Source organism: Lysinibacillus piscis (assembly GCF_026012395.1).
Classification (GTDB): Bacteria; Bacillota; Bacilli; order Bacillales_A; family Planococcaceae; genus Lysinibacillus; species Lysinibacillus piscis.
In genome coordinates this window covers 1-230,686 of the sequence record NZ_BRZA01000003.1, presented here as the reverse complement: position 1 = coordinate 230,686, position 230,686 = coordinate 1, and the positions used below count along the sequence as shown (strand labels likewise).

At 37.3% G+C, this 230,686-nt stretch carries 234 protein-coding genes, 8 tRNA genes, 1 rRNA gene, 1 pseudogene, 1 riboswitch and 2 other annotated features (1 of these 247 cut by a window edge); of the genes and pseudogenes, 186 read left to right on the top strand and 58 right to left on the bottom strand.

What is annotated here, in order from left to right:
* The 6 genes from OPF91_RS13925 to OPF91_RS13900 all read left to right on the top strand — a co-directional run.
* Positions 1-459 carry the end of an NADP-dependent glyceraldehyde-3-phosphate dehydrogenase gene (locus OPF91_RS13925; RefSeq protein ID WP_264989452.1) on the top strand. 996 nt of this gene lie to the left of the window's left edge, so the window shows 459 of its 1,455 coding nt (coding positions 997-1,455); its start codon lies off the left edge, out of view; its stop codon occupies positions 457-459.
* A gap of 151 nt (positions 460-610) precedes the next feature.
* Positions 611-2,062: a circularly permuted type 2 ATP-grasp protein gene (locus OPF91_RS13920; protein WP_264989451.1), complete on the top strand. Its 1,452-nt coding sequence runs from the start codon at positions 611-613 to the stop codon at positions 2,060-2,062.
* Positions 2,055-3,002 (top strand): alpha-E domain-containing protein, encoded by a 948-nt coding sequence (locus OPF91_RS13915; protein ID WP_264989450.1) that lies wholly within the window; start codon positions 2,055-2,057, stop codon positions 3,000-3,002. Before OPF91_RS13920 ends, OPF91_RS13915 begins: the two co-directional genes overlap by 8 nt.
* Before the next feature lie 23 nt (positions 3,003-3,025).
* Positions 3,026-3,883 (top strand): transglutaminase family protein, encoded by an 858-nt coding sequence (locus tag OPF91_RS13910; protein WP_264989448.1) that lies wholly within the window; start codon positions 3,026-3,028, stop codon positions 3,881-3,883.
* A 123-nt stretch (positions 3,884-4,006) separates the two neighbouring features.
* Complete coding sequence (locus tag OPF91_RS13905; RefSeq protein ID WP_264989447.1) at positions 4,007-4,834, top strand: alpha/beta fold hydrolase; 828 nt, start codon at positions 4,007-4,009, stop codon at positions 4,832-4,834.
* Between the two features lie 3 nt (positions 4,835-4,837).
* A complete protein-coding gene (locus OPF91_RS13900; RefSeq protein ID WP_264989445.1) occupies positions 4,838-5,401 on the top strand; it encodes a maltose acetyltransferase domain-containing protein in 564 nt (187 codons plus the stop codon).
* A 179-nt stretch (positions 5,402-5,580) separates the two neighbouring features.
* Here OPF91_RS13900 and OPF91_RS13895 read toward each other — a convergent pair whose 3' ends face one another.
* Complete coding sequence (locus tag OPF91_RS13895) at positions 5,581-6,420, bottom strand: YitT family protein (protein WP_264989444.1); 840 nt, start codon at positions 6,418-6,420, stop codon at positions 5,581-5,583.
* A 172-nt stretch (positions 6,421-6,592) separates the two neighbouring features.
* On the opposite strand from OPF91_RS13895, the gene OPF91_RS13890 reads away from it, so the two are divergent.
* Positions 6,593-6,952: a hypothetical protein gene (locus OPF91_RS13890; RefSeq protein ID WP_264989443.1), complete on the top strand. Its 360-nt coding sequence runs from the start codon at positions 6,593-6,595 to the stop codon at positions 6,950-6,952.
* Positions 6,939-7,595, top strand: coding sequence for an O-methyltransferase (locus OPF91_RS13885; RefSeq protein ID WP_264989573.1), 657 nt, complete (start codon positions 6,939-6,941; stop codon positions 7,593-7,595). The genes OPF91_RS13890 and OPF91_RS13885 overlap by 14 nt, the downstream gene beginning before the upstream one ends.
* Positions 7,596-7,625: 30 nt before the next feature.
* Here OPF91_RS13885 and OPF91_RS13880 read toward each other — a convergent pair whose 3' ends face one another.
* Positions 7,626-8,843, bottom strand: a complete 1,218-nt coding sequence (locus tag OPF91_RS13880) for an MFS transporter (protein WP_264989442.1) — start codon at positions 8,841-8,843, stop codon at positions 7,626-7,628.
* Between the two features lie 109 nt (positions 8,844-8,952).
* Between OPF91_RS13880 and OPF91_RS13875 the strand changes: the two genes are divergently transcribed.
* Positions 8,953-9,336, top strand: a complete 384-nt coding sequence (locus OPF91_RS13875) for a winged helix-turn-helix transcriptional regulator (RefSeq protein ID WP_264989440.1) — start codon at positions 8,953-8,955, stop codon at positions 9,334-9,336.
* Positions 9,337-9,398: 62 nt separating this feature from the next.
* Here the strand turns inward: OPF91_RS13875 and OPF91_RS13870 are convergent, their stop codons facing one another.
* The 3 genes from OPF91_RS13870 to OPF91_RS13860 form a co-directional block, all read right to left on the bottom strand.
* On the bottom strand, positions 9,399-10,244 hold the full coding sequence (locus tag OPF91_RS13870) for an aldo/keto reductase (protein ID WP_264989438.1): 846 nt from the start codon (positions 10,242-10,244) through the stop codon (positions 9,399-9,401).
* 256 nt (positions 10,245-10,500) lie between these two features.
* Positions 10,501-11,877: an MATE family efflux transporter gene (locus OPF91_RS13865; RefSeq protein ID WP_264989437.1), complete on the bottom strand. Its 1,377-nt coding sequence runs from the start codon at positions 11,875-11,877 to the stop codon at positions 10,501-10,503.
* A 2-nt stretch (positions 11,878-11,879) separates the two neighbouring features.
* The gene (locus OPF91_RS13860; protein ID WP_264989436.1) at positions 11,880-12,359 is read right to left on the bottom strand and encodes a DUF6530 family protein; all 480 of its coding nucleotides are present in this window, start codon (positions 12,357-12,359) and stop codon (positions 11,880-11,882) included.
* 164 nt (positions 12,360-12,523) lie between these two features.
* On the opposite strand from OPF91_RS13860, the gene OPF91_RS13855 reads away from it, so the two are divergent.
* Positions 12,524-12,835: a hypothetical protein gene (locus OPF91_RS13855; RefSeq protein WP_264989434.1), complete on the top strand. Its 312-nt coding sequence runs from the start codon at positions 12,524-12,526 to the stop codon at positions 12,833-12,835.
* Between the two features lie 198 nt (positions 12,836-13,033).
* Positions 13,034-14,779, top strand: a complete 1,746-nt coding sequence (locus OPF91_RS13850) for a methyl-accepting chemotaxis protein (protein ID WP_264989433.1) — start codon at positions 13,034-13,036, stop codon at positions 14,777-14,779.
* Positions 14,780-14,819: 40 nt separating this feature from the next.
* Here the strand turns inward: OPF91_RS13850 and OPF91_RS13845 are convergent, their stop codons facing one another.
* Positions 14,820-15,731: an alpha/beta hydrolase gene (locus tag OPF91_RS13845; protein ID WP_264989431.1), complete on the bottom strand. Its 912-nt coding sequence runs from the start codon at positions 15,729-15,731 to the stop codon at positions 14,820-14,822.
* A 163-nt stretch (positions 15,732-15,894) separates the two neighbouring features.
* Between OPF91_RS13845 and OPF91_RS13840 the strand changes: the two genes are divergently transcribed.
* Positions 15,895-16,428, top strand: a complete 534-nt coding sequence (locus OPF91_RS13840; protein ID WP_264989430.1) for a TetR/AcrR family transcriptional regulator — start codon at positions 15,895-15,897, stop codon at positions 16,426-16,428.
* A 328-nt stretch (positions 16,429-16,756) separates the two neighbouring features.
* Here the strand turns inward: OPF91_RS13840 and OPF91_RS13835 are convergent, their stop codons facing one another.
* Together OPF91_RS13835 and OPF91_RS13830 are read right to left on the bottom strand one after the other, a co-directional pair.
* Complete coding sequence (locus OPF91_RS13835) at positions 16,757-17,386, bottom strand: anti-sigma factor family protein (protein WP_264989429.1); 630 nt, start codon at positions 17,384-17,386, stop codon at positions 16,757-16,759.
* Entirely contained in the window at positions 17,376-17,873 is a 498-nt protein-coding gene (locus tag OPF91_RS13830; RefSeq protein ID WP_264989428.1) for an RNA polymerase sigma factor, read from the bottom strand. The genes OPF91_RS13835 and OPF91_RS13830 overlap by 11 nt, the downstream gene beginning before the upstream one ends.
* A gap of 159 nt (positions 17,874-18,032) precedes the next feature.
* On the opposite strand from OPF91_RS13830, the gene OPF91_RS13825 reads away from it, so the two are divergent.
* From OPF91_RS13825 to OPF91_RS13795, 7 genes are all read left to right on the top strand, one after another.
* Entirely contained in the window at positions 18,033-19,292 is a 1,260-nt protein-coding gene (locus OPF91_RS13825) for a helix-turn-helix domain-containing protein (RefSeq protein ID WP_264989426.1), read from the top strand.
* Between the two features lie 9 nt (positions 19,293-19,301).
* Entirely contained in the window at positions 19,302-20,513 is a 1,212-nt protein-coding gene (locus OPF91_RS13820; RefSeq protein WP_264989425.1) for an MFS transporter, read from the top strand.
* On the top strand, positions 20,506-20,979 hold the full coding sequence (locus OPF91_RS13815) for a DUF5412 family protein (RefSeq protein WP_264989424.1): 474 nt from the start codon (positions 20,506-20,508) through the stop codon (positions 20,977-20,979). The genes OPF91_RS13820 and OPF91_RS13815 overlap by 8 nt, the downstream gene beginning before the upstream one ends.
* A 70-nt stretch (positions 20,980-21,049) precedes the next feature.
* On the top strand, positions 21,050-22,015 hold the full coding sequence (locus tag OPF91_RS13810; RefSeq protein WP_264989423.1) for a S66 family peptidase: 966 nt from the start codon (positions 21,050-21,052) through the stop codon (positions 22,013-22,015).
* Between the two features lie 51 nt (positions 22,016-22,066).
* Positions 22,067-22,687, top strand: coding sequence for a Type 1 glutamine amidotransferase-like domain-containing protein (locus OPF91_RS13805; protein WP_264989421.1), 621 nt, complete (start codon positions 22,067-22,069; stop codon positions 22,685-22,687).
* Positions 22,680-23,237 (top strand): GNAT family N-acetyltransferase, encoded by a 558-nt coding sequence (locus OPF91_RS13800; RefSeq protein ID WP_264989419.1) that lies wholly within the window; start codon positions 22,680-22,682, stop codon positions 23,235-23,237. The genes OPF91_RS13805 and OPF91_RS13800 overlap by 8 nt, the downstream gene beginning before the upstream one ends.
* Before the next feature lie 10 nt (positions 23,238-23,247).
* Positions 23,248-24,156, top strand: coding sequence for an AraC family transcriptional regulator (locus tag OPF91_RS13795; RefSeq protein ID WP_264989417.1), 909 nt, complete (start codon positions 23,248-23,250; stop codon positions 24,154-24,156).
* Here OPF91_RS13795 and OPF91_RS13790 read toward each other — a convergent pair.
* Entirely contained in the window at positions 24,153-25,352 is a 1,200-nt protein-coding gene (locus OPF91_RS13790) for an MFS transporter (protein WP_264989416.1), read from the bottom strand. The genes OPF91_RS13795 and OPF91_RS13790 overlap by 4 nt on opposite strands.
* A 124-nt stretch (positions 25,353-25,476) precedes the next feature.
* Here OPF91_RS13790 and OPF91_RS13785 point away from each other — a divergent pair, with 124 nt between their 5' ends.
* The 3 genes from OPF91_RS13785 (at position 25,477) to OPF91_RS13775 (ending at position 27,518) form a co-directional block, all read left to right on the top strand.
* Positions 25,477-25,968, top strand: a complete 492-nt coding sequence (locus tag OPF91_RS13785) for an RNA polymerase sigma factor (RefSeq protein ID WP_264989414.1) — start codon at positions 25,477-25,479, stop codon at positions 25,966-25,968.
* Positions 25,968-26,879 carry a sigma factor regulator N-terminal domain-containing protein gene (locus OPF91_RS13780; RefSeq protein WP_264989413.1) on the top strand — a complete coding sequence of 304 codons (912 nt, stop codon included), beginning with the start codon at positions 25,968-25,970 and terminating at the stop codon, positions 26,877-26,879. Before OPF91_RS13785 ends, OPF91_RS13780 begins: the two co-directional genes overlap by 1 nt.
* A 375-nt stretch (positions 26,880-27,254) precedes the next feature.
* Positions 27,255-27,518, top strand: a complete 264-nt coding sequence (locus tag OPF91_RS13775) for a transporter suffix domain-containing protein (protein ID WP_264989411.1) — start codon at positions 27,255-27,257, stop codon at positions 27,516-27,518.
* A 45-nt stretch (positions 27,519-27,563) separates the two neighbouring features.
* Here the strand turns inward: OPF91_RS13775 and OPF91_RS13770 are convergent, their stop codons facing one another.
* Positions 27,564-29,225, bottom strand: a complete 1,662-nt coding sequence (locus OPF91_RS13770; RefSeq protein ID WP_264989410.1) for a methyl-accepting chemotaxis protein — start codon at positions 29,223-29,225, stop codon at positions 27,564-27,566.
* A 370-nt stretch (positions 29,226-29,595) separates the two neighbouring features.
* Here OPF91_RS13770 and OPF91_RS13765 point away from each other — a divergent pair, with 370 nt between their 5' ends.
* From OPF91_RS13765 to OPF91_RS13700, 14 genes are all read left to right on the top strand, one after another.
* Complete coding sequence (locus OPF91_RS13765; RefSeq protein ID WP_264989409.1) at positions 29,596-29,916, top strand: heavy metal-binding domain-containing protein; 321 nt, start codon at positions 29,596-29,598, stop codon at positions 29,914-29,916.
* Between the two features lie 379 nt (positions 29,917-30,295).
* Positions 30,296-31,741: an aryl-sulfate sulfotransferase gene (locus tag OPF91_RS13760; RefSeq protein WP_264989407.1), complete on the top strand. Its 1,446-nt coding sequence runs from the start codon at positions 30,296-30,298 to the stop codon at positions 31,739-31,741.
* A gap of 62 nt (positions 31,742-31,803) precedes the next feature.
* Positions 31,804-32,823: an ABC transporter substrate-binding protein gene (locus OPF91_RS13755; protein ID WP_264989406.1), complete on the top strand. Its 1,020-nt coding sequence runs from the start codon at positions 31,804-31,806 to the stop codon at positions 32,821-32,823.
* A 12-nt stretch (positions 32,824-32,835) separates the two neighbouring features.
* Positions 32,836-33,606: an ABC transporter ATP-binding protein gene (locus OPF91_RS13750; RefSeq protein WP_264989405.1), complete on the top strand. Its 771-nt coding sequence runs from the start codon at positions 32,836-32,838 to the stop codon at positions 33,604-33,606.
* Between the two features lie 12 nt (positions 33,607-33,618).
* Entirely contained in the window at positions 33,619-34,431 is an 813-nt protein-coding gene (locus OPF91_RS13745) for an ABC transporter permease (protein ID WP_264989404.1), read from the top strand.
* 46 nt (positions 34,432-34,477) lie between these two features.
* Complete coding sequence (locus OPF91_RS13740; RefSeq protein ID WP_264989403.1) at positions 34,478-35,368, top strand: TauD/TfdA dioxygenase family protein; 891 nt, start codon at positions 34,478-34,480, stop codon at positions 35,366-35,368.
* Between the two features lie 466 nt (positions 35,369-35,834).
* A complete protein-coding gene (locus OPF91_RS13735) occupies positions 35,835-36,518 on the top strand; it encodes a polysaccharide deacetylase family protein (RefSeq protein WP_264989402.1) in 684 nt (227 codons plus the stop codon).
* A 121-nt stretch (positions 36,519-36,639) separates the two neighbouring features.
* Positions 36,640-37,233 carry a DedA family protein gene (locus OPF91_RS13730; RefSeq protein ID WP_264989401.1) on the top strand — a complete coding sequence of 198 codons (594 nt, stop codon included), beginning with the start codon at positions 36,640-36,642 and terminating at the stop codon, positions 37,231-37,233.
* A 12-nt stretch (positions 37,234-37,245) separates the two neighbouring features.
* Positions 37,246-38,391, top strand: a complete 1,146-nt coding sequence (locus OPF91_RS13725) for an MGDG synthase family glycosyltransferase (RefSeq protein ID WP_264989400.1) — start codon at positions 37,246-37,248, stop codon at positions 38,389-38,391.
* Positions 38,392-38,970: 579 nt separating this feature from the next.
* A complete protein-coding gene (locus OPF91_RS13720; RefSeq protein ID WP_264989398.1) occupies positions 38,971-39,996 on the top strand; it encodes a substrate-binding domain-containing protein in 1,026 nt (341 codons plus the stop codon).
* A gap of 168 nt (positions 39,997-40,164) precedes the next feature.
* Positions 40,165-41,481, top strand: a complete 1,317-nt coding sequence (locus tag OPF91_RS13715) for an ABC transporter substrate-binding protein (RefSeq protein ID WP_264989396.1) — start codon at positions 40,165-40,167, stop codon at positions 41,479-41,481.
* Between the two features lie 71 nt (positions 41,482-41,552).
* A complete protein-coding gene (locus tag OPF91_RS13710; protein WP_264989395.1) occupies positions 41,553-42,434 on the top strand; it encodes a carbohydrate ABC transporter permease in 882 nt (293 codons plus the stop codon).
* A gap of 1 nt (position 42,435) precedes the next feature.
* Positions 42,436-43,332, top strand: coding sequence for a carbohydrate ABC transporter permease (locus OPF91_RS13705; RefSeq protein ID WP_264989393.1), 897 nt, complete (start codon positions 42,436-42,438; stop codon positions 43,330-43,332).
* Between the two features lie 339 nt (positions 43,333-43,671).
* Positions 43,672-45,420 carry a methyl-accepting chemotaxis protein gene (locus tag OPF91_RS13700; protein WP_309297439.1) on the top strand — a complete coding sequence of 583 codons (1,749 nt, stop codon included), beginning with the start codon at positions 43,672-43,674 and terminating at the stop codon, positions 45,418-45,420.
* 531 nt (positions 45,421-45,951) lie between these two features.
* On the opposite strand, the gene OPF91_RS13695 is transcribed toward OPF91_RS13700, so the two are convergent.
* On the bottom strand, positions 45,952-48,102 hold the full coding sequence (locus tag OPF91_RS13695) for an alpha-galactosidase (RefSeq protein WP_264989392.1): 2,151 nt from the start codon (positions 48,100-48,102) through the stop codon (positions 45,952-45,954).
* Positions 48,103-48,397: 295 nt separating this feature from the next.
* Between OPF91_RS13695 and OPF91_RS13690 the strand changes: the two genes are divergently transcribed.
* From OPF91_RS13690 to OPF91_RS13625, 14 genes are all read left to right on the top strand, one after another.
* Entirely contained in the window at positions 48,398-48,979 is a 582-nt protein-coding gene (locus OPF91_RS13690; RefSeq protein WP_264989391.1) for an SGNH/GDSL hydrolase family protein, read from the top strand.
* 34 nt (positions 48,980-49,013) lie between these two features.
* Positions 49,014-49,949 carry a glycoside hydrolase family 113 gene (locus tag OPF91_RS13685; RefSeq protein ID WP_264989390.1) on the top strand — a complete coding sequence of 312 codons (936 nt, stop codon included), beginning with the start codon at positions 49,014-49,016 and terminating at the stop codon, positions 49,947-49,949.
* A gap of 3 nt (positions 49,950-49,952) precedes the next feature.
* Positions 49,953-50,915, top strand: a complete 963-nt coding sequence (locus OPF91_RS13680) for an acetylxylan esterase (protein WP_264989389.1) — start codon at positions 49,953-49,955, stop codon at positions 50,913-50,915.
* A gap of 170 nt (positions 50,916-51,085) precedes the next feature.
* Positions 51,086-52,537 (top strand): glycoside hydrolase family 5 protein, encoded by a 1,452-nt coding sequence (locus tag OPF91_RS13675; RefSeq protein WP_264989388.1) that lies wholly within the window; start codon positions 51,086-51,088, stop codon positions 52,535-52,537.
* Positions 52,538-52,849: 312 nt separating this feature from the next.
* Positions 52,850-53,158 carry a PTS sugar transporter subunit IIB gene (locus tag OPF91_RS13670; protein ID WP_264989386.1) on the top strand — a complete coding sequence of 103 codons (309 nt, stop codon included), beginning with the start codon at positions 52,850-52,852 and terminating at the stop codon, positions 53,156-53,158.
* 8 nt (positions 53,159-53,166) lie between these two features.
* Positions 53,167-53,880, top strand: coding sequence for a GntR family transcriptional regulator (locus OPF91_RS13665; protein ID WP_264989570.1), 714 nt, complete (start codon positions 53,167-53,169; stop codon positions 53,878-53,880).
* A gap of 535 nt (positions 53,881-54,415) precedes the next feature.
* On the top strand, positions 54,416-54,748 hold the full coding sequence (locus OPF91_RS13660) for a PTS sugar transporter subunit IIA (RefSeq protein ID WP_264989384.1): 333 nt from the start codon (positions 54,416-54,418) through the stop codon (positions 54,746-54,748).
* 25 nt (positions 54,749-54,773) lie between these two features.
* A complete protein-coding gene (gene celB, locus OPF91_RS13655) occupies positions 54,774-56,072 on the top strand; it encodes a PTS cellobiose transporter subunit IIC (RefSeq protein ID WP_264989568.1) in 1,299 nt (432 codons plus the stop codon).
* 17 nt (positions 56,073-56,089) lie between these two features.
* Complete coding sequence (gene gmuD / locus OPF91_RS13650) at positions 56,090-57,487, top strand: 6-phospho-beta-glucosidase GmuD (protein WP_264989382.1); 1,398 nt, start codon at positions 56,090-56,092, stop codon at positions 57,485-57,487.
* A gap of 14 nt (positions 57,488-57,501) precedes the next feature.
* Positions 57,502-58,401 (top strand): ROK family protein, encoded by a 900-nt coding sequence (locus tag OPF91_RS13645; protein ID WP_264989381.1) that lies wholly within the window; start codon positions 57,502-57,504, stop codon positions 58,399-58,401.
* Complete coding sequence (locus tag OPF91_RS13640; RefSeq protein WP_264989380.1) at positions 58,398-59,276, top strand: ROK family protein; 879 nt, start codon at positions 58,398-58,400, stop codon at positions 59,274-59,276. Before OPF91_RS13645 ends, OPF91_RS13640 begins: the two co-directional genes overlap by 4 nt.
* 4 nt (positions 59,277-59,280) lie before the next feature.
* Positions 59,281-60,228, top strand: coding sequence for a mannose-6-phosphate isomerase, class I (gene manA, locus OPF91_RS13635; protein WP_264989378.1), 948 nt, complete (start codon positions 59,281-59,283; stop codon positions 60,226-60,228).
* Positions 60,229-60,328: 100 nt separating this feature from the next.
* Positions 60,329-61,042: a GntR family transcriptional regulator gene (locus tag OPF91_RS13630; protein ID WP_264989377.1), complete on the top strand. Its 714-nt coding sequence runs from the start codon at positions 60,329-60,331 to the stop codon at positions 61,040-61,042.
* Positions 61,043-61,076: 34 nt separating this feature from the next.
* Positions 61,077-61,340 carry an MGDG synthase family glycosyltransferase gene (locus OPF91_RS13625; protein ID WP_264989376.1) on the top strand — a complete coding sequence of 88 codons (264 nt, stop codon included), beginning with the start codon at positions 61,077-61,079 and terminating at the stop codon, positions 61,338-61,340.
* A 261-nt stretch (positions 61,341-61,601) separates the two neighbouring features.
* Here the strand turns inward: OPF91_RS13625 and OPF91_RS13620 are convergent, their stop codons facing one another.
* Positions 61,602-63,239, bottom strand: coding sequence for a hypothetical protein (locus OPF91_RS13620; protein ID WP_264989375.1), 1,638 nt, complete (start codon positions 63,237-63,239; stop codon positions 61,602-61,604).
* Positions 63,240-63,241: 2 nt separating this feature from the next.
* A complete protein-coding gene (locus OPF91_RS13615; protein ID WP_264989374.1) occupies positions 63,242-64,024 on the bottom strand; it encodes an ABC transporter ATP-binding protein in 783 nt (260 codons plus the stop codon).
* A 159-nt stretch (positions 64,025-64,183) separates the two neighbouring features.
* Here OPF91_RS13615 and OPF91_RS13610 point away from each other — a divergent pair, with 159 nt between their 5' ends.
* The gene (locus OPF91_RS13610; RefSeq protein WP_264989372.1) at positions 64,184-64,945 is read left to right on the top strand and encodes an alpha/beta fold hydrolase; all 762 of its coding nucleotides are present in this window, start codon (positions 64,184-64,186) and stop codon (positions 64,943-64,945) included.
* Between the two features lie 9 nt (positions 64,946-64,954).
* On the opposite strand, the gene OPF91_RS13605 is transcribed toward OPF91_RS13610, so the two are convergent.
* Positions 64,955-65,686 carry a MurR/RpiR family transcriptional regulator gene (locus OPF91_RS13605; RefSeq protein WP_264989370.1) on the bottom strand — a complete coding sequence of 244 codons (732 nt, stop codon included), beginning with the start codon at positions 65,684-65,686 and terminating at the stop codon, positions 64,955-64,957.
* A gap of 185 nt (positions 65,687-65,871) precedes the next feature.
* On the opposite strand from OPF91_RS13605, the gene OPF91_RS13600 reads away from it, so the two are divergent.
* The 8 genes from OPF91_RS13600 to OPF91_RS13565 all read left to right on the top strand — a co-directional run bounded on the left by OPF91_RS13600 (position 65,872) and on the right by OPF91_RS13565 (position 74,244).
* On the top strand, positions 65,872-67,200 hold the full coding sequence (locus tag OPF91_RS13600; protein ID WP_264989369.1) for a 6-phospho-beta-glucosidase: 1,329 nt from the start codon (positions 65,872-65,874) through the stop codon (positions 67,198-67,200).
* An 85-nt stretch (positions 67,201-67,285) separates the two neighbouring features.
* Positions 67,286-68,707, top strand: coding sequence for a 6-phospho-beta-glucosidase (locus tag OPF91_RS13595; RefSeq protein ID WP_264989368.1), 1,422 nt, complete (start codon positions 67,286-67,288; stop codon positions 68,705-68,707).
* A 181-nt stretch (positions 68,708-68,888) separates the two neighbouring features.
* Entirely contained in the window at positions 68,889-70,808 is a 1,920-nt protein-coding gene (locus OPF91_RS13590; protein WP_264989366.1) for a BglG family transcription antiterminator, read from the top strand.
* 149 nt (positions 70,809-70,957) lie between these two features.
* Complete coding sequence (locus tag OPF91_RS13585; RefSeq protein WP_264989365.1) at positions 70,958-71,272, top strand: PTS sugar transporter subunit IIA; 315 nt, start codon at positions 70,958-70,960, stop codon at positions 71,270-71,272.
* An 88-nt stretch (positions 71,273-71,360) separates the two neighbouring features.
* Entirely contained in the window at positions 71,361-71,663 is a 303-nt protein-coding gene (locus OPF91_RS13580) for a PTS sugar transporter subunit IIB (RefSeq protein ID WP_264989567.1), read from the top strand.
* Positions 71,664-71,736: 73 nt separating this feature from the next.
* Complete coding sequence (locus OPF91_RS13575; protein WP_264989364.1) at positions 71,737-73,056, top strand: PTS sugar transporter subunit IIC; 1,320 nt, start codon at positions 71,737-71,739, stop codon at positions 73,054-73,056.
* Positions 73,057-73,078: 22 nt separating this feature from the next.
* Positions 73,079-73,312, top strand: coding sequence for a hypothetical protein (locus tag OPF91_RS13570; protein ID WP_264989363.1), 234 nt, complete (start codon positions 73,079-73,081; stop codon positions 73,310-73,312).
* Positions 73,313-73,365: 53 nt separating this feature from the next.
* Entirely contained in the window at positions 73,366-74,244 is an 879-nt protein-coding gene (locus OPF91_RS13565) for an ROK family protein (RefSeq protein WP_264989362.1), read from the top strand.
* Between the two features lie 48 nt (positions 74,245-74,292).
* Here OPF91_RS13565 and OPF91_RS13560 read toward each other — a convergent pair whose 3' ends face one another.
* From OPF91_RS13560 to OPF91_RS13540, 5 genes are all read right to left on the bottom strand, one after another.
* Positions 74,293-75,561: an FtsW/RodA/SpoVE family cell cycle protein gene (locus tag OPF91_RS13560; RefSeq protein WP_264989361.1), complete on the bottom strand. Its 1,269-nt coding sequence runs from the start codon at positions 75,559-75,561 to the stop codon at positions 74,293-74,295.
* Complete coding sequence (locus OPF91_RS13555; protein WP_264989360.1) at positions 75,554-75,943, bottom strand: helix-turn-helix transcriptional regulator; 390 nt, start codon at positions 75,941-75,943, stop codon at positions 75,554-75,556. Before OPF91_RS13555 ends, OPF91_RS13560 begins: the two co-directional genes overlap by 8 nt.
* Positions 75,928-76,470 carry a sigma-70 family RNA polymerase sigma factor gene (locus OPF91_RS13550; protein WP_264989566.1) on the bottom strand — a complete coding sequence of 181 codons (543 nt, stop codon included), beginning with the start codon at positions 76,468-76,470 and terminating at the stop codon, positions 75,928-75,930. Before OPF91_RS13550 ends, OPF91_RS13555 begins: the two co-directional genes overlap by 16 nt.
* 136 nt (positions 76,471-76,606) lie before the next feature.
* A complete protein-coding gene (locus OPF91_RS13545; RefSeq protein WP_264989359.1) occupies positions 76,607-77,572 on the bottom strand; it encodes a DUF4179 domain-containing protein in 966 nt (321 codons plus the stop codon).
* Positions 77,553-78,089 (bottom strand): sigma-70 family RNA polymerase sigma factor, encoded by a 537-nt coding sequence (locus tag OPF91_RS13540; protein ID WP_264989358.1) that lies wholly within the window; start codon positions 78,087-78,089, stop codon positions 77,553-77,555. The genes OPF91_RS13545 and OPF91_RS13540 overlap by 20 nt, the downstream gene beginning before the upstream one ends.
* A gap of 135 nt (positions 78,090-78,224) precedes the next feature.
* Between OPF91_RS13540 and OPF91_RS13535 the strand changes: the two genes are divergently transcribed.
* The 4 genes from OPF91_RS13535 to OPF91_RS13520 all read left to right on the top strand — a co-directional run bounded on the left by OPF91_RS13535 (position 78,225) and on the right by OPF91_RS13520 (position 81,370).
* On the top strand, positions 78,225-78,740 hold the full coding sequence (locus tag OPF91_RS13535; RefSeq protein ID WP_264989357.1) for a sigma-70 family RNA polymerase sigma factor: 516 nt from the start codon (positions 78,225-78,227) through the stop codon (positions 78,738-78,740).
* Positions 78,730-79,551: a hypothetical protein gene (locus OPF91_RS13530; RefSeq protein WP_264989355.1), complete on the top strand. Its 822-nt coding sequence runs from the start codon at positions 78,730-78,732 to the stop codon at positions 79,549-79,551. The genes OPF91_RS13535 and OPF91_RS13530 overlap by 11 nt, the downstream gene beginning before the upstream one ends.
* A 92-nt stretch (positions 79,552-79,643) precedes the next feature.
* Positions 79,644-80,099, top strand: coding sequence for a cupin domain-containing protein (locus OPF91_RS13525; protein WP_373877058.1), 456 nt, complete (start codon positions 79,644-79,646; stop codon positions 80,097-80,099).
* A 242-nt stretch (positions 80,100-80,341) separates the two neighbouring features.
* Positions 80,342-81,370, top strand: coding sequence for an AI-2E family transporter (locus OPF91_RS13520; protein WP_264989352.1), 1,029 nt, complete (start codon positions 80,342-80,344; stop codon positions 81,368-81,370).
* A 37-nt stretch (positions 81,371-81,407) separates the two neighbouring features.
* On the opposite strand, the gene OPF91_RS13515 is transcribed toward OPF91_RS13520, so the two are convergent.
* Complete coding sequence (locus tag OPF91_RS13515) at positions 81,408-81,611, bottom strand: GNAT family N-acetyltransferase (RefSeq protein ID WP_264989351.1); 204 nt, start codon at positions 81,609-81,611, stop codon at positions 81,408-81,410.
* 274 nt (positions 81,612-81,885) lie between these two features.
* On the opposite strand from OPF91_RS13515, the gene OPF91_RS13510 reads away from it, so the two are divergent.
* Positions 81,886-82,341, top strand: a complete 456-nt coding sequence (locus OPF91_RS13510; RefSeq protein ID WP_264989349.1) for a GNAT family N-acetyltransferase — start codon at positions 81,886-81,888, stop codon at positions 82,339-82,341.
* A gap of 40 nt (positions 82,342-82,381) precedes the next feature.
* Here the strand turns inward: OPF91_RS13510 and OPF91_RS13505 are convergent, their stop codons facing one another.
* Both OPF91_RS13505 and OPF91_RS13500 read right to left on the bottom strand, forming a co-directional pair.
* Positions 82,382-83,713, bottom strand: a complete 1,332-nt coding sequence (locus tag OPF91_RS13505) for an MATE family efflux transporter (RefSeq protein WP_264989348.1) — start codon at positions 83,711-83,713, stop codon at positions 82,382-82,384.
* Complete coding sequence (locus OPF91_RS13500) at positions 83,700-84,167, bottom strand: GNAT family N-acetyltransferase (protein ID WP_264989347.1); 468 nt, start codon at positions 84,165-84,167, stop codon at positions 83,700-83,702. Before OPF91_RS13500 ends, OPF91_RS13505 begins: the two co-directional genes overlap by 14 nt.
* 81 nt (positions 84,168-84,248) lie before the next feature.
* Between OPF91_RS13500 and OPF91_RS13495 the strand changes: the two genes are divergently transcribed.
* Positions 84,249-85,076 carry a MerR family transcriptional regulator gene (locus OPF91_RS13495; RefSeq protein WP_264989346.1) on the top strand — a complete coding sequence of 276 codons (828 nt, stop codon included), beginning with the start codon at positions 84,249-84,251 and terminating at the stop codon, positions 85,074-85,076.
* Positions 85,077-85,111: 35 nt separating this feature from the next.
* Here the strand turns inward: OPF91_RS13495 and OPF91_RS13490 are convergent, their stop codons facing one another.
* Together OPF91_RS13490 and OPF91_RS13485 are read right to left on the bottom strand one after the other, a co-directional pair.
* A complete protein-coding gene (locus tag OPF91_RS13490; RefSeq protein WP_264989345.1) occupies positions 85,112-85,468 on the bottom strand; it encodes a hypothetical protein in 357 nt (118 codons plus the stop codon).
* Positions 85,469-85,571: 103 nt separating this feature from the next.
* Positions 85,572-86,255 carry a DUF2225 domain-containing protein gene (locus OPF91_RS13485; protein ID WP_264989343.1) on the bottom strand — a complete coding sequence of 228 codons (684 nt, stop codon included), beginning with the start codon at positions 86,253-86,255 and terminating at the stop codon, positions 85,572-85,574.
* Between the two features lie 220 nt (positions 86,256-86,475).
* On the opposite strand from OPF91_RS13485, the gene OPF91_RS13480 reads away from it, so the two are divergent.
* Positions 86,476-87,243, top strand: coding sequence for a class I SAM-dependent methyltransferase (locus tag OPF91_RS13480; RefSeq protein ID WP_264989564.1), 768 nt, complete (start codon positions 86,476-86,478; stop codon positions 87,241-87,243).
* 55 nt (positions 87,244-87,298) lie between these two features.
* Here the strand turns inward: OPF91_RS13480 and OPF91_RS13475 are convergent.
* Positions 87,299-87,451 (bottom strand): annotated as a pseudogene (locus OPF91_RS13475) (cyclase family protein); the annotation flags it as partial.
* 72 nt (positions 87,452-87,523) lie between these two features.
* Positions 87,524-87,628: riboswitch (SAM riboswitch) on the bottom strand.
* A gap of 155 nt (positions 87,629-87,783) precedes the next feature.
* Between OPF91_RS13475 and OPF91_RS13470 the strand changes: the two are divergent.
* Complete coding sequence (locus OPF91_RS13470; RefSeq protein WP_264989342.1) at positions 87,784-88,224, top strand: VOC family protein; 441 nt, start codon at positions 87,784-87,786, stop codon at positions 88,222-88,224.
* Positions 88,225-88,284: 60 nt separating this feature from the next.
* Positions 88,285-88,443, top strand: a complete 159-nt coding sequence (locus OPF91_RS13465; RefSeq protein WP_264989340.1) for a DUF1540 domain-containing protein — start codon at positions 88,285-88,287, stop codon at positions 88,441-88,443.
* Positions 88,444-88,491: 48 nt separating this feature from the next.
* Here the strand turns inward: OPF91_RS13465 and OPF91_RS13460 are convergent, their stop codons facing one another.
* Positions 88,492-88,794, bottom strand: coding sequence for a YunC family protein (locus OPF91_RS13460; RefSeq protein WP_264989339.1), 303 nt, complete (start codon positions 88,792-88,794; stop codon positions 88,492-88,494).
* 144 nt (positions 88,795-88,938) lie between these two features.
* Between OPF91_RS13460 and OPF91_RS13455 the strand changes: the two genes are divergently transcribed.
* On the top strand, positions 88,939-89,670 hold the full coding sequence (locus OPF91_RS13455) for a polysaccharide deacetylase family protein (RefSeq protein ID WP_373877056.1): 732 nt from the start codon (positions 88,939-88,941) through the stop codon (positions 89,668-89,670).
* Positions 89,671-89,743: 73 nt separating this feature from the next.
* Here the strand turns inward: OPF91_RS13455 and OPF91_RS13450 are convergent, their stop codons facing one another.
* On the bottom strand, positions 89,744-89,995 hold the full coding sequence (locus OPF91_RS13450) for a hypothetical protein (protein ID WP_264989338.1): 252 nt from the start codon (positions 89,993-89,995) through the stop codon (positions 89,744-89,746).
* 79 nt (positions 89,996-90,074) lie between these two features.
* Between OPF91_RS13450 and OPF91_RS13445 the strand changes: the two genes are divergently transcribed.
* The 5 genes from OPF91_RS13445 (at position 90,075) to OPF91_RS13425 (ending at position 94,490) form a co-directional block, all read left to right on the top strand.
* Positions 90,075-90,851, top strand: a complete 777-nt coding sequence (locus tag OPF91_RS13445; protein ID WP_264989337.1) for a DUF2268 domain-containing putative Zn-dependent protease — start codon at positions 90,075-90,077, stop codon at positions 90,849-90,851.
* A 21-nt stretch (positions 90,852-90,872) separates the two neighbouring features.
* Positions 90,873-91,382 (top strand): DNA-deoxyinosine glycosylase, encoded by a 510-nt coding sequence (locus OPF91_RS13440; RefSeq protein ID WP_264989335.1) that lies wholly within the window; start codon positions 90,873-90,875, stop codon positions 91,380-91,382.
* Between the two features lie 65 nt (positions 91,383-91,447).
* Complete coding sequence (locus OPF91_RS13435) at positions 91,448-91,795, top strand: hypothetical protein (protein ID WP_264989334.1); 348 nt, start codon at positions 91,448-91,450, stop codon at positions 91,793-91,795.
* A gap of 250 nt (positions 91,796-92,045) precedes the next feature.
* Complete coding sequence (gene abc-f / locus OPF91_RS13430) at positions 92,046-93,680, top strand: ribosomal protection-like ABC-F family protein (RefSeq protein WP_264989332.1); 1,635 nt, start codon at positions 92,046-92,048, stop codon at positions 93,678-93,680.
* Positions 93,681-93,692: 12 nt separating this feature from the next.
* Positions 93,693-94,490, top strand: a complete 798-nt coding sequence (locus tag OPF91_RS13425) for a hypothetical protein (protein WP_264989331.1) — start codon at positions 93,693-93,695, stop codon at positions 94,488-94,490.
* Between the two features lie 25 nt (positions 94,491-94,515).
* On the opposite strand, the gene OPF91_RS13420 is transcribed toward OPF91_RS13425, so the two are convergent.
* Complete coding sequence (locus OPF91_RS13420) at positions 94,516-95,004, bottom strand: SRPBCC family protein (RefSeq protein ID WP_264989329.1); 489 nt, start codon at positions 95,002-95,004, stop codon at positions 94,516-94,518.
* A 117-nt stretch (positions 95,005-95,121) separates the two neighbouring features.
* On the opposite strand from OPF91_RS13420, the gene OPF91_RS13415 reads away from it, so the two are divergent.
* The 7 genes from OPF91_RS13415 to OPF91_RS13385 all read left to right on the top strand — a co-directional run bounded on the left by OPF91_RS13415 (position 95,122) and on the right by OPF91_RS13385 (position 99,382).
* Positions 95,122-95,487 carry a nuclear transport factor 2 family protein gene (locus tag OPF91_RS13415; RefSeq protein WP_264989328.1) on the top strand — a complete coding sequence of 122 codons (366 nt, stop codon included), beginning with the start codon at positions 95,122-95,124 and terminating at the stop codon, positions 95,485-95,487.
* A 17-nt stretch (positions 95,488-95,504) separates the two neighbouring features.
* Positions 95,505-95,960 (top strand): DinB family protein, encoded by a 456-nt coding sequence (locus tag OPF91_RS13410; protein ID WP_264989327.1) that lies wholly within the window; start codon positions 95,505-95,507, stop codon positions 95,958-95,960.
* Entirely contained in the window at positions 95,957-96,592 is a 636-nt protein-coding gene (locus OPF91_RS13405) for a hypothetical protein (RefSeq protein ID WP_264989326.1), read from the top strand. Before OPF91_RS13410 ends, OPF91_RS13405 begins: the two co-directional genes overlap by 4 nt.
* 242 nt (positions 96,593-96,834) lie before the next feature.
* Positions 96,835-97,314 carry a DUF4871 domain-containing protein gene (locus tag OPF91_RS13400; RefSeq protein ID WP_264989325.1) on the top strand — a complete coding sequence of 160 codons (480 nt, stop codon included), beginning with the start codon at positions 96,835-96,837 and terminating at the stop codon, positions 97,312-97,314.
* A gap of 98 nt (positions 97,315-97,412) precedes the next feature.
* Entirely contained in the window at positions 97,413-97,925 is a 513-nt protein-coding gene (locus OPF91_RS13395; protein WP_264989324.1) for an RNA polymerase sigma factor, read from the top strand.
* A complete protein-coding gene (locus OPF91_RS13390) occupies positions 97,918-98,841 on the top strand; it encodes a hypothetical protein (RefSeq protein ID WP_264989322.1) in 924 nt (307 codons plus the stop codon). The genes OPF91_RS13395 and OPF91_RS13390 overlap by 8 nt, the downstream gene beginning before the upstream one ends.
* Positions 98,842-98,869: 28 nt before the next feature.
* Positions 98,870-99,382 carry a YfiT family bacillithiol transferase gene (locus OPF91_RS13385; RefSeq protein ID WP_264989321.1) on the top strand — a complete coding sequence of 171 codons (513 nt, stop codon included), beginning with the start codon at positions 98,870-98,872 and terminating at the stop codon, positions 99,380-99,382.
* Between the two features lie 44 nt (positions 99,383-99,426).
* On the opposite strand, the gene OPF91_RS13380 is transcribed toward OPF91_RS13385, so the two are convergent.
* Positions 99,427-100,047: an exosporium glycoprotein BclB-related protein gene (locus OPF91_RS13380; RefSeq protein WP_264989320.1), complete on the bottom strand. Its 621-nt coding sequence runs from the start codon at positions 100,045-100,047 to the stop codon at positions 99,427-99,429.
* Between the two features lie 375 nt (positions 100,048-100,422).
* Positions 100,423-101,130, bottom strand: coding sequence for a hypothetical protein (locus OPF91_RS13375; RefSeq protein WP_264989318.1), 708 nt, complete (start codon positions 101,128-101,130; stop codon positions 100,423-100,425).
* A gap of 170 nt (positions 101,131-101,300) precedes the next feature.
* Here OPF91_RS13375 and OPF91_RS13370 point away from each other — a divergent pair, with 170 nt between their 5' ends.
* The 4 genes from OPF91_RS13370 to OPF91_RS13355 all read left to right on the top strand — a co-directional run bounded on the left by OPF91_RS13370 (position 101,301) and on the right by OPF91_RS13355 (position 103,393).
* The gene (locus tag OPF91_RS13370) at positions 101,301-101,939 is read left to right on the top strand and encodes a BMQ_0737 family morphogenetic spore coat protein (protein ID WP_264989317.1); all 639 of its coding nucleotides are present in this window, start codon (positions 101,301-101,303) and stop codon (positions 101,937-101,939) included.
* Positions 101,940-102,029: 90 nt separating this feature from the next.
* On the top strand, positions 102,030-102,575 hold the full coding sequence (locus OPF91_RS13365) for a hypothetical protein (RefSeq protein WP_264989316.1): 546 nt from the start codon (positions 102,030-102,032) through the stop codon (positions 102,573-102,575).
* Positions 102,568-102,795 (top strand): hypothetical protein, encoded by a 228-nt coding sequence (locus OPF91_RS13360; protein WP_264989315.1) that lies wholly within the window; start codon positions 102,568-102,570, stop codon positions 102,793-102,795. The genes OPF91_RS13365 and OPF91_RS13360 overlap by 8 nt, the downstream gene beginning before the upstream one ends.
* Positions 102,785-103,393, top strand: a complete 609-nt coding sequence (locus OPF91_RS13355) for a hypothetical protein (protein ID WP_264989314.1) — start codon at positions 102,785-102,787, stop codon at positions 103,391-103,393. Before OPF91_RS13360 ends, OPF91_RS13355 begins: the two co-directional genes overlap by 11 nt.
* Here OPF91_RS13355 and OPF91_RS13350 read toward each other — a convergent pair.
* Together OPF91_RS13350 and OPF91_RS13345 are read right to left on the bottom strand one after the other, a co-directional pair.
* A complete protein-coding gene (locus tag OPF91_RS13350) occupies positions 103,390-103,932 on the bottom strand; it encodes an isoprenylcysteine carboxyl methyltransferase family protein (protein WP_264989313.1) in 543 nt (180 codons plus the stop codon). The genes OPF91_RS13355 and OPF91_RS13350 overlap by 4 nt on opposite strands.
* Position 103,933: 1 nt before the next feature.
* On the bottom strand, positions 103,934-105,016 hold the full coding sequence (locus tag OPF91_RS13345) for a type III polyketide synthase (protein ID WP_264989312.1): 1,083 nt from the start codon (positions 105,014-105,016) through the stop codon (positions 103,934-103,936).
* A gap of 357 nt (positions 105,017-105,373) precedes the next feature.
* Between OPF91_RS13345 and rsgA the strand changes: the two genes are divergently transcribed.
* The 3 genes from rsgA (at position 105,374) to metG (ending at position 109,174) form a co-directional block, all read left to right on the top strand.
* Positions 105,374-106,447 carry a ribosome small subunit-dependent GTPase A gene (gene rsgA / locus OPF91_RS13340; protein ID WP_264989310.1) on the top strand — a complete coding sequence of 358 codons (1,074 nt, stop codon included), beginning with the start codon at positions 105,374-105,376 and terminating at the stop codon, positions 106,445-106,447.
* Positions 106,448-106,533: 86 nt separating this feature from the next.
* Positions 106,534-107,190, top strand: a complete 657-nt coding sequence (locus OPF91_RS13335; RefSeq protein ID WP_264989309.1) for an HAD-IA family hydrolase — start codon at positions 106,534-106,536, stop codon at positions 107,188-107,190.
* A 26-nt stretch (positions 107,191-107,216) separates the two neighbouring features.
* Positions 107,217-107,471, top strand: a binding site (T-box leader).
* 68 nt (positions 107,472-107,539) lie between these two features.
* A complete protein-coding gene (metG, locus tag OPF91_RS13330) occupies positions 107,540-109,174 on the top strand; it encodes a methionine--tRNA ligase (RefSeq protein ID WP_264989307.1) in 1,635 nt (544 codons plus the stop codon).
* A gap of 129 nt (positions 109,175-109,303) precedes the next feature.
* Here metG and OPF91_RS13325 read toward each other — a convergent pair whose 3' ends face one another.
* On the bottom strand, positions 109,304-110,875 hold the full coding sequence (locus tag OPF91_RS13325; RefSeq protein ID WP_264989305.1) for a 2-isopropylmalate synthase: 1,572 nt from the start codon (positions 110,873-110,875) through the stop codon (positions 109,304-109,306).
* Between the two features lie 55 nt (positions 110,876-110,930).
* Positions 110,931-111,168 (bottom strand) — a binding site (T-box leader).
* A gap of 133 nt (positions 111,169-111,301) precedes the next feature.
* A complete protein-coding gene (locus tag OPF91_RS13320) occupies positions 111,302-113,002 on the bottom strand; it encodes a methyl-accepting chemotaxis protein (RefSeq protein WP_264989304.1) in 1,701 nt (566 codons plus the stop codon).
* 189 nt (positions 113,003-113,191) lie between these two features.
* On the opposite strand from OPF91_RS13320, the gene OPF91_RS13315 reads away from it, so the two are divergent.
* Complete coding sequence (locus OPF91_RS13315) at positions 113,192-113,686, top strand: DUF1648 domain-containing protein (protein WP_264989303.1); 495 nt, start codon at positions 113,192-113,194, stop codon at positions 113,684-113,686.
* Between the two features lie 45 nt (positions 113,687-113,731).
* Positions 113,732-114,712, top strand: coding sequence for a GNAT family N-acetyltransferase (locus OPF91_RS19170; RefSeq protein WP_264989302.1), 981 nt, complete (start codon positions 113,732-113,734; stop codon positions 114,710-114,712).
* A 53-nt stretch (positions 114,713-114,765) separates the two neighbouring features.
* Here the strand turns inward: OPF91_RS19170 and OPF91_RS13305 are convergent, their stop codons facing one another.
* Entirely contained in the window at positions 114,766-115,203 is a 438-nt protein-coding gene (locus tag OPF91_RS13305) for an RrF2 family transcriptional regulator (protein WP_264989300.1), read from the bottom strand.
* 269 nt (positions 115,204-115,472) lie between these two features.
* Here OPF91_RS13305 and OPF91_RS13300 point away from each other — a divergent pair, with 269 nt between their 5' ends.
* The 7 genes from OPF91_RS13300 to OPF91_RS13270 all read left to right on the top strand — a co-directional run bounded on the left by OPF91_RS13300 (position 115,473) and on the right by OPF91_RS13270 (position 125,141).
* The gene (locus OPF91_RS13300; protein ID WP_264989299.1) at positions 115,473-116,222 is read left to right on the top strand and encodes a GntR family transcriptional regulator; all 750 of its coding nucleotides are present in this window, start codon (positions 115,473-115,475) and stop codon (positions 116,220-116,222) included.
* 255 nt (positions 116,223-116,477) lie between these two features.
* Complete coding sequence (locus tag OPF91_RS13295; protein WP_264989298.1) at positions 116,478-118,076, top strand: PTS sugar transporter; 1,599 nt, start codon at positions 116,478-116,480, stop codon at positions 118,074-118,076.
* 28 nt (positions 118,077-118,104) lie between these two features.
* A complete protein-coding gene (locus tag OPF91_RS13290; protein ID WP_264989297.1) occupies positions 118,105-118,968 on the top strand; it encodes a beta/alpha barrel domain-containing protein in 864 nt (287 codons plus the stop codon).
* 76 nt (positions 118,969-119,044) lie between these two features.
* On the top strand, positions 119,045-120,115 hold the full coding sequence (locus OPF91_RS13285) for an HAD family hydrolase (RefSeq protein WP_264989295.1): 1,071 nt from the start codon (positions 119,045-119,047) through the stop codon (positions 120,113-120,115).
* A 221-nt stretch (positions 120,116-120,336) separates the two neighbouring features.
* On the top strand, positions 120,337-121,503 hold the full coding sequence (hmpA, locus tag OPF91_RS13280) for an NO-inducible flavohemoprotein (RefSeq protein WP_264989294.1): 1,167 nt from the start codon (positions 120,337-120,339) through the stop codon (positions 121,501-121,503).
* 244 nt (positions 121,504-121,747) lie between these two features.
* Positions 121,748-123,736 carry an ABC1 kinase family protein gene (locus OPF91_RS13275; protein WP_373877055.1) on the top strand — a complete coding sequence of 663 codons (1,989 nt, stop codon included), beginning with the start codon at positions 121,748-121,750 and terminating at the stop codon, positions 123,734-123,736.
* A 301-nt stretch (positions 123,737-124,037) separates the two neighbouring features.
* On the top strand, positions 124,038-125,141 hold the full coding sequence (locus tag OPF91_RS13270; protein WP_264989291.1) for a C40 family peptidase: 1,104 nt from the start codon (positions 124,038-124,040) through the stop codon (positions 125,139-125,141).
* A 72-nt stretch (positions 125,142-125,213) separates the two neighbouring features.
* Here the strand turns inward: OPF91_RS13270 and ytvI are convergent, their stop codons facing one another.
* Positions 125,214-126,272, bottom strand: a complete 1,059-nt coding sequence (gene ytvI, locus OPF91_RS13265; protein ID WP_264989290.1) for a sporulation integral membrane protein YtvI — start codon at positions 126,270-126,272, stop codon at positions 125,214-125,216.
* A gap of 436 nt (positions 126,273-126,708) precedes the next feature.
* Here ytvI and OPF91_RS13260 point away from each other — a divergent pair, with 436 nt between their 5' ends.
* The 15 genes from OPF91_RS13260 to OPF91_RS13190 all read left to right on the top strand — a co-directional run bounded on the left by OPF91_RS13260 (position 126,709) and on the right by OPF91_RS13190 (position 139,182).
* A complete protein-coding gene (locus OPF91_RS13260) occupies positions 126,709-127,233 on the top strand; it encodes a hypothetical protein (RefSeq protein WP_264989288.1) in 525 nt (174 codons plus the stop codon).
* Positions 127,234-127,445: 212 nt separating this feature from the next.
* A complete protein-coding gene (locus OPF91_RS13255) occupies positions 127,446-128,819 on the top strand; it encodes an MATE family efflux transporter (protein WP_264989287.1) in 1,374 nt (457 codons plus the stop codon).
* Positions 128,819-129,652 (top strand): putative RNA methyltransferase, encoded by an 834-nt coding sequence (locus OPF91_RS13250; protein WP_264989285.1) that lies wholly within the window; start codon positions 128,819-128,821, stop codon positions 129,650-129,652. Before OPF91_RS13255 ends, OPF91_RS13250 begins: the two co-directional genes overlap by 1 nt.
* A 224-nt stretch (positions 129,653-129,876) precedes the next feature.
* On the top strand, positions 129,877-130,482 hold the full coding sequence (locus OPF91_RS13245; RefSeq protein ID WP_264989284.1) for a lysophospholipid acyltransferase family protein: 606 nt from the start codon (positions 129,877-129,879) through the stop codon (positions 130,480-130,482).
* Positions 130,483-130,537: 55 nt separating this feature from the next.
* A complete protein-coding gene (locus OPF91_RS13240; RefSeq protein ID WP_264989283.1) occupies positions 130,538-130,987 on the top strand; it encodes a low molecular weight protein-tyrosine-phosphatase in 450 nt (149 codons plus the stop codon).
* Between the two features lie 86 nt (positions 130,988-131,073).
* Positions 131,074-131,793 (top strand): YebC/PmpR family DNA-binding transcriptional regulator, encoded by a 720-nt coding sequence (locus OPF91_RS13235; RefSeq protein WP_264989282.1) that lies wholly within the window; start codon positions 131,074-131,076, stop codon positions 131,791-131,793.
* A gap of 246 nt (positions 131,794-132,039) precedes the next feature.
* Positions 132,040-132,522, top strand: a complete 483-nt coding sequence (locus OPF91_RS13230; RefSeq protein WP_264989281.1) for an RNA polymerase sigma factor — start codon at positions 132,040-132,042, stop codon at positions 132,520-132,522.
* Complete coding sequence (locus tag OPF91_RS13225; protein WP_264989279.1) at positions 132,512-133,393, top strand: zf-HC2 domain-containing protein; 882 nt, start codon at positions 132,512-132,514, stop codon at positions 133,391-133,393. The genes OPF91_RS13230 and OPF91_RS13225 overlap by 11 nt, the downstream gene beginning before the upstream one ends.
* A 60-nt stretch (positions 133,394-133,453) precedes the next feature.
* Positions 133,454-134,029 carry a YdcF family protein gene (locus tag OPF91_RS13220; RefSeq protein ID WP_264989278.1) on the top strand — a complete coding sequence of 192 codons (576 nt, stop codon included), beginning with the start codon at positions 133,454-133,456 and terminating at the stop codon, positions 134,027-134,029.
* 74 nt (positions 134,030-134,103) lie between these two features.
* Positions 134,104-135,801 carry a M3 family oligoendopeptidase gene (locus tag OPF91_RS13215; RefSeq protein WP_264989277.1) on the top strand — a complete coding sequence of 566 codons (1,698 nt, stop codon included), beginning with the start codon at positions 134,104-134,106 and terminating at the stop codon, positions 135,799-135,801.
* A 177-nt stretch (positions 135,802-135,978) separates the two neighbouring features.
* The gene (locus OPF91_RS13210) at positions 135,979-137,067 is read left to right on the top strand and encodes an AI-2E family transporter (RefSeq protein ID WP_264989276.1); all 1,089 of its coding nucleotides are present in this window, start codon (positions 135,979-135,981) and stop codon (positions 137,065-137,067) included.
* A 12-nt stretch (positions 137,068-137,079) separates the two neighbouring features.
* On the top strand, positions 137,080-137,703 hold the full coding sequence (locus OPF91_RS13205) for an NUDIX hydrolase (RefSeq protein WP_264989274.1): 624 nt from the start codon (positions 137,080-137,082) through the stop codon (positions 137,701-137,703).
* Positions 137,704-137,884: 181 nt separating this feature from the next.
* Positions 137,885-138,349: a hypothetical protein gene (locus OPF91_RS13200; protein ID WP_264989273.1), complete on the top strand. Its 465-nt coding sequence runs from the start codon at positions 137,885-137,887 to the stop codon at positions 138,347-138,349.
* Positions 138,350-138,362: 13 nt separating this feature from the next.
* Positions 138,363-138,554, top strand: a complete 192-nt coding sequence (locus OPF91_RS13195; protein WP_264989272.1) for a hypothetical protein — start codon at positions 138,363-138,365, stop codon at positions 138,552-138,554.
* A gap of 19 nt (positions 138,555-138,573) precedes the next feature.
* Positions 138,574-139,182: an alpha/beta hydrolase gene (locus OPF91_RS13190; RefSeq protein ID WP_264989562.1), complete on the top strand. Its 609-nt coding sequence runs from the start codon at positions 138,574-138,576 to the stop codon at positions 139,180-139,182.
* Positions 139,183-139,231: 49 nt separating this feature from the next.
* Here OPF91_RS13190 and OPF91_RS13185 read toward each other — a convergent pair whose 3' ends face one another.
* The 7 genes from OPF91_RS13185 to OPF91_RS13155 form a co-directional block, all read right to left on the bottom strand.
* Entirely contained in the window at positions 139,232-141,349 is a 2,118-nt protein-coding gene (locus OPF91_RS13185; protein ID WP_264989270.1) for an MMPL family transporter, read from the bottom strand.
* Between the two features lie 128 nt (positions 141,350-141,477).
* Positions 141,478-142,293 carry a M15 family metallopeptidase gene (locus OPF91_RS13180; protein WP_264989269.1) on the bottom strand — a complete coding sequence of 272 codons (816 nt, stop codon included), beginning with the start codon at positions 142,291-142,293 and terminating at the stop codon, positions 141,478-141,480.
* Between the two features lie 61 nt (positions 142,294-142,354).
* The gene (locus OPF91_RS13175) at positions 142,355-143,446 is read right to left on the bottom strand and encodes a sensor histidine kinase (RefSeq protein ID WP_264989268.1); all 1,092 of its coding nucleotides are present in this window, start codon (positions 143,444-143,446) and stop codon (positions 142,355-142,357) included.
* Positions 143,439-144,131, bottom strand: coding sequence for a response regulator transcription factor (locus OPF91_RS13170; RefSeq protein WP_264989266.1), 693 nt, complete (start codon positions 144,129-144,131; stop codon positions 143,439-143,441). Before OPF91_RS13170 ends, OPF91_RS13175 begins: the two co-directional genes overlap by 8 nt.
* Before the next feature lie 117 nt (positions 144,132-144,248).
* Positions 144,249-145,265, bottom strand: a complete 1,017-nt coding sequence (locus OPF91_RS13165) for an inorganic phosphate transporter (RefSeq protein WP_264989265.1) — start codon at positions 145,263-145,265, stop codon at positions 144,249-144,251.
* A gap of 20 nt (positions 145,266-145,285) precedes the next feature.
* Positions 145,286-145,906 (bottom strand): DUF47 domain-containing protein, encoded by a 621-nt coding sequence (locus OPF91_RS13160; RefSeq protein ID WP_264989264.1) that lies wholly within the window; start codon positions 145,904-145,906, stop codon positions 145,286-145,288.
* A gap of 190 nt (positions 145,907-146,096) precedes the next feature.
* Positions 146,097-147,260: a class I SAM-dependent methyltransferase gene (locus OPF91_RS13155; RefSeq protein WP_264989263.1), complete on the bottom strand. Its 1,164-nt coding sequence runs from the start codon at positions 147,258-147,260 to the stop codon at positions 146,097-146,099.
* Positions 147,261-147,433: 173 nt separating this feature from the next.
* Between OPF91_RS13155 and putP the strand changes: the two genes are divergently transcribed.
* From putP to hflX, 3 genes are all read left to right on the top strand, one after another.
* Positions 147,434-148,918 carry a sodium/proline symporter PutP gene (gene putP / locus OPF91_RS13150; protein ID WP_264989262.1) on the top strand — a complete coding sequence of 495 codons (1,485 nt, stop codon included), beginning with the start codon at positions 147,434-147,436 and terminating at the stop codon, positions 148,916-148,918.
* Between the two features lie 195 nt (positions 148,919-149,113).
* A complete protein-coding gene (locus tag OPF91_RS13145; protein ID WP_373877054.1) occupies positions 149,114-149,956 on the top strand; it encodes a DMT family transporter in 843 nt (280 codons plus the stop codon).
* A gap of 101 nt (positions 149,957-150,057) precedes the next feature.
* On the top strand, positions 150,058-151,344 hold the full coding sequence (gene hflX, locus OPF91_RS13140; protein ID WP_264989258.1) for a GTPase HflX: 1,287 nt from the start codon (positions 150,058-150,060) through the stop codon (positions 151,342-151,344).
* Positions 151,345-151,913: 569 nt separating this feature from the next.
* Here hflX and OPF91_RS13135 read toward each other — a convergent pair.
* The gene (locus OPF91_RS13135; protein WP_264989256.1) at positions 151,914-152,819 is read right to left on the bottom strand and encodes an Rgg family transcriptional regulator; all 906 of its coding nucleotides are present in this window, start codon (positions 152,817-152,819) and stop codon (positions 151,914-151,916) included.
* 219 nt (positions 152,820-153,038) lie between these two features.
* Here OPF91_RS13135 and OPF91_RS13130 point away from each other — a divergent pair, with 219 nt between their 5' ends.
* Together OPF91_RS13130 and OPF91_RS13125 are read left to right on the top strand one after the other, a co-directional pair.
* On the top strand, positions 153,039-153,704 hold the full coding sequence (locus OPF91_RS13130) for a hypothetical protein (protein ID WP_264989254.1): 666 nt from the start codon (positions 153,039-153,041) through the stop codon (positions 153,702-153,704).
* Positions 153,705-153,722: 18 nt separating this feature from the next.
* Positions 153,723-154,361, top strand: a complete 639-nt coding sequence (locus OPF91_RS13125) for a hypothetical protein (RefSeq protein ID WP_264989253.1) — start codon at positions 153,723-153,725, stop codon at positions 154,359-154,361.
* 373 nt (positions 154,362-154,734) lie between these two features.
* Here OPF91_RS13125 and OPF91_RS13120 read toward each other — a convergent pair whose 3' ends face one another.
* Entirely contained in the window at positions 154,735-155,802 is a 1,068-nt protein-coding gene (locus tag OPF91_RS13120; RefSeq protein WP_264989252.1) for a threonine aldolase family protein, read from the bottom strand.
* A complete protein-coding gene (locus OPF91_RS13115) occupies positions 155,789-156,238 on the bottom strand; it encodes a MarR family winged helix-turn-helix transcriptional regulator (RefSeq protein WP_264989251.1) in 450 nt (149 codons plus the stop codon). The genes OPF91_RS13120 and OPF91_RS13115 overlap by 14 nt, the downstream gene beginning before the upstream one ends.
* A 344-nt stretch (positions 156,239-156,582) precedes the next feature.
* Between OPF91_RS13115 and OPF91_RS13110 the strand changes: the two genes are divergently transcribed.
* From OPF91_RS13110 to zupT, 15 genes are all read left to right on the top strand, one after another.
* Complete coding sequence (locus OPF91_RS13110; RefSeq protein WP_264989249.1) at positions 156,583-158,070, top strand: peptide MFS transporter; 1,488 nt, start codon at positions 156,583-156,585, stop codon at positions 158,068-158,070.
* A 167-nt stretch (positions 158,071-158,237) separates the two neighbouring features.
* Entirely contained in the window at positions 158,238-159,383 is a 1,146-nt protein-coding gene (locus OPF91_RS13105) for a M20 peptidase aminoacylase family protein (protein ID WP_264989248.1), read from the top strand.
* Positions 159,383-160,207 carry a GNAT family N-acetyltransferase gene (locus OPF91_RS13100; protein ID WP_264989246.1) on the top strand — a complete coding sequence of 275 codons (825 nt, stop codon included), beginning with the start codon at positions 159,383-159,385 and terminating at the stop codon, positions 160,205-160,207. The genes OPF91_RS13105 and OPF91_RS13100 overlap by 1 nt, the downstream gene beginning before the upstream one ends.
* Before the next feature lie 117 nt (positions 160,208-160,324).
* The gene (gene menC, locus OPF91_RS13095) at positions 160,325-161,431 is read left to right on the top strand and encodes an o-succinylbenzoate synthase (RefSeq protein WP_264989244.1); all 1,107 of its coding nucleotides are present in this window, start codon (positions 160,325-160,327) and stop codon (positions 161,429-161,431) included.
* A 12-nt stretch (positions 161,432-161,443) separates the two neighbouring features.
* Positions 161,444-162,496 carry a YkvI family membrane protein gene (locus tag OPF91_RS13090; protein WP_264989243.1) on the top strand — a complete coding sequence of 351 codons (1,053 nt, stop codon included), beginning with the start codon at positions 161,444-161,446 and terminating at the stop codon, positions 162,494-162,496.
* 214 nt (positions 162,497-162,710) lie between these two features.
* Positions 162,711-163,661 carry an ABC transporter permease gene (locus OPF91_RS13085; protein ID WP_264989241.1) on the top strand — a complete coding sequence of 317 codons (951 nt, stop codon included), beginning with the start codon at positions 162,711-162,713 and terminating at the stop codon, positions 163,659-163,661.
* Entirely contained in the window at positions 163,654-164,607 is a 954-nt protein-coding gene (locus tag OPF91_RS13080; protein WP_264989240.1) for an iron chelate uptake ABC transporter family permease subunit, read from the top strand. Before OPF91_RS13085 ends, OPF91_RS13080 begins: the two co-directional genes overlap by 8 nt.
* Positions 164,604-165,365, top strand: coding sequence for an iron ABC transporter ATP-binding protein (locus OPF91_RS13075; protein WP_264989239.1), 762 nt, complete (start codon positions 164,604-164,606; stop codon positions 165,363-165,365). The genes OPF91_RS13080 and OPF91_RS13075 overlap by 4 nt, the downstream gene beginning before the upstream one ends.
* A gap of 26 nt (positions 165,366-165,391) precedes the next feature.
* Complete coding sequence (locus OPF91_RS13070) at positions 165,392-166,423, top strand: siderophore ABC transporter substrate-binding protein (protein WP_264989238.1); 1,032 nt, start codon at positions 165,392-165,394, stop codon at positions 166,421-166,423.
* Between the two features lies 1 nt (position 166,424).
* The gene (locus tag OPF91_RS13065) at positions 166,425-166,739 is read left to right on the top strand and encodes an antibiotic biosynthesis monooxygenase family protein (RefSeq protein WP_264989236.1); all 315 of its coding nucleotides are present in this window, start codon (positions 166,425-166,427) and stop codon (positions 166,737-166,739) included.
* A gap of 486 nt (positions 166,740-167,225) precedes the next feature.
* Positions 167,226-168,131: a polyprenyl synthetase family protein gene (locus OPF91_RS13060; protein ID WP_264989234.1), complete on the top strand. Its 906-nt coding sequence runs from the start codon at positions 167,226-167,228 to the stop codon at positions 168,129-168,131.
* 106 nt (positions 168,132-168,237) lie between these two features.
* Positions 168,238-168,861, top strand: coding sequence for a response regulator (locus tag OPF91_RS13055; protein WP_264989232.1), 624 nt, complete (start codon positions 168,238-168,240; stop codon positions 168,859-168,861).
* A gap of 338 nt (positions 168,862-169,199) precedes the next feature.
* Positions 169,200-170,099, top strand: coding sequence for a hypothetical protein (locus OPF91_RS13050; RefSeq protein ID WP_264989231.1), 900 nt, complete (start codon positions 169,200-169,202; stop codon positions 170,097-170,099).
* 79 nt (positions 170,100-170,178) lie between these two features.
* Complete coding sequence (locus OPF91_RS13045; protein ID WP_264989230.1) at positions 170,179-170,778, top strand: phosphatase PAP2 family protein; 600 nt, start codon at positions 170,179-170,181, stop codon at positions 170,776-170,778.
* 223 nt (positions 170,779-171,001) lie between these two features.
* Positions 171,002-171,811 carry a zinc transporter ZupT gene (gene zupT / locus OPF91_RS13040; RefSeq protein WP_264989228.1) on the top strand — a complete coding sequence of 270 codons (810 nt, stop codon included), beginning with the start codon at positions 171,002-171,004 and terminating at the stop codon, positions 171,809-171,811.
* Between the two features lie 41 nt (positions 171,812-171,852).
* Here zupT and thrB read toward each other — a convergent pair whose 3' ends face one another.
* A complete protein-coding gene (gene thrB, locus OPF91_RS13035; RefSeq protein WP_264989226.1) occupies positions 171,853-172,746 on the bottom strand; it encodes a homoserine kinase in 894 nt (297 codons plus the stop codon).
* Positions 172,743-173,795: a threonine synthase gene (gene thrC, locus OPF91_RS13030; protein ID WP_264989224.1), complete on the bottom strand. Its 1,053-nt coding sequence runs from the start codon at positions 173,793-173,795 to the stop codon at positions 172,743-172,745. The genes thrB and thrC overlap by 4 nt, the downstream gene beginning before the upstream one ends.
* A gap of 200 nt (positions 173,796-173,995) precedes the next feature.
* On the opposite strand from thrC, the gene niaP reads away from it, so the two are divergent.
* Both niaP and OPF91_RS13020 read left to right on the top strand, forming a co-directional pair.
* Positions 173,996-175,228 carry an MFS transporter gene (gene niaP / locus OPF91_RS13025; protein WP_264989223.1) on the top strand — a complete coding sequence of 411 codons (1,233 nt, stop codon included), beginning with the start codon at positions 173,996-173,998 and terminating at the stop codon, positions 175,226-175,228.
* Positions 175,229-175,500: 272 nt separating this feature from the next.
* Positions 175,501-176,331, top strand: a complete 831-nt coding sequence (locus OPF91_RS13020; protein WP_264989221.1) for a MurR/RpiR family transcriptional regulator — start codon at positions 175,501-175,503, stop codon at positions 176,329-176,331.
* A 130-nt stretch (positions 176,332-176,461) separates the two neighbouring features.
* On the opposite strand, the gene OPF91_RS13015 is transcribed toward OPF91_RS13020, so the two are convergent.
* On the bottom strand, positions 176,462-177,277 hold the full coding sequence (locus OPF91_RS13015; RefSeq protein ID WP_264989220.1) for a GNAT family N-acetyltransferase: 816 nt from the start codon (positions 177,275-177,277) through the stop codon (positions 176,462-176,464).
* A gap of 261 nt (positions 177,278-177,538) precedes the next feature.
* Here OPF91_RS13015 and OPF91_RS13010 point away from each other — a divergent pair, with 261 nt between their 5' ends.
* Entirely contained in the window at positions 177,539-178,465 is a 927-nt protein-coding gene (locus OPF91_RS13010) for a manganese-dependent inorganic pyrophosphatase (RefSeq protein WP_264989219.1), read from the top strand.
* 59 nt (positions 178,466-178,524) lie between these two features.
* Here OPF91_RS13010 and OPF91_RS13005 read toward each other — a convergent pair whose 3' ends face one another.
* Complete coding sequence (locus tag OPF91_RS13005) at positions 178,525-179,904, bottom strand: FAD-dependent oxidoreductase (RefSeq protein ID WP_264989218.1); 1,380 nt, start codon at positions 179,902-179,904, stop codon at positions 178,525-178,527.
* A 125-nt stretch (positions 179,905-180,029) separates the two neighbouring features.
* Between OPF91_RS13005 and OPF91_RS13000 the strand changes: the two genes are divergently transcribed.
* The 3 genes from OPF91_RS13000 to OPF91_RS12990 all read left to right on the top strand — a co-directional run bounded on the left by OPF91_RS13000 (position 180,030) and on the right by OPF91_RS12990 (position 184,134).
* Positions 180,030-180,737 carry a DsbA family oxidoreductase gene (locus tag OPF91_RS13000; RefSeq protein ID WP_264989217.1) on the top strand — a complete coding sequence of 236 codons (708 nt, stop codon included), beginning with the start codon at positions 180,030-180,032 and terminating at the stop codon, positions 180,735-180,737.
* 122 nt (positions 180,738-180,859) lie between these two features.
* Positions 180,860-181,486 carry an FMN-dependent NADH-azoreductase gene (locus tag OPF91_RS12995; protein WP_264989216.1) on the top strand — a complete coding sequence of 209 codons (627 nt, stop codon included), beginning with the start codon at positions 180,860-180,862 and terminating at the stop codon, positions 181,484-181,486.
* 290 nt (positions 181,487-181,776) lie between these two features.
* Positions 181,777-184,134 carry a bifunctional 2',3'-cyclic-nucleotide 2'-phosphodiesterase/3'-nucleotidase gene (locus tag OPF91_RS12990; protein WP_264989215.1) on the top strand — a complete coding sequence of 786 codons (2,358 nt, stop codon included), beginning with the start codon at positions 181,777-181,779 and terminating at the stop codon, positions 184,132-184,134.
* 23 nt (positions 184,135-184,157) lie between these two features.
* Here the strand turns inward: OPF91_RS12990 and OPF91_RS12985 are convergent, their stop codons facing one another.
* Positions 184,158-184,529 (bottom strand): DUF2500 domain-containing protein, encoded by a 372-nt coding sequence (locus OPF91_RS12985; protein ID WP_264989214.1) that lies wholly within the window; start codon positions 184,527-184,529, stop codon positions 184,158-184,160.
* Between the two features lie 266 nt (positions 184,530-184,795).
* On the opposite strand from OPF91_RS12985, the gene OPF91_RS12980 reads away from it, so the two are divergent.
* The 15 genes from OPF91_RS12980 (at position 184,796) to OPF91_RS12910 (ending at position 197,783) form a co-directional block, all read left to right on the top strand.
* Positions 184,796-185,101 carry a winged helix-turn-helix transcriptional regulator gene (locus OPF91_RS12980; RefSeq protein WP_264989212.1) on the top strand — a complete coding sequence of 102 codons (306 nt, stop codon included), beginning with the start codon at positions 184,796-184,798 and terminating at the stop codon, positions 185,099-185,101.
* 110 nt (positions 185,102-185,211) lie between these two features.
* Positions 185,212-186,129 (top strand): UDP-N-acetylmuramate dehydrogenase, encoded by a 918-nt coding sequence (murB, locus tag OPF91_RS12975; protein WP_264989210.1) that lies wholly within the window; start codon positions 185,212-185,214, stop codon positions 186,127-186,129.
* 72 nt (positions 186,130-186,201) lie between these two features.
* Positions 186,202-186,963: an exodeoxyribonuclease III gene (locus tag OPF91_RS12970; protein WP_264989209.1), complete on the top strand. Its 762-nt coding sequence runs from the start codon at positions 186,202-186,204 to the stop codon at positions 186,961-186,963.
* Between the two features lie 200 nt (positions 186,964-187,163).
* Positions 187,164-189,527 carry a penicillin acylase family protein gene (locus OPF91_RS12965; protein WP_264989207.1) on the top strand — a complete coding sequence of 788 codons (2,364 nt, stop codon included), beginning with the start codon at positions 187,164-187,166 and terminating at the stop codon, positions 189,525-189,527.
* Between the two features lie 142 nt (positions 189,528-189,669).
* The gene (locus OPF91_RS12960; RefSeq protein ID WP_264989206.1) at positions 189,670-190,047 is read left to right on the top strand and encodes an ArsR/SmtB family transcription factor; all 378 of its coding nucleotides are present in this window, start codon (positions 189,670-189,672) and stop codon (positions 190,045-190,047) included.
* Positions 190,022-192,130 carry a heavy metal translocating P-type ATPase gene (locus OPF91_RS12955; RefSeq protein WP_264989204.1) on the top strand — a complete coding sequence of 703 codons (2,109 nt, stop codon included), beginning with the start codon at positions 190,022-190,024 and terminating at the stop codon, positions 192,128-192,130. Before OPF91_RS12960 ends, OPF91_RS12955 begins: the two co-directional genes overlap by 26 nt.
* Positions 192,131-192,219: 89 nt before the next feature.
* Entirely contained in the window at positions 192,220-192,516 is a 297-nt protein-coding gene (locus tag OPF91_RS12950) for a late competence development ComFB family protein (RefSeq protein ID WP_264989202.1), read from the top strand.
* A 106-nt stretch (positions 192,517-192,622) separates the two neighbouring features.
* Complete coding sequence (gene mntR / locus OPF91_RS12945) at positions 192,623-193,036, top strand: transcriptional regulator MntR (RefSeq protein ID WP_264989200.1); 414 nt, start codon at positions 192,623-192,625, stop codon at positions 193,034-193,036.
* On the top strand, positions 193,033-193,890 hold the full coding sequence (locus OPF91_RS12940; RefSeq protein WP_264989199.1) for a CvfB family protein: 858 nt from the start codon (positions 193,033-193,035) through the stop codon (positions 193,888-193,890). The genes mntR and OPF91_RS12940 overlap by 4 nt, the downstream gene beginning before the upstream one ends.
* An 82-nt stretch (positions 193,891-193,972) precedes the next feature.
* On the top strand, positions 193,973-194,887 hold the full coding sequence (locus OPF91_RS12935) for a DUF1002 domain-containing protein (RefSeq protein WP_264989198.1): 915 nt from the start codon (positions 193,973-193,975) through the stop codon (positions 194,885-194,887).
* Between the two features lie 94 nt (positions 194,888-194,981).
* Positions 194,982-195,263, top strand: coding sequence for a GNAT family N-acetyltransferase (locus OPF91_RS12930; protein ID WP_264989197.1), 282 nt, complete (start codon positions 194,982-194,984; stop codon positions 195,261-195,263).
* Between the two features lie 271 nt (positions 195,264-195,534).
* Positions 195,535-195,978 carry a GNAT family N-acetyltransferase gene (locus tag OPF91_RS12925; protein ID WP_264989196.1) on the top strand — a complete coding sequence of 148 codons (444 nt, stop codon included), beginning with the start codon at positions 195,535-195,537 and terminating at the stop codon, positions 195,976-195,978.
* A gap of 77 nt (positions 195,979-196,055) precedes the next feature.
* On the top strand, positions 196,056-196,337 hold the full coding sequence (locus OPF91_RS12920) for a YbyB family protein (RefSeq protein WP_264989195.1): 282 nt from the start codon (positions 196,056-196,058) through the stop codon (positions 196,335-196,337).
* Between the two features lie 106 nt (positions 196,338-196,443).
* Entirely contained in the window at positions 196,444-196,983 is a 540-nt protein-coding gene (locus tag OPF91_RS12915) for a LemA family protein (protein ID WP_264989194.1), read from the top strand.
* 14 nt (positions 196,984-196,997) lie between these two features.
* On the top strand, positions 196,998-197,783 hold the full coding sequence (locus OPF91_RS12910) for a TPM domain-containing protein (RefSeq protein WP_264989192.1): 786 nt from the start codon (positions 196,998-197,000) through the stop codon (positions 197,781-197,783).
* A gap of 53 nt (positions 197,784-197,836) precedes the next feature.
* On the opposite strand, the gene OPF91_RS12905 is transcribed toward OPF91_RS12910, so the two are convergent.
* The 3 genes from OPF91_RS12905 to OPF91_RS12895 all read right to left on the bottom strand — a co-directional run bounded on the left by OPF91_RS12905 (position 197,837) and on the right by OPF91_RS12895 (position 201,844).
* Positions 197,837-199,576, bottom strand: coding sequence for a methyl-accepting chemotaxis protein (locus OPF91_RS12905; RefSeq protein ID WP_264989191.1), 1,740 nt, complete (start codon positions 199,574-199,576; stop codon positions 197,837-197,839).
* A gap of 230 nt (positions 199,577-199,806) precedes the next feature.
* Complete coding sequence (locus tag OPF91_RS12900) at positions 199,807-200,949, bottom strand: MFS transporter (protein ID WP_264989190.1); 1,143 nt, start codon at positions 200,947-200,949, stop codon at positions 199,807-199,809.
* Positions 200,950-201,193: 244 nt separating this feature from the next.
* Positions 201,194-201,844 carry a LytTR family DNA-binding domain-containing protein gene (locus tag OPF91_RS12895; RefSeq protein ID WP_264989189.1) on the bottom strand — a complete coding sequence of 217 codons (651 nt, stop codon included), beginning with the start codon at positions 201,842-201,844 and terminating at the stop codon, positions 201,194-201,196.
* A gap of 740 nt (positions 201,845-202,584) precedes the next feature.
* Here OPF91_RS12895 and OPF91_RS12890 point away from each other — a divergent pair.
* From OPF91_RS12890 to OPF91_RS12875, 4 genes are all read left to right on the top strand, one after another.
* On the top strand, positions 202,585-203,379 hold the full coding sequence (locus OPF91_RS12890; protein WP_264989188.1) for a helix-turn-helix transcriptional regulator: 795 nt from the start codon (positions 202,585-202,587) through the stop codon (positions 203,377-203,379).
* A 194-nt stretch (positions 203,380-203,573) separates the two neighbouring features.
* Positions 203,574-204,335 carry a membrane protein insertase YidC gene (gene yidC / locus OPF91_RS12885; protein ID WP_264989187.1) on the top strand — a complete coding sequence of 254 codons (762 nt, stop codon included), beginning with the start codon at positions 203,574-203,576 and terminating at the stop codon, positions 204,333-204,335.
* A gap of 78 nt (positions 204,336-204,413) precedes the next feature.
* Positions 204,414-204,662: a hypothetical protein gene (locus tag OPF91_RS12880; RefSeq protein ID WP_264989185.1), complete on the top strand. Its 249-nt coding sequence runs from the start codon at positions 204,414-204,416 to the stop codon at positions 204,660-204,662.
* Positions 204,663-204,740: 78 nt separating this feature from the next.
* Positions 204,741-205,511: a M15 family metallopeptidase gene (locus OPF91_RS12875; RefSeq protein ID WP_264989184.1), complete on the top strand. Its 771-nt coding sequence runs from the start codon at positions 204,741-204,743 to the stop codon at positions 205,509-205,511.
* Positions 205,512-205,871: 360 nt separating this feature from the next.
* Here the strand turns inward: OPF91_RS12875 and cls are convergent, their stop codons facing one another.
* Both cls and OPF91_RS12865 read right to left on the bottom strand, forming a co-directional pair.
* Positions 205,872-207,329 (bottom strand): cardiolipin synthase, encoded by a 1,458-nt coding sequence (cls, locus tag OPF91_RS12870; RefSeq protein ID WP_264989182.1) that lies wholly within the window; start codon positions 207,327-207,329, stop codon positions 205,872-205,874.
* Between the two features lie 70 nt (positions 207,330-207,399).
* Positions 207,400-208,560 carry an MFS transporter gene (locus OPF91_RS12865; RefSeq protein WP_264989181.1) on the bottom strand — a complete coding sequence of 387 codons (1,161 nt, stop codon included), beginning with the start codon at positions 208,558-208,560 and terminating at the stop codon, positions 207,400-207,402.
* 256 nt (positions 208,561-208,816) lie between these two features.
* On the opposite strand from OPF91_RS12865, the gene OPF91_RS12860 reads away from it, so the two are divergent.
* Positions 208,817-208,954: an Lmo0850 family protein gene (locus OPF91_RS12860; protein ID WP_166672133.1), complete on the top strand. Its 138-nt coding sequence runs from the start codon at positions 208,817-208,819 to the stop codon at positions 208,952-208,954.
* 57 nt (positions 208,955-209,011) lie between these two features.
* Here the strand turns inward: OPF91_RS12860 and OPF91_RS12855 are convergent, their stop codons facing one another.
* Complete coding sequence (locus OPF91_RS12855) at positions 209,012-210,199, bottom strand: FtsW/RodA/SpoVE family cell cycle protein (RefSeq protein WP_264989178.1); 1,188 nt, start codon at positions 210,197-210,199, stop codon at positions 209,012-209,014.
* 162 nt (positions 210,200-210,361) lie between these two features.
* Here OPF91_RS12855 and OPF91_RS12850 point away from each other — a divergent pair, with 162 nt between their 5' ends.
* From OPF91_RS12850 to OPF91_RS12820, 7 genes are all read left to right on the top strand, one after another.
* Positions 210,362-211,114 (top strand): hypothetical protein, encoded by a 753-nt coding sequence (locus OPF91_RS12850; RefSeq protein ID WP_264989177.1) that lies wholly within the window; start codon positions 210,362-210,364, stop codon positions 211,112-211,114.
* Between the two features lie 127 nt (positions 211,115-211,241).
* On the top strand, positions 211,242-212,378 hold the full coding sequence (locus tag OPF91_RS12845) for a D-alanine--D-alanine ligase (protein WP_264989176.1): 1,137 nt from the start codon (positions 211,242-211,244) through the stop codon (positions 212,376-212,378).
* Positions 212,379-212,389: 11 nt separating this feature from the next.
* The gene (locus OPF91_RS12840) at positions 212,390-213,757 is read left to right on the top strand and encodes a UDP-N-acetylmuramoyl-tripeptide--D-alanyl-D-alanine ligase (RefSeq protein WP_264989175.1); all 1,368 of its coding nucleotides are present in this window, start codon (positions 212,390-212,392) and stop codon (positions 213,755-213,757) included.
* Between the two features lie 192 nt (positions 213,758-213,949).
* Entirely contained in the window at positions 213,950-214,642 is a 693-nt protein-coding gene (locus OPF91_RS12835; protein WP_264989174.1) for an alpha/beta hydrolase, read from the top strand.
* Between the two features lie 340 nt (positions 214,643-214,982).
* Entirely contained in the window at positions 214,983-216,509 is a 1,527-nt protein-coding gene (gene cshA / locus OPF91_RS12830; protein ID WP_264989173.1) for a degradosome RNA helicase CshA, read from the top strand.
* Positions 216,510-216,623: 114 nt separating this feature from the next.
* Positions 216,624-217,103, top strand: coding sequence for a PH domain-containing protein (locus OPF91_RS12825; protein WP_264989561.1), 480 nt, complete (start codon positions 216,624-216,626; stop codon positions 217,101-217,103).
* Positions 217,096-218,553, top strand: a complete 1,458-nt coding sequence (locus tag OPF91_RS12820) for a PH domain-containing protein (RefSeq protein ID WP_264989172.1) — start codon at positions 217,096-217,098, stop codon at positions 218,551-218,553. The genes OPF91_RS12825 and OPF91_RS12820 overlap by 8 nt, the downstream gene beginning before the upstream one ends.
* 81 nt (positions 218,554-218,634) lie before the next feature.
* Here the strand turns inward: OPF91_RS12820 and OPF91_RS12815 are convergent, their stop codons facing one another.
* Positions 218,635-219,255, bottom strand: a complete 621-nt coding sequence (locus OPF91_RS12815) for a rhomboid family intramembrane serine protease (protein ID WP_264989171.1) — start codon at positions 219,253-219,255, stop codon at positions 218,635-218,637.
* A 63-nt stretch (positions 219,256-219,318) separates the two neighbouring features.
* Here OPF91_RS12815 and acpS point away from each other — a divergent pair, with 63 nt between their 5' ends.
* The 21 genes from acpS to OPF91_RS12710 all read left to right on the top strand — a co-directional run.
* On the top strand, positions 219,319-219,672 hold the full coding sequence (acpS, locus tag OPF91_RS12810) for a holo-ACP synthase (RefSeq protein WP_264989170.1): 354 nt from the start codon (positions 219,319-219,321) through the stop codon (positions 219,670-219,672).
* An 88-nt stretch (positions 219,673-219,760) separates the two neighbouring features.
* A complete protein-coding gene (locus OPF91_RS12805; protein ID WP_264989169.1) occupies positions 219,761-220,810 on the top strand; it encodes a LolA family protein in 1,050 nt (349 codons plus the stop codon).
* 385 nt (positions 220,811-221,195) lie between these two features.
* Positions 221,196-222,338, top strand: coding sequence for an alanine racemase (gene alr / locus OPF91_RS12800; RefSeq protein ID WP_373877053.1), 1,143 nt, complete (start codon positions 221,196-221,198; stop codon positions 222,336-222,338).
* A gap of 155 nt (positions 222,339-222,493) precedes the next feature.
* Positions 222,494-222,754 carry a hypothetical protein gene (locus OPF91_RS12795; protein ID WP_264989168.1) on the top strand — a complete coding sequence of 87 codons (261 nt, stop codon included), beginning with the start codon at positions 222,494-222,496 and terminating at the stop codon, positions 222,752-222,754.
* Positions 222,755-222,758: 4 nt separating this feature from the next.
* Complete coding sequence (locus tag OPF91_RS12790; protein WP_008177055.1) at positions 222,759-223,109, top strand: type II toxin-antitoxin system PemK/MazF family toxin; 351 nt, start codon at positions 222,759-222,761, stop codon at positions 223,107-223,109.
* A 147-nt stretch (positions 223,110-223,256) separates the two neighbouring features.
* Entirely contained in the window at positions 223,257-223,655 is a 399-nt protein-coding gene (locus tag OPF91_RS12785; RefSeq protein WP_373877052.1) for an anti-sigma regulatory factor, read from the top strand.
* Positions 223,656-223,667: 12 nt separating this feature from the next.
* The gene (locus tag OPF91_RS12780; protein ID WP_264989162.1) at positions 223,668-224,663 is read left to right on the top strand and encodes a PP2C family protein-serine/threonine phosphatase; all 996 of its coding nucleotides are present in this window, start codon (positions 223,668-223,670) and stop codon (positions 224,661-224,663) included.
* Between the two features lie 71 nt (positions 224,664-224,734).
* On the top strand, positions 224,735-225,067 hold the full coding sequence (locus OPF91_RS12775; RefSeq protein WP_264989161.1) for an STAS domain-containing protein: 333 nt from the start codon (positions 224,735-224,737) through the stop codon (positions 225,065-225,067).
* The gene (gene rsbW, locus OPF91_RS12770; protein WP_264989160.1) at positions 225,067-225,537 is read left to right on the top strand and encodes an anti-sigma B factor RsbW; all 471 of its coding nucleotides are present in this window, start codon (positions 225,067-225,069) and stop codon (positions 225,535-225,537) included. Before OPF91_RS12775 ends, rsbW begins: the two co-directional genes overlap by 1 nt.
* A complete protein-coding gene (gene sigB / locus OPF91_RS12765) occupies positions 225,515-226,297 on the top strand; it encodes an RNA polymerase sigma factor SigB (protein ID WP_264989159.1) in 783 nt (260 codons plus the stop codon). Before rsbW ends, sigB begins: the two co-directional genes overlap by 23 nt.
* Before the next feature lie 93 nt (positions 226,298-226,390).
* Complete coding sequence (locus tag OPF91_RS12760) at positions 226,391-228,562, top strand: Tex family protein (protein ID WP_309297437.1); 2,172 nt, start codon at positions 226,391-226,393, stop codon at positions 228,560-228,562.
* A gap of 130 nt (positions 228,563-228,692) precedes the next feature.
* Entirely contained in the window at positions 228,693-229,145 is a 453-nt protein-coding gene (locus tag OPF91_RS12755) for a SprT family protein (RefSeq protein ID WP_264989158.1), read from the top strand.
* Positions 229,146-229,605: 460 nt separating this feature from the next.
* Positions 229,606-229,682 (top strand) — tRNA-Asn (locus tag OPF91_RS12750).
* Position 229,683: 1 nt separating this feature from the next.
* Positions 229,684-229,755: transfer RNA gene (locus OPF91_RS12745), tRNA-Glu, on the top strand.
* A 24-nt stretch (positions 229,756-229,779) separates the two neighbouring features.
* Positions 229,780-229,855: transfer RNA gene (locus OPF91_RS12740), tRNA-Asp, on the top strand.
* Positions 229,856-229,861: 6 nt separating this feature from the next.
* Positions 229,862-229,936: transfer RNA gene (locus OPF91_RS12735), tRNA-Gln, on the top strand.
* 15 nt (positions 229,937-229,951) lie between these two features.
* Positions 229,952-230,024 (top strand) — tRNA-Lys (locus OPF91_RS12730).
* 29 nt (positions 230,025-230,053) lie between these two features.
* A tRNA-Leu gene (locus tag OPF91_RS12725) sits at positions 230,054-230,139 on the top strand.
* An 18-nt stretch (positions 230,140-230,157) separates the two neighbouring features.
* A tRNA-Arg gene (locus OPF91_RS12720) sits at positions 230,158-230,234 on the top strand.
* Between the two features lie 15 nt (positions 230,235-230,249).
* Positions 230,250-230,323, top strand: a tRNA-Gly gene (locus tag OPF91_RS12715).
* Between the two features lie 244 nt (positions 230,324-230,567).
* A 16S ribosomal RNA gene (locus OPF91_RS12710) occupies positions 230,568-230,686 on the top strand; the annotation flags it as partial.

Sequence of the window (230,686 nt, the reverse complement as noted above, 5' to 3'; positions counted from 1 at the left end):
TTAATTGATGAGCATTCAGCGGACTTTGTACAAGGATTAATTGATGATGCCGTTGAAAAAGGTGCTGTTACAGTAATTGGTAATCAACGTGAGCGTAGCTTGATTTACCCAACATTACTTGATCATGTGACAGAAGATATGAAGGTTGCTTGGGAAGAGCCATTTGGACCTGTGCTACCAGTTATTCGTATCCAATCTGAACAAGAGGCAATTCGTATTGCTAATGCATCTGAATATGGATTACAGGCAAGTATTTTCACGAAGGATGTAAATAAAGCTTTTGCTATTGCGAGTAAATTAGAGACAGGCTCTGTACAAATTAATGGCCGTACAGAACGTGGTCCAGATCATTTCCCATTCATTGGTGTCAAAAAATCAGGTATCGGTGTGCAAGGTATCCGTAAGAGCATCGAGTCCATGACACGCGAAAAGGTAACGATTTTAAATATACTTTCATAATATAAATGGAACTCCCTGCTAGTTAGTATTTGCTTACTAGTAGGGTTTTTTGTTCAGAAAATAAAGATAATTCAGAAAATAAAGGGATTTTCATCAAGAATGTCGTATTTTATATACTATATTATATATGTACTGGAAGGGGGTTTTGCTTATGTTGAAACTATATGAATCAGGCTTATTTTATGATGAAATGCTTGAGGGGAGCAAACCAAAGAGGCATTATCAAACTTTCTATCAGCAACTGGAGGCATTTTCTGAACAGCAGCTTCGTGATAAGCATCATGCAGCACAATCAAGCTTTTTGCGAAAAGGAATCACATTCACTGTCTACGGCGCTGAGGGAGGAACAGAGCGGACGATGCCGTTTGATTTTATCCCAATTATTATTCCAGAGGATACATGGAAAATGATTGAGCGTGGTATGAAACAGCGAGTTAAGGCATTAAATCAATTCTTACATGATGTTTACCATGAGCAAAAAATTGTTGATGCAGGTATTGTCCCAAAGACACTCATTGATAATAACCCATATTACTATAAACAGGCGATTGGCACGAATATCCCGCTACAAAACCATATTTTTCTTGCAGGTATTGATTTAATTCGAGATGAAAATGGGAAGTATTGTGTGCTTGAGGACAATTTACGCAATCCTTCCGGTATGAGCTATGTCTATCAAAATCGCTATGTGATGCGTAAAATATACCCTGAGTTTTTTGATGATTATGCAATTGAACGGCTGGAGGGGCAATTATTGCATTTACAGGAAGCCTTACGCTCTCACCGCCCATTAAATATGCCAGCAGATGTGGAGGTACATGCCGTTTTATTGACAGCGGGTATTTATAATTCTGCCTATTATGACCATGTATTTTTAGCGAAGCATTTGAATATCCCACTTGTGGAAGGGCGCGACTTGGTGGTAAAAGAGGATGTCGTTTACTTAAAAACCATTTTAGGGCTTAAGCGTGTAGACGTTATTTATCGCCGTATTGATGATGATTTTCTTGACCCTGTTCATTTTAGAGAGGACTCTTTGCTAGGTGTGCCATATGTGTTGGATGCTTATAAAAAGGGCAATGTGGCTATTTTAAATGCCATTGGTAATGGTGTGGCAGATGATAAGGCGATGTATCATTATGTACCAGAGATGATTCGCTTTTATTTGAATGAAGAGCCAATTATCGACAATGTGAAAACCTATTTGCTTGAAGATGAAGAGACAAGGGAATGGGTACTTAATCGTTTGGATGAATTGGTTGTGAAAAATGTTGGGGCATCTGGTGGCTATGATATGTTAATTGGCCCACATGCTACAGAAGAAGAGCGTCAAATTTTCTATGAAAAAATAATCGAAGCACCTCATCAATACATTGCACAGCCGACAATTAAGTTATCACGTGCTCCTGCATTTCAAGAAGGGCGATTTTATCCATGTCATGTGGATTTACGTGTCTTTGTCATGAGTGGTGAAGAAATGTATGTACTGCCAGGTGGATTGTCGCGTGTGGCATTGAAGGAGGGCTCACTTGTTGTGAATTCCTCTCAAGGTGGGGGCGGTAAGGATACGTGGGTTGTGAAGGGAGCTGGTGACCATGCTTAGTCGTGTAGCAGATTCATTATATTGGATTGGACGTTATGCTGAACGCACACAAACAAATGCTCATATTTTATATGCACAGCTAGAGTACATGCTGGAATCCAGTCGCAAGGATGTTATGTATGATAAAGAATGGGTGACAGTGCTGAAAATTTGTGGGTATCTAGAAGATTATCAAATGTATTACCAGCAAGGAATTTTAGAGGATATGGTACATTACCTAGTATATGATAGTCGGAATCTAGATTCACTTGTTGCTACCATTACGAGTGTGCGTATGAATGCTCGTAATACACGCGATTGTATGCCGAATGAGCTGTGGGAGGAATGGAATGACCTGTATCTAGATATTCAGGAAGGTACTTATCCAGAGGCGTTTTCGTTATTAAATACCACCAATTTCTTAACACGCATTCGAAAAACGACTTTAACGGCAACAGGTATCATTGATTCATTGATGACAAGAGATATAGGCTATCGATTTTTGAAAATTGGTAAATGGCTCGAACGTTCTGAGAAAACAGCACTCATTTTACATCATTTATTAGAGGTAGAGAATGAGTTAGAACCAGATCGTGCTATAAGGCTAGGGCTACAATTAACGAATACGGTAGAGGAGTATGCCTACCGTTCTCGGGTGTTAACAGTAGACAGTGTGTTGAAATTTTTAATTAGCGATTTGAAATGTTCACGCTCTGTAGCATATGGACTACATAAAATAAAGGATACAGTGTATGATATAGAACAGGGATTAACGAATCAAAATGTAGAAAATATGTATCGTGCGTTAGATGAGCTAATTGCTTTAACAAGTGTTGATGTAACAGCATTAACATTAGCGGAGCAAAAACAGTGGGTTAAAAATATTCGACAAGGTTGTATCAATTTTGGTCCTATTCTAGCACAGGCTTATTATTTAGCACCACCTATTATGGCTGTGTAGCGCATGTAAAGAGGGGTAAATGTATGAAGTACCGTATCACACATACGAATAGTTTTCATTATGAAAGCGAAGTGGAGCAATCGTTGAATACGATACGCTTGAAGCCGAGAGCGGGTGAATGTCAGCGTGTATTATCGTATGATTTAACGATTTCACCACAGTCAATGATAAAGGAATATACAGATATTTGGCAAAATAATATCGGTAACTTTTTTATTGCGGAAGCACATAGTGAGCTTATTATTACGGCAACTTCTACAGTAAGTGTGCAAAAGGCTCCGTACATTTATCAAATTAATTATTCAGAGGAAATGCGTAATATTTTTACCTCACAGCTATTCAAAAGTCATTATTTACCGTATTTGAATACATCGACATTGACATCACTGACAGAGGCACAGATGCAAGAGGTGTTGTGGGCTATTGGAGGTAAAAACGATAATCCATTAAAGCTAGCCTGTGATGTGATGACATATTTGTTCAAAACGATTAAATATGACCCGTATGCAACAACCGTTAGCACAACAGCAGAAGAGGCCTTTGATTTGAAGGCGGGTGTCTGTCAGGACTACACACATATTATGCTAGGGATATTGCGCTATTGTGGTATTCCAGCACGTTATATTAGTGGGTATTTGTATGTTGGGGAAGATGATGACCTTATTGGTGACACTGCGACACATGCATGGGTAGAAATTATGGTGCCTGGCATTGGCTGGATAGGCCTTGACCCAACGAATAATGTAGAGGTATTGGATAATCATATTGTGTTATGCGTTGGACGTGATTATCGTGATGTTAGCCCTGTCGAAGGCGTTTATCAAGGTGGAGGGCATACATTAGAGGTTAAAGTAGATGTAACTAAAATTGAGCATTTGTAAGAGGAGCCATATGAAATCAATTGTTGATTTCATATGGTTTTTTATTGTTATACATTTCCTTTAATAATAGGTATACTGATGGGGAACGTATATTCTTTTAAGATATAATTGGAGGGAATTGTTATGCCTTTTTGTAAAGTTAAAAATGCCACTATTTATTATGAGGATGTCGGTGTGGGAAAGCCCATTATTATGCTACACGGTTTTTCATTAGACCATCGATTGATGAGTGGGTGTATGGAGCCTATTTTTCAAAAAAGGGAAGGTTGGCGTCGAATTTATATTGATTTACCTGGAATGGGTCAAAGTAGAGACTATGAACAAATTCATAATTCGGATGAAATGCTAGAGGCGATTATCAGCTTTATTGAGGCGTTAATTCCTAATCAATCATACATAATTGTAGGAGAATCTTATGGTGGTTATTTAGCACAAGGGGTTATTCGAAGTCAAAAGGAGAAATTGCTAGGGGCTGCCTTTATTTGCCCAATGATTTTGCCTAATAAAGAAGATAGAACCGTTCCACAACAGACGATTGTCTATTCTGGTAATGAATTTTTAGCACAACTCACAAAAGAAGAAGTAGATAGCTTTAGTGCCAATCAAGTAGTCTTAGATAAATATAATTGGGAACGATACAAAAATGAAGTGTTGGCTGGCGCTCAACTAGCTGATGATGAATTTTTAACCAAAATCCAGAATAATTATGGATTCTCTTTTAATTTGAAGGACTTTCAATTTCATTCACCAAGTCTATTTTTACTTGGCAAACAGGATGCTGTCGTTGGTTATCAAGATGCTTTTAATACGCTCGCTCAATTTTCAAGAAGTACATTTGCGGTGCTTGATAGAGCTGGACATAATTTGCAAATTGAGCAACCACAATTATTTAATGCGCTAATAGATGAGTGGTTAGACCGAGTAGAGGAATCAAATGAGAAGGATGTGTAATAAATGACAACAGAAAAAGAAAAGATGCTGGCTGGTGAGTACTATAATGCTATGGATGCAACGTTAGCGAATGATAGGCAGAACGCTCGAAGGCTGACAAGAATGTTTAATCATTCTATTGAAACAGAGGACGAAATAAGGAAGCAGCTATTAAAAGAATTGCTTGGTTCAACAGGCGAAAACTTCTACATCGAGCCAACATTCCGCTGTGATTATGGTTATAACATACACGTTGGTGAAAATTTCTTTGCGAATTTTGACTGTGTATTTTTAGATGTGTGTGAAATTCGTATTGGTGTCAATTGTCTGCTCGCACATGGTGTACATATTTACACAGCAACACACCCATTAGAGGTGGAGGACAGAGTAGCAGGTCTTGAATATGGCAAGCCTGTACAGATTGGGGATAATGTGTGGATTGGCGGCAGAGCGATTATCAACCCTGGTGTGACAATTGGTAACAATGTCGTGGTAGCGTCAGGGGCTGTGGTGACAAAGGATGTACCTGATAATGTAATCATTGGTGGGAATCCTGCCCGAATTATTAAACATATACCGACAAAATAATAAAGAGCAAGGGTACCTTAAAATAGGCCCTTGCTCCTTTTATCTTGGTTCAGTGGGTGTCCCAACGCCCGCTGAACCAAGATAAAAGCCCCAGCGGGTGTCATGGATTTTGAAGAGGAGCTTTTTCGAGCGAGCTCGAAAAAATCCAGACGCAATTACGCTTCAGCGTAATTGATTTACTAGGATTTTGACAATTCAATAAAACCTCGTCCAAATACATCTCGTACATCATGAATAGCAACAAAGGCTTCTGTATCAATTTCCTTTACGATTCTCTTCAGCTTTACAACCTCTTGCTTATTGATGACAATATACAAAATTTCCTTTTGCTCCTTTGTATAATAGCCATGACCAGATAGCACAGTTACACCACGATTCATATAGGCACTTACTTTTTCAGCAATAGCTTCAGGATTTTTAGAAATAATCGTAGTAGCTTTTTGAGGGTTCACACCTTCTATTACAAATTCCATGACCTTTGTACCGATATACAGCATGATTACCGTTAACATTAATGCCTCTGCTCCAATGATGAAAAATGATGAAAAAGCAACAATGAGGTCGAAAAATAGTAGACCATAGCTAATACTCCAACCAAGATATTTATTTGTAATGCGAGCTAATATGGTTGAACCAGCCGTTGTCCCACCAACCTTGATGATTAAACCAATTCCAACACCTGCAAAGACACCACCGAAAATGGTATTGACAATAATTTCATCTGAAGCAATTGACCACGATTCTGTAAAATGTAAAAACAACGAGTGAAAAGATACCGCAATAATTGTATAAATCGTTGTTTGGCGACTTAAAAATCTATAACCTACAATTAATAAAACAGCATTTAGCGCAAAGCTCACAATACTAGGTGACCAGCCAAATAAATAATACGCAATAATGGTAATTCCCGTTACGCCACCCTCACCTAAATCGTTAGGAATAACAAATAGGTTGATAGCCAATGCAAAAAGTAGTGACCCCACCAGAATGAATAAAATATCGGTTATATATTTCCTCATATACACACCACCGTAAGTATTTGATTTTATCTTAAGTACATACTATATCAAGTTTGGTTCATTTTATATAGCTTTATAAGAGAGATTTTTAATTGACAATTCGTATACGATTGTATACATTTAGATTATAAAAATATTTGTATACAATTGTATACGAAAGGAGCAATTAATAATGAGAAATGAACATTTTAGCCGAGAAGGACATCATCACAGAGGAAATCGCATGGAAAGAGGAGATCTTCATCGTGGTGGGCATCGGCGAGGTGGACGTGGAGATGCACAGCAAGGTCCAAAGACATTCCGTCGTGGTAGAGCAATTTCCTTTTTAGAACAACTGATGTTGAAGCGTTCTACGATTGTTCAACAGTTGGAGCAACCCGAATTTCAATCCATTCAACAAATTCTAATTGGTGAACTAAAAGCACTTGATATGGTTATCAATGAATTTACACAGCTATTTGAACTACATTTAGAAGAAATTCAAACAGAAGATATGACAGAGGAAGAAAATAAGCATGATGAAGGAAATTAATGATTATATAGATAAAATATTTGCAGATGAGGACCAGCTTTTAGCAGATGTGCTATCATCCATTGCAATAAATGGAATGCCAGCGATTTCTGTATCTCCTTCAACAGGAAAATTATTGACGTTGCTTGTATCTATGGCTAGGGCACAAAATGCTCTTGAAATAGGAGCTCTTGGTGGTTATAGTGGCATTTGTATTGCTAGAGGATTTGGTGAAGAGGGGATGTTAACTTCACTTGAATTAGAGGAGCGATATGCTAATTTAGCTTATGAAAATTTAACAAAAGCGGGCTTCGGTCAACGAGTGACTTATCATGTAGGAGCGGCATTACAAAGTCTTGAAAATCTTGTGCAAAATAATAAAAAATTCGATTTCTTTTTCATTGATGCCGATAAAGAAAATTATTCACTTTACTTGGAATACTGTATTCAACTAGCGGAACCAGGCGCTTTTATTGTGACGGATAATGTATTAGCTGGCGGTAGTGTTATAAGCACAGAAGTAAAGTCAAAACGTTATACAGAAATAATGAAGGAATTTAATGAGTTGGTAGCAAATCATCCACGCCTACAGTCCATCCTTGTTCCGCTGGGTGATGGGATGACATTATCACAAGTGAAAAATAAACCATCATTTGGTGGATAAAATAGTTATTTCATTGTTAAGAGAAAAGCATCAATGACAACTGATGCTTTTCTCTTTTTGCTTGGAATGATCAAAGATGAGCCAAAGTATCGTAACGGTTGCTGCTAACATTACCATCAAAAATCCGTAAAAAGGGGTTAAGGCTAAGGATTGGTGGCGAATAATAAAGCTACCAATATAGGACCCTAAGAAAATGCCGATATTAAAGGCTGAAATATTTAAGGCTGATGCCATGGCAGTAGCAGAGGGTATATATTTTTCTGCAAGCTGTACAGCATACAATTGCAAGCCAGGGACACTCATAAACATTAACAACCCCATCATAAGCACCATTACTAAACCGATAACTGATGATTCAAGCGCAAATCCGATACCGAGTAATGTCAATCCAAGGCAAAGGAAAGCGATAAAAATGGCTTGTAGAGGATTGTTATTTGCTAAACGACCACCTACTGTATTGCCAATAGCAACACAAATACCATAGATAATTAAAATAACGACAACGGCATGAGGGGAATAGCCCATATAATTTTCTAATAGTGGTGATATATATGTGTAGACAACAAATGCACCACCATAGCCAATTGCTGTGATGAAAAGTATTAATAGCATACGTACATTACTTAAAACCTTGCCAATATCTCGTATCGAAATGGCGTCTCCTTTGGTTAACTGTTTTGGTACAAGTAGGGCATTGCTAATTAGCCCAACCACACCTATAAAGACAATGAAGAAAAAGGACATACGCCAGTCTGTTACTTGTCCAATGAAAGTGCCTAAAGGAATACCCGTGACAGTGGCTAATGTTAGCCCTGTGAACATAAAGGCAATGGCACTGGCTCGTTTGTTGGGAGCTACGACCTCAGCTGCAATAACAGAAGCGATAGACATGAATATACCATGTGCTAGCGCAGAAATAATACGCCCTATTAATAATATCGAAAAAGAAGGGGCTAATGCGACAACAAGATTACCAACAATAAAAATAACCATCACAAGCAATAAAACATTTTTTCTACTTAAATGAGAGGTTACTGCTGTTAGTAGTGGTGCACCAATGGTTACACCGAGTGCATAAATGGATACTGTAAGACCAGCCATACTTATAGGTATATGAAAATCTTCTGTAATAAGTGGGAGAAGGCCCACGCTTATAAATTCAGTCGAGCCAATGCCAAATGCGCTTATTGCAAGTGCGAGTAACGTTAATTTAGCATTTGGTGCTTTTGATTCTTTTGATTCTTTCACTTGATGACATCTCCTTTGATTTTTTCTATAGTGTATAGTAATATTCAAGCATATCTAAAAAGCATGTACGGTAGTTTTAGTTACCTTTGAATATTACAGGGGGGTTATGATGCAAAAAATTTATAATATTGGTGTCGAAGCTACAATTGAAGTTATTGGTGGTAAATGGAAGCCTGTTATTCTTTGTCATTTGAATCATCATAGTAAGCTACGTACAAATGAATTTCGCCGTTTAATACCAGGTATTTCACAAAAAATGCTAACAAATCAATTGCGTGAGCTAGAGCAAGCAGGTTTAATTAATCGACAGGTGTTCAATCAAGTGCCACCAAAGGTTGAATATTCATTAACACCTTATGGTGAAGAAATGGAGCCCATCTTAAGCTTACTTTGTGTTTGGGGTGAAAAGCATATTGAATTGCTCAAGCATAAAGGTGAAGATGTTATATTAATGCAGCATGATGACGATAGCACAATTGGGCAGACATCCTAAATAGCTTAGAAAAAAGAGGCTTTCTAAAAGAGTGAAGTCTCTTTTTTCTATTAATCAGCTACTTATAAGGCAAAATCGAAGTCGTTTGGATTTGGTCCAACACGGTGCTCTTCATTCATTTTATTAAGTATGTCCATCTCTTCATCGGATAAAGTAAAGTCAAAGATAGCCGCATTTTCTCGCATTCGCTCTATACGTACTGACTTTGGAATGGTAATAACCCCTTGTTGAATATCCCAACGTAAAATGATTTGAGCAATAGTTTTACCATGTTTTTCAGCAATACTCGCTATCGTTTCATTGTCCATTAGACCACCCTGCATTAAAGGTGCCCAAGCCTCAAGTTGAATATGGTGTTCTTGACAAAAAGCTTGAAGCTCCGTTTGCTGTAATCGTGGATGAAATTCTACTTGATTGATAACAGGGATAACACGAGCAAATGTTAATAGGTCCTGTAGATGAGCAATAGTGAAGTTACATACACCAATCGCTTTGATTTTTCCTTGCTCATATAAATCCTCAAGAGCCTTCCACGATTCAGCATATTTATTTTTTCCTGGCCAATGAATTAAATAAAGATCGATATAATCTAATCCAAGCTTTTCAAGGCTCTCCTCATATGCTGCTATTGTCTCTTCATAGCTTAAGTTATCGTTCCATACCTTCGATGTGATAAATAAATCTGTGCGTTGTAAATCTGTTGAGGCAAGCGCTCTCCGAATACCTTCGCCAACACCAGCCTCATTCCCATAAATAGCAGCCGTATCAATACTTCGATAGCCTACCTCAATAGAATTTTTCACAATTTCCGCAGTTGTATCGTTCTCCACTTGAAATACACCTAAGCCCATGCCTGGCATTTGTAAACCGTTATTTAAAGTGATTGTATCTTGTAAATGTTGAATCATCGTATACCCTCCATATTGTATTTGTTAATCACTAACTCGTTATTGCATAATCGATTATGCGCTCGTATGTAAGGTGAAACAAGTACGCACTTTTTCGTGTCATAGAAACGTTGAGGTAACTTTTGCGTAGGTATCAGGCTTTCATATGGAAAAAATAATTTATGTGTCGGGGATATGTGGTGAAAGGGGGGATTTTTTGCAATTTAAAACGGTAGACCAGGTCGATGGTCTACCGTTTGTATTTGGAGAGGTTGGATTACTCGCTGAGCATCGCCTTTAACGTCCGTTTTTGCCAGCCCAGCTTGAAATAGGCATATTGCAATATGAAATGCACACAGAATGTAATTGGATACGCCATCCACACACCGTTTAATTCAAAGTTTGTATAATGGGATAGCAAAAAGGCTGTTGGCACTTGTACAAGCCAAATTGTGAGCACAAGAAATACCGTTGGCCATAAGACGACACCTGTTGCACGCATTGTTGCAGAAACTGTTTGTGTATGACCAAAAATTAAATAGCTCCAAAATGTAATCATTAAATAATCTTTGGCAATATCGACAGTATCATGAGAATCGATAAAGAGCGATAAAATAGGCTCTGCAAATAAATACATAATGACGATGATAGAGCCACCTAAAATATAGTTAATGCGTACACCCATGTGACGAATTTTTTTAATCATCTCTGTAGAGCTTGCGCCTAATGCTTGTGCAACAAAGACAGATGTGGCAATGGCAATGCTCATCGCAGGTACTTGTGCATAGCTAGCTACTTGATTGACAACACCATAGGCAGCAGTGGCATTGGAGCCATAAGCATTGACGAAGCCAATAACAGCGATTTCTGCTACAGAGATGGCAACCATACTAATGCTTGATGGGATAGCTAATTTCATTAAAGAGATTAAAATATCTTTCTTTAATTTAAAATGCTGTAAAATAGATTGATCTAAACGTAAAATATGCTTTGTTTTGTGTAGGTATACTAATAATAAAATCATTGTGACTAGATTGGATAATACGGAAGCATAGGCAGCACCATTTAAGCCGAATGCAGGCAAGCCAAACCAACCAAAAATCAGTGGTGGTAAAAAGGCAATGTTGAGTACCACGCTGACAACTAAAAAGATAAAGGGTGTTTTCGAATCACCCACACCACGCATAAAGGTTGTATACGTTAAATACCAAAATAAAATTGGCAGTGTAAAGAATAAAATTTTTGCATAGCTCACACTAATCGCTAAAATATTGGTAGGTGTTTGCATAAAGCGCAAAATCCACTCGATGAAAAAACCACCAAATAACGCTACAGCAATGGATAAAATTGTGGTAAAGGCTAATGTGACACCAACCACTTCTTTCATCTTTTCATGATTGCCAGCCCCGAATGTTTGCCCTACTAAAATAGAGCTACCTGAACCAATTCCAATAGCAAAAGCCATTAAAAAGAAGAAAAACGGGAAAAAGGCAGAAATCGCCGCTAATGCATCTACACCTAAATTGCGCCCAACGATAAACATGGCGGCAACTTGCCCTAATGATTGCAGTACATTTGCAAGCATGACAGGAATTAAGAAGTTAAAAAAAGCTTTTTTGATTTGTTGATCGTCCTGTAATAATTGTCCGTTCATTATTAATAACCCATTTCTTTTAAAATATGTGATAATGTGCGAAGACGCTCGCCGATTAATTCGCCGTCCTCACTTAATGCTTGATTGAAAAGTTGAATATCCTCATGAATTTGCTCATTCTCTGTACATACTTCAATTGTCATAGCATCACCCTGCAAACCAACACGCTTAATCACAGGATTCTCCTCATCATATAGATGCTCATGGCGATAGGCTTCTTTAAAGTGTAGCTGTGCCTCACATACTAAAATCGCTAGGTCAAGTACACGATGAAGCGGTAGTTCCTCTGATTGACGCGACCATTTACCACCTGTATGACGCCAAACCTTCGCGGAAATATCCACTTTACCACGGTCATTCCATTGAGCTAAGCCAAGTGATAATCCTTGTGCATCCGTATGATACGCTGTGCGACCATCAATATTACTATAGTTTTCTGCTACGATGACAGGTTTATGTTTTAAATGTGTAGGAATTTTCATTTTTATTGACTCCCCTCTTGTATTTAGTAATTTACTAAATTACTACTGTAGTAAAAATAACATTAAATTGTTTAAAAGTCAATTATGACGAATGGAACATATGAAACAAATTCCATTCATGGTCGTCTACATATTTGAAAATTAATGGAAAAGAGGGGTGTATCATGGGATGGCTTAATATTGGTAGTTTATTTTTGGGGCTATATGCGTGGTTATTGCCTGCGATTAGTTTGCTAAACTATCCAGATGAGTGTTATAAACAACGGGTAAACCGTGCAATGTATAGTTTCAGTGCATGTGCAGTCGCACTCGTTTTTCAAATTATTTATACAGGTTATCTCGTGACGATTAAGGATTGGGTAGCACTTATGGATACGACAGGAGTAGTGGCATATGCAACGATAACACTTGTGATGGTCACGATGCTACTAAACATAGTGGTTTTTGTAGTATATCGTAAACGTACGGAATTTTAGTGCCTTGTAACTATTGATTAAGAAAAAAGAAGATATTCTTAAAGTAATGTAAAATTAATTTCCTTATTATTTTTCTGCTATTCGCTGTACAATAGAGCAATATAAAGTGAATTGATTATTCATTTTCACTAATAGAGCTGTACAGATGGCTGCTGACTGTCTGTTACTGCGAGATAAATATAAAAGGAAGTGATTCATGTGCAAATAAAGCGTCATGTAGCTATTTTTGATAGCATCTTTTTCAAATTAACTATGCTCATTATTTTTGTCATTGCACTGACGGGTGGAGTAATCGGTGGAACAAGTTATTATTTGACGAAAAAAGAACTTGTTGAGGCGGGGAAAAGCGATATGAAACATATTGTGAATACCTCTATCGTGACATTGAACGTATTAAATGAGCGAGTTGAAAAGGGAGAATTAACATTAGAGCAAGCACAAGAAGAGGCACGTGTTTTATTAAATGGTCCTAAACTAGCAGAGGGCTATGATTATAAAAAATCAGCCTTTTTGTATAAACAAGATGGTTATTTGGTAGCGTATAACTCGAGCTATGCATCAATATTGCATCCAAAAAATCCAATTGGACATATGCCAGATGATACAACAAACCGAGCCAATATGGTAAAAGCAGCAAGAGCTACCAATGATGCAGATCGTTATCACCCGTTTGACGATACAGATGATAATGGCAACCATGTCACGAAAACAGCCTATATGGCATACTTTGAGCCATGGGATTGGCATGTTGGCATGATTGTGTTAGATACAACATTTTATGGTGAGTTGAATAAGGTAAAATGGACAATTATTTTGATGACCTTGGGTATTCTAGTCATTAGCTTTATGATTTTTTATTTTGTATCACGAAAAAGCTTGAAATTATTAGAGACAATTTCAGCAGCCTTCTTGGCAATCGCCAATCGGAATATTCAATCGACTACATTGCCTGAATCAAAAGATGAAATTGGTCACCTCGGTGCATCATTTAATCAAATGCTGTTGCAATTAAGAGATTTAATTAGTCAATTGCAAGGCACAAGTGGGCAAGTAGCGGAAACTTCTATGTCTTTGTCTGCTATATCGGAGGAAACAGCGTCTAGCAGTGAAGAGATTGGTAGAGCTATGAACGATATTGCGCAAGGTACAGTGAATCAAGCAGCAGATTTAGAGGAAGCAAACCAACAAATTACACGGTTGAATACGTCAATTGAGGCGATGAATCAGCAAAGTCAACTTATTAAAGACATTACCTCCCAATCAGAGGCGGCGACACATCAAGGGCAAGAGATGATTCAACGATTAAAGCAATCCAATGAGGCATCTTTAGCTTCTTCCAATGAGGTACATACAACGATTGAAAGCTTAAATAGTAAGATCACTGGCATTTCACGAATGACAGCGGTGATTGAAAGTATTTCCTCTGAAACTAATTTACTAGCATTAAATGCAAGCATTGAGGCAGCTCGTGCAGGAGAGCATGGGAAGGGATTTGCGGTCGTCGCAAGCGAGGTGCAAAAGTTAGCTGAGCAATCCAATGAAGCAACAAAGCAAATACAAAATATGATTGCAGCAATTGAAGGTGAAACAGCAAAAACAGTTCAAGCTGTATCAACTACAATTGAGCGCTCTAAGCAACTGGACCATGCAGTGAATGAGACAGAAACAGAATTTACTAATATCGCCAAAGCTATTACCGAAACAACGAATGCAGTGATATTGTTAAATCAAGAATTGTTACAGGTGACACAGCAAAATAAAACAATCGTGGATGCGGCACAAAATGCAACAAGCATTTCACAGCAAACAGCGGCAGCCGTTGAAGAAATTACAGCGTCTATTGATGAACAAATCAAGGCGATTGCACAAGTCGCGATTTCGGCTGAACAACTGACAGATCTTAGTCAAACATTGAATCAAATTGTTGAAAAATATGCTTTATAAGAGATAGGCTATGGGTGAAACAACATCCATAGCCTATTTTTTATAAATATTTATTATAGAATTTAGCTAATTTTTCAACAGCCTGACGCACTGGCTCAGGTTGGTCGTATAAATCATAATGAGAAACGCCTTCCAAGACAAATAAATCTTTTTCTGTTGAAGCGGCTTTGTTGTATAGTTCATGTCCATCTTGATAAGAACCAAATGCACCTTGTTTGTCCCCAACAATAATTTGTAATGGTTGTGTCAATAATTGGTCTGCCAAATGGAAAGCATCAAAGCCAATAACATTACTCATACTTGGGAAATATAATCGATTTGGGGAATTTGGACTTTGACCACGTGATGTTGTGTAATATTCAACAGCTTCCACAAGGTCAATATCTGTCATACCAGCTTTTTCTCTTTCCTCGTGGTTACAAGGAATCCAGTTAACTAGCATTCGCTCTGCCCCACGTGCTTCGGCAGTACGCTGTTTACCAATGTTCTCTAAGACAGCGATAGGGTCCACTTGACGATTAACACGTCCAATATTCGCACCGACCACTGTACCAACTGCTTTAATACGACGCTCAATCATCGCTGTGTTGACCGCGTAGCCACCACCTGCACAAACACCAAGCACACCAACACGGTCTTCATCCACATAGTCTAATGTTGTTAAGTAATCAATTGCACAGCGAATATCTTCTACACGTGCCGTAGGATATTCTGCATAGCGGGGCGCTCCCTCACTTTCTCCTTGATAGGAAGCATCGTAAGCAAGTGTTATAAAGCCTAGCTCAGCTAATTTTTCTGCATAAATTCCTGCTGTTTGATCTTTACAGCTACTACCTGGATGTACGCAAACGATAGCTGCATTTTTGTTTGCTACGTTTTGTGGAAGATTTAAAATACCTGCAAGTTGTAAGCCATGTGCATTGAATCGTACAGTTTGTTTTGTGACTGTCATCTACAATAACCACCTTTGTTTAAAGTTATACTTGAGTATCTTATTACTCTTGTGTATATTTACTGTAAAATAGAAGAATAACTATGACAATAACCATATTTTATATTTTGTATAGTAATGCACACTTTTAAAAATGTGTGTATTAAATAAAGAGGTGTTTGTAATGGAAAAGACAGATAGAAGAATATTGAAATCGAAAAAGGCTATTCAATGCACATTTTTAAGCATGTTAATCGAGGATGGTTTTGATGAAATAACCGTAAAGGAAATTACGGAAATAGCGGATATTAGTCGAAAGACATTTTATTTGCACTATGTTGATAAATACGATTTATTGGATACAATTGTTACCCAACGATTACAGGAGCTAGAAGTAATCTGTGAGCAAAAAAAAGAAGCAGGCTTTATCGAAGGAACGATTATTTGGTTTGACTATTTTGCTCAACATAAAGCTTTTTTCTTAGCCTTATTTACTAGTAAAAGCACTGTAGCTTTCAGAGAGCGGTTACTTGATTTTATGATGAAGCAGCTAGGTGAAAAAATAACAGAGCGAGACGATAAAATATTATTACGGTTTGTGAGTACAGCAGTTTTAGGCATTATGGAGTCATTTGTTTTAAATCAGTTAAATGGTAATACAGAGGAAATTGCAACAAAGGTTGGTGAATTGATGTTAAAGACAATTAAGGAGATATAGAGCTAGTTAATGAGGAAAATCAGTTTATTAGTGCAATTGCAAAAGTACAATGATTCTTGTGTAGGTGAGCAATAGAATTAGGGTAAATTTTGGGGAAATTATCTTTTTATGGAATTCTTGAAGAAACAGAGTTAACCGCAGCTTAATTAACAGTATATTTTTTACAATTTAAGAGGATTCCTGTGATCATAGAATCTGTATAAAGACCATTATTGTAGAATGGTCTTTACACTCGTACGATTAACCCACGTAATAGGTTAAAAAACAGTAAAACAGAAAAGGTTAAGCAAATTTTATCTTTTTGGATAACAATTTCCATCTTAGCACTTTATATAGCATTAATTGTGTATTTTCCACAAGGTGCTTTTATTTCAAGAAAGTATTTTATATTTCTTTTTAACGCTTTTAAATCCACACTTGTACCATGCTTTATTTCCACATTATCTAGAATGATTTGATTGTCTTCATCTTTGATTCTGAGTAGGAGGTCATGTTCATTATTTGCATCGTTTATAATAGCCTTTGACCAAAAAATGCTATCGAATAGAAGATAGTCTTGTATATATTGGCCTGTTCCATCATGAAATTCAACAGGATACCATTCATTGTCATTTGAATCTACCATAGCATGTCCTCGGTGAATTGGTGAAAAGAAGTCATGGACAGTACCTACTTCTTGGTAAACCATCATACCAATAACCATGACCATAAAGGTGATAGCTATTGCTGCTATCATATGAAAATAACGTTTTCTCTTAATTTTTTTAAAAGGAGCAATGGCTTTTTTCACTTCCTCTGGTAATGGTGGAATATAGGTAACTTCTTGCTGCAACATTGCCAAATGTGATTGACATGCTTTACATTGCCCGATATGCTCTTCTACTGCTTTGTAAGTTTCATTACTACAAACACCATCGACATATAGTGGCAGTAAATCTTTGATAATATTACAATTCATCTCGTTCCATCCTTTCTGCTAATTTTACTTTTGCCCGATAATAAGTCACTCTCGCCCAATTTTCACTTTTATTAAACACTTCTCCAATTTCTTTGAAGCTTAAATTAATAGATGTTCTTAGCAAAAATACTTCCTTATAAGGCTCCTGCAATAAATGAATTTCCTTATGTATAGCAATGAGTGTCGCACGATTAGTTATTTCAATCTCTGGTGTAGGATTCACGCTTTCTATTTCGGACGTACTGTCTATATTGACATAATTTCTGTGCTTTTCTTTCTTCAAAAAATCATAATAGGCATGCTTAGCAATTTGGCAGAGCCAGACGGATATTTTACATTGTCCATTATAGCGATGGATTGATTTGGTGGCTTGATAAAAGGTTTCTTGTGTCAGCTCCTCTGCTAGCTCGACGTTAGATGTCAGTAAAATAAGAAATGCTTTTACTTCATTTGCATATGACCTATATATTTCGTCTAAGTCCTCCATCGTTCACCCTCCCTTCACTTATATATAGATTTTAAAGAGAATTCGTTACAAAAATTGCGAAAGTCACTTTGATTTCAAACAATTAGGCATCTTAAATAGTCCCTACATACACAATAAATCCAATTTTACTTTTGATACAATAAATGCAGGAGGTGCAATATGGAAAATTGGGGACGTTTAATCAAATATCATCGTCAACAGCAAGGATTGAAGCAGGATGTTGTTGCTGTTGGTATTTGCACACCATCGTATTTAAGTCGTATCGAAAATGGCATGGTGGTAGCGGAATTAACAATGTATGAGCTGTTATTAGAGCGTTTAGGAATCAATTTGACAGCGGAAAAGGAGCAACTTGCGATAAGCTCAGCCTTTCTGGAAACTGTATATGAAAAATTGCTATCGAATATAGAGCTCACTATCAATGAAATAGACCAATTGCACGCTATGCAGTCAACGACGTTTCATCAAGAGGTAGATGTTGTCGCAAAACTTGTCTATAGTCGATATTTATTATCACAAAATCAGCTACAGAAAGCACAAAAGTTACTCAGTCAAACAGAGTCTTTTATTGCATGGCAGCATGATCGTGTAACACAGTTATATATCGGTACAACTACATATGCCCATTTATCTGCACTAGAATTTTACGATATTAGTACAAAGGAAGAGCAACAGCAATTGAGTCATTATATGACAACCGCAAATCGCTTTGAGCAGGCTAATTATTTTTATCATGTAGCATTTGCCTACCATCGAGGGTATTCGTTTCAGCAGGCTCTTCATTATATTCATATAGCTACTCAAACCTTTTCCCATCAATATAAACCACTTTTTCAATTAAAGCTCTACTCAATGGCAGGGGTGATTTACAATAGTCTTCATCGATTTAATGAGGCACTAACGGAATATGGGGCTGGAGAGGATTTAATAAGAAACGTTGAATCGCTTCAAACACCGCAACAGTTTAGCTCGCTCTATAACAATATTGCTTTTTGCTATGAATGTCAGCGAGATTTTGCAAAAGCACAGGATTACTATGCGCAAGCTGTTCATCATCTGGAGGATTTGCACACAATCATTAATTGGATGCGTGTATGCTATCGTGGTGGTTATACGGAGAAGCTACAGGAGCTATTTGAAAAATACCCAAAGCAATGCTTTACAATCGGTCATCATCAATATCAATGGGAATTGCTTCATTATGCAAGCACACAACCGTTAGGGCTTATGGCATTGAAAGAGATTGAAATGGATGCTTTTCCTTATTTTGAGGAACAGCATCATTATGAATTACTACTTTACTATATGCCGTTATGGGGAACCTTTTATGAGAAGCTACATGCCTATAAACAAGCAAATCATTGTTATAAACGTGCTTTTAGAGCAAGCGAAAAAGTACGTCAATTAATGAGTAGTTAGGTGATAGTGATGAGTAAGCATTATTTTTTATTATTAGGTGGTTTAGGTTTTTCAAATTTAGGTAACTGGATTTATTTAATTGCGTTAAATTTAGCGATTTGGCATTTAACACATTCTCCCGCAGCGGTAGCAGGTATCTATATGATTGGTCCAGCTGCACGTATTATCAGTAGTTTTTTTGCTGGCTCTTTTATCGATCGTCATAATAAAAAAACAATTATGATTTGGAGCGATATTGTAAGAGGAATTATCGTTTGTGTGATGCCATTTTTAACGTCGATTTGGTGTATGTATAGCCTTATTTTTTGGGCAAATATCGCAAGCAGCTTTTTTGGACCGAGTAGCACCTATATGCAGACAAAGCTTGTGGCAGATGCGCACCGTCAACGCTTTAATGCGATTTACAGTACGCTAAATTCAGGCTCCTTTATGATTGGTCCTGCACTTGCAGGGATTATTATTACAGCTAGTAATACAAGCGTGGCGATGTGGGTAAATGGATTAACTTTTTTTACTTGTGCTATAGCTATAGCTTTTTTACCTACTATTGACAATCAGCAGGATATAGAGGTTAAACGTGTTACATTACAGGTCATTCAGGCTGATTTTAAGGAAGTACAAACATTTATCATACAGCAACCCAAATTGCTGTTATTTTTGACCGTATATACTTGTGCTTTAGTGCTTGCCTATTCACTAGATTCACAGGAAATGACTTTTTTAAAAGAGGTACTATCAGTGGGGGATTCCGCGTATGGCTTGATGGTCAGCGCTGCAGGTATTGGAGCCATTATTGGTGGCGTATGTGCAGCTATGTTGGTGAAAAAAATAGCCTTACGTATCTACATTGGCGTAGGCTTTGCACTCACAATGGGAACTTATTTACTCTTTTATCTGTCAAGTACGGTAATACTTGCTACTATTAGCTTTATAGCACTCGGATTTTTTATGGCTTTTAGTAATACAGGCTATGCGACAATGTATCAGCGAGCTATTTCACCAATGCTAATGGGGCGCTTTGGTAGCTCCTTGAACCTTGTGCAAAGTATACTACAAATTAGTTTGACCTTTATGTTGGGGTGGTTGGCAGAACAGCTTTCATTACAACTTGTAGCGGTTATTTTCGCTGTTATTGCTTGTATATTAGCTATTTATGTATGTTTTCTTAGTATGTGTTATACAAAAACATTATATTTAGGGAATGGGGAAAATGATGAATAATACATTATTTAATGTTTTGATGTTAGCAGGTATCTTTTTTATGCTTTTAACGATTTTATTAGCAGGTATTTTCATAATTAGAATGATTTTAAGAGCTATCAGAAGAGATAAAACATTCCCAAAACGTCATTTCCAAATTCTCAGCATTGGTGGTATTTTGTCTGTCGTTTTCCTTCTTAATTGGCTATATAATCCATACTTCCTGCCCAAAGGATTTTTAGATGATTCAAAAATTATAGCTTATGGAGACAATGAAGCAAGGATTTATCATTATACAGGTTTTATTCCATATAAAAATGTCAGAGTTGAAATTTACAATAAAAATACGCATGATGCTCGAACAATTTATTATAACTATGTAAATGGACCATTAGGTATTGCATGGTTAGATGAGGTGAAAATTCAAATAGAGGGCAAAGTGCTAGATATCCGAAAAGATACCTATGATTTTCGTAAGGATGGATAGAGAGCTGTTTGAAATTTGACTGATGACTTGTCAATTTATAAAACAATTTATTAGCAGGAGGCTGATATTGATGAACACACCAGAAAAATTAAAAAAAGGTGATGAAATTAGAATTATTGCACCAAGTCGAAGTATGCAAATTCTTTCTAAGGAAGGTATTCAGTTAGCTAAAAAGCATTTAGAAGAATTAGGTTTTTATGTGACATTTGGTCAGTATGTTGAGACATGTGATATGCAAAAGTCATCATCTATTCAAGAGCGTATTGCAGATATTCATGACGCTTTTGCAGATAAAAATGTAAAGGGTATACTTACCGTTATTGGTGGATTCAACAGTAATGAGCTATTGCCCTATTTAGATTATGAATTAATTCAGGAGAATCCTAAAATTTTCTGTGGTTTTAGCGATATTACGGCACTTGCTACAGCAATAACAGCAAAATGTCATTTTATTACTTATTCTGGTCCTCATTTTTCAAGCTTTCAGATGATACAAGGGCAAGCATACCAAACAGAGTCTTTTAAAAAATGTGTAATGAGCAGTGAAACATATACATTGCAGCCTTCTGAAAAATGGAGCGATGATTTATGGTTTTTAGATCAAGAGAATCGCAACTTTGAGCCAACCATATGGAAGGTGTATACAGAGGGGGAAGCAACAGGCACACTTTTTGGAGGAAATCTATGTACCTTGAATTTATTACAAGGAACAGCCTATATGCCGAATTTACAGGATTGTATTTTGTTTATAGAAGACGATGAGTTAACGATACCAGAATTATTTGCAAGAGATTTAACTTCTTTATTACAAGTAAGTGGTGCAATAAAAGGCTTACTAATTGGACGTTTTCAAAAAGAATCATCTATCAGTGAGGAGCAATTGCACTTTATTTTAGATAAGCATCCACAATTAAAAAATATCCCTGTTTTATATGATATAGATTTTGGGCACACACAGCCAATTATGACATTACCGATTGGTGGAACGATAACGATGAACACACAAAATAGAAATGTGACATTACTTGAATTTTAGAAGGTTAAAGTGTTTTGTATATATTGGAAGGGATAAATGAGGTACGGTGACATGAATAGACAAATTATAGCAATTTCAGGTGGGGGTTTTTCAACAGAGGAAAATGCATATATTGACCAGTATCTGTTGAAAATCCCAAGAAAACAGGATCGTTTGAAAATAACCTTTATTGCAACAGCTAGCAATGATGCACAGGGCTATATTGGGAAATTTTATGAGGCTTTTAAAGAAGAGGAGCCGAGCCATCTCACTATACAGGATTTTGCATTGGATCATGTACAAGAGATGGTGAATGCCTCTGATATTATCTATGTTGGAGGTGGCAATACACAATATATGTTAACAGTTTGGCGAGAAACAGGGTTTGATAATGTATTGAAGCAGGCGTATGAACAAGGTGTGATTCTAGCAGGAATTAGTGCAGGAGCCTTGTGCTGGTTTGAACGTTGTTATAGTGAGAGTCATGATGATGGGTTTGAAGAATTTCAAGGATTGGGTATATTGCAGGGTACTTTTTGCCCGCATTACAATGATAAAAAACGCCAAGTAGCGTTTGACCAATGGACGAGTAAGCAAGATAATATGTTTACTTATGCACTGAATGATAATGAAAGCTTACATTTTATCAATGAGCAGGTAGTTGCAAAAATAAGGAGCTATACAAATGATTGATTTAAGTTACAAGCCAGTGATACAAGGCGAAAAAGTGGTACTTAGACCTTTTAAAAACGAGGATTTTCCATATATAGAAGAATGTTTAACAGATGTCGAGGTTATTAAGTTAACAGGCAGTGATGCTGATTTAGATATGGAGGTAACATACAATTGGTATCAGACAAGACATGAGCAAACCGATCGTCTCGATTTAGCGATTGTTGACCAATCACAGGGGATATTAGTAGGAGAAGTAGTTGTGAATCTATATGATGAAGACAGCCATAGTATGAATTTTAGAATTTTGATTGGACCAAGAGGTAGAGATCGTGGGCTAGGCACAGAGGCAACACAATTGATGATTGACCATGTATTTGCTAATACCACATTGAAGCAGTTAACGTTAAGTGTTTTTGATTTCAACCCAAGAGCGAAGCGAGTATATGAGAAAATTGGTTTTGTTGTAGAGAGCATTGATAAAAATGACCTAAAGTTTGAGGGTAAATGGATAGATTCGATTAATATGAAGCTAATGAGAGAGGATTGGCTAGCACAAAAAAGAGAATAGGGCGGGCTACATGGATTATATTCAACATTTTCAAACGGTTATCGATTATATTGACTATCATATAGACGAGGTTATTACTATTGAACAATTGGCAGAAATAGCTGCGTATTCTCCTTTTCATTTTTCACGGAAATTTCGTGAGCTGTTAGGGGAATCCCCCATGGACTATGTGAAAAAAAGAAAGCTACAATTTGCCTTGCAAGATATGGCACATGGCATTTCAGCAAATGAGGTAGCATTTCAATATGGTTACGAAACCTATGTAGGCTTTGCGAAAGCGTTTAAAAAAACGTTTGGTGTCTCACCATCCACCTATTATATCCACTGCCCAAAAGCACCGCCACCTTTAATTGATATTCAAAAATTACAGTCCTATCAAACAGGTGGCATTATTAAACAACCAAAAATTGAAGAAAAATCAGCATTTTGGCTTGTTGGCAAAACCTATCACAATACCGTTGAAAATATTCAACGCACGAAAGATGCACCATCTTATTGGTTCCATCAAGGATTAACTGATGGAGAAATTGAGCGAGATTTATATGCACACTTTGCTCCTCGTATACATGGAGAATATTGCTTAAACATTCGTCATGGAGAAGCATTAACGAATTTTATATTTTTCTTTGGTGTCCATAACGAGCAAGAGTATAAAGAAGTTGTTGAACCTTTTTCTTCTCTGTCCATACCCTCAGCAACATATGCGATTTTTCAAACACCACCTGTTTGTCCAGCTAATTTTGTAGAATCGATAACAGGTACTTGGTTGTATATTTTAAATTATTGGCTACCTTCTGCTGACTATGAAATTGATGAGCAAGCATTTGATTTTGAGTTTTATGATGAACGCTGCCATCCATGGGAGTATGACAAGGTGATGATGGAAATTTATATACCTATTAAGCTAAAGTATGACTAGCTCTTTAATCGAATTTTATTATACAAATAAAGAACAGGTGACAACAAAATCGCACTACAGAGTAAACCAATCTTAACAGAGGTTAATTGGCTAAGTATGCCTGTGACTGGGCCACCTCCAATTTGACCAAAAGCATCCATTTGACTTTTGACAGATAAGAAGGTTGCCCGATTCGAATTTTCAGGGATAATTTGATTAAACCAAATTTGCTCAAATGTCCCCAACGTTTGGCGTGTCACTTGTAAAATAAAGAAGCTACCTACTAGTAAAAATAATTCATTAGCTAAAGTGAATAACAACATCATTACAATGAGCAAAGCGTAGCAGCCTTGAATAACTTTAAAAAGTTGTTGTGCTTTCCATGGATACTCAAATTTCGAGAAAATAGTAAATAAACAGATGACACTAATTGAAATAGCTAATTGTAAGCCACCGATGAGTACGATATATTGCTTATGAGTTAATGCTGTGGGCAAGAGATGTTGTAAATGTAAGATCCATAATCGATCTAATGCCTCACTATAGCAGCCAACAATAAGGGCAATCCATAAGCAATATTGTAGAAGGACGGATTTTTTTACAGAGCCTGCTACCTCCTTGATAACAAGCCATACAGGATAAGTCAACGAAGTAGGAGATATAGTAAGCTGACGTTGCTCCTGTAAAAATACATAAACATAAATAGCTAGTAGCACAAAGCCAATACCACCAATCAATATAGAAAATTGCAAGGATACAAAGCTACAGGCAATAGCGATGATAATACCGCTACATGTGCCAATGTTTTCGGCTTGTGTGTTGATAAGAAATATTTTGTCAATGTGAGCAATACCGACTTCATCCGTTATCCAAGCCTGTGTTGCTCCACTAATACATGTATAACCGATTCCCCAAAGTACTTGAGAAGCGACAATGGCTATAAACACTGGAAATAATGCTTCGAGTAAAAATCCACTACCAATTAATCCATATCCTAAAATAATCGATACTTTACGTCCCTTTAAATCAGCAATAAGCCCCGTAGGTATTTCAAATAAAAAGATAGTGCATTCTAAAATCGTACCAATGATGATTAGTTGTAAGGCGTTCATATCAACTATTTTTACATAATATAAAATATTGATTGTGAAGACGCACCAAAAGAAAAGTTGTGCAAAAAAAGTTTGTGTGTAATAGATGTTTGTTTGTTGTTTCATCATGATTCCTCCCATCTATACATTACAAAAAAAGCCATCTAGGCAACTATTCCAAACTTGCTTACTTTCAAGTGTATACATATGGCCTTGTTCATTCGTTGTATAAGTATAGGGAGGACAAAAGATGAAAAAAGAAGATATGTTAGCCTCCTATCTTATCAATTTAGGAGAGGAAGTGTTGAAAGTATTACAGGCGAAGGGAGCGAGGAAGGAAGACGCAGAGGATATTATTCAAAATACCTTTTATAAGGTTTATTCATTGCTTAATAGCTTGACTGAGAGCAATCTTCGTCCATGGTTTTTTAGGGTAGCATTGAATGAGTATATTGATTTGAATCGTAAAAAGGAACAGCAAGTAGCTTCTTTGACAGAGGAAATTTATGCAAAGCTACAACAAGTGGACGATGAATTTGACACAATCATCAATAAAGATGAAATCACTTATTTATTGAAAGATACAAAGCGGGAATATCGTGAAATTTTTATATTGAAATATTATTATGAATTGTCTTATGAAGAAATAGCTACCTTATTAGATATTCAAGCGAGCAGTGTGAAACAAAAGTTATATCGTGCTCGAAAAAGTATTCAGCAAACAGTAGGAGGGAAAAAATAATGGAAGTATCATTACAACGTGCGCTAAAAAAAGCGAAGCTCAAACAATTATTGATTATTATTATTGTGTCACTTATTGTTGTTACTGTATCATTAGCGATTCTTTATAAAGCAGGAAATTATTTTGCTGCAAAAGGTTCAAATAGGCTACATGACCAGCTATTTTTACATAATGCGATTGCAGAGCCCAATATTCAAATTGATTCACAGGTAACGAGTAATCAGTCAACATTTGGCGGTAACATTATCACGAATCGTTCTAAGAATATTAATGGCTATGTTGTGCCCTGGAGTACATTAACAAGTTCATATGGGTGGATAAAAAATGCTGTGGATACGAATGAGCTAGTGCCAGGCTTTTATTGGTCAGATACATCGTTTTATGAATACGATAAGCAAACAAAAAATAAGTTTGCTACTTTCTTTCATCCAGATATAAAAGACTATTTTATAGAGATTCCGAATGATATCGAAGCGGTATCAACGATGGAAGATTATGTAGTAGAGATGGCAATTTCCTTTGATAAACCATACACATTTGAAGAAATCAAAACACAAATTCCCGATAACTTAAATATTGCATGGCTCTATATGACTTCTCCTATCTTTGATGAAAGTAAGGGCCCATCTGGAGCACAAATATATGGCTTTGTTCCATCCGACATCCCAGCAGATATGTATGATGAATTTGTAAAAAATCTACAAAACTACGATAAAAGTAAACAGAACGATGCCATTCAAGCATTTTTGAAGGATAATAAAAATAAATCTTTTGCAGAGATAAAAATTCTCGGTGTGATGCTGACAGGGCAGACAAAAAACTTTGCAGCATTAAAAGGACAAACATTTATACGAGGAGCATCTGTCGGGGTAACTGCCCCAATAGTTCCTTATATTAAGCCTGCGAAATAGACTACCAATCTTTTATAAAAGCCCTTATTGTGTCGTGCAATAAGGGCTTTCGCATAACAAACATCTGTCGAATATCTACGAAGTGATGTCGAATATCTACGTAATTTTGTCGATTGCCAACGAAGTTCTGTCGAATACCTACGAAGTCGTGTCGATTGTCTACGAATTTCACAAAAAGCCCTTATTGTTTTACCAATGTAACTTCTCCTAATCCCTCAACTACCAATGTGAGCGTTCGTCAATGTGGTCATATACACACCTCCTTTCAAATCATTGTCAATCTATTAGATAACAAAGAGTTGGAATTCGTTGCATTCAAAAAATAAAATATTTGTTATGCTATATAGTAATACAGTACGATGGAGGGCTTTACATATGGAGAGTGCTAAAAGAAAGGGCAAGAAATCTATTTTGTATAAAATAGGTATGGGCTTATTAATCATTTCTTTATCCTTATGGCTTGTGCCAGTTGTTACACCATTTTTGCCAATAGCCACAGCGACAAAAGCAGGTATAATCGTAGGTGTGATTATTGTAGCGGAAGTATTATTTTGGTTAGGGGCACTACTTGTTGGGAAAGAGGTAGCTTCTAAGATTAAAAGCTATTTCAATCCGAAAAATTGGCGTCAGTCAAAATAAAAGCAGCGTGTTAGAGTGTTTCTAACAGGCTGCTTTTACGATTGCTTAAACAGAAAATTTATCCATTTCCTGTCTTAATGTATCTGCAATAATATTTAATTCTTTGGCTTTTGCTGATACAGTCTCGATACTTCTTAGCTGCTCCTGTGCTGAGGCAGACACTTGCTCTGTACCAGCAGAAGTTTCAACGGCAGAGGCCGAAATATTTTGGATGGAATGGATAATTTGTGCCTTGCGTTTGTTCATTTCATCAGACAAATGTTTTACTTCTTGCGCTACTGTACTTGTTTGATCGAGTGCTGTTTTAATCGTTGTGAAAATTTCACTTGTACTTGTTGCTGCTTGTACATTTTGCTCGACAATATCAAGACTTGTGCCAATTTCCTGTACAGCGCTTTTAGAAATATCTTGAATAGCAGCAATTTTATTTTTTATGTCCTCTGTTGCATTTGATGTTTGCTCAGATAGCTTACGAATTTCATCAGCAACTACAGCAAATCCTTTTCCAGCTTCACCTACACGGGCTGATTCAATAGACGCATTGAGTGCCAATAGGTTTGTTTGGCTAGCAATGGCTGTAATGGTATTTACGATGCTCGAAATATCAGCCGATGTTTTATCTACCTCTTGTACAATGCTACTAACCTGCTGTGAAGATAGACGGTTTTTTTCAGACCAAATGGATAATTGGTTGACCGTCTCTACACCTTGATTACTCAATTCATCAATTTGTTCTGTCATAGAGGCAATTTTATCTGTACTTTCGATTACACGGTCAATGTTACTAGAAAGCTGCTCTAATTGCTCAGCTCCTTTTTCTGTATCCTGTGCCTGCTCTTCTGTTGCTTTCGCCATTTCGTTAATAGCTGAACCGATTTCGTCTGTTGTTTGTACAGTATCATCAGCAATGGTTGTTAAGAGCCTTGAAGAATCAGATAGCTCGGAACTCGTATTTTGAATATTTAATGTTACGGTTTTAAGCGTAGCTCTCATCGCAGCGATACCCTTTGCCATATGCCCAATTTCATCTTGGCGAGTTAATAATTTATCAAGTTCAGCGCTTTCTTTAAAATCAAGTTCGGCTGTTCGTTGAATAACATTTTCAAGATTTTTAATGGCTGCTACAATTTTGCCAATCACCCACCACATTAAAGCGCCGATAATTAAAAAGCTAAGCACGCTTATAATAATTTGATAGATTAATACAGAGTTGAGAATGGACTTAATACCACTTTCAGGAACGCCGATATCGATAACACCGTAAAGCTGACCATTTTTATAAATCGGCTCCATAATATCGTATGTCCATATGCCTTGTACTTCAGCATACCATCTTGTAAATTGATTTTTACCATTTGTTGCGCCATCAATTGTGTAATCATCTTCATATGTTTTGTTAAGTTTTTCATGGTCACTATGTGCAACTGCTTGAACATTTGTATCAATGATAATAGCGTAAGTGACATTATCTTGTTGTACTTTTGTATCCACAAATTTTTGGAGTGCTGGGATTGGATCTCTCTCGGCATCTAAAATAGCTTCAGCTTGCTTCGCCATTTCAAAAACTTGCTCTTGTGCTTTTTCAATTAATACAGCTTGGCTATCCTTTTTAACCGCCCATGATACAAGTACTGTATTGAGTACGGATGATAGTAGCAATAAACTTAATGTGAAAAATAATAATCGTCGTTTAAGGTTTTTCTTCATGAAATTTCCCCTCCTAAAAAAATTTTCTTGCGTAGTATGTATTAAAGCATAGTATACATAGATAGCTTTAAAAAAACGTATCAGTAGTGTAAAGCGCATTTAAAGTTATGAGATATTGAAATTTATCGCTCCTTGTATAATTAAATGAGTATAAAAATGGTAATTTTTAAGGGTATAATAAGCTAATAATTAATATATTTTATTATAAGCGAAAAATTTTTAAGTGGATATATCTTTCAGGTGTTCCAAATGAAATTATTCAATAAATAATTTTAAATGAGTCACAAGTCGATTTTATGGAGAGTTCACTTTATACATCTTCCTTGATTTCTGTTATACTATAAACATAACAATTGAAGGGGTGGGAAATATGTTAGTTGTAACAGCAGAAAATGTACCGAATCATAAAATTGTAGCGACGAAGGGTGTTGTTTACGGTGTCACTGTAAGAGCGAGAGGGTTAGGGCGTGACATTGTGGCATCGTTCCGAGGAATTATTGGTGGCGAAATTGATGAATATACGGAAATGCTTGAGCAGGCACGTGCTGAAGCGATGCATCGTATGGAAAAGCATGCAGAAGAGCTGGGTGCTAATGCAGTTGTCATGATGCGCTTTGATTCTGGCGAGATGGGGCAAAATATGAGCGAAATTATTGCTTATGGAACAGCGGTGATCATTGAACCAGTATAATCATTTGTTAAAGGGCTATGGAGAAAATAAAAATTTTTCCATAGCCTTTTTTGCAAGATTATTTAAAAAATTTATAAAACCTACTTGACCGATAAGATAAATTAAATTAATATGATTTTAATGATTTGACAACTACACTTTTATCAAATCTCTAAAATCAAATACTGCTAATTAGACGACTAAAGGCACTAACAAATATCATTTCTACCATACTGCTAACGATAGCAAGAGGTTGGAAAATGTATGTTAGTGCCTTTTGCTATAGCTTTCGATGGAAAGGTGGAGATTGTTTACTTCCTTAATGTAAAAATAGTGTATTTAAAATGGTATTTGGCATGTATGAAAAATAATGATTAAATAACGAAAGGTTGATGATTTTATGGGTTTTCCAACAATACATCCGACAGGAGCAACATTTTATAATCCAGAGAAGGCGGCAAGTGGCTATACGATTTTCCAAGCAGCAAATGTAGGAGCATTATTAATTGGGATGAACGGTCAAGAGGTTCATCTTTGGAAAGGTCTTCGAGGCTTTCCGAATAAAATTTTCCCAGGTGGCTATGTACTAGGGCACACATTTAACAGAGATCCTAAATATGGCTTCCAAGATGAAGGTGATTTAGTACAGGTGGATTTTGAAGGCAATGTGGTATGGCAATTTGATAAGCATGAGTTTATCGAGGACCCAGACAATGAGCCGAAATGGTATGCAAGGGCGCATCATGATTATCAGCGAGAAGGCAATCCAGTTGGTTATTATGCACCAAATCAAGAGCCTAAAATTGATGGTGGTCATACATTAATATTGGTACATCGTGACGTGACAAATGAAAAAATCTCCAAGCATCCATTATTAGATGATGTTATTTTGGAAGTGGATTGGCAAGGCAATATTGTTTGGGAATGGTCAGCGAATGAGCATTTCGATGAGCTAAATTTTAGCGAAGAGGCAAAAAAGGTCATTTATGAGGAGCCAAACCGCAGATTTTTCGGTAATAATTCAGGGGATTGGTTGCATATTAATTCGATATCGTATGTTGGACCGAATCATCATTATGATAATGGTGATGAGCGATTCCATCCAGAGAATATTATTTGGGATGCACGTGAGGCGAATATTATTGCAATTACCGATAAAAAAACAGGAAAAATTGTGTGGCAAATTGGTCCAGATTACAACACACCCGAAACAGAGCATTTAGGCTGGATTATCGGTCAGCACCATGCGCATATTATTCCACAAGGTCTGCCAGGTGAAGGTAATTTACTTGTTTTTGATAATGGTGGCTGGGCTGGCTATGGTGCACCAAATCCGAATTCAAAGGATGGCAATAAAGTAGCGTTACGAGATCACTCCAGAGTTTTAGAAATTGACCCAGTAACATTAGAAATCGTATGGCAATATACAGGGCTTGAAGCTAAATTCCAAGTACCAACAGATTCTTATCGCTTTTATAGTCCATACATTAGCGCTGCTCAACGTTTAGTGAATGGTAATACATTGGTTACAGAAGGCTCGAACGGACGGATTTTTGAAGTGACGGCTGACCATGAAATTGTTTGGGAGTATATTTCACCTTATAAAAATGAAAAAAATGCAAATTTAGTGTATCGAGCATATCGTGTTCCTTATGAATGGGTTCCACAATTAGAGAAACCAACAGAAGTAGCGATTGTGCCGATTGACAATAAACAATTCCGAGTAGAAAATGCTGCAACGAGTGAGGCAGAATCGGTTGTTGAAATTTCTAATACGATGTCTTATGGAGAAGGAGCGCTTTGTGTAGCACGTTATGATGAAACAGCACATAAAGATGCTAAATAATTTTTTATATTAAAACCAAGTAAATTAATTTGAATAATAGGAGTGGTTGCATGAGGTTTTTATTGAATAAAGGAATTTTATTATTACTAGTAGTATCGGTGTTATTAGCGGCATGTGGTAATGATGGATCAAGTGCAAGTGAAACAGCGAAGGCAGAAGGAAAGGCGACAGTTATTCGTGCAGGTGTGGATACGGCTGCTGGTGGCTCATTGCAAATTCGCGCCGCAAGAACGAATGGTGATTTTGAGAAAAAGGGCTTAGATGTACAGCTTGCGAACTTTGCCTATGGTATTGATACGATTAACGCTTTGTTAACAAAACAGACAGATACAGGTTTAGCGGCAGATTATGCTTTACTGAATTCTTTAAGTAAAGGTGATTTAGTAATTGTTTCGTCATTAACTGGAAGCAGTAAAGAGGTGAATTCATTAGATTACTCAGAAATCCTTGCAGTTGCTGATGTGAAATCAGCAGATGATCTTAAAGGGAAAAAGATTGGTGTAGCGAAGGGAACGGTTTTGGAATATTTTTGGGCACGTTATTTTGAGTATCTGAATATTAGTGAAAGTGATGTCCATTATATTCCTTATAGCACACCAGATGAGGCAATCGTTGGTGTGAAAAAAGGTGATATTGATGCAGTCATTGCTTCAGGAGCCTTACTAGAAAAATTCAAATCTATTGAAGGTGTTCATTCACTTGATAAATTAAGCTCTGTGAAAGATTTGAATATTACGTCTTACTTAGTGGCAGATCGTCAGTTTGCTGAAGAAAATCAAGATGCGATTGCTCAGTTAATCGCTGGTATTAATGAAGGAATTGCCTATGTAAAGGAAAATCCTGAAGGTACAGCGGATATTGCCTATGATGAGCTGAAAGTGGCAAAAGAAGATGTATTAAGAGATTTAAAGCGTCAAAATTTCACAATTGGCTTTAAACAACAGGACTATGACCATTTAGTAGAGTTGAAGAAATACTTAGTGGATAAAGGTATTATTAAACAGGATTATGACTTAGATGCTAAATTATTTTTAGAGCCTGCGAAAAAGGTTGTATCAGAGCAAGTCACTTATAAAAAATAGGAGGGGAAGCAAATGCCCGCTATTGCAGATGCGATTATTTTAAAAAATGGTGCAAAAACCTTTCAGCAAGATGAGGATAGTCCAACATATGTGCTAAAAGGGGTGGATTTAACGATTGAAAAAGGTCAATTTTATATTTTACTTGGGCCTAGTGGCTGTGGGAAATCCACGCTACTCAATATTATTGCAGGATTTTTAGAGCTATCAGAGGGAAATTTAGAAATTGTCACATCTAATACAAATCGTGATGGGCGGGGATTTGTCTTTCAATCAGCCGATTCAGCATTATTCCCATGGTTGACGGTTGAAGAAAATATAGCGTTCGGATTGAAGATGAAAAAGGTTCCAACAGAAGAGCGTAAAAAAATTGCTGAGCATTATATCAAACTAACTGGTTTAACAGGGCATGCGAAAAAGTTTCCTGATAATTTATCTGGTGGGATGAAGCAGCGTGTACAGCTTGCAAGGGTTTTGGCAAATGAGCCTGAAATATTGCTGATGGATGAACCATTTGGTGCACTGGACGCAATGACGAGAAGGTCGATGCAAAATGAGCTAATTCGTATTTGGCGTGAAACGAATAAAACGATTATTTTTGTGACACATGATATTCAGGAAGCCATTATTTTAGGGCAGAAAATCGGCATTATGTCAGTAGGACCCTCCTCCAAAATAACGACAACGTATGATGTGAAATTATCATATCCACGAGATTTAACGACGGCTGAATTTAATGATTGCTATAGGCGAGTGCAAGCGCATTTTGAGGATTATGGAATATAGGGGGGCGTATGAATGACAACAATAAAGGTAGAGGCAGCTAACACGAAGACAACGGTGATAGAAAAGAAGAAAAAAGTAAATCGCTTTTTAAAATCAGGTGTTTTAGGCTGGGTTGTAATTTTAGTCGTTTGGCAAATTGCTTCCTTATTTTCAGAAGAAATGTTTTTACCAAGTCCCTATGCAACCTTTAAGGGCATGATTGAAATTGCAAGTGATGGTACATTATTTGTTTATATGGGGTATAGCTTTGCCAGAGTTTTAGCTGGTTGGTCACTCGGGCTACTTATTGCAGTACCAGTTGGATTATTAATTGGTACAAATACATGGATACGCACAATATTAGAGCCCGTTATTAACTTTGTGCGCTTTATTCCACCATTAGCGTTTATTACATTGTTTATGCTATGGTTTGGCATTGGTGAACAATCCAAGGTGTTCCTTATTGTTTATGCGACATTTTTTGTGATTACCATCAACACATTAACAGGTGTTTTATCCATCTCGAAGGATAAATTATTATCTGCTCGGAGTATGGGAGCGACTAAATTTCAAACATTGCTTCATGTTGTGATTCCAGCAGCAGTTCCTTATATTTTTACAGGAGCAAAGCTAGCAATGGGTTCATCCTTTATGGCGATTATCGGTGCAGAAATGGTGGCAGCCAACGAAGGTATTGGCTTTATGATTTGGAATGCTCGCTTGTACTTTAAAACAGATTGGATTTTTGTTGGTCTTGTTGTCCTAGGTTTAATGGGCTTTTTAATGGATCGTTTATTCACTTATGGCGGACGTAAGTTTTTAGCACGCTATAAGGTTGTATCATGATTTAAAACCAAGTTAATTTATAAAAATTATAAGAAAAGGTGATTATATGACAACAACAACTTCTTTAGAGATTATTAAAAAAGCAGGGCGCATTGGAGCAGAGGTAAAAGGGATAAAATTATCCGCTGATATTGAAGGGCCAATTTTTGAGCAAATTAAGGTAGCATTACAAGAAAATTTAGTGTTATTTTTTAGAGGGCAAAATCATTTAGATGATGCTGCACATGAGGCGTTTGCTAAACGATTCGATGAATTATATGTGCATCCAACTGTACCTGTTAAAGAAAATACAAATGCTATTTTTGAGTTAGATTCTGAGCATGGTGCGAAGGCAAATAGCTGGCATACTGATGTAACATTTGTACCAGAAGTTCCTAAATATTCTCTTTTAAGAAGTGTGACCATTCCGAGCGTAGGTGGAGACACTGTTTGGGCAAATACACATACAGCATATGAAGATTTACCAGCTAGCTTAAAGGAATTAACAGAAAAAACATGGGCGATTCATTCCAATAAATTTGACTATGCTAAGTATGCTTACGCCAATCAATTAAAGCAAACGAAGCAGTTTGAAGCATATGCGAAAGTATTTGCTGCTACTGAATATCAAACACGTCATCCATTAGTGTTTAAGCATGAGCAAACAGGTAAAAAGCATTTATTACTAGGGCATTTTGTACGCCAATTAGAGGGCTATTCTACGGCAGAATCAACGGCATTATTTGAAATTCTCCAAAAGTATGTAACTAAATTGGAGAATACAGTGCGTTGGAGCTGGCAAGAGGGTGATTTAGTCATTTGGGATAATTTGGCGACGCAGCATTATGCGATTGCAGATTATACAGAGCAACGTGTTGTGCGTCGTGTAACAGTGGGCAAAGAAATCCCGCAAAGTATTGATGGTGTTCAAAGTGAGATCATCGCAAACAATAAATAAGGAGATGTTCTATACCCTGAAAGTTAGTGTAGTAAGCTAACTTTCAGGGTATTTTCATATGATGCAATATTTAGTTGCTTTAAGAATTTCTTCATATTTATAATAGGGAAAACTTCATTTTTATTTTCTACAATAAAGATATTGAAGGAATCGTGTATTTTTGCAACTTTTTCTAATTCTGATGCGTATTAAAGTAGAGAGAAGTTTTATCTTGATTCAACAAAGATTTTTCTGTGCGAAAGCGAAGCGACAGCAACAAAGATTTTTCTGTGCGAAAGCGAAGCGACAGATACAGAGGGAGGATGAATGCTATTTTTCCCTACATTCACTGGGTGTCTATACACTCGCTGAATCAAGATAAAGCTCCAGCGAATATTACAGATTTTGAAGAGGAACTTTTCGAGCGAGCTCGAAAAAATCTGAATGCAATTACGCTGGGGCGTAATTGATTAAAGGGGGAGACAGCTTGAAAAAAGGATTAATAAGGGCAACATTATTGGTGGCAGGCGGATGGCTGTCTTACTCAGTAATAGCGACCGCTATTTATAAAAAGACATCGTTCGTGCAAACCGATTGTGAGGGAGGTGTCGCATTAACGTTTGATGATGGACCACACCCTATTTATACACCACAATTACTGGACTTGCTTAAAGAGTTTGATATTAAGGCAACATTCTTTGTCGTTGGAGAAAATGCACAGAAACATCCTGCGATTATCAAAAGAATGCATGAAGAGGGGCATACAATTGGTATTCATCATTATCAGCATACGTCAAATTGGTTGATGCTACCGCATATGGTGAAAAATGAAATTGAACACTGTGCACAAGTAATCGAAAAACTTACAGGTGAGCGACCAACCTTATATAGACCGCCATGGGGGCATTTGAATAGTTGTGTACCTACATTGGCCAAGCCTTATCGTATTGTATTGTGGACACGCCATTTTTCAGATTGGCGGACAGCACGTATTCAGCATACATTGGAGGATGAGCTGGTAGCTGCAGCGCAAAAAGGAGGCATTTTTTTATTACACGATAATGGGCAAACAGTGGGAGCAGATGAAGATGCTCCTTACTATATGCTGAAGCATTTAGAAAGCTTTTTACGCAAAAACGCACATACAACAAAGTTTATCTTGCTTCAGTAAATGTTTTTTGTATTGAAAATGAAGTGCCAGATATAGAAGACTCCTTCCTATGAGTGAGCTTGAAAAAATCCAGACGCAATTACGGTAGGGCGAAATTGATTATGCTAAGGTAGGTATTGTTATGGATGAAGTCGTCAATTTACTTGAAACATATGGCTATGTGTTAATTATTGTATCGCTATTTTTTGGCATTGTAGGAATTCCAGCACCAGAGGAATCATTAATTTTTTTAGTAGGTTTATTTGTCGGTTACCATCGTTTGTCCTTAGGCTTATCCATTATAAGTACATTAGGTGGGGTTTATGCGGGGCTATTAGCAGCATACGCTATTGGACGTTGGTTAGGCTACCCATTTATGAAGCGCTTCGGTAAATTTATTGGGCTAACAGAGCGAAACTTAGAAGTGGTTAGTAAAGGCTTTAATCGGAATGCGTTTCGGACAGTAGTCATTAGTATTTTTCTTCCTGGTGTACGGCAATTGAGTCCATATGTCGCAGGTGTTAGTCGTGTTCCGTTTAAAATGTATTCAATATATGCTTTAGTGGCAACACTCGTATGGGTGATACCATTTTTAATCGCAGGGCGTATTTTAGGCTCGGTTTTTCATGTCGGACCAGAAGCTGCACCATATATGGGGATTGGCATTAGTGTGGTGTTTATTATTTATTTATTGTGGAAAAATCGAAAAAAATTACGCTTGAAGTCAAGGGTGTGAGGAGGAAACGATATGAAAAAAGCGCTGTTTTTGCCGTTTTTAACGATACAAACGGGACATCATCAAGTAGCAGATGCACTGATGGCTTTTGTTGCCAAGCATAATGAAGATGTCGAAGTGAAAAAGGTGGATCTGTTAAACTACGCCAACCCTTTTGTAGAAAAAGTGATATCTCGCAGCTATTTATCATGGATTCAATACGCACCTACAACTTATACGAAATTTTATGACCGAGTGTTTGACCAACGAGAAGAGTCGAAGCCTAATTTCAAATTATATGAAATGTTATTGAAACATTTACTGCGTTTACTAGAACAAGAGAAGCCAGATATTATTTTTTGTACACAAAGTGCGCCGTCTTATTTACTCAATAAATTAAAGCAAAGTGGACATTGCCAAATACCCGTTGTGAATGTTTATACAGATTTTTTCATGAGCCAACTTTGGAGTATTGAGGCAATCGATTATCATTTTGTACCTATGCAGGAGATGAAGGATTTATTATGTCAGCAAGGTGTAGCAGAAGCTAGCATATTTGTGACAGGTATCCCTGTGCATGAAGAAATGCTCCGAACTACAGCATTGCATAATTTTGCACGCAATATTTTAATTGCGGGTGGGAATTCAGGCTTGATGAATTGTACTAACTTATATGAACAGCTCAAGCAAAATGAATATTTCCATTACTATATTTTATGTGGCACGAACAAGAAGTTATATCAGCAAATTTTAGCGTGGCAATTACCGAATGTCACACCATTTTCTTATATTGAATCACGCTCTGAAATGAATCGACTTTATGACCAAATGGATGCTATTATAACAAAACCTGGTGGTGTGACGGTTAGCGAAGTTTTACGAAAAAAGCTACCTATTTTTGTGCATTCCGTATTACCAGGGCAGGAAGAGCGTAATTTGAAATATTTAATGGATCAAGGCTTAGCGTATAAGCTGAATACAAATGAATGTCTACATCAGCAATTGGAACGTGTACTGCTAAATGAAGATGCTATGGCTCATTATAAACAGCAAGTAGCAACATATTTGAATAATTTACACATTAAAACGGCGGATGAATGGGTGCAATTTATGCAATCCATGCTAGGTAAAAATCAGGCAGTCCATGAGATGTGTCTTGCCTCACATAACGTACAATAAAAGATGCCAAAGCGCTATAGAATGAGTGCTTTGGCATTTTTTACTGTGTATTTTATTGAAGGTATTTTGGCTGGCGTGTAAAAATTTTTCCATATAGTTACAGTAGCCGTTATAAATAGTAAAAGGCTTTGAGGCTCCTTTTATTAACAGAGAATGGCACAATCTTGTAAATCCAGGCTGCTTTATATTTACTGGAATGATCAAGCGTGAGCATGGCTGCTGGAACAATGAGCATGGAAAAATAAATTGTTAAATAGCGCATACTATTAGCAAAGTTAACATGGTTGCCCTTTAATGTATTGAATATAAAACGGCAAGAAACGACTAGAGAAAATCCTAATGATGGAAGGACCTTTAGTTTGAACTCTCGCTCCTGTTTATCATTTGTGAATTTGCTTGTACTCAGTAGTTTTTGCAAATTACGCTCAAAATATGCAATTGAAAATGAATATGATTGTGAAGTTGTTAGACAAGTGGATGAATAAGGAGTAATGAAGGTTCAGAGGCATATTGACAATTTTTTTTATTAACCATAGAATAAAGTTATCGATTAACAGAGAATTAATAAGAGGTGAGAGCTTGAAATCAAATATTACTATGCGTGATATCGCAGAAAAACTTGGTGTAAGTAGTGTGACGGTATCAAAAGCATTAAATGATAAGGAAGGAGTCAGTGCCGATTTAAAGTTAAAAATTAAAAAAGTTGCAGAAGAAATGGGATATCGCTTTAATACTGTAGCTCGTGCCATGAAAGATGGTCGTTCCCATAATATTGGTATAATTATTCCTGAACGTTTTACAGGAATGACACAATCCTTTTATTTGAATGTATACCAATCACTATCAAAATCCTTAGAGCAAAAAGGTTATTATGGCATTTTGCATATTTTAAGCTTAAATGATGAAAAATCTTTAGTTCCACCGAGGATTTATTTAGAACAAAAGGTGGATGGTCTGATTGTGCTGGGGCAGACCAATAAAGCATATATCGAGATGATACAGTCTGTAAATATTCCAGTAGTATTTATGGATTTTTATGATGAGCACACTGACATGGATTCAGTAACCACTGACAACTTCTATGGTGCCTATGATTTAACTAATTATTTGATAAGTAAAGGACATAAAGAAATTGCTTATGTCGGTAATTTATATGCAACAAGCAGTATTCAAGACCGGTTTTTAGGCTATTATAAATCACTTCTAGAACACGGGCTTAAGAGAAATGATAACTATATTTTAAATGACCGTGATGAAGAGGGAAAATATGTTGATATTGAATTACCTGACGTGATTCCAAGTGCATTTGTCTGTAATTGCGACCAAGTGGCTCGCCTTTTGATTAACAAGCTTATCGAACTTGGCTATCAAGTACCTGAGGATGTATCAGTAGTAGGGTTTGATAATGATGTGTATGCTACTATTGGAGTTCCCGGATTGACGACAGTAGCAGTTGATGTAGAAGAAATGGCTAGCATCGCTGTTCGATTTATAGATGAAAAAATGAAGGATTTTTCGAAAAAGTTTGGTCGTGTTCAAGTTAAAGGACGGATTATTTATCGGGATTCAGTTAGCTCTCCACTGACTGTTTCAAAAAAAACATAGACACTTTAGTCTATGTTTTTTTTGTTGGAAAATTATAAAGTAATCCATTAGGTTAATATAATGGTTTTGTTAACTAATTTTTCAGAAAATAAATTGACAATAAAGCGGTACCAATATAAAATATCAATTAAGTTTAACGATAACTTAAATTGAACAGGGGGATTTGTAATGAAAAAGAAAAGATGGGCTGCTTTTTTAGCGGCAGGACTGTTTCTGACAGTAGGACTATCAGGCTGTGGAGTAGCAAAAGAAAAGTTGTCTGAAGGTGGCAGTAAAGAAAATGGAGGTATCAGCGGTGATATTACCGTAATTACACAGCGGACGGATATTGTGGATACTGTCTTTCAGGATTATGCCAAACAGTTCCAAGAAAAGTACCCAGATGTAAATGTATCATTTGAAGCGCTGGCTGATTATGGTGGGCAAATTACTCCTCGAATGAATACAAAAGATTACGGAGATGTGTTATTAATTCCGACACAAATTCCAATTGCTGATATACCTGATTTCTTTGAACCGCTTGGTGACTTAGAGGAAATGAAAGAGAAGTACATGGGTGTGGAAGAGCGAGCAGTAAATGGAAAAGTATATGGGATTCCAATTGCTGTAACATATACAGGCATCGTTTACAACAAAAAAGTGTTTGCACAATCTGGTATTAAAGAAGTTCCAAAAACGTTTGATGAATTTAAAACAGCACTAAAATCGGTAAAAGATAAAACAGATGCAATTCCTTTGTACTCAAACTATGCAAGTGGCTGGCCTCTTACGCAGTGGGAAGGGGCCATCACAACAGTAGCGGGTAATCCAGATTACTACAATATTAAAATGCCGAATGAAGATAATCCATTTGCCAAAGGAAAGCCTCATTATGAAATGTACGAATTAATGTATGACACAGCAAAAGAAGGCTTGATTGAGGAAGATCCGTTAACAACGGACTGGGAATCATCAAAAGCAATGATGGGCCGAGGGGAAATTGCAACGATGGTTCTTGGTTCATGGGCGATTGACCAGATTAAGAGTGTAGCAGACAATCCAGATGACATTGGTTATATGCCATTCCCGACAAATGCAGAGAAAGTAATTTTCCCACTTGGAGCAGATTTCCAAATTGCGATAAACAAAAATAGCAAAAATAAAGAGGCAGCACAGGCTTGGGTAGATTGGTTTATTCATGAATCTAATTATTCCGTTGAGCAGGCAGGTGGCATCAGTGCTGCAAAAGACGAACCACTTCCTGAAGAACTGAAACAGTATGAAGAGCAAGGGGTAGAGTTTACTTTGTTAACGCCAGCAAAAAAAGGTCAAGAAGGTCTTGTTGACAAAATCGATAAAGAAGCAGAAATTGGTTTTTGGCTTGAAGATAATAAAAAGGTCATTATGGAAGCAGGAATTGGCAATCGAGATGAATCTTATGAGGATTTAGCTGAAAGATTTAATAAAGCATGGAATGAAGCTAGTAAAAAGGTAATGAACGAATAAAAAGCAGAGGAGGCAGAAAGGCGTGCATACTATGCTTTTCTGCTTTTCTTTTCATTATAGGAGGTGCCGAGATGTTTAAACTTTCGGACTTGTCGTATAAAAATCAGCGGAAAATAATTATCTTTACTTTTTCCCTGCTACCGGTTGTACTTTTGTTCACATTTGCATATCTGCCAGTATTTAATATGTTTCATTATAGTTTTACAGACTGGAATGGATTTAGCAAAGAGAAAGAATGGGTTGGGTTGGAAAACTATAAATCTATTTTTACCAATCCAGAATATTTTGTTGTATTTAAAGTCAGTGTCTATTACTTTTTTGCCACTTTTGTGCAAATGGGACTAGCCTTATACTTTGCTACTATTTTAAGTTTTAACGTTAAATTTAAAAATCTGTTTAAAGGAATCTTATTTTTCCCCTATTTGTTAAACGGCGTAGCAATTGGATTTATGTTTATGATTTTTTTTCGTCCAGAGGGCACGTTTGATACAATTCTCGGTATGCTTGGGCTGGGAAGCCTAGTGCAGCACTGGCTTGGAAACCCAGATATTATTAACATTTCTCTTGCAGGTACATCAGTATGGCGATACATGGGCTTTAACTTTATTATTTTTCTTGGTGCTATTTCCTCGATACCAAATGAGATTTATGAAGCGGCGGAAATGGATGGTGCGAATCGATGGCATCAATTTCGTTACATCATTTTGCCAAGTATCAGCAGAATGGTACAGTTGAATATTATTTTAGCAATCAGTGGTACGATTAGCGCATTTGAAATTCCATTTATCATGACAGGTGGGGCAAATGGTAGTAAGACTTTTGTTATTCAGACAGTCGATTTAGCATTTAAATATGGGAAAGTAGGGCTTGCTTCAGCGATGGCAGTGGTTTTGCTGTTTATTGTTATCGTTGTAACGGTTGTACAGCGCCTAGCATTTAAGGAGGAACGCTAAGATGAACAAGCTAACATCAGCAAAGGTAGCATTCAACGCAGTCAGAGTAAATTCTGACAAAGGGAAGCAAAATCCATTGAAAGTGGCTTCACTATTTGTTAAATATGGATCTTTAATCATTGGAGCTTTGGCAGCTCTCATTCCTATTATTGTTGTTTTTTTTGCTTCTTTAAAAACAAGAAGTGAGTATGCATCTACGGGACCATTAACACCACCTGAAAATTGGTTTTATTTTGAAAATTATACCAGAGCATTTATGGAAGGCAAAATGCTTTTAGGATTTATGAATACAGCCATCATTTTGATAGTTTCAATTGTTGGTGCAACTTTGTTGGGCTCCATGATTGCTTTTGTTTTGCATCGATTTCATTTCAAAGGGAAAAAATTGCTGGTCGTTGCTTTTTTACTTGCAACGTTAATTCCTGGTGTAACAACGCAAGTAGCGACTTTCCAGATTATTAATGATTTAGGTTTGTTTAATACACGTCTGGCTGCCATTATTTTGTATCTAGGCACGGATATTATTGCGGTATATATCTTCCTGCAGTTTCTTGACTCTGTTTCGATTTCGCTCGATGAATCTGCCATGCTGGAGGGGGCTTCTTATTGGACAATATATTGGAAAATTATTCTTCCCCTTTTGAAGCCGGCAATCGTAACGGTTATTATTGTAAAAGGTGTAGGAGTATATAACGACTTTTACACTCCATTTTTGTATATGCCGAAAACAGATCTGCAGGTTATATCCACTGCATTATTCAAATTTAAAGGACCGTATGGGGCGCAATGGGAAGTTATATCAGCTGGCATCATGATAGCAATCATCCCAACAGTTATTACATTTTTAGCTCTGCAGAAGTACATTTACAACGGATTCTCTCAAGGATCTGTTAAGTAAGGAGATACCTTTCGAAATGTAAATTCAAACCTTGCTTACTAGGGCAACACTACCACATGATGAATCAGATGGGTAATGAATAACTATAGAAATGAAAGGTGATCCAGTGCCAATTGAAATAACAGAGGGCTGGCTCATGTTCTACCATGGGGTGACTGGCACACACAATGAATTTGTTAATAATGTCATGAAGCTAATACAGGATGGATTGCTATTTACTTAAGGGCAGCGAATATGTATGTAAGTATGATTTATAAGACTGCAGAATAAATTGTTGGTTATGTAAAAAATGCACAAAGTCATTGCGTGCATTTTTTGCGAACAGGCGGAGGGCTTGAGATGATTAAACAAATGAAAATCCAGACAAAAATCGGCCTAATTGTAATAAATGCATTGCTGGTTCTGGTATCAACCAATGCGATTGGCTATTATTACATGAATGCAATAGCAAAGCAGTCAGAGAAAATGTATGAAGAAAAGTTCGCTTCAGTACAGCTTTTGGGTCAAATTCGTACTGAAAACCGAGCAATCGATTCCCGTGTTCTTGAAATGATGGTGACAACGGATATTGTTTTAAGAGATGAGCTTGGTAGCGAACTAGACACGGACATGATAGAAATGATCCAGTTGCTGAGTCAATATGGGAAACAAGTGAAAGATGGCAAGGAAAAAGAATTTTTTAAAATGTTAAAAGGAGGAACGAGCGCTTATTTAAGTGCAGTAACCAGTGTAAAAAGGTTGGCTATAGATGGGCAGCAGGAATCGGCCTATAAGTTGTATATGAACCGAGCTGTGCCTTCGAGGGATAAAATGATTCAATCAGCTGAACAACTGACACTCTATCAGCAAAAAGGAGCTAAAGAGCTGTATAATCAAAACCAGTCGAATGTGAAAGTGGCTCGTATTATTATAGTTGTTTTAGGGATACTTTCATCCATCATTTTTCTATTATTGAGTGTCATCATCTCCAAAGGGATTGTAAAACCAATTCAAGGGGTGAAACAGCTACTTTATGCCGCTGAAAAGGGAGATTTAACAGTAAATGGGGATTATCAGTCAAGAGACGAGCTCGGACAATTAACAAGGTCATTCAATGCGATGGTAAGTGGACTTCGCTCAGTTATCAATCAGGTGGATAGAACAGCTGAACAGGCAGTAGTAGCCTCTGTTGAGTTAAATAACTATTCTGAGGAAACGATGCGGGCAGCGGAGAGAATTACTGAAGTAACCAGTGAGGTAGCTGCTAGTGCTGAAAACCAGCTGACCGAACTGACTGAAACGGTAGTAACAATGAATCAGCTATCAGAAACTGTGCGACATATTGCTGATAATGCTCAATCTGCATCGGTATCTGCTTTACATGTAAGCGGAAAAGCAGTAGCTGGACAGGACTCTTTAGAAGAAGCTGTTTCCCAGATGGGCTCTATCCATGAGCGTTTTGCCCAACTGGCGGAGCGAATCAATGGACTGGGTGCTCGTTCTCTTGAAATCAGCCAAATTGTTGATACGATTACAGAAATAGCGGATCAAACTAGCTTACTTGCACTAAATGCTGCGATTGAAGCGGCGCGTGTAGGAGAGCATGGTAGAGGGTTCTCAGTTGTAGCTGAAGAAGTGCGTCGGTTGGCAGAGCAATCAGCTGAATCTGCAAAAAGAATTACAAATCTGATTTCAACGGTTCAATCAGAAACCAACCAGGCTATGATTACAATGGGTGCAGCATCAGAAGAAGTAACAAAAGGGCTTGAAATTGTTCAGGAAGCTGGGAATTCTTTTTCTGAAATTTATGAAGCGACAGGATTGGTTACAGGGCAAATCCAGGAAGTTTCTGCCGCTGTTCAGGAAATTGCCGCTGGGACAGAACAAATGGTTTCCAATGCAAGGGAAATTAAGGTACTCGCTGAAAAAACAGCTGCTCATACAGAAGAGGTATCTGCTTCTTCTACAAAGCAGTCAGCGTCTATGGGTAATATTTCCTTATCTACTGAAAATCTTGCAGAGGTAGCTACTTTGCTACGACAGACCATTAGGCACTTCAGTATACTCGAAAGGGAACGGAAGGAAAACCAAAGACGGGAAGACTTTTAAGAAGACCAAAAAGTAGCTTTAAGAGAGCATAGTGAATAAGAAAAAGAAACGGGGTCTCTAGTGGAGATTCCGTTTCTTTTTCTTATTTCGTTCGTATAGACCATCATATTTTTGTGGCCTGTGCGATTGAAACAACTTTTTCATGTGGACAAGCACAACTGAAAATGGTGGATTTTCGGGGCATTTGGCCTTTGTAGTATTCATGCAATCATTTCTGAAAATCCACTTCTAGTCATAGAACCTAAAGAATTGGTCATGTTGCTAGTCATACTCCAAGGCACAAAAATCCTTCATTACCTGTTAGTGAAATCTTCAGCGGGCATCATTAAAACAGATTGAAGAGGTTCATTGACTTCATAATATATTTCAAAAGTATCAAAGAATGTTGGTGGTTGTTTTTCTGTCTCTATTCTAGAAGAGGCTTTTTATGTTTGTTATTCTACAGTTCCTTACTTAATTAATAAGGTTAACAATTAAATTGTTAAGTATTAATATAAATTAGTGATAATTAGCAAAAATGGTTTTGATATTTCACTTTTCAAAAAGGATGAAAGAGGTGCTCACATAATCGCCATGTAGCAGCGGTAGGGCAATACCTACTTCGTGGAGCACATCACCACCAAACGCTTCACCTGTGGCTTCGAGTGTATACGTTTTTTTAGGATCAAGTCCTTTCAACCGAAGACGTTTTGGTACATAGTGATTTTCTGCGAGAATGCGGAAGTAGAATACAGCTGCCTGCTGCTTATCTTTTGAAACAAACATCCATGCTGTTTCATTTCCTTCAAATGGGCTTCTCAACCGATAAAAATCACCATTTTGTACAAGAGGGCTCAATTGTTTGTATTGAGCAATCTGCTGCTTTACGGTTTTTTTCTCTTCTTCGGTAAATGTGCGGATATCCATCTCGTAACCAAAGGTGCCCATCATCGCTATATCACCACGGGTTTTTAAAGGGGTATTCCGACCGACTTGATGGTTTGGAATCGCTGATACATGCGCTCCAATTGTACTTATAGGGTAGACAAGACTCAATCCATATTGAATTTTCTGGCGAGAGACAGCATCAGTGTTGTCACTTGTCCAAGTCTGTGGCATGTAATAAAGCATGCCAGGATCAAAACGTCCTCCACCGCTGGCACAGCTTTCAAATAAAATATGTGGAAATTCAACTATTAGGGCTTCAAGTAGTTCATATAATCCAAGCATGTATCGGTGACTGATTTCTTTTTGTTGGTCTGTTGGCCACTGAGGTGACCCAACTTCTGTCATATTTCGATTCATATCCCACTTAACATAAGAAATTGGAGCACTTTTGAATAGCTGACTGAGCAAGTTATATAAATAATCCCTCACATCTTTCCGAGACAAATCAAGAACAAGCTGTGTCCGTGTGAGAGTGCGTCGGCGTCCTTCTACGTGTAAGCACCAGTCAGGATGTGACCGATATAGATTGCTGTCTGGTGAAATCATTTCTGGCTCAACCCACAGGCCAAACTGTAGACCAGTTTCATTAACTCGTTTGGCTAGGTCTGCAAGTCCTTTCGGTAGTTTTTTTCGGTCTTCTGTCCAATCCCCCAAAGATGTTGTGTCATCATCTCGTTTACCAAACCATCCATCATCTAAAACAAACAAATCAATCCCAAGATCTGCACCCGTCTTGGCAATAGATTCAATGATTTCTGCGTTGAAATTAAAGTATGTTGCTTCCCAGTTGTTTACAAGCACTGGACGCCTTGCATCCCGGAATGTGCCTCGAATAAGACGTGTCCTATAAAGATTGTGGAATGTCCTTGACATGCCGCCAAGCCCTTCGCAGGAATATACCAGCACTGCTTCTGGTGTTTGAAAAGAAGTGCCAGCTTCTAGTTTCCATTCAAAGTCAAATGAGTTAAGTCCAATTGACATACGGGTTTGGTCAAATTGGTCAACTTCAGCTTCTGCCTGGAAGTTACCACTATAGACAAGGCTCATAGCAAATACATTCCCGATGTCCTCAGTTGCAGACGGGTCCATCAGAGCAAGAAACGGATTCAATTGATGACCACTTGCGCCACGGCGGCTATCAATAAGGGAGGTGCCAGACCTTACGCGCTGCCGTTTTATTTGACCTTCACGTGTCCAAGCACCTGATAAGTAAAGCATGTCGTATTCACTGTCAGGAAAATCGACTACCGCACTCAATGCTCGTTCAAGATAAAGGGTCTCGCTGCCGTTATGAATAAAGCGGACGGAGCGGGTAATCGCGTTATGTTCTGTGAAAACGGAGTATGAGAGGAAAACAGATAAACCTGAATACGGATCTGCCAGTTCAACTTCCAGTGTTTCTACTTCATTGTCATCCTCTGCATATACAAATGGAAGCCCTTCTAGTGCAGGTTTTCCTTTTATCAGCCGGTATGTTTGGTAAACGAGCTCAGTTACACGCGAGCCATCGGGCAACCGGACTTGATAGGCTGGAGAGCGAAAATCGCTAGACCCGAACTGCGGATATTCTAATGGTAGACGATCTAAATCCTCTGTTTTGCGTGAAGCGAAAAGAGAAGGGAGTGATGGGGCATCAATAAGCCTCTTTCCCCAATATACGTGAGCAGGTGAACCGCTTACAATTTGAAAAATATAACTGGAATCACCTGACTGAAGATGAAAAAGCTGTTCAGAACCATGAATGAAAATAGCCATTAAAAACAAATCCTTTCCATGTATAATGACTTTATTATAAAAGGTGAAGTAATAAATGTATACTTAATTACTTAATTTTTTGTTTCTATAAAACATTGATTTAAGTTAACGATTAGTTTAATATTGAAGTACCTTTTAATAAAGGAATATTTCCTTTAGAGAAATTTTCTAGATATTGAGACGAAAGACATTTTCTCATGCGTGGCTTGAATTCCATAGAAAAATTGACTTGTATGGAGAATCTATCTGATGAATTTTAAATGGAAAATCCACATTTATAGAAGGAGGAGCTACTATGACAAAAATCTTGTTTATCGGCGACAGTATTACTGAATGGGGTCGTCATGATGAAAACCCTATTGGAAGTGGATATGTTTACTATGTGTCAGAAGAACTTCAGAAAGAAGGCTTTCATGTCATAAATAAAGGAGTGGGTGGCAATCGGATTACTGATTTGCTTAATCGTTGGAAAGAAGATGTTTTGTCTGAACAGCCAGATATTGTCTCAATTTCTATCGGGATTAATGATGTCTGGCGTCAAATTGATCATCCAGAAAAAGAGCAAGTGGATATCCTGATGTTCTGCTCTATATATGAGCGTTTGTTATCTCAAACAAATGCAAAATTCGTTTTAATGGAACCGACCATAATTGGAGAAAAAATTGATTCAGTTGGCAACCAGATTTTGAAAGCGTATGCAAAGATGGTAGGGGAATTGGCGAAACAATACAATGCGTATCATGTGAACCTTCATGAAGTCTTTATTGAAGCGATTAAGGATGGAAAAGGACCATTCACAATCGATGGTGTACATATGAATGATAATGGGAATCGCCTCATCGCAGACACATGGCTTCACATTTGGAGAAGTAAGTGATTGGTAAAGAAAAAATTTACTTGAGGTGATAGAGATGGATTTTATTAAAGGGTTTACATTTGGCTGGATGAGTGGGAAAGGAACATTTTTAAAAGAAGAATCAAAAAGGTCGCTGAGCTTAATGAAAAAGCGCACGAACAGTACGTACGTTATTCTAGCGCTTGCTGCTCTCCAGGATACAGCACAATCAACATATATTGACTTTGTGGGAGACCATATGCCTTCGGATGAGGAATTGATAGAATGGATAGCTTATGCACAGTCATTGGGTCTTCATGTCATAATGAAGCCGACAGTAAATGTTAAAGATGGGACATGGCGTGCGCATATCAATTTCTTTGATTTAGATGTTCCGTGTGAGCCTAAATGGGGTGACTGGTTTACTTCTTATACAGCCTATCAACTCCATTATGCAAAGCTTGCCGAGCAAACGGGTTGTGTGATGCATATTGCGGGATGTGAAATGGTACAGACTGAACGTCGAGAGCAAGAATGGCGCCGTCTGATTGATGAGATAAGGAAAGTATACAGTGGAGCAGTTACTTACAATACGGACAAGTATCAGGAGGGGAACGTAAAGTGGTGGGATGCGGTTGATGTGATTTCTTCTAGCGGCTACTATCCAATCCATGACTGGGACAATCAACTTGACCGGATTGAAACTATTATTGAGCCTTTCCAAAAGCCTTTTTTCTTTGCAGAAGCTGGATGCCCAGCGCGCACAGGCTCTTCACTTGTGCCAAACGATTGGTCACACGAAGGAGAGATAAACGTAGACGAGCAGGCGGATTTTTATCGGGCGATGTTTGCTGCGTGCGAAAAGCGTCCATGGGTGAAAGGATTCGGCCTTTGGGACTGGAGGACCATTCTTTATTCAGAAATAGATGCCTTACAGGAAGATGGTTATGACGTATTTGGCAAACCAGCGGAAAAAGTCATTGCTGATTACTACAAAAGAAAAGAGGAATAAACCTTGCACATTGACATGCCATTATATCAATTGAAAAAGTATCAAGGGAAAAGCGTGCGGCCTAAAGATTTTGATGTGTACTGGGAAGAGGGACTGAAAGAAGTGACGAGCTTGCCAGAAGATTACGAACTGGTTCCGGCGGCTGTTGAATCTGATTTTGCGGACTGTTTCCATCTTTATTTTACAGGAACTGGCGGTGCACGTATTCATGCCAAATTTGTACAACCAAAAGAAGTAAAACAAGAATCACCAGGTCTTGTTATGTTTCATGGGTACTCAGTAGACAGTGGTGATTGGCTGGATAAGCTTGCTTATGCTGCGCAGGGAATTACAGTGCTGGCGATGGACTGCCGAGGACAAGGTGGGCTGTCAGAAGACACGCTTCAAGTGAAGGGGCCGACGTTGCGAGGGCACGTGATTCGGGGCATTGAAGATCCAAATCCAAACAATCTATACTTCCGACATGTATTTTTAGATACTGTTAAATCGGTACGAGTGTTGCAATCTATGGATCATATTGACCCAGAACGTATCGGCGTTTGGGGGATATCACAAGGGGGGGCGCTCGCAGTTGCATGTGCAGCACTAGTGCCTGAAGTAAAAGAGGTGGCTACAGTTTATCCGTTTTTAAGTGATTATCGGCGTGTATGGGAAGACATGGATATTCAAAGCACAGCTTATGAAGAAATCGCTGCCTATTTCAAAACACGTGACCCTAATCATGAACGGGAAGAAGAGGTATTCGAACGGCTCGGCTACATTGATATTCAATATCTTGCTACCCGTATTAAAGGAAATGTCCAATGGGCACTTGCTATGAAGGACTTAATTTGCCCACCATCTACTCAATTTGCAACTTACAACAAAATTTCTTCTCACAAAGAGATGATTATTTTTTATGAATACGGTCATGAACATCTGCCAGGGATGGCGGACAGGATGTTTGAACAAATGAAACAGTTATAAAAAGATTTACTTAAATCATTCTTCAAGGTATTTTGCTGTTGTTTTTACACTGGAATGGTACATCGTCATAAACATCACATAGCAAAGTGTATTCATCGAAATCTATAAAAGGAGGTGAACAGCAGTCTAGAAGATGTTTGGAAAAATGAATCAAGAGGAGTGTAGGGAAAATGATTAAAAAAATAATTTGTTCATTCTTTGTCTTTGTGCTTTGTTTTTCAGTGTATATGATGACTTCACCATCTGCGAGTGCTACGAACGGTTTTCATGTAAGTGGGAATACACTTTATGATGTAGCGGGTAAGCCTTTCGTGATTAGAGGGATTAATCATGGACACTCATGGTTTAAAAGTGACTCAGCAGAAGCTATACCTGCAATTGCTGAGACTGGGGCTAATACTATTCGAATTGTGCTATCAGATGGAAGCCAATATACAAAAGATAGTATTGAGACTGTAAGGAATTTATTATCACTAGCTGAGAAAAACAAACTGATTGCTATTTTGGAAGTGCACGATGCTACGGGTAAAGATGATATTCATTCATTAAACAGTGCAGCAGATTATTGGATTAGTATCAAAGATGCTCTTATTGGAAAAGAAGATAGAGTACTGATTAATGTTGCGAATGAGTGGTATGGTACATGGAATGGTGCTGATTGGGCAAGTGGATACAAACAGGTTATTCCTAAATTAAGAAATGCAGGTTTAAACCATACATTAATCGTGGATTCTGCTGGCTGGGGGCAATATCCTGCGTCCATTCATAATTACGGGAAAGAAGTCTTCAATGCTGACACACTTAAAAACACAATGTTTTCCATTCATATGTACGAATATGCTGGGGGAGATGCTGCTACTGTCAAAGCAAATATTGACGGTGTATTAAACCAAGATCTTGCTTTAATCATTGGAGAATTTGGGCAGAAGCATACAAATGGAGATGTAGATGAGGCTACTATAATGAGCTATTCCCAACAAAAAAATGTGGGCTGGCTTGCATGGTCTTGGAAGGGAAATGGTCCAGAGTGGGCTTATTTAGACTTATCAAATGATTGGTCTGGGAACAGTTTGACTGAGTGGGGAAATACGGTAGTTCATGGAGCTAATGGTTTAAAAGCTACTTCTATAATAAACCCTGTATTTGGAGAAACAAATCCTGAAGGAACTGACAGTATGCTTTACAATTTTGAAATTGGAACGCAAAATTGGGCTGGAGGAAACGTAGCAGGAGGACCTTGGTCAACAAACGAATGGGCAGCAGATGGTAGCCATTCATTAAAAGCAGATGTTCAATTAAACACTCATTCTCAGCATTATTTATATATAAGCCAAAACCAAAATTTCAGTGGGAAGTCACAATTAAAAGCAACAGTAAAACATGCAGGTTGGGGGAATATTGGGGATGGGATTAGTGCTAAATTATATGTAAAAGCCGGATCAAATTGGGTATGGTTTGATGGTGGTAGCCAGAAAATCAACTCTTCAGGAACTATCTTAACCTTGAATTTTTCGTCTATCCCAAATGTAAGTGACATAAAAGAAATTGGTATTCAGTTTGTGGGTTCTTCCAACAGTAGTGGTCAAACCGCTGTATACGTTGATAATGTCACAGTTCAATAACTTCATTAAAAAAAGTGAGAGAATGAGATATCAATAGTTTTAAGAGAAAGTGAAAAAGGTGAAATCGCATCACCGATTTCACTTTTTTTATTACTCTTTTAGAAAGATGCAGTTACTTAGGCATTGAGCTTTCCTCTACACATACCTTGAAGTGGGAGTCTTTTGATGGGAAATGATAAAAAAGAGGATTGAAAAAGAATTTTATTTTTTTAATTGTCTAGTTTTTTGTTTTTAAAAGTATAGACAAATTATTGTTGGTATTATAATATTAATGTAAGCGTTAGCACTAAGAACTAAAGGAGCTTAATGAAAATGAAGAAAATTTTATTAGCGTGCAGTTCAGGAATGTCTACAAGTCTGTTAGTTACAAAAATGGAAAAATACGCAGATTCAATTGGGGAAGAAGCGAAAATCTGGGCTGTAGGCCAAGATCAAGCTAAAAAAGAAATGGCAAATGCGGATGTAGTCTTAATTGGTCCTCAAATGAGCTTTTTGAAAAAAGATCTTCAAAAAGAAGCAGAAAAGTATGAAATTCAAGTGGACGTTATTGACATGATGGCTTATGGAATGGCGGATGGGAAAAAAGCATTTGAACAGGCTGTTAGTTTAATAAATAAGTGACAAAAACAATTAGTAAATACAAGTCTATTTCAGAAGAAATAAAACGACGTATACAAGAAGATGAATACACGCAAGAGGGTCCTATCCCAGATGAACTGACACTTGCTTTAGAATTTGAGTGTAGTCGTATGACAATGAAGAGAGCACTCGATTTGCTTGTAGACGAAGGACTCCTGTTTCGTAAGCGTGGACATGGGACCTTCATTATAAAGTCTGCTATTCAAGCGAACCGAGTGAATGTTGTGGATACACAAAATATTGGCTTGACTAAACTAATTGGTTCGCAAGAGCTGACAAGTGACGTTATTCAATTTCACGTTAAATTTCCAACCAAAGTGATTCAAGAACATCTAGCTATTGAGTCTAACAGTCCAATATACGATATTATTCGTGTACGATATGTAGATGGAAGTCCCTATGTCATTGAACATACATTTATGCCTGTTCATATTATTCCGCGTTTAACGGAAAAAGTACTTAAGTTGTCTGTTTATGGATTTATTTCAAATGAATTGGGTTTGTGTATTGGCGGTGCACACAAAAAAATTCGAGCTGACAAGCCAAATAAGCAGGATGAACAATACCTGCATTGTACATCAGATGATCCAATCATTGAAGTTGAACAAGTTGCGTATTTAGATACTGGTATTCCGTTTGAATATTCATTTTCACGTCATCGTTATGATCGCTTTGAATTTAATTTAGTGACTATTAGGAAATAACCAGCAAGAACCGCCCAGGATAATTGATATGGGCGGTTTTGTTGTTTCATCCGTCATCTTCATTTGGTCTACAATCACATAACAAGTGTTCTAACGCTTTTAAATAAACACCAGTTGTTTGATTATCTCTTTGTATGACTAGCTTATAAGCGTCTAAGTAAAGTATCGAAATTCATACTTGTATGGATTATAAACGATTCCTGTACTTTTACCTTTATTGACATCAAATGCTACAACATCTTTCATTTTATTTCCTCTCATTCCCTTCAGTGACAACATAGAAATCTTCACAGAACCTTGGTAATTCCATTTACTTTTACACGATTTCTTTGGATATAACATACTAAGCTGATTTATATAAAGGTGTGAGGTGTTCTATTTTTTTTATGGTCAAGGTAGCTATAGTAAGATTATTCATATAATAAAAAATATAAAGACATTTTATTTTAAATGACTAGACATTTAAAATAAAATGTCTATAATATTAATTGTAAGCGGTATCTGACAAGGCATTCAATTAGGAAGGGATGAGAAGATGATAGATTTTAATGTAGATGAATTAACACCCGAGCAAGTTAGTTTTCAGCTAATTTTGCATAGTGGTAACGCGAGAAGTAAAATTATTCAATCACTGCGAGCGTACAGAGAAGGAAATGTAGAAGAGACAGAACAACTGCTGAAGGAAGCAGAAGAAGATTTGAATCAGTCGCATGGTATTCATTTTCAAATGATTCAAAAAGAAGCAGCTGGAGAAAAAAATGAATTTTCTCTTCTATTAATGCATTCAGAGGATCATCTTATGTCAACGTTAACAATGAAAGAATTGGTCACTGAATTAATTGCCCTCTTTAAAGAAAAAAAATTATAAAGGAGCACAGATTATGAAACAAGGTATGTTCGATAAAATGAGTGAAGTGCTTATCCCGATTGCAGGGAGATTGAATAACAATCGTTATTTGACTGTTTTACGTGATGCATTTATGTTAGCATTTCCGCTGACAATCTTCGGATCTATTGCTGTTGTTTTGATGAATTTGCCATTTTTAAATAAAATTATGGATGAAAATGCTGTGGCAGTGTTTCGAAACGCTCTAAATGTTGCTCCGCAGGCTACAATGAGCATTATGACATTATTTGTTGTCTTTGGGATTGGTTATTATTTATCGCGAAGTTATGAGGTAGAAGCTGTGTTCGGCGGTGTTATTGCATTAGCTTCGTTCCTTGTATTGACGCCATTTATAGTTGAGCCAGAAGGACAGGAAGCAATACAAAATGTGCTGTCACTCGATCGGCTTGGAGCAAAAGGCATGTTCCTTGGTATGATCACGGGTTTTCTTTCGGCAGAGATTTATCGGAGAATTGTTCAACGTGAGTTAACTATTAAAATGCCGGATGGTGTACCTCCAGCTGTAGCTAAATCCTTCTCAGCTCTGATTCCGGCTCTTATTACACTTACATTTTTCTTAGTCTTGAACATTGTAGTCACACAGTTGCTTGATACGAATATGCACGATGTTATTTATACACTTGTGCAGGCACCGCTAGTTGGGCTTGGAAGTGGTATTGTTCCAACTCTGATTGCAGTCTTCTTTATTCAAATCCTTTGGTTTTTCGGTCTTCATGGACAAATAATAATTAACTCTGTTATGGACCCAATTTGGAATACATTGGCGATTGAAAACTTAAACTCTTATACGGCTACAGGTGAAGTACCTCACATCATCAGTAAGCCATTTATGGAAATTTACACAGTGGGTATGGGTGGTACTGGCATGACGCTGGCTGTAGTACTAGCGATTCTCCTCTTTATGAAGAGTCGCCAAATGAAGCAAGTGGCCAAACTTGGTCTTGGTCCTGGTCTTTTCAACGTCAATGAGCCGATTATCTTCGGTCTGCCAATTGTGATGAATCCGATGATTATTGTTCCGTGGATTCTTGCACCAATGGTGACCACTGCATTTACATATTTTGTAATGGCTGCTGGGATTGTGCCACCACCTACAGGCGTAACTGTTCCATGGACTGTTCCAATTGTTATTAACGGTATTATGGCAACCAACTCGATTTGGGGAGGCCTACTACAAATCGTGAATCTGTTGATTGTATTTGCAATATGGTTCCCATTTTTGAAAATTATTGATCGTGTTAATGTTCAGAAAGAACACACTGAAGATAGTAACCCATCTGATTAAAAAGGAGTTAGTTTAAAATGACAAACGATATTAAATACAAGTTTCCAGTTGATTTCTGGTGGGGCTCTTCTGCATCTGCTACACAGACAGAAGGTGCAGCAGATGTAGACGGCAAAGGGAAAAACATTTGGGATTATTGGTATGAAATTGAGCCACATCGCTTTTTTGATGGAGTTGGTCCACAAGATACATCCCAATTTTATACAAAATACAAGGAAGATATCCGGTTGATGAAAGAAATCGGTCATAATTCATTCCGTATGTCTATTTCTTGGGCACGCCTAATCCATGGTGGTACAGGAGAAGTAAACGGAAAAGCGGTTAAATTTTATAACAATGTTATTGATGAAATGATTGCCAACGGTATTGAGCCTTTTGTGAATTTGTTCCATTTTGATATGCCACTTGAACTTCAAGAAAAAGGTGGATGGGTGAATCGTGAAACGGTAGAAGCATATGTAAACTATGCCAAAACAGCATTTGAACTTTTCGGTGATCGGGTATCCAAATGGTTTACACATAATGAGCCTATTGTACCAGTAGAAGGTGGCTACATGTACGACTTCCATTATCCAAACGAAGTGAATTTTAAAAAAGCTGTGCAGGTTGCGTTCCACTCAATCTTGGCCAGCGCAAAAGCGATTAAAGAATATAAAGCACTTGGACGGAATGGCGAAATTGGTATTATTTTAAATCTGACACCATCCTATCCCCGTAGTCAAAATCCAGAGGACGTAAAAGCCTCTGTATTAGCAGATGCATTTTTTAACCGTTCATTCCTAGATCCATCGGTAAAGGGCACGTTCCCTAAAGAACTTACTGATATTTTAAAAGAGTATAACTATCTACCAGAATATCAGAAAGAGGATCTTGAAATTATTGCAGGAAATACAGTTGACTTACTTGGAGTAAATTATTATCAGCCACGTCGTGTCAAAGCGAAAGAGCATATGCCACATTTAGATGCACCGTTCATGCCAGACCACTTCTTTGACAATTATGTCATGCCAGGACGCAAGATGAATCCGCATCGAGGCTGGGAAATTTACGAGAAAGGTATATACGATATTTTAACAAACCTTCGTGAAAACTACGGCAATATTCCATGCTTTATTTCAGAAAATGGCATGGGCGTGGAAGGAGAAGAAAAATTCCGTGACGACAATGGAATGATTCAGGATGACTACCGTATTGAGTTTATCCGTGACCATTTACAATGGGTGCATAAAGCGCTTGAAGAAGGTGCAAATGTGAAGGGATATCATATGTGGACTTTTATGGATAACTGGTCATGGTCAAATGCTTATAAAAATCGTTATGGATTTGTCTCTGTAAATTTGGATAAGGATGCGGAACGGACTGTGAAAAAGAGTGGGTATTGGTTTAAAAAAGTAGCCGAGCAAAACGGATTTTAATGGAGGAAAACGAGATGGCATTTTTCGCAGTCATTGACCTTGGTGGCACATCTATTAAACATTCTGTGATGGATGGAAATGGCATCATCCTTCATTCAGGATCAACCCCTACACCCATACAAGGGCAAGAAGCAACATTTCCTGTTCTTTCAGATATTATTCAGGCATACCAGCAGGAATTTGATGTGGAGGGAGTAGCACTCAGTATTCCAGGTGCAGTGGATTGCCAAAGTGGATATGTTTACTACGCTGGTGCAGTAAAAGACATCGAGCATCAATCTATTAAAGAAAAACTTTCTTTTTTAAAACTGCCTATCGAGCTAGACAATGATGCAAACTGTGCAGCACTTGCAGAAAAATGGAAGGGGAATGCACAGGAATGCCAAAGCTTTGTTTGTTATACAGCAGGAACAGGTATTGGTGGCGGTATTTTCATAAACGGTGATATGTACCGAGGGAAAAATGGACTGGCTGGCGAGTTTGGCTTGATGACTCTCGGTTTTGATAAACATCTTGAGACCATTATTGAACGATATTCGTTCAGCAATCTTGGCTCAGCGCGCTCGCTTACTGAACGGTATTTCCATGAAACTGGCGAGCAGGTGGATGGAATTGAATTATTTGGGTTAATGGAGCAGGGAAATCAGCGTGCTGTAGTAGAGCTTGACCGGTTTTATGATGCACTGGCTGTAGGAACTGCTAATATTATTCATTCTCTTGCACCAGAAAAGGTGTTGATTGGTGGAGGCATTAGCGCCCAGCCAACTGTTATATCTGAAGTGAAAAAACGGGTAGAATGCATTTGGCCGGAGGCGGTGCATACTTCTGAAATCGACAGCTGTTTTTTTAAAAATGATGCTGGTAAAATAGGCGCATTATTTCACTTTTTAACACAACGGGGGCGGATGGCATGATCGGTGCAATTGAAGCAGGTGGTACTAAGTTCGTTTGTGCAGTAGGTACAAAGGATGGCAAGTGGATTGAACGTGTGCAATTCCCAACAGAGTGGCCTGAGAAAACAATGGAAAATGTTATTCATTTTTTTAAATCATATGAACTGGAAGCAATCGGAGTTGGATCTTTTGGTCCTTGCGGGGTTGATCCTGATAAAGATGATTTTGGCTTTATAACATCAACACCAAAACCAGGTTGGCGTTCGTATGGTATCGTGCCTGCACTGAAGGAGATGTTTGACGTGCCGGTCGGTTTTAATACAGATGTAAATGCAGCTGCTCTTGGTGAATCTATGTTTGGTGCAGCAAAGGGGTTGGACAGCTGTTTGTATATCACCGTTGGTACGGGCATTGGGGCTGGTGCAATTGTCGGTGGGAAACTATTACAGGGAGTATCTCATCCTGAGATGGGTCATATTGTTGTAAGACGTCATCCTGCTGATTTATATGCAGGGACCTGTCCGTATCATAAAGACTGCCTTGAAGGACTTGCAGCTGGTCCTTCTTTAGAGAACCGTTACGGAAAAAAAGGTCATCAGTTGGAATCAAATGCTGGTGTTTGGGAAATGGAAGCCTACTATTTAGCACAGGCTATCACCCAATATATATTGATTATTTCACCTAAAAAAGTGATTTTGGGTGGCGGCGTTATGAAGCAACGTCAACTTTATCCGCTTATTCAAGAAAAAGTGAAAGCATTTTTAAATGGCTATGTTAATGTACCAGAGATTACTGAAAGAATAGCAGAATATATTGTTGCCCCTGAACTTGGTGATAACGCAGGGATTACTGGAGCATTGCTAATTGGCAAGGCAGCTCTTGAAAAGGGAGGATGAGACGGTGAACGAACCGATTTTTTTAAAACCAATTTTTAAAGAACGTATTTGGGGAGGTACCGCTCTTCGCGACTATTTTGGCTATGATATCCCATCTCCTCATACAGGAGAATGTTGGGCTGTATCAGCGCATCCAAATGGCCCATCCGTAGTTGCTAATGGACCTCTAAAAGGGAAAACGCTTATTGAACTTTGGAATGAATCAAGGCATCTTTTCGGAGATATAAAAGGGGATGTTTTTCCTCTTTTGACTAAAGCATTAGATTCAGCTGATGATTTATCTGTGCAGGTGCACCCAGGTAATTATTATGCAGGCTCACGAGAGAATGGTGAACTTGGTAAAAATGAGTGCTGGTATGTAATCGACTGTGAAGAAGGGGCAGAAGTCATTTATGGACACTATGCTCAAACACGAGAAGAATTTCTTGAGCTAATTGAAAAAGACCAATGGGATAAGTTACTGCGTTGGGTGCCTATTAAACCAGGTGATTTTTTCAATGTACCAAATGGGACGATTCATGCATTGTGCAAAGGAGCGCTTATCTTAGAAACACAACAAAGCTCAGACACAACATACCGTCTGTATGACTATGGGCGGACCGATGATCAGGGGCATACACGAGAGCTTCATATTGACAAAGCACTTGATGTTTCCAATGTGCCAGACCAAGGGCAAGTCATTTATCCTTTGACAGAAGATAGAGGTGCAGTCCTGATTACGACTTATCTGAGAAATGACTATTTCTCTGTGCATAAGTGGGCGGTGGAAGGAGAGGCTTTCTTTAAACGACAGGCACCTTTTCTCATTGTCAGTGTGATTAGCGGAGATGGGGAGATAAGAGTTAGCGAGCAGGTGCATAGCTTTTCAAAAGGCAATCATTTTATAATTCCAGCTGGTATTCAAGAGTTTTTTATTGAAGGATCCTGTGAATTAATAGTTTCCCATCTTTAATAAAGTAGCACTCCATCACTTTGGAGTGTCTTTTTTCGTTGTCTGTCTGCTACTTCAGTGATACAGTTAAAAGAACTTATTCTTTTCGGGAGCGATGAAGTTGGCGAAATATAGTGATATTGCAAATGAAATGAGAAGACGCATCCAAAGAGGTGAATATGATTCAAATTATCCTATTACGGATGAAGTATCGCTGACTAAAGAGTTTTTATGCAGTAGGATGACTGTAAAAAAAGCATTAGATATTTTAGTGGCGGAAGGGTTATTATATCGTAAAAGAGGGCATGGGACGTTTATTGTGAAATCCGCAAAAGAGGAAAAGCTGGTCAATGTACTTAACAATGAAAATGTAGGGCTGACCAAGTTAATTGGAGCCGAACATGTTGAAAGTGTTATTATTGGATTTGATATCCAATTTCCATCACAAGAAGTAGCGGCTCACTTGTCCATTGATCTTCAAACACCAACTTATCATATTATCCGATTACGAAAATGGCATGGAGAACCTTATGTATTGGAGCGAACATACATGCCTGCAACAATTATTAAGGATTTGACAAAAGAAATCTTGAAAGGATCTATATACGATCATATTACAGAAACGCTTGGTTTAACAATTGGAGGTGCACATCGCAAAATTCGTGCAGATAAACCAGGCGAACTTGACCAAGAATACTTACATTGTGCAGCAAATGATCCTATATTGGAAGTAGAACAAGTAGCTTATTTAAATATAGGCATGCCTTTTGAATATTCATTTTCACGTCATCGGTATGATAAATTTGTGTTTAAAACCGTTATTATACAAAGGTAACGAAAGCCGCATTGTTTTTATGTGACTATATGAAATGTCATTGAAGCATTTACTGCACTTACTAGAACAAGAGAAGCCAGATATTATTTTTTGTACACAAAGTGTGCCATCTTATTTACTCAATAAATTAAAGCAAAGTGGACATTGCCAAATCCATGTTGTGAATGTGTATACAGACTTTGTCGTGAGTCAATTTTGGAGTGAGGGAATGCTCCGAATGACAGCATTGCATAATTTTGCACGCAATATTTTAATTGCGGGTGGGAATTTAGGCTTGATGAATTGTACTAACTTATAGGAACAGCTCAAACAAAATGAATATTTTCATTACTATATTTTACGTGGCACGAACAAGAAGCTATATCAGCAAATTTTAGCTTGGCAATTACCGAATGACACACCATTGAATGACTACACCAACAATTGGAATGTGTACGATTTATGCAATCCATGCTAGGTAAAAATCAGGCAGTCCATGAGATGTTTCTTGCCTCACATAATGTACAATAAAAGATGCCAAAGCGCTCTGAAATGAGTTCTTTGGCATTTTGCGTGAATGTTATTGAAGGTATTTTGGCTGGCGTGTAAAAACCTTTTTCCATACGATTACATTAACCATTACTATTATAAATAGTAAAATAATAGAACCATACGGAATGAATGTGGCTGCTACATAATGAAGGCCTGCCAACAGCGCTAATAATAGAAATAATGCAATTGTCATTGTACTTTTTCCTTGTGCCATAGCATCGTAAGGCTCGGAGAATGGAATGGTGTAACCAAAGCATAAATAACCAATAATCGCATATAGCCATCCAACGACTAAAATAATACATAAATCGACTATAATATGTGGCCCGTAAATAAAGCAGAATGCGATACTGAGTATAATAAATATAGGCATATATAATTTGAGTAAGAAGGCTTTGAGGCTTCCTTTTATTAACAGAGAATAGTCTGTGACAGGTACGACTTTGTAAATCCAAGCCGCCTTATACTTACTAGAATGACCAAGCGTGAGCACGGCTGCTGGAATAATGAGCATGGAAAAATAAATTGTTAAATAGCTCATGCTATTCGCAAAGTCAACGTGTTCATCTCTCAACGTATTCAACATAAAAATAAATGGAATAACGAAAGAAAATCCTAATGATGGGTAGACTTTTAGCTTAAATTCTCGCTCCTGCTTCATCATGAGGGAGGCGAAACGGTAAAAGGCTCTTTCTTCGTGTGTTGGACAAATTAACTGCAAGAAAAATGCTCGCAAACGATTAGTTTTCTCTTTTTTGGATTTGCTTGTACTTAGTAATTTTTGTAGATTACGCTCAAAGGTTGGAATCAGCTTGATATATAACCATATAGAGAGTATAGGAATGATGATGGCTAAGCTGCTTAAGATGATGGCCCAGAAGGAATAGTTGCCATTGAATAGCAACTCATAAGGCGCAGCGAACCACATTGGAATCAGCAAAATACTCCACCAGTGAAAATTAACATGGACATCTAAATTTACAAATTCAAAAGAGCGTATGACAAATTGATAGCTAATCATTAACATCAGAGAGAGCCCTATTTGTACATAATTAATCATGTCCTTTAATTTTTCACCATCAAAAAATCTCAAGACCATCATATACAGAAGCGCTGTCATAACGACGATTAAAATATTAATAAAAATCAGTTCCAAGATAGTTAGTAAAAAGAAAAAAATACCATGTCGTATTAAGCTAACAATGAGAGGAATTGCTGTAAAAGCAACCGTTAAAAAGCTTAAATAAATCAAAATATGCATGAATTTTGCTGCATTTAATGTTTTCGTATGAATAGGTTTTGTAGCAAGAATTGTACGGTCACGTATATCCAACAATACAGAGGAAAAATCGGAAATCATGGATGTCATAATAATGAACATTACCATGACATAGACGATGCTCATTTGAAAAAGAAATTGTGTCCCAAAGCTAATAAAGGGGATGAGTATGAGTCCCATGAGTACATAAATCCATAGTGACTTTATATAGCTATACGTCTGATTTTCTTTCTTTTTAGCATTTTGATTGAAAAGTGTAGGTACTTTTCGCTCATCCATCGTTAATTTTATATGGAGAATTTTGCGCATGATGTCATAATCGATACCCATTTTGACAAAGAGAAATTGTAATTTATCGAGTAGCTGTAATATTTTGAAATCCTTCATCATTACACCTCTTGTACAATTGTAACGAACTGTTCACCAATTTCTTGATGACGGTCAAAGCCTGTCAATTGGTTGAAAATCCGCTCTAATGTACCTTCTGTATTGTCTTTTTGTAGCTGTTCAAACGTACCATCGGCAGCGACCTTGCCATCATGCAGTAAAATAATTCGACTACTGATTTTTTCTACAACGTCCATAATGTGTGAAGAATAAAAGATTGTTTTGCCTTGTGCGGCTAGCTGTAGCAAAATTTCTTTAAATACCATGACACTATTGGCATCTAATCCATTAATAGGCTCATCCAAAAATACAATATCGGGATTATGTAGAAGGCTTGAAATAATGAGCAGTTTTTGACGCATCCCCTTTGAATAAGAGGAGATTCGTGCATGATAAGCCTCACCAACACCGAATAGCTCCATTAAAGTTTGTGATTTATGTGTAGCCAAGTCTAATGTTAAACCATATAGTTGTCCGATAAAGGTTAAATATTCATAGCCTGTTAAATTATCATAAACGTCCGCTATTTCAGGCACATAGCCAATTCTTTGTTTATATGTAGCACCACTTTGACGAATGTCTTCACCAAATAGCTTAATTTCTCCACCATATTCTCCTTCGATGCCTAAAATAATTTTCACAGTTGTACTTTTCCCAGCACCATTCGGACCGATATAGCCGATTATTTCCCCTCTAGAAACGTGTAAATCAATACCGTTTAAAACGTTCTTATTACCATAGCTTTTTGTTAAATTAGTAATCGTTAAAATTTCCTGCTGTTCCATTTTTGTCACTCCTTTCCTCTGTATGTACGAATGAATGGTTAAAAAGTTTCACTAGCAATGTATTTCATGCAAAAGCCCCCTCCTAAAAGTAATGGTTCGCCCGAAAAATAGGGTGTGGATATGTTAAGATGTAAGAAATTGTAGAAATGAGGTTTTTAAATGCAATACACAATATATAACAAGCAAGCAGAGGGATTAGTTTTAGTTGCGATTCCTGCTTTGGGGGAACGTAAAGAAATATACGAGCAGCTTGCTACAGACTTACCACATTGTAAAATAATTAGCTTCGATTTACCTGGGCATAATGGCTATCAGGTAGCAGATTGTACAATTGTTTCGTATGTGAAAAATATCCACAATCAACTACAAAGGCTTGGCATTCAGAGGGCACATTTTATTGGTAATTCAATCGGAGCATGGATTGTGCAGGCATATTATAAGCAGTATGCAGAGCATGTAGCGTCTATTTGGTTACTGGATGGCGGTTATTTCTTTGAACCAGTAGCTGAAACAGAGCCAATTCAATTACCGATGACAGAGCGCTTTGAGGATATTACGGAAACAGTGGAAGCATTGACAGAGACATTAGCTGACACAACGAATCGTGCATTTTATCAGCAGTATTTTACACAGAATTTTGTCCATCAGCAGCATATATGGCGACATCATGCAGAGGAAGCCGCTGTTAATGCACTTGCTAAGGAGCTAGATAACTATGATTTTCGTGTAGAGACAATGCACGTACCACTTTTTCTGTGCATAGCTGAAGAGAGTGCTACAGATGAAATCACACGTCAGCGAATACAAGCATTTGAGCAGCAGCATCAAATAACAGCGACTATTATTACGAATGGTCAGCATTTATTACCATTAACGAACCATAAAGAGTTAGCAGATATAATAAAGAACCTCTGTTGCTAAAACAGGGGTTCAATTACTGTGATTAACTTTTTGAATTGCACGTGCCATCGCTTCTAAAATATACATCACAGGAACCTGTGTTGTAATATTAGCATTTTCATACCATTCTTCTGTGACATAATAAGAAATATTAATATCTGCAATTTTGGCAATAGAAGAATATTTATTGTTTGTGAGGCTAATAGACTTACTTCCCTTTTGTTTAAGCTGATGTAGCTGTGTAATGGTAAAGCTTGTTTCACCAGATACAGACAAGGCAATTGTCACGCTATTGTGCAATAGCTGTGAAGGGATTGGGAAAAAAGGGTCCTTAATATACATAGATAGTGTACCAATACTTGAGAAATAACGTGCACCATATTCAGCTAAAATGCCAGAGCTACCCAAGCCGATAAAAATTACACTATCTGCCTGTGCTACTAAATCAGCCGCTTGTTGAATTTTATCTTCCATGCCACTTTGTAATGTGCGTTCAAAAAATTCAGTGATAACATGTTGTCCACTTGGTAGGATGATCTTCTTTTGGGTATTCAAATGCATTTTGAGTTTGACTTTAAATTCAGAAAAACCTTCGCAATTTATTTTTCTACAAAAACGTAAAATAGTAGAGGTGGACATATGTGTTTCGTCTGCCAACTCACGAATCCGCATATAAGCAACCTTTTCACCATGTTGGCAAATGTAATTATATAAAGAAGTTTCTAATTCATTAAATGAAGCAATGATTTCAGGTGTAAACATTTATCGTAGCACCTCCCTTTATTCATACATTTATTATGACACAACACGTTACATTTACGAAACAAATTCCTTTAGCTGTTACTAAAAACTAGATAGGCTGTAGATATTTACGAATTTATAGAACCTCGTTACAATCAGAGGTATAGAAGGATGCAGTTGTTAAATTACTCGGAGGTGTGTAAGTTATGACAAAAGGCATTAAAATTGTAACAATTGGTGGAGGTTCTAGTTATACTCCTGAGCTAGTAGAAGGTTTTATTAAACGTTATCACGAATTACCAGTAAGAGAACTGTGGCTTGTAGATATTGAAGCAGGAAAAGAAAAATTGGACATCGTTGGTAATTTAGCAAAAAGAATGATTGAAAAAGCAGGCTTACCAATCGAGGTACATTTAACGCTAGATAGAAGAGCGGCGTTAAAAGATGCTGATTTTGTTACAACACAATTCCGTGTAGGTTTACTAGATGCTCGTGCGAAAGACGAAAGAATCCCATTAAGTCATGGTGTATTAGGTCAAGAAACAAATGGACCAGGTGGATTATTCAAAGGATTGCGTACAATTCCTGTGATCTTGGATATTATTAAGGATATTCAAGAGCTATGTCCAGATGCTTGGCTAATCAACTTTACAAATCCTGCTGGTATGGTAACAGAGGCAGTGCTACGCTACACAAGCCACCGCAAAGTTGTGGGCTTGTGTAATGTGCCAATTGGTATTGAGATGGGTGTGGCGAAGCTTTTAGAGGTAGATCATTCTCGTGTACGTGTTGATTTTGCAGGATTGAATCATATGGTTTATGGCTTAGATGTCTATGTAGACGGTATAAGTGTAAAAGACAAAGTGATTGAGCTATTAACAAATCCAGAGAATAGCAGTTTCGTGAAAAATATAGAGGGGCAAGGTTGGGAGCCAGAATTCATTCGTGCATTAAATGTTTTAACATGCCCATATCATATGTACTACTATAAATCCGATGAAATGCTAGAAAAAGAACTGAAAAACTTCAAAGAGGGCACAACAAGAGCAGAAGTTGTGAAAAAACTGGAAGATGAATTGTTTGAATTATATAAAGACCCTAACTTAGATATTAAACCACCTCAGCTTGAAAAACGTGGTGGTGCATATTATAGTGATGCAGCAGTACGTTTAATTTCATCTATTTATAATGATAAACGAGATATTCAGCCAGTAAATACGATTAACAACGGTGCTATTGCAAGTATTCCACATGATTCAGCGGTTGAAATTAGCTGTGTCATTACAAAAGAAGGTCCAAAACCACTTGCTATTGGAGATTTACCAGTAGCAGTACGAGGGCTTGTACAGCAAATTAAATCATTTGAACGAGTAGCTGCTGAAGCGGCAGTAACAGGTAATTATGATACAGCATTACTAGCAATGACGATTAACCCACTTGTCCCTTCAGATAAAGTTGGTAAAGCAATTTTAGATGAAATGCTAGAGGCACATAAAGAGCATTTACCAAAATTCTTTCAAAAAGTAGAAGTGTAATAGAGTGGACGATGGGGAGATATCTTGAAGGGTATCTCCTTTTATCTTGGTTCAGTGTAATTGATTATAGCTAAGGGGGCATAAGATGAGAGAGGACTTTCTATGGGGTGGAGCAGTAGCGGCCCATCAGCTTGAGGGTGGTTGGAATAAAGGTGGTAAAGGCATGAGTAGCACCGATGTGATGACAGCAGGGAGACACGGTGTACCACGGCAAATTACAGATGGTATAGTAGATGGCTACTATTATCCTAATCATGAGGCCATTGATTTTTATTCACGCTATAAAGAGGACATTCAGCTATTTGCAGAAATGGGCTTTAAATGTTTTCGTACCTCTATTGCATGGACGAGAATTTTTCCAAATGGAGATGAAGAGCAAGCAAATGAGGAAGGGTTACAATTTTACGACGACTTATTTGATGAATTGCTAAAATATAATATTGAGCCAGTCATTACACTATCACATTTTGAAATGCCTTATCATCTTGTGAAAACATATGGTGGCTTCCGTAATCGCAAAATGATTGATTTTTTTGCGAAATTTGCAGAAACAGTGATGAACCGTTATCAGCATAAAATAAAGTATTGGATGACCTTTAATGAAATTAATAATCAATCTGATACAAGTCATGATTTATTTAGTTTTACAAACTCAGGTATTCTTTATCAAGAAGGAGAAAATCGTGAGAAAACGATGTACCAAGCAGCTCTTTATGAATTGATTGCCAGTGCAAAGGTTGCCAAAATAGGTCATGACATTAACCCTGATTTTCAAATAGGCTGTATGATGGCTTATGTTCCTATTTACCCGTACTCTTGCCATCCAGATGATGTGATGGAGGCATCAGTAGCTATGCGTAATAGATGGTTCTTTAGTGATGTACACGCAAGAGGAGCTATCCCAAGCTATATAAAGAAATATTGGGAAAGACAGGGCTACCATCTTGACTATACGAAAGAGGATGAGGATATATTACGGCAAGGAACGGTGGACTATATTGGCTTTAGCTATTATATGTCGGGCGTTGTTTGTGGACGTGATGTAGAGGGTAGTCAGCCATATGGTGAATTTAAGCGCATGATACGCAATCCACATGTAAAAGCAAGTGAGTGGGGATGGCAGATTGACCCAGTGGGCTTGCGCTATACATTAAATACTGTTTATGAGCGCTATCAGAAGCCATTATTTATTGTTGAAAATGGCTTTGGAGCAAGAGATGTGATAGAAGAAGATGGGACGATTCAGGATGATTACAGAATTCATTATTTAAAGCAGCATATTGTTGAAATGAAAAAAGCCGTTGAGTTAGATGGCGTGGATGTAATGGGCTATACGGCTTGGGGCTGCATTGATGTCGTGAGCTTTGGTACAGGAGAGCTAGAAAAACGTTACGGGTTTATTTATGTAGATAAAGATAATGAAGGAAATGGTACATTAGCTCGAAGAAAGAAAAAGTCCTTTGCATGGTATCAGCGTGTTATTGCAACAAATGGAGAGGAATTATAAAAGCATAACGTAGCTCAAAAAGTCAGCTTACATAAAAGGTGTAAGTTGATTTTTTGTGTAAGTATTGCTAGGACTGGGAGTTTACATATAAATAGGCTGCAATGATATACTAGTAAATAGACGAAAAAAATCATGTTTGGATGTGTCGAGCGAATAACTGTAGTAAGGAGGAATTTGGATAATGAATATTATTTCAAAGCGTCAACGGGATATTTTATTATTGTTAGCCAGTGCAAAAGAGCCACTAACATCAGAATGGATGGCTAAAGAATTAGGCATAAGTGATCGAACTGTACGTACAGAGATAAAGCTTATACAGCAAGAATACATGTTAAATGAAGATGCTATTGAATCGACTCGAGGAAAAGGCTATCAATTAAAAGTACAGGATATCAATTTTTTTGTGAATCATCTCAAGCAGATCCATAATCCAAGTGACCTTGCAGAAGATTTTGTTCATCAACAAAATCGTGTGCTGTATATGCTAAGACGACTCATATTAGAAAAAGACTGTATTAAATTAGATAGTTTTACAGAAGAAATGTTTGTGTCCCTATCTACTGTGCAAAATGATTTAAAGTTCGTGCGTGAAATACTTGAAAAATACAATTTAAAGCTTACGAATCGTCCATACTACGGTACAAAAGTAGAGGGCGACGAATATATGAAAAGGCTTTGCTTATCCAATACATTGTTCAGTAATAATCGACATATTGATTTGTATGGTGGGACGATGTATTTGTTTGACCCTGAATTGATTCAAAAAATCAAACAAATACTGATTGCCAAAGTTAGTGAATATAAAATTGATATTTCAGATATTTCCCTAGAGAATTTAGCAACACATATTGCCATTGCTTGTAAACGAATTGAAGAAAAATTTGTAATTGAACCGTTTGAAGATGGCTTAATTGAACACTATCCTTTTGAAAGGATTGTAGCGAGTGAAATTATTCAAGAGGTTGAAGTCTATACAGGATTAGATTTTCCTGCTGCTGAAATAGATTACATAATTGTGCATTTATTAGGGACAAAGCTACTACATCAAAAGGAGTTAATCGAATATGGCGAATTTGATGAGGTTGGACGCATTGTACAAAATATATTGGAGAGATTACAGCAGGAGCTAAATTGGAATTTAAAAGGTGATATGGAATTTATCCAATCGTTAACATTACATATTCGTCCAGCCATGAATCGTCTAAGATATAAAATGAATATCCGCAATCCTTTATTAGAGGATATTAAGAAAAAATACCCTATGGCGTTTGAGGGGGCAGTGATTGCTAGTAAGTGTATCGAGGAGTATTTGGGTAGTGAAGTGACTGAGCATGAAATTGCTTATATTGCCCTTCATATTGGCGTGGCACTTGAACGCAGAAAGGCTACAAAAAATAACAAAAAACGAGTATTGATTATTTGTGCTTCGGGTGTGGGTAGTGCGAAATTATTGTATTATCGACTGCTACATTTATTTGAAAATAACATTGAGATTATCGATACCATTAATTACTATAATTTGATGAATGTTGACTTAGCAATGGTGGATTTAATTATTAGCACCATTCCGATAAAAGAACATGTACCTATTCCGGTGATCGTGGTGAGCACTTTTTTAGAGGATAGGGATATTGAATCTATTCAGAAAAGTATCGTTGCACATCCAAGTGAGACAAAGGTATATACACATGCTTCAAGAATATTTCTCAAAAAGGATTTGTTAGATAAAGAAAGCGTTATTCGTTTTTTATGTAATGAGTTATATAGGCAGCAATTAGTGTCAAAAGACTATGTAGAGCTTGTTTTAGAAAGAGAAGCGATTGCTCCAACAAGCTATGGCAATTTAGTGGCTATTCCACATCCAATGAAGCCTGTAACGACAGAGACTTTTTGGACGATATGCACTTTAAAGCGTCCTATTCAATGGCATGAGCAAAAAATGGTGCAATTTGTATGCTTATTAAATGTTAAACAAGGCTCTACGACGGATTTAGATAATATGTTTAAGAAGTTGATTGCTATCATTGAAAATAAATCTACTATCCAAAAACTTCTAGATAGTCAGACACCAGAGGAAATAATAGCACTATTACAAACATAAAGTGCTATACATATCTTTTTCCGTTGGTTAACGGAAAAAAGATACCTTTAATTAAAGCGCTTACATTTTATAATAAAAAGTGTAGAATATCTTACTTTAGCGGTTATGTCTCTTGATTATTCTAAAAATTTAGAAAAGTGGTGATTTTTGTGGCTAACATAAGTGGAGAAACGATATTTCAAATAATTTTGCATGGCGGAAATGGCAAAAGCTTTGCAATGGAGGCTATTTTTTTAGCCAAACAGGGAGATGTAGCAGGAGCTGAGGAAAAATTGCAAGAAGCTGAAGCAGCACTCCTTGAAGCGCATCATGTACAAACAGCGTTAATTCAGGAAGAGATTCAAGGGAATGAAAACACAGTATCCTTACTAATGGTACATGCACAGGATCATTTAATGACAGCAATGACTGTGAAGGATTTAGCTAGGGAATTTGTCGATTTGTACAAGGTAATAAAGCATTAAAAAATAAAGGAGGGATTTTCAAAAATTTAATGCATGTATTGACTAACATATCGCATAAAAATGGATGTAAACGAGGAGGAACTGGATGATGAAAAAAATTCTATTAGTATGTGCTGCAGGGATGTCTACGAGTCTATTGGTAAATAAAATGAAGGAAGCTGCTCAAAATAAGGGCATCGAAATTGAAATTGATGCCTTGCCTGTTTCAGAAGCAAGCTCTGTTATTGATGAGGTACACGTTGTGCTATTAGGTCCACAAGTACGCTATCAAAAATCACAAGTAGATGCGCTAGTAAAAGGTCGAATACCTGTTGAGGTAATTGATATGCGATCTTACGGAATAATGGATGGTGAAGCTGTTTTAAATCGCGCATTGGAGTTAATGGGGTAAATTTATACGCTCTTTAAATTCTGAAAAATCAGAAAATAATGTAGTCTACTATATTTTATAAGGGGGAAGGTTTATGGCATTTATGTCAAGTTTTGAAAAAGGTATGGAGAAAGTTCTTGTACCTATTGCAACGAAATTAAATTCCCAAAGGCATATTGTAGCGATTCGGGATGCATTTATTTTATCATTTCCAATTACAATGGCGGGCTCGTTAGTATTACTTTTAAATTTTGCGATTTTAGCGCCAGATGGATTTATTGCTAAAATTCTATTTTTACACAAACTATTTCCGAGTTTAGCTGAATATCAATCTGTCTTTATCCCTGTTATTAATGGTTCGACCAATATTTTATCCATGTTTATCGTCTTTCTGGTCGCAAGGAATATTGCGATTGAATTGAAGGCAGATGATCTATTAAGTGGTATTACAGCTTTATCAACATTCTTTATTATTTATCCACCATATCAAAATGTGGATGGAGCAAGTTTACTAACAGCACAATGGCTAGGTGCACAAGGGTTATTCGTTGCTCTTATTGTTGGTTTATTGGTTGGTGAAATCTTTAGTCGATTATCTAAATCTGAAAAACTACAGATTAAAATGCCTGCTTCCGTACCACCAGCCGTTGCACGTACGTTTAAGGTATTATTCCCGATTATTATTATTACTATTTTATTTGCTATTGCCAACGCTATCATTAACGCTGTTTATCCAGCAGGTTTACATCAATTAATTTATACAGTGTTGCAAACACCATTAAAGCAATTAGGGACAAGTAGTGTATGGTCTATTATTATTTTAGCCTTTGTTTCCAATTTATTATGGATATTTGGTATCCATGGTCCAAATACAATCGCAGCTATTCGTGAGGCGATGTTTACAGAAGCCAACTTAGAAAACTTAAATTATGTTGCAGCAAATGGCTCTGCTTGGGGAGCGCCATATGAAATTTCATGGGCAATCAATGATGCATTTGCCAACTATGGCGGTTCTGGTATGACATTGGGGCTATTAATTGCTGTCTTCATCGTATCTAGAAGAAAAGATTATCGTGATATTGGTAAATTATCATTAGCACCAGGGCTGTTTAATATTAATGAACCAATTATTTTTGGATTACCAGTCGTATTAAATCCAATCTTGATTATTCCATTTGTATTAGCACCGATTGTTAATATTTTAATTGGCTGGTCGGCTATTCATTTTGGGCTGATTCCACCTATTGCCTATTCAGTTCCTTGGACAACACCAGGCCCACTAATTGCCTTCTTAGGTACAGGTGGAAATTGGTTAGCATTAGTGATTGGATTCGTATGTTTAGCTGTTTCAACATTAATTTACTTACCATTTGTCATGGCAGCAAATAAAGCAGCTGACGTAGTTCAAAAATAAGCTATGAAGGAGAACAAGGTCATTGAATCAGCATAAAATTCGTATTATGGCAGGACAAATTAAATTTTTACATGACTTTTTTAATATGTATGAGGATGCACAAATAAAAGTAAATGTTGAGCAATTAAATAAAGTCGATATGTATATAGTGGTAGAAACTGCTTTAACAGAGGATGAGACGGTAAGGTATGTAAAAGAGATTTTCAAGAAAACACCTCATGGAGCGGCTTTATCTTATGCTATTCAACTAGCGTAATCAAATGGAAAGGGGTCTTATTGAAGACTCCTTTTTTGTGGGAGGATGCTTAAATGACAAAATATATCGTTTTTGACTGTGGTGGTACAAAAATAAAGCACGGTATTATCAACGCAAATGGCGAATTACTGACGAAGGATGCGTATAAAACGGTAAGGGATAATTTAGCTGTATTTCTTGATAATATGCTACTAACAATTCGGAATTATCAACAGAATCATGATATAGCTGGTATTGCCATCAGTATGCCAGGTTATGTGGATATTGACACAGGTTACTTGGAAAGAGCGGGTGCGATTACCGCTTTAGATGGACAAAATATGAAACAGTTGTTAGAGGCAGAGTTTTCATTACCCGTAGAAATTGAGAACGATGGAAATTGTGTAGCCTTAGCTGAAAAAATCAGTGGTAATGCGCAGGAATGTCAAAATTTCGTTTGTATGACAATTGGAACAGGTATTGGTGGAGGGCTCTATTTAAATGGAGATATTTATCGTGGGTATCGTTATCGAGCGGGAGAGTATGGTGCGATGCTTACAGCTTTTCACAGTGAGTGTATGCTTGACATGCATGTGACAGCATCATTTTCTAAGCTACTGTTTACTTATAAAGCTTATAAAAAAGTACAGGGGCATGTGGAAGGAGCACAGATTTTTGCAGAGGCCATGACAGATACGGCAGTGAAGGAGCTTGTAGATCAATGGATTCAGCATATTAGCCGAGGCGTTTATAATCTAGCGGTGACGTTGAATCCAGAAAAAATATTAATTGGTGGCGGTGTAAGTGCACAAACCTATTTACTTGAGGAAATCAATCGACAGTTAGAGAAGTATGAGCTGTGGCAGGCCTTTAAGATACCTGTGGAGCCATGTCATTATCGCAATGATGCAGGTCTGCTTGGCGCATTTTATCATTTTCAAAAGATGCAGTAATAAATAACTTAAGTCCTCCATTCTTTGATACCAATGGAGGACTGTGTATTATGAAATAGAAGGGAATTGCCTATGTTGATGGCGATAAACACTTAAGGCAATGCCGATAAAAAATGCGTTCAATATAGTTGTACTAAGACCATAGCTGATAAATGGAAGTGAAAAGGATGTGATAGGTACAATTCCAAAGGTCATAGCTATTGAATAAAGTAGCTGCATAGCGAATAGTGTCAATGCCCCTACAACTAATAATCGCCCAAAATGGTGGTGAATGTTTGTAGCAATACGAATACAACGATAGAGAACAACAAATAGCAGTACCACGATGCCTAGTGCTGTAGCAAGCCCAAAGGATTGAATAAGATGTACTAATACAAAATCTGTATGTGCTTCATGTAAAATAAAGGTTGAACCACTGCCAAACCAATGTGCCTGACGAATAATATCGGCAAATCGTACATATAGGAATCCTTCTGTATCTCCATATGCATATGGGTCAAGGAATGCCCAAAAACGAGCAAGTTGGTATGTTGCGATGGAGCCATTTCGATAGTTGATGACGAGATATAAAGTAATACTTACTACAAGTAGGATGGAACAGCTTACTATAATAGCTTTTTTCTTTTTTGATAAAGCACTACTAGAGAACAGTACAAATAATAGCGCTAAGTATAGTAACAACACATTCAAATTTGCCACAAAACTAAAGAGCATAAGGGAACCAAATACAAAGATACCTAGCTGCCACAGCGGAAAATCTTTCTTTGCTAACAATGCTGCCCAAGCGAGACAAAATAGTGGTAGTGTAAACCATGCATTTAGCCTAAAAAAGAATGGCTCTCCATTGATATGGTGTGTACTAAAGAAGGTAAGTAAAATTAGAAACCCCATACCTAAACCGTAAAATACATAGCCCCAGCCAGCCCATTTGCGAAAGTCGATAAACATCATGCCAAGCACAATGCTAAAGCTTACAAGAACATGCACGATTTTATTGCGGATAAGGAGCTGTTGGTCAAGCTCGACATCTAATGTTAATAACGGTAAAAAGCCCAGTAGAAGTATCGCCCCAAAAATAACTAACAGTAGCCAATCGATTTTTTGTTTATGTACACGGTTAAGTGATTTTCCTAATGTGGTAGGTGGTCCCATAGCAAGGACGGCCTTTTTTTCTGCCTCCTCCTCATTATACCCCTGTGTTAACCATACTTCCTTGTTTTTTTGTATATGCTGTGACAGCTCTGTTTGTACATGTTGTTTAGCTTCTTTAGAGCGAATATGCCCAAGAACTATTTGTAAAAATTGTTTGCTATTCATGGACAAACCCTCCTTTGAAAAAGCCTTTAGGAGAACGCTCCTGTTTTTGATGTAAGAGCTTTTGTCCTTTTGCGGTCATTTGATAATATTTCTCCATTGTATCTGTCCAATAAGCCTCCACATAGCCATCCAATTCAGCCTGATGTAATGTTGTATAAAGCAGCCCTTCATTCTGCTGAATCAATGGTGTTCCTTTAATGTGAAGCAATTCTGTGAGCGCAGTCCCTGTTTTTTGTGTTGTAAGTAAAGCGAGTATTTCAGTTAGTAAATCCGTTGCTGACAGTTGGTGTTGAACCGTTTGGCGATGCTGCTCTGTAAATGCTAAGTGCTGAAAGGTTGTTTTTTGCATGGCTCGCTTTAAGCCTTTTAATCGTTCCTCCACTGTGATTCCTCCAATCGATTCTTTAATAGCATTTTGCCTTTGCGTAGCCTTGTCTTCACCGTATTACTATTGGTTCGCAACATTTTAGCGATTTCTTGTATTTTCCACTCTTCAAAATAAAAAAGATAAATCACTTCACGATATAAAATAGGTAAATCCATTACGGCATTAGCGAGTGCAGTATCTTCATCTTGTTGGACAATTCTTTGTTCGACAGTGGAAGTAGTTTGCATGGTATGTAAGTAGGTATCCTCTGTCACATACACATGTTGGTGATACCAGCTTTTTAAATAATCTTTAGTATGGTTAATAGCAATACGCCACAGCCATGTTTTAATATGTGACTTTCCTTTATAGCTGTCTAATGAGCGATAGCATTTCACAAAAATTTCCTGTGTTAAATCTTCAGCGATGGCTTTGTCATGCACATATGCATAGACGAGCTGTAAAATTTCTTGACCATAGGCACGCATTAAGTCATCTACAATTTGCTCCGCCTTGATGGCTTTACTAGGAGCTATAATCATATCCTCCAAACAATATCCCTCCATTCAGCCAATTAGACGATTGTCATTTGCAAAAGGTTTTAGCAAGTTGGATGCTACATGGATATGCTATTTATCCCGTATTAACAGCCTGTCAAAACCCAATTGACGGTTCACTTTATTTTACGTTAATTTCAATGGGGGTTAGAGGGATTTCCTTTTTATTGATTTTAAAGTAAGGTTCAAGAATAATTTTTTCTGTAGCTGTGTTCTTTTCAAGGATCACCCTATTTGTATCTGTACTACGCAAAAAGGCAGAACCGCCCTTTGTCTTTATTTTCCCTTTAAATTGAAAGTATTCATTCTCAACACCAGCTTGTTGCAAGATTTTGTAATGTACAATCAAACTAGTAGCATTGATGGTAGCCTCTGTAAATTGGACAGCATAAGCTTTGTCTTGTGAGACGGCGATTTGTTGTAATGGCATATTTTTAGAAGGTAATGTTTTAATAGGGACATTAAAAGCCCATTCACCGTTAACACTCGCTATATGTGTGAAGGTGATTGGTAATGTTGAAATATTAGGTTGTTCATCCCCAGTTCGAAAAATAATTGCCCCCACATAACCATCGCCTTCTTTTTCTAAGGATGTTAATGTACTGCTCCACCAAGTAGTTTCATCTTTACGATTAAACATTTCAAATGTATAGCCTGTTTCTGGTCCACTTGCTTGTTCCTGCTCATAGAATAAATGCTTACCTGTTGCTTTAAAAGTAATACCTAAAAAATAACCATCATAAAAAGCAGAGGTAATGGTCATACTCACGTCATTGTCTATCACCTCCGTGTTTATTTCTGTTAGTAAATTCTCAGAGGCAATATTTTCACCAATTGATATATGTAGCTTCTTATATAAATCACCAATCAACGGTACATCTGCTACGACAGTATAAATAGGCTGAAAAAGCAGGCTTGAAATAAAGAGTAAACTGGCTGCTACCAAACCGATTAGTGAAAGCTGTTTGCTGAACCTTTTATATTTACGGATTTTTTTTGTCCTTTGCCCTCTTGTAACCCCTTGTTGAATTGCTTGTCGAACTTCTACATGTGGTGTGTCAATATCTTTAAATAAGTCGTTTTGCATCGTATTCCTCCCCAAGCGTATTTTTTAACTCAGCTTTCGCTCGCCGTAAATGCGTTTTAATGGTGGACGGTGGTTTCCCTAGTACACGAGCAATCGTTTTAATCGGCAAATCATAAAAATAATATAAAGAAATACAATTGCGATAATCTGTATTTAAGCTCTCCAATGCTTCGGACAAATCAATAGCATGTACTTCAGCTTGTGTCGATTCTAAAATATACTGAATGGTATCGTCTGTCAGTGGTACAAGGCGTTTTTGGCGTTCAAGCGCTTTATAGGCTGTGCGAATAAGAATTTTAGTCAGCCATGTACTGAAATAGGCAGGCTCTTTTAATGTCTGAATGGCTAAAAATGCTTGAAATGTTGCCTCTTGTACAATATCTAAGGAATCCTCCTTATTTTGCATATGTAAATAAGCTATTTTATAAAGTTTGTCACTTTCGTGGAGAACGAGCTTTTCAAATGCAGCTATATCTCCAGTAATAGCCATCATTGCTAGTTGAACTGAATCTGTCATATAGTAACCTCCTTCACTTATTAGAGGCAGGAAAACCATCAAAAGGTTTCATACTTTATTAAATTAATAGTGAAATATTTAGAAACCAGATACCTATTAGCTTTGTCTAATTATATTAAGAAGGGAGGGAGTAGCTTGGATAAAGAGCATTATTTTAATGAGGCATTGGAAGCGTATGGAGATTATGTGAAGCGACTTATCTATACATATGTGAAGGATATTCAGAAAACAGAGGATATTGTACAAGAGGTTTTTATGAAGTTTTACAAAAGCATTGAGCGTTTTGAGGGACGTGCTTCGTTGAAAACCTATTTATATCGTATCGCTGTCAATGAGTGTCAAAATTACTTAAAAAGCTGGCATTATCGAAAATTAGAAATGACCGAAAAAATAAAGCATTGGACAAGACAGGATTCCCTTGAACTAGATTATGAACAAAAAGAGCAAAGGCAGACGATTGGCGAGCTGGTGAATGCTTTGCCTATTAAGTATCGAGAAGTTATTTGGCTCTATTATTATATTGAATTATCCGTTGTAGATATTGCAGAAGTCTTAAAATGCTCACCAAATACAGTGAAAACACGTTTAGTGAGAGCGAGGAAATTAGTGAAAATAACTATCGAGACGGGGGCGTTTGATTATGAATATTAAGCAGGAACTTGAAAATACATTGCCACCAACAATGACTATGACTGAGCAAGAAAAGTTAGCAATCCGTTATCGTATACAGCAGTCAACCAAAGCCAAAAATTCATGGAAACCTGTCATCGCATCTATAGGGGCGCTACTATTAGTTGCTATTTTAGCCATTACTATTGTGACAAAGCCTGAGCAGGAAACTATTCATACAAGTCAACCACAAGAAGAAGTAATTGTGACAGAAGAAAAAGAGCCTGATGTGATTTTGACGCTTACAGATGAGGAGAAGAAACGGTATTATGCACAGTATGCGAAATCATTAGAATGGGTTCATGCGCAAAAAGTAGGATTGCAGGTGAGCCTTGTGCCAATAGAGGAGTATAATCGTTGGATAGACCCTCAAGTGTTCGACCAAGAAGCAAAATCTTGGGTAACGAATCATTTAGCTATTGAGCAGGAAAAAATTGCAGCTATTTCACCTGATCCAATTATGGTTAATTCAGATGGGCGTATTACGAAAACAACATATGTATATATTCCAGCTATTTTAAAAACATTGGAGGTAACAGGACATTTTACGACAGCATATAGCCCTACATATGGAAGATATATCTTTACAAGTGCAAGCGATATTTCAGCAACGAAACCATATTATGTACCAAGCCAACAAAAATGGCAGCAAACCGCATATAAGGTTTCGCTTATAGATGGTGGACGTACCTACAGAATCTATATTGAGGGATTTTTTGAGATAGCGGGTGGTGTGACAGAAAAAGCCTTTACAATAGAATTTCATTGCGATGAAAATGGCACTATTAGTTGATGACTACGGACATTTCACCTAGTCCTTGCATACAATAGCTGTAGAAGAGTAAGGGGGATGAAAATTTGTATATAAATCCATATCATGCACAAATGCCAATCTATCCACCTGTCGCTGTAAACGCAGCGGATGAAGCTGGCTATGATAAGAGCAATGAGCTAAAAGATTATGGTGCGAAGCCACTTGTCATTAATATTGAACAGGCTGCGGAACAAAATAATATGTATCGTTTAGCATTATGGACAGGAAAGCATTTGCAAATTACGTTAATGAGTATACCAGTCGGTGCGGATATCGGCTTAGAAAGGCATCCAAATGTTGACCAGTTTTTATGTATCGAACAAGGGCAAGGACTCGTACAAATGGGGAATAGCCAAAATAATTTAAGCTTTCGACGATATGTTCGTGATGATATGGCAATCATTGTTCCTGCTGGTACATGGCATAATGTCACGAATACAGGTCATATTCCATTAAAGTTATATACAATTTACGCACCACCTAATCATCCATTTGGTACGGTACAGCCTACAAAAGGGAATAGATAGTTGTGAAACAAGCATGTCTCAGGGGAATGGGGCATGTTTTTCTATATGAAAGGGAAGTGTTAGGTACATCAAATGAAAGCCAGTGAATCATCAGGATATAGTGAGAAAAATCAAATTTTTTGAGCCCTCACAGTGGATATGCGGTTTTAAAGCGTTATAATAGATAGTAGACATAAAAAATATGATGAAAAAGTTATTTTCACCATAAAGAAAGGTCGTCCGTAGTATAAAGGGGAGTGTATATGGGAAGTTTTTTTCGTAGCCATGGTTTTAAACGTTTTATGATTCTTGTAGGTATAGCGATTGCGCTGTATTTAATGCGCAGTATGATTAATTTAATTTTATTAACCTTTATTATTACCTATTTAATGAATCGACTGAGTATGAAGTTAACGAGCACTATTCGCAAATATGTACGGTTGAACGAAAAACTGATTATCGTGACACTGTATTTATTATTTGTAGCGGGTATTGTCGGTGTTGTTTATAAATACTTACCACTTTTATCACAGCAAATTACACAACTCTTTAATTTAATCTCAGCCTTCAATTTGAATCCAAACGATAATGAAATTACAAGATATTTAGCACCTACTTTTGAAAAAATTGAACTAGGTAAATACTTAGAGCAGGGTGTTAATATAATCTTTGAGAATATTACGAATATTGGTAAAGTGATTATGCAAGTGTTAATCGCTGTTATTTTAAGCCTTTTTATCTTGCTCGACAAAAAGCGCATTATCGAATTTACCATGAAGTTTAAGGATAGCAAACTTGCCCCGTTGTATAATGAACTACAGTATTTCTCTAAGATTTTCACTCGTTCTTTTGGTAAAGTAATTGAGGCACAATTTATTATTGCAGCAGTCAACTGTATTTTATCAGTGATTGCGCTGTCTATATTAGGGTTCCCGCATTTAATTGCACTTGGTATGATGATTTTTGTACTAGGCCTTATTCCTGTGGCTGGTGTTATTGTGTCGATGATTCCATTATGTATCATAGCCTATAGTATTGGCGGCTTTATGTATATTGTCTATGTGTTAGTCATTGTCGCTGTACTTCATGCAGTTGAGGCATACTTCTTAAATCCTAAACTCATGTCTGCCAAAACAGACTTACCTATTTTTTACACATTTATGATTATTCTATTCTCAGAGCATTTCTTAGGTGTATGGGGACTGATTATCGGTATTCCATTGTTTATGTTCTTATTGGATGTACTCGGTGTTACATCTACAGAGGATATGAAAGCCAAATCGATTGAATGACAAAAGGCAACTTAGCGTAAATGCTAGGTTGCCTGTTTTAATAGGGAACATCATAGATTTTACTAGGTGTAATCGTTTGTGCTTGCCAATCACGCAAAATGGCTGCATATAGAACTGTATCGAAAAGCGTGCCATCTGAATTTTCCCATACTGCTCGTAAATAACCTTCTTTGACAAATCCCGCTTTCGTAAAACATTTTCCCAGGCTGTAAAATAGAATTAGTGTGAAATTTCCATTCACCGCTGCATAATATCTCAATTAATTCAGTAGATTTTTCTTTAAACAATTTTATATGTAATGTGGTCATGAATATATTCTTCTTTTATATATAAATTATAATGTAAAAGATAGATGTTTTGATTTTATTATCTTAGAGTATAGATGCTAAGATAGATATATATTTTTAAAGGGGGCGGTCATTATGACAAATAAACTGTTTTTGATGAATATGAATAGCATGGGGATTACGTCTCGTTGATAAATGGCGTTCCCCTAAACGTGGAAGGGGAAAATAATGAATAATAATATTGTGAAAATTGTAGAGGTTAATGCAGAAAATTGGTATGCGTGTTGTGAACTAGAGGTAGCACAGGCACAGAAGGGTTATCTTGAACCAAATGCCGTTTCGATTGCGCAATCTAAATTTGAGCCAACCTTAAAGCCGTACGCTATTTATTTAGGTGAACAAGTGGTTGGATTTTTAATGTTTAATTCAGTTATGGAAGAGCTAGAGGGTTACTGGATTTATCGTATTATGGTGGATCAACGCCATCAAGGAAAAGGGATAGGGAAAGTGGCGACGGAGCTGATGTTGGAGGAAATGGCGAAGTTACCACATGCACAAAAGATGGTCGTCGGATATCACCCAGAAAATAATGGTGCACATGCTTTATATGAAAGCTTAGGATTTGTGGATAATGGAGATCGCTTTGGACAAGAGATGGCGGTTATCAAATATATAAATAGTTAAAAAGAAATGCCCTCTCCTATAGAAGTGAGGGGGCATTTCTTTATGCCGTAACAATATGTGGCTTTTTTTTGATGTATATATAAATCAACAAGGCTGTAATCCCCTCTGCCACAGGGAATGTCCACCAAATGGCTTGGGCTCCAAATAGCTTTGGTAGCAAGATTAATGTTGGGACAAACAAAACGATGCTACGTAATAACATAATTGTTGTAGCCAGACGAATTTTTTCGATAGACTGGAAAAACTCCGCAAAGACCATATTGATGCCTAGGAAGATATAGCCGATTGCAAAATGGACAAAGCCTTGAATCGCCATATTTCGGATAGCAAAGGTGCTGTCGCCAAATAATGCAATGACTTGGGATGGGAACAATATGGCGAATAATGTTGTGATTAAACCTAAAATTAGTGCTGTTGTGATACCGATTTTCAATAATGCTGTAAGACGGTCAAGCAGTCTTGCCCCATGATGGTAGCTTACAAGAGGCTGTAGTGCCATACCAATACCAAGGAAAATCGTTAATAGGACAGAGTGAATATAATTGACAATGGCATAAGCAGTAACGCCATTTTCGCCTAAATAATAGGAAAACGTAATATTGTATAGCACGACCATCACAGCAAATGTAGCTTCAACAATACAGCTTGGTAGTCCAATAGCGAAAATCTTCTTTAAATCCGACAAACTAAAGAAAGAGCGTACGAATTTCAATTCTGACTGCTTACGAGCGAAATGTAAGCATAGTACCGACATCCCTAGCATTGTTGAAATGGCTGTTGCCAATGCACAGCCTGTTACACCATAATGAAGTACAAAAATAAAAATATAATTTAGGATGATATTGAGTACAGATGTTGTAATTAAACCTGCCATCGCTAACTTAGGATTGCCATCATTACGAATAAAAATGCTCAGCAAATTTTCTATTGTATAAAAAATACCAAATAGTAAAATAATGTGTAAATATTGTTGTACATAAGGGTAGGTGATGTCACTTGCTCCAAATATATAGGCTACCTTCTTTAAATTAAGTGAAAGTATGATGATGAGTGTGATGACAACAGCTATCATTGTCACGAAGGATAACGTAAAAAATTGATGTGCTCTTTTTTTATTACCTTCACCCATTGCAATGGAGAATAGTGTAGCACCACCCATGCCAACCCATAAGGAAATGGATAGAAGGATAGAAAAAATCGGTACGGCGATATTGACGCCTGCTAGTGCTGTTGGACCAACTCCATGACTAACAAAAATACCATCCACTAAAATATTAATCGACATGAGTAACATGCCAATCATTGCAGGGAATAAATAGGATAAAAATAAAGGTCGCAATGGTCTCGTTTCGATTGAATTAATGGTTGTCATAGGAAGTTAGCTCCTTCACCATGATTTTTTCCCCTTTGTCATCGAGCTCGCCATTGAAATAAAAGCCGAATTTTTTATAAAGCTGAATCGCTACTGCGTTATCGTCATAAACACTTAAATAAATTTGCTTACAGTGGTATTTGTTTGTGAGATAGTGAATGAGCTGTTGTAAAAAATATTTACCCAAGCCTTGATGCTGGTGTTGCTCATCAATGAGGTAACGGTCTAGCCAGACACGCTGTGTATTATCATCATGTGGGAATACACCATACATAGCGAAGCCAACTGCGGTATTTGCTTTGTATAAGCCAACTGGCACAAAGCGACAATCTTGTTGTGCTTCCTCTAAGCATTCAGTGGTGCTTTCGATAAAGTGTTGTTGATCTGTGGCGATGCGTAATGCTAAAATTTCTTGCTTATTGTAAGCAGTGATGTCACGAATGTCCGTGAACATAATGTCAAAACCTTTCATTTTTTATTTGGAATAGTTACAATTTAAAGTATATAGTAACTATATAGTCAAGAGGTGTTTATCATGTTTAATAAAAATGTAAAATACTTTACAACAGGTGAGTTCGCTAAAATTTGCAAGGTGAATAAGCAAACACTAATTTATTACGATCAAATTGGTTTGTTGTCACCAAGTATGAAGGATGATAAAGGCTATCGCTATTATTCGATTGCCCAATATGATTTTTTTAGTGTAATTGAGTTATTAAAGGCTGTTGGTATGTCTCTGAAAGATATACAAACATATATGGCTGCAAAATCACCAGACAATTTTTTAGAACTGATGCAGCAACAGAAGGACATTGTTTCGAAAAAGCGCAGACAGCTTGAAATGATTGAAGGTATTATAGATGTGAAAATTAATTCTACAAAGGAAGCATTACAGCTCGATTTTGAGCAAATTACAATTGAATATCAAGCAGAGGAAATATTGTATTTAAGTAGGAATATTGAAAATTCCACGGAAGAACAATTTGTGAAGGCCGTATCCGATTTTATCGAGGAATTGGATCGTTCTCAATTGGATACAGGGCATCCGATTGGTGGGATTACTAAGCGAGAGCACGTACTGGCAGGACATTATGATAATTACAGCTATTTGTATATGGAACAGCCGCAACCACGAACAGGACAGCCGTATTTTAAAGCAATCGAGGGTGAGGTATTAGTTGGCTATCATGTTGGACCTTCCTCTACATTGAGCGACACGTATAAACGATTATTAAAGGTGATGGATGAAAAGGGCTATGTACTTGGGCAATATATTTATGAGGAATATATTTATGATGCCGTTACCAAAAATCGTGACCAAGAGTATGTGACGAAGATTATGCTAGAGATTCAGAAAAGCTAAAAAGCAAGCTGGTCAATCAGCTTGCTTTTCACGATTTACTTATGGTGATAAGCACTGGCTCTAGCATGATTGTGTTGAATTTGACTAAACCACAGACGATCTTTTTCTTCCTGTTGTAAAGTACCCACAATAGAAGATGAGCAATGAAGGCATATTTTAGATTTTGTTAGTGTGCCACAGCGTTCACATGGTGCGCCTAAATTTGGGAAAAGTGCACTTTTTAATTTTCCAGACTTTACCCATTTATGCAGCAATTCTGTTGAAATGCCTGTCAGTGTGACAACCTCATCATTTGTTAAATAGCGATTATTTTTCCTTAGTAAGAAATGATGTAGTTCTGAGAAAATATCTTCTTCCTGTACATCGATTTTTTTCATAAATAGCTGCATCATGTAAATCCCCTCCTATCCCGTATGAACAGACTGTAAAAACCAGATTGGTGAAACTACTAATTGATGGGGGATGAGGAAAATCCCCACCGATTGAAGGCTCACTTTATTGTGAAATGCTTTCTATACTGGTGGGCTGTTCATCATACTTATAATTTTCCCAACGATTTTTAGCGAGTTTACGATGCTTTACTGAAACATGTTGGTCAGAGATTAAACGAGAAAACCCTTTTTTCGCTTCTGAAATATCACCGAGACGTAGACTGAGTTCTGCATGTAAATAAAGAATACGCTCACTACCTTCTTGGTTAGAGGCAAAGGATTTACTATAAAAATCTCTTGCTGCAACAAGGTATCGTCTCTCGGATTTGGTATCATTCTTCAGACGATACAACCAAGCGATTTTTAAAGCGATATTAGCCATTAATAATGCTTCTTCCATAGAAGCTCTACAGACGAGGTAAGCTAATTTGAAGCTTGTAATCGCATCATCGATTGTTCGTTCGTGACATATGTTCATTGGCTTACGCAGTTCTTTAATATAAATTTCTTCGATGAGCTGCATAAAAGGTCCGTATGTTCGTGTCATGGATTTATGGTAGGCGAATCCACAATGTGGGCAAACGGCTACTTCATATAATAGAGGATTCAAGCCTTCGTAAACAGGCATAAAGTCACTATGCTCTTCAGTAATTTTGTAACGGTTAGGTCGAACCTTATATGTGGTAAAATGCTTTTTGCAAAATTTGCAATCTACATGACTTTCGTAGTAGTAAATATTGAATGCCATATGAACCATCCCTTTCTTTTGTTCTATTTATATGACAAAAATTATCGTTCTAAATATTTAATTCTCTTTCTTTTATTTTAACAATTATAAGTTATTTGGTATACTCCTTTAGTATCGGTAAATAAAAAAATATTATTACTTTTTTATCTGTTGAATTGAAACATCTGTGTGAATAGTACTGACTATAGTGGTATGAATAAAGGGGGATAAGGACTTGAATATGTCTATTGATATTTTTCAGAATAATTTAACAAAATATGATAACCCAAGTAAATATGATGCTTTATATAATGATTATCAAGATGATTTGTTATATATTTTAGAAGCAGTTAAAAATGTCAAAGGTCCTATTATTGAATTAGCTTGTGGCACAGGTAGATTGACGATTCCATTAGTTCGAGAAGGCTATGAAATCTATGGTGTAGACATTCATGAGGGAATGTTAAACTTAGCGATACAAAAGGCGACTAAAGAAGGTTTAACGATTCAGTTTGAACGACAAAATTGTACGGAGCTAGCGTTGCCGATTCAATCAGCCTTTATGTACATGACAGGTAATTCCTTTCAGCACTTTTTAACCAATGCTAGTCAGGATGCCTTATTTTGTTCAGTCAAAGCACATTTAACAGCAGGGGGAACATTTATTTTTGATACACGTAACCCTATTTTAAAGGAACTAGCTGTAGCAGAAGAGGTTGAAGAATGTTATATGAACAGCTTTCAACAGTTAGTAACAGAAAAAAGCTATGAGGTATATGATCATAGTAAGCAAATCCTTTATTGTACAACAGATGGGACTATTTCTGATGGTGAGGAAATAGTGGCACAGTACAGTGAGGCTATTTCACTACGTTATACATATCCATTAGAATTACAACGATTAATTGAGGCACATGGCTTTGAAATAGTAGCATTGTATGGGTCATGGAAGAAAGAAGAGTTCCATAAAGATAGTCCATCTATGATTGTACACTGTCGTTTGAAATAACATAAAAAGTCTGATTCTATGGGGATGAATCAGACTTTTTTGGTTAAGGTAAAATGGCGAAAAAGCCATCGTTCTGTGAAAAGAGTGTTTCAAATTTAGCATCCTCAAACATAAAGAAGTGTGGGGAATTTGGACCGAATGTATGTGTTAAATCGACCCACTTTTTATTTTTCAATAATTGAATTGCTTGTAAAAGTTCATTTGTCATCTTATATCCTCGCTTTCATGAAAAGATAAAAAAGCCCCCTTTGCAGAAAAGAGGACTTGTGTGAATACATGTGTCTCATCTGCAAGACATCGGATAGCCATTTGGAATTAGCACCATACCGAATGGCTGGTTGCTGAGACTTCATTGGGCCAATCCCTCCATCTCTCTTGATAAGTATATTGAATTACAAATACTTTAGCATATATTTTTATAACCTATAAATTTTATAAGAATAAAATGCTTTATGAATTTAGTGTAGCTTGATAGAAAGGATTTTATAGGGAGGATATTGAATTAGAATTAGAAGAGATCATTTGATAGGAGAGTGCCCAATGAATCGTGTGAATTTAATTACGTTAGGTGTTAAAGATATGGTGGAGTCATTGAAATTTTATCGTGAAGGCTTAGGGTTTGAAGTGGTAGTTTACGGAGAGGAAACAAATCCAGATGTTATTTTCTTTAATAACGGAGGTTCTAAAATATCGTTATTTCCGATTGAGCGTTTAGTCAAAGATATAAGTGAGGGAAATCCACCAACAATCGGCAATGGTTTTGGAGGATTTACGCTTGCTTATAATGGTAAATCTAAAGAGGAAGTGGATGAGGTATTTGCATTAGCGAAAAAAGCGGGTGCAATCATTGTAAAGGAGCCTGAATTTGTTTTCTGGGGTGGATACAGTGGTTATTTCCAAGACCCTAATGGTCATCATTGGGAAGTGGCATATGGAGAGATGTGGCAGTTTGATGAGCAAGATATGTTAATCATTAAATAGCAGGTAGGTGTATCGTTTCTCTCTAATTTGTGAATGCTAACAAAGAGGAGGTGTGACACGATGGCACAAGAAATTCTTTGTGAAGTCAATAATTGCACATTTTGGGACAATGGTAATAAATGCACAGCTGAAAAAATTTATGTAGTGAGCCAAAAGGGACAACAAGCTAATAATAGCGAGGAAACCGATTGTAAAACATTTACACCTGAAACGCATTAAACGGTAAGCATGTTAGAAGAGGACAATTCTAACATGCTTTTTTATTTATTATACCATCTTTAATAAAGCCTCCATACCTGACATCCCCTGTGAGATACCAAGTTGCTCTGCTTCGAATGTGACAGATTCTAGTGGTGCTGTTAATAGCTCATCAATGGTCTTCACACCAACCGCTCGCCCTGCAATAATTTTGCGCTCTGCTAAGCGAGTATTGAGTAAATCAATATCTAATGCACCGCACATAATATAGCCTGTATCATTTGACACTGTTAATAGCGTGGTTTTCGGTAATTGCACGACAATGGCAGTGAAAAAATGACCTTTAATCATAATCGGCTCAATTGTTACCATACGCATCACTCCTTTTCCTTCTATACATATGTTATGAGATGGATAGACGTGCCAATATGATAGGTAAACCTTCCAAAGTATAATTCATTCCAATCCGCAAATAGTAAAGAAACGGAGGTGAATTTGAACGAGGGAGGCGATGCTATGACTGCAAGGTATGTATTGTTTTTGGCGATAGTAATGTCATTATTTGGCGCAAGTCTGACAGTGAATGCAAATAAAGGGCGCCATTATTACGAGCAAACAGGTGAGGTTGTGTGGGACATCAATACAGACGATAAAATTATTGCGCTGACTTTTGATGATGGGCCACATCCCCAATACACAGCAGCTATTTTAGATGTATTAGCCAAATATGATATTAAAGCTACGTTTTTTATTATTGGAAAAAATGCAGAAAAATATCCAAGTATGATTTTACGCTCATATTCAGAAGGGCATGAGTTAGCCAATCATACTTATTCACATCCTTTTAAAATTTCTATGGCTGAATTGCGTGAAGAATTACGCCAAACAAATGAGGTCATTTATAGTATCACTGGATTTTCACCAACATTGTTTCGGCCGGTCGGTGGAAATTACACGGATCAAATGATTAATGTTGCAGTCGAGGATGGCTACAAAGTGGTCATGTGGTCTTGGCATCAAGATACACTGGATTGGAAGCAGCCTGGTGTAGAAAAAATTGCACAAAAAGTGTTAAAAGGGGCGAGTCCTGGTGATGTTATTTTATTTCATGATGGAGGGGGCAACCGTACACAAACTATCCAAGCATTAGAGAAAATTATCCCCACACTTCAAAAGCAGGGCTATACGTTTGTCACGATGTCAGAGTTAATCGAGCATAGAGAGCAAGGGAAATTGAAGGCACATTAGCTAACAAAGGCTATAATAAAAATAAGCCATCTCAGCATTTGCTTGAAATGGCTTATCTTAGAATGGCTTGGCGTTAGAAAAAGAATAATGGGGCAATCGCAATACCTAAAATTGTACCAAGTGCGATACCATAGCCGAAGTCTGCTCCACCGAATCCCCAAAAACCTAATCCATATCCTCTATAGCGTCTATCGGGTAGAATCCACACCTGTTTTCTATCTACTCGTGTAATTTGCCCAACATGTACCCTGCCAGCGGAATCCGTAATTCTAACCCGTTTTCCTTGATATTTACAGCAAAGATTATAAGTGTCAGTTGGATTCATCGTGTATACCTCCTTTCGCCCTAATATATGCAGTCCAATACATGGAGCGTTAGCCGATTATCATACGTTAGGATAGGAGGTGAGTTATATAGCTGTTATACCAACGAATATATGGCTAAATGAGTTCAATAGTGCGAAGGTAGAAGCATTAAATCATTTACAGCATACATTGCTGGGGAATCGTTTGCTTGATATTTTCCCTAATGGATTGCCAGAAGAAATTATATTAGCATTGCAACAACAAGGGCTTTTTCAGGCACAAGAAGAATTGACAATACAGAATGGCTATTGGCAAGTTGTGCAAAGAGAATTTGAGATTTTACAAAAAAGGTGGGCTGGTCCAGATATCCCGATTTATCTATTTCCAATTACACAGGAGCAAAAGGTAACAAATAAAAATGGTGTCTCTTATCCAAATGCTTTGTTTTTATTTATCGGAGAAATAGAAGAGCAGGAGCTTCAAGCATTATTTGCCCATGAATATAATCATGTTTGCCGTTTAAGCTATTTAGGAAAATCACTAGCGGATATGACTTTGCTGGATGCTGTTATTTTAGAGGGACTGGCAGAATATGCGGTAGAAGAGCTTTACAGTAAACAATGGCAAGCAGAGTGGCTGAATACCTACTCATCGAAGGAAATGCTTGAGATGTGGCAACAATATTTTTACCCACAGCTAGAGCAACAGGGTATTGATCATCATGTAGAATTTTTATATGGAGGCGGGAAGCTACCACCATGGATTGGCTATTGTATTGGCTATCAGATTGTGAAAACATATGTGATGCACCATAATGCCCATGATGTTTATCAACAATCCAGTGCAGCTATTTTAGCGGGCTCTGATTTTCGCTAAAATAGAGTAAGAGGTGATGTTATGGTGACTGGAGAAATCAATAATATATTACGGCCAATAGTGGATGAAGCAACAAAGGTATTAATTGTTGGCTCTATGCCAAGTGCAAAATCATTAGAGAAACAGCAATATTATGGTAATCCACGCAATCATTTTTGGGCAATAATGGGTGCAATATTAGAAGTAGAGATACCTGAAAAGTATGAGAAAAGATTAACTTTACTAAAGCATCATCATATAGGGCTATGGGACAGTATTGCTTCTTGTGAGAGACAAGGAAGCTTAGATACTGCAATTCGCAATGAAAAGCCAAATGATTTTCAAACCTTTTTTCAGCAATATCCGCAAATTGAACTTGTTCTGTTTAATGGCACAAAGGCTTATGATGTGTTTAAAAGACGTATCGGCTTTGACATACTAGCGGATAGAGTTTATGAAAAGATGCCATCTACAAGCCCCATTCCAGGAAAAAATATAAAATCTTTTGAGCAGAAAGTAGAGGACTGGCGTTTGCTATGTACTTATTTGTAGGCAGAGATACAGTGGCTTTTCGCCCTCCCACATATATTGAATAGTGGAAAGGGGAGAAAGATGTCATGTATCATCCACAAAACCCATATGGAGAGGATTTTAGACATTTCCATGGCGGACCACCAGAGCCACCGTTTGGACCGCCACCACCGTCATCAACAGGGCAAATGCCAATGGGTGCACCACCTGGTTTTGCACCGCCGATGCCAACTTGGCAACAAGGGACAAGGAGCATTCGTTCCTGCTTGTTCCGCAATACTTATATTTGGATGAATAATGGGAGGAGCTTTTGGTTTTATCCAACTGCGGTTGGGCAAGAATTTATCGCAGGATTCCGCTGGAGTAATCGACATGGCTGGCGTTTCCGTACCATTACACGCAACCAAATTCGCTCATTTGAATGTTTTAGATAATGATGTTACAATGTCCATAACTTTAAACGAAGGGACGATGGGTGGCTAATGATTAACTAATCTTATTTTTGCACATGAAATTTCACATTTCACGACATTAAAAATAGGATTAGTCTGCCCATTTTCCATAATTGACACGATTAGCTAGCATGTAATCTAGCTTATTTGTGTACACTATTTTTGCGACTAATCCTTCCAAAGTATTTTGGAGGGATTTTTTTATCCCTCTTTTTAGAAAGGGATGGATTGTATGAAAGAGCTTTTTACATTACAAAATATAAGATATGAAATAAAGGATACTGTGCTGTTTGATGCTATTACGGTGACGGCAAAAGCTGGTGAGGTGATTGGCATTATCGGTCGGAATGGTGCGGGAAAATCAACACTGTTACAGTTGATTTCAGGAATATTACTACCGACAGAGGGACAGATTCGCTGGCTACAAGATAAACATATTGCGTATGTCGCACAGGAGCTAGCGCAATTCGCAAGCACAGATATGACGACGGATGAAGTGGACTTACTGGCAAAATGGCATGTGCCAGATGTAGAATTTGCTGCATTAAGTGGTGGAGAAAAATTGAAAATGCGACTAGCAGAGGGTTTTGCGCGACATGCCAAGTTACTGTTATTAGATGAGCCGACCAATCATTTGGATGAGCAAAGTACAGCCTTACTTATGGAGCAAATTAGGCATTATACAGGCACAATTATCGTTGTGTCACATGATCGTTATTTTTTAGATGAGGTAGCAACATCTATTTGGTCCATAGAAGATCAAAAGCTCATAGCACATAGCGGTAATTATACGAGTTATATGGCAGCAAGGGAGCAGCGCAGATTAGCTCAACAGCGTGCCTATGATAAACAGCAAAAAAATATAGCGCGTGTAGAAGCACAAGTACAGGAGTTAACGACATGGTCACAGAAAGGGCATGCAGAATCTACCAAGCAAGAGGAATTCAAGGAATACCATCGTGTGAAGGCCAAACGCTTAGATTCACAGGTGAAATCCAAGCAAAAGCGTTTAGCAAATGAATTGGCGAAGGAACGGGTGGAGGCTGTAGTGCCAGATGAGGAAATTCGTTTTACTTTAGGCACGAATCAGCGAGTAGGGAAGCGATTTTTAGAGTTAAAACATGTAACTAAGTCTTATCAGCAACGTCTATTATGGAGAGATGTTCATTTGACAGCGCAATTTGGTGACAAAATCGCTATTGTCGGTGCAAATGGCAGTGGCAAAACAACTTTATTGCGTGTGATTTTAGGGCAGGAGGAAGCGGAAGGAGAGGTTTGGAAATCGCCTGCTGCCAATATTGGCTATTTAACGCAGGAGGTATTTGATTTACCATTAGAACAAACACCTGCACAATATTTCCATAGAGAAACCTTTGCGGAGCAGGGCAAGGTGCGTAATTTAATGAAAAATTTAGGCTTCACAGCAGCGCATTGGACAGCAACAATTGGTGAAATGAGCATGGGAGAGCGTGTCAAATGCAAGCTCATGGCATATATTTTAGAGGATAAAAATGTATTGATTTTAGACGAACCAACGAACCATCTAGACTTGCCTTCACGTGAACAACTTGAAAAAACATTATCACACTATAGGGGCACATTATTAGTCGTGTCCCATGATCGCTATTTTTTAGAGAAGGTGACGAATAGTGTATGGGAGGTTCACAGCGGGAGAGTGGAGAAGAAATGGCGTACGAATGAGGCTTCACAGCAAGCGGATGATACCGCACTAAGGTTAAAGCTGGAGAATGAACGCCAAGATATATTAGGAAAATTAAGCTTTATGACAGCAAAGGATAAAGATTATGCGATGCTTGACCAACAATTTAATGAGCTGACAAAGCAAATTAATACATTGAAAAAGTAGAGGTGACACCTTATGAAAAAAAGATATATGGCTATGGCATTGTTAAGTTTAGGCCTACTTAGCGCATGTACAAATCAAGCGGAGCAACCTGAAAAGCAATCCGAGGTCAAAGAACCCGAGGTAAAACAACCTGTTAAGCAGGAAGAACCATCCAAGACGACAAAAGAAAATTCAGTAGCTGCTATTACACAGGAGGAGGCATTAAAAAATCTCCAACAGCAATTGCAGACAGATTTGCCGATTACTTTACCAAAGCAGTTACCTATTACAGCAGGAGCCTTTTTAACAGCTACAACTAAAACAGCAACAGACATGGTTGAAATTCAGTTTTTAGAAAGCAAGGAGTACTTCACAATTAATGACGCACGACTAAAAAACAAACAGGATACAACCGTGCTGGCAAGACTTAAGGTCCAGCAATATACCACTGAGGAGGAAGCAAAGGGGCAAATCGCCTTTGATAACTTTAATGATAATGGTGGGCAAGAAGTGGAGCTAGGCTATGGATTGAAGGGTTATCAGGATGCAGGAGCAGGCTCGTTGTGGACGAGTTGGAATGAGGGACGTTGGGCGTTAGTAGCACGTACACGGACTGATAATGCACAGGCAGGTGTTGAGCTAGCCAAGCAAGCAGTGACTTATTTAGAGAGCCATATGCTACCGATTCCAAAACAATATGGTTACGTACATTTAGATATCCAACAAGAGGGAAATGTAGTCGTATGGCAGGATGGCAAGCTTGTTTACACATTGGATTCAGTGAAAGAACCACTAACAATGCTAGAAATAGCAACAGCCTTTTATCAATAAGTGAAAGCCTAGAGCTAAAAATGCTCTAGGCTTTACTATTATCTACAAGTAATTGGTAATCTGTATACCTTTTTTGCCAGTCATCCATTGGAAATTCATTGTGAACAATACCATTTAGTAAATCCGTCAACAGGTTTAAGCAAATATGCCAGCCTGCTAAATCCTTTGCAGTATGCTCAGTTAATGCATGGATTGATTCGATTAATCGTAATTGACAGCCTTCACTAGTTGGCGAGACCTCGAACCTTACAGTATCAGTCCCCCATTCAAATGCCAATACTTCCTTATCAATAAAATCGATAATGGCAATTTCTTCAAAGGCATCTGTGCCATCATTCATATTAAAATGAATTTTGCCGTTTTTTCTTAACTCTATTATTTCTAAATTCCCCATCCACTTTTGTAGCTTGTCATTTTCAGTGAGGACAGCCCATACAGCATCTACACTATATGGCAATGGACGAGCAAATTGAGCAATTGAGTGATTTGCTTGTTGACTGATAGTAGCTAACATATAAAACCTCCTAGCTGTGCAGTTATTTGTCGAATTCATGTTCGTTGTTTGATTGTATATGAATTTTCTGAAATTTACAATTGATTATGCTATTCTATGTGAGAGGGAGGGATTAACTTGTCACATCAACAAGCATTAGAGCGTTATATTACTGCTACCAATTCCCATCATTTTCAGCAAGTACAAGAGTTACTACATCCACAGGCAGTATATTGGTTTAGCGATAAAACCTGTACAACGTTTGAGGAGATTGGGGCATATTTTAATCATGCGTGGCATGTCATTCAAGAGGAAGTCTACTCTGCAACAGATGTGCAATGGTTAATGGTAGATAATGCCTCGGCTACTTGTGTTTATACATATCATTATGAAGGTTATTATAATGGGGAATTTGTATCAGGCAGTGGTAGGGCTACTAATATTTTTGTGAAAGTAGAAGGCAAATGGCTGCTGATTCATGAGCATTTAAGCAATTTATTTTAATTACATGGAGGGACTATATGCAACATACAATACAAGCACATTTTGAACAATCGATTACCTTTGTAGAAGGTTTAGCTACTGTAAGTGAGGAACAATGGCGTATGCCGATTGATGTAGATAAATGGACAGTTGCAGAAATAATTGGACATCTTACACCATGGGATGAATTTTTATACAAGCGACGCCTACCTTTTTTATTTACAGGAGAAGCCTTGCCAAAAGCACCGAACGAGGATGAGCTAAATGCTAATTCGGCTGAAAGAAGTCGAGCACAAAGCAAGGAAGAAACAATCGCAAATTTTGTCAATGGTAGACGGCAATTACTGGTTGCTCTGCAACAAGTAACAGACGCACAATGGCAGCTGCAGTTTAAAATAGGAGAAACAGAGCTGACACTCCAACAGTATCTAGCAGGCTTTGTCGAGCATGACCTACACCATTTTGCACAGCTTCAACAGGTCATTCAACAATGAAAAAGCTAGGATGTTTACATGCACATTACTCGAATATCGATTATATCGCGCAAGCTTTTCGGAATGATGCTCGATGGGAACTTGTCCATTTTGTAGAACCTGGACTGATGCAACAAGTTGCCAAAGGTGTAGCTGGCTTAGAAATAAAGGTGAAGGAGCAGGTAGAGTGGATGGTGAAATGTGGTGTAGATGCTATTTTAATCACCTGCACCAACTACATTGCATTGTTAAATGAAGAGCAATGGCCGATCCCAATTATCAAAATAGATGAACCTTATTTTAAAGAAATTTGCCAAGTAACAGAGCCACAAACTATCGTATTTACAAATCCTGCAACAGTAGAAGGAACGATGAAGCGACTGCGTGATTATGCTCAACAATATGAGAAATATCTAGACATAGAAGTGAGAGTGATAGAGGATGCCTTTCCATTGATTATGCAGGGAAAAAAGGAATGCTATCACAAGGTAGTGAAGCAGGCTCTTAGCGAAATGGAGGATGGGCATCGTATTCTTTCTGTTGCGCAACTCTCCATGGTGAATGCTGCACAGGAATTTCAGCAGCAAACAGGTATAACCATTCATCATCAACTCAGGTCATTACTATCTTTTATAGATGAAGCTACTTCTTAAAAAAGAAATGGCTTTTTTCTTTGTGCTTGTATTTCATTATCAAATAAAGGTGTTATAGCTAGGGTGCTTTAAAGGGGGCTACTAAATAATGATGAATGTATCAGGAAGTTGAATTTTATGAGGAATTGGATGAAAATCATGCAGCTGTTGTGAGTCGAGCTATACGTTTTTTAGGAAAATCATAAAAAGGTTGTAACAATCTGTACAAAGTTAACGTTTCACTAAATAAAGGGGAAGTGTCTATGAAGAAATGGGGATTGCTTTTTACACTCTTATTATTTGTAGTAGGCTGTCAGGAAAAAGCAGTTACGATGCCTGAGGATATCCCGGATTTTGTACAGCAAAGTGATATAACCGCAATTGATTGGGACAGAAAAGCAGTTCATTTTGGGAACCTAAATAATATTGTTGGTAATAAGGATAAGATAGGTGTGATTGGGGCAGATACGCCAAGCTTAAATACACAAAAATGGATGTGGCATTTATGGGGGGATGCTATTCATGAGGACACAAAGCTAACAGTTGTGGGCTACCATAAAGCCTCTAATGAAATATATCCACTACTTGTAGATGGCTGGCATACGACACTTGGTGGACCAAATAATGGCGCAAACGCACACGCTCCGACATCTGTGAAAGTCCCTAAGGCTGGTGACTGGGCAGTGCTAGTCTATGCGGATAATCATTATTTTGATACACTTGTTTATACGATAAATGACTAATTTATATGACAAAAGGCAGAGAGCATGATTTTCTGCCTTTTTATTTTTGTCACATTTTCAAAAGCTCGTTTGTTTATATAAGGGAAGGGGGTAGGGAGATGCAGATAATGGAAGAAAATATAGAAGAAACACGTGAAGAGCGTATGAGCTATCTAATCAATGAATATTATCAAAGAATCTATGTATATTGCTTTCATATTTTACGCAACCAACAAGATGCTGAAGATGCTGTACAAGAAGTATTTATCAAGGCTTTTCAAAATAATAAGTTGATGACGATTGATTATTATAGCGCATGGTTATACAAAATTGCGTATCATCATTGTCTGAACAAAGTGAAACGGCGCTCCTTTTTTCAATTAGTCACATTTGATACTAGACACCATAGGAACGTAGCCCATACTGTGAGTGATGACTTAGAGTTGGAAGAGATTATGTGTAAATTAAAGGCGAAGGAGCGAGCATTGTTATTGTTGCGTATTATCGAGGATAAAGATTTTGCAGAAATTGCACTTATTTTAAATATTACACCTGCTACAGCACGAAAACGCTTTGAAAGAGTAAAAGAAAAAGTCCAAGCATTGATTGAGAGGGGGGGACATAATGACTAATAAAATAAAGTCGTTTCAAGAATTTGAAAATCGGCTAAAGCAAGCAGCCATTCCACAATCTTCTACAGCAATGTATAGGATACGAATAACTAAGGAGAAGAAGCCATTCTATACTCGATTGTCTGTTGTAATGATTTTATGTAGTCTCTTTATCACAGCCTCAATCGCTACAGCTATGGAATTAAGGAGCTGGTCTATTTTCAATAAAGAAGGTAAAGAGGTGCTGTCGGCTGGGTATATGGATGTGCAAGAGGCAGAGATGTATGAGGATATTAGAAAAATGTATATGCGATATAAAAATGAGATTGAGGAATTAACGCAAACATTACCTAATGGGAAGTTTGTTACAGTTTTATTAGTTGAGGCATATGAAAAATATGGTTTGACCTCTGTGTACAGCTCTTCAAAGGAGCATCAAATTGATCAAATTACACAAATACCGCAAATGTTTCGAGAAGATCTGCATTTAACCGATGATTTAGTAGGCGAAAATAGTTTTGTTAGTGGGAGTATTCATTATAACTTACCTGAGCGTACCATAGAAGAGATTGAGCGAGCACATGAGGAAATGTATCGGACTGCCAAGCAAGATAATGCCCCATATAGTATAAGGGTAGAAGGAGAGGAGACCCCTGATGTCAATGGTGTTTATTTGACGTATGGCAAAGAGACTGATTCCGTGCATATTACTATTTCAGAGGGGACGAAGATGCTGTTAAGTAGTAAAGTTGTTAATTATCAAGTCATTAAAGATAATGGTGTTGAGTTTCTTTATGATAAAGAATCACAGCGTATTGATTTTGTAAAAGAAGTGGGAGATAAAAAATATGTGATAGCGATTAATGGTTGGAAATTGATGAATGAGGAACCGACACCTGAGCCACTTTTAGCAGTAGCGAGAAAAATGCTAAATTGATATGATAAAAAGAAAGGGGGAATTTTTGATGAAGGATGCACGTTATCCTATTGGTCCATTTGAGTTTTCAGAAGTCGTAGGAAAGGACCAAGTGGACGGATGGATAGAAGAAATTCGACTTTTTCCTAGCAAGCTAGCATCTACGCTTAGCGGTGCAAGTGAGCAAGCATTAGAGAAAACGTACCGTGAAGGTGGCTGGACAGTAAAACAGCTTGTACATCATTTAGCGGATAGTCATATGAATAGCTATATCCGTTTTAAGCTCGCTTTAACGGAGGATACGCCAACTATTAAGCCTTATGATGAGGCTGCATGGGCGAAGCTTCCTGATTCAGAAATGCCCATTACAACGTCTTATAAATTAATTGAGTATTTGCATGAGCGTTGGGTGTATCTGCTGACAAGCTTCACAGAGGAGCAATGGCAAGCTACTTTCAATCACCCTGATGCAGGCATTATGACATTGGAAAAAGCACTGGCTCTGTATGTATGGCATGGTAAGCATCATCTTGCCCATATTCAATATGCATTAGCGACATAAAAAACGAGGCGATTTCCCAATAAAGGAGATCGCCTGTTGATTTTTTAAGCAATTGTAATACCTGCACTTGCGTTACCAGTAAGCACATTGGCAACTGTGATACCTGTTGCTGTAATAGAGAATACCATTAATAAGCGGTCACCTGCCACTACTGGTACTGGTGCGACATTGGCTGTTGCACTTGCAGTAGAACCGATAGCAATAGTTGTGAATGCTGGAGCTAAATCAATCGAGGCTGTCGTTGGGCTGAAAATATTACTGCCTGCTGGTGCACGGTATACTTGTGCATGCACAGTTGTTGTGCCAAGAAGTGCCGCAGCAACAGTAGCGCTGAAAGTTGCAGAAATAGCGGTAATATTACCATTACGTGGTACAGAGAAAGCCTCTGTGCCAACAACCGCTGATAAGTCAATATCAGTACCTACAAGAGATACACCTGGAACTGCTGAACCGAAACCAATAAGGCTTACTGTACCAACTAATCCAGTAGCAAGTGTTGCTAATACAGCTGGAACTGGGCCAGAAGCGAATGGGATGATAGAGCCTGTAGCAGATACTGATGGTGGTGTAATACACGCAGCATCAATCGCTACAAAAGGTCCAAGCGAACTACATCCATTGTTACCATTAGATGAGCAGCCACAGCTTGAATTATTTAAACACATTTTCTCACCCCCTTTCCCTTTTATTCTATTCAGATGCGTGAAGGGTGAAAGGGCTACTATCCTATATGACAAAAAGTATTAAAACAGGATTTTCTACAACATATGAGTTCTGTATTACACAGTCAAAATTTGTTTTATCTTAGTTCAGCAAAGGGTTTTATGTACCAAAAACGTTGGTGTCCAATACAACAAGCTATTGTTACAGAATTAGGCTAACATGAGTAAGCTTAAAAAAATGCAGACGTAATTACTGCTGGAGTGTCATGGATTGGCACTATTAAAGAAGGGAGAATTTTCTATTTGGAGGAATTAACAATAAAAACATGAAATCAAGGCATTGCTCTTTGATTTCATGTTTTTTTATTTGCTCTATGATTAATTCCATTTTTTAAATAAATCAAGAAAAAAAGAGGATTTTTCTTTTTTTGTTTCCACCTGTACATTAGGAATTTCTTCTTCTATATTGTTAACTAGTTCTTGCTCGCTTGAAGGGTTATCGGGAACAAGTTCCTGATGAATAGATGATTCTTGTATTGATATTGGTTCATTGGTATGTGAAGAAGATTCAGCTATATCATGTTGATAATCTTGGATGGTAATATGCGAGGGGGATGCTGTTGACTGTATATAACGTTTACTTGTTTGACGCATATTGAGATGAGAATCAATAATCGGCACACCTTGGTGTAAATCAAATTGCCGGTTTGACGCTGTCCCTGCTAGATGCTGTAGCATTTTATAAGAAGGTTGTGCTGAAGAGGTTGTTGTTGTTTTCGTTTCAGTGTGAGTAGGTACATATGGCGTTAAATTATTTAGCACAAGTGTGATTTGTTGATCCATATGCTTAATAGTTTGCTGTAAAGCGTCAATTTGCTGTGTCAGCGATTGAATATGTAATGCTTGTGCATCGTCAATTGTTTTTGTAAATGTATGAATGTGTTCAATAAATGGCTTTAGTTCATCAAATTTGCTCTTAATAAGAAGATAATCCTCTATAGAATTGCCCATTTTTAATAAGCTGAGTGTTTCACGATAGTCTTCAATTTCCTGCTTTAATTTTTCAATTGTATGCGATGAATCCATTTAGTTTCACTCCTTTCCTTCTATACTATTTTATTAAAAAAGGCTCCTTTCTGTTCCTAATATACGGATTCAGAAAACATTTCAGCATATATCGATTCCGCCCATACAACGTTGACAAAAATACATATGCTACAAACGAAAGATAAAAAACTTATGGAGGTGTCAAACGGATGCAAGAAAGTATGCCATCCCAGGCGCAGGAGCTCATTTGTATAAATGTTGACAAGGTGTATGACTGGATTGTGAAAGAACTGTCATTTGATATTTCACCAACAGGACCAATTACATTCCCAGGTGTTACTCTTACAACAGATTTAACAGGAGCTATGGTGACATGTAGAGTAGTGCCAGCTACTACGAATCCGATTGTTATTATGAATCGTGAGAATCGTCAATTTGCAATAGACGGTGCAACAGTTTGTCTACAGCATTTGAACATTCAGAAAAACTTTATTCTTACGATCGTTGTTACATTACCAAATGGTACGGTATTCACAAGTAGCGAGATTCCTGTTTCACGTTGCGAGCAAGTGACATTATGTGCGCCTAAAGGAACAGATGTAGAAATTTTATACACAGATTTGGATTGCTTCGTATGTACAACAGGTACATTAACAGCGGGTGCAGGTACAATTACATTTTCTGCGTTAACGATTACTGTAGCGGTTTGCCAAAGTATTCAATCTACATTCCCAGTAACAGTAGAATTTTTAGCAACATTCTGTGAGCCACGAGCAGATTTACCATTCTCATGCCCAACAAATGTACGACCACAACAATGTCCTGTGATTTTCCCAAGTGGTGTATAACGGTGCTAGTTTACCGCAAAAGGTCATATGATGAAGAGAGGGTATATACCTCTCTTTTTTTGCATGATATCGTAAAGGAGCGTGTATAGAATGGAAGTAAAGGTTCGTCAGCTAAAGGAACAAATCCAGTTTTATACGCAAGAAATGAAACGTCTCATTGAAATGCTTCAAATGCCTGAGCATATTCAATTAATCAGCTATTTTACAACATCTTTTAACATTTCCTACATTGCCGAGCAAGAAAGTTTATGTTTAGGTTCCTATCATATTCAAAATATCGGGAATCGTCCTATTATGAATCCACATTTTTGTTTGAAACTCCCTCCAAATTCACCATTCACTTTTTCAGGTAGATACGTTTATCAGCACTTTGCACCAAATTTAAAAGGACAAAGTAGTTGGGAGCGTACCAATGACGCAGCTAACAATGAAGAATATTGGTTGAAACCTATTGGAAAGCCTATTCTTGCAGTAGGTGAAACACTTACTTTTTCTCAATTTCAAATTAAATGGCTGCATGATTTGCCCTATTCAGGAAGTATTACAGGTGTTACATATTGTGATGAATTGCCAGAAGGCGTGGCTGTATTAAACCCGATTAATTTGAATGGTGTGAAGGAGGAAAGCCATGCGTAATGCTATTATCCAAAAATTATTAGACGAATATGTAGAAGGGGACAATAGCTTTGTCTATTTGGAGAAACATACTTTACGTTTGTTGTTAGCACACCTTCTCACAGGAGAAAAGCCCACATATACGCCAAATGAAGGTGAGCTTGACCAGCTTTTAGTGGAGAGTAAAGTGCAATTTGAGGAAATCCTCCAGTTATTGAAGGAGGTGCAACATGGAGAATGATATAGCGGACATCAATGACCCTGCTCAACTCCAACAAATGATTATTTTTTTAAGGGCAGAGCTAGCAAAATATAAAAGTGATATGAAACGCTTGAAGGATAGTGATTATTATTCATTTGTTTTACGATTAGAGCGAGAAAATATAGAATTATTGAGTCAGCAAAAGGAATTATTAAAGCAAAAAAAGAGCTATGAAAAGGAGATTCAAAATTATAGAGAGACTATTCAAAGGAGGGAAGAACAGCGAAAAAAGCAAATGGCTTCAATTGAAGGTTTACTAAAAGAAATGACGGATTTGCGCACAGAAAATACAACACTACGAATGGAAAATTATGATGTGTCGATTGCGAAGTTGGAATCGACACTCCATCAATTTATGCAGGATATCTGTAAGCAGTTACAAGATACACAACAAAAACTATTATCTACAGAGCCACATCAAATGGAGCAGCAAATGCAGGCAATTTTTATACAAGCACTTGAATTTGAGGAGCAATTGCAACGTAAATTACAGCTACTAGAGCATATGGATCAACAGTTGAAACATCTTGCGAATAAAATACAAACGACTAGAGAACTTAAAAAAGATTTCGGCTAAGATTCCGAAATCTTTTTTTCAAATGTATGCTCATAGTTTGTAGCTTCACGTAAAGCCTGCTCCTCCATAGGAATACGTACAGAGAGTATGGTTAGATTGAGTAATGTAAAGCAAAAAGCGGTAAAATAGGCTTGAAACATCATAGGTAATAAAAGAAACTCTAAACAAACAACAGCATAATTTGGGTGACGTAGCCATTTGTAAGGGCCTGTGCGTTTTACTTCTGCACCAGGAAGTATGATGATTTTTGTATTCCAAAAGACACCTAATGAACGAATACACCAAATCCGCACCATTTGTACAAAAATAAATAAGAGCAATAAAATGGAGAAAAATGAGGATAAGCCAACATGATTCGTTTTGACTTCCACGAATAACATTAAAAGAAAGCCAATATGAATAGCAATCATGTAAGGATAATGAGAAGCTCCCACCTCATAAGCCCCGTGTGTGAGCATCCATTTCTCATGACGTTTAGCAACCCACATTTCGGTTAAACGTTGTAAAATCACAATAATGAAAAGTGCATAAAAGATCATATTAGCTCCCCCATCTCAATAATACTGCCTCTGCACAAAAACCAGGACCAAGTGCAACGAGTAGACCCGTGTCCTCTTGTTGTGCTGTGTGTAACATAAATTGTTCTAAAACATATAAAACAGTTGGTGAGGACATATTACCATACTGTCTTAATATTTCCCGGGAAATGTTATTTTTTTGTGATGCTAAATAAAGTGTATCTTCATAGGCTTGTAACACCTTTTTGCCTCCAGGATGCGCAATGAAATGCTGAACTTGCTCCATATGAAGCTGCTGTTCTAGTAAAAATTGCTCAACAAATGGACCTAGCCATGTGGTAATAATGCTTGGAATGCTTTTTTGAAATACAACATGAAGCCCATTATTTTTCACTTGCCAACCCATAACCTCCTCAGAATTTGGCATCCATTTCGATCCAGTAGCCAAAATACTAGGGAGTGGTTTGCAGGTAGGGATAGATACTTCATCACCACAGACAAGTACACAAGCTGCACCATCTGCAAAAAGAGAAGCGCCAACAATATTACTTTTTGAAAAATCATTAGGCTGGAAAGTTAAGCTACAAAGTTCAACACAAACAACAAGCACTTTTGCTGTAGGATATGCCTGGCAAAAATCATAGGCTCTACTAATACCAGCAGCACCACCAGCACAGCCAAGCCCCCAAACAGGTATGCGCTTTAGCCTATCTGAAAAGGGGAGTTCGTTCATAATGCGTGCATCAATACTCGGCGTTGAAATGCCAGTGCTACTAATAAAAATCATAGCGTCAATATCCTGCGTGGCAATAGCTGTTGTTAAAAATCGTTCATTTTGTAGACAGTTTTGAATGACGCTTACACCATATTGTGTGGCAAGCTGAATATACAAATTATTACGTTCTTCAAAGGAATGTTCTGTACGATGCCATTCAGGTGGTACACAAAAATGTCGTGTCTGAATACCACCATTCTCAAAAACTTTTAAATAACGCTCTAATTTCGGCATTTCTGCATGAAAAAGCTCTTTTGTCAACGCCTCTGCATTTTCTTGCTGTACGCTGTAAGGTAGTTGGTGTGTACTGATAGAAACAATTTTTGGCACAGCTACATCTCCTTTGCAAAAAATGGTCTTAGTTATTGTATGCGTGAAGGTGGGAGGACATGTCTATAAATTAAGGATTGACAATTTTCGTAAAAATCGTTATATTAAAAATAATTATATCGGAAGTAGGTGATGTGACATGATGAATAGATCTGTTTTTAGCGAACTGCAATTCGGTTTGTTCCATTTCACACGCCTACAATGTACAAAATAACCTCCTATTTGTTGAGGATATTTTTGTATGTACTCTTAAATGTGCCTGTGAAAGCTTGTGACGACCGAATTGCGGTTATCACAAGCTTTTTTATTTTGTTTTAGTAAATGATATTGATATGCATATTTTAGGAGGAAACCGATTTGAATTTAACAACTTTAGGATTTACAACTTATTTTGAAGAGCAAATGAAGGCTTTTCAGCAGGATACAAAATTAGCAAAATGTGTACCGGCGCGTGTAGCATTGGAGCACAAACATTCCTACCGTGTAGTAGCGGAGGAAGGTGAATGGCTGGCGACAGTGGCGGGACACTTTTCTTATACAACATTGAGCAGTGAAGATTTTCCAGCCGTAGGGGATTGGGTGTTAGTAGAGCAAATGCCTGGTGAGGAAAGAGCAATTATTCATAAATTATTCCAGCGTAAATCTGTTTTTTCACGTAAGGTAGCAGGGCAAGAAATACAAAAGCAAATTGTGGCATCGAACGTTGATATAGTGTTGTTAGTAATGAGTTTAAATGCTGATTTTAATATTCGCCGTTTAGAGCGTTATTTAGTGGCTGCTTGGGATTCAGGAGCAAAGCCTGTCATCGTCTTAACCAAGGCTGACTTATGTGAGGATGTGGAGAGCAAACTACGTGAGGTGGAAGCAATTGCGTTTGGTGTGGATTTGGTGGTAACGAGTGCCTTATCTGGAGAAGGTTTAGATGAGGTTCGAGCATTGTTTACTGAAGGAATCACAGGTGCATTATTAGGTTCTTCAGGTGCTGGGAAATCTACTTTGACTAACGCATTAAGTGGTGTAGAATTAATGAAGGTAGCAGGGATTCGAGAAGATGATGCAAAAGGTCGACATACAACGACACATCGAGAGCTAGTGATCTTGCCCAATGGAGGCTGTTTAATCGATACACCAGGTATGCGTGAACTACAGTTATGGGATCAAGGTGACAGCTTATCCGCTAGCTTTCAGGATATTGAGGAGCTAGCTGCTACATGTCGTTACCGTGATTGTACACATCAAAAGGAACCACATTGTGCGGTGCAACAAGCTATAACAACTGGTGTATTAGAGCAGGCTCGTTTACAAAGTTATTTTAAGCTACAACGTGAACTCGCTTTTATCGAGCGAAAAACGAATGCACAAGCAAAGCTAGCGGAACAGCGGAAATGGAAGCAAATTGCAAAGGGTATGAAGAAAGAGAAAAAGAAATAGTGGTAAAAATTGTATCTATAGGGGCTAACTATGATGATCCTGTTGTCGATATGGAAGCAGGGAGTATCTCAGTAAGGGGCAATTAAATGAAAAAAGCAATTATCTTTGATATGGATGGTACGTTATTTCAAACGAATTTTATTTTGGAGCCAGCGTTAGAGGCGACATTTGATGTTTTACGCAAAAAAAGCTTATGGCAAGGTGTGACACCGCTTGAGCACTACCGTGAAATTATGGGTGTGTCATTACCCGTCGTCTGGCAAACATTATGCCCAATGCATGATGAGTTCACACAGCAGGAGAGCAATGTGTTATTCCAGCATCAGTTAATTGAGCTGATTCGTCAAGGCAAAGGGGCATTATACCCAAATGTGGAGGCGACATTAGCTAAACTAGCAGAGCATTATCCACTATATATCGCAAGTAATGGACAAACGGAGTATTTACAGGCAATTGTTGAAACATACAAGCTGGAGCGTTATATCCAAGGAGTATATAGTATTGATATGATTAACAGTGGACACAAGTCGGATTTAGTGAAACGGGTGTTGGAGGATAACGACATCAAACGAGGAGCAGTTGTAGGGGATCGTTTATCAGATATTCGAGCTGCACATGATAATGGTTTAGTGTCGATTGCGGTGCGCTTTGATTTTGCGCAGGAAGCGGAGTTGCAACAGGCAGATATGGTGATTGATGATTTACAGCAATTAGTAACATTATCTATTGCATTCGATAACTAAAAGCCGTAGAATAAGGAAAATCTATAATAAAAGCGTTGAGAAGGAAAAGTAAATGGAATGTGTATTGCATAGAGAGCCTCTGCTGGTGGAAATGAGGTGAATAGCCCCTGTTGAAAATGACCTTTGAGCTGCGTACCGAAAACAGAGAAGTGAGTAGGCTACGACGAGATGGGCACTCGTTACAACAGCGGCAGTATCTCCTTCAAGGACGTACTGATAGAGGCAAATAGTGTGAGCTATTTGTAAATATAGGTGGTAACACGGGTAAACTCGTCCTAATCAATGATGATTAGGACGTTTTTTTATTTTGAAGGAGAGCTTTATTTTCATTTTAGGGGGAGCATTGAGGATGACAATTGTAATTGGAGGTGCGTGGCCTTATGCAAATGGTTCTTTGCATTTAGGACATGCAGCAGCATTATTGCCAGGTGATATTTTAGCAAGGTATTATCGACAAAAAGGAGAGCAAGTGGTTTATGTTTCAGGAAGTGATTGCAATGGTACACCGATTTCTATTCGAGCTGCACAGGAAAATACAACAACTGAGGCAATCGCTAATCATTATCACAATGAATTTGAGCAATGCTTTACAGATTTAGGCTTTACCTATGATTTGTATACAAGAACAGATGCCAACCATCATCATCATTCCGTACAGGCAATATTTTTACGTTTGTTAGAAAATCAGCATTTGTATAAAAAGAAAATTGAACAAGCCTATTGTGAGACAGATGCACAATTTTTACCTGATCGTTTTGTGGAGGGGGTTTGTCCGAATTGCGGAGCAAAGGCAAGAGGTGACCAATGTGATGCGTGCTCAAAAATTTTAGACCCATTAGAGTTAATCGGCAAACATTGTAAAATCTGCGGAAATGAACCTGTCATTCGGGAGACAGAGCATTTTTATTTTGCCTTTAGTCAATTTCAGCAACAGCTTGAAGCCTATTTAAAGGTAGCAAAATTAGAGGGGCGTTGGCGAGAAAATGCTTTACGTTTGACAGAGCGCTATTTGGCAGAAGGTGTGCCGGACCGTGCTGTGACAAGAGATTTACCAAATGGGGTGGCTGTACCTGTACAAGGCTTTGAAGATAAAAAAATTTATGTTTGGGTAGAAGCGGTAGCAGGCTATTTAACAGCGAGTATGGAATGGGCACGACAAAATGAAGTAGCCATTGAGGATATATGGAATGAAGAAACCGTTTCCTACTATGTGCATGGAAAGGACAATATCCCGTTTCACACGGTTATTTGGTCAGCTATTTTAATGGGAATTGAGAGTAAGACCTTACCTACACATATTGTCTCGAATGAATATTTAACATTAGAGAAACGAAAATTATCGACAAGTCAAAATTGGGCAGTATGGCTACCATATATGTTAAATCGTTATGACGCAGATTCCATTCGTTATTTTTTAACAATGAATGCCCCTGAAAATCGTGATACAGATTTTTCATGGCGAGAATTTGTCTATAGCCATAATGGTGAATTGCTTGGGGCATACGGTAATTTTGTGAATCGTACATTGAAGTTTTTGGAGAAATCCTTTGACAGCCAAGTGCCACAAGTAGCAGTGGATGGAGTAATTCGTCAAGAAACAAGACAACTATTTCAGGAGGTGGGCTACACAATTGAGCAAGGTCATTTCAAGCAGGCATTGGAACAAGTTTTTGACTATATTCGTGCGGCAAATCGTTATTTCGATGCCAAGCAACCATGGCTACAGGTAAAAGAAGATAGACAGGCAGGTAATCAAACGTTGGCGACATGTGTTTATATGATTGCAAATTTAAGTCAGCTATTGCATCCATTTTTACCGTTTTCAGCGGAGAAAATTAACAAGATGCTAGGTATACAGGAGATTGCATGGCATGAGCAAACCAACTTACCATTTTATGTGCAAGAGGTAGTCCCATTGTTTGAACGACTTGATGTTGGTGTGATTGATGAGGAATATGAAAGGCTGGTTAATAATGCGGGTTAATTTAAGGTAAGATTTTAATACCTACTTCAAAAATTACGGGCGAAATCCATGGGAAATCGGGCGAATTATAACTTTAGACCTATATAGGAGTAAAAGCAGTATAGCTCATCGCCATACTGCTTTTGTCTTTTAATTATTCACAGGTGTAAGTTGTGCAACCACAATACTATTAATAGCGTTGATGTAAGCTAGTGCACTTGCTTTTAAAATATCAGTATCTGCAGCTTTGGCGATGTATTTTTCACCTTCATGCTCTACAGTGATTTTTACTTTTCCTAGTGCTTCCTTGCCACGTGACACACTGTTAATATTATATTCCACTAGTTTGACATCAATTTGTGTCACCTCAGCAATAGCAGAATATAGAGCATCAATTGGACCTGAGCCAACTGCACTTGCTTTAAATACCTCGCCACCCTTGCGAATTTTCACGCTTGCAGAAGGGAAGCTGGCGTTGCTGACGACTTGTAAATCATCGAAATCGTAGAATTGGTCGCTAAAGCTCGTTGCATTAACATTGTTGGCATCATGTTTTTCATAATAGCTTTCCACAATGACATATAAATCGTGGTCGTATACTTCTTTTTTCGCATCAGCTAACTTTAAGAAGCCTTCAAAGATACCCTCAAATTCATCTGTTGAAAGATTTGAGAAGCCTAATTTTTCAAGCGCATTTTTCACGGCATGGCGACCAGAGCGAGCTGTTAGTACAAGCTCCATATCATCTAGACCCACATCTTCTGGATGAACAATTTCATATGCATCACGAGATTTTAACAGACCATCTTGGTGGATACCAGAGGAGTGTGCGAAAGCATTGTCCCCTGTAATTGCCTTATTTACTTGTACATCTAAGCCCATAAAGCTAGATACTAGACGTGACGTATTCATAATTTCCTTTGTATTGATGCGTGTTTCAGCATTGTAAATAGAGCCACGCGTTTTAAGAGCCATAACAACTTCCTCTAATGCGGCATTTCCAGCACGCTCGCCGATACCATTAATTGTACATTCTACTTTGTCTGCACCATTTTTAATAGCAGCTAGTGTGTTGGCTGTCGCCATACCAAGGTCATTATGACAGTGAACACTTAGCAATACACGGTCGTCTAAGTTTTTCATACGCTCATTTAGCTTATAAATCAATGCACCAAATTCCTCTGGCTCTGCAAAACCAACTGTATCTGGTACATTAATCATTGTTGCACCGGCTTTCATTACAGCTTCAATTGTTTTCCAAAGATACTCAAAGTCAGAGCGTGATGCATCCTCTGTTGAATATTGTACTTGTGGCAAAAGGGTTTTCGCATATTTGACCGCGTCCACACCAATTTGTAGAATTTGGTCTTTCGATTTACTGAATTTTTTCTCTACATGAATATCAGAAGTTCCAAGTACCATATGGATCATTGGATTTTCCGCATATTTGACGGCATTGTAGACGGAATCGATATCTGCTTTTACAGCACGTGCTAGCGCTGTAATCATAATATCACTTGTGTTCCCAACTTTTTGTGCAACTGCTTTGACTGCTTCAAAATCTCCTTGTGAAGAAGCAGGGAAACCAGCCTCAATAATATCCACACCTAATTTTTTTAGCTGCTGTGCAATTTCTACTTTTTCATATAGGTTTAATTTTGCTCCTGGTACTTGCTCACCATCACGTAATGTTGTATCGAATACCCAAATTTTTCTGCTCATTTATTAAACACTCCTTCTGTTTTAGTCAAATAAAAAAACCCATCTCTATCACTTGTATAGAGACGAGTTTATGCTCGCGGTACCACTCTAGTTGACCTTCACCTTACAGAGAAAGCCCTCTTATTGACAGCTATCACTGTCTATCCTGTTAACGGAGGAATCCGACATCCCTTACTATATGTTCAGGGAGTAGCTCATGGATGAGTTCAAAATGTCTGTCTACCGATTTGCACCACCCATCGGCTCTCTTAAAGTACAGTATCATTTCTACTATTTCCAATCTAGGCTTGAAATGTGTTATTGAAAGCAATAATACTGCGATATTATCAATTTGTCAACAATATTCTAAAAATTTATTCTTTTCAGGTAAGTGTACAGTAAAAAACCCACTAGCTTCTATGCAAAGAAATAGTGGGTTTGGATGCTTTAAAGTTCTTCTACTTGAAAGCGAGACATTTGATGTTGTAAATCTTCAGCCATATGGGATAGAGCTGTAGCAGATGCCGCAACCTCTTCGATTGTTGCCAATTGTTCTTCTGCAGCAGAGGCGACATTTTGCAAATTAGAAGACGAATTTTGGGCAATCGCTTTAATTTCATCGAAGGAAGCATAAATTTGTTCAGCACTTGCCGACATTTCTTCAGAGACAGTCGTTGTCTCTTGAATTTGCTGTGAGACTTGTTGGATAAGCTCAACAATTTTAAAGAAGCCTTCTTCCGCAGTTTTAACAACCTGCATACCAACTTGTACTTCTTTTGTTCCTGTATTAATTACTGTGACGGCATGTGTAGTGCTATGTTGAATTTCAGAAATAAGGGTAGCAATTTGCCCAGCGGAGTTTTTCGATTGCTCGGCTAGTTTCTTTACTTCTTCCGCAACAACTGCAAAGCCACGCCCATGATCTCCTGCTCGTGCAGCCTCGATTGCTGCATTTAAGGCAAGTAAATTGGTTTGCTCTGCGATATCTGTAATAATCGTGATAATATTTCCAATTTCCGCAGAGTGACTACCTAAATTTTTGATGACATTGGCTGACTCTAAAACAGCTGTATGAATCGTGTTCATTTGTGTAATAACATGCTGTAGAGATTCGTTTCCAATATTTGCTTCTTTGCTTGTTGCATCAGCCAGCTCAGCAACAGCCGCAGTTGTAGAAGCTAAATGCTGGATGCCCTGAGTCATATTTTTCATTGCTGTTGCACTATCTGCTGCTTGTTGTACTTGCGCTTCAGAGCCACTTGCGACCTCTTGTAAAGACGAAGTGATATGCTCCGTTGCATGGATAGTTTGGTCAGCACTAGCCGTTAGCTCAGCAGCAGAGGCGCTTACTTGAAATGTATTGGAGCGTACACTCGTTAGAAGTTCTCTTAAATTATGCGTCATTTGGTTGAAGGCATTTCCTAATTCCCCAACCTCATCGCGATTTTTAATGCGAATTTGCTGTGCAGTTAAATCACCTTCAGCCATTTTGATAGCTGCTTTGGACATGCCTTTGATAGGACGGGAAATAATCGTGCCCATAACAAAAGCAATAATCATACTGACAACGATTGCTAGTATACCTAATCCAATCATTTGCGTTTTAATCACTTGGATTTGCTTTGTCGTATCTGCAATTTTTTTATCTAAATATTCTTGCTGATAATCGATTAAATTTTTCACACGCTCATCGAATTTCTTAATAATGATGCGTCCTTGTGTACTATCTATTTTCTCGTATTTTTCCATTTCTCCATTTGCTTTTAAATCAAACATGCGATCAGCAAATTGTTGGACTTCCTGCTCACTTTTACTAACAGCTTCTAGTGCTTCCAGTGCCTTTTGTGAAGTCAAGGATGTTTGTAAAGATTCTACCTTCTGAATGAATTCTTCCCGAGAATCTTTATTGCTTTTAAAGTTTTGGTCATTCCCAAGTAACAAGTACCCTCTTAAGGACACAAGCTCTTGTTTTGCAATGACACGTAATTCCTGAATGGCAATTGAATTATTCGTTTGTTCCTCAAGTAGTGTTCGATAAGTTGCATTGACAGCACTTAGTTGTCGAATATTTAACCCTACCATACTAACTAATACTAAAATAACAACTAAAAATCCAAGTAGTAATTTTTTATAAATAGTGAAGCGCATTGTTGCAAAACCCCTTCTTAGGTGATTTGTTGAAAATGTTCCAAGCATAAATACCCTATAATTATTTATATCAGATTATATGAAATTTACAAAGTATTATGAGTAATTTTACTTTACATAGTAGCTGAAAAAATAGGAAAATGTTATTATATGTTATTTATACAGTGAAATTTGAAAAGGAATGATAATATGTATAGACCAGTTTTAAAGCTACCACAAACAAAGGCTGAAAAAATAGGTAACTATATTGGTGGCGGATTATTTATCCTATCTATTTTATATATGATTTATATGTGGGAGGATTTACCTACAAATATTCCGATGCACTTTGATGGTGCAGGAGAAGTGGATCGTTGGGGTTCTAAATGGCAGTTATTAATTTTACCTGCGATTGGGCTTATTTTATGGGTAATGATGGCGTTATTTGAAAAAATGCCACATATTCATAATTATCCAGAACGATTAAATGAAAAAAATGTAGAGCGATTTTATTTAAATAGCCGAAAATTATTAAATGAAGTGAAAAATTTTTGTCTTATTTTATTTGCTGGAATTTCTGTTCAAACAATTCGTATTGCTATGGAGAAAACGGATTCTCTTGGATGGTGGTTCCTGCCAATTGTCATCATCGGCACAGCTATTCCAGTGATTAAATGTTTGATTGTTTCATCTAAAATCAAATAATTTGGTCTAGATGATCTAAGTAAAGACAGGCAAAGGGGAAGAGAAATGGCAGTTACTTTAGTCAAACATGATTTGAAATATGCAGAAGCTATGCATGCATTGACATCCATGCCACAGGTACGGGAGGCATTGGGATTACCCGTAGGCAAAGTGGAAGATACAATGAATTTTATTAAACGTGAGTGTGTGGACGAAGAAGCTGGGAAGACCGTGCCACGGGTTGTTTTGGATGAAGAGGGGCAGCTAATTGGCGTGACAGCCTTAATGTTTATTGACCAGCAAAAAAAGAGCTGTCATATTGGCTCATGGCTCGGTTATGAATTTTGGGGAAAAGGCTACAATCTTGAAGCGAAAATAGCTATTTTAGATATCGCGTTTTTTGAATTAGGGCTTGAGCGTGTTTTTGCAGGCGCTCGAACGGTAAATATTCGCTCGCAAAAAGCGCAGGAGAAGCTACCCTTTATTCAGCTAATGGTTGAAGCTGATTTTCCTGAGGAGCATGCTTGGCTAGAAACGAAAGAGAGACAGCCCTGTGTATTAAATGTTTTCGAGAGAGTGGATTTTGTACAATATCGTACAACGGTTGAACTGGTCAAAGGATCGAGAGAAGACTATTTATCTTATTTACTATTAGCTGATGAGGATGAAGAAATAGTGCGTCAGTATATGCATAGCGGGGAGCTATATGCCATAAAATGTGGTGAACAAATAGCAGGTGTGGCATTGCTGTTGGCATTGTCTGACGAAGTTGTGGAATTAAAAAATATAGCGATTTTGCCAAAATATCAAGGCAAAGGAATTGGTAAGGTCGTTATCAATATACTAACAAATTTGTGCCAATCGCAAGGTTATCGAATATTGCAAGTCGGCACAGCAAATTCCAGTATCGATAATATTGCTTTTTATCAAAAGGCAGGATTCCGAATGGAACGAATTGAAAAGGATTTTTTCAGTAGCTATGCAGAGCCGATTTATGAACATGGGATTCGGGCTTATGATATGTTATATTTTTCGAAAAAATTGTAATTAAAAAGTCGGTTACACATCAACATTTTGGCGTGAAACCGACTTTTTATCATTTAGACACCATGCAACAGAGCCATTAGTTTTTCTTTTGAATGTAAAAAATCGTCCAATGTATAACGGTCTAACACAGCTAAATAAGCCTGTAATGCCTCAGAGAGAACGCCTTTTAACTGACATTCTGGTGCTATTTTGCAAAGATTGTTCTCTTTATCAAAGCACTCTACAAGATGAAAGTCTTCCTCTGTTTGTCGTACAATTTGACCAATACTGATGGTTTTAGGATCGATAGCTAAACGAATACCGCCACCACGCCCACGAATTGTTTCGATATAGCCAAGTAAGCCAAGTTGGTGTGTGACCTTCATTAGATGGTTTTTCGATATATTATAAGCATCCGAAATTTCTTGAATGGTTGATAGCTGGTCATTTTCCTTTGCACCTAAATAAATGAGTGTGCGCAAAGAATAGTCTGTATATAATGTTAGTCGCATCATCATACCTACTTTCTATAATCAGTATAACACTTTTCTTTTGCAATATGAGGTACAACTAACCAAATAACATAAAGTCTATAAAAGATAAAATTATTGGTTTGATGTACGTGTTTTTCTTAATTCTAAGGACAATCTACTTTCATAGCTTACTGTTGCCGTAATCTATTTAAGATCACAATAAATAATCCATGCTATAATGAAAAGGTTTAGATTAATTGCCACTGTATCCACTTTGTGTCATATTATTAAGAAAGGAGAGAGTCACCATGGAGATATTTAAAAGACAGAGTAACATCCCTTTATATAAACAAGCATATTCTTGGATGAAGGAAAAAATTTTGAATGGAGATTGGGAACCTGGTAAGCAAATCCCGCCAGAGCCTGTTCTTAGTGTAGATTTAGGAATAAGCAGGCAAACATTAAGGCAGGCAATGCAAATGTTGATTAATGAAGGCTTTCTATATAGACAACCTGGAAGAGGAACTTTTGTGCAGTATTCAAAATCAAATTATCGTCTGTCTTATTTATACAGCTTTTCCGAGCAAATGAGGGAGTTAGGAAAAGAACCTTCTTCAAAAATTATAGACATTAAAACAAATTATAGACCTAGTGATGCTATTGCAAATAAATTGATGCTCAAGGATACTGGAAGAGTTCATAAGATTGTTCGTCTGCGGTTAGCCGATGGTCAGCCTATGTCGATTGAAAGAGTCTATATAGATGTCAATTTATGTCCAGATTTACATACAAAAGATCTCGATAGATTGTCTTTATACACTATATTGGAAAATGAATATAAACTACAAATTAAACATGGAGACATTTCTCTACAAGCAACTATGGCTGATGAAGAGCAAGCTGCTTTATTACAAATTCCATCTGGTAGTCCTCTTTTGTATATGAAATGTCTAACATTCTTACAAAATCAGCGACCCGCTTTTTTAACACTTGCTCGGTATCCATATGATAAATATTTATTTACTATTAGTATGCCCCGTAAAAATGAGGAAAATTAGTTACATCATTGCAAATTGCTCCTTCTAAGCACTTTCTCCACGCTCTGTAAAATAAAAGAAGAAGGTTGAACTACATCTCCAATTGTTAGGTATACCATCTAACAATTGAAGGTGTATTTTTTTATGACTAAATTTAAAGACTAAAAATGAAATCGCTTTATTTTTTGTATTGACAGAAAATTAAATAATTAGTATTATGAGTGTACAAAGTTTGTACGTACAAACTTTGTATGTACACAAAGGGAGGGATGTTGGGTGAAAAACATTGCTATTCTCGGTAGTAGTGGAGGGAATTTATATAATTTAGGAGGGAAAGAGCCAGAAAAATTACTTGGGGAAATTTTAAATCAAATGGATAGTGCGGGGTTTAATGTATCGGCAATTCAATTTATTGCTGCAGAAGTTTCTATGGATAAAGCAAAGGACTCTACGAAAGCAGGTATTTTTTTGTGGGATGAGTCAAAAAGGTGTCCAGTTAAGACTTATAATGGTTTGCTAAAAGATACAAATGATGAAGTAGCTGTGACTGATAAAAGAATCGCAGAGAAAATCAGAAATGATGAAATAGATGGTCTTATTACTATGAGTATTGATCCTGTCGGCGCCAATAAAGAAGCTATCTTAGCAGCAATTGAGAAAAAGATTCCTATCGTTGGAACGGGTGGTACATCAATGGCCATGATTAGTTCAAAGGGTGGAAATGTAATTGCTACATCAGGGACGACAGGAACTACGAATCGCACAAGAGCTGTATCTTTCATCACGTCACTTAGTAAATATTGGGGTCATAAATTTCAACCTTCTTTTAATAGCACTGCTGGTGACAGCACGGCCAATCCAAAGGGAAATCCTTTTAAGGCAATTAATTTAAAAGGAATTATGCAGGCTTCAATGCCTGGCTTTATTGCAATGGCGATTATACTGGCAGCTAGTCAAATACCAGCATTAGAGGATTTCAATAATATTTTTGAAATCATGTTGAAAGCGCTTCCTGTTATATTAGCTGCTATCGCTGCTAAACAAGTTTCTGATCTGGATGAAATATCGATTGTAGCAGGAGTCATTGCAGGAACCTTATCCATCGAAGGTGGGATTATTGGTGGAATCATTGGAGGGATTGGAGCAGGTTTATTAGTTAGATTCCTATTTGCAAAATCTGTTCAATGGCGTTTCCCGATGACTACAGCGAATATCATTGCAGGTGGCTTTGGTGGATTAATTTCAGGATTAATTGTTTATTATCTAGTTGCGCCATTCGCTCTTCAAGCAGGGAACTTTATAAAATTTGCAATTAATAGTGCTGTGGAATTTAATCCTTTGCTTGCAGGTACACTGGCAGGTATTTTGATTTGGCCTGCAATTTTAGGTGGTGTTTATCATGCAGCAATCCTACCTATTGTATTGTTAGAAATGGAAAAGACAGGTAATAGCTTTTTGGGGTCAATTGATATGGTTGGTTTGGTAATGGTGGCTGCAGGCATTAACTTAGCTAATATTATTGCACCTAGAGATAAAGGAGAAGCGGCGGTAGCGACACCAGGATTCCTAATAAATATTGGATTTGGCACATTTGTTGAATCCGCCTATCCATTTATGTTTTCCAACAAGTTAGTTTTTCTAGGTTCTTTATTTTCAGCTGCTTTTGGAGGCGCGCTTGTTGGATATTTTAATATTCGTGGAACAGCCTATGTTCCTGCTTTTATGAGCCCTCTGTTATCAAATAATATGACAGGGTTAATTATTGCCATGTTAGGTAGTCTACTATGTGCCTTTATTATTACTTTAATTGCGAATAAGGCCAGTAAAAAGCAAGCAAGTCAAATAAATAAAGAAATATCTAATCAAAATGTGTAATGAAATAAAAATAGGAGAGTGAATGATAATGTTTAAAGGTGATATGATTAAAAAAAGAGAACAAGCTATTGTTAAAGTATGGAGTGCTATTGAGGAACATGGTGGTCAAACTTTATTAAGTACAGGTATTACAGGAGATGACGCTCGTTTAGCAAAAGCAGTGGTAGAAAGCGGTGTTAAATTATTAGAACCAAACCATCCAGCGCTTGCTCTTGCTAGAGGTCATAAGGGTGTTACAACAATGCACGATGCTGAAAATATTCGTCATGAAATTGATATTCATGAAATGGCAAAAGTTGTTCGTGGAGTCCGAAACACAATAGGAAGAGATCCTTATATCACTGTAGGTATTCCTGGAGGTTTCACAGAAGTGATTCCTGTTGAGCTGACGGATAAAGATTTTATGTTAATGTCCCATTCAGGTGCTGATGGTCTTCATACACATAAATCTAACTTTGAGGATCTTGAAGAATTGGTTGAAAAAGCTCATAAATATGGTTTAACGGTGGATGCTTATATTGGTCATCCTGATGACTTGCATACTTTTGGTATTCCAGCACGTACGCCAGAAGAAGTTGCACAAGTTGCTAAAAGAATGGAAGAAATCGGTGTTGATATGATTGGTTTGATGACGGGTATGAGTTATGAAGGAGTTGGCGCTGGTGAAATACCAAGTATTATTAAAGAAAGACTGCATGCACTAGTTTCAAGCGTTAAAGTGCCAACTTTAGCTGAAGGTGGTATTAATATCGAAAACTCTAAAGCTTTTAGAGAGACAGGTGTTCATATATTAGTAGTAGGTACTGCTATTGACGATATGGTGAAAACAGCGGCTCAAGAAGCGGTTTCACATTTTATCAATCAAAAAACAAAGGAAGCACTTAGTAAATAATAAATGATTAAGAGCTTTAAATGAAGGAGGCAATACGCTTCCTTCATTTTTTAATACCTGAAAGGGGAGAGAGAAGTTGTTTAAGAAAATTATTTTTGATTTGGATGGGGTATTTTTTAGTGAAGAGAAATACTTCGATACGGCTGCTTTCACTATAAATGAGTTATTGTGCAACAAGAATTATTTAAATCTTTGTCGAGAATCAATGTTTTTAAAGCAGCAAAGTAATGTAATTAGAAATCGAATATTTAATCATGAACAAAATTTATTATTCTTAAAGGATCGGGGTATAAACAATAACTGGGATGTCGTTTATCTTTTAGTATCATTTCAAATTCTGCAAATTTTGAGAATGGAATTTCAAAATTCTAAAGACAAAGTAACAAAACTAATTAATAAGGGAATAACCACTGATTTTGTGAATGATCTTCAAGATATTTGTAAAAACAAACTTGATTCTTTTGATTTCTCTTCCTTCAATGAAGAATTAAAAAATACACATTATGAAGGGAATGAATTAATTCAAGTTTTCAATGATTTTATTTATGAAGAATTTGGCGTTAAGAAACAATTTTTCAATTTAAGAGATAGTTTATGGAGTCTAGGTCAAAACGTATATCAAGAAATATTTCATGCATCTTTCAAGAATCGAGAAGAACAGTTATTAGTTAATCATAATGTTCTTCTACAAGGACTGAACCGATTAAGAAAAGAAAACATATTATTGGGTGTCGCTACAGGAAGACCGAAAGAAGATGTCGAATATGCATTTCAAAAATATGATTTAATGAGTTATTTTGATGCAAATAGTATTACGACGATGACAGATATACTTGAAATTGAAAAGAATTTCTCTCAGTATGCCCCATTAGGGAAACCTAATCCTTTTCCTTATATCAGAAGTATAGCAGGTTCACAGAAGCCTCTAGAAATTTTATTGGATTTAAAACAACATAATGAAGACTTCTCAGGGGTTTGGATTATAGCGGATTCTGTTGCTGATATGATGTGTGCAAGGGAATTAAATTGCAGCTTTATTGCTGTTCTAACTGGAAAAACTAGCAGAAATAAATTTGTTCAATTGGGAGTATTCCATATTTTTGAAAGTGTAGAAGACTTTTTTTTCAATTTTGAGAGTTTAAGTTAAATATAAATGTCACTGTCTACTTCTTAAGCTCAAAGAGAATCCTTTCTCTTGAGCTTAAGCTTTTCAAAAGTTAGATTCGATGTAGAAGGAAAAATGTAGGAGTGTACAAAAGGTGTATTTTAAATACATGAATTATGTCTAATTTGTTAAAGATGTATTTTAAATATTGCTTTAAAGAAATAGAAGCGTTATATTGTAATCACGAAAGGGTGGTAAACAATATGTTAAAACAAGAAACAATTCAAATTATTAAAGCAACAGTACCAGTATTAGAAGTCCATGGTTTAGAAATTACAAGGACTTTCTACAAAAATATGTTTCAATCACATCCTGAATTATTAAATATTTTTAACCACACAAACCAAGAGCAAGGTCGTCAACAAACAGCATTAGCGAATACAGTCTATGCTGCGGCAGTGCATATTGAAAATTTAGAAGCCATTTTACCAGCAGTGATGCTGATTGCACACAAACACCGTAGTTTAGGTATTTTACCAGAGCATTATCCGATTGTTGGAGAAAATTTATTAAAAGCGATTAAAGAAGTATTAGGTGACGCAGCAACAGATGAAATTATTAATGCTTGGGCAGAGGCATATGGAGTTATTGCGGATGTCTTTATCCAAGTGGAAGAAGAGTTATATCAAAAAGCAGAAAACAATGGTGGCTGGCGTTTATTTAAACCATTGAAAGTAGCGAAAAAAGTAGTAGAAAGTGAGCTTGTTACATCTGTTTATTTTGTGAATGAAGATGGTTCAGCACTACCTTCCTATGAGCCAGGTCAATATATTAGTGTACGAGTAAAAGTGCCAGGTGAGGAATATTTAATGAATCGCCAATATACATTGTCACAAGCAAGTGCAGAGGATGGTTACCGTATTTCTGTGAAACGTGAAAATGAACACACACCGAATGGTAGAGTATCAAACTACATTCACGATACATTGCAAGTTGGCGATTTAGTAGATGTGAGTGTGCCAGCAGGTCAATTTGTCTTGCAAGAAACGACTGCACCGATTACATTTGTCAGCGGTGGGATTGGTGTAACACCATTAAACAGTATGCTACAGTCATTACAAAATGATGCTACGAATGCAGTGAACTTTATCCAATGTGCACGCAATGAAAAGGTAGTAGCATTTAGTGAAGCTATTCAAGAAAAAGTGGATGTTTTGCCAAACGCAACATATACAGCACTGTATTCCGATGCAGATGAGTTAATTACGAAAGAGCTATTAACGGAAAAAGTGGCGGATAATGCAGATGTTTATGTATGTGGACCAGTTGGCTTTATGGAAGCAGTCATCAAAAATTTACGTGAAATCGGTGTGCAGGATGACAAAATTCATTATGAATTCTTTGGTCCATCTATGCAATTAGCTAAATAAAATAACGTGAAATACGTCCCTGTTATGAGTAACAATTATTCATAGCAGGGATTTTTTGTGGAATGAACTATTTTATACCTCTAAATGAACACAAGAAATTTCACATCGACAATGAGTGCACAAATCGAAATGGAGATTGGTCCTAATCGCTGTACAGTGAGATAATAAAGGTAGCTTGTAAAGAATGTCATAGGAAGGTGTATAGTAAAATTTGTTATACTAGTGTGAATAGGAGGTGGCTATGTTGATTGTAGTGAAATTTTTCATTCAAGTAATGGTGATATCGGGTTTCATTTACTTTGTGAGCGGGCGGTTAATTGGTTCAACGATTAATTTTGGACGACGTATATTGTCAGTTATTATTAGTGTGTCATTGACATCCTTTGTGTATTGGTACTCCTATTTGCGTCATACGAATTTTTTAAAAGAATCCATGGTACAAACGATTACTGAAGTGAGTACCCTTGTTTGGATTGGTAGTATGCTCTTAATTTCAATGTTATTATACCTTGTTTTTGAGCTTTTTGATCCGAGTGGTATTACGGCGAGTAATCAACGAAATGGTCAAAAATCCTTTGTGTTACGTCTTAGGAATTATTGGCGACAGCAAAAACGTTTGCGTCAAGTATTGAAGATTGCTGTGACGAATGGTGTGGTGCAAACCATTAAATATACAAGACAGCGGGAAAATGAAAGAGAGCTGGCCATTGCCTTCCGAAAAACGTTAGAGCAATGTGGAGGAATTTTCATCAAGTTTGGTCAAGTATTATCGACGCGGAAGGAATTGTTTTCTCCTATTTTCATAGATGAATTGGAGCGTCTACAGCATAATGTACAGCCATTGCCACATGAGCAAATATCGCAAATTTTAAATAATTCACTACTTCATTCGGAGGATAAGGTATTTGCAAGTTTTCGTAAAGATCCAATTGCAGCTGCATCTATTGGTCAAGTACATCGTGCTCGTTTGAAAAATTATGATGAAGTCGTTGTCAAGTTGCTACGCCCTGAAGTAAAGAGCTTTATGCGAGATGACCTTGCTATTTTAGAGGAGTTTGCCAATTGGTTAACAAGCAAATCTACTTGGGCAGCTTCACTTGGTTTTCGTGAGCTGGCGATGAGTTTTGCAGATGGGCTACGGGAGGAAATCCATTTAGATATTGAAGTACGCAATACGATACAAGTGACAAATGCGTTGAAGAGCAGTGACTATAAGGTACGAATTCCGAAAGTTTATACGGAATACAGTAATGAAAATATTATTGTGATGGAATATGTACGTGGGAAAAGTGTTGCAGAAGGGACAGGGGAATTCCAACGTTTACATGTGGAGCGTCAAGTATTTGCTCGTACGATTTTATATTCCTTTTTTGAGCAAATGCTGTTTTCGGGCATTTTTCATGCGGACCCACACCCAGGAAATATTTTAATTGATGAAGTAGATGGCACGCCTATTTTATTGGATTTTGGGGCAGTTGGTCGTCTAGGGACAACACAACAAGAAGGGTTAAAGCTGTTCTTAATGGGCATTCAACTGAATGATGTAAATACACTATATGATGGTTTAATGTTGTTGGTTGAAAATGCCGATGATGCAGATAGAGCAAGGATGGAACAGGCGATTAACCAAATTTTACTGAAAATTTCCTATGTGGATCGGATTCCAACAGAGGAGCTAATTTATTCATTGTTTACGGTCGTGCGTGAGTTTGGGCTTACTTTTTACCCAGCCGTTGCTTTAGCTTTGCGTTCCTTAGTGACATTGGAGGGAACATTGCGAGTAATTGATTCTCAGTTTGATATTTTTACAGAGGCGAAGGAATTTTCTTCTACGTATATGCGAACATCTTTCTTAAAGCCATTTAAGGAACCAAGAGCGACGAAGGCACGTTTAGAGGAAGAGCTATCGATGCTGATTCCGACATTGCGCAAAATGCCTAGACGTGTGGACCAGTTAATTCGACGTGTAGAAAGCGGTAAAATTATTTTACATCATGATGTCTTTTCAGATGAACAAAATGCACGTTTTATTAGCCATCTATTTGCACGTTTTGTGTTATTACTTGTAGGTATTACATTTGGTATTATTTCAGTTGCTTTATTGGCAATATCTCAATTTATCCATGACTCTTACGCTGTGTATTTGAATACAGCAGCCTATTTAGGTTTATTTTTATGTGCAATTTTATTAGTGCGCTTATCGATTCAAGCCTTACGTTCCATGAAGCAGTAAAAGTGACATGAAATATTACGAAAGTATTACATGAATTTGTGTTGGAATTGCACAATAAATGAAAATGGTCGTTAAATATAGAGAAAAAATGTATTTTAGAGAATTAATTCGCAGTTTATAAATATTACAAAAATATTTCATCCTTTACTAAAAGGTTAAAAACGGATGAAATAGTATAAAAGTTATGTTATTAGTGTTAAACTTTAAAAGGTTAATTCAAACATGAATATATAGTAATTGTTCCAATATACAAACAGACATGATAAAAGTGAAATTGATGGATGAAGGAGAATGACATAACGTGAGTAAACGCAATAAGTGGCGTAAGTCCATAGTGCTTTCATTAGCACTAGCTGGTGGCTTACTATTTAATACAGTTCAACCAACAGTAGTAGCACATGCAGAAGAAACATCACAGCAAATGATTGATAAAAAGGCAAAAATCGATGCTGAAATTAAAAAGTTACATGAAGAGCTAACAAAGCTTGAGCAAGAAATTGAGGCAAAGGTAAAATCCTTTAATCAAGTACAGGCTGAGATTGCAGAAGTGGATGCTAATATTGTCGAAACACAAAAACGTATTGAGCAACGTTCAGTTATTTTAAGCGAACGTATGGCAGCTTACCAAGCACAGGATGATACTGTAGGCGTTTATTTAAGCGTTATGCTTGAAGCGAAGAGCTTTGCTGATTTAATGGACCGTGTCGTAGCGGTAAAAACATTAATGGATGCTGACCAAGAGTTAGTGAATCAGCAAGAAGCAGATAAAGCAAGTCTAGAGCAACAAAAAGCATTATTAGATGAAAAACAAAAAGAGTTACAAAAACAATTCCAAGAGCTACAGCAACAAGAGAGCGATATGGAAGTGAAAAAAGCAGAAAATGAAGCGAAATCACTTGAATTAAAAGCTCAAATTGCAACGAAGCAAGAGGAGGAGCGCTTAGAAGCACAGCGTAAAGCAGCTGAAGAAGAAGCGGCACGTCTGCGTTCATTACAAACAGCGAAACCTGCTGGCTATCATGGTGCATTCGGCTCTGGTGCAGGTACAGCCTCTTCAGGTGATGCGATTTCGACTGCTAAACAATTCCTTGGTCGTGGCTATGTATGGGGCGGTAATAACCCATCAACAGGCTTTGATTGCTCAGGTCTTGTCCAATGGTCATACAAACAAGCGGGCGTATCATTGCCACGTTCATCATCACAACAATATTCTGCAACACAGCGCATTTCAGCGAGCGAAGCACGTGTAGGTGACCTTGTATTCTTTAGCTATGGTGCAGGTATTTCACACGTAGGTATTTATTTAGGAAATAACACAATGATTAACGCTCAAAATCGAGGCGTTGTTGTGGAATCTCTTGACTGGTGGAATCAATATTTAGTTGGCTTTGGCCGTATTCAATAAGTTAGACGGTTGACGAAATCAAAAAGTTACCTTTGCAAAAGAAAAATTTGCGAAGGTAACTTTTTTGTTATATTAAATTTTAAAGTTGAATTTGATGATACCTGTTTCTTTTAAGGCGATAAAGAAAATAATCACGAATGGACCTACAAGTAAGCCCATAACACCGAATAATTGAAGCCCAATAAACATGGCAATTAAGGTAGGTAACGTAGATAAACCGATATGCTCTCCCATTAATTTAGGTTCAACTACTCGACGAATAATGAGTAAAATGGCGGCTAAAATGAATAGTTTAACGGCAATACCCACATTTCCTACAAGCAAATGATACAGTCCCCAAGGCGCTAAAATAATGATGGAGCCGAGAAAAGGAACAATATCAATTAACCATATAATAATGGTTAGGGTTATAGCGTATTTAGGTTGAATGAGCAATAGTCCGATGAGTGTCACAATACCGATAATCACACTTACTAATAAATGTGCCTTCCAATAACCGATAAAGGCATCTTTTAAACGGCTAGAAATTAGTTTTAATTTATTAGCTGTGTTTGGCTTTAAGTATTGATACGTTAATTGTTTGATTTTAGGTAAATCTAGCATAAATAAGAAAAGTGCAATCATGTAAACAAGAAGGTCGATAAAGAAGCTTGGGATTTTAGAGAAAAAGGCAGTTACCCGTGCATAGTTAAAGAAATCTAAAAAAGATACCTCCATTGTTTTAATGAAATCTGTTATTGTTTTTTGCAGAGATATACTCACTTCATGTGGTAAATTTTCTGTGTACTGTGAAATATTATTTTGAATGTTAAACCACATCAGAGACAGCTTTGAAATATAGTATGGAGAGTGCTTTGAAATGAATATAATTTGTGCCATTAGTTGTGTCACCGTGAAGTAGCAAACGATGGCGATAATAAGTGCGCTAACTGTATAAATAACAGTTACAGCCATCCTTCGAGACATCTTCCACCGACGTTTGAAGAACATAACAATCGGTTCTAAAAAGAAGGCAGTCAAACCTGCAACTAGAATGGGAATAGATACGGGAATAATAAAATAGACCGCTAAGAGAAATGCAATAATAAAAAAAGAGCGTAACAATAATTTCTTTGTATTGATTTTGTTCATTTATCCACCAACTTTACAAAAACTACAGTAAGTGTATCACAAATCCATTCTACCTTGGTGTCTGAACAATTTAATTTTTATTTACAAATAGTAGGGGGTATCTAAAGGCTTTTTTTATGTGAAAGGCAATAAAAATTTGTAGGTAAAAAAATTTATAAAGTTAAATTTTTTAACCAAATTTTAACCTTAGGGTGCTATAGTACGATTATAGGAGAGGATATCTGAAAATTCAGATTCACTCTGTTCATTCAACTCAAAAGAAAGGGAGGTGTATCACAATGATGTTTTTACCACCACCAACATTCCCACATAGTGGAGATAAAAAGCCTTTTGGTAGATAAGATGTCACAATGGGTCTGACTATTTTTAGTCAGACCTCTATTTGAGTATTAATAGAATTGTTATACATACATATAGGCAAAGGAGGTTGATATGGATGAGAATGTTTGAATGTCAGACAGAAGAGGACTATGAACGTTTTGCCGTGTTTTTCTTACAAAACCGAAATAGCTTTGATGATATGTATTCCATATTAGGCTCGATAGGGAGTTTGTACGCTATCATAGAGAGTTCGATTATCTTACTTGTTTGCAATAACGAAGGAGATGTTATTGCGGCTGTTAGCTATACGTTGAATCCACCAGACAATCCAAATATGGCATTGATTAATTGTGCATTACTCCAAAAAGAATATCAAAGCAGCTTGGTTTTTGTACAGGGCTTCTATCAAATGACACAGCATATCGCAGCCAATTATCCACAGGTGACAGAGGTACAATTTGAGGTGTATCGTCATCATTACTATATTCATAACCTTTACCAAAAATTTGCTTCTATTATTGCTGAAAAAGAAGGCGACTTTGGCATTCAAGATATTTTTGCAGTGGACTTCGCTACATTAACGAATTATTTACAGCGATTCTTTCGGAAAGAGAATCGTGCTAAAGGGGAGCAAGTTTAACTATATAGGAACCTGTCAAAATCCTCTTATACATTTAGAGGATTTTTTCTTTGCGAAACACTGTACAAACTGAAAATCTATGATAAGATGGAAAAGTTTTATCCCGTATTAACAGTCTGTATAAATCTGATTGGTGAAACTTGCAATTAATGAAGGATTAGGAATCAGAAACCAATTGAAGGTTCACTTTATAAGTGAGAGGAGTGATAGCGTTGTCGATAGACGAGGGGCATAAAGAAAAGAAATTGAGTTTATTCCATTTAACATGGCCGATTTTTTTAGAAGTATTTTTATTTATGTTGATGGGCTTAGCAGATACGTTTATGCTAAGTGCATTATCTGATAATGCCGTGGCAGGCGTTGGAACAGCCAATCAATATATTCATATTGCAATTTTAATTTTAGAGGTAGTAGGAAATGGTGCGGCAATTGTTGTTGCGCAATATATCGGCTCTAAACGATTTATTGAAGCAGCTAAAATTTCAGCATTAGCGATTACTATGAACATTGTTCTTGGCATACTGATGAGCGCATTGTTCTTGATTTTCTCAGGTCATTTAATGAAAATGATGAATTTGAAGGGCGAAGTTTTACAATATGCGCAAAGTTATTTAGTCATTATCGGGAGCTTCATTTTCCTACAAGCAATTATCAATGCATTGGCAGCGATTATTCGTGTACATGGTTGGACGAAGCAAACAATGTATGTGTCATTAGGTATGAACGTTTTGCATGTTGTGCTTAATTACGGTTTGATTTTTGGGAACCTTGGCTTGCCACAATTAGGTGTGCAAGGTGCAGCAATTTCGTCTGTTATTAGTCGTGGAGTGGCTGTCTTAATCTTTTTCTGGCTATTATATCAGGCATTAGAAGTGAAGATAAAGCTACACAACTACTTTACTTATTCAAAGGACTATGTGCGAAAAATATTAAATATTGGCTTGCCATCTGCCTTTGAACAGGTACTTTATCAATTTTGTCAAATTGTCTTTTTATATTATGCTACGTATATTGGGGCAGAAACATTAGCTGCTAGGCAATATGCGATGAATATTTCGATGTTTACTTACTTATTTGCAATTGCGATTGGCATGGGGACGGCTATTATTATTGGGCGTTATGTAGGTGCTGGACAGAAGGATGAGGCATATCAGCAAGTATGGAAGAGTGTACGCTCAGCCTTTATTTTTACACTTAGTCTAGTAGCTGTTGTCACAATATTCCGTAAGCAATTAATGGGGGTTTTCACAGATAATCCTGAAGTAATTGCGATTGGTGCATCTGTATTAGTTTTGAGTGTATTGTTAGAAACAGGAAGAACGATGAATATTGTTATTATTAATTCCTTACGTGCGTCAGGTGATGCGAGATTTCCTGTTAAAATCGGCTTTTTATCGATGGTTTGTATGAGTTTGCCTCTAGGTTACTTATTCGTCTTTGTGTTGGATTGGGGCTTAGTAGGTATTTGGTTAGCGATTTCAGCAGATGAATGGCTACGATCAATTATCATGTACTTTAGATGGAAAAGTCGTAAATGGGAACGTTATGCACTTGTTTCACCGACTGAGCAAAAGGAGGCGCAATAATGGGAGCACTTTCAAAGCGAGCAATGGGCGCTCTATTAATGCAACAGCATCTATCATTATTTGCTTGTCCGATTTGTCAGCAAAAGATGCTAGTAGAGCAACAAAGTAGACTAGTATGCGCTAACAATCATTCATTTGATATAGCAAAGCAAGGCTACATTAATATGCTGACATCAATGGCAAATTCTAAATATAGTAAAGAGCTATTTGAGGCAAGAAAGGTTGTTATTGATAGTGGGTTATACGATATAGTAGAGCAAAAAGTGTCGGAGTATATTGGGCATGTGAAAACAGTGTTAGATACAGGATGTGGTGAAGGCTCACATTTAGCGCGTATTATGGCACAAAAAGAAGCACATTGTATTGGGGTGGGTATTGATATTGCGAAAGAAGGGATATTGGCGGCCGCACGTCACTATCCAAAGCAAATTTGGTGTGTAGGGGATTTAGCTAAAAGCCCATTTGCACCAGCAAGCTTTGATGCGATTTTAAATATTTTATCTCCAGCTAATTATGATGAATTTAAGCGTCTGTCAACGCCAAATGGCTGTGTAGTTAAAGTAGTGCCACAAAGTCATTATTTACAGGAGCTACGAGCACAGTTATATGCAGATTCAGAGAAAGAACGTTACTCCAATGCACAAATTGTTGCTCGCTTTCAAGAAGCCTTCACAGATGTTGAAAGAGAGCGTGTCACTTATACTATGCCACTGGCGAGAGAGCTTGTGCCCGCATTGCTTGAAATGACACCAATGGGCTGGCATAAAAAAGAAGATACAGCGATTATCTTAGATGAAATTACAATTGATGTGGATATTTTGATAGGAAAATGATGTCTATTAACTTCCTAAATCAATTACGCCTTAGCGTCAGGTACATCCGCTAGGGCTTTATCTTGATTCAGTGGGCGTATGGACATCCACTGAAGAAAGTAAAGAATGTCTTCTTACACGCTGCGGAAGGAACCTTCTACTGAACTAAGATAATGCTTTGATTGCAGTATAGGAACCTTTTCGATTAAAATAAGAGTAATTATTGAATAAGGTAGGAAGAAAACGTGTATAAATTTATTGCAAATTTAGTAAAGATGATTTTGCGTATCAATGGTTCAAAGGCTTATGTTTATGATGAAAAAAATTTACCGAAAGAGGAAGGCTTTATTATTGCTTGTACACATACTGGTTACGTCGATATTTTAAACCTTGGTGTAGCTGTATATCCTCGTGAAGTTCATTTTATGGCTAAGAAACAATTATTCGATATCAAAGGGCTTGGTTGGTTAATTAAGAGACTGAATGCCTTTCCTGTGGATCGTGATAATCCAGGACCGAGTGTTATTAAAATTCCTTCCCAATTACTAAAGGAAGGGAAGGTTGTAGGCATTTTCCCTTCAGGTACACGTAATGCGGAAGGCTCCGATTTAAAGCAAGGGGCTATTACCATTGCACAATTAGCGAAAGCACCCATTGTACCAGCAGCATATGTTGGTGCACGTACAGCAGGCGAAGTGTTTAAGCGGGGTAAAGGTTATTTAATCTATGGCGAGCCTTTCTATGTAACAGGCAAAGGAAAGGAAGGCCGAGAAGAGTTTACACAGCACTTAGAAAATGAGTTAATTCGATTAACAGAAGAATTACAAAAACGTATAGTAGCTAAAAAATAAAAAGGTAGGCACTCAAAAGAAATTTTGGGTGCTTTCTTTTGAGGAGTGTATAGTGATGGTTCGAGTACTTTTTGTATGCTTGGGCAATATTTGTCGTTCACCAATGGCAGAAGCCGTCATGCGTCATGTGATTGAGCAGGAGCAGTTAACAGATAAAATCGAGGTAGATTCAGCTGCAACCAGTGCTTGGCATATTGGAGCACCACCGCACAAGGGGACACAGCAAAAGCTAAAGGAATATGGGATTTCTACAAAGGGCATGCAAGGGCGTCAATTGCAGTATGCCGATTTTGAGCAATTTGATTATATTATTGGTATGGACGATAGTAATATTCAAAATATCCGTACGATGCTAGGACAAGCTGATTCATCGAAAATTTTCCGTTTTCTTCATGACCAAGATGTACCTGATCCATATTACACAGGAGATTTCCAAGAAACGTATGAGCTTGTATTAGCGGGGTGTACAACATTATTGGAGAAAATCAAGCAGGAACATCTATAACTTTTTTTTCGTAGTAAATTGGTGTATAATTCTACAGTATTTAAGCGTTATATGAAATGAATTGACTTTGAAAGAGAGTGGAAATAATGGGTCGTAAATGGAATAATATCAAAGAAAAAAAAGCGTCTAAAGACCAAAGCACGAGTCGTATTAATGCAAAATTTGGTCGTGAAATTTATGTGGCAGCAAAATCAGGCGAGCCAGATCCAGAGTCAAACCGTGCGTTAAAAGTTGTACTTGAACGAGCAAAAACATACAGTGTACCAAAACATATTATTGAAAAAGCGATTGATAAAGCAAAAGGCGGCGGTGACGAAAACTTTGATGAGCTACGCTACGAAGGCTTCGGACCAGCAGGCACAATGGTAATTGTTGATGCGTTAACAAATAACGTTAATCGTACAGCTTCGGATGTACGTGCAGCATTTGGTAAAAATAACGGGAACATGGGTGTCAGTGGCTCTGTTGCTTATATGTTCGACTCAACAGCTGTTATCGGTTTAGAAGGTAAAACAGCGGACGAAGTGTTAGAAATTTTGATGGAAGCAGATATCGATGCTCGTGATATTTTAGAAGAAGATGAGACGGTTATTATTTATGCAGAGCCAGATCAATTCTTTGCGGCACAAGAGGCATTAAAAGCAGCAGGTGTAGAAGAATTTACAGTAGCTGAACTATCAATGCTGCCACAAACAGAGGTTGCTTTAACGGGCGACGATATTGCGAAATTTGAGAAGTTAATCGATGCGTTAGAGGACTTGGAAGATGTACAAAATGTTTTCCATAATGCAGATTTAGGTGAATAATGAATAAGACAGCCAGTAGCGAACTATCGTTACTGGTTTTTCTTTTTGAGAGGACAAGAGGATATCCCGTTGCGGGTGAACGCTTTCTACAGACATGGCCTCAACTAATTTATTTCGGCTCGTGTTGTTCCTAATGTAGTCTATCAAATGGTAAGTACAAAATTTTGTGTTGACCCGAAAAAGTTTTTAGAAATTTGTAACGAAACGATGATTTTTTAGATATATAGCTTGAAAGGAGGTATCACATTGGGAGAGCTCACTGAAATTTATGAACAATATGCGGATAGTGTATTCAAATATTTGATGGTTCTTTGTAGTAATAAAGACGTTGCAGAAGAATTAACACAAGAAACCTTCTATCAGGCTGTTCGTTCCATCGACAATTATAATGGTGAATGTAAAATGTCCGTTTGGCTATGTCAAATTGCAAAGCATACATATTATAAATACGTGGATAAGCAAATGAAACAACCGAATCAACCACCTTCACTGAGCTATTTTCCCTCAGCTGAAAGTCATCTTATCGAAAATGAAAATAAACTGGTACTTTATCGAACCATTCATTTATTAGATGAGCCATATAAAGAAATTGTATTGTTACGCATACTTGGTGGCTTAAGTTTTAAGGAGATTGGCGAAATCCATCGAAAAAGTGAAAATTGGGCGAGGGTCACCTATTATCGAGCTAAGTTAAAATTGAGAGAGCGAGGGATTCATGATGAAGAATGAATGTGATATTATAAAAGACTTATTGCCATCTTATATAGATCATTTATGTAGTGAGGCGACTTCGGCATTTGTAGAAGAGCATATTGCTACATGTAAACAATGTGCGCAACTTGTAGAGCATATGTGTGTAGAATTTGATATGAAAGAGCAGGCAGAAAAATTAGTGGGAATTGAGCAGAAAAAGCCATTTCAAAAAGTAGCTTATTTCTTGAAAGCACAAAAGAATTATACACAGCTTTTACGCACATTATTTTGGATTTCGCTTACCATAACGATTGCACTCAGCGGGTATTCTTTGCGCATCGTAAATGAGCTTTATCATGAACGTGAAGAGGCACAGATGCTTGAGCAAGAAAAGTTAACAATTATGGAGGATGCCTTTGCAGTGTTATTAGAGCGAAAAGAGATAAACGAATCCGCATTCCAAGAGGTTTTCCAAAAATACAGTCAGCATATACAACATTTAGCTGTATTTTCTGTTGATGATTCGCAAAAGTTCACACGACTAGATGGAGGAGTAGCCTATCCTTATTCGATTGATTATGTAGCTTTACAAAAAGAGCCAAAGAATATGTATCCTATTAATTATACCCAAGCCGTATTTGTTGCTGGCAGTAAAGGGACAATTACAGCAAGTGATTATGATATAGGGACTGTAGCGATGGCTAATAAGCAATGGATTGTGCAATTTGAATATAAGGAGTCGTATTTTGAAAGAGTGGAGAGTGCATTTCAAACCAAGCATTATGGACCTTCCTATTGGACAATTCTTCAACTCCCAATTGTATTTATCATGATGACAGTATTTATTCTAGGAATCTGGTTGTTCCAAAAACGAATGATGCAACCTGTTAAAAACATGGTGAGTTAGGTATCCATCGGCATCCTTTTTCCTTTGCTGGCGTTTCTAACAAGAAAGGGGAGATCAACAATGAGAAAATGGCTGATTCGAGCTAGTATTTTGGCTGTCGGTATAAGTGGCGCTTTCTATATTTGGTTGGGGCAAGATATTAAAAAGGGTGTTGAGCCTGTTGCAGATGGAACGGCTACATATATGATTGTTTTAGGGGCGAAGGTGAAGCCTGGGGGTGTACCATCATTGTCATTAAAAAATCGATTAGAGGTAGCTGCTCAATATTTACAGCAGCATCCACATGTCAACGTCATTGTATCGGGAGGACAGGGAGCTGATGAGGAGCAAACTGAAGCATCTGTTATGCTGTCCTATTTGCAAAACAAAGGGATTGAACGTCAGCGAATTATCGTAGAAGATCAATCGACATCCACATATGAAAATTTACTGTTCTCCAAAAAGCTATTACCTGAAGGAACAACTCACATCACTATTGTGTCCAATGATTTTCATTTACGCCGTGCAAGGTATTTAGCAGATGTGTTAGATTTAAAGGCAGACGTACTTGTAGCAGCAACACCGAAGTCAGTAGAAGCGAAGTCACAGCTACGTGAACGAGCAGCATTATTAAAAACATATATAATTGGGCATTAAATTATTTCATTATTCAATAGATTTAACATATAATAGACAAGTGATGGGGTATATGACAGAAAGAGGGGGATTTTATGACAACATTTGCAGAGTACACATACAGCCGTCCTAATGTACAGGAAATGAAAGACCAACAGTTGGCACTTATTGAGCAGTTCAAAGGTGCAGCAACTGTAGAAGAGCAAAGTGAGATTATTGAAAAGTTAAATGTCTTAAACAATAATTATTCAACAATGGGGAATTTAGTATATATTCGTGCTTCTATTGATACGAATGATGAATTTTACCAAGCGGAGCGAGATTACTTCGATGAGGTAGGGCCAGAGCTAGAGGAAGTGTCAACGGAGTATTATAAAGCATTGGTGGATTCACCATTCCGTGCACAGCTAGAGGAAAAATGGGGGCAACAGCTCTTTGATTTAGCAACATATAGCATTAAAGGCTTCTCACCAGAGGTTATTGAGTTAATGCAAAAAGAGAACAAGCTGGTGTCAGAATATAATAAACTTGTTGCTTCTGCACAAATTGACTTTAATGGTGAGACATTAACATTGGCACAGCTTGGACCATATGCAGAATCGACAGACCGTGCGACGCGTAAAGCAGCAACAGAGGCACGCTTCGACTTTTTTGCAGGGCATGAGGCAGAGTTTGATCGTCTATACGATGAGCTTGTCAAAGTGCGTCATGAGATTGCGGTGAAGCTTGGCTATAAAAACTTTGTGGAATTAGGCTATATTCGTATGAATCGTATTGATTATAATGCGGAAATGGTGAAGAAATTCCGTGACCAAGTACGTGATGTTATTGTACCATTAGCAACGAAGCTGTATGAGCGTCAGGCTAAGCGTATCGGCATTCCTGAGCTGAAATTTTATGATGAAGCACTCAATTATTTAACAGGAAATGCGACGCCAAAAGGTGACCCAGAGTGGATTGTAGCAAATGGTAAGAAAATGTACGAGGAGCTATCTCCTGAAACAGGCGAGTTCTTCAACTTTATGATTGACCATGAGCTAATGGATTTAGTGGCTAAGAAGGGTAAAGAAAGTGGTGGCTATTGTACTTTTATTGATGACTATCAATCACCATTTATTTTCTCTAACTTTAACGGTACTTCTGGTGATATTGATGTGTTAACACATGAAGCTGGACATGCCTTCCAAGTGTATTCAAGCCGTGGTATTGGCATTCCAGAATATTTATGGCCAACACATGAAGCATGTGAAATTCATTCGATGAGTATGGAATTTTTCACATGGCCATGGATGGGGCTATTCTTTAAAGAGGATACAGAGAAATATAAATTCACGCATTTAAGCAGTGGGCTTTTATTCCTTCCGTACGGTGTAGCAGTCGATGAGTTCCAGCATGTGGTTTATGAAAACCCATCCATGACACCAGCAGAGCGTAAAGCTGCATGGAAGAAAATCGAGGAAACATATTTGCCACACCGTGATTATGATAACCATAGCTATTTAGCAGCGGGTGGTGTATGGCAACGTCAAGGGCATATTTATGCAAGCCCATTCTATTATATTGATTACACATTGGCGCAAATTTGTGCTTTCCAATTCTGGAAACGTTCACGCGAGAACTTTGAAGATGCTTGGAAGGATTACAACTATCTATGTGGGCTAGGTGGCTCTATGTCTTTCACAAAGCTTGTGGAAGCAGCAGGCTTAATCTCACCATTTGAGGATGGCTGTGTAGAATCAATTATTGGTGATATTGAACACTACTTAAATTCAGTAGACGATACGAAGCTGTAACATTTAAATTCGCATCACTTGTTAATATAAGTGGTGCGAATTTTTTAGTTTAGACGGATAGAAACACTAAAGTGGCGGATAGCTCCTCAAATAAGAGGAGTCAAAAGCTACTTGCGCAATGTGCTATATATTAGTAATATTTTCAGTAACTGTGATAGTAAAAGGAAGTGAAGCGAGATGACAAGGAAAGTTTGGTTTCAAGTAGGTGTCGGTATTTTACTAGCACTACTCATTATTAAATATTTTGTAGAAATACAATGGATTTTTTCACCACTTGTAATTTTGTTGAAGGCTATTTTCATACCATTATTATTAGGTGGTGTACTGTACTATATAGCGGAGCCTGTACAACGATTTTTGGAGAAGCGTAAATTTCCAAGATGGGCTAGTATTTTAACGATTATTTTAGGTATGGTAGCCATTGTTGGTGGATTTGGCTGGATTATTGGTAACCCAATCGCTATCCAAATCAATAATTTAGTGAAAAGTGCACCGATGATTAGTGCAAGTATTCAGGATGCTACAGATTATGTATTAGAAAGCTTGAAAAATAGGGACAATTTCCCTCCACAATTAAAGCAATTCATTGATAATATGGCAGATTCGGTACAAGATATAGCGATTGTAGCAAGTAGAGGTGTCGTATCTTTTATCCAATCTTTAGTATCTGTTTCCCTATTAGCAGTCTTAATCCCATTCTTCTTTATTTATATGTTGAAGGATCATGAGAAATTTGCCCCTTCTATTTATAAATATTTTAGTGGGGAACGTCAAGCATGGATAAAAAAGACGTTGAGTGAAATTGATGGTGTTTTAAGAAGCTATATTCAAGGACAATTGCTCATTAGCTTTTTATTATCGTTGATGATATTTATTGGTTACTATGCGATTGGTTTAGAGTATGCTTTATTATTAGCGATTTTCGCTTTCTTTATGAATATGATTCCATTTATTGGACCATGGATTGCCCTAACACCTGCTGTGATTATGGCACTTATTCAGGATCCGATTATGGTGATTTGGGTAGCAGTGATTACACTTGTAGCACAGCAAGTTGATAGTAATTTTATTACACCAAATGTAATGGGGAAATCCTTGGATATCCACCCATTGACGGTGATTACGATTATTTTAGCTGCGGGTAATATTGCAGGCTTTATTGGTATTATCATTGCAGTGCCATTCTATGCAGTTTTAAAGGTGATTGTAGGCAATCTATATGCTGAACGTAATGCCATTAAGCAAAAAGCTACAAAGTCATTGTAGGGGAACGATAAAATGGAACATGAAGTTTTGAAGGTTTTTAACGAACAGTATGAGCAAATTGGAACAGCCACTCGAGCAGAGGTACATACAAAGGGACTGTGGCATGAAACATTTCATTGCTGGCTTGTGAATAATGATTATATTTATTTTCAACTTCGGAGTGCGGAGAAGAAGGATTATCCTAGCTTGCTCGATATTACAGCGGCAGGGCATTTATTAGCTGAAGAAACCGCTGAATCAGGATTTCGTGAGGTACAAGAAGAGCTTGGCATTTCAGTAGATAGACAAACTGCTGTGAAAATGGGGATGACATCTTGTAGTATCATATCTGAAAATATGGTGGATAATGAATTTTGCCATGTCTATTTTTACCCATTTCAACATGATTGGGATGCTTTTCATTTACAATCAGAAGAAGTAGCAGGTATTGTGAGAGTGAAATTGGATGAGGCAGAGAGCTTCTTTTCGGGCGAAACGGCGATGCTGAATGTCGAGGGCTATGAATATTTCCTAGCAGGTGGACGGGTTAGAATAATGCGACCTGTCACAATGGCTCACTTTGTACCTTATCGTGAACAATATATGGCGCAAGTTATTCATTTTGCTAAAATGATGAGTAGGACAAGTCAATTATAGTGGCTTGTTCTATTTTTGCGTTATACTAAGAGAGTAGAATTTATTTTGGTGCAGACCTGCTGCGCCAAAATAAAAGCCCCGGCGGATGTCACAGATTTTGAAGAGGAGCTTTTCGAGCGAGCTCGAAAAAAATCTGGACGAGAGTTAGTTGGGGCGTAATTGATAGAAAGGGGCATGTAAAATGCTAACATTTGAAGAAAAACAAGCGATTATTGATTCATTTCCAACATTAACGAAAAAGGAAGTTTCGCTAAAACGTTTAAATTACCATTATGCAGATAGTCTTTATGAAAAAACAATAGTGGTGGAGAAGTTACATCCGAATGGCAATGGCTTTGTTTTTGTCGGTGATTTATTGCGTTATGAAAAAGAGGCAAATGACAAAGGCTTAGTAAATATTCGTGATTATGATGAGCAACAATTACGTGAGATTATTGAGGATGCGATTCAATATTTATCGGATGAGCATGAGGCGGATGAACCGATTGTAGAGAATTGGAAAAGTCGTGAGGGTACACAGTTACAATTAATATTTGAGCAGCGTTCATGGAATATCTATCATGGAGATAATCTGGAGGAAGCCTTTGGGACATATGAGGCTGCAAAGGAATATTTGCTAGAAGAAGGATTTCGTTTAAAGAAATAAGGAGGAGCAATGCATGAGTGGTAAGAAAATGGTCATTATTGTAATTGTAAGCCTTATCGTAGCGTGTTTATTTGCAGTGATTACGATTACAACATTTTATAAAAATCATCAAGAACAACCAAATCGTGAGAACTGGGAAATAAATAAATCGAAAAGCTTGAATTTTGTTTCGCCACATACTACAATTATCTTGAATTCAAGATAATTGAGAGGTAGGGGCTATGATGCAGCATATTTTTCACAAAGGTACAGATGACACAAAGCCAACATTACTGTTACTACATGGTACGGGTGGCAATGAGCAGAGCTTAGTGGGGCTAGCACAGGAAATTGATGCTACAGCTAATCTATTAAGTGTTCGAGGAAATATTTTAGAAAATGGTATGCCACGCTTTTTCCGCCGTCTAGCAGAAGGTGTTTTTGATATAGAGGATTTAATTTACCGTACACAGGAATTAAATGATTTTTTAACAGAAGCGGCACAGCAATATAGCTTTGACCGTCAACGTGTCATAGCGATTGGGTATTCCAATGGAGCGAATATTGCAGCAAGTTTACTATTTCACTATGAGGATGCTTTAGCAGGAGCTATTTTACATCATCCGATGGTGCCAAGACGTGGCATTGAGTTGCCAGTATTGCAGGATGTACCTATCTTTATTGGTGCTGGTACGAATGATCCGTTATGTTCAGCACAGGAGTCTACTGATTTAGAGACATTATTAACAGCAGCAGGAGCGAAGGTAACGACAGCGTGGTTTGACTATGGGCACCAGCTAACAATGTCAGAGGTACAGGCTGCAAAAGAATGGTATGATAGCATTAATAGTTAATAAAAAGGTCCTGCCCCCTAAAGTAAGATAGGAGGCGGGACCTTTTTTGTCAATGAATTTTTTTCTTTTTAGCAAACGGCAACCACCAATTCCAGTCCCCAAATAACTTCATCAAACTTGGAACGAGCATGAGTCGAATAATTGTGGCATCAATGGCAACAGCAATCGCAATGCCAACACCAATTTGCTTAACAGGCATGACATCTGTGAAAGCAAATGCCCCTGTAATGACAATCATAATCAACGCTGCTGACGTAATAATGCGGCTTGTGGATGTTAAACCATCGATTGTCGCTTTTGTGTTGGTTGCACCCTTTTGATATTCCTCCTGTATCCTTGAAATAAGGAACACTTCATAGTCCATACTTAAGCCAAATACAAGGCAAAAGACAATGACAGGGATGATAAGCGCAATAGAGCTCGTTTCAATGCCAAAGTGACCGTATTGGAAAATATAGACGAGTATCCCGAATGCAGCAGATAAGCCGATAATGTTCATTACAATCGCCTTCAATGGAATTAAGATAGAACGGAAGGCTAGCATTAAAATAAAGAAGGTAGATACTAAAATAATCACAATGGCAAAAACAATTTTATTGGCAATCTCATCGAAAATTTCTTGATTGAATTTTGCCTGTCCACCAAGTGTGAACTTCACGCCTAAATTTTTTGTCATCCATGTGCGTGCAAATTTTTGTGCAGTAGTAGACGAGCCTGACGTATCTAATGTAATGGGTATAAAGAGCTTTGTATCTTTAGCAAATGCTTGCACAATAGGTTGTAATTGCTCAGCGGCTTGCGGTATAGTAAGCGAATTTTCCAAGTCCTGCGGTGATACGATATTCGCCATTGTATAGATTGTGGATACATTAGTGACAAGTGGATCAGCCATGAGCTTTTCCTGAATTGTATAAATCAACGTTCTTGCCTCTGCATCCTCCCATCCCTCTTTCCTTTCAGCTAATAAATATAATGTAGAAGTATCACCTAAGCCAAAGGTATCCTCTAATTTATCATAGGCTTTACGTGCATCATAGCTTGTTGGTAATGAATCCACCTGTGGGATAGCAAGTTCCATGTCTTTTAACGGAATGATGGCAATGCCCAATAGTAACAATGCCGCAATAATGATACTCACAGGATGCTTCATTACAAATCCTGCAAAGCCATACCAGCGACTAATGCCACCTGACTTCACACGTAATAGACGCCATTTGTTTAAACGGTCACCTAGGAGCATTACGGTTGCAGGAAGTAAAGTTAACCCCGATAACACAGCAAGTAATACAACAATCGTACCTCCTAGAGCGATATTTTGAAAAATGTCTACATGAATGACAACCATTGTTCCTAAGCCAATCATGACACACACAGCGGAGAAAATAATGGAGCGTCCTGCTGTTTGAATGGCCGTTTGGATGGCTTGTGCAATCGACGTGTGATGGCGTTCTTCACGATAACGATTAATGAATAGTAAGGCAAAATCAATACTTAAAGCAAGTCCAAGCATTGGTACAATATTTAACACAAAGATGGAAAGGCTGACTTGGTCGCCTAGCAATGACAGTATACCAAATGCTGTAACAACTGTGATGACGCCGATTATGATAGGTAAGATGGAAGCAACAACTGTTCCAAATGCTAGAAGTAGTACAAGAATAGCGATTGGTAAGCCAATTGCCTCAGCAGATGCTAAATCCTTTTGACTTGCCGTATTAATATCACCTGAAATAACAGGTCCACCTGTCAGCTGTATGCCATCGCCTTCAATTAATGAGCGTATCTCTTTTACAATCTCTGTTATATGTTCCACATCGTTTTGAATATGTACAATCGCATAAGAAATAGAGCCCTTTTGTAAGGTAGTATCCTCTAAAGGTGATTGAATGGAATGAATTTCTTTTACATCTTCTAATTGATTTAATGTTTCTTGTATTTTTGGCTCAGATACAGTATCAAAAACGACTAAGATGGTGTTCGCTGGTAGATCGAATGTTGATGCTAGCTCATCCATCACGTATGAATGATCCCCATCAAAGGCAAAGCCATCGCCCTGTAGCTTATTGGGTAACTGGAAGGCAAAGATAGCCATACTAATGAAAAAAATAAGCCAGAGTGCCACAACAATCTTTGCATGTTTCGTAATAAAGATTGAGAAACCTTTCAACTGGATATCCCTCCTTTTATATTATTTACTTTAGTGTATAAGATAGTGCTGTGTTTGTCGTGTGTAAAATCAATCTAAGAAAAAAAGCTGTCAAAAAGATGAATTTTTTGACAACCTTGCTTAGTATATTAAGTTTCAATTGTCACAATAACCCCATTTTGGTTATCACCCGATATAGTATAAGCTTGATTTTCAGGCAGTAAATCTTCTGAGAATTGGTTGCCCTCGTAATATTTGATTGTGTAATCTTGTCCATTTACAGAGGCATAAACTGTTTGCTCTGTTTTTAAAAATGCAAGGTATTCTTCAAGTGCTAAATTCTTTTTTCGCATAAGTAGGCTATGCGGGAGACCTACATAACGAATATGCCAAGGCTCATATTTGATGTTTGTAATACGTGTTTTATTTTTAGGGTAACGCATAATGAAGCCATATTGCCAAACATTATCGGCAAGCCATTGTCCCTCTGCTGTATCTTCCATACGGCCTTGTGTAGAGCCAATGTCTAAAGATAAGCCTAAATTATGCTCACTATAGCCAGCTGGCAGCGCACTTTTACTGCCATATTCATCGTATAATTTCTGTTGTTCAGCAAAGCTCCGAAAGCCACTGCTAACTAAAAAGGTAGAGATACCATCACGATAGGCTTGCTCCATCAAAGCTTCAAAGGGTGCCTTAATATACTCAGAAATTAAAATATCATTATATAAAACCATGTAATAATTGTTGGTATTCGTTTCTAACGCATTGACGATATCTGTTGGAATATAGTCTTTTTTTACTGGGAAATCGTGATTGACTAATAATAAATCACCTTGATACACTTGCTCATTGTAAGATGTAGCTGCTATATGATTATTTGTCTGATTGTGCTTGAATGGATTATCGATAATAAACCATCCACCGATTATACATATGGCTACAATCGTGATTATTTTTTTCATTTGTTTCGCCTCCTTACTTTAATCATAGAGAGGAGAATTTAAATGCTTTATAGGGAAATTCTTAAATCTTTCTTAAATAAGTGGTAAAACATGTTTCTTTCAATGAACTTGTGACTGAAATCGTGCCCTCATGTTGTTCAATAATATTTTTCACAATAAATAAGCCTAAGCCTGTACTATTATGCTGGGAAGAACGAGATTTATCAGCTGTATAAAACATATCAAATAGATGAGGTAAATCTTGCTCTGGGATGGTGCTGCCATAATTACAAATGCGAATTTCAATAGTATCACTGACTGTTTTGGCAGTAAGGTCAATATATTGTCCATCTGCCCCATAACGACAGGCATTGGTCAGTAAATTTTCAAAGGCACGTGCTAATAGCTCACCATCTGCCTGCACCGTCAAATTATCCTCTATGTCAGCACGAATCGTAAGGTTAGCCTGTTCCATAATGGGATATAGCTCATCTGAGAGTTGTAATAACAGATGTCCAATATCAAAGGTTGTATATTTTAATGGCAGCATTCCATAGTTTAATCTAGCTACTTCAAATAATGTATCAATCAGCCCTTCAAGCCGTCCTGCTTTTGTATAGGCAATCATTAAAAAGTGTCTTTTTTGTTCCTCAGTTAAGGTTTTGTCCTGCAATAGTAAATCTAAATAGCCAATGACCGAGGTGAGGGGTGTTCGTAAATCATGTGCTAAATTGACCACTAACTCATTTTTACTTGTCTCTGAAAAATCCCCACGTTCAATCGCTTCTTGCAGCATTTTGGTCGCCATATTAATATGTTCAGCAATCTCACCAAACTCATTGCGACTTTGAATATGGATTTTATGTGAAAAATCTCCATTTGCAAGATGACGAATCCCTGTAAAAATCGTGTTAAAGTAGCCTGTATATTTTTTCGTTAACAACATAAATAGCACAAAAGATAGAGGGATAAAGACGATTAAAAAAACATTAATATCACCAATAGCACGCATCGTTTGACGTAAATCAGCTAAGGTAGAGCCATAATAAGCATTTTGCCTATAGTACCAGCGGAGGATATAGAAGATACTACCTGTAATAGCTCCTGAATAAACTATGCTAACAATAAATAAAATGGCCATCTGGACACGGAAATTGTGGAATCGTTTAGTCATTGAATGTATACCCTACTCCCCATACAGTTTTAATAAATTGATTTTTTTTATCCTCCTTTAGCTTTTTGCGCAAAGTACGAATATGTACCATAACCGTGTTTGCACTTTCAAAATAAGCCTCCTTCCATACATTTTCAAAAATATTTTCTGTGCTAAATACTTTTTTAGGATGGCTAGCTAGTAAATATAAAATATCAAATTCTTTACGTGTTAAATCAAGTAACTCGTCATATAGCTTTACCACACGTTGTTCGGGTATAATGACCAATCCACCGTATTGTATAACGGGAACTGTAGCAGAAGTAGGTGTATTTAATGTTTTAAACCGACGTAGCTGTGCATTGACACGAGCTACTAACTCGATTGGCGTAAATGGCTTTGTTACATAATCATCTGCCCCGATAGCAAGCCCATGTACTTTATCGAAGTCTGAAGTTTTCGCACTCACAAAAATGATAGGCATATTAAAATTTTTGCGAATTTGTGAGACTAATTCATAGCCATTGATGTAAGGCATCATAATATCTACTATAATAAGATCAATCATTTGATTTTGTAAGATGGATAATACTTTTGTGCTGTCATAGCATGTGATGATATCATAAAATTCTTTTTCTAAATGAAAAGAGATTAAATCTGCAATTTCTTTTTCATCATCAATAACAATAATTTTTGCTTTTTGCATAAGCCAATCACCTCAATATGTATTATACGCAAAAATAATTATCAGTGCTTATGATGTTATACATAATAAAAGAGCTATGAAAAAGTAACTCTCATTTTTTCATAGCTCTTCATGTATTTAAAATAATAATGATAATACAAAGTAGACAATCGCTGCCATTACAGCAGAAATTGGCATAGTGATAACCCAAGTTGTCACAATTTTACGAGCCATTCCCCAGTTAACGCCACGTACTCGTTGGGCAGAACCTACACCCATAATAGAGGATGAGATAACGTGTGTTGTAGACACAGGTAAATGGATTAATGTAGCACCAAAGATAATGGATGCTGAAGCTAAGTCAGCAGCAACCCCATTGACAGGACGGATTTTCATAATTTTCCCGCCAACGGTTTTAATAATTTTATAACCACCAATCGATGTACCAAGACCCATGGCTAGAGCAGCAGCAGCACGTACCCAGAAAGGAATTTCCTCTCCTACATGCAGACCACCAGCGATTAAAGCCATTGTCATAATCCCCATTGCTTTTTGCGCATCATTTGTACCATGTGTGAAGGATTGAATGGCAGCCGTAATAATTTGTACGATACGGAAGCCTTTATTTGTCCGGTATAAATTCAAATCTTTAAAGAGTAATTTAAAAATCGACATCATGATAAAGCCTGCGCAAATCGCTAAAATTGGTGATAATACTAAAGCCATAATAATCTTTGTAAAGCCACCATAGTTCAAAATTCCGAAGCCAGCAGAGGCGATGGCTGCACCTGCAACAGAACCGATTAATGTATGGGAAGAACTAGATGGAATGCCAAAATACCATGTAAGTAAATTCCAAATGATTGCTGAGATAAGTGCGGCTAAAATAACCACAGAACCCGTTGTATCACCATCAAAGGCATTTAATGAGAAAGGATCTACAATATCTTTTGTCAGTGCTTTTGCTACGCCAACAAAAGTAATGGCTCCAATGAAGTTCATAATAGCAGCCATTAAAATAGCAACACGTGGTGGTAAAGCCCTAGTAGATACCGAAGTTGCAATTGCATTAGCGGTATCGTGGAAGCCGTTGATAAAGTCGAAGGTTAGGGCGAAAATAACGACCAATATAGTTAAGATAACGATTGTATTCATGACAAGTGTCCATCTCCTAATTATGCATTACGCATAATAATTGTCTCCATTGTGTTTGCTACATTTTGACAATGATCTGCGATATCTTCTAATTGTTCATATATATCTTTATATTTAATGATGCGAATCGGGTCTTTTTCATTAATAAATAATTGCTTAATGGATACTCGTTGTACTTCATCACATTTGCGCTCATAATCTTTAATCAAAATAGCATGTGGGCGCATACCAACCATATTTTTCTTTTTTAATTCTTCTGTAGCTTTGACGATTTCATCAGCACTTTGTGAAATATAGCCTAAAAATGTACGCATCGACTCATCGACTTCTGTTAAAGAGAACATTTCAAAATGTGCAATGCAATGTTCTGTTCCATCTAAAATATCATCCATACGAATGGCAAACTCTAAAATATCCTCACGCTCGATCGGTGTCATAAAGGATTTGTTTAACATAACGATTAGTTCATGAATAAGCTTATCCCCAGCTGTTTCATAATTTTTCATCGTAATACTAATTTCCTTTAAGTCAGCCACACTGTTAATGCGAAAATCATTTGCATAGTGAACAGCTTCCTGCATATTTTCAGCGATTTTATGCAGTGCAACAAAGAAAGGATCTTGTTTTTTTGAATTAAGCATATAGATTGCATCTCCCTAAATATAAATAAAAGTAACATCCCTCTAAACTTAACCATTGTAACAAAAAACTTAAAAAATCTACATAAAATTTATTGTTACGACAACAAACTTTACAATTCTGTAACATAAGCAATTGTTCATAGCTCGCTGACATCATAATGAAGGAAATTTTGTGACTAATTGGATTACATTAAGATAAGTAGTCGTGTAACTCGTTTGCTAAAAATGGCTTTGCATGAAGTAGTTTCACGAACGCATCATATTTTGCACGCTGTTCAGCACTTGGTTTTTTATTTGTCTGGTAGGCACGTATTAAAATGTTTTTTGGCGTGTTTTCCATATCAATAAACTCTAATAATTGTGTCTCATAGCCAACGAGTGATAGAATTTCTGCTCTGATAGCATCTGTAGCAAGGGCAGCAAAACGTTCACGTACAAGACCGTGCTGTAACATAATATCGAGTGCAGGTGTATCTAACTGACGATTAAGCTCATGCTGACAGCAAGGTACGCTTAAAATCACACGTGCTCCCCATTTGACAGCTCGTGCCAGTGCCATATCCGTTGCGACATCACAGGCATGGAGTGTAACCACCATATCGACCGCAGATTCATTATTATAATCATTAATATCGCCTACTAAAAACTCAAGCTGTTCATAGCCTAAGTCCTCTGCAATTTGTGCACATTCTTCAATGACTTCTTTTTTTAAATCCAATCCTGTGACACGAATATCGAGCCCTTTTTCGATTTTTAGATAATGGTAGAGTGCAAAGGTTAAATATGATTTACCCGAGCCGAAATCCAAAATACGCACTTGACGGTCTTTTGGTAAATGAACTAAGGCATCATCGATAAATTCAATGAAACGATTGATTTGTTTAAACTTATCGTATTTTTGTTTTTTCACTTTGCCATCTGCCGTTTGTACACCTAGCCGAATTAAAAATGGATAAGGTGTATCCTCAGCTAAAAGATAATTTTTTTTTCGATTATGTGAAAGGTTGACTTGCTTTTGAGTAGCTGCTTTTTCAGTCTTCCACATTACTTTGTTCTTTTTCGATAATTGTATGTGAATTTTTTCGTCAAGTAGGTCAATATGTGCTTGGCGATAGTCTGCAAATAAATCTTCAAGCTTTGCAGGGAATTCAGTTAATGCTATATTTTCATGCTTCAAAATACGTTCAAATTGATATTCCATTTGAATATGGTAAATATCTTTAAGCAATATCGGTTTTAGCTTAATACGTTTTATGTCATTAGATTTCATTCGTGGCTGACTAATCGTGGCTGTAATCAGTTGGTGCTGTGTTATTTTTTCAATTAATAAAGCTTTCATTTCTTCAAAAGTCATATCGTTCCGCCTTTTTTATTGTGTGATAGATGGCATTAGTTTATCATATTTTAGCTTATTTTGATTTAGAAATAAGATGACTGACATCTTTGGCAGATATAGGTTTGGATTTGGAGTTGTGGTATGTTTATGGTGATAGTTCAAATACTAACTACAGAATAGGAGGAAGAGATATGTCAGCTAATATGTATCAATTACTTGCCATTATTATTTATATGCTTGCGATGTTGGCAGTAGGGTGGTATGCCTTTGTCAGAACATCTAATTTAACCGACTATATGCTTGGTGGGCGTTCACTTGGTCCAACTGTTACAGCACTTAGTGCAGGTGCAGCCGATATGTCTGGTTGGTTACTAATGGGCTTACCAGGTGCTATTTATTTATCGGGACTTGTCGAGGCATGGATTGCGATTGGTTTAACAATGGGTGCTTACTTGAACTGGCTTCTAGTAGCCCCAAGATTACGTGTCTATACACAAGTTGCCAATGATGCGATTACCATTCCGAGTTACTTGGATAATCGATTACGTGACAACACGAAATTGATTCGAATTGCTTCAGGTATTATTATTTTAGTATTTTTCACTTTTTATGTATCGTCAGGTATGGTAGCAGGAGGCAAGTTCTTTGATAGCTCTTTTGGCTATGATTACCACACAGGCTTATTGCTTGTATCGAGTGTTGTAGTAGCCTACACACTATTCGGTGGATTTTTAGCTGTTAGCTATACAGATTTCTTACAAGGTTTAACGATGTTTATAGCATTGATTGCTGTGCCGATATTTGGGCTATTTTTAACGGGTGGATTAGGAGAAACGATTGATTCCATTAAGGCTGTAAATCCAGAGCATTTAAGTTTATTACCAGCGACAGCAACGGCAACAGCTATTATTTCTTCTGTTGCATGGGGTTTAGGTTATTTTGGACAACCACATATTATCGTTCGCTTTATGGCGATTAGCTCTGTGAAAGAAACAAAGCAAGCGCGCCGAATTGGTATTGGGTGGATGATGCTAAGCTTATTTGGAGCACTTGCTACGGCGTTGGTAGGTGTAGCATATTATCAACAGCAAGGTAGTGTATTAAAGGATCCTGAAACTGTATTTATTGTATTAGGGCAAATTTTATTCCATCCATTTATTGCAGGTGTAATGCTGGCAGCGATTTTAGCGGCAATTATGAGTACAATTTCGTCACAACTGATTGTAACATCATCAGCACTTGTAGAGGATATTTACAAAGCGTTATTTAATAAAACAGCAGATGATAAGCATTATGTTTTTGCTGGTCGTATGGCTGTATTAGTTGTATCTATTATTGCAGCGATTTTAGCTTGGAATCCAGATAGTAATATTTTGAGCTTAGTTGGCTTTGCATGGGCTGGTTTTGGAGCAGCCTTTGGACCGATTATTTTATTATCTTTATATTGGAGAAAGCTCACAAACTACGGTGCATTGAGTGGCATGGTCACAGGTGCAGTAACAGCGTTTGTGTGGGGGAAAGTAGAAATGCTATCTTCAGCACTGTATGAAATTGTCCCCGGTTTTATTGTATGTTTACTTGTAGCGATTGTTGTAAGTGTGGTTACTTATAAGCCAAATCGAGAAATCGAGGAGGAATTTAATCGCACAGAGCAGTTATTGAAAGAAGAAAGATAAATGCAATGCGCCTTTTCTGAACAAAGGCGCATTTGTTTTACATATGTTCAATGGAGGTGAATGGCTATGTTTTGGACAATGTTATTCGAAAATGATGTACCAACCGTATTCTCTTGCTTTTAATGGAGTATGCGTGATGATAGTTCTCCCCGTTAAAGGTAGCTCGACTTAATGACTATACGGAGGGGGATGCAAATGTACTATTTAATGGTGCTGTTCGCTGCTATACTTTGGGGAACAACGGGTACAACACAAACGTTTTTACAAGGAGATATATCACCTATTGCAGTAGCCTGTCTACGCTCAGCTATTGGTGGAGGTGTACTATTAGTATTTGCTCGAACAATAAAGTGGACAACATGGCCGTGGAGATGGAATATCCTTGCAGCAATTGCTATTGCACTGTTTCAAGGCTTGTTCTTTTCATCCATCCGTTATATGGGAGTCGCTATTGGTACAGTTGTCACCATTGGAAGTGCACCTGTGTTTGCAGGAGTGATTGAATGGCTAATTTGGAAGGTGCGATTGGCAAAGATATGGGTTATTTCAACTACATTTGCCATTCTTGGTTGCTTTTTATTATTTGCAGTTGGCGGTAAAGCAACTGTGAATAGTTTTGGTATATTGTTAGCGCTTGGTGGTGGATGTATGTTTGCCCTGTATACGAATGTTAGTAAACGTTTGACTGAAAGAGTGGCAACAATGCCAGCAGTAGCTATGACTTTTTCGTTATGTGCTCTATTGTTATTGCCATTTGCGTGGTATGAAGGATTAAGCTGGATGGGAACGATGAATAATGTATGGCCAATGATTTATATGGGAATTGCTACAACGAGCTTAGCCTATATGCTGTTTTTAGGAGGTTTACGAGCAATACCGTCTTCAGCTGCTGTTACATTGAGCCTGGCTGAGCCTCTAACGGCTGCATTGCTTGGTGTATTTTTCCTTGGAGAGTATTTAGCATGGACATCATGGGTAGGTATTCTATTCATTTTTGCTGGTATTCTTGTATTAACAATGGCTAATCGTGCAAAATAAAAAAGTGCGCCTTTTGAGTCAAAGGGCGCATCTTTTTTCATCCTATGGTAAGATGAAGAAAATTTGTAGGTGGAACAAGTGTGTTTGGTAGGAGGTTGTGAATGGATAGAATTAAAGAGGTAGAGGAATTAGTGGAAAAAGCCATTTTAGTTGGTGTGAATTTACGACATGATGAACACTTTGACTATTCAATGGAAGAACTTCAAAATTTAGCGGAAGCCTTGAATGTAGAGGTTGTAGGAGTAGTTACGCAAAATTTAGAACGTGTTGTACCGTCGCATTATGTAGGAACAGGGAAAATCGAGGAAGTTAAAAACTTTTACGATGAAGCACAGGCAAATATTATTATTTTTAATGATGAATTGTCACCCTCACAAATCCGCAATTTAGAGCGTGATTTACAGGCAAAAGTGATTGACCGTACAATGTTGATTTTAGATATTTTTGGACGACGAGCGAAAACTCGTGAAGCACAGTTACAGGTAGAGTTAGCTCAATTACAATACATGTTACCACGCCTAGTTGGATTGCATGCATCGCTTAGTCGACAAGGTGGTGGCACAGGCGGTGGCTTTAAAAACCGCGGTGCGGGGGAGACGAAGCTTGAGCTGGACCGTCGAAAAATCGAGGATCAAATTGCAAAAATCAAAAAAGAGTTAGAACATGTAAAAGAGCAACGAGAAACACAGCGTAAACAGCGTCGCAAAAATGATGTGCCTGTGGTGTCGATTGTTGGCTATACGAATGCGGGTAAATCAACGATTATGAATCAGCTTTTGGCGAAAATTGGTCATGCAGATCATAAGCAGGTCTTTGAAAAAAATATGCTTTTTGCTACATTGGAAACATCGGTACGTCAAATCGAGCTAGCTGATAAAAAATCATTTTTATTAACAGATACAGTTGGTTTTGTTAGTAAGCTACCTCATCATCTTGTAAAAGCATTCCGTTCGACATTAGAGGAGGCACGGGATGCAGATTTATTACTACAAGTAGTAGATGTTTCAAGCCCAGAATATCAATTTATGATGGAAGTAACGGATGGAACATTAAAAGATGTAGGTGTAGAGGGAATCCCAACGATTTATGTTTACAATAAAGCAGATAAAGCGAGTATGCCGTATCCCGTAATAAGTGGAGATAATATTTGGATTTCGGCAAAGCAAGGCGTTGGATTGGATGAATTACTACAAATGATTCGTCAGCATATTTTTTCGGATTATGTTACATGTAAAATGTTGGTTCCTTATGAGCAAGGTGGAGTTGTTTCATACTTAAACGAACATGCCTCTGTATATGAAACGGCTTATGAGGAAACAGGTACATTGTTGACACTTGAAGTAAAAGAAGCGGATTATGCTAAATATCAGCAATATGTCGTGATGTAATAAAGATGCCGATAAGCATTTTGTCTAGCTTATCGGCATTTTTTTGTTTTTGATAATGGTTAAAAATGTTAATTTATCGTAAAAATAAAAAGAAGGAGTTTATGATACGAATTTGTCTATAGAAAAACATTATTACAAGTTCCTCATTAATAGCGAACGCTAATTACCTAATCTATATGGAGCAGATGAAGTGGAAATCATTTGGTCAGTCACTTTGATTAATGGATAACAAGAGCGGCTGCATAACCAAATAGAATCGAGCATGTTTGTCCACGAGTATTGGTTAACAAATCGGATGTTGTGAGTGGAACAACCTGATATAAAAAATTCTTCTCAATAACTATGAACTGACAAGTCGTTGCCTAACTTATTTTTCAAAAAATAATCGGTGTTCAACCTAAGAACAATTTTGCTTGTGGTAAAGGGAGAGTATAAATAGGTTCATTTGGAGGGAGTTCAACGAAAATAACTATAAATGTAAAAATCGGATGTTTTACAAGTGTGAAAACGACAAGCAGGTAGAAGTGAGCTGAGCGTATAAAATCCTCGAAATGTTGGTTGAATCCCTATTATTGTTGCTGAATTTTATAAACAATAGCATGTTCAGTTTGAAAAGGGTTGACTTTGAAATTCAAACTTTCTAAAAGTGAAATACATTGTTTTTTTTTATTATCAAGTTCTAAAAACTCTAATATATTTAATATCTTTTCTAAATTCTCAAAAGTATCGCTCTGTTTGCATAGAACATCCATTAAACTATTAAAAAATTTCCGCATTATATTATAGTAAGAATCATTTTCTAGAGATAAGCTTAAGGTATTGTATTCTACTAAATATTTTTTTGCACAAGTATAATCTCCCCTTTTAATATTTAAAAAAATAATATTTAAGAGAAGCTTTGCTAACTCGTTTGTATAACGATTAAAATTTTGGATTTGATTGAGATTCTTTTTGATACGATAATATACTATATCAATAAACTCTTGTGAAAAGTAATTTAAACAGTTTCCAAATAAGACGATTTCATAATAGCCCCATGAATTACAATTAACTAAATAATTTCTTAAGATATCAAAATCATCGGTTTGCTCCTTTTTATTCATCGTGTTTATAATTTGTCCAATCATAATTTTATAGTGAAGGTATTTAATATTATTTTTTATAGTGTACTTTTCCTCCATTTCAAACATTATTTTCACCAAACTGTTCATATCATTTTTATAAAAGTATTTGGATATTTCACTGAACAATTGAAATTGATTACTTTTATTCTTTGTTAAAGCAATATGAAATTCTTCAAGTGAAATATTGAGCCGTTCTAATATGATGAAAAATTTTTTAACCGTTGTATCGTTTAAGCCCTTTTCGAAATTACTACTAGCTTGTCGTGAAAATATGCCTTTATAGACATAACTTGATTTTAAATTTTTAGATTGTCTTATATCTCTAACAATTAATCCTATTTCTCCTAACATTTCAACCACCCCTAAATTAAGTCAAGTATACTTTACAAAAAAACGAAAAAATCCCTAAAATGGATAATATCTATAATATGTAATGCTTATTATACATAATTTTGGGGGTGTTGTTATGATAGATTTTTTTATATTAATTTGGGATATTATAGGTGGTAATTAAGGGGAATCGGAAGTTCAGTATTTTTTCTAAAATTAAAAATTAAAGGAGAATATCGAATGAAAAAAAACTTATTTTCTGTTTTAGCTTTATCAACGATACTGTGGGGAACGAGCTTTGCGAGTACAGTAAACGCAGAAGAGCCGAAAGTGAACTATGCGCCTCCACAAGAGACATTAATAAATGGAGTTGAAGAAAGTAAACTTATTACCCCTTTCATTATTGGTTACGATAATCCAATTTTTGTTGACTTCGTGCCAAATACAGGCACGAGCACAATAAATCAATTTAAATCTATAGGATCAGTATCACATAATAATACAAGAGGTTCTAATCCATTTCCAATTACTATTAACGTTACTAGGTCTGAGAGTGTAGGTTCAGAATTTTCAGGTAATGTTACGTTTTCAGCAGAATTGAAAGTGAAATTATTAGCAAAGGCTGGCGGATCAATTTCAGGTGGATACAAGCAAACAAGATCTACTAATGAAGCTGTAGGTTACACTTTCGGGCCTTATCAGATTCCAGGAGGTAAATGGGGCGGAATCAGAACTTGGTGGAAAGGTGTTTCAATAAATGGAACTGCGTCAGTAAAATATGTAGATACAGGTTCTTCATCGGGCTATACAAGTGTTCAATCTATTCCAGTGTCCATGAAAGTTCATACGACAAGTAAGGACATTCATTCTGAGTCTTGGGATGCTACGTACGAAATGTATAAATAAGATATGAAAACTATCATTATGTCATTAAGAAAAAAACATCTATCATGGTTAATCTTGCTAACTTTATTATTGTTAGTCCTATTATTAATTAGAAATGAGTATTTATCGAGTCATACAGCTGAGGAAGATAAGCCTATTAATAAATATAATGAGTTTAATAGTGATGTTTTGATGCTTAAAGAAAAATTAAGCCCTGAAGGTTTTGACAAAATTACAACGGGTGAAAGTCTAAATAGAAGTTTAACATCATTCCCTGATTATCAAACATTAGATATTAGGAACCATGATGGAGTAGATAATGATTCAAGTCGTCCGAGTCGATATGAAATATTTTATTTAAGCAAAGATGAAACAATTTTAGTCAGACTAAATCTAATTTATGCGCCAGAGTTTACAAATACAAAAATAGTAAGTCTACAGAGTTTTAGCCCTGGAAGAATTGAATTTGTAGATACTGAATATCAAAATATAGTATCTATTTCAAGTACTTCATATTTAATTTCTTACAAAAATGGACTAGCTCAAGTTGACTTTTGGACTACAAACAAATTCCCAAGCAGTGAGGATGATTATTTTCACTTACTAAATGAGGGGGAAGAAAAATTTCTTCCTACGCTTCAAGACATTTTATTAAAAATATCCAATGAAAAGAAATAACTATATTTCTTAAACAGCTTGAGCCATTCCTATTAGGTTCAAGCTGTTTATTTTTTTTATAAGTTGAGTTCAACAGAGGGTCCGTCAGAAAAGTACGATTATCTAACGAAACTTCAACATGTTCTTTACTGGTGCTTCGTTACAGTTTGATTGGTGTGGTTTAAACTATGCCTGCCACTGTATAGATTTGAAACAAGGCACGCTTCATTCATCAGGCGATCGATTTTACGTCGTGATACTTGCTTTTGCTCGTTTAGAGGTGAACTAAACCCCACTTAGCTACACTTGAAGTGGGCGACCTCTGACGGATTACGTTAAATTTTTAATTTATCCCTTATCAACAGCCTGTAAAACCTGATTGGTGAACCTTCAATCACTGGGAGGAAGGAACCCCCACCGATTGAAGGTTTACTTTATGAATATCCTCTATGAGCATTTCTACGTGCTCTTTTTTGGTTGCCCAGCTTGTACAAAATCTCACAACAGTATGAGTATCATTGAATGGTTCCCAAAGTGAAAAGGCATATTTTTCACTCAATAGCGTAATCGCTTCCTTTGATAAAATAGGGAATTGTTGATTGGTCATAGAATCGTAGCGCAGGGATACGCCCTTTTCAACAAAAGCTTGACGAATGCGCATAGCTAATTCAACAGCATGATAGGAAATCTTTTCGTATAAGCCAGCTTCAAATAAAGTTTCAAACTGGATACCTAATAATCGTCCCTTAGCCAGTAAGCCACCTCTTTGTTTCATCAAATAGCGAAAGTCTTTTTTGAGGCTATCATTCACGATGACGACGGCTTCTCCAAACAATGCACCTACCTTTGTTCCACCAATATAAAACACATCACAAAGTCTTGCGATATCTACTAATGTTAAATCGCTATTCTTTGAAGCCAAACCGTAGCCTAAGCGAGCACCATCCAAGAATAATGGTAGGTTATATTTACGACATATGGCACTTAGCTCTTCTAATTTAGCTTTACTGTAAGTTGTACCATTTTCAGTAGGGTGAGAGATGTACACCATACCTGGCTGTACAATATGCTCATGGGCAGCGTCATTCCAGTGAGCGGCATATAATGCTTGTACTTGTTCAGCTTGGATTTTTCCATCATCACTTGGTAATGTTAATACCTTATGACCAGTAGCTTCGATAGCTCCTGTTTCATGTATAGCAATATGCCCTGTTATAGCTGCAACTATACCTTGATGTGGACGTAAAATGGAAGCAATCACTGTTGCATTTGTCTGTGTGCCACCAACTAGAAAATGGATATCTGCATCTGCTGTATCACATGCTTTGCGAATGAAGGCTCTTGCATTTTCACAATGAACATCTGTACCATAGCCAGGTGTTTGTTCCTCATTGGTCTCCAATATTTTTTGAAGAATCTTTCTATGTGCACCCTCTGCATAATCATTTTCAAATCGTATCATGTAGATCTCCTCCTAATTTCCGCTGAATCAGTAACATGGCATTATGTATTTCTGCTATTTCCTCTTGTGATAAGTCATGTAGTAATTTCATAATTTGCTCGTCTGACCGTTCATTTAACTGATTAAATAAAGTCATTCCTTTAGAAGTTAAATGAATAAGGCTTATTCGATTGTCTGTTGTAGATGTTTCTTTACTAAGGATGCCATCATTACTAAGCTTAGTAATGATTCTACTCATGTAGCTTCGGTCAATAGTTAACTTGTCAACTAACTGATTGGCGATACATGGCTGTATGAAGCCGATTTCTAAAATAATGCGAGCTTCTGTCAAAGAGTAGCCAGTATTCAGTACGTGTTGATCTAATAAGCCAAGAATATTTGCATAAAATCTGTTGAATTGTCGAATAGTAGTAATGAGCTGTTTATTGTTATTCATAACAGCCTCCTTTTTTGTGGACTATGTCAACTAATAATGTAGGTTGTTTAGTGGACATTGTCAACATTTAAACAGTCATAGAAAGTTATTAATGATTGAAAAATTTGATTATAAAATATTTTGGAATAATTTATAGTGCAGAAGTTAAAGGATATTTTAAATTCCTTATTATGATGCTTTTAAGTAATTTTAATCTGAAATTTTAGAATAATATCAAATTTTCAACATTTTATAAAACTCTTGCTAAACAGATAAAAACATTTTAGGATGATGAAACAAAGTTTATTATTTTTTAATAATAGTTTGTACAAAAATAGTTAAATGAGAAAGAAGAGAATATAAACATGTCTACTAAAGAAGAAATTGTTAATTCTGTCCCTCAGAAGGGGTTTGTAGGACATCCTAAAGGGCTCTTTACATTATTTTTCACTGAGTTTTGGGAGCGCTTTTCCTACTATGGTATGAGAGCTATCTTGATTTTCTTCATGTACTATGAATTAAACCAAGGTGGTCTAGGGTTAGATCGTGGAACAGCCAACTCTATTATGGCTATTTATGGTTCGCTCGTTTATATGTCAGGTATTATTGGTGGTTGGATTGCTGACCGATTACTGGGAACACGCAAAACGATTTTTTACGGTGGCGTGTTAATTATGGTTGGTCATATTTTGTTGGCACTTCCTGGTGGTCTAAGCATGCTATTTGCTTCAATGGCCTTTATCGTTATCGGAACAGGTTTACTAAAACCAAACGTTTCAAGTATTGTGGGTGACTTTTATGCTGAAACAGATAGCCGTCGTGATGCAGGGTTCTCTATCTTCTATATGGGAATTAACATGGGGGCATTTATTGCACCGTTTATCGTAGGAACAATTGGACAAACATATAGCTTCCACCTTGGCTTTGGATTGGCTGCCGTTGGGATGCTACTTGGTTTAGTGGTCTTTAAATTAACAGAGAAAAAATATTTAGGCTTAGCGGGCTTACAAGTAAATAATCCGTTAAAACCTGAAGAAAAGAAGAAAATTTTCACACAATTTGGGCTTATTGCAATAATCATTATTGTGTTGGGTGCTGTGGGTATTAAGACAGGTTATTTAACAATGAATGTCTTTAGCTTATTAATTACAGCATTAGGGATTATTATTCCAACAATCTTCTTTATTTATATGTACCGTAGTAATAAGACAACGAAAGACGAAAAATCTCGTTTGCTGGCTTATATTCCGTTGTTTGTATCCGCTGTTATGTTCTGGGCAATTCAAGAGCAAGGGTCTACGATTTTAGCAACATATGCAGATGAGCGCACACGTTTAACGTTCGGTAGCTTTGAAATTAAATCATCTTGGTTCCAATCATTGAACCCATTATTTATCATTACATTGGCACCACTATTTGCAACATTGTGGTTAAAATGGGGAGACAAGCAACCATCGACACCACGAAAATTTGCATACTCACTATTTTTCGCAGGGTTATCATTCCTAGTGATGATGTTACCAGCACATTTATCAGATGGTGCAACATTAGTTAGTCCATTATGGTTGGTTTTATCGTTCTTCTTAGTTGTTGTGGGAGAGCTATTATTATCCCCTGTAGGATTATCAGCCACTACAAAATTAGCGCCAAAAGCCTTTGCTGCACAAACAATGTCTTTATGGTTTTTAACAAGTGCAGCTGCACAAGCAATCAATGCGCAATTAGTGCGAGTGTATGAAGTGGTAAGTGAATTTACTTACTTTGGTTTCTTAGGTTCTTTATCTATTGTATTAGGGATTATTCTATTAGCCTTCTCACCAATCATCTCAAAAGCGATGCGTGGTATTAATTAAATAAACGAAGAAAATGCAAGTGCAGCGGTGACTGTGCTTGCATTTTTTGTGTTGACAGTAAATAATTCAGAAATATACTGAATATACCGACAAGTTCCTATATGGAAAAAGAGTATTTTTCGTTATAATGGTCTTACTAGTATGAAAGTTTAAGGGGCTGACGGGCTATGAAGGAAGAATTGGGACGGTTAAGACCGAGATTGATGGAAATATTTACACATTTACATGCACATCCAGAGGTAAGCTGGCATGAGGTAGAAACAACGAATTATATTTTTGATTTATTAACAAAGGAAGGCTTTAAACCTGTGCGTTTTCAACATTGTACAGGGCTATATGTTGATATAGGAAAAGGTTACCCAAAGGTAGGATTACGTACGGATATTGATGCACTATGGCAAGAGGTTGATGGAGAGTTTCGAGCGAACCATTCTTGTGGGCATGATGGACACATGACTATTGCGATTGGTGCAATATTACTATTAAAAGAACAAGTAAAAGCATTTAGTGGCACAATTCGCGTGATTTTTCAGCCAGCTGAAGAAAAAGGAACAGGTGCATTAGCTGTATTAAAAGAAGGGATTATTGATGATTTAGATTTTCTCTTTGGTGTTCATGTAAGACCTATACAGGAATTAGAAGATGGCACGTACTGCGCAGCATTATACCATGGTGCTTCGCGTATGCTAGAAGGAGAAATTATAGGTGAGGATGCCCATGCTGCAAGACCACATTTGGGTGTAAATGCCATTGAGGTAGGAGCGACGATTCTTGAGGATTTACGGACAATCCATACAGACCCAATGATTCCAGTATCAATTAAAATGACAAAATTTCAGGCTGGTGGAGAATCTGGCAATATTATTCCTGGGAAAGGTTCATTTACCATTGATATAAGAGCGCAGCAAAACGATGTCATGGATACATTAGCACAAGGTGTGACACGTGTGATTAATTCGGCTCAAATACTGCATGATGTACAAATTAAATTGCGCACAGTTGCTAATATTGTGGCAGCGGAGGTTGATCCGACAGCTCAATATATTATGGAGCAAGCCATTGTACAGGCAGTAGGGCTATCTAATCTTCGGGAGCCAATACGTACACCAGGGGGAGAGGATTTCCATCATTATGCTGTGGAACGACCACATTTGAAAACAACGATGTTAGGTCTAGGCTGTGGCTTAACGCCAGGGCTACATCACCCGAAAATGCACTTTAAGCAAGCACGATTAGTAACAGGTGTAGAAATTTTGACGAGAACCGTATTATTAGCATTAGAAGCGGGGAATGCGAAGGAGGCATCAGCATAATGTTAGATGACGTACAAATTCGTAAAATCGTAACACATGAAGAAATTGGGGCAGTGCAAAACTTAAATGCTGAAATTTGGGGAAGTCAAGCAATTCCATCCCATCAATTGTTAGCGGTTATTCATAATGGTGGTTTGGTACTAGGCGCCTATTTAGCTGATAAATTGATTGGCTTCAACTATTGTTTTATCGGCCAGCAAGAGGGGCAAATGTATTTACATTCGCACATGATTGGTGTAGAAAAAGCATATCGTGAACAAGGTGTGGGTGAATTATTAAAACATGCACAACAAGAGTATGCAAAAGAGAATGGTTTCCAATTGATTCGTTGGTTGATTGAACCTCTAGAGGCTACTTTGGCTAATTTAGCCTTTTTGAAACTACATGCGATAAGCTATCAATATAAAAATGATTATTATGGGCCATTACAGGATGATTTTAATGAAGGGTTACCTTCTGATAGATTAGCTATAGAATGGTGGCTTGATCGTAATCGTGGAGAGGATAGCTTAGATGAATTAGAGGAAGAGGCGGAAGAAATTGTTGCATGGTCATTGACAGCTGATGGCTTACCTATGCTCGATAAAGAAGGGTTATTTCAAGCGGGACAGTCCTTTTATAAAGATGCTTATTTATTGCCTATACCACAATATTTACAAAAATTAAAAATAGAAAGCCCTAAATTAGCAGAGGATTGGCGCTATAAAGTACGCATGATTTTGACTACATTATTTGACCAAGGCTATGCGATTGTCCGTTTAAAAAAGCAGTCAGATTATGTGCATAGTTACTTATTAGTAAAGCGTGCTTTGTTAGCTTTATAAAGTGGACCTTCAATCAGTGGGGTTCCTCATCCCCATTGAACAGAGTGATTTCATCTTCTCTTTTAAAGCGAGCATCTTACAGCCTGTTAATATGAGATAAATAAAGGAGTTATTACGTTGAAATTAACGGAAATTGTTGTGCGTCATATTAAAATGCCAATGAAGGCTCCTTTTACAACAAGTTTTGGTACGATTGCTGATAAGGAGTTATTAGTGATCGAAGCGAAGGACCAATCAGGCATTATTGGTTGGGGAGAAGCTGTTGCATTTACAGCACCTTGGTATACAGAGGAAACATTAAAAACGACATGGCATATGTTGGAGGATTTTTTAATACCGATGCTATGCCAGCGTGACATCAATCACCCAGACGAGGTTAGTGCTTTGTTTGCACCAATACGCCGAAATTGTATGGCGAAAGCATCAATTGAAGGGGCAGTATGGGACATATATGCACAGCAAACAAAGCAATCCTTGGCACAAGCATTAGGTGGGGCGAAACGGCAAATAGAGGTTGGTGTAAGTGTAGGAATCCAGCCTACAATAGAACAACTTCTCACATTGTTAAAGCAGCATATTCAGCATGGTTATAAACGTGTAAAGGTAAAAATTAAACCTGGTCAAGATGTTGAGTTAGTAAGAGCTATTCGGACAGCCTTTCCAAAATTACCATTAATGGTTGATGCTAATTCTGCCTATACACTGGCTGATATCGAAGTGCTTAAACAATTGGATGATTTCGATTTGCTGATGATTGAACAGCCATTGGCAGTGGATGATATTGTGGACCATGCTAAGCTACAACGTCAGCTCCAAACACCGATTTGCTTGGATGAAAGCATTACATCCTACGATGATGCACGCAGAGCGATTGAACTTGGTAGCTGTGGTATTATAAATATTAAAATAGGTCGTGTCGGTGGTTTAACAGAGGCAAAGCGTATTCATGATTTATGTCAAACACATCATATTCCAGTTTGGTGTGGTGGTATGCTCGAAGCAGGGATAGGACGGGCACATAATATTGCTTTAACAGCGTTGGCTAATTTTACATTACCAGGGGACACAGCAGGTTCAAGTCATTATTGGTATGAAGATATTATTACGCCAGAAGTCACAGTGGAAAATGGATATATTGCGGTTCCACAATCGGTTGGGATTGGTTATACAGTTAATCGAGAGACAGTTGAACGATTTACTATTAGTCAAAAAGTATATCAATAAGGAGCGAAGTGGTTGAAAAAAAGCTTGCAAATCGGTGGAGCCTTTGTAGGGATTATTGTTGGGGCAGGATTTGCATCAGGGCAAGAAATTGTCCTGTACTTTACAAGCTACGGTTTTCAGGGAATCTATGGTGCGCTTTTAGCAACAGTGGGTTTTGCCTTTGTTGGTATGTGTATAGCTCAGCTTAGTGCGAAATTACAAACAACATCGCATAAGGATATGATTTATCATATGGCTGGTCGGTCACTGGGCTTGGTGATGGATTGTTTGCTGTCACTTTTTCTCTTTGGTGTATCGGTGATTATGTTTGCAGGTGCAGGTGCAACACTTCATCAAATGTTTGGGCTACCATCTTGGTTAGGAAGCATATGTATGATGATACTAACGATTGTGACGCTATTGCTTGATGTAAAGAGCATCGTCAATATTATTGCGCTAGCCACTCCTTATTTATTGTTTATAGTATCGATGATTGCTGTATATGCCCTCACAACAATGGATTTAACGTTTAGTGAGCTAGCTATAATTGCACAAAGAGCTCATTCTAACACAAATAGCTGGTGGGTTACGTCCTTGCTGTATATGTCCTTTAATATCGGTGTATGTTTTTCACTATTAACGGTGATGTGTGGCTCTGTTCGTAATAAAAAAACGGCTGGTATAGGTGGAATCCTAGGTGGATTATTATTAGGACTATTGATTTTGCTTACCAATTTAGCGCTGCTTGCCAAGATGAATCTAATTGTGGGTTTAGATGTACCGATGCTCGCGTTAGCTAATCATATACACCCAATAATCGGTCTGCTTATGGCTATTTCTTTATTGGGAATGATCTACAATACTGCTGTAGGGATGTTGTATTCATTCATGGTACGATTTTTTCAACCACATAAGACAAGCTTTACGGTAGCCGTTGTATTTGTAGGAGGGATAGGCTTTTTACTGAGCTTTATTGGCTTTACAACACTCGTGGCAAAGTTATATGCTGCTATGGGCTATGTCGGTTTAGTACTAGTCATCTTTGTTGTCTGTACATGGTTAAGAGAAAAGCAGTTTGATAATTGAGAAACTCATATATGGGGTTTCTCAATTTTTTTGTTAAAATCACAGTTATTTTGTACTTTAAGTTTAATTTTACAGCATTTATGACAAATGGAGAACAATTCTCAATTAGAGGTTGACCGAGCATGAAAACATACTTATAATGAAAATTGTGAGTAATGATAATGATTTTCATTATAAGTCATTACGAACAAAAATGAATCTACCGGGGATTGCAATGAAAATAAGATATCTTTTAACAGCAACGATTGTGTTGTCCGTTGTGTCACTTTTTATCGGTGTAGTCGATATTAAGCCGACTGATTTACTGGACTTCCGATCAGAAAACACTAGGCTATTTTTAATTAGCCGTGTACCAAGACTTGTTGCTATTTTGCTAGCAGGTGCAGGTATGAGTATTGCTGGTTTAATTATGCAAAGCTTAAGTAGGAATAAATTCGTATCGCCAACGACAGCAGGTACATTAGATGCTACACGATTAGGCGTTTTAATTGCGATGATGTTTTTTACAAACGTCACGTACTTTCAAAAAATTTCCTTCGCTTTCATATTTGCTTTAGCCGGCACATTATTATTTATGCAAATATTAAATCGAATTAAGTTTAAAGATGCGATCTTTATACCACTTATTGGCTTAATGTTTGGGAATATTTTATCATCTGTTACAACGTTTTTTGCGTATAAGGCGAATATTATTCAAAACATTTCTGCATGGTTACAAGGAGATTTCTCTTTAATCATGAAAGGCCGCTATGAATTATTATACATAAGTGTACCTGTATTAATTTTAGCTTATATTTATGCAAATCGCTTTACAGTAGCGGGGATGGGTGAGGATTTTGCTAAAAATCTTGGCCTTTCATATAAATTTGTCGTAAATTTAGGCTTAGTATTGGTGGCACTTATCTCCACAACAGTAGTGTTAACAGTGGGCATTATTCCATTCTTAGGTTTAATTATTCCCAACATGGTGTCACTATTCAAGGGTGATAATTTAGCGAAGACATTACCACATACAGCATTATTGGGCATGTCCTTCTTACTATTTTGCGATATCTTAGGACGTGTATTAATTTTCCCTTATGAAATTCCAATTAGTATGACAGTGGGTACAATAGGCAGTGCCATTTTCCTGTTTATGTTGTTTAGGGGGAAAGCATATGCGTAATCGCACAAAATTATTGATTTTACTAGGTCTTGCCATTGCATTTGTCGCATTGTATGTGTTCTATGCTTTAAATGGGAATTATCATTATGCCTTTCCTCGTCGTTTAATGAAGGTATTTGCGATGAGTTTAACAGGTGTAGCCATTGCTTACTCTACAGTTGTTTTCCAGACAATTACACATAATCGTATTTTGACACCAAGTGTTATGGGGTTAGATGCGTTGTATATGATGGTGCAAACCTTCATTTACTTTTTCTTTGGTTCTATGTCGATTTTAGTGGTAAATATTCACTATAACTTTTTATTTGCAGTTATAGCGATGATTGTTTTTGCACTATTGTTTTATCGCATACTATTCAAAGAAGGAAAACGTCCAATTTATTTCTTACTACTTGTTGGTATGATTACAGGGACGTTTTTAGGAAGTATCACAACATTTTTACAAGTATTGATTGACCCAAATGAATTTTTAGGCTTGCAAAGTAAAATGTTTGCTAGCTTTAACAATGTCAATTCCGACTTAGTGTGGTTGGCAGCAGTATTGATATTACTAACTATTATTTATGGCTGGCGTCATATGAATCAATTAGATGTTATGTCGCTTGGTCGTGATACAGCCATCAATTTAGGTGTACCGTATGATAAATTGGTACAACGTATGTTGATTATTGCCTCAATCTTAATTGCTGTATCGACAGCACTTGTTGGACCGATTACCTTCTTTGGCTTAATCGTTGCCAACTTATCGTATCAGTTTTTCAACACGTATAAGCATTCCATATTAATTACGGGTGCTTGTTTGATGAGTATTGTTGCTTTAGTCGGTGGACAGTGGATGGTGGAGCGTATTTTCAGTTTCAGTACAACACTTAGTGTCATTATTAATTTTGTAGGTGGTGTATACTTCATCTACCTATTACTAAAAGAAAGTAGGTCTACAGGATGATTCAAGTCAAAGAAATTACAAAGTTTTTTGGGAAAAAGCCTGTCGTACAAGATGTAAGTGTTGATATTGTTTCGGGAAAGATTACATCATTTATCGGACCGAATGGTGCAGGTAAATCGACATTGCTTTCAATGGTTAGTCGTTTACTGAATGCAGATACTGGTGAGGTTTTACTTGATAAGGCAGATGTACGTCGTTGGAAATCAGATGATTTTGCAAAGCGTGTGTCAATTTTAAAGCAATCTAATTATATGAATGTGCGTCTTACGATTCGTGAGCTAGTGTCCTTTGGTCGTTTTCCTTATTCAAAGGGCCGTTTAAACGCAGAGGATGAGTTGAAGGTAGATGAAGCGATTCAATATATGAATTTAGAAGACCTTCAACATAATTATTTAGATGAATTATCAGGTGGTCAACGTCAGCGTGCTTTTATCGCGATGGTTATTGCACAGGACACAGAATATATTTTGTTGGATGAGCCATTGAATAATTTGGATATGAAGCATTCTGTACAAATTATGAAGATTTTGCGCAAGCTAGTAAATGAGTTAGGAAAAACCGTTGTCATTGTATTACACGATATTAATTTTGCTTCAGTTTACTCTGATTATATCGTGGCTTTAAAGGACGGTCGGGTTGTTAAAAATGGTCCAACACATCATATTATCAATTCAGATGCATTGAAGGAAATCTATGATATGGATATTCCTGTGCAAGAGCAGGATGGCTGTCGTATTTGTGTGTATTTTAATTCTTAAATAAATTTTAAAGGAGTATTGTAAAAATGAAAAACTGGAAATTAGTAACGCTTTTAATGGCGCTAATGGTATTAGTATTAGCTGCTTGTGGTTCAAAGGAAGATACAAAAGGTGAAGAGAAGGAAAAAGAGACAGAAGGTAAACCAGCTGAGGAGCAAAGCGCTGAACCATCAGCATACCCATTAACAATTCCAGGTAGCACTATCGAAGGTCGTGATGGTGGTAGCACAGTATTTGAAGAAGTAACACTTGAGAAAAAACCAGAAAGTGTTGTTGTTTTTGATAATGGTTTCCTTGATACATTAGATGCTTTAGGTGTTAACCCTACTGCTGTTGTACAAGATTCATTACCTAAGTATTTAAGCAAGTATGCAGATACTACTTACATTAATGCAGGTACATTATTTGAGCCAGATTATGAAAAATTATCTGAAATCAACCCAGACATTATTTTCATCTCTGGTCGTGCATCTGCTGCATATGCAGAGCTATCTAAAATTGCACCTACAGTATACGTTGGTGTAGATAATGCAAACTTCACAGAATCATTCAAAACAAATATAGAATTAGCTGGTAAAATTTTCGGTAAAGAAAAAGAAGCTGCTGATGCACTTGCTGCATATGACGCAAAAGTAGAGGAAGTAAAAGCAAAAGCAACGGCTTCTGATGAAAAAGCATTAATCGTATTAGGTAGTGAAGGGGCATTATCTGTATTCGGTCCTGGTTCACGTTTTGGTGTAGTTCATGATGTATTCGGTGTAAAAGCTGTAGCTGAGGCTAACGGTTTTAAAATCGAGTCACATGGTGATAATGCAAGCTTTGAATTCGTACGTGAGAAAAACCCAGATATCTTATTCGTAGTTGACCGTGATGCAGTAGTGAACGAAAACGGTGAATCTGGTACAAAAGCAGCAATTGAAAATGAAATCGTAAGTGTAACAAATGCAGTGAAAAACGGTAAAGTGTTCTACTTAGATCCAGAGGTTTGGTATCTTTCAGGTGGCGGTTTACAATCAGAATCATTAAAAGCTGATGATGTATTAAAGGCGTTTAACTAATATGTTTGTACAAATTAAACGTATTGTTGTAGCGGAAGGTAATTCGGATAAAATTGTAGAGCGTTTCGGAGCAAAACCTGGTGAACCGTCTCTACTTGAAAAACAGCCTGGCTTTGTTGATAAGCAAGTGCTTGTGAAAAAAGTACGTCGTGGTGACGAAGAAGTGCTGATTATGGTTCGTTGGGAATCAGAAGAAGCATGGAAAAATTGGGAAAAGAGCCCTGAGCATATTGCTGGTCATAAGGCAAGTGCGGGTAAACCGAAGCCTGAATTCGTTATCGAAAGCGGACAAGAAGTTTACTATGTAAAAGGCTAATAACATGAAAGGTGTCGAGTATAAAACTTGACACCTTTTTATGTTGTTAAAATGGCATTTCAGCTACACCACGAATGAATTTTTGTTGAATACCTACAAACTTGTGTCAATTGCTTATGAGGGTTTGTTCCTACTCTTTACAAAAATTTCTTTTTAATTACTATAAAATGTGAATTATTTTTACAGCAATATGGAATACATAGAGAGAAGTTTGTATAATGGTAATAATTAGATTTAACCTGTTTTAGTGAGTGTCCAAAATGAAGCATTAGGTACAGCAAATGGCAATCACTGAATGATGTTAAAAGCCTCAGTGAATGTCTTGAATTTAGAGGGACTACGATGTAGGGCATCTAAGTGTAGCGACGGTAACAAGCCATTGTGATGGGATGTGACGCTTTTAGGCTAACTTCTTTCCTCATGCGGGCTCGAAAAAAATTACAGACGCAATTACGCTGGAGCGTAATTGATGAAGGGAGTAGAGAGATGGATTATTTACATAAGCAAATCGACCAAGCATTTAACCGATTATTAGCAACAGAAACGCTTATTTCAGAAGAGCTGAGAAGTATGATGCAATGCTTTAAAGAAGAAAAAACAACAACTACTAGTTTCTCCTTTGGTAAACTTTGCGTTCTTCATTATAAAGCCTTTACAGATGAGGTACAGGATGAGATTTATACGATTGCTGCAGCGATTGAATTACTCATATTATCCTTTGATATTATCGATGACTTACAAGACAATGATACAGATAATCTATGGAGCCGAACGCCTGCCTTATCGCTTAATACGGCGTTAGCTATGACTTTTTTAGCTGCTAACATCATTGCAGGTAGTTCATTGACACATAAAGATCAAGCAAGAGATATATTAGTGGAATACGCTTTACGAAGTATTAATGGGCAGCAATTAGATTTATTGAATAACTGTCGAGATGAGCAAAGCTATATTGATATGATTACTCAAAAATCAGGCTCTTTAACAGGAATGTGTTGTTTAATTGGCGAAGTATTGGCCAAAGGTAAGTATTCGACACAAGTACAAGAGTATGGAACGAACATTGGTGTCATTCAGCAGATTAAAAATGATATTCAAAGTTTAAAAGTATGGAATGCACATAATGATTTATTTAATAAAAGGTATTCACTACCAATCATTTATCTTTTAGCGCAAGATACACCTGCTTCACATATGGTAAAGGATTATTATAATACAGCAGTGAAGCAAGAATTAGATTATCTAGTAATCGAACAGGAATTGACTCATCATGGTGCCATACGATATGCACTTGCTATCAAAAATATTTATAAACTAAAAGTGCTTCAAATGGTAGATGCATTAGTTATTAGCGATGAAGATAAAACATATTTACAAGCATTGGTGAAATAATTGAGTAGATGTCCTAAACTATTTTTAAGCTAATGTTGTCATTTCGATGCTCTATTTGTTAGTGTATAAGAATAGTAGCATGATAGTTAAAAAAGGAGTGATACATATGATTACATTGCTAATAGTGGACGATCATCCTATTGTGCTAGAAGGGACAAAAAACTTATTCCAAGAAAATGAAGATATTATTGTAGAAACAGAGAATGATGCTTTGAATGTTATTCAGAGAATAGAAGAAAAGACATATGATATTTACTTAATCGATATTAATATGCCATTAGAAAATGGAATAAGTTTGGCACGCAATATTAAATCTGTGCAATCGAATGCAGCGGTTATTCTGTATACAGGTGATGATATTACGGATTATTATTCATTAATTTTAGAGCGGAAAATAGAGGGGATTTTAGCTAAAACAGCATCTAGGGAACAAATCCTGCGAACGGTACGTGCCATTGCAAATGGTGAGATTGTATTACCAAAAAATTTCTTAAACTTCCTTGATAATAAATTCAAATTAAAGCAAGCTCAATTGGATATCCAGTTAAACGAAAAAGAAAAAAGGATTTTGCGATTAATTGCTAAAGGGCATACAAATAAAGCCATTTCCTTAGAATTGAACATTTCTCAACGCACAACGGAAAGATATTTAACACAACTGTTTTCACTTTTAAATGTCGATTCTCGAAATGAGGCTGTCGAGCTTGCAGCTAAAATGAATTTATTGTGATTGACCTTCACGTAAAGTGCTTGAAATCCTAAATAATGCAATATATCCATATTGAAGTAGAGTTATTAGTATTATACCTAAATTCAAATACTAAATATCTAGATTTTTTATCGAACACCGTCAAAAAATGGCGGTGTTTTTTGATTACCGCCATATCACGCCAATATTTGCACCGAAAACCGCCAGAAAAATGGCGTAAACCTAATGTTGAAATGACGGTGGCACTACTGGTACGCTTAATTTAACAAAGGAATACGGTGAAGTGCTATTCAATTCAAAATAACGTGCTAAATAAAAGTAATTTTATGATAAAACTCAATCAAAGGTAGGCGTGCGTATTGAAAGTAGAACTTGAAAATTTGTTTTCGGTAGATGAATCTAATCAAGAAGAAGTCATTAATGTTTATAACCGCTATGGTATTTTTGTGAACGCATCTGAAATCAAAAGAAGAAATGTTAAAGCATCTTTCAATCCTGTGTTTACTCTAGATGGAGATGTGACATATGAGAAGGTAACGGCATTATATAAATCATTGCAATATGAATTAGGTATTCATTCTATTGGAGAGAGATTTTACTTTGATTTTTCAGATAGTGAATATGAACAGGCACCTTTGTTTACATTAAACTCTACAGGCAACTCACCGCATATGTTTTTAGAGGACAAAGGAACAATGTTTTCAGTAAACCCTTATTGTGAGTGTTGTGGTTTGATGAAAACAAAGCAACTATCACCATTAGTGATTGACACAACGCAAATGAAAGATCGACACCTTGTACATGTGAGCGGTTTTTGGGTAGCTTCCCAAGAACTGGTCAACTTGATGAAGAAAGAAAAAATCAAAGGATATCAACTTTTAGAGGTCATTCACTGTGGTCCAAAGCAAGGGCAGCATAAAGCATATCAAATTATCCCAACACAGCGGCTACCAAAACGTAGCTCGGGAAGAGTCAGATTACATTTTGCTACAGAACAAGCACCGTGTAGCTGTGGCTTGAATGGTGTGATTCAAGGACCTGATATTTGTAAATTATCAGATGTAAGTCGTTTAAAGGGAGATGTGTTTTTAGCAGCGGAATGGAGCCATGATGGACAATATGTATATAGAAAAACATTATTTAGTAAGCGATTTAGAGAATTGATTATCGCCAATAATATTTCCCGAGAGGTTCGAGGAGAAAAGGATTGTAATTTTGGTCCAAAGGATTGGCTGTTTGATCCAGTGCTATTAAAATAAGCATCTCCTATCCATACTGATAGGACAGAAATATGTTATGATGTGAAAACATAGCATGAGAAGTCTTGAGGTGAGATAGATGAAGAAATGGGCATATCCATTAGCAATCCTAACGTTTCTAATTTTTATTGGATTGCGTTTTACTTATCAAAGTGAAGTGATAAATAGTTTGGATGTCAAGATGGCGAACTGGCTGTTTGGTAATCGCTTTATTGAGATATTTCATTATATAGGGGAGCCTGCATTTGTTGTGACGATTGCAGTGTTACTGATGGTGTATTTAGCTTGGAAAGTAAAAAACTATCGAAGTATGTTACTGGTAATCTTTACTTTCGCCGCAGGAAATGGATTAAATCACATCCTGAAAAAATGGGTGCAACGACCAAGACCTGATATTGAAGAACAGCTATTATCATTTAGTTTCCCATCTGGACATGCAATGACGAGTATTTTATACTTGTTCACGCTTGCGTACATTTGGTCAGAGAATCATCGTAAGCACCGTTATTTAATTTGGCTAGGTGCAATCATTCTGACCTTGTTCATCGGCTTATCTCGTATAGCGGGTGCTCGTCATTTTGCTTCAGATGTATTAGCAGGCTGGTGTATGGGTTATACATGGTTCATCATTTGTATTTTATGGTATGAACGTCGTCAAAAATTGTATCAAAACGAATGAAGGCAGTATCCTGTTTGTACAAGGGATACTGCTTTTTATCATATAGATGTTGTAGGCAAATCCAACGTGATGCACCATACAAAAATCTATTGATAGTCTCTTTTTTGTAGCAATAGATTATTTGGTTTGTGTCATTTATATTTTCCTTATAAAAAATAGTTGCTCATAGGAAACAATTGAGTTAAGATGAGTACAATAAGAAAAAGGGAAAAGGAAGTTGCGAATGGAAGGAAATGTATTATTAGCGTTAGGTTTAACATTGTTTGCTGGGCTTGCAACAGGTGTAGGTAGTTTAATAGCTTTCTTCACATCTCGTACAAATACGAAATTTTTATCAGTAGCATTAGGCTTTTCAGCGGGGGTGATGATTTATGTATCACTTGTTGAAATTTTTGTGAAAGCAAAAGATGCTTTAACCAATGCATTAGGTACGACAAATGGTTATTGGATGACCATTGTTGGTTTCTTTGGTGGTATGCTTTTTATCGCTTTAATTGATAAATTCATTCCAAAAGCGACCAATCCTCATGAGGTGAAATTGGTAGAGGACATTAATGCAACAAAGCCACAAGTAGATGAGGCACATATGATGAAGATGGGGGTTTTTACAGCATTAGCAATCGCTATTCATAATTTCCCCGAAGGTATTGCTACATTTATGTCAGCCATTAATGATCCGAGTGTTGGAGTGGCTATAGCTATTGCTGTAGCGATTCACAATATTCCTGAGGGCATTGCGGTCTCTGTACCTATCTTTTTTGCTACAGGAAATCGTAAAAAGGCTTTTAAGCTATCATTTTTATCTGGTTTAGCAGAGCCTGTAGGAGCATTAGTTGCATTTTTATTGCTGATGCCTTTTTTAACCGATGTGATGTTTGGTATTGTATTTGCCGGTGTGGCAGGCATTATGGTATTTATTTCATTAGATGAGCTATTACCAGCTGCACAGCGCTATGATGAAACACATTTATCGATGTACGGCTTAGTTGGTGGTATGGCAGTGATGGCGATTAGTTTAGTGTTATTAGCATAATCTCAAAGAGGGTATCGATTTCTCGATACCCTCTTTAGCATTTATTCGACTTGTATACCATGTTGAGCGGCTGTTGTTAAAATAATATCGTGTTCCGTGAATTGTTGCTGCATGGCTTTTACAAAACTGTCAGCAATCGCTGTAGGTACAATCGAAATAAGTGTTGGTCCTGCGCCACTTAATGCTGTACCAAATGCACCGTGCGCTTTCGCAGCGGCACGAATTTCAGCATATTGAGGAATTAACTGTGCACGGAAAGGCTCATGGAATAAATCAGCCTCCATATAGCGACCTGCACGTTCAAAATCATGTACCATCAATGAAGCAGCAAGCATATTAGCATGGGCCGATGCATTGACAGCATAGACACGATCAAACTGTTCCGGTAACACAGAGCGAGCCTCACTTGTTTTTAGCTCCACAGCAGGAATATAGACGACAAAGGCAGCATCAATGTTTGGAATATGAAGTGTATCCACAAAGCCATTGTCATTCATAGAAGAAATCGTTAAACCACCTAAAACAGAAGCTGTTGCATTATCAGGATGTCCCTCGATTTGAGAGGATAAATTAAGTTTATCCTGCACAGTCAGCTCTAGTGCACACACTTGATTGGCTAGTTCGATACCTGCTACAATCACAGCGGCACTGCTACCTAAGCCACGTGCTAATGGCAACTCACTTGCTAGTTCGACACGACAGGCAGGCAATTCTTTTCCATATTGGTCAGCAACCTTTTTGGCGATACTATACAAGAGATGCTCTTCAATAGAGAATTTTTTAGGACCGTTATCGTCAAGGTGGATAATTTCCCACTGTTCCTGTAAAGAAACTTGTAGCTTTAGATAAAGTGCTAAGCCAAGTCCAATGGAATCAAAGCCAGGGCCTAAGTTAGCTGTGCTCCCTGGAACAGTGATGTGCCACATGTTGCTCATAGTACACCTTCGATATATTGACGAATTTCCGCTTCATCATTTTTCAATGATACAACGTCAACAGTCGATACATCCATTGCTGTATCAGGGTCTTTTAAGCCATTTCCTGTGAATACAGTAACAACTTTTGAGCCTTTAGCAATTTTGCCGTTTTCTACGGATTTAATGACACCTGCTAATGAAGCAGCTGAGCCTGGCTCTACAAAAATACCTTCAGTGCCAGCAATTAGCTTGTAAGCCGCTAAAATTTCTTCATCTGTTACAGAGTCGATAATACCACCAGATTCATCACGAGCAGCTTCAGCGAATTTCCAGCTTGCAGGATTACCAATACGGATGGCTGTTGCGACTGTTTCTGGATTAGCAATTGGCTCACCCTTGACGATGGCTGCTGCACCCTCAGCTTCAAAGCCAAACATCTTTGGTAGACCAGAGCCTTTCGCTTCGTTGTATTCTTTAAAGCCTTTCCAGTAGGCTGTAATGTTACCTGCGTTACCAACAGGGATGCATAAATAGTCAGGTGCCGCACCTAATGCATCCACAATTTCAAAGGATGCTGTTTTTTGTCCCTCAATGCGATATGGGTTCACAGAATTCACAAGTGCGACAGGTGTTGTTTCACTAACTTGACGTACAATATTTAAGGCATCATCAAAATTCCCATCGATTTCGATAATTTTTGCACCATACATTGTTGCTTGAGCCAGTTTACCAAGAGCTACTTTGCCTTTTGGAATGACAACAATCGATTGAATGCCAGCGCGTGTTGCATAAGCCGCAGCGGCAGCAGATGTATTGCCTGTAGATGCACAAATGACACATTTACTACCATCTTCAATTGCTTTTGCCACAGCAAATACCATGCCACGGTCTTTAAAAGAGCCAGTTGGGTTTGCCCCTTCGATTTTGCCGTAAAGCTCAATACCTAGTTTTTTTGATAAATTGACTAAATGTATAAGAGGTGTATTACCTTCATTTAATGTAAGCTCAGGTGTATTGTCTGTTACAGGTAAAAATTGTTTATATTCTTGGATAAGGCCTTTCCACATAATAACCATAATCTCCTTTTGTTCTTATAGAAAGAACAGTTGTTTTTGTATAAAAGACATTTTAACGCAAATTGCACTCTATTTTCAATAGTATTTTGGAAATTGTCTAAACAATTCTGTGTTTTGAAATTCTCTTGTCACTTTCTTGAAACAAATGTATAGTAATTTTGTAAAGTCATATGTAAAGACAGGTGGTTATGATGATAGTAAATAATAATGAAGGAATAAATAAATCACAGCAACCTATTTCTCGTAATAAGCTATTAGGTGTAGCTGGAGTTGGCTGGCTTTTTGATGCAATGGATGTGGGCATACTGTCATTTGTCATTGCAGCATTAGCAGTGGATTGGGGGTTAACACCTAGTCAATCAGGCTGGATCGGAAGCATCAATTCAATAGGGATGGCTGTAGGTGCACTTGTTTTTGGTGTGATGGCTGATAAAGTAGGGCGCAAGCAAATTTTTATGTGGACACTTGTACTGTTTTCACTAGCTAGTGGTTTATCTGCATTCACCACAACGCTAACTGCTTTTATGGCACTACGCTTTTTAGTGGGAATGGGGTTAGGTGGCGAGCTACCTGTTGCCTCCACACTTGTATCTGAAAGTGTAGAAGCAAAGGAACGTGGTCGAGTAGTCGTTTTATTAGAGAGCTTTTGGGCAGTAGGCTGGCTATTAGCAGCACTCATTTCATATTTTGTGATTCCAACATGGGGCTGGCGTGTAGCGTTAATATTAACGGCACTTCCAGCGGTATATGCAATTTACTTGCGCTGGCATTTGCCTGATTCACCACAATTTACGGTAAAGGCAGAAGCGAAGAAGCGTAGTGTGTTACAAAATATGCGTGATGTATGGTCAAAAAAATATGTACGTTCTACATTGATGTTATGGGTGCTATGGTTTACAGTAGTATTTTCTTATTACGGTATGTTTTTATGGCTACCAAGTGTGATGGTTGGCAAAGGCTTTGACTTAATTAAAAGTTTCCAATATGTTTTAATCATGACGCTTGCACAGTTACCAGGCTATTTTACGGCAGCATGGTTTATTGAGAAGTTTGGACGTAAATTTGTCCTTGTTACTTATTTATTAGGGACAGCGATTAGTGCGTTTATTTTTGGTAATGCTGAAACATTAACGGTTTTGTTAGTGTCAGGTATGTTTTTATCTTTCTTTAACTTAGGTGCATGGGGAGCGCTTTATGCATATACGCCTGAGCAATATCCAGCGATTATTCGTGGTACAGGAGCAGGATTAGCAGCCGCTGTCGGTCGAATCGGTGGTATCTTTGGGCCGTTGTTAGTTGGGTATTTATTGACTGCTGGCTACGAGATTGGTTCTATCTTTGCTATTTTCTGTGGTGCCATTATAATTGGCGTAATCGGTGTACTGTTGTTAGGAAAAGAAACGAAACAAACGGAACTAGAATAATAATATTGGAGGGAGGTGAGTAGGTGAAAAGACGCTCATTTCCCTCTTTTTTTATCTTGATTCAGTGGGGGTTCCAATGCCCACCGAATCAAGATAAACGCTCCAGACACAATTGCGTTGGGGCATAATTCATAATTCATCTACAATTTACTATTTCAGAAAAATCATTGTATTCAGAATATAATCGTGGTAATGTATTTTTAATTGTGTTCAGAAGCAGGGGGAAACAATCTCTGTCCATGATGATTTCATTGAAAGAAAGGTTGTTGCGTATGAATATTAAAGAGGAAATACAAAGAAGGTTTGTCCATTTATCAAAAGGGCAACGAAAAGTAGCACAGTTTGTATTGAATAATCCAACCGTTATTGTAAATAATGGAGCCGCTGAAGTTGGTAGGCAAGCAAATGTGAGCGAATCAACGGTTATTCGTTTTTGTTATGCAATGGATTTATCTGGTTTTGTAGAGTTACAGGAGGGAATTCGTCATATGCTGCTATCACAAAAGCCTGCTTTGCAAGTAGAGAGGCAATCAGCAGTGGAACAGACGATGCAACATGATATTCAAAATATCCAAAATACGATGTTGCTGATAAATGAACAGCTATTTCACAGAAGTGCAAAGTGGATGCATGAAGCAGAGGCTATTTATATAGTAGGCACCTATCAGACCACGCCAACGGTTCAATGGCTATTGTACACATTGAAAACATTGCGCTCTCATGTTTATTTAGTAGATAGCATGCAGCAAGTGAAGAATATGAATGAAAATACAGTGTTAATTGTATTTGCCTATGACACGTCTTTCCATGATATGCAGCCAGTTGTGGAAAATGCAAAGGCAAGACGGGTAAAAATAATTGCGTTAAGTGGCTCTGCTTTAACGCCTATTCGAGAGTATACCAATGTTTTATTTACACTTAGTATGACACAATCATTGCTCTCTCATAGTGTACCAGTGGTATTATTTTCATTTTTCAATGCTTTGCTAGATACAATGATCAACCATAATCTAGTACAGTATGAGCAATACCAGAAAACAAATGAACGAGGAGTGCAAAATATTTTATATTTCAATACGGCAAGAGAGAAGCATGGCCTCTAAACCCACCAACAAATTACTCCATTCAAAAGTGCTATCAAATTATCCTTTATGGCAATAAATAGAATGGTAATGGGCCTTTAAGGAAAAATTTTCTTAAAGGCTCATTACTCATGATGCTGAAGTATGCCACTTAATCGGATAAAATCTTGCTAAAGCTATATTCGTCTAAATAGCGATCATGTAATCGAATAGCTTTTTGGCGAATGCCCTCTTGTTGGAAGTCTAGCTTTTTAGCTAAATGAAGGGCATTTTCATTATGCTCCATGATAGACAACTCTAAACGAGAAATCTTATGTTGCTTAGCCCAATCTTCTACAGCTTGTACAAGGGCAGTGCCAATACCTTTATGTTGATATTCGCTCGTTACAGCTAAACAAATAGAGGCTACATGCTTTGTTTTAGTATGTTTATAGCCATGAATATAAGCATAACCAACGAATAGTCCATTTAAGATACAGAGTAAAATCGTACGGTTTTTTAATTTTTTCCAATAAGTGAAATCCTTTCGAAGCTGTTGCACAGTTAAATTTAATTCATTATGCATACTGTACATAAAATCGGTTTGTTGGAAAATTTCCTCTTGTAAATGTATAAGTGCCCGAGCATCAGATGCCTCCGCAGGTCGAATAATATAGGCCGTTGTATTCGTATTATTTTGATTATTGACTTCAGTAATTTCTATAGGCTTGGCCTCTGTGCGAGCAAACGTTACACTTGTACTCAATGTTACATCAATGACAGCATAACCAGCTTGTGTCCATGCTAAAAAGTGTGATAATGGTGGCTTTGTTTTCTTCCACCAACTTCTATTCAAATAAGCAGCATTGGGCAATGTTTGTCCAATAATATTTTCTAATTCTTCAAAGGATAAAGTAATTTCTGGTTGAGTAGCTACTTCAAAGTAACTTGCCAGAGGAATATACTTTTTGTCCATTTGTTTCGTCATGGTAATCCCCATTTCTTGTTAGTTCTCGGTTGTAGACTAAATGATAATAGCATAAATTTATATTTTCTTAAATTATAAAAGAGGAATTTAGTAACTATTTTATAGTATTTTTTTTAAGATAGCACATATTTTTAACAAAAAATAATAAATTTTATAAGCAATATCGAACGAAATATTAAAATGAAATTACAACTATACGAGTAAGGAAAGTATGATAAAATAAATGACAAATGCGATAACTATTTAGGAGGAAGAATTTTAATGGGTAAAGTTTTAGTTTTTGGGCATAAAAATCCAGATACAGATACAATAACATCTGCGATTGTGTACGCATATTTAAAGCAACAAATTGGTGTAGAGGCAGAGGCAGTACGTCTTGGAGAAGTGAATAACGAGACAAAATTTGCATTAGAGAAATTTGGCTTTGAAGCACCTCGCTATATTGCGTCTGTTCAAGGAGAAGCAGATCAAGTAATTCTTGTAGACCACAATGAATTCCAACAATCAGCAGATGGCATTGAAGAAGTACAAATTACAGAGGTAATTGACCATCACCGTATTGCGAATTTCCAAACGGCTGATCCATTGTACTATCGTGCAGAGCCAGTTGGTTGTACAGCAACGATTTTGAATAAATTATTTAAAGAGCATGGTGTAGCAGTTCCAGCGAATATTGCAGGCTTAATGTTATCAGCTATTGTGTCTGATACATTGTTATTCAAATCACCAACATGCACAGAGCAAGATGTACAAGCTGGTGAAGAGTTAGCAAAAATAGCGGGTGTAGATGCTGCAGAATATGGTTTAGCTATGTTAAAAGCTGGTGCTGACCTTTCAGACAAAGCGTTAGAGGATTTATTGTCTTTAGATGCGAAAGAATTCCAATTTGGTAGCTACAAATCAATTGTTGCCCAAGTAAATGCTGTAGATATTAATGATGTGTTGGGACGTCAAGCAGAGCTAGAAGCATTATTAACAAAAAACGTAGCAGACAATAGCTTAGATTTATTCTTCTTTGTAGTCACAGATATTTTAAATAATGATTCAACAGCAGTAGCAATCGGACAAGTTGCAGAAGCATCAGCAAAAGCGTTTGGTGCAGAGCTTGTGGATAACCGTATCGTATTACCAGGCGTTGTATCACGTAAAAAACAAATTGTGCCAGTATTAACAGAAGCATTAAAATAACAAAGCCATACAAAAGACACCCGCATGAATTTTATTGTGGGTGTCTTTTGCGTGGGTCTCTAATCTAGCTTTAAGCGTTGTACAGCAGGTCCTTCAAGCACTTCACCGTTCTGATGGAAGCGTGAGCCATGACATGGACAATCCCATGTATTATCAGCTTCGTTCCACTTTGTTTTACAGCCGAGGTGTGTGCATGTGGGGGCTTTTCGTTGTTTAACATGACCTGTAACAAATTCCTTCGCCACAAAGCCACCAACCTTCAACATTTGTAGCATTTGGACGCCAAATTTTGTGCGTGCTGGAGAATAAAGAGCGATAGCACCGTCTCGACAAGGTGCACCTGTAATAAGAGAGGTTAAGATGGAGCCTGCTACAAATGAATTGGAGATACCCCACTTACGATACCCTGTCGCAATATAGACATCGGGCAAAGAAGGTGTAATACGACCGACATAGGGCAAAATATCTGGTGTTTCAATATCTTGTGCAGACCAGTGATAAATTGGCTCTTGTTGAAAATGGGCCTTCATTGTCTTGTGTAACGCATCATAATAATGCTCTGTATCTCCAGTAACACCTGCGATATGGCTTGAGCCAGCAAGAAGTAGATAATGTTGGTCAGCAATATTCGCAGTACGGATAGAGCGTGACGGTGCATCAACAGACAAATATTGCCCTGTCATTGGCTCCATAATTTGGCTTGCCATCATATAGGAACGGCTATTGATTAATTTGAAAAGCTGAAGCCCTTTAAACCCCTCCATTGGATAATGTGTACATAAAACAAGTTTTCGATAATGGACATGAATGTCTTCTGTAATATGTACATGATTATTTTGGATATTTAATTGTTTAACCCGTGTATTTGTATAAATTTGAGCGCCCATTCGTATTGCCTCCTGTGCTAGAAACTGACAAACAGCAACAGGATGAATTTGAGCTTGCTGTGGCATACTAAGCGCTTTTTTTATGGAGAACGGTAACTCTGTATCCTTTGTCATTTGCCCTGTGATATTCAATACTTTATAGGCATTCCATTCATTTAATAGCTGTCCATAACCTTCAGTTGTTTGACCATAAAGGATAGAATCGACCGTTTGAATGCTATTTTTGGGTAGAAACTGTCGGACAGTATGAATGGCATCTTGGTTTAATTGGTAATATAATTGTGCCTCGTCTACAGATAATTTCTCCAATAATTTAGCGTAAATAATGCCATGCTGGGCAGTTAATTTTCCTGTAGAATGTCCTGTTGTCCCTTGCCCAATTGTAGAATGTGCCTCTAATAGTACAACGTTGACGCCTGCTTTTGCTAGTAAATAGGCGGTATATAAGCCACTTAAGCCACCACCGATAATGCAAACATCACATGTCATAGAAGCAGATAAAGTAGCTTGCGACATGGGTTGAGTAGTGGCTAGCCAAAGGGATTGTGTCATAATGAAACCTCACATTGTTTTTTATGCTCAGTATGCCGATTACTGTAAGTATTTATTCAATTGAGCAGAAAAATTGTCTTTTAAGGTAGGGGCTCGCTACAATGAGGAAAAAGGAGTGTTACATGATGAAAATCGAAATTTGGTCAGACTTTGTATGTCCATTTTGTTATATTGGTAAAACACAGTTAGAAAAGGCGATTCAACAAGTAGGATTGGTGGGGCAGGTAGAGCTGATTTATAAAAGCTACCAGTTAGATCCGACAACACCTGCTGATACGAATGAATCAACTTATGCGGCATTAGCCAAAAAATATGGTATGACTTATGAAAAAGCACAGGAAATGGCACAAGGTGTGGCAATGCGTGCAAAAGAGGTCGGATTGGATTTCCAATTTGATGGATTACAAGAGGCCAACACAATGAAAGCACATCGACTTGTAAAATGGGCAGAGAGACAAGGCGATGTCACAGCACTTGTAGAAGCATTATTACGTGCTTATTTTGTAGAAACAAAACGTATTGGACAGGATGAGGTATTAGTAGCTATTGCTGAACAAGTTGGTTTGAACCGAGAAGAAGTAATGAAGGTACTAGCGAGCGCTGACTTTGCACAAGAGGTAGAAGCGGATATACAAGAGGGTATACAGTTAGGTGTGCGTGGTGTACCGTTTTTTGTATTGAACCGTAAATATGGCATTTCAGGTGCACAGCCACAGCAAGTTTTTGAGGATACATTGCGTAAAGTAGCTGAGGAAGAAGGCTTGTCTATGGGGTTAAAAATGATGGGAGAAGAACAAGCTCCAAATTGTACAGACGATAATTGCACATTGTAAGTAAAAAATTCAGCCAAAAGTCTGATATGTGGAGCGTTGACATTTTCATTGAATTTTTTTATGATATTAATATATCTTGAAATCGAGATATTAAAACTTGAGATATAAGGGGAATTTATATAATGAATGTTTTAGTAGTAAAAGCGAATAATCGTCCAGATGGTATTTCAACAAAAATGTATGATGCGTTTATGGAAAATGTACAAGGCGCAAATGTAACAACGTTTGATGTTTTTGCAGAGGATATGCCATATTTTGGCCAAGACCTTTTCAATGCTTTTGGTAAAGTACAAAACGGTGAAACATTAACAGATATTGAAGCACGTCTTTTAGCAGCAAAACAAAAAGCGATGGATGCATTAACGGCGGCAGATGTAGTTGTATTTGCTTTCCCACTTTGGAACTTAACAATTCCAGCAACATTACAAACATTTATCGACTATGTATATCAAGCTGGTTTCACATTCAAGTATGATGAAAATGGTCAATTAGTGAGCCTAATGACAGATAAAAAAGCGATTATTTTAAATGCTCGTGGTGGATTCTACTCAGCACCAGAAGCACAACCAATGGAAATGTCAGTGAACTATATTAAAAATGTGGTTGGTGGCGTGTTCGGTATGGAAATTATTGAAGAAGTGATTATTGAAGGGCATAATGCTTCTCCAGATAAAGCACAAGAAATTATTGCAAATGGCTTAGAGGAAGTAAAAAAAGTAGCACAATCTTTACAAGCAGTAACAGTATAATTTTAATAAAAATCCTCTCATTGATTGAGAGGATTTTTATTTTGGAGGTATGGTAGTAGATAGATGTCTGACATATTGCTATTATACGATTTTTCGCTAATTACAATAAATAACATCCTATTGATTTTTAGGAGATATAAATGATAATAATTTGTTAATTTACTTTAAAGTGTTTATTTATTTATCAAAAAATACATACAATTAGGACTATTTGTTCAGTTAAAATGGTAATTAGTATACTATAATGAAAATGTATGAAAATAAAATAGTAAATTAAAGGAGGCACTTTCATGCACAAAAATATACTAACGAAGTTCATTATGGCTATGCTGATTTTCTTTGCAGTGTTACCGTATGGACTATCTGCCGATGCTGCATCAACAGATGTAACACGTGGAGATTATGTAAAAGCATTAGTAGAGGGCTTACATACAGAGCTTGGTGATGGCTCTAAACTTACCTTTACAGATGTTCCAAAGGACTTAGCACCATATGTAGAAAAAGCAGTAGACTTAAAGCTAATTAAAGGAACAACAGCGACAACATTTTCACCAAACGATAAAGTAACACGTCAGCAAGCATTTGTTATTTCATCGCGTGGACTTGCTACTACAAAGGCACCACTTTCTGTATTAGACCAATTTAAAGATGCAAAACAAATTGCGGATACACATAAACAAGATTTGGCAAATGCTGTAGCAGCGAATCTTTTACAAGGTTTTGCTGATGAGACAATTCGTCCTGATGAATATGTAACAGCTGTTCAAATGAAGAGTATCATTGAGCGCTTTGTCGCAGAATATCAAGTACCAACATCTGCAACAACAGTAGATTTGCAAATTTTAGGAACTACAGATATTCACACAAACTTAGCAAACTATAACTACTATTTAGATGCGCCGTCATCTACTCTAGGTTTAGCAAATACAGCAACATTAATTGAACAAGCACGTACTGCAAATCCGAACACATTATTATTTGATAATGGTGACTTAATTCAAGGAACGCCACTAGGTTCATACAAAGCATTAGAAAGCGCATTAAAGCCTGGTGAAGTACACCCTGCAATCGCAGCGCTGAATGCATTAAAATATGATGGTGGAACTTTAGGAAATCACGAGTTCAACTATGGTTTAGCGTTTTTAGATGAAGTATTAAATGATGCAAAATATCCAGTAGTAAATGCAAACACGTATGATGCGAAAACAAAAGAACGTATGTTTACGCCATATGTAATCATTGATAAAGAAGTTGTAGATAATACAGGTAAAAAGCAAATACTTAAAGTTGGTGTAACAGGTATTGTGCCACCAAAAATTGTTGAATGGGATGCAATTCATTTAACAGGTAAAGTTGAAATGCAAGATCCAGTAGAAGCAGTAAAAGAAGTTGTGCCTGAAATGCAAAAAGCAGGAGCAGATGTTATTGTTGTGCTTGCCCATTCAGGTATTGGTACTGCTAAAGCAGGGGTAGATACTGAAAATGTAAGCTACCAAATTTCTGAAATTGATGGTATTGATGCTTTAATTACAGGTCACTCTCATTTAACATTCCCTGGTGACTACAAGGATTTACCGAATACAGACCAAGCAAAAGGCACAATCAATGGCGTACCTACTGTTATGGCAGGTAGTTATGGTAGCCATCTTGGTGTAATTGACTTAACGTTAGAGCAAAAAGGTTCTGAATGGACTGTAGTAGATGGCAAAGGCGAAATTCGTTCTATTAAACAAGAAGGTTTAAAACCATCTGATACAGTGTTAAATGCTATTAAAGAAGCACATGAAGGGACATTAACGTATATTCGTCGTCCTGTTGGTGAAACAACTGCACCAATCCATAGCTACTTCTCAATGGTACAAGATGATCCATCTATTCAAATCGTAACACAAGCACAAAAATGGTTTATTGAAAACGAATTAAAAGGAACTGCTGATGAAAAAACACCAATCCTTTCTGCTGGTGCACCATTCAAAGCAGGCTCTCGTAACAACCCAGCTGATTTCACAAATATTCCTGTAGGTCCACTTGCTATTAAAAACATGGCAGATATTTATGTGTACGATAACACAGTATCTACAATTAAAGTAACAGGTGCACAGGCTGTTGAATGGTTAGAAATGGCAGCTGGTATTTTCGCAACAATTGATCCAGCAAAAACGGAAGAGCAAAATATCATCGATCCAGAAGCACGTTCTTACAATTTTGATGTATTAGATGGTTTAACATATCAAATTGATGTTACATCACCAGCGAAGTATGATGGTGGTAAACTAGTGAACGAAAAAGCAAATCGTATTAAAAATGTACAATACAATGGTAAGCCAATTGATTTGAAACAAGAATTTATTATCGTATCAAATAACTACCGTGTTGGTGGTTCATATGGTGCGACATTTAAAAAGGCAGATGGCTCTAATGTAACAAACTACGCTTACGAAAACCGTCAAGCCATTGTTGACTACATTTTAGCAACAAAAACAATCAACCCTGCTGCGGATAATAATTGGTCATTTGTACCGTTCCCAGCAAATACAAAAGTAATTTACAATTCTGCGAAGGATGCTCAAAAAGTAATCCCAGCAGGTAGCAAGATTGAATATTTAGGTGATACTGAAGGCGGCTTTGGTAAATACCTAATTAAATAAGCACTAGAAAAGGAGAGCAACGATTAAATCGCACTCTCCTTTTTTTGTCGTTCAAATTGATGATAGCGTGTGCCTTGGAATGTGAGTAAACCAAAGTCACCCTCTGCTAATTGCCCATAATCAGTACCAGCCATTTTTAATTCTAAGCGATCACCACTTTGCACTTCAAAGGTTACATAGTAAGTCGTATGGGCGCTAGAATCACCTGAGCCACCACGTGTATTGGAGCGCTTTGTTACAATTTTTGCAGGCACTGTTAAGACAGGCTCTTTATTGTTTTTTGTCCACTGACTAATACTGCTAATAAGAGCAAACGCAATACTCCCAAACACAATAAAGAAAATAATGGTAATGAAGATAGAAGCAAAACTTGGATCATCATGAAGAAAGAACATCTAACCCCTCCTTTTGATAATAAAGGATATATTTCAGAATTTACCTGAATATCCATGTCATCCTTTATAAGTATATCACCTATGTTCCATAGTGTTATAGACTAAGGTTCGGCATATTAAGAGAGGCAATAGCATAACCTTTTAATACATGATATATTTCATATTTCAGTTATAATTAATAACCTAATATATAATCGTAAATAAGTTACTCAAAATTTACTTTGCCAGTAATAATCCTTATAATAAAGGAAGAAGAGGTGAAATTTATGACTGAAAATATGCTATGTCCCCGTTTAGCAAAAGCGATGGATTTAATCGGAAAACGATGGACAGGACTCATTTTATATCAATTATTAGAGGGACCACAGCGCTTTAATGCCATTGAATCGGCATTACCTGTTAGTGGTCGTTTATTATCGGAGCGTTTAAAGGAGTTAGAAAAAGAAGGCTTGGTGGAGCGTAATGTGTATTCAGAAGTTCCTGTGCGTGTGGAATATTCATTAACAGAGAAAGGTCAATCATTAGAAGAAGCTATTCGTCATATTGAATCATGGGCTACAAATTGGTTGTAACGCTAAACGTAATGACACCAAAGTATAATTAATTATTTTACTTGTCAAATTGCGTTTCTGAACCCATACTATTGTAGAGTGAGAAGACGTAAGAAAGGAATTAGCTTTTTATGACAAAAGAACAATGGGCAAAGGATTTAGCGCAAAGTATAAATCCAGCTAATATTAAATTAGATGAATTACTATCTCAATATACAATGACGAAACTAGGTGGCAAAGCGGATCTTTTTGTCTTTCCTGAAACGGAGGAAGAGGCAGTAACCGTTATTCGCTATGCCAATGAACATAATATCCCTTTATTAATGTTAGGAAATGGCTCCAACATGATTGTGCGTGATGGCGGCTTGCGAGGCATTGTCGTGACATTTGCACGGTTAGATGAAATTCGTATTACAGGTGATCATGTATATGCACAAAGTGGGGCATTGCTGATTGAAGTATCAAAACAAGCTGCTACGAACTCTTTAGCAGGTTTAGAATTTGCTTGTGGTATTCCTGGTTCTATCGGTGGAGCGATGGCAATGAATGCAGGAGCCTATGGTGGAGAAATTAAGGATATTATTATCTCCTCTAAAGTGATTACTAAAGAGGGAGAGGTTGTAACTTTGTCGAAAGAGGAGCTAGAGCTTGGTTATCGTCAAAGTATTATTGCGAAACAAGGCTATTATGTACTATCATCAGAATTTCAATTAACAAAAGGTGTACAGCAAGAGATTGATGCTAAAATTGCTGATTTTACATTTCAGCGTCAATCTAAACAACCTCTTGAATATCCGTCAGCAGGTAGTGTCTTTAAGCGACCACCAGGCTATTTTGCAGGGAAGCTGATTCAAGATAGTGAGCTGCAAGGAAAAGGTGTAGGTGGTGCTGAGGTATCGATGAAGCATGCGGGCTTTATTATTAATAAAGGTCATGCAACAGCTACTGACTATATCGCTACAATTCAAATGGTACAACGTGTAGTGAAAGAGAAGTTTGGTATTGATTTAGAGCCAGAAGTAAAAATCGTTGGTGATGATTTAGTTTAGTTTTTTCCAACAGAAATCAAAGATTACGCTCTTCGCACTGGCGAGGGGCGTTTTTTAAGGAGTAGTGAACAGATGAAGTTTATTTCGTGGAATGTTAATGGTATTCGAGCTTGTGTGAAAAAAGGTTTTTTAGATTTTTTTGAGCAAATGGATGCTGATTTTTTCTGTATTCAAGAGACGAAGTGTCAGGCTGGACAAGTGGAGTTAGCGCTGGAGGGATATGAGCAATATTGGAATTATGCACAGAAAAAGGGCTATTCAGGCACAGCGATTTTTACGAAGCATAAACCAATGACGGTTCATTATGGTGTTGGTGAGGATTCCTCGCAGGAGGAGGGCAGAATTATTACGTTAGAGTATGAGCATTTTTATTTAGTAAATGTCTATACGCCGAATGCGCAGCGTGATTTAGCACGACTACCTTTACGCTTACAGTGGGAGGAACGTTTAGCACTTTATTTGCAAGAGCTAGATGCGAAAAAGCCAGTTGTTTATTGCGGTGATTTGAATGTGGCACATGAAGAAATAGATATAAAAAATGCAAAATCAAATATTGGTAACTCTGGCTTTACATATGAAGAGCGTGCAAAAATGACAGAGCTATTAGCGAGTGGTTTTGTGGATACATTCCGCTATCAACAGCCAGATGCAACAGATCATTATACATGGTGGTCTTATATGAATAAAGTACGTGAGCGCAATATTGGCTGGCGTATTGATTATTTTATTGTGTCAGAGCGCTTGAAGGAGCAAATTGATGTGGCTACCATCCATCCACATATTATGGGTAGTGACCATTGTCCGATTGAACTACAATTGAGAAAGGGTTCGTAGACAATCGACATGACTTCGTAGGTATTCGACAAAACTTCGTAGGCAATCGACAGATGTTTATTATGTGAAACCGTATTCGTAGAGAGTACGGTTTTTATAGTAAAGTGACAAAATTTTATAGGCAATCGACATGATTTGCTAAATTTTAAAGGATTTTAGCTACATATACGAGAATATATTGCAGAGAGGGGGATTGAAATATGAGAAAAATAAAGTGGAAAAAATGGCTGTTAGTCTTAACAGGCATTTTAGCGATGCTTGTACTCATTGCGTTTGGTGGCTTTACTTGGTTTATGAATAAATCAAAGCCAGTGACTGATGGAGAACTTGCATTGAATATGTTAGAGCAGGATGTGACTGTCACACGAGATGACAAAGGGGTTCCACATATTTTTGCGAAAAGTGATGCTGATTTATACCGTGCACAGGGCTATGTACAGGCACAGGACCGATTATTCCAGATGGATTTAGCGAGAAGACAGGCAAGCGGTCGCTTATCTGAAATTATTGGAGAGGCAACGATTAAAACAGATAAAAACTTCCGCACATTTAGCTTACGTGATGCGGCTGAAAAATCATTATCGGCGTATGATGATGAAACTCGACAGGTGCTAGAGTGGTATGCAGAAGGTGTAAATGCTTTTATCGAGCAAGCGAAGGCAAATAATACATTAAGCTATGAATTTACATTGTTAGGCTATGAACCAGAGGAATGGACAGTCATTGATTCATTAACTATTGGAAAATATATGGCATATGATTTAGGTGGCCATTGGAATACATTAGCTTTTCGTCACTGGGCTTTACAAAATTTTGGTGAGGAAAAAGCAAAGGAATTATTTATTAAATATCCTGAAAATGCAGCGTCGATTATTGCAGCGAATAAAGAAAATCCGGTTGCGGTGGAAGGACAATTTGATGCTGATTTATTGCCAAATGAATTTAACGGTAGTAATAACTGGGTTGTCGCAGGTAGCAAGACAAAAAATGGTACACCGATTTTAGCAGATGATCCACATTTAGGGTTAAGTACACCGTCTATTTGGTATCAAATGCACTTGCAATCGCCAGAACAAAATGTAAGCGGTGTTATTTTTGCTGGAATTCCAGGAATTATTTTAGGGCATAATGATGAAATCGCATGGGGTGTAACAAATGTTGGACCAGATGTGCAGGATTTATATATTGAAATACCAAACCCAGAAAACCCAACACAGTTCCGTTATGATGGAAAATGGGAGGACGCAGAGGTACGTAATGAGCCAATTAAGGTAAAGGATGGCGAGACGGTCGATTTTCAAGTTCTAGTAACACGACATGGCCCAATTATGACGGATTTAGCCTTTACAGATACAGAGCCATCCGCACAATTTTCAATGCAATGGACGGCACTACAATCAACAGCGGAGCTACGTGCGGTGCTGGGCTTTAATAAAGCGACATCTTGGACTGAGTTTGAAAAGGCTTTAGAGGATTTTAAAGCACCAGCTCAAAACTTTGTCTTTGCCTCAAAGGATGGCACGATTGCTTATAAAGCGAATGGGCAAATTCCAATTCGTAAGCAAGGGGACGGACAGTTACCAGTACCAGGTGATTCAAGTGAGTATGGCTGGGAAGGATTTATTCCTTGGAATGAGCTACCAACCGTTGTCAATCCAAAAGAGGGCTTTATTGCTACGGCAAATAATGAAGTCATTGGCGATGAATACCCATATCATATTACCGATTTTTGGGCACAATCATATCGCTTTGACCGCATTAAGGAAGTGCTAGAAGCAAATGATTCGATAACAGTAGAAGACATGATGCAATTGCAAATGGATCAGCACAATTTGTATGCACAGGAGTTTTTACCTGATTTAATTCAATCTATCAAGGCACAGGATGCGGATGGTAAGTATACAGATGTGGTGAAGTTGTTAGAGGACTGGGATATGGTGGATGCAAAAGAGGCAGGAGCACCATTAGTATTCCATGTTTTAATGGTCAAGCTACAGGAAGTGTTGTTTAAAGAGCAAATGCCTGAGGATATGTACAAATTAATGGATGGTAAATTTAATATTACAGACCAGCTTTTGCGTACAGCCTATGCAGGTGGTAAAAGTGTATGGCTAGAGGAGCAAGGTGGAGTCGATGCGACTGTCTACAAAGCATTTGAGCTGACGATTGCCCAAATAGAGGAACAGTTCGGCAAAAAGGTTGCGAAGTGGCAATGGGGTGATTTCCATCAACTTACATTCGACCATTCATTAGGTAGTGCATCCCCTATTTTAGCTGCTTACTTTAATGCAAAAAAAGTGCCGATTGGCGGCTCGAAAGTGACTGTACAGGCTGCGGCGAATGATTTAGATGGCAATGTTGACCATGGTGCTTCTTGGCGTTTCGTGGTAGATGTAGGTGATTTAAGCTCGGCTTATCATATTGTAGGACCAGGGCAAAGTGGTCATGTTAAGTCAACTTGGTATCAAGATCAGGTAACAGATTGGGCAAATGGTGACTATCATCAAACATTTACCCAAAAAGAAGCGATTAAAGGTGAAACATTACATTTGAAGGCACAATAATAGATAAAACCATTCACATTGAGAAATCATGTTGAATGGTTTTTTACTGTTTATGAATAGGCAATAAACTTTAACATTCAAATGCTTATTTGAATATGTTATAGTAAAGACAATCAAACGAATATTTGAATGAGGTGAAGATATGGCACAAGAAATTTGCGAACTAACACAGGTTCATGAAGATGCAGTAACGAATGTGCAGCAGCAAATGCCTGATTTAGCAGGTGTGGCTAAATTTTTAAAGGCATTATCAGATGAAACAAGGCTTAAAATTGCCTACGCCTTAACAGTAGAAGAGGAATTATGTGTGTGTGATGTGGCAGAAATTATTGGTGCATCGGTGGCAACAGCATCCCATCATTTACGTTATTTAAAGGACCATCAGTTAGCCAAATCACAGCGCAAAGGCAAGCAAATGTATTATGCCCTAGCAGATGAGCACGTTTATCAAATTGTGACGATTGCCTATGAACATGTGAAGGAAGGGATTGCTGATGACAACGTCCAAGCAGGAGTATAGATTACAAAATTTATCATGTGCAAGCTGTGCAGCAAAATTTGAAAAAAATGTGAAGGCTATTCCGAGCGTGCAAGATGCACAAGTCAATTTTGGTGCTTCTAAAATTACAGTTGTCGGTGATATTAGTGTTACTCAAATTGAAGAAGCAGGCGCTTTCGATGGTATCAAAGTATCACAATCACAGACACGAACACTAGAAAAATCAACGCCTTTTTATCAGAAAAAAGAAAATATTTTAGCGGGTATTTCTTTACTATTTGTCATACTTGGTTATGTCATGCAATCCTTGCGTGGTGAAGAAGATATTATGACGATTGGCTTGTTTGTCATAGCCATTATTGTTGGTGGAGTTGGTATTTTCAAAACAGGCTTCCGCAATCTTGCACGTCTTGAATTCGATATGAAAACATTAATGACCATTGCGATTATCGGTGCAGCCATTATCGGAGAATGGGAAGAAGCGGCTGTTGTCGTCTTTTTATTCGCAGTGAGTGAGGCATTAGAAGCTTATTCCATGGATAAAGCTCGTCAATCTATTCGTCAACTTATGGATATTGCACCGCCAACAGCAACAATTAAAAGAGCGCATGGTGAGCATTATCATGAGATGGAGCTTCCAACAGAAGAAATTCAAATTGATGATATTTTAATTGTCAAACCAGGACAGAAAATTGCTATGGATGGTATTGTGGTTAGTGGTCTGTCTGCTGTGAATCAAGCAGCAATTACAGGAGAGTCCATTCCTGTTAATAAAACAATTGGTGATGAAGTATATGCAGGAACATTGAATGAGGAAGGTGCATTAGAAGTACGCGTCACAAAGCATGTGGAAGATACAACAATCGCAAAAATTGTCCATCTTGTAGAAGAAGCACAGGCAGAAAAAGCACCTTCACAGCAATTTGTAGACCGCTTTGCAAAATACTATACACCAGCTATTATGCTCGTTGCTTTGCTTGTTGCCATCGTACCACCGTTATTTGTAGGGGATTGGCAGCATTGGATTTATCAAGGCTTAGCAGTACTTGTTGTGGGCTGTCCATGTGCATTGGTTGTCTCAACGCCTGTAGCGATTGTGACAGCAATAGGGAATGCAGCAAGGCAGGGCGTGCTCATTAAAGGTGGTATTCATTTAGAGCAACTAGGGCATATTGATGTTATTGCTTTCGATAAAACAGGTACATTGACAGAAGGGCAGCCTGCTGTAACGGATATTATCACAGCGTTATCAGAGGATGAAGTGTTACAACAAGTCGCAGCAGTGGAAAAGCAATCACAACATCCACTGGCAAAAGCAATTGTGAAAGCTTTGCATGAGAGAGAGTTATTAGAGCTTACGCCTACAGATTTCCAATCAGTTACAGGTAAAGGTGCCTATGCAGTTGTTGAAGGGCAAACGATTTATGTTGGAAGTTTAAAGTGGATTGCTTCATTGGTAGCTGTCGATGATGAAATGCAGGAACAGGTGCAGCTCTTACAAACACAAGGAAAAACGGTAGTTGCTGTAGCAAGAAATGACCAATTTATTGGTGTCATTGGTATTGCAGATCAAGTGCGTCAGGAAAGTAAGCATGTTCTACAATCCTTAAAGGTAAAGCATACGGTCATGTTAACAGGTGATGCACAACCAACAGCATATGCAATTGCCAAATCATTAAATATGACAGATGTACGTGCCAATTTATTGCCTCAAGATAAATTAGCAGCTATTAAAGAATTACGAACAACTTTTGGAGCTGTAGCGATGGTTGGCGATGGTGTGAATGATGCACCTGCGTTAGCGACAGCGAACATCGGTATTGCGATGGGTGGTGCTGGAACAGATGCGGCACTCGAAACAGCTGATATTGCACTTATGGGTGATGATTTAACAAAGCTTCCATACACAATGGCATTAAGCAGAAAAACATTAACGATTATAAAAGAAAATATTACCTTTGCTCTAATTTTGAAACTTATTGCGTTATTGCTGGTAATACCAGGGTGGTTAACACTATGGATTGCGATTTTTGCAGATATGGGCGCAACTTTATTGGTCGTTTTTAATTCATTGCGACTGATGAAAGCTAGAAATGGTGAATAATTTGTACGATTGAATGATGGTTCTTGCAAAGATTTTTTATCAACGTTATGATAGACATAATCAAAATTAGTCGAGGCGAGAAATTATATATGTCAGATCGTATATTAATAAATGTTACAGAGGAAATTGTACGTGGATTAGTGGCTTTTTTATTAAGAGGGCCTGAATATCAAACATTTTGTAAGTGTGAAATTTGTGAGTTAGATACGGTCGCTCTTGCATTAAACGCATTGCCAGCAAAATATGTAACAACAATGAGTGCTCGCGACGAGGCATTTCGTGTTATGAATACACCTGCGCATATCGAGAACATTAACAGAGAGATTATTCGTGCATTACATGTAGTAAATAAACATCCTCGTCATGATGAGAAGCCAACTCCATAAAGTTGGCTTCTTTTTTAGATAAAGGGCAATGCGTATTTTCAGTTAACTTTTCGGGCTTGCTTGTAGTAAACTAAAGAGTAAGAAAAGGAAAGAGAGGGAACAGGATATGCCAACACCTAGTATGGAGGATCATATCGAACAAATATATTTATTAATCGCCCATAAAGGATATGCCCGAGTGTCTGACATTGCGGAAGCATTATCTGTTCTTCCTTCTTCTGTTACAAAAATGGTGCAAAAATTAGATAAAGATGGTTATTTAGTGTATGAAAAATACCGTGGCTTAACATTGACACCTAAAGGCGAAAAATTAGGGAAGCGTCTTGTGCAACGTCACGAGCTATTAGAGCAGTTTTTGCGAATCATTGGTGTAGATGAAGAGCGTATTTATGAGGATGTTGAAGGTATTGAGCATCATTTAAGTTGGAATTCCATTGATCGTATTGCAGACCTTGTACAAGTAATGGAAGAAAATCCTGATATTATAAAAAAATTAGAAGTGAAAAAGGAGTTATTATGAGCGAATTAAAATCAGGTGAGGTTGTCACATTAACCGTTTTAGAACAACAAGCATCGAAATGGATTTTAACGAATGGTATCGATGAGCTACCACTAAATGCCTCAGAAATCACGGAACCATTGGCAATAGGGGATCGCCTTCAGGTATTTTTATTTGTGGATCGTCGAGGAGATTTAGCAGCAACAACAGCTATTCCAACGTTTGCACAAGGAGAATATGGCTGGGCACGTGTGTTGCGGGTTGTTGCACATGAAGGAGCATATGTTGATATTGGTACATCACGTGAGGTATTAGTAAAGGCTGAGGATTTACCTGCCATCAAGGAAGTATGGCCTGCGCAAGGTGACCATCTATTTATGACATTGCGTACAGATCGAAATGGTGAATTATTTGGACGTTTAGCAACAGAGGAAAAAATTTCAGAGCTGTATGAGGGGGCATTTGAAGAGATGCACAACCAAAATATTACAGCAAGACCATATCGTTTACTACCTGTTGGTACGTTTTTACTTGGTGTGGAAGTGCCTTACCGTATCTTTGTTCATGAATCAGAACGTCAAGAAGAGCCACGACTTGGACAAGATGTTGTGGTGCGTATTATTGATGTGAAAGATGATGGCTCAATGAATGGCTCTTTATTACCAAGAAAGCATGAGCGCCTTTCAAATGATGCACAGCAAATTTTAAATTACTTGCAAGAGGTAGGAGGCAAAATGCCATTTGGCGATAAATCTTCTCCAGATGAAATTCAAGAAATGTTCCATATGAGTAAAGCAGCTTTTAAACGTGCATTAGGGACATTAATGAAAGCGGGTAAAATCAAGCAGCAAAATGGTTGGACAGAGCAAATTTAATGGACATATGCAAATGGCGAGAATGACTAGTGAAACTTTCTCGTCATTTTTTCGTACTATTCATTGAAGGAGGGTATACAATTTGAAAAAGATATGGATGAAAATGATGGTTGCTACATTGCTGACGTTTGGTATTTTAGCACCTGCCACAAGTTATGCAGCGGACAACACACCACCAAAGGCGATTGACGAAAAATTAGGTGTGCCAATCGTTGTGTACGGCGCTAATTTATCGGAAGCAGAAAAGGAATCCGTTAAAAAATCATTAAAAGTGAATGATGAGCCTGAAATCGAAGAAATCACAGTAGCTGGTGAGGATTTAGTTAAATATATTAAAGATAGTAATGCAAGCTCTCGTATGTATTCTTCAGCGAAAATTACACGTAAAGAGAAGGGGCAGGGCTTAGTCATTGAAATTGTTACACCATCTAATATTACACAAGTAACATCTGAAATGTATGCCAATGCGATGCTGACAGCGGGTATTGAAGATGCGACAGTACAGGTTGCTGCACCAAAGGCTGTAACAGGACATTCGGCATTGGTCGGTATCTATAAGGCATATGAGGTTACAACAGGTGAGAAATTAGATACTGAGCGTACAGATGTGGCAAATGAGGAATTGTCAGTTGCTACAACACTTGCTGAATCAGCAGGTGTGGATGATGCCAAAGTAGCAGAGCTGTTAACAGAAATTAAAAAGCAAATTGCAGAATTAAAACCTGCAACGAGAGAAGATGTAGAGCAAATTGTGCAAGACCAATTGAGCAAACTTGAAATTAATTTAAGTGAGAAGGACCGTCAATTATTGGTTGATTTGATGGACAAAATTAGTAAACTGAATATTGATTTTAGTAAATGGTCTGAGCAATTGAATGATATTAGTAACACATTGCAAGAAAAGTTTGGTGCTTTGATGGAGGATAAAGGTTTTTGGGCAAGCGTGAAAAACTTTTTCTCTAATTTAAAGGACTCTGTAGCATCATGGTTTAATTAAATAGTGAAAGCCACCTGTAAAAAAATGGGTGGCTTTTATATTGCTATGACAAGCATAAAATATGCTACTATGAAGAAAAAGGGAGTGATGATAGATGGAATTTCAATTGCAGCAGTTAGCAGAGGGTCAATTTGGTTTTATTTATGTGCACGATGGTGAAAAACTAGCGGAAATTACATGGCAGCAACAAGGGAATGTTATGGTAATGGATCACACATATGTTTCCGATACACTTCGTGGTCAAGGTGTGGCTAAAAAGCTATTAGATCAAGCGGCCACATATGCACGTGAGCATGGCTATAAAATGCAGGCAGTATGCTCCTATGTCGTAGCTGTCTTTGAAAAATCAAATGCTTATGACGATGTAAAACAATAAAAAGAAGGCAATCCGCTCGTTTACTTTAAACAAGTGGATTGCCTTTACTGCTCCTCAGACATCACAACATCGCTCCTTATAGTAGGCTAACACTATAAATAATCATTGTACATAAGCATGCACCACTTGCTAAAGCAACAACATCAAGCCAATCATACATAAAGTCTAAATTTTTCATTATAACCACGCTCCTTTCTATTATATTTCCCTAATTTTCTGTTTTTTAATCATCTGCATCGTGTACAATGAAAGGAATAAAGGAGTGAATCGCATGACATGGAAAATTCAAACGTACGATGATTTAACAAAGAATGAGCTTTACCGCATTTTACAGCTACGTGAGAAAGTTTTTATTGTAGAACAACAATGCTACTATGAGGACTTGGACAATCATGACCAACAAGCCTTACATTTGTCCTATGTGAAGGAGGATAAGCTGGTAGCATATGCACGTATACTGCCACCAGGTGAAAAAGTGGAAATGGCTTCGTTTGGTCGTGTCATCATAAGCCCAGAAGCTCGAGGTACAGGTCTTGGTAAAGAATTGGTCCAGCTTGCAATTGATACAATCGAGAAGGAATGGTCAAATCAGAAAATTTTCATTGAGGCACAAGCCTATTTGCTCGATTTTTACCGCGCTTTTGGCTTTCAACAAGTGTCAGATGTCTATGATTATGATGGTATTCCTCATATCGATATGCTGTATGAAGGATAGTAATTACGTTTAATCTTCTGTAAATAGGGTAATGCTAGTATACATAGATGCTCGATATTTATAGGAGGAATAGAAGAATGGCAAAAGGAAAAGGCATTGTAATTGCAGGACTAACATGGTTGGCAGCATCCTATTTTAGCAAAAAGGAAAATCGTGATAAAGTCTTGAGTGTTGTACAGCAATACCTTCAAACAGAGAAACCAATAATGGACAAAAGAGTGGCAGAGCGTATTACAACAGAAGTGGCAACAGAGGCAGGTACATCTCCTGCAAAAATGGCTTCTAATGAAATGGTTGCAGAAGGTGGCGGACACACAGGAGTTCATTTTTACAACAAACATATTCACGAGAAAGAGTAACAAAATATAGATAACAGAGGGAATACTCATCCCTCTTTTTTTTTGTGCGCTATAGTAATAACTTAGTTTCGCAAGTATGATAGAAAAAAGGAAAGGGGATGAGGTCATGTCGAAAAATAAGCTAATAACAGGAGTTATAGCTATTATTATTGTGATTGTTGTATTGCTTGCTATTTTATCAAATTATAATAGTTTGATAGATACCGAGGAGGAGGTAAGTAAATCCTATGCACAAATTGATAATCAGCTACAAAGAAAACTGGATTTAATTCCAACTTTAGTTCAGACGGTGCAAGAATATGCAGCATATGAAAAAGAAGCGATTTTAACAATTACTACGTCCCGTGAAAAATTGGTAGATGCTAAAACCGCTGAAGATGCCGCAAGAGCTGATGCAGAGCTAACAACAGCATTAGGTAAATTATTAGTGATTGTTGAAAATTATCCAGACTTAAAGGCTAACACACAGTATACACAGCTAATGGATGAGCTAGCGGGAACGGAAAATCGTATTGCTGTGGCACGTAAAGATTATAATGAGCAGGTTGCGATGTACAATAAAAAAATTAAACGGTTTCCAGGCTTTATTTTTGCCAGTATGATGGGGCTCGATGAAAAGCACTACTTTACAGCAGAAGAACAATAATGGAGGGGAACATGATGAAGAAAAAGTGGTTTTTGCTACTATTTGTTTGTGTATTATTTTCCATTATAGGACAGGCTGTAGTGGATGCAGCACCAGCACCTGTTGGAGACATCTATGTACAAGATTTTGCAGATGTTTTAACAGATAAGGAAGAGACTGAATTAATAAGCAAGGCAAAAGAGCTTGAAAAGAATACATCTGCTCAAATTGTCGTCTTAACTGTGCAGACAACAGAAGGACAAGCGATTGCCGACTATGCTAATGAAGCTTTTCGACAATATGGTATTGGAGACAAGGAGCAAAACAATGGCATCTTACTCGTATTAGCAATGGAGGATCGTAAAGCACGTATTGAAGTAGGCTATGGCTTAGAGGGCACGATTACAGATGGTATAGCAGGAAGAATTTTAGATGATTATACCATTCCTGCTCTAAAAGATGGTAAGCCGAATAAAGCGATCATGGATACGTTCGATACATTAATTCAGGCTGTGGAAGGTGAATATGCTGGAGCGAGTGAACTCCCTGCTAAGAATTGGGATTTTCAAAATTGGGGACTTTCCGAATGGCTGACATTTCCTTTATTTTTATTAATCGGGCTTACTGCTGTTTTAAGCGCTTTATTTGCGCTATATGCGTTTATCATCAATCCGATTATTTCTTTATTTACAGGTGGTTGGAAAAAAGGCAAAAAATCCTCTAGTGATTATCATGACTATTCTAATCATCATTCGAGCCATGACTCATCGTCAGGTGGTGGAGGCTCATCTGGCGGTGGCGGGGCAGATCGAGACTGGTAGTAAAAGTAAGGTGTTGGAAAGCTAGCAAATACTTGCTTTCCAACACCTTTTCATTACGATTCAATTTTAAATTCATTTACTAAAGTGTTTAATGATACTGCTAATTGAGCTAAATCATTTGAGCTTTGGGCAACTTCCTCCATAGCAGCACTCGTTTGTTGCGAGGAGGCGGATGTTTCTTCGATACCCGCAGCAGATTCCTCTGATATAGCGGCAATATCTTCAATGGAGCTATTCATTTTTTGACTATTCTCAGCAATAGTAGCTAGTTTTTCAGTGACTGCATTAATATTGTTGACCATCTCTGTGACAGCTTGATTAATACCATTAAATTGCTCACCAGTAGCCTCGATTTGATGTGTCCCTTCTTCTACCTCGTGATAGCCATCCAACAGTGATTTTACTACACTACTTGATTCACTTTGGACATTCGTTACAATTTTCGTAATGTCTAAGACAGAATCAGATACTTGTTCAGCTAGCTTTCTTACTTCATCTGCAACAATCGCAAAGCCTTTACCATGTTCGCCTGCTCTTGCAGCTTCAATTGCTGCATTTAGTGCTAAAAGATTAGTCTGATCTGCAATATTTTTAATGACAATGACTAATTTAGAAATTTCTTGAGACTGCGTATCTAACCCTTTTACTTTATCAACTGTATCTTTCACAATATGGTCAATTTTCTCCATTTGTTGTTTAGATACCTTCATGGATTGATTGCCTTCATTCGTCATCTCTAATACTTTACCAGACGATGCATGAATCAGTCCGCCGGTTTCATTTGCCATTGCGACCTCTCTCGTAAAGCCTTGCATGGCCATTAATAATTCGCTTGCACTATCTGCTTGTTTTTCTGAACCAGAAGCCAACTCCTGCATAGTAATAGCAACTTGCTCTGAGCCTGATTTCACTTCATGAGCAGATTGTGTCAGCTCTGTACTCTGTTTCGTCATTTTTTCGGATGCATGCGAAACATTTGTTACGAGCTCTTTTAGTCGGCCTTGCATATGATTCATGGAACCAGCCAATTTTCCAATTTCATCATTTGATTTAGTCGTAATTTCATCCGTTGTCAAATCACCCGCTGCTAGTAAATTCATTCGCTTCGAGATTAAGTTAATTGGCTTTGAAATATTATTAGCAAAAATCCAAATAACAGAAATACCAATCACTAAAGTAATACCAGCAATAATAAAGATATTAAATAAAATCGCATCAGCAGGCTTATTGAAATCCATCATATAAGTACCAGCTACAACAACCCAACCCCAGTGTGGATCTTTTTCTGAGTAAGCAACTTTTGCTTCAATTTTGTCTTTGTCATTGTTTAATGGCCAATTGAAATAAATGAAACCGCCACCTTCATTGGCTGTTTTAATAATTTCTTGTGTTGAATGTACGCCATTAGCGTCAACAGACTCCCAAACATTTTCCCCTTCAATAAAAGGGTGTGCCACTTCAATACCAGCATCGTCTACAACAAACATATACCCATTGTCGCCTAAGTTGAGATTTTTATTGATTGGACGTGTGCCATCACTATTTTTCTCCCCTAGAATAGCTTCCTTTACCCTTTCTTGAGCTTCTTCTAGTGTCAAATCACCATGCTCTACTGATTCATTTAATGACTCAATTAATTCGATGGTCATGACAACACTGTTTTTTAAGTTCGTCTCTCCTAATTCGGATAAACTAGACGAGCTTTTTTGATAACTAAAAAAACCGAGTACAATAATAGGGATGGTTAAAAGCAGTATTGATACAACAATCAATTTGGTTTTAATAGAATTCATAGTTTTCACGCAGCCTTTAAATAGATGTAATGGTAATTATGTATGTTGATTATCTTTTTAGTAGCTTGCAACTCCTCTTTTCATAGTCAACACGTATAAAATAGTATATCATAATTTTCTGAAAATTAAATGTATATCTAATGGATAAGGAAGTATATTGAAAGAAGAATTGCCTCAAAAAAATCGATTTACACCAAAAATTTTGGTATAAATCGACTTTTTTCATAATCTTAGCTTAATACAGTCTTTTTATTCGGCAGTAAAATAACGCTCGCAAATAGTAAGAGCACGATACCTGTAAAAATAAAGCCACCAACTACACCTAAAGAAAGCCAGCCGAGTAATGATGAGCCAAATACGACACCTAATGAAAAGAAGGCATAAAAGTAACCATATGCCTTACCACGAATCTCAGTAGTAGTCGAGTCAATTAACAATGAATTAAGTGATGGGAATAAGAAACCAAAGCCAATTCCATAGCAAACCATGGCTAAGTAAAGGAAAGTGCTTGAATTTGCCTGACTAATGATAAGCTGACTAATGCCCATTAAGCCAATTCCTATAGATAATGTTTTAATTGGAGCCACTTTATCGAAAATACGATTTGTTGGTAATAGAAAGACAAGTACGGCTACGATACCAAAGACACTCATTAATGTACCACTAAGGCGAGAATCAAATCCTAAAGCTTGTACTTTTAGTGGTAATAAATAGGCGATAACCCCCTGTGAAAACATTAAAAAGAATGCCCCTGTAAAAGACTTTAAGATACCTGGGTTATAGAAAAATACACGAACAGGTACATATACATTAGCTGTAGATTTTGTTCTTTTAAATTGAGTTGACTTTAAAAGAAAGAAAGTTAAAATACCTAACAAGCCAATACAGCTAGCTGTAATATTAAAGACAAATGGTACGCTTGTACGACTTGCTAAAATGCCACTAAAGGCAGGACCAACAATTGCAGCAATCCCAACAAATGCACCTGAGATAGCACTACCTTTCCCACGTTTTTCTTGCTCTGTTGCATTTGCTAAAAATGTGAAGGCCGCTGGAACGATAAGCCCAGCGAATAGACCATGTATAAAGCGAACGCATAATAGTAAAGTAGGGGATGTTACCCAATTATAGAGTAACAATGAGATGCCTGTAGTAATTAGACCTGTAAGTAGAATAATAAAAGGGCCTCTACGGTCAGTTAAAAACCCAGAAATAATATTGCCAAATGTATTAGAGAGAGAATACATTCCCACTGCCAATCCTGTTGCAAATGCAGAGGCTCCTAACGACTTGGCATATGTACTCATAACAGGTAATTGTGTAAATAAATCAAAGAAAGAAAAGAATATAATAAGATAAATAAATTTTTTCATAGCTCCTCCATTTTGCCAAAGTGCTCCTTCATTATATCATTTTCAACAAAAAAAGAACGCCTAATTGATAGACATTCTCAAAAAACTAGTTTTTCCTCCTTTTGTATTTTGCAAGATGCGTATGCCAAGAAAAGGCTTTGTAGAGGGGGGATCAAAGTGAAGAAACGTAAGGAAAATGAGCGGAAATCGGCATTTTTAATAAGAAAAAATTCCCCAACGAACCATGTTCATTAGGGAATTTGAGCTAGAAGCCAAGGGAACGACGGAAGTAACTAGCATATCGTTGACTTACAGGAATGCGTGTGCCGTCCTTCATAATAAGTAAAAATGTAGAGTGAGAATCTGGCTGAATTTCATCAATATAGTCAATGTTCACAATATATGAACGGTGACAGCGGATGAATGATTCAGGTGATAAAAATAATTCAAGATCACTCAGATTTAAACGATGATAGCCTTCACGAGTTCGTGATTTAACAAATGTTTTACGTAGCTGTGTTTCAAGATAAATGACTTGGTCGTGTTTAATTGGATACCAGCAATCATCGACTTTAATGGTAATATAGTTTGTTAAAAACGCTGATGGTTTTTGGGGAAGAACAGCAGTGATGGCCCCTTTTATTTCACCTTCCTCAATCAGGGGAATACTCATGCCATAGTAAGCTACACCGAATACTTCAGGATCAATATAAGTGCTTATTTTGTGTCCATAATTAATGGCTTGATGAGCAGCAGAGCCATCTTTGATTGGGTCACCAGGTTGAATTTTTAAATCGATTTTTTTACTCGGTTGGTAATATAAGTATTCATTCGTGTCAGAAATCGCAATGGACGTATTTTCGGGGAAAAATTCCTTAATAAGCTCCATGATTTCTTCTATTTGTTTTGGATCCACTAAAAACACCTCATCATAAACTTTTTAAATAATATTATCATTTATTCTACTACAGATTCACATAAATTATATAGAGAAGATTTTAGAATAATTCAGCTAAAAAACGTCTTTTTAACTTAAAAAGGAAAAAAACCCTTACAAAGAAAATCAAGATATCTAATTAATTCCAAATTATTTACTTTTATATTAGGTCAAAGGTCACTGAAAAAGAATATTTTTGAGAAATTGAATATTCAAAAGTTAGTTAGTAACATTTCCACTGTGTATATGTGATAAAAAAGAACTAGAATATTGGACAAAATGTGGTTGAAAGAAAATCGCAGAATATGGTACTATTCACTAAATAGTATAATTTATTGTATTGAATATTGATGAACTATTTAGTTACATAAATAGTTAGCCACAGGGATATTTTCATAAGTGTATGCAAAGTGAATTTACCTTCATTTATGAATGGAGGGCTTTTGTTTTGTCTAAAATAGAAATATATACTTAAAAATTTGATTATTATGGAATATAGTATGCGTTGACTCAGTATTAAACTTCTAGAGCGATGGCAGATTTTCAAATTAGGGCATATTATAATTCCAATCATATTTTAGCGAAAGTCCTTGAGTTGAAGATATACATGTCGGAGAGCAAGGTACAATCATGCTAAAGTAAAACAGATAAATACAACTGATTGATGTCGATTTTTACAAAATATAATTCGTGCAATCTGAAGAAAGATGGGGAAGGTTATGCAATTACATCAACATTCTATGTCAGAAACGATGTCAAAAAGGTACTTTCAAGAGATTGATAATATAAATCAATATGTAGGGGTAGAGGAATTTTTTAATATTGAGTCAAAATTAATATTTGAAATTTATCATTTAGAACATGTAAAGGCAAAAAAATCTTTACATGAATTAATCGATATACTATCCATACGCTTTGGTAAACAAGTGATTAAAGCAGTTAGACAATATTTCACTATTCTGACATCGCTGATTGCGCGCAAAATGTTGGATAATCAAGTTCCAACAAAAAAAGCATTTGCTTTTAATATTGCTTGTCAAGATATGATTGAAAACCAAATGAAGGATGCAGAGTTTTTACAATTTGCAGATGATTTAATTGATTTTTTCATTTATTTTATTGCCGACCGTAAACAACCTACTTTCCGTCATCAAACAGTCAATAAAGTCATTATGTACATAAATGATGAGCTTGAAAGTGATTTAACCGTCGAAAATATTGCAAACAACTTCCAAATTAGTACGAGTCATTTGTCGCGTATTTTTAAAGAGCATGTTGGCATTACCTTAGTAGAATACTTGAACATTCGACGAGTAGAGGAGTCGCAATATTATTTACGACATACAAATAAAAGTATTACATCTATTTCAAATCAATTTCACTTTTGTAATCAAAGCTATTTTACGAGAATTTTTAAAAAGTATACAGGTGTGACACCTAAACATTTTAGAGATGAATTACACTATGATTTTTATCGTTTTGAAATGAATGAATCATCTGCGACTACTATATAGTTGTCTGTAAAAAGGTGTACACATATAAGGCTGTACATCTTTTTTACATGTTGACATTAGGCAAATTGTGAATTTAGAGCGCTTGTCGATTGAAAAACAAGGATACTATCATGTATACTTCATCTTAGTTGACAACTCTAAATAAGTGAATGTCGTTGCCTATCGTGAGTTGATAAATAATAGTAGGTGGAAAAATGAAAAATGTGAAGCTATTTTCATTGTTGGCAATTGCTACTGTGTTGTTGAGTGGCTGTCAGTCAGTAGAAAATAAAGAAGGTTTTTTCTATAGTATTTTTGTTAAACCTATGGAATTTTTGTTGGAGTTTTTTGGACACGATATTTTTGCAGGAAGCTATGGATTGGCAATTATTGCAATCACGGTATTAATTCGTCTAGTATTGATGCCAATTATGCTGAAAAACTATCGTCAGCAGCAGATGATGAAGTCAAAAATGGATGCCTTCAAGCCTGAGCTGGAAGTTGTTCAAAAGAAAATGAAAGAAGCTAAAACGAAAGAAGAGCAAATGCAACATCAGCAAGAAATGATGGCATTATATAAAAAACATGGCATTAATCCACTCAATATGGGTTGCTTACCGATGTTAATTCAAATGCCGATTATTATGGGATTATATTTCTCTATTTTATATTCAGCAGATGTCAAAGCGCATGAATTTTTATGGTTTAGCTTAGGTTCACCTGATATTGTAATGACAATCATTGCGGGGATTGTGTATTTAGTACAAGCAAGAGTATCGCTGTGGACAGTGCCAGAGCAGCAAAAAGCACAGATGAAAATGTTTATCTATATTTCACCAATTATGATCGTCTTTATTTCGATGACATCCATGGCAGCATTGCCACTGTATTGGTCTGTTGGCGGGATACTACTTATTCTTCAAACGTATATTGGTCGAAGATATTATTCAGAGCATCCAGAAAAAGTCGACAAATAGACTTTGGATACTAATTATGAAAAGATATGAAAGTCGGGGCATCTATAACGCCTCGACTTTTTTAGGAGGTAGTTCATTATGAACATAAAATGGTTGTCATCTATTTTAGTAGGGCTTTTTAGTATTGCAGCACTTATTTTGATTATCATGGGATACTTTAATTTTGCAGTGTTAGCGATGACAATTATGTTTGCATTATCAAATGGCTTTCGCGCTAGAAGCTTTCATGAACAAGGGTATCTAAAAGAGGCGAAATGGATGAAATACATGGCTATCTTTTTTGCTATTTCCTCAATCATCGTCTTATTTATTGTTGTCACAAGTTAAGGAACACGACATAAGAAACAATCGTCTATTTTAATAATGAAATACTAATTGTTTACTATTATTGGAGAGGTTACTACCGTGAAAAATAATCGTTTATTACTTATTATTGGTGCGATTATTTCTATTGCACTAATTGCTGCTATTTTTATTGTCTATAATGACAAACGTATGCAAGTGAATGAGGTGTCTGACAAACAGCAGGAGACACCAATTGAAAATGAAGAGAGTGTCACAATAGAAAAAGAGACACCTAAGACCGAACCACCTGTAGAGCCAACAGAGCAGCCAGATGCGAATGGTTATTTACCAAATCAAACATTACCCAAAGAGCCAACATATATTAATGATATTTTGTTGGCAAATAAAGTATATCCACTACCCCCAACATTTGCACCAGGGCAAAATGCTGAGGCAGGGCAAGCATTAGAGAAAATGCTTGTGGCTGCAAAACAACAAGGATTTGATTTAGTGGCATTTAGTGGTTATCGGTCATATGAATACCAAGAGACACTATATAATAATTATGTGAAGCGTGACGGTCAGGCGGCAGCAGATCGTTACAGTGCACGTCCAGGCTATTCTGAACATCAAACAGGTCTTGCTTTTGATATAGGAGAACGTGGTCATGAGGATGTGTGGCTAACAGAAGCCTTTGGTGAAACACCAGCAGGTCAATGGCTATTTGCTCATGCACAAGACTATGGTTTTATTTTAAGATTCCCTCAAAATAAAGAGCAAATTACAGGGTATATGTATGAATCTTGGCATTACCGCTATGTTGGTGTAGAAGTAGCGAAAGAGATTAAGCAACAAAATAGTACACTCGAAGAATATTTAGGTGTGAAATAAAACTATTCATAGAAAAACGGCTTATGAGGCTGGGATTACCCCTCCCTTTGCCAAAATATCTTTTTAATCAATTACGCCCCAGCGTGATTGCGTTCAGATTTTTTCGAGTTCACTCGAAAGCTCCTCTTCAAAATCTGTAACAATGTTTTGCTGTACCGAAAGCGTTAGCGTCAGGTACATCCGCTGGGGCTTTTATCTTGATTCAGTGGGCGTTTGGAGACACCCACTGAATGGCATAAAAACTGGCATTCATCCCCTCCTTGTTGCTGACGCTTCGCTTTCGCTACAAGAAAACATTTGCTGAATCAAGATAATAATAAAGTCGGTTTGCACCCATATGAGTGTAAACCGACTTTATTTTTATAATACAGGTGTTAGTAAACGTGAAATGGATTCTTTGAATTTAATAAGGGATGAGCGATTTTGATACATTTCCAATGTCAGCTCCGTGCAATCGAAAATATCCTTTTCAAATAGTTCAGCAAGCTGATGAGAAACCATCGGATCGTAAATAAACGCATTCACCTCAAAATTCAAGCTAAAGCTACGCACATCAAGGTTAGCTGTACCTACTGAAGCTGCTTCATCGTCAATTACAAGTGCTTTTGCATGGATAAAACCTTTTTCATAAATGTATACTTTCGCCCCTGCACGTAGTAATTGTCCTACATAGGAATAGGTAGCCCAATAAACAAAGAGATGGTCAGGTTTATTTGGAATCATAATACGTACATCAATACCTGATAGTGTGGCAATTTTTAATGCCTCTAAAAAACTAGCATCTGGTATAAAATAAGGCGTTTGAATATAAATGTATTTTTTTGCCATGTTGATTAATTTTAAATAACCAATTTTGATTTGCTCCCAATCAGAGTCAGGTCCACTTGAAACAATTTGTAAGCCAACCTCTCCTTTTTGAGGAATAGCAGGAAAATAGCGATCAGAATAGCCCATTTTTTGATGTGCGCAGGCTTGGTTCCAGTCTAATAAAAAGCGAGTTTGTAATGGATGGACAGCACTTCCTTCTATACGTAAATGCGTGTCTCGCCAATAGCCGAACTTCTTTTTCAAGCCTAAATATTCATCTCCAACATTAAAGCCACCGATATAACCAACCCGACCGTCAATGACGGCAATTTTTCGGTGATTTCTAAAATTTAAACGCGGATTTAGTAGTGGTAAAACAGATGGGAAAAATATTTCCACCTCGCCACCTGCATCAAGCAATTCCTTAAAATGACGTCTTTTCACATTGCGTGAACCCATTTCATCGTATAATAGGCGCACTTTTACACCTTGTTTTGCCTTTTTAATGAGTTGATTAACAATGCGTAAGCCTAAGCCATCTAATCGGAAAATATAATATTGAATATGGATATGATCTTTCGCTGCTTCAATATCATGTATCAGTTTTTCAAATTTTTGTGCACCATCATCAAAAATAGTAATGGCATTGTCTTGCGTTAAGATAGCGTTATTTGTTTTGAGGTGCATGTAAATCAGTTCTTTATAATGTTCAGCATTCTCTATTCGAAATTCAAACGTGTCATCTCGAATGGCATCGATTTGGTAATTAATAAGTGTATCAATCCCAATATCTTTGCGTCCTTCCCAACGGAATAAGTGCTTTTTTCGTAGCTGTCGACCAATGAGTAAATATAAAACGAAACCCACTACAGGTAGAAAAAATAATACGAGAATCCAAGCCCATGTAGAAGTAGGGTCTTTACGCTCTAAGAAAATAATCGTCATGGCTGCTAAAATGTTAAAAAATAAAGTTAATGGTACTAAGTATTCTATTTCTGTAAAAATATTCACCTTTATCCACCTACCTCTATAATATATTTAGTATAATGCACTTGATTAATAAAAAGAAGGTGAAGTTCCATTAACTAATTCGGAAAGATTTTTGGGACGCTTTAAAGATAAAAATTAAAGCGATTGAACCAATAGCGATTGAGGCTGAAGTAAAATAGCCTAAGGTTTCCTGCATGGTAAATAGCCATGTAAAGAAAAGTGGACCGATAATGCGACCTAAGCTATCCATTGAGTAAGATAAACCAGCAGCTACGCCATACTGTCCGCCTGATTCTTTGGATGATAGTGAAACGACACACGTTCGTGCAAGTGCATTACCCGCTGTGAAAACACACAATGCCAAGCCTGCCATCCATAAACTTGAAGTTAGTGTAAAGAGTATCATACCAAGAGCCGTAGCAATTTGTGCAGCAATCAACCAAGTAGTTTCTGTGCCATTTTTGATACGTCTAACAACGCCCCCTTGAATAGCAGCATCAACAAATCCACTGAACATAAATAAGTAACCAATCTGCAATGGTGTAATTTGAATGCGATCAATTTGGAATAGCTGGAAGGTAGATTCAACACCTGCTAACATAAATGTCACTAGAAAAGAAAAGATAAATAAATAACGAACACGATAGTGTAATAGATTATTTGCCCCTTTTGGAATGATAGCACGTTTATGATTATTATTTTGTTTAACAGGTTCTTTTATGATAAAACTTGCATAAATAAATAGAAGGGCAAGTAATATAGCTGAAGTGATAAATGGTAGTTGTAAGCTATAATGTCCTAACATACCACCGAGTGCTGGACCGAAAATAAAGCCAAGTCCAACTGACATACCCATCAGTCCCATATATTTATTGCGTTCTTCCTCACTAGATATATCACTAATATACCCTGTTATTGCTGTATAAAGTGCACCTGAAAAAAGACCACCAACAATGCGTGAAATATATAAAATCACTAGATTGTTGATAAATAAAGAGAATATAACAAAGCTCAAGCAAAAACCGATTAACCCTGTTAAAATGAGCTGTTTACGCCCGATTTTATCAGAGAGCATTCCCCAAAATGGAGCTGTAAAGAAGCTAGCGAGTGAGTAAACGGTCAATAATCCTCCAACGTGTAAATCAGACCAATGCTGTTGCACGATTACTTCAGGTAAAACAGGAATAATAATGCCAAAACCTAAATAGACGAGGAATTGGACGGATAGTAATAATAAAATTTCTTTTTTCATGAAAAGTACCTGCTTTCATCCAATAGTCAATGTATATTCATTCTACCTTTCTTCAACCTACCATTACAAGGAAGCAATTTTGTCAAATGGATGATTAAAAATTTTACATTGTAACAAAAATGAAAAATTAAAAAGGGGTGATAAATGGTATGATTAAGAAGGAAATAAATGGACAGACTATTTATGCAAGAAAAAAATGAAACTTTTTTTGCAAACTCACGTTATATATTTATGAGGAAAGATTGAGGTGGAATGTATGAAAAAAGAAGTAGATTTGAAAAAAATTGTTTCGAATTTATCGAAGTTGGGTGTGACAGCTACTGTAACGAAGTCTCGACTTGAACTTTTAAAAGTGCTCACACCACCAACGCAAACACCGCAAGTTCAAGCTTAACTCATTTACAATAGAAAAGGGTAGCTCTCCATCTTACATGGAAGCTGCCCTTTTCTATTATTCATCATCATCATGTGTTGTAAACATATATGTTCGATAGTGGAAACGCATACTGAATACCAAGCCAATTGCTAAAGAATTCCCCATTAACGAACTACCACCATAGCTAATAAATGGTAAAGGAATCCCTGTTATCGGTAACAATTGAATGGTCATGCCGATATTTTCAAAAACATGGAATGTAATCATCGCGATAATACCAGCACATACATATGTTGAAAATGGGTCTTTCAATAATAGCGTTGTTTTCGTTAAGTGATAAATAAGCAAGAAGTAAATACAAATGACAACACTGGCACCAATAAAGCCCCATTCCTCCCCAATCACAGTGAAAACGAAATCGGTATGGTTTTCGGCGACATATACTTCCCGATTACGGAAACCCTTACCGAAAATTTCACCAGATCCAATAGCATTTAATGATGATATTAAATGGTACCCATCACCAGAGGAATAAGAATACGGATCAAGCCACGAGTAGATTCGGGCAAATTGATAAGGTTTGAAGCCAAATGTCTTTTCTAAAAATTCCTGCATATAGAGTGCCATCCATAGCAGCGTGCCACTAATAAGTGTGCCACTTACAATAACAGGTAAAATAATTTTCCAAGAGATACCTGCCACAATAATGAGTGCGGCTGTGATTGCTAGGAACACAAGAGACGAACCAAGGTCAGGTTGCTCCATAATAAGTGCTAAAGGAACAACTAACGTAGCACCAATTTTTCCTAGCAAAATAAAATCTGTTTTTAAAGACCTTAGCGCATGCACCTCATGATGCTTACTAATCAGTCGTGCTAACGCTAAAATATAAAAAGTTTTCATAAACTCGGAAGGCTGTATATTACCGAGTGGTGTATGATACCAGCTTTTTGCACTATTCACTCGCTCACCAATTTGCCCAGGTCCTTCAGGCATGAAAATAAGAAGCACGAGAAGAAGAATTCCCCCGCCATACATATACCAAGACATTTTTTTATATTGCTCTGGCTCGAAAAACATCACAAAGCCAATAATGACAGAACAGATAACATACCATCGTATATGCTGGAATACGAAATTGTTTGCATATTGTCCAGATGTTTGAGCAGAGGCAATAGCTAATACACTAATGACTAGAAACATGCAGAGTATAAAAGCAAGTACCCAATCAAAACGATTAACGAAGTTTCGTTTATTTTCCATATAAGTCACCTAAATTAAAGAGTAGTTAAATCGCTAATGTAGCTCACCATATTATAACGTAAAAAACATTTTTACGCCTGTGAATATTGTTATGACGATATGGAGCATAAAATGTTTCAAAAAATGGAGATTTAGCCGTATAATAAAAGGAAGAACGGGGTGATGATTGTGGCAAAAAAATTAAAATCAGCAGATGATTTTATGTATCATATGTATGTTCATTTGAATAGTGTCGATAAATTTGCCATTTTTAGCGGGTTAAAACTCACGCAATTTATGGCTGCATTTGAACCACTACATCACTTGTTATTGTTGAAGCATACCTATGAGGATAGCTCATTCAATATGCATACACAATTTGAGTATATACCAGAGGATGAGGTTACTCGCTTTGTGAAGAAGTCAGCAGAGTTAAAAGAGCTATGCTGGATTGATTTTTTAGATGAAAAAGGATTGGATCAACTTACACCTGTAGAACAAGGCGAATTGCTTTACATAAGCCATAAAAAAGAACCGATTACATCCCCCTTTTTTAATAAATTACAAAACCGCTTTGTCTATTACTCTTCAGATGTAGGGAAAATGACGAAAGTTTATTTTCGTCATTTGAGTGATGCTGATTTATTAATAGCGAATGTGATGAACAGCTTAATTGAAGAGAGAGAGCGGACTACGAGCTTTTGGCGCAGAAAGGTCAAATCACGTGTGCCTGCTATTTCACCAGAATCATTGCGAAATTATCGCCCATATGTCAGTGATGGGGCGTTATTATCATTGTATCGTATTGAAAAACCGAAAGTAGCATATGCGATTGAAATCCGAAATCTCGCTGATTATTCTTTTCTTGATGAAGTATGGGATGATTTAGAGGCAATATTGAAAAATAAACATGATGAACTAATGTATATTGTGTAGAAGAGAAATCTCACCGTTCATATGGCGGTGGGATTTTTGATGCGCAGTATTCCTTTGAATTATGTCATTTGTTGAAGGTTTTCGTGATACACTAATAATACACAAGAAATATGTGGAGGGTACAATGATGAAAAAACGAATCGGCTTATTGTATGGCGGAAAATCAGCAGAGCATGAGGTGTCATTATCGACGGCTCACGCAGTGATCGGTGCGTTGGATTTTGATAAATATGAAGTCTATCCAATTTTTATTACGCTTGATGGGGAATGGCGACGTGGCGAACGCTTAGAAGGACCAGTTAACACGATTGAACAATTACAATTTGGTGATCATACAGCAACATTAGAAAATAATATTACGGATTTTCTAATTGATAAAAAGCAAGAAAGCACACATTTACTAAGCAACCAACAGCAAAATTCAAGTGAAAGTCTCACGAAGCAGTCTGTACACTTTGATGTTATTTTCCCATTATTACATGGTACGAATGGCGAAGATGGTACTGTTCAGGGATTATTAGAAGTTTTGAACTTGCCATATGTAGGAAATGGTGTTTTAGCATCATCGGCAGGTATGGATAAAGTCATTATGAAACAATTATTTGAGATTGCTGGCTTACCACAAGTGCCTTATACTCATTTTATTCGTAGTGAATGGGTGAAGGAACAGGAAGCCGTTTTAGCACGCTGTGAGCAAACGTTACAATGGCCGATGTTTGTCAAGCCAGCGAATCTAGGTTCAAGTGTGGGCATTAGCAAGGCGACAAATCGTGATGAGCTAGTGAAGGCGATTAAAGTAGCACTACAATATGACCGTAAAATTGTGATTGAGCAAGGGATTGAAGCACGCGAAATTGAATTAGCGGTTTTAGGTAATGATTTTCCAAAGGTTTCTGTAGCAGGGGAAATTAAAGCTGTTACAGACTTTTATGACTATGATTCAAAATATAAAGACGGCTCAACAACGCTGATTATTCCTGCAGAGCTGTCACAGGATACGATTGCAAGCTTAGAAGATTTCGCCAAACGAGCATTTAAAGCAATCGATGGTAGCGGTTTAGTGCGTGCTGACTTCTTTGTCACAGCAGATGATAAAATTTATATCAATGAAGTGAATACAATGCCAGGGTTTACACCATTTAGTATGTATCCTCTTCTTTGGCAAGAGACAGGTGTTAGCTATTCAGCGCTTATTGATTGTTTAGTTGAACTAGCGATTGAACGCTATGAGGAAAAACAACAGCTTCACTATAAAAGAGACTGAGTGGGATTATTGTGAAAAAAACATTAAAACAGTTAGCAATATGGCTACAAGAAGAAGAGCCGAATTTGGGCGATACAGTTGTAACAGGAATCTCTATTGATACACGAACAATTCAACAAGGCGATTTATTCGTGCCCTTTCGTGGCGAGCAAGTAAACGGACATCGTTTTGTTATACAGGCGATTGAAAAAGGAGCAAGTGCGGCACTTTGGCAAAAGGATGAGCCAAATCCACCGCAAAATGTGCCATTGCTATTTGTAGATGATCCAGAGCAAGCGTTACAACAAATGGCTCAAGCGTATCGTCAGGAGCATCAGGCAAAATTTATCGGTATTACAGGTTCTAACGGTAAAACGTCTACAAAGGACATTTTAGCGGGGACATTAGCGCCATTTTTTAAAGTGCAAAAAACGATTGGTAATTTTAACAATCAGCTAGGCTTGCCGATTACGATTCTTCAATTGGATGAGGATACAGACGTAGCAGTTCTTGAAATGGGCATGAGTGGTTTTGGAGAAATTGAATTTTTAACAAAGCTAGCACAGCCCCATTTAACTGTTATTACCAATATCGGAGAGGCACATATGCAGGATTTGGGCTCACGAGCAGGTATTGCGAAAGCGAAGTTTGAAATTATTCAAGGAATGCAGGAAGATGGCGTGCTATTTTACGATGGCGATGAACCACTATTGCAGCAATTAGTAGCACAGGAGCTGACGCTAAATACAGTTGCGTTTGGTTTAGAACCTTCTAATGCGTTATATGCTAATCACATTACAGCAACAGTTGATGGTAGTCATTTTACAACACATGGTGCAATTGAAGGTGATTTTTTCATTTCGGTTCTTGGCAAGCATCAAGTGAAAAATACGCTGGCTGCTATGCTGATTGCTAGACAACTTGGTTTAACAAATGAGCAAATTGATACGGCTTTACGACAAGTCGTTTTGACAGATATGCGTATGCAGCAAGTCCAAGGAACAAATGGCGCATTGTTTATTAATGATGCTTATAATGCTGCACCAACATCAGTGAAGGCAGCGATTCAATTTGTTGCGACAACAGATATTCGTCCAGAAAAATGGCTTGTATTAGGCGATATGCTGGAGCTTGGTACGGATGAAAAGAGATTCCATGAAGAATTAGCACAGGATATTGATGCAGAGGATTTTGCTTATGTTTGCTTATTTGGTCCTCGTATGGCAGCATTATACGAAGTATTAAAAGAGCGCTTTGATGACAGGCATTTACTATATACTGAAAATGACTATGCGCCGATTATTAAGCAATTACAGCAAGCAGATGAAAAGGCTATCGTATTATTAAAAGGTTCACGTGGCATGAAGCTGGAAACCATTCTATCAGCCTTTACGTCATAATGGAAAAATCGGTGGGGAGATGCTCACCGATTTTATCTTGTATTCAGTAGGTGTCCAAACGCCCATTGAATACAAGATAAAATCCCCAGCGGTTGCCGTAGATATTGAGGGGCTATATGATGTAGGTTAGTTGATGTTTTCTGTACGAAAGCGTAGCGGCAGTAAATCTTTTATAGAAAAGAGGTGAGCGAGATGTCTGTAGGTGTATTATGTATTCATGGTTTTTCAGGAGGTCCTTATGAAGTAGAACCTTTTACTGCTTATTTACGTGAACATACCGATTGGTTAATTGAAGAGCCAACATTGTCAGGGCATGGCGATGAGTTACATATGGAGGGCTTTACAGCAAAGCATTGGTTGATGGATGCAGAGTTAGCTTATCGAGCGTTAGCGAAAAAAGTAGATGAGATTATGGTTATTGGATTTTCGATGGGAGGGATTATAGCACTTTATTTAGCCAAACGTTATAAAGTCAAAAAACTTGTATTATTAAGTGCGGCTGCAAAATATATTAGCCCGAAGCAATTAGTGAAGGATTTTACGATGCTGGCAACAGAGGCGTATCATCGAAATTTAATGAATAATGAGCTATTTTTACGTTATCGCCATAAATTCAATCATGTCCCATTAGCTGCAACCATTGAATTTATGAAGCTTGTTAGAATGGTACAGCCATATTACAAAGATATTTGTATTCCTGTTTTTATTGTGCAAGGTAAAATGGATGGCATTGTCCCTTATCGTACAGCTCAATTTCTTTATGATACATTAACGACAGCAGATAAAAACTTGTATTTTTCTGATAATGGTAAACATCATATTTGTCATAGTGAAGGCTGTGAAAAGTGGTTTCCGCAGGTTTTTCACTTTTTACAAACACCCTAAAATAGTCAGATAATTACGACTCGTGTATTATCGTTGCATACGTCTGCATCATGTGTTAGTCTAGTATAAGCAATGGATACATTTTGTGCGAAGACTCTTCATGTTTGGTTGAAGAGTGCTTTTTTTTGAATATAACGGTTTTATTCTAATGATGACAGAATTGAACCGCTCGGTAAAGACCGGGCTTTCCTTTTCATATAAGAGAGCTCTATACAAACATCGTATAGAGGAAATTTTTAAGTAACGGAAACGTTCCGTAATAGAGGCTCGCATTTGCCGACTACTTCATCTGAAAATGTAACCATTTGTCAACTTAAAAGGAAAAAGGAGATTGAGAAGTTTGACAAATTTTTCAGAATTAAATATTAGCGAATCTACATTACGCTCTGTAAAGCGTATGGGATTTGAAGAAGCAACACCAATCCAAGAAGGTACTATTCGTTTTGCAATTGAAGGCCGTGATGTATTAGGTCAAGCACAAACAGGTACTGGTAAAACTGCTGCATTTGGTATTCCACTAATCGAAAAAATCGATCCAAAAAACCCTAACATTCAAGCATTAGTTATTGCCCCAACACGTGAATTAGCGATTCAAGTATCGGAAGAGCTTTATAAAATCGGTTATGACAAACGTGTAAAATTATTATCAGTATATGGTGGACAAGAAATTGGTCGTCAAATTCGTGCATTGAAAAACAAGCCACAAATTATTGTTGGTACGCCAGGACGTATTATTGACCATATTAACCGCCGTACATTAAAGCTAGAAGATGTTCAAACATTGGTTTTGGATGAAGCAGACGAAATGTTAAACATGGGCTTTATTGATGATATTAATGCGATTTTAGAAAATGTTCCTTCTGAACGTCAAACATTGTTGTTCTCAGCAACAATGCCACCAGCTATTCGTAAAATTGCTGAAACATTTATGAGAGACCCAGAAATCGTAAAAATTAAAGCAAAAGAATTAACAGTTGATAATATCGACCAATATTTCGTAAAAGCGGCTGAACGTGAAAAATTCGATGTTTTATCACGTTTAATCAATGTTCACCAACCAGAGCTTGCTATTATTTTTGGTCGTACAAAGCGTCGTGTTGATGAGTTAGCACAAGCATTGTCTATCCGTGGCTATCTTGCGGAAGGTATTCATGGTGATTTAAGCCAAGCAAAACGTATTTCAGTATTACGTCAATTTAAAGAAAATAAAATTGATATCCTTGTGGCAACGGATGTAGCAGCACGTGGTCTTGATATTTCAGGTGTAACACATGTTTATAACTTCGATATTCCACAAGATCCAGAGTCATATGTTCACCGTATCGGTCGTACAGGCCGTGCAGGTAAATCAGGTCTGGCCGTAACGTTTGTTACACCACGTGAAATGGGCTACTTACGTATTGTAGAAGAAACAACGAAAAAGCGTATGACACCACTTCGCCCACCAACATCTGATGAGGCATTAGTTGGTCAACAGCGTTTAGCGATTGAAACACTTGAAGGGCTTATTGCTAATAATAATTTAGGTGACTACCGTACATTAGCGGCAGAAGTACTTGAAAATCATGAAGCTCTAGACGTTGTAGCGGCAGCACTTCGTTCATTAACAAAAGAGCCAGATGATACACCAGTAACAATTACAGAAGAACGCCCATTACCAATGCGTCGTGAACGTTCTAGCAATGGTCGTGGTGGAGATCGTGGTCGTGGCGGTAACCGCAACTTTGGCGGCCGTCGTGACAGTAGCCGAGGTGGTGAACGTCGTGGCGGTAGTAACCGTCGTGATGGCGGTCGCCGCGAAGGTACACGTCGTGAAGGTGGTAACGGTCAAGGCCGTTCTCGTGCTCCTCGTCGTCGTGAAGACTAATCTATTTATGAAACCTTACAGCTCGAAAAATAGCTGTAAGGTTTTTTTCGTTGATTGAAACAAAATGACAGTATATCCCGTATAATTTGATAGAGGAAAGTGAGGCGAATGGAATTGAGAGCACAACCGAAGCATCAAATTTCAAGTAAAGGTTTGACTGTATGGCGAGTATATGGCGTTATTCAGACAGTGATTTTATGTATAGTGGGGGGAGCAGCCTGTTATGGTACATATTATTTTGAATGGCCATCCTTTATTTACTTTATCGCAGGTGCAGTCGTAGTTTTGAGTATTATTTTATCGATCTGGTTATTTCCAAAAATTCGTTGGGAACGTTGGCGTTATGAAGTACGTGAACATGAAATTGAAGTACAGCATGGGCTATTTGTTGTTAAACGTACATTGATTCCAATGGTACGTGTACAGCATGTTGATACAACACAGGGACCGATATTGAAAAAGTATGATTTAAGTAATATATCGATATCAACAGCCGCAACGGTACATACCATTCCAGCGCTTATCATGGATGAGGCTGACCATTTACGTGCACGTATTTCAGAATTAGCAAGGGTGGCGGAAGATGATGTCTAAGGAAATCAATCGTTTACATCCCATATCTGCTGTTATTGAGAGCGTGAAGGCATTAAGAAACTTGATTTTGCCAATCGCCATTATTGTCGTTACTAACGGCTTTAACTTTTCATTGAATATTCATAGCGAACATTTTTGGGAAACAGTCATGTTATTTGGTGTTGGTGGTGGTCTAGCCATCCTTACGCTTGTCAGTGGAATTGTGAAATGGCGTACATTTGTTTATTGGTTTGAGGATGGCGAATTACGTGTAAAATATGGCTTGTTTGTGAAAAAGAAACGTTATATTCCATTTGAACGTATTCAAAGCTTAAATTATCATGAAGGTATTTTTCACCGTTTATTTGGGTTAGTAAAAGTGCAAGTGGAAACAGCAGGGAATAAGGACGGTAAGCCAGAAGTAGAATTGACAGCCATAGAAAAAGGGGCAGCTAATGCGATAGAGCTTGCAATGCGTCAAGCAAAGACGCAAGAGGTTGTAGAGGAAATAGTAGAAGTAGAAGAAATACCATCCACAGCTATTTATAAAATGTCGATTCGAGATTTACTTATATTGGCGACGACTTCAGGCGGGATTGGTGTTGTGCTATCAGGTGTCGGTGCAGTCGTTTCACAGTTTTCAGATATCATTCCGTATAAAGCTGTTTTTAATGAGCTAGCGGATTTTGTGCGAATTGGCGCATTTGTAATAGGGTTGTTGTCATTTGCCGTGTTGATTGTAGCATGGGTTGTATCAGTAATTATTACATTGATTAATTATTATGATTATACGGTTCGTATTGAAGACGAAAAACTGATGATTACGAAAGGCTTATTAGAGAAAAAGCGCATTACACTGCCATTAAATCGTATTCAAGCTATTCGAATTATTGAAAATCCTGTCCGTCAATTTTTTGGATTTGTCGCCGTGACTGTTGAAAGTGCTGGTGGTAATGGAGAAAGTGGGAAAGATAAAAAAATTATGTTATTCCCGTTGATGAAAAAGCAGGAAAGTTTGGTCGTACTTGAGGAACTTTTCCCAACGATGAATTGGCAGCCACAATTTGTACGTTCACCAAAACGAGCAAGACCTTTCTTTTATCGAATTGATTTTATTTGGCTGTTGCCTATTATTGGTGCTAGTAGCTACTTTTTATATCCATATGGATTGCTTTCTGTATTAGCAATTCCATTATTTATGGCCTTTGGTGCTTGGCAGCATCATACAGCAGGCTATTCATTAGATGGGAAGCAATTAACATTACAGTATCGAATGTTTAGTCGTATTACTTTCTTTATGGAGAAAAAGCGTATTCAATCTATGGAAAGCACACAAACATATTTTCAAAAAAGAAAGCAAGTGATGTCAGTAAATGCAACGGTTATGTCAGGGACAAGTGGTACAACAGGTACTGTCTCCAATATAGAGCAACATGATGTAGAAACAATTTTAGCTTGGTATGAGCATTAATTGAAAAATAAAGTAGTGCAGGAGCGTGGTTATTTTCACTCTCTTGCACTACTTTTTTGATTGTTATGAATACAGCCTATTTTATTTACCAGCCATCTTTTGTTTGCGCCAACTTAAAATTCTTTTTGGATGTAGATAAATAAGACCAAGGACAAATCCAGCTACTAAGCCGCCTAAATGTGCATAAACGTTGGTGTTTGCCTGTAAAAATGTCATAATGACACTAATGACGATAATGGGCAAAATTAGTTTACGAAGCATTGGCATTGTGCGACGAGTGTAGTAAACAAGTGCGCCAAATGCACCGAATATACCAAAAACAGCTCCACTTGCGCCAAGGCTTACATAATTAATATCGTAGAATAAATAAGTAGCGACATTGCCTACAAGGCCAGATACTAAATAAATCGTCATAAAGCGTGCTTTACCTGCGATTTTTTCAAGCTCTGGTCCAAATAAATACAATGAAAACATATTAAAAAACATATGCACAAAACCAGCATGTAAAAACATCGCTGAAAATACACGCCACCATTGACCAGATTCAATCAATGAATTGGCTTGAATACCATATAGTGTAACGAGTGATCCCACGCTAGGTAGCAATGTTAGCACATAGACGATGATATTCAAGATGATAAAGGTTGAAACAACAGGATAATAGGTTGTGTATTGCTTAAAGTTTTCTGTTCGACTAAACATGATTCCACCTCAATTACAATTATTATACATGGTTTTAGCTAGATAAGAAAAGGAGTAGTTTGCATGATTAAGGGAATTGGTCTCGATATTATTGAATTAGAGCGTATTGAAAAAGCGATGCAGCGTACAAATAAATTTAAAGAGCGCATTTTATCTACTAAGGAGCGTGCATTATTTGATAAACTGTCTGCTACACGGAAAATTGAATTTTTAGCAGGGCGCTTTGCAGCAAAAGAGGCATTTTCTAAAGCATTAGGTACAGGTCTTGGTGAGCAATGCCAATTACATGATGTGGAAATTTTACGTGGAGCGGCTGGTGAACCATTGCTCTATTTTCAGGGTAAACCTGTGAAAGGCTTTGTGAGCATTACACATTCTAAGCAATATGCAGTGGCTCAAGTTATTCTCATGATGTAGTCGTGAGTAGCCCTTTTTCCAATGACATAACTGGCAAACAAGGTTCATATATTGTCGTAGTGGATTTGAAAGAAGAAAGGGTGAAAATGTGAGTAAGAATATCGTGAAATGGTTCATTTTAGTGTGTGCAATTTTACTTTTATCAGCGTGTGGGACAGCTTCACAAGAAAAAGTGTTGAAAAAGGTAAATGGTAAATGGGCTGATGCGAAAGGCTATGAGCTACAGGCAACGATGGAAATAAAAGCAGGTGGAGAGCCAAGAAAATATGATGTGACTGTATGGCATACGAAGCCAGAATTTTATCGAGTAGAGGTCATGGAAAGCGGTAAAGATGTATCACAACGGATTGTGCGGAATACAGAGGGTGTTTTTGTCGTGACACCAACACTAAATAAAATGTATAAATTCCAAAGTGATTGGCCGAAAAAAAATAGCCAAGCCTATTTAATCGGTGCATTAGCAGAGGATTTAACAGAGGATAAAAATTTAGTGATGAAAGAAGAAGACGCAAATTATATATTTGAAGCGGCGACTAGAAATAGCTACAAAAATAGTATGCCCCATCAGGTTGTCACTGTAGATAAAAAAACGTTGCTTCCAAAATCTGTGGTCATTATGAATGACGTGAAAGAAGAACAAATTCGTATTACATTTAAGGATATTAAATTAGGTGTACAACATGCGGCTAAGGAATATGCAGTCGAAAATTCGACAGAAACAGACGGTAAACAAAATGAACAAGCTACACCGACAAAGGAAGAATCACAAGATGACAAGGAAGCACTAGGTTCAGAAGTTGAATATAAGGAATTCCAAACACACTATCCAGTAGTAAATTGGGCAAAAATGGTTGATGAGCAAGTCGTACGAGAAGATGGTCTTGAACGTGTTATTTTAACGTTTAATGGAGAGAAACCATTTACAGTGATGCAGCAAGCAGCGACAAAAGAAATGATGATGTTACCAGTATCCACTTCTGGTGATCCAGTTGATTTAGGCTTTACGATTGGAGCCATCACAGATACATCAATTAGCTGGGAAAAAGACGGTGTAGCGTTCTTTATCGCTTCAAGTAAATTAAGCCGTGAAGAAATGGTGGAAGTTGCAACTTCTATGACGATAAGTAGTATGAAGTAAAAATTTTTCGTGAATACTTGTATAGGATGAAGAATCAGTATATTATAATGATATTTTCTTGCTATATAAGCCAAAGCTAGTGAAACTATTTATCTTAGTTCAGTGGGCGTTTGGACACCCACTGAACCAAGATAAGAGCTCCAAATTATGGACTCTGAGGGTCTACATGATGTAAGTCAGTTCATATTTTCTGTACCGAAAGCGTAGCGACATTAACAAGCCGTGACGTTAATTGCTTGAACAAATCCAGAAGCACTTATGCTGGGGCATAATGGATTAATGTTCAGAGAAGGAGTAGGAAGTTCTTCTTTGAACAGCATCTTAGTAGATGGACAAGTTTCTTCCTATATATGTTTGAATTTAAATTAAAGAGGGTATGCTAATAATGACACAGCAGCATTTTAGACCAACAAAAGCATTTATAGATCTACAAGCTATTCAAAACAACATACAAAATTTAAAGAAAATACTGCAACCCCATGTTCAGGTGATTGCCGTAGTAAAAGCGAATGCCTATGGTCATGGTGATGTGGCAGTTGCACAAGCAGCACTTGAAGCAGGAGCGACTATTTTGGCAGTGGCAACACCAGAAGAAGCATTACATATTCGAGCACATTTTGCTACACCTGATATTGTGTTATTAGGGGCATGTCCCGTAGCCTTTGTGCCATTTGCAGCAGAGCAACGAATTACTGTGACGGTTTTTGATACAGAATGGGTACAGCAAGCAACATCTTTATTGACACATAGCACGATACCTTTACGACTGCATATTAAGGTGGATAGTGGTATGGGAAGGCTAGGTGTTCGAACAGAAGAAGCTTTATTAGCGGTGTATCAAAGTATAGAAATGGCCCAAAGCATGGAAATTGACGGTATCTTTACGCATTTTGCGACAGCAGATGAAGAGAATGTGCAGTATTTTGAGCAACAGGTGCAATTTTTTGAACGTTGTTTAGCAGTATTACCGAAAAAGCCTAGACTGATTCATGCGTCAAATACAGCGGCAGCTTTAGTAAAGCAAACTGATTTACAATATGATGCAGTGAGATTTGGTATCTCGATGTATGGATTAGCACCATCTGCCTATGTCAATGATATTTTACCTTTTCCACTAAAGCCTGCCTTTTATTTGGAGAGTGCACTTGTTCATGTGAAAGAATTACACACAGGTGATGCAGTAGGGTATGGCGCAGAATTTATCGCGCCTACAAATATGTGGCTAGGGACACTACCAATCGGTTATGCTGATGGGATGTTACGAAAATTAAGTGGACAAGAGGTACTTATTGATGGACAAAGAGTACCAATTGTCGGAAGAATTTGTATGGACCAATGTATGATTGCATTGCCAAAAGCATATGCTATAGGTGAAAAAGTAACGCTTATTGGTGGACAAGGGCAAGAAATCATTTCAATGGAAGAGTGGGCGACAAAGCTCGACACAATTAACTATGAAATACCATGTATGATTACACAAAGAGTTCCAAGAATATATGGAGAGCATGTGTGTTTTGATGCTGAGTAAGCGTATTTTGTAGACACTTTCAACAGCCACGAAATAATTATACTTTTAAATACAAAATGTCAGATATTTTGTCAATTCATGTCTTTTCAACAATATCTTTCAATGGTAGAATTAAAAGTAACGAAAAGTGGATGGCTCTGTTGGAGGTGCTTGCTGTGTACGAAAAAAAATGTAAAAAAGAAGCTACTATTGTTGTTCAAGATGTAATTTTTTTACCGACAAAAGAAGTAAATGATTCATATATGAGTGCTTTGTCGCATAAGAATTTAGTGCAGGAGCAACCAAATCAGATACGGGAAGCTATGATGAAAGGGTATGTTGAAATGTCTCATATTAATCTCATGATTGCGAGTGAAAGCCTACATGCGGAATATGAAGCACAACATATGGTGGAGCGTCTCGTTAGCGGGGGATGACACTTTGAATGTAAAACGTGGTGACGTTTTTTTTGCGGATTTATCACCAGTCGTAGGGTCTGAGCAAGGAGGAACCCGACCAGTGTTGATTATCCAAAATGATATTGGCAATCGATTTAGCCCGACTGTCATTATTGCAGCGATCACAGCACAAATTCAAAAAGCAAAATTACCAACACACGTAGAAATCAATGCAGAGAAGTACGGCTTTGAGCGTGACTCGGTAATTTTGCTTGAACAAGTGCGAACGATTGATAAATCAAGACTAACGGATCGCATTACACAATTAGATCATGCTGTGATGGAAAAAGTAGATGGCGCCTTAATGATAAGTTTGGGACTTGTAAAATTTTGATATACATATGTATGGGTAAACACCGAGATGATTCGTCATTTCGGTGTTTTTCATTTGAGCATAATTAATTGATTAAATAATCTGTCGACTAGATTCTATGGTAAAGTAGGAATAACATAGGCACTATAAATTGGAGGGATAGCAGTGATGTTTAAAACTTCAGTTGAAATCATGACGGAGTGGGATATTGTAGAGGCAAGGCAAATAGGACGACAAGAGGCAAAGATGCTTGGCTTTAATACAGTGGATCAGGCACGCATCACAACAGCAATTAGTGAATTGGCACGAAATATTTATTTATATGCAGAAGTCGGCACTATTGAAATTGAACGTATAGAGACGGAAGGTGAAAAAAGAATTATCATTACAGCTGTCGATAAAGGCCCGGGGATTCAAGATGTACGCAAGGTCATGCAAGATGGTTATTCGACTTCGGGTGGGCTTGGCGCAGGAATACCAGGAGTTAACCGGTTGATGGATAGCATGGTGATACAATCAAACGTTGGAGAAGGCACGACCATCAAAACAGAGAAATGGCTACGGTAGGAGGTGACAGGAATGAAACAACTAGAGACACAATATAAAAAAATGCTAATGGATTACATCACGTACCAAAGTGAGAAAAATTTATACATTGCGCAAAATTTCACACGACAATTAATCCAAAAAAATGTGGCACCTGAGGATGTTGTAGGCATTCATAAAAATGTAATGAAGGAAATATTGCCACAGACCAGTAACGAGGAGCAACATGCCTATGATTTTCTTATTGAAGTGATGGTGCAATATGGGATGACCCATAGAGCACATCAAAGCCTACTACAAAAACAGGCTGAATATGATATGGAAATGAAAATTGCTGCAGATATTCAAAAAACATTATTAAAAACGATTGTACCTCAATTAGCGAATGTGGATATCGGAATGGTATCTATCCCTATTCGAAAAATGAACGGTGATTACGTCCATTTTTTAGCTGAGGATAAGAAGTATGTATGTGTAGCGGTAACGGATGTCATTGGTAAAGGTGTGCCAGCTGCACTCTGTATGTCAATGGTGAAGTATGGTTTGGAAACATTAGAATATACATATAAAGAGCCGCCCTATGTTTTAGAAATTATTAACCGAGTGATTGAAAAAAGTGTAGATGATAGTATGTTTGTTTCGATGTTTTATGGCTATTTTGATATACAAAAAAGTACATTTTCTTACGCTTCTGCTGGACATGAACCTGCACTGCACTATAGCGCAAAGAACAATCAATTTTCCACATTGGAAGCGAAAGGCTTGCTATTAGGGGTATTGCCAGATACAAAATATGCTTTTAATGAAGTGACGATCGAGGAAAATGACATCATTATCATTATGACAGATGGGGTAACGGAATTCCGATTCCATGATGATTTCAACGCAAGGGACCTGATTACAACCATTATCGAAAAAAATAAATTTTTATCAGCACAACAACTATGTACATTGCTTTATGAGCAAATAGAGCAAATGCAGGATTTTAAACTTTCTGATGACTTTACGGTAGTGATTATAAAAAAATAAAAGCATGTGTTTATTTACCAACTATTAAGGGAAATAAAATACTGTCTAACAAATCTGTTGGAGGTAGTCATATGGACATCATCGTATATTTTAAAGAACAAAATCAGCAATTATATGGTTTTATTGAAGGAGAAATCGATACGTTTACAGCTCCAAAATTACGTGACGAGCTTGAAAATATAAAATTCAATGAAAACAGAGACATTGTGCTCGATTTATCCAAAGTCCATTATATGGATAGTACAGGTTTAGGTATTTTCGTAGCCTTTTATAAGAGAGCCTTACGTGAAGCTGGTCAAGTAAAACTCGTTGGTCTATCCATTCGTTTGCGGCGATTATTTGAAATTACTGGATTAAGTGATTTAATGGATATCGAAACGGATAAAGAGGTGGAAATAAACTAATGAAGGAATTTGATTATATTGAAATAAGAGTTCCTGCAAAGCCGCAATTTGTCAGTGTGATTCGTTTGACGGTATCAGGGTTAGCGAATCGAGTTGGATTTGCCTATGATGATATTGAAGATTTAAAAATAGCAGCGAGTGAGGCTGTCACAAATGTTGTTCATCACGCCTATCAGGATGATGAGGAGGGCGAAATCGTCATCGGTTGTGCGCTATATCCTAATAAACTTGAAATGATGGTTGCAGATTATGGAAATAGCTTTAACTTTGAAGAAATCAAATCCAAAATCGGACCATATCAACCGGGAGAGACAATGGCAGGGTTACGTGAGGGTGGATTAGGCTTGTATTTAATGGAAACCTTAATGGATGAGGTGATGATTACGAATGATGGTGGTGTGACAGTATTCATGACAAAGTATGTTGCTCGAGAGCAGGTGGAAGAGAATGTCGAAAGAATCCCAATCTAAAGCCCATGCCAATGCAGACGTACTAAAGTGGATTGAGTTATATCAAACAAAGAACGATGAAGAGGCACAAACTAACTTAGTCATACACTATCGATATTTAGTAGAATCGGTTGCTTATAAATATAAGAACCATCGAATACAAGAGGATGACCTAATTCAAGTAGGTATGGTTGGGTTGTTATCAGCAATCAGACGCTTTGACCCAACCATTGGGCGAAATTTTGAGGCATATGCTGTACCAACGATTATTGGAGAGATTAAACGTTTTTTACGTGATAAAACATGGGATGTCTATGTGCCAAGACGTATAAAAGAGCTAGGGCCGCGTATTAAAGTGACTGTGGAAAAATTGACCAACGAGCTTCAGCGTTCACCAACGATTGAGGAAATTGCTAGTCGTTTGCAGGTGAGTGAAGAAGATGTTTTAGAGACGATGGAGATTGGGCGGAGTTATCAGGCTGTTTCAATGGATCGGTTAGTAGATGCTGATTCAGAAAGCGCAGTGACACTTTTTGACCTTGTAGGAAAAGAAGATGATGGCTACGAAATGACAAATCGAAGAATGGTTGTTTCAGAAGCAATGGCAGTACTTGATGAGAGGGAAAAGCGTGTTATTCAACTTACATATTTAGAGCAGTTAACACAAAAAGAGGTGGGGGAGCTTTTGGGTATCTCCCAAATGCATGTTTCTCGTATTCAACGTATAGCTATCAAAAAACTACAGGAAGCGGTTTTGGCTAGTGATAGTGTGTCGTTGTGAACAGAAAAATGCCTCATATAATGATTGATAGTCTATTCGCTTTTCAGAATAGGCTATTTTTTTGTAGAATGAAAAGAAAAAGGTAGTGATGATGTGGAACAGAAACAAATGCTACAGTTAATCGCAACAGATGTAGCGGTTAAAGCAAATCAAGTACAAGCCGTTATTCAATTATTAGAAGAAGGTAATACGGTGCCGTTTATTGCACGTTATCGTAAAGAAATGACGGGTTCTCTTGATGAGGTACAGATTAAAGCAGTAGAGGATCGTTATCATTACTTGCAACAGCTTGAGCAACGAAAAGAAGAGGTAATTCGTCTTATTCAAGAGCAAGAAAAGCTGACACCAGAGCTAGAAAAAGCTATTCAAGCGGCAACAGTGTTACAACGAGTAGAGGATTTATATCGCCCATATAAACAAAAACGTCGTACAAAAGCAACGATTGCGAAAGAAAAAGGATTGGAGCCACTCACTGAGCTATTACTAGAATTTCCGGTAGATGGATTACAACAAGTTGCCGAGCGTTTTGTAGATGGTGAAAAAGTAACTGATGTTGAGGAAGCATTAGCGGGTGCACGAGATATTTTAGCGGAGCGTTTTGCAGATGATGCGACCATTCGTGAGAAAATTCGTGCCTATTCATGGAAAGATGGTTTACTAGTCACATCGGTAAAAAATGCTGAGTTGGATGAAAAGCATGTCTTTGAAATGTATTATGACTATGAGGAACCAGTGCAACGTATCGTTCCTCATCGCACATTAGCCATTAATCGTGGAGAAAAAGAAGAGATTCTAAAGGTAGCGATTCAAGTTTCAATTGATCGTGTACTGCAAATTATGTGGAAGGAATGGATTCCTGCGACTGGTTCATCACCAGCCATTGCGGAAGTGAAAATGGCGATTGAAGATTCATATAAACGTTTAATCCAACCATCGATTGAACGAGAGTTACGTAATGAATTAACAGAAAAAGCGGAAGCACAAGCGATTCACATTTTCTCTGAAAACTTACGCAATCTCTTATTACAGCCACCGATGAAGGGTAAATATGTATTAGGGGTTGATCCCGCTTATCGTACAGGTTGTAAGTTAGCAGTTGTGGATGAAACAGGGAAGATGTTAGAAGTCACTGCGATTTATCCACATCCACCAAAGCCAGATGTAGCAAAATCGAAAGCAGTTGTAACAGCTATTTTAGCTAAATATCCAATTAGTATTATTGCAATTGGTAATGGTACAGCCTCACGTGAAACTGAGCAATTCATTGCAGATGTGTTAAGTGAGCTTCAAACAGAGGCTGCATACGTGATTGTCAATGAGGCTGGGGCATCTGTGTATTCAGCATCTGATGTTGCTCGTGCAGAATTTCCAGATTTGCAGGTAGAGCAGCGTAGTGCAGTCTCTATTGCACGTCGTTTACAGGATCCGTTGTCAGAGTTGGTGAAAATTGAGCCAAAAGCGGTAGGGGTTGGTCAATATCAACATGATGTGTCACAAAAGAAACTGACAGAATCATTAACATTCATTGTAGAAACGGCTGTAAACCAAGTAGGAGTAGATGTGAATACAGCATCTGCATCATTATTACAGTATGTTTCTGGTTTATCAAAAACCGTAGCAGAGAATATTGTTAAAATGCGTGAAGAAAATGGGCCATTTACAACACGTGCACAGCTGAAGAAAATTCCAAGACTTGGTGCGAAAACATATGAGCAAGCTATTGGGTTCTTGCGTATACCAGGAGCTAAAAATCCATTTGATGCTACAGGGATTCATCCAGAAAGCTATACAGTCGCAGAGCAAATATTGACAGTGGCACAAATCGATAAAAAAGAAATTGGTACACAACAGGCGGAAGAGGCAATTGCAGCATTACATGTGGAGCAGTTAAGTGAGCAGTTGAATATTGGTGCTGTGACAGCTAAAGATATTGTAGACACATTAATGAAGCCAAGCCGTGACCCACGTGATGCTTTTCCACAGCCTTTATTGAAGACAGATGTGTTAAAAATGGAAGATTTACAAGTAGGAATGGAATTACAAGGTACCGTTCGTAATGTAGTCGATTTTGGAGCCTTTGTTGATATCGGTGTTAAGCAAGATGGGCTTGTTCATATTTCTAAATTACAAAAAAGACGTCCAAAGCATCCACTGGAAGTTGTCGCCCTTGGTGATATTGTGACAGTATGGGTGGAACAAATCGAATTAAATAAAGGGCGCGTTTCATTAACAATGCTACCACCAAAACAACAGCTAGAAAATTAATAACTATTATTACGGCTTGAGCCCAGTAAACGGACGGGACTTCAAGCCGTTTATTTTCTATTGTTTGTGTGAGGAGTTTAGAGAAATTCAAGTGTCATTAATTATGAATACAGTTTTGGAGGAAATGATAATGAATAATGAAGAATTGCAGCAGTTAGTTTGCCAAATATCGCTGGAAAGTTTTCAAAAACCATTTGTACATCAAGCTACATTTAACATGAGATTACGTTCAACTGGTGGACGTTATCTTTTACAATCACATAATATAGAAATTAATCCAAAAGCTCTTGAATTACATGGACTAGGCGAAATTGAAGGGATTGTACGACATGAATTGTGTCATTATCATTTACATTTAGAAGGAAAAGGGTATCAACACCGTGACCAAGATTTTCGAGCACTTTTGAAAAAAGTTAATGCCCCACGTTTTTGTTCTAATTTAAAAGCCATCCATACAAAAAAACGGACTATGTATACATATAAATGTGCAAAGTGTCAGCAAATGTATATAAGAAAGATTAGAATGAATATAGAGAAGTATTGTTGTAGTCGCTGTTTGGGTCGCCTAAAATTAATGGAATAGTTGCTCAGAAAAATAGGTGTTGTTATCATTACATTTCCGATATAAGCTGTATTTGTTGAAGCAAGAAGACGCAATAGATTTTTGAGCGATAACAACAAACCGTTGTCACAAGATGTGATGTTTGAGGTTAACTTTATCTAAAAAGTCATTTTGAAAAATTTAGTGGTAATTATACTAGGACGTAAGCAATTGGGAAAACAAGAAGTATAACAGATGTATAAAATACGACTATAAATGGGTATGTTACAGTCTAGAGAAGCTTAAAATATCTATAAAGAATGTGATGTTATAAAGGTTAATGAATAAGGAAGATGTTAATAGTCAGAGGTAATTTATTTAAAAAAGGGAAAACGATAAAATTTTCTTAAGAAGTTGATGAAATAAAAAGTGTTGACGTTTATTTGATATATCCGTATAATAGAAAAAGTCGATAAGGCAAAGCAATACATTATATGAGTATTCCGAAGTAGCTCAGTTGGTAGTAGCACCTGACTGTTAATCAGGTTGTCGCAGGTTCGAGTCCTGCCTTCGGAGCCATGGCCCGTTGGTCAAGTGGTTAAGACACCGCCCTTTCACGGCGGTAACACGGGTTCGAATCCCGTACGGGTCATTTTTTAAAATATTGAATAGTGTTGGTCCCGTGGTGTAGCGGTTAACATGCCTGCCTGTCACGCAGGAGATCGCCGGTTCGATCCCGGTCGGGACCGCCATTTTTTTGGGGTATAGCCAAGCGGTAAGGCAACGGATTTTGATTCCGTCATGCCTAGGTTCGAATCCTAGTACCCCAGCCATTTATTCTTTTTTATGAGCCATTAGCTCAGTTGGTAGAGCATCTGACTTTTAATCAGAGGGTCGAAGGTTCGAGTCCTTCATGGCTCACTTTTAAAAAAAGTGTTTTGTTGTAAGAAGCGGTCGTGGCGGAATGGCAGACGCGCTAGGTTGAGGGCCTAGTGGGGGCAACCCCGTGGAGGTTCAAGTCCTCTCGGCCGCACCAATTCATAGCATAAATAGTGCGCCCGTAGCTCAATTGGATAGAGCGTCTGACTACGGATCAGAAGGTTATGGGTTCGACTCCTGTCGGGCGCGCCATATAAAAAATATAATGCGGGTGTAGTTTAATGGTAAAACCTCAGCCTTCCAAGCTGATGTCGTGAGTTCGATTCTCATCACCCGCTCCAAAAAAAGATGTTGACAATGAAATTTGATTATTGTATCATAAAGAAGTTGTCATTATGAACCTTGAAAACTGAACAAACAAAGCGTAATCAATAAAGTAAGACAATTTTGGACATCATACCAAAATATGATGCCAGCAATGTTTTCTGTGCGAAAGCGTAGTGAAACATAGCGTCAGCAATTTTTTATGTATCGAAAGCGAAGCGACAGATACAACAATGAGATTTGAGCTATTCAGATTTCTCTTTTATGGAGAGTTTGATCCTGGCTCAGGACGAACGCTGGCGGCGTGCCTAATACATGCAAGTCGAGCGGACGAAGAAGGAGCTTGCTCCTTTGACGTTAGCGGCGGACGGGTGAGTAAC

Excerpts from the sequence above, each read along its gene's own strand:
- OPF91_RS13745 (WP_264989404.1), top strand. The coding sequence starts at position 33,619 with ATGACAACAATAAAGGTAGAGGCAGCTAACACGAAGACAACGGTGATA.
- OPF91_RS13400 (WP_264989325.1), top strand. The coding sequence starts at position 96,835 with ATGAAGAAATGGGGATTGCTTTTTACACTCTTATTATTTGTAGTAGGC.
- OPF91_RS13700 (WP_309297439.1), top strand. The coding sequence starts at position 43,672 with ATGATTAAACAAATGAAAATCCAGACAAAAATCGGCCTAATTGTAATA.
- OPF91_RS12985 (WP_264989214.1), bottom strand. The coding sequence starts at position 184,529 with ATGTTCTTTCTTCATGATGATCCAAGTTTTGCTTCTATCTTCATTACC.
- OPF91_RS13550 (WP_264989566.1), bottom strand. The coding sequence starts at position 76,470 with ATGATTATAGCTCCTAGTAAAGCCATCAAGGCGGAGCAAATTGTAGAT.
- OPF91_RS13560 (WP_264989361.1), bottom strand. The coding sequence starts at position 75,561 with ATGAATAGCAAACAATTTTTACAAATAGTTCTTGGGCATATTCGCTCT.
- OPF91_RS13725 (WP_264989400.1), top strand. The coding sequence starts at position 37,246 with ATGAAAAAAGCGCTGTTTTTGCCGTTTTTAACGATACAAACGGGACAT.
- OPF91_RS12990 (WP_264989215.1), top strand. The coding sequence starts at position 181,777 with ATGCACAAAAATATACTAACGAAGTTCATTATGGCTATGCTGATTTTC.
- OPF91_RS13305 (WP_264989300.1), bottom strand. The coding sequence starts at position 115,203 with ATGCGACTAACATTATATACAGACTATTCTTTGCGCACACTCATTTAT.
- OPF91_RS13425 (WP_264989331.1), top strand. The coding sequence starts at position 93,693 with ATGAAAAAAAGATATATGGCTATGGCATTGTTAAGTTTAGGCCTACTT.
- OPF91_RS13455 (WP_373877056.1), top strand. The coding sequence starts at position 88,939 with ATGACTGCAAGGTATGTATTGTTTTTGGCGATAGTAATGTCATTATTT.
- OPF91_RS13795 (WP_264989417.1), top strand. The coding sequence starts at position 23,248 with ATGGATTATATTCAACATTTTCAAACGGTTATCGATTATATTGACTAT.
- OPF91_RS13125 (WP_264989253.1), top strand. The coding sequence starts at position 153,723 with ATGTCATTAAGAAAAAAACATCTATCATGGTTAATCTTGCTAACTTTA.
- OPF91_RS13405 (WP_264989326.1), top strand. The coding sequence starts at position 95,957 with ATGAAAAAGCTAGGATGTTTACATGCACATTACTCGAATATCGATTAT.
- OPF91_RS13260 (WP_264989288.1), top strand. The coding sequence starts at position 126,709 with ATGAGAATGTTTGAATGTCAGACAGAAGAGGACTATGAACGTTTTGCC.
- OPF91_RS12955 (WP_264989204.1), top strand. The coding sequence starts at position 190,022 with ATGACAACGTCCAAGCAGGAGTATAGATTACAAAATTTATCATGTGCA.
- OPF91_RS13420 (WP_264989329.1), bottom strand. The coding sequence starts at position 95,004 with ATGTTAGCTACTATCAGTCAACAAGCAAATCACTCAATTGCTCAATTT.
- OPF91_RS13825 (WP_264989426.1), top strand. The coding sequence starts at position 18,033 with ATGGAAAATTGGGGACGTTTAATCAAATATCATCGTCAACAGCAAGGA.
- OPF91_RS13545 (WP_264989359.1), bottom strand. The coding sequence starts at position 77,572 with ATGCAAAACGACTTATTTAAAGATATTGACACACCACATGTAGAAGTT.
- OPF91_RS13905 (WP_264989447.1), top strand. The coding sequence starts at position 4,007 with ATGCCTTTTTGTAAAGTTAAAAATGCCACTATTTATTATGAGGATGTC.
- OPF91_RS13410 (WP_264989327.1), top strand. The coding sequence starts at position 95,505 with ATGCAACATACAATACAAGCACATTTTGAACAATCGATTACCTTTGTA.
- metG (WP_264989307.1), top strand. The coding sequence starts at position 107,540 with ATGACAATTGTAATTGGAGGTGCGTGGCCTTATGCAAATGGTTCTTTG.
- OPF91_RS13335 (WP_264989309.1), top strand. The coding sequence starts at position 106,534 with ATGAAAAAAGCAATTATCTTTGATATGGATGGTACGTTATTTCAAACG.
- OPF91_RS13235 (WP_264989282.1), top strand. The coding sequence starts at position 131,074 with ATGGGTCGTAAATGGAATAATATCAAAGAAAAAAAAGCGTCTAAAGAC.
- OPF91_RS13325 (WP_264989305.1), bottom strand. The coding sequence starts at position 110,875 with ATGAGCAGAAAAATTTGGGTATTCGATACAACATTACGTGATGGTGAG.
- OPF91_RS13640 (WP_264989380.1), top strand. The coding sequence starts at position 58,398 with ATGATCGGTGCAATTGAAGCAGGTGGTACTAAGTTCGTTTGTGCAGTA.
- OPF91_RS13480 (WP_264989564.1), top strand. The coding sequence starts at position 86,476 with ATGTCTATTGATATTTTTCAGAATAATTTAACAAAATATGATAACCCA.
- OPF91_RS13645 (WP_264989381.1), top strand. The coding sequence starts at position 57,502 with ATGGCATTTTTCGCAGTCATTGACCTTGGTGGCACATCTATTAAACAT.
- OPF91_RS13710 (WP_264989395.1), top strand. The coding sequence starts at position 41,553 with ATGTTTAAACTTTCGGACTTGTCGTATAAAAATCAGCGGAAAATAATT.
- OPF91_RS13225 (WP_264989279.1), top strand. The coding sequence starts at position 132,512 with ATGAAGAATGAATGTGATATTATAAAAGACTTATTGCCATCTTATATA.
- OPF91_RS12815 (WP_264989171.1), bottom strand. The coding sequence starts at position 219,255 with ATGTTTAGTCGAACAGAAAACTTTAAGCAATACACAACCTATTATCCT.
- OPF91_RS13530 (WP_264989355.1), top strand. The coding sequence starts at position 78,730 with ATGAATATTAAGCAGGAACTTGAAAATACATTGCCACCAACAATGACT.
- OPF91_RS13080 (WP_264989240.1), top strand. The coding sequence starts at position 163,654 with ATGCGTAATCGCACAAAATTATTGATTTTACTAGGTCTTGCCATTGCA.
- OPF91_RS13190 (WP_264989562.1), top strand. The coding sequence starts at position 138,574 with ATGCAGCATATTTTTCACAAAGGTACAGATGACACAAAGCCAACATTA.
- OPF91_RS13300 (WP_264989299.1), top strand. The coding sequence starts at position 115,473 with ATGGAGATATTTAAAAGACAGAGTAACATCCCTTTATATAAACAAGCA.
- OPF91_RS13895 (WP_264989444.1), bottom strand. The coding sequence starts at position 6,420 with ATGAGGAAATATATAACCGATATTTTATTCATTCTGGTGGGGTCACTA.
- OPF91_RS13910 (WP_264989448.1), top strand. The coding sequence starts at position 3,026 with ATGAAGTACCGTATCACACATACGAATAGTTTTCATTATGAAAGCGAA.
- OPF91_RS13385 (WP_264989321.1), top strand. The coding sequence starts at position 98,870 with ATGAAGGATGCACGTTATCCTATTGGTCCATTTGAGTTTTCAGAAGTC.
- ytvI (WP_264989290.1), bottom strand. The coding sequence starts at position 126,272 with ATGAACAAAATCAATACAAAGAAATTATTGTTACGCTCTTTTTTTATT.
- putP (WP_264989262.1), top strand. The coding sequence starts at position 147,434 with ATGTCAGCTAATATGTATCAATTACTTGCCATTATTATTTATATGCTT.
- OPF91_RS13460 (WP_264989339.1), bottom strand. The coding sequence starts at position 88,794 with ATGGTAACAATTGAGCCGATTATGATTAAAGGTCATTTTTTCACTGCC.
- OPF91_RS13145 (WP_373877054.1), top strand. The coding sequence starts at position 149,114 with ATGTACTATTTAATGGTGCTGTTCGCTGCTATACTTTGGGGAACAACG.
- OPF91_RS13810 (WP_264989423.1), top strand. The coding sequence starts at position 21,050 with ATGAACACACCAGAAAAATTAAAAAAAGGTGATGAAATTAGAATTATT.
- OPF91_RS13615 (WP_264989374.1), bottom strand. The coding sequence starts at position 64,024 with ATGGAACAGCAGGAAATTTTAACGATTACTAATTTAACAAAAAGCTAT.
- OPF91_RS13465 (WP_264989340.1), top strand. The coding sequence starts at position 88,285 with ATGGCACAAGAAATTCTTTGTGAAGTCAATAATTGCACATTTTGGGAC.
- OPF91_RS13160 (WP_264989264.1), bottom strand. The coding sequence starts at position 145,906 with ATGCTTAATTCAAAAAAACAAGATCCTTTCTTTGTTGCACTGCATAAA.
- OPF91_RS13075 (WP_264989239.1), top strand. The coding sequence starts at position 164,604 with ATGATTCAAGTCAAAGAAATTACAAAGTTTTTTGGGAAAAAGCCTGTC.
- OPF91_RS13215 (WP_264989277.1), top strand. The coding sequence starts at position 134,104 with ATGACAACATTTGCAGAGTACACATACAGCCGTCCTAATGTACAGGAA.
- OPF91_RS13490 (WP_264989345.1), bottom strand. The coding sequence starts at position 85,468 with ATGATGCAGCTATTTATGAAAAAAATCGATGTACAGGAAGAAGATATT.
- OPF91_RS13380 (WP_264989320.1), bottom strand. The coding sequence starts at position 100,047 with ATGTGTTTAAATAATTCAAGCTGTGGCTGCTCATCTAATGGTAACAAT.
- celB (WP_264989568.1), top strand. The coding sequence starts at position 54,774 with ATGTTCGATAAAATGAGTGAAGTGCTTATCCCGATTGCAGGGAGATTG.
- OPF91_RS13780 (WP_264989413.1), top strand. The coding sequence starts at position 25,968 with ATGGAAGTATCATTACAACGTGCGCTAAAAAAAGCGAAGCTCAAACAA.
- hmpA (WP_264989294.1), top strand. The coding sequence starts at position 120,337 with ATGTTAAAACAAGAAACAATTCAAATTATTAAAGCAACAGTACCAGTA.
- OPF91_RS13920 (WP_264989451.1), top strand. The coding sequence starts at position 611 with ATGTTGAAACTATATGAATCAGGCTTATTTTATGATGAAATGCTTGAG.
- OPF91_RS13775 (WP_264989411.1), top strand. The coding sequence starts at position 27,255 with ATGGAGAGTGCTAAAAGAAAGGGCAAGAAATCTATTTTGTATAAAATA.
- OPF91_RS13495 (WP_264989346.1), top strand. The coding sequence starts at position 84,249 with ATGTTTAATAAAAATGTAAAATACTTTACAACAGGTGAGTTCGCTAAA.
- OPF91_RS13760 (WP_264989407.1), top strand. The coding sequence starts at position 30,296 with ATGGGTTTTCCAACAATACATCCGACAGGAGCAACATTTTATAATCCA.
- OPF91_RS13830 (WP_264989428.1), bottom strand. The coding sequence starts at position 17,873 with ATGGAGGACTTAGACGAAATATATAGGTCATATGCAAATGAAGTAAAA.
- OPF91_RS12970 (WP_264989209.1), top strand. The coding sequence starts at position 186,202 with ATGAAGTTTATTTCGTGGAATGTTAATGGTATTCGAGCTTGTGTGAAA.
- OPF91_RS13890 (WP_264989443.1), top strand. The coding sequence starts at position 6,593 with ATGAGAAATGAACATTTTAGCCGAGAAGGACATCATCACAGAGGAAAT.
- OPF91_RS13450 (WP_264989338.1), bottom strand. The coding sequence starts at position 89,995 with ATGAATCCAACTGACACTTATAATCTTTGCTGTAAATATCAAGGAAAA.
- OPF91_RS13715 (WP_264989396.1), top strand. The coding sequence starts at position 40,165 with ATGAAAAAGAAAAGATGGGCTGCTTTTTTAGCGGCAGGACTGTTTCTG.
- OPF91_RS13200 (WP_264989273.1), top strand. The coding sequence starts at position 137,885 with ATGCTAACATTTGAAGAAAAACAAGCGATTATTGATTCATTTCCAACA.
- OPF91_RS13750 (WP_264989405.1), top strand. The coding sequence starts at position 32,836 with ATGCCCGCTATTGCAGATGCGATTATTTTAAAAAATGGTGCAAAAACC.
- OPF91_RS13440 (WP_264989335.1), top strand. The coding sequence starts at position 90,873 with ATGGTGACTGGAGAAATCAATAATATATTACGGCCAATAGTGGATGAA.
- OPF91_RS13180 (WP_264989269.1), bottom strand. The coding sequence starts at position 142,293 with ATGAAAAAAATAATCACGATTGTAGCCATATGTATAATCGGTGGATGG.
- OPF91_RS13590 (WP_264989366.1), top strand. The coding sequence starts at position 68,889 with ATGAATATTATTTCAAAGCGTCAACGGGATATTTTATTATTGTTAGCC.
- hflX (WP_264989258.1), top strand. The coding sequence starts at position 150,058 with ATGGATAGAATTAAAGAGGTAGAGGAATTAGTGGAAAAAGCCATTTTA.
- OPF91_RS12910 (WP_264989192.1), top strand. The coding sequence starts at position 196,998 with ATGAAGAAAAAGTGGTTTTTGCTACTATTTGTTTGTGTATTATTTTCC.
- OPF91_RS13690 (WP_264989391.1), top strand. The coding sequence starts at position 48,398 with ATGACAAAAATCTTGTTTATCGGCGACAGTATTACTGAATGGGGTCGT.
- OPF91_RS13060 (WP_264989234.1), top strand. The coding sequence starts at position 167,226 with ATGGATTATTTACATAAGCAAATCGACCAAGCATTTAACCGATTATTA.
- OPF91_RS12820 (WP_264989172.1), top strand. The coding sequence starts at position 217,096 with ATGTCTAAGGAAATCAATCGTTTACATCCCATATCTGCTGTTATTGAG.
- OPF91_RS12900 (WP_264989190.1), bottom strand. The coding sequence starts at position 200,949 with ATGAAAAAATTTATTTATCTTATTATATTCTTTTCTTTCTTTGATTTA.
- OPF91_RS13485 (WP_264989343.1), bottom strand. The coding sequence starts at position 86,255 with ATGGCATTCAATATTTACTACTACGAAAGTCATGTAGATTGCAAATTT.
- OPF91_RS13370 (WP_264989317.1), top strand. The coding sequence starts at position 101,301 with ATGCAAGAAAGTATGCCATCCCAGGCGCAGGAGCTCATTTGTATAAAT.
- OPF91_RS12880 (WP_264989185.1), top strand. The coding sequence starts at position 204,414 with ATGAACATAAAATGGTTGTCATCTATTTTAGTAGGGCTTTTTAGTATT.
- OPF91_RS13120 (WP_264989252.1), bottom strand. The coding sequence starts at position 155,802 with ATGATACGATTTGAAAATGATTATGCAGAGGGTGCACATAGAAAGATT.
- acpS (WP_264989170.1), top strand. The coding sequence starts at position 219,319 with ATGATTAAGGGAATTGGTCTCGATATTATTGAATTAGAGCGTATTGAA.
- OPF91_RS13865 (WP_264989437.1), bottom strand. The coding sequence starts at position 11,877 with ATGAACGGACAATTATTACAGGACGATCAACAAATCAAAAAAGCTTTT.
- OPF91_RS13130 (WP_264989254.1), top strand. The coding sequence starts at position 153,039 with ATGAAAAAAAACTTATTTTCTGTTTTAGCTTTATCAACGATACTGTGG.
- OPF91_RS12785 (WP_373877052.1), top strand. The coding sequence starts at position 223,257 with ATGTTTAAAACTTCAGTTGAAATCATGACGGAGTGGGATATTGTAGAG.
- OPF91_RS13135 (WP_264989256.1), bottom strand. The coding sequence starts at position 152,819 with ATGTTAGGAGAAATAGGATTAATTGTTAGAGATATAAGACAATCTAAA.
- OPF91_RS13435 (WP_264989334.1), top strand. The coding sequence starts at position 91,448 with ATGTATCATCCACAAAACCCATATGGAGAGGATTTTAGACATTTCCAT.
- OPF91_RS12930 (WP_264989197.1), top strand. The coding sequence starts at position 194,982 with ATGGAATTTCAATTGCAGCAGTTAGCAGAGGGTCAATTTGGTTTTATT.
- OPF91_RS19170 (WP_264989302.1), top strand. The coding sequence starts at position 113,732 with ATGGCAGTTACTTTAGTCAAACATGATTTGAAATATGCAGAAGCTATG.
- OPF91_RS13070 (WP_264989238.1), top strand. The coding sequence starts at position 165,392 with ATGAAAAACTGGAAATTAGTAACGCTTTTAATGGCGCTAATGGTATTA.
- thrC (WP_264989224.1), bottom strand. The coding sequence starts at position 173,795 with ATGTGGAAAGGCCTTATCCAAGAATATAAACAATTTTTACCTGTAACA.
- OPF91_RS13705 (WP_264989393.1), top strand. The coding sequence starts at position 42,436 with ATGAACAAGCTAACATCAGCAAAGGTAGCATTCAACGCAGTCAGAGTA.
- OPF91_RS13395 (WP_264989324.1), top strand. The coding sequence starts at position 97,413 with ATGCAGATAATGGAAGAAAATATAGAAGAAACACGTGAAGAGCGTATG.
- OPF91_RS13620 (WP_264989375.1), bottom strand. The coding sequence starts at position 63,239 with ATGAAGGATTTCAAAATATTACAGCTACTCGATAAATTACAATTTCTC.
- alr (WP_373877053.1), top strand. The coding sequence starts at position 221,196 with ATGACACAGCAGCATTTTAGACCAACAAAAGCATTTATAGATCTACAA.
- OPF91_RS13575 (WP_264989364.1), top strand. The coding sequence starts at position 71,737 with ATGGCATTTATGTCAAGTTTTGAAAAAGGTATGGAGAAAGTTCTTGTA.
- murB (WP_264989210.1), top strand. The coding sequence starts at position 185,212 with ATGACAAAAGAACAATGGGCAAAGGATTTAGCGCAAAGTATAAATCCA.
- OPF91_RS13610 (WP_264989372.1), top strand. The coding sequence starts at position 64,184 with ATGCAATACACAATATATAACAAGCAAGCAGAGGGATTAGTTTTAGTT.
- OPF91_RS13685 (WP_264989390.1), top strand. The coding sequence starts at position 49,014 with ATGGATTTTATTAAAGGGTTTACATTTGGCTGGATGAGTGGGAAAGGA.
- OPF91_RS13315 (WP_264989303.1), top strand. The coding sequence starts at position 113,192 with ATGTATAGACCAGTTTTAAAGCTACCACAAACAAAGGCTGAAAAAATA.
- OPF91_RS12860 (WP_166672133.1), top strand. The coding sequence starts at position 208,817 with ATGAAAAAAGAAGTAGATTTGAAAAAAATTGTTTCGAATTTATCGAAG.
- abc-f (WP_264989332.1), top strand. The coding sequence starts at position 92,046 with ATGAAAGAGCTTTTTACATTACAAAATATAAGATATGAAATAAAGGAT.
- OPF91_RS12915 (WP_264989194.1), top strand. The coding sequence starts at position 196,444 with ATGTCGAAAAATAAGCTAATAACAGGAGTTATAGCTATTATTATTGTG.
- niaP (WP_264989223.1), top strand. The coding sequence starts at position 173,996 with ATGATAGTAAATAATAATGAAGGAATAAATAAATCACAGCAACCTATT.
- OPF91_RS13045 (WP_264989230.1), top strand. The coding sequence starts at position 170,179 with ATGAAGAAATGGGCATATCCATTAGCAATCCTAACGTTTCTAATTTTT.
- OPF91_RS13765 (WP_264989409.1), top strand. The coding sequence starts at position 29,596 with ATGTTAGTTGTAACAGCAGAAAATGTACCGAATCATAAAATTGTAGCG.
- OPF91_RS12940 (WP_264989199.1), top strand. The coding sequence starts at position 193,033 with ATGAGCGAATTAAAATCAGGTGAGGTTGTCACATTAACCGTTTTAGAA.
- OPF91_RS13525 (WP_373877058.1), top strand. The coding sequence starts at position 79,644 with ATGCCAATCTATCCACCTGTCGCTGTAAACGCAGCGGATGAAGCTGGC.
- OPF91_RS13365 (WP_264989316.1), top strand. The coding sequence starts at position 102,030 with ATGGAAGTAAAGGTTCGTCAGCTAAAGGAACAAATCCAGTTTTATACG.
- OPF91_RS13900 (WP_264989445.1), top strand. The coding sequence starts at position 4,838 with ATGACAACAGAAAAAGAAAAGATGCTGGCTGGTGAGTACTATAATGCT.
- OPF91_RS13835 (WP_264989429.1), bottom strand. The coding sequence starts at position 17,386 with ATGAATTGTAATATTATCAAAGATTTACTGCCACTATATGTCGATGGT.
- OPF91_RS13660 (WP_264989384.1), top strand. The coding sequence starts at position 54,416 with ATGATAGATTTTAATGTAGATGAATTAACACCCGAGCAAGTTAGTTTT.
- OPF91_RS13800 (WP_264989419.1), top strand. The coding sequence starts at position 22,680 with ATGATTGATTTAAGTTACAAGCCAGTGATACAAGGCGAAAAAGTGGTA.
- OPF91_RS13540 (WP_264989358.1), bottom strand. The coding sequence starts at position 78,089 with ATGACAGATTCAGTTCAACTAGCAATGATGGCTATTACTGGAGATATA.
- OPF91_RS13390 (WP_264989322.1), top strand. The coding sequence starts at position 97,918 with ATGACTAATAAAATAAAGTCGTTTCAAGAATTTGAAAATCGGCTAAAG.
- OPF91_RS13740 (WP_264989403.1), top strand. The coding sequence starts at position 34,478 with ATGACAACAACAACTTCTTTAGAGATTATTAAAAAAGCAGGGCGCATT.
- OPF91_RS13170 (WP_264989266.1), bottom strand. The coding sequence starts at position 144,131 with ATGCAAAAAGCAAAAATTATTGTTATTGATGATGAAAAAGAAATTGCA.
- OPF91_RS13155 (WP_264989263.1), bottom strand. The coding sequence starts at position 147,260 with ATGACTTTTGAAGAAATGAAAGCTTTATTAATTGAAAAAATAACACAG.
- OPF91_RS13205 (WP_264989274.1), top strand. The coding sequence starts at position 137,080 with ATGGAACATGAAGTTTTGAAGGTTTTTAACGAACAGTATGAGCAAATT.
- OPF91_RS13005 (WP_264989218.1), bottom strand. The coding sequence starts at position 179,904 with ATGACACAATCCCTTTGGCTAGCCACTACTCAACCCATGTCGCAAGCT.
- OPF91_RS13500 (WP_264989347.1), bottom strand. The coding sequence starts at position 84,167 with ATGTTCACGGACATTCGTGACATCACTGCTTACAATAAGCAAGAAATT.
- OPF91_RS12965 (WP_264989207.1), top strand. The coding sequence starts at position 187,164 with ATGAGAAAAATAAAGTGGAAAAAATGGCTGTTAGTCTTAACAGGCATT.
- OPF91_RS13175 (WP_264989268.1), bottom strand. The coding sequence starts at position 143,446 with ATGACTAAACGATTCCACAATTTCCGTGTCCAGATGGCCATTTTATTT.
- OPF91_RS13675 (WP_264989388.1), top strand. The coding sequence starts at position 51,086 with ATGATTAAAAAAATAATTTGTTCATTCTTTGTCTTTGTGCTTTGTTTT.
- OPF91_RS13845 (WP_264989431.1), bottom strand. The coding sequence starts at position 15,731 with ATGACAGTCACAAAACAAACTGTACGATTCAATGCACATGGCTTACAA.
- OPF91_RS13000 (WP_264989217.1), top strand. The coding sequence starts at position 180,030 with ATGAAAATCGAAATTTGGTCAGACTTTGTATGTCCATTTTGTTATATT.
- mntR (WP_264989200.1), top strand. The coding sequence starts at position 192,623 with ATGCCAACACCTAGTATGGAGGATCATATCGAACAAATATATTTATTA.
- OPF91_RS13085 (WP_264989241.1), top strand. The coding sequence starts at position 162,711 with ATGAAAATAAGATATCTTTTAACAGCAACGATTGTGTTGTCCGTTGTG.
- OPF91_RS12890 (WP_264989188.1), top strand. The coding sequence starts at position 202,585 with ATGCAATTACATCAACATTCTATGTCAGAAACGATGTCAAAAAGGTAC.
- sigB (WP_264989159.1), top strand. The coding sequence starts at position 225,515 with ATGTCGAAAGAATCCCAATCTAAAGCCCATGCCAATGCAGACGTACTA.
- OPF91_RS12855 (WP_264989178.1), bottom strand. The coding sequence starts at position 210,199 with ATGGAAAATAAACGAAACTTCGTTAATCGTTTTGATTGGGTACTTGCT.
- OPF91_RS13320 (WP_264989304.1), bottom strand. The coding sequence starts at position 113,002 with ATGCGCTTCACTATTTATAAAAAATTACTACTTGGATTTTTAGTTGTT.
- OPF91_RS13470 (WP_264989342.1), top strand. The coding sequence starts at position 87,784 with ATGAATCGTGTGAATTTAATTACGTTAGGTGTTAAAGATATGGTGGAG.
- OPF91_RS13580 (WP_264989567.1), top strand. The coding sequence starts at position 71,361 with ATGAAAAAAATTCTATTAGTATGTGCTGCAGGGATGTCTACGAGTCTA.
- OPF91_RS13055 (WP_264989232.1), top strand. The coding sequence starts at position 168,238 with ATGATTACATTGCTAATAGTGGACGATCATCCTATTGTGCTAGAAGGG.
- OPF91_RS12775 (WP_264989161.1), top strand. The coding sequence starts at position 224,735 with ATGGACATCATCGTATATTTTAAAGAACAAAATCAGCAATTATATGGT.
- OPF91_RS13730 (WP_264989401.1), top strand. The coding sequence starts at position 36,640 with ATGGATGAAGTCGTCAATTTACTTGAAACATATGGCTATGTGTTAATT.
- OPF91_RS13595 (WP_264989368.1), top strand. The coding sequence starts at position 67,286 with ATGAGAGAGGACTTTCTATGGGGTGGAGCAGTAGCGGCCCATCAGCTT.
- OPF91_RS13875 (WP_264989440.1), top strand. The coding sequence starts at position 8,953 with ATGCAAAAAATTTATAATATTGGTGTCGAAGCTACAATTGAAGTTATT.
- OPF91_RS13110 (WP_264989249.1), top strand. The coding sequence starts at position 156,583 with ATGTCTACTAAAGAAGAAATTGTTAATTCTGTCCCTCAGAAGGGGTTT.
- OPF91_RS13505 (WP_264989348.1), bottom strand. The coding sequence starts at position 83,713 with ATGACAACCATTAATTCAATCGAAACGAGACCATTGCGACCTTTATTT.
- OPF91_RS13350 (WP_264989313.1), bottom strand. The coding sequence starts at position 103,932 with ATGATCTTTTATGCACTTTTCATTATTGTGATTTTACAACGTTTAACC.
- OPF91_RS13605 (WP_264989370.1), bottom strand. The coding sequence starts at position 65,686 with ATGTTTACACCTGAAATCATTGCTTCATTTAATGAATTAGAAACTTCT.
- OPF91_RS13015 (WP_264989220.1), bottom strand. The coding sequence starts at position 177,277 with ATGACGAAACAAATGGACAAAAAGTATATTCCTCTGGCAAGTTACTTT.
- thrB (WP_264989226.1), bottom strand. The coding sequence starts at position 172,746 with ATGAGCAACATGTGGCACATCACTGTTCCAGGGAGCACAGCTAACTTA.
- OPF91_RS13520 (WP_264989352.1), top strand. The coding sequence starts at position 80,342 with ATGGGAAGTTTTTTTCGTAGCCATGGTTTTAAACGTTTTATGATTCTT.
- OPF91_RS12850 (WP_264989177.1), top strand. The coding sequence starts at position 210,362 with ATGATTGTGGCAAAAAAATTAAAATCAGCAGATGATTTTATGTATCAT.
- OPF91_RS12835 (WP_264989174.1), top strand. The coding sequence starts at position 213,950 with ATGTCTGTAGGTGTATTATGTATTCATGGTTTTTCAGGAGGTCCTTAT.
- OPF91_RS13510 (WP_264989349.1), top strand. The coding sequence starts at position 81,886 with ATGAATAATAATATTGTGAAAATTGTAGAGGTTAATGCAGAAAATTGG.
- OPF91_RS12925 (WP_264989196.1), top strand. The coding sequence starts at position 195,535 with ATGACATGGAAAATTCAAACGTACGATGATTTAACAAAGAATGAGCTT.
- OPF91_RS13805 (WP_264989421.1), top strand. The coding sequence starts at position 22,067 with ATGAATAGACAAATTATAGCAATTTCAGGTGGGGGTTTTTCAACAGAG.
- OPF91_RS13815 (WP_264989424.1), top strand. The coding sequence starts at position 20,506 with ATGAATAATACATTATTTAATGTTTTGATGTTAGCAGGTATCTTTTTT.
- OPF91_RS13105 (WP_264989248.1), top strand. The coding sequence starts at position 158,238 with ATGAAGGAAGAATTGGGACGGTTAAGACCGAGATTGATGGAAATATTT.
- OPF91_RS13625 (WP_264989376.1), top strand. The coding sequence starts at position 61,077 with ATGTCATTGAAGCATTTACTGCACTTACTAGAACAAGAGAAGCCAGAT.
- yidC (WP_264989187.1), top strand. The coding sequence starts at position 203,574 with ATGAAAAATGTGAAGCTATTTTCATTGTTGGCAATTGCTACTGTGTTG.
- OPF91_RS12980 (WP_264989212.1), top strand. The coding sequence starts at position 184,796 with ATGACTGAAAATATGCTATGTCCCCGTTTAGCAAAAGCGATGGATTTA.
- gmuD (WP_264989382.1), top strand. The coding sequence starts at position 56,090 with ATGACAAACGATATTAAATACAAGTTTCCAGTTGATTTCTGGTGGGGC.
- OPF91_RS13210 (WP_264989276.1), top strand. The coding sequence starts at position 135,979 with ATGACAAGGAAAGTTTGGTTTCAAGTAGGTGTCGGTATTTTACTAGCA.
- OPF91_RS13115 (WP_264989251.1), bottom strand. The coding sequence starts at position 156,238 with ATGAATAACAATAAACAGCTCATTACTACTATTCGACAATTCAACAGA.
- OPF91_RS13565 (WP_264989362.1), top strand. The coding sequence starts at position 73,366 with ATGACAAAATATATCGTTTTTGACTGTGGTGGTACAAAAATAAAGCAC.
- OPF91_RS13020 (WP_264989221.1), top strand. The coding sequence starts at position 175,501 with ATGAATATTAAAGAGGAAATACAAAGAAGGTTTGTCCATTTATCAAAA.
- OPF91_RS13220 (WP_264989278.1), top strand. The coding sequence starts at position 133,454 with ATGAGAAAATGGCTGATTCGAGCTAGTATTTTGGCTGTCGGTATAAGT.
- OPF91_RS13100 (WP_264989246.1), top strand. The coding sequence starts at position 159,383 with ATGTTAGATGACGTACAAATTCGTAAAATCGTAACACATGAAGAAATT.
- OPF91_RS13670 (WP_264989386.1), top strand. The coding sequence starts at position 52,850 with ATGAAGAAAATTTTATTAGCGTGCAGTTCAGGAATGTCTACAAGTCTG.
- OPF91_RS13010 (WP_264989219.1), top strand. The coding sequence starts at position 177,539 with ATGGGTAAAGTTTTAGTTTTTGGGCATAAAAATCCAGATACAGATACA.
- OPF91_RS13785 (WP_264989414.1), top strand. The coding sequence starts at position 25,477 with ATGAAAAAAGAAGATATGTTAGCCTCCTATCTTATCAATTTAGGAGAG.
- OPF91_RS13290 (WP_264989297.1), top strand. The coding sequence starts at position 118,105 with ATGTTTAAAGGTGATATGATTAAAAAAAGAGAACAAGCTATTGTTAAA.
- OPF91_RS13840 (WP_264989430.1), top strand. The coding sequence starts at position 15,895 with ATGGAAAAGACAGATAGAAGAATATTGAAATCGAAAAAGGCTATTCAA.
- OPF91_RS12755 (WP_264989158.1), top strand. The coding sequence starts at position 228,693 with ATGAATAATGAAGAATTGCAGCAGTTAGTTTGCCAAATATCGCTGGAA.
- OPF91_RS12960 (WP_264989206.1), top strand. The coding sequence starts at position 189,670 with ATGGCACAAGAAATTTGCGAACTAACACAGGTTCATGAAGATGCAGTA.
- OPF91_RS13860 (WP_264989436.1), bottom strand. The coding sequence starts at position 12,359 with ATGAAAATTCCTACACATTTAAAACATAAACCTGTCATCGTAGCAGAA.
- OPF91_RS13065 (WP_264989236.1), top strand. The coding sequence starts at position 166,425 with ATGTTTGTACAAATTAAACGTATTGTTGTAGCGGAAGGTAATTCGGAT.
- OPF91_RS13870 (WP_264989438.1), bottom strand. The coding sequence starts at position 10,244 with ATGATTCAACATTTACAAGATACAATCACTTTAAATAACGGTTTACAA.
- OPF91_RS12950 (WP_264989202.1), top strand. The coding sequence starts at position 192,220 with ATGTCAGATCGTATATTAATAAATGTTACAGAGGAAATTGTACGTGGA.
- OPF91_RS13250 (WP_264989285.1), top strand. The coding sequence starts at position 128,819 with ATGGGAGCACTTTCAAAGCGAGCAATGGGCGCTCTATTAATGCAACAG.
- OPF91_RS12780 (WP_264989162.1), top strand. The coding sequence starts at position 223,668 with ATGAAACAACTAGAGACACAATATAAAAAAATGCTAATGGATTACATC.
- OPF91_RS13360 (WP_264989315.1), top strand. The coding sequence starts at position 102,568 with ATGCGTAATGCTATTATCCAAAAATTATTAGACGAATATGTAGAAGGG.
- OPF91_RS13695 (WP_264989392.1), bottom strand. The coding sequence starts at position 48,102 with ATGGCTATTTTCATTCATGGTTCTGAACAGCTTTTTCATCTTCAGTCA.
- zupT (WP_264989228.1), top strand. The coding sequence starts at position 171,002 with ATGGAAGGAAATGTATTATTAGCGTTAGGTTTAACATTGTTTGCTGGG.
- OPF91_RS13885 (WP_264989573.1), top strand. The coding sequence starts at position 6,939 with ATGAAGGAAATTAATGATTATATAGATAAAATATTTGCAGATGAGGAC.
- OPF91_RS13240 (WP_264989283.1), top strand. The coding sequence starts at position 130,538 with ATGGTTCGAGTACTTTTTGTATGCTTGGGCAATATTTGTCGTTCACCA.
- OPF91_RS13375 (WP_264989318.1), bottom strand. The coding sequence starts at position 101,130 with ATGGATTCATCGCATACAATTGAAAAATTAAAGCAGGAAATTGAAGAC.
- OPF91_RS13600 (WP_264989369.1), top strand. The coding sequence starts at position 65,872 with ATGACAAAAGGCATTAAAATTGTAACAATTGGTGGAGGTTCTAGTTAT.
- OPF91_RS13165 (WP_264989265.1), bottom strand. The coding sequence starts at position 145,265 with ATGAATACAATCGTTATCTTAACTATATTGGTCGTTATTTTCGCCCTA.
- OPF91_RS13195 (WP_264989272.1), top strand. The coding sequence starts at position 138,363 with ATGAGTGGTAAGAAAATGGTCATTATTGTAATTGTAAGCCTTATCGTA.
- OPF91_RS12865 (WP_264989181.1), bottom strand. The coding sequence starts at position 208,560 with ATGAAAAAAGAAATTTTATTATTACTATCCGTCCAATTCCTCGTCTAT.
- OPF91_RS12905 (WP_264989191.1), bottom strand. The coding sequence starts at position 199,576 with ATGAATTCTATTAAAACCAAATTGATTGTTGTATCAATACTGCTTTTA.
- OPF91_RS12920 (WP_264989195.1), top strand. The coding sequence starts at position 196,056 with ATGGCAAAAGGAAAAGGCATTGTAATTGCAGGACTAACATGGTTGGCA.
- OPF91_RS13855 (WP_264989434.1), top strand. The coding sequence starts at position 12,524 with ATGGGATGGCTTAATATTGGTAGTTTATTTTTGGGGCTATATGCGTGG.
- OPF91_RS13915 (WP_264989450.1), top strand. The coding sequence starts at position 2,055 with ATGCTTAGTCGTGTAGCAGATTCATTATATTGGATTGGACGTTATGCT.
- OPF91_RS12995 (WP_264989216.1), top strand. The coding sequence starts at position 180,860 with ATGAATGTTTTAGTAGTAAAAGCGAATAATCGTCCAGATGGTATTTCA.
- OPF91_RS13820 (WP_264989425.1), top strand. The coding sequence starts at position 19,302 with ATGAGTAAGCATTATTTTTTATTATTAGGTGGTTTAGGTTTTTCAAAT.
- OPF91_RS13770 (WP_264989410.1), bottom strand. The coding sequence starts at position 29,225 with ATGAAGAAAAACCTTAAACGACGATTATTATTTTTCACATTAAGTTTA.
- OPF91_RS13355 (WP_264989314.1), top strand. The coding sequence starts at position 102,785 with ATGGAGAATGATATAGCGGACATCAATGACCCTGCTCAACTCCAACAA.
- OPF91_RS13790 (WP_264989416.1), bottom strand. The coding sequence starts at position 25,352 with ATGAAACAACAAACAAACATCTATTACACACAAACTTTTTTTGCACAA.
- OPF91_RS12845 (WP_264989176.1), top strand. The coding sequence starts at position 211,242 with ATGAAAAAACGAATCGGCTTATTGTATGGCGGAAAATCAGCAGAGCAT.
- rsbW (WP_264989160.1), top strand. The coding sequence starts at position 225,067 with ATGAAGGAATTTGATTATATTGAAATAAGAGTTCCTGCAAAGCCGCAA.